Origin of the sequence: Nocardia wallacei, from assembly GCF_014466955.1 — a bacterium.
In the GTDB taxonomy this organism is placed as follows: domain Bacteria; phylum Actinomycetota; class Actinomycetes; order Mycobacteriales; family Mycobacteriaceae; genus Nocardia; species Nocardia wallacei.
Map to the genome: position 1 here is coordinate 4,023,155 of NZ_AP023396.1, position 230,686 is coordinate 4,253,840.

Here is a 230,686-nt window from a genome sequence, read left to right on the forward strand (position 1 = left end):
GTTATCTTCGGTTGCGGGAGTGGCTGATTCGCCTCTACCGCGCGGAGTACGACCACTTCCTCGCCACGAACTTCGATTCGCCGTTGTCGATGCTGACTCCCGCGCTCGGGCGCTTGGTGGCACTGGGTGGCTTGCGCCGCTGGGATCGTGCCGTGTCCGCCCACCTCGCCGATCCCAGTCTGCGCCGGGTATTCACCTTTCAATCGCTGTACGCCGGGGTCGCCCCGAGGCAAGCGATGGCCGCCTACGCGGTCATCGCCTACATGGACACGGTCGGTGGCGTCTACTTCCCGCGCGGTGGCATGCGTGCGCTGCCGGACGCCCTGGCCGGCGCAGCGCGATCCGCCGGCGTCCGTATCCGGTACCGGACCACCGTCAGCGCACTGGACCGCCGCGGCTCCCGCGTCCATGCGGTCGAAACCGATGCGGGCGAACGGATCGCCTGCGACGCGGTGGTATTGACGACAGACCTACCCGACTCCTACCGCCTTCTGGCGCACCGGTCACGACGGCCGCTACGGCTCACGGCCGCACCCTCGGCGGTGGTCCTGCACGTCGGCTGCGCGCGTACGCCCGGCACGGCGCACCACTCGCTGCTGTTCGGACAGGCGTGGGAGCACACGTTCCGCGACCTCATGCGGGACGGACGTGTGATGCGGGACCCGTCGCTGCTCGTGACTCGCGCGACCGCCGGAGATCCGGCGCTCGCCCCGCCCGGCCGGGACCTGCTGTACGTGCTGGCGCCGACACCGAATCTTTCTCGCGCACCGATCAATTGGGACCGCTACGCCCCCGCCTACGCCCAGGAGATACTGGCCACCGTCCGCCACCGGCTCCCCGGCGCACTGCCCGACGCGGAGTTGCTGCGTGTCACGACACCGGCCGACTGGGCACGCCGCGGCATGCCGGCCGGTAGCCCCTTCGCCCTTGCCCATACCTTCGCCCAGACCGGACCCTTCCGGCCCGCCAACCTGATTCGCGGACTGGACAACGCCGTGCTGGCCGGTGGTTCGACGGTTCCGGGCGTCGGCATTCCGCCCGTCCTGATCTCCGGGCGGCTGGCCGCCGACCGGATCACCGGTCACAGCTCCGCCCTGCCCACTCCTGCCCGTTGATCGGAAGTCCATGTCTCCCACCGTGACTCTGCCCAACCACCCCACGGATCCGCGGCTGCGCCGTTCCTATCGCGCCTGCCGCGCGCTCAACGCCCGCCACGGCAGAACCTTCTTCCTGGCGACCCGCCTGCTGGCGCCCGATCAGCGGCCCGCCGTGCATGCCCTGTACGGGTTCGCCCGCAGGGCCGACGATATCCTCGACGACCTCACCTCCGCCGCCGCCCCCGATGACCGCGCGGCGCGACTGAACGAGCTCGCCGGGCATTTCCGCAGCCGCACGGCGGACGCCGACCCGGTACTGCCCGCCGTCCTGCATACCGCGCGGAGGTTTCGGATTCCCGACGTGCTCTTCGACTCGTTCCTGGCCTCGATGCGCATGGACCTGACGGTCACCGACTACCCCGACCGGCCGGCGCTCGACCGGTATATCCATGGATCGGCCGAGGTGATCGGGTTACAGGTGCTGCCGGTGCTGGGCGTCGCGGCACCGCTCGAGGAGGCCGCGCCGTACGCCGCGGCGCTGGGAAAGGCGTTCCAGCTCACCAACTTCCTCCGTGACGTGAACGAGGATCTCGCCCGCGACCGGGTGTACCTGCCCGCCGATGAACTGGCCGGACACGGCGTGGACCGGGATCTACTGCAGTGGTGCCAGGCCCATCGGCGAACGGATCCGCGGGTCCGTCGCGCCCTTGCCGACCAGCACGCTCGCACCCGTGAAATCTATGCCTACGCCGGCCGGGGAATCGACTTGCTCGCGCCCCGGTCCCGGCCCTGCGTATCCGCGGCGCTGACGCTCTATTCCGAAATCCTCGATCGCATCGAGGATCTGGACTTCGACGTTTTCGTCCATCGCGCCCGCGTGAGTGCCGCGCGGCGCGCGGCCGTCGGTCTCCACGGATTCGTCCAGGCGCGGCGACTCGGAACGTCACCGTTCGCGCGACAGCGATCGGACGCGGGTCACTAGCGGTCGCCGTGCGCACGCAGTTCCGCGAGGGCCAGCTCGGAGGTGTTCACCAGTTCCTCCGCCTCCTCGTCGGTGCCGACCATCGGCTGCGAGCCCTTCAGCGGCAGCAGCGACGACTCCTTCAACACCAGCGCCGCCAGCACGCCGAGAAGACCGGACCCGATCAGGTAGTAGGCGGGCACCATCAGATCGCCCGTGCCATTCACCAAGGCGGCGTTGACAAGTGGCGTGGTGCCGCCGAACGCCGAGACCGCGATGTTGAACGAGATCCCCATGGCGCCGTAGCGCACCGCGGTCGGGAAGAGCGCGGGCAGCGTGGCGGCGCTCGGTCCGGCGAAACCGGCCAGCAGCGCCGCCAGCAGCAGCGTGCCCGTCAGCGGCAGCGCCCAGCCATCCTGGCGGATCAGCACGAAACACGGGTAGGCCAGCAGCACCTGGGCCACGGCCGCGGCCAGGAACACCGGCCGCCGCCCGAAGCGGTCGCTGGCGCGGCCCACGAAGGTGATCAGCAGCACCACCAGCCCCATCGCACTGAGCACCAGCAGGTCGGAATAGGTGGCGGACCGGTGCAGCGATTCGGTCAGATAGGTCGGCAGATAGGCCGTGACCATGTAATTGGTGACGTTGTAGAGCAATACCAGCCCGATGCAGATCAGCATGGCACGCCAGTGCCGGGTGAAGATCACCGCGATCTCGCCCGACCGGCTGGTGCCCGCCTCCTGTTCGGCCAGCTCGCGATCGTGTGCGTCCAACTGCTCCTGATAGGCCGGAGTGTCCTCGAGTTTCAGCCGGACGTACAGTCCGATGACACCGATCGGCCCGGCGATCAGGAACGGCAGCCGCCACGCCCACGCCTCCAGGGTGTCCTCCCCGAGGGTCGCGGTGAGCAGGGTGACCAGGCCCGAACCGGCGGCATACCCGACGAAGGTGCCGAAATCCAGCCAGCTGCCGAGGAATCCACGCCGGCGGTCCGGCGAGTACTCGGCGATGAAGGTGGTCGCGCCGCCGTATTCGCCGCCGGTGGAGAAGCCCTGCACCATCCGGCAGATCAGCAGCAGGATGGGCGCGGCGATGCCGATCGTGCCGTAGCCGGGGATGAAGCCGATCGCGAAGGTGCTCGCGGCCATCATCAGCATGGTGGTGGCCAGCACCTTCTGGCGGCCGATCCGGTCACCCAGCGGGCCGAAGTACAGCCCGCCCAGCGGCCGGACCAGAAACGCCGCGGCGAAGGTGGTGAACGAGGCCAGCACCTGCACGCCCGCACCGACCTCCGGGAAGAACACCTTGCCGATGACAACCGCGAGATAGCTGTAGACGCCGAAGTCGAACCACTCCATGCAGTTTCCCAGCGCGGCGGCGACCACGGCACGTTTCAGCATGCCCGCGTCGACCACCGTGATGTCCCGCAGCGCCAGCGGACGGCCGCGGCGGCGTAGGCGCCGGATGGCATCCACGCGCACGTGACGAGGCAGGGCCTGCAAGACCTCACGTGCCGATCGGCGTCCGCTGTCCTGTTCCATCGCCGCACTCCCTGTTCCGGAAGGATCGTGCTCTGCCGCTACCAGCATCGAATCGTATGTGTGCTGAGCGTTTGCCCGATGCAGGCGCACCAGAGGCGCACCGGCATTGGGCGCGGGACTGGCTACGATCGTCGCGATGCACACCGATCTGATGTTCGATTCGCTGGACGGGCTGTCCGTGGGCGACGCGCTCGGCGCGGAGTTCCCGATCCTGCGCCGATCACTGTCGGATATTCGCGCCGGCGAGCTCGGGGAGCGGGAGTGGCGATGGACCGACGACACTCAGATGGCCTGTACCGTCATCGCCGAACTGCACCTGCGCGGCGGAATCGATCCGGACCGGCTGGCCCGCGCGTTCGCCGATCGCTTCGAGGCGCACCGCGACTACGGCTTCCTCACCGTCGACACCTTGCGCCGGATCCGGGACGGGGTGCACTGGCGAGAGGCGGCCGGGGCCGCTTACGACGGCCAAGGTTCCTGCGGCAACGGCGCGGCCATGCGGGTCGCTCCGCTCGGCGCGTGCTACGCCGGTGATCCGGAAACGATTGCGGCCGAGGCGGTCCGGTCGGCAGAGGTGACGCACCGGCATCCGGAGGGAGTGCGCGGCGCGGTCGCGGTGGCGCTCGCCGCCGGTGCGGCCGCGCGCAACCGCCTCGGCGGCACGCGGCCCGCACCCGCCGAGTTCATCACCGAGATCCTCGGCCATCTCGAGGACGGCGAGACGACCCGGTCGATTCGCCACGCCCGCACCCTCCTCGGGACCTCGGCCGAGCGGGCCGCGCACGAACTCGGCAACGGCTCCCGGGTCACCGCGCAGGACACGGTGCCGTTCGCGATCTGGGTCGCCGCAACACATCTGGACGACTACCCCACCGCGATCACCACGTGCATCGCGGCCGACGGGGACATCGACACCACCAGCGCCATCGTCGGCGGGATCGTCGCCGCCCACACCGGTACCGGCACGGTCACGGGAGTCCCACGGGCGTGGCTCGCCGCCCGGGAACCGCTGCCCGCCTGGCTCGACGCGGCCCGGCGGACGCGGCCGCGCGGATCGGCCCGGCCGGGCCGGCTGCGGCGGTGGCTGTCGGGCGGGTCGTAGCCGGGCGTTTCGGGCGGATCGTGATCTCCTCGAGACCTTCTGGGCCGCGCGAGATGACAGGCTATTCCCGAGCGTCGGGATCGACGTTCGCACCGAGCACGGCCGTCACGACCGGGTTCCGCACGTCAGGGCCGATCGCCGCGCACCGGGAGATCGGGTGACGGACGGTACGGCCGAGGCAGGCTCGGCGATGTGGCTACCTGACCGATGCGGAAGGGTCGGTGATCGATGAGCAGTGCCTTCGCCTTCGCGGACAACGAAGGCGAGCCGGACGACGATCTCGCATCGCGCTGGCTCGACACCTATCTCGACCTCGAGCGTTCCGCCTCGCTCATCCGCTGCTACGCACCCGGCATGATTCCCGGTCTGTTGCAGACCGCGCAGTACACCAGAGAGGTTCTCGCGATCGCGGACCCGGACCACGCCACCGGACCGCATCCGCAGCTCGCCGCGCTGGAACAGCGTAAACAGCTGCTGGCCCGGTCGAATCCGCCGCGCCTGTGGATCGTGCTCGAGCAGGCCGCGCTGCGCCGCCAGCTCGGCAGCCACCAGGCGTGGCGCGAGCAGCTCGACCATCTGGCCCACATCGCCGCCCGGCCCGGTTTCAGCGTGCAGATCATGCCCGACCACGCCGCCGGGCCGATCATCAGCACCGTGCCGTTCACGGTCTTCCGATTCGCCGCCACCCATCGCGGCGATATCGTGCACGTCCCGCACGCCACCGGCGCCGCGTTCCTCGACGGCCGCCGCGAGATCGACGCGTACCACGAGATCTGGAATCGCCTGTGCATCAATGCCCTCGGCCCCGAACGGACCAGCGACATCGTGGCGGCGGCGGCCGCGGGAGCTACGCTGTAGCGCTCCCGGGCCGGCGAATTGTCACGGCAGTGCCTCGACGGCGGTGCGCGGGTCGCGGGCGAGGGCGGTGAGCAGGGCGCGCAGGTCCGCGCCGATCGCGGCGATCTGTCGTTCGTCGAAAACCTCTGGCAGATAACCGAATCGGATGCGGAGGGCGGCACTCGGGTCGATGGTGAGCGTCAGCGGGTAGTGAGTGGCGTCGTGTAGTTCGATGCGGGTGCCGGTGCCGCCGTTGAGGGTGGCGGCGGCCGCGGCGAGGCCCGCGGTGTCGATCGGGTACGACTCGTAGACGAGCACCGTGTCGAACAGCAGGTCTCGTTGCCCGGCGGCGGCGTGGATGTCGGTCAGGCCGAGATGGTGGTGCTCGATCAGGTCCGCCTGTTCGGCCTGCACGGCGCAGACCAGCGTCGCCATCGGCAGACCGGGGTCGAACCGCACTCGCACGGGCACGGTGTTGATGCACAGGCCGACGATGGATTCGACGCCGGGCAGCTCGGCGGGGCGGCCGGACACGGTGGCGCCGAACACCACATCCGTGCGATCGCAGCGGCGGCCCACCAGGACCGCCCAGGCGGCTTGCACCATGGTGTTGACCGTGACACCGAGGTCGGCCGCGGTCGCGGTGAGCGCGGCCGTGGCGCCGGGGTCGAGGGCCCATCGGTATTCGGCGGTGCCGGTGAGTGTGCGGCCGCGCGCGGCGGGCGCGATCAGCGTCGGTGCGGTCACGCCGTCCAGTGCCCGCCGCCAGGCCGCGGCGGACGCGGCCGAGTCGCGGTGGTGGTTCCACGCGAGATAGGAGCGGAACGACGCCCCCGGGGGCGGCAGCGGATCATCGGAGGCGTAGAGCGCCAGCAGATCTCGCAGCACCAGCGGCACCGACCAGCCGTCGAGCAGGATGTGGTGGTAGGTCGCGATCAGCACATGGTCCGCACCGGCGACGCGGGCGAGGGTGAACCGCAGCAGCGGCGGTGCGGCGAGGTCGAAGCGGCGGGCGCGTTCCCCGGCCACGAGTTCGGCGAGGTCGGCCTCGGTGGCCGGTTCCGTTTCGTACCAAGGCAACTCGACCGTTTCGGGCACCACCTGCCGGGGCGCGCCGGAACTGTCGGGGACGAAGGCCGCGCGCAGATTCGGGTACCGCCGGAGCATCTCGTACGCCGCGCGGCGGAGCCGGTCGCGGTCCACCGGCCCGCCGATCCGCAGGATGGCCTGCACGTTGTAGACGTCGATCGCGCCGTGGCCGGTGCGCGCCGGGTCGGCCAGGACCGCGTGGAAGTACAGGCCCGCCTGCAGCGGCGCGGGCGGCCAGACATCGGTCAGGCGGCCGTAGTCGCGCTCCCATCGGATGATGTCGGCGCCGGCCACCGGGGTCAGGGGGAAATCGGAGGGGGTGTGCCCGCCCGCGTGCGGGGTACCGGCGTGTGCGGCGAGCGCGCCGAGCGCGGTCACCCACAGGTCGGCCAGCTCCGAGACATCCGCCGCGTCGAGAAGCGTTGCCGGATAGGTGAATCCGGCGTGCAGCCGAGTGCCGGTGATGATCGCGTTCACGTCGAGGGTGGCGGCGGCGGGCAGGTCGGGGTCCGCGGCGCCGGTCGGGGCCGCGAGTACTCCGGCGCCACGGTCGTCGACTCGGCCCAGATAGTTGAAGGCGACCTGGCCGGGCATCGGTCCCGGCAGTTGTTCCGCGGTGTCGGGGTTCAGGTAGCGCAGCAGCCCGTAGCCGATGCCGTGGTCGGGGATGGCGCGCAGCTGCTCCTTGACCGCCTTGAGCACCGCCCCGGCCGCGTCGGAACCGGCGTGCGCGGCCTCGACATCGAAGCCGGTGAGGTCCAGTCGCACCGGATAGAGGGAGGTGCACCACCCGACCGTGCGGGACAGGTCCGCGCCCGGCGCGAGCTGTTCCTCGCGGCCGTGGCCCTCCAGTCGCAGCAGCGTCACCGGTGCGTGCACGCCGCGTCGCGCGCGCCAGCGGGTCAGCGCCACGGCCAGGCCGCAGACCAGGATCTCGTCGACACCGGCGTGGAACAGGCCGGGCACGACCCGGGTCAGGGTGTCGGTCACGGCATCGTCCACCGTGACCGCCACCGTCGACGTCCGTGCCGCGACATCCACGTCCGGGTCGAGCGGACGGTGCCCGAGCAGCGGATCCGGGGTGGCGCACAGGCGCCGCCACAGGCCGAGTTCGGCGATGCGGTCGGGTGCGTGGGCCGCGTCGACCAGCGCGTGCGCCCATCGCCGCATCGAGGTGCCCGGCGGATCCCATTGCGGTACCGCGCCTTCGGTGACCGCTGCCAGGGCGGTGAAGAAGTCGGGAATCAGGATTCGCCACGAGACGCCGTCCACCGCGATGTGGTGCGCGCAGATGATCAGCCGATCCGGGACGCCGGGGTCACCGGACACCAACCGCACGAACCGCACCACGACACCCGCCGCCGGGTCGAGGCGGTCGAGCGCGGCGTCGAATTCCGCCGCGGCAACGGATTCGGCTGTGTGCTCGGTGATCTCGCACACCCGCACCAGCTCCGCGGCAGCGATCGTGCCCGGCGGCGCGGTGTTGAGCCGCCACTCGCCCGCCCCGTCGCGAGACAACCGGCTACGCAGCATGTCGTGGCGGTCGATGAGCGCGGTGACAGCGGCGACCAGGGTGTCGTGGCCGATGCCCGCCGGCAGTTCGATGGTGAGGCTCTGGTTGACGCGGCGGAAGCTGCCGCCGCGTTCGGTCAGCCAGCGGACGGCGGGCGGGAGCGGGAGTTCGCCGACGCCGCCACCGGGCAGCTCCGCCAGCCGCGCCGCCGGTTCGTCCGCCGATGTCCGTGCCGCGGCGGCGATTCCGGCCACCGTACGGTGTTCGAAGATCTCCCTGGGGGTGAGGTGCAGCCCCGCCGCTCGTGCGCGGGTGGCGAGCTGGATCGAGGTGATGCTGTCGCCGCCGAGTGCGAAGAAGGAGTCGTCGGGGCCGGGCCGGTCGATGCCGAGGACCTCGGCGAACACGTCCGCCACCACCCGCTCGGCCGGTGTGCGGGGCGCCTGCGCCGAGCGCGGGCGGAAGACCGGATCGGGCAGGGCCGCCCAGTCCAGTTTGCCGTGGGCGGTCAACGGCAGCGCGTCGAGCGGCACGATGGCCGCTGGCCGCATGTACTCCGGAAGCCGTTGCGCCACATGGTCGTCCAGGACACCCGGGGCCAGCTCGTCGGACACCACGTAGGCGACCAGTCGCGATACCCCGGCCCCGGCCCGAGCGACGACGGCGGCCTGCGCCACCGCGTCGTGCTCGAGCAGCGCGGCCTCGATCTCGGCCGGTTCGATCCGGTAACCGCGGACCTTCACCTGGTCGTCGCCGCGTCCGAGGTATTCGAGCTGACCGTCGGCGGTCCAGCGGGCCAGGTCGCCGGTGCGGTACAGCCGCGTGCCGGGCGCGCCGAAGGGGTCGGCCACGTAGCGGGACGCGGTGGCCGCCGGGCGCGCGTGGTAGCCGCGCGCCAGCTGATCTCCGGCGAGGTAGATCTCGCCCGGCGCACCGACCGGAGCGGGGCGCAGACGCGAATCCAACACCCGCACAGTCGTTCCCGGCAGGCCACGGCCGACGAGACTGCCCCGCGCCGCGCCGGCGGTCGCCGGGTCCACCGCCAGGTGCGTGGCGTGCACCGTCGCCTCGGTGATGCCGTAGAGGTTCGACAGCCGCGGTCCGTTCGCGGGCCGGGCGTCGTACCACGCTCGCAGCCTGCGCAGGTCCAGGGCCTCGCCGCCGAGCACGACGTGCCGCAGCGCGGACCCGGTCGCCTCCTGGCCGAGCAAGGTGTAGAACGCGGACGGAGTCTGGCTGAGCACCGTGACGCGTTCGCGTTCGAGCAGTTCGCCGAATTCCGCCGGGGAGCGGGTGCGGCCGTGGTCCACCACGACGAGGGTGCCGCCGGAGGCGAGTGCGCCCCACATCTCCCATACCGAGAAGTCGAAGGCGTGGGAGTGGAACATCGTCCACACGTCGGTGGGCCCGATGTCGAGCAGGGCTCGGGTGGCGGTGAGCATCGCGACCACATTGCGGTGCGTGACGGATACGCCCTTCGGGCGGCCGGTGGAGCCGGAGGTGTAGAGCACGTAGGCGACGTTGTCCGGATTCGGCACGGCACACGCGGCATCTGTTGCCTCGCCGAGGTTGTCGAGAAGCAGGATCGGCCGGTCACCCTCCGGCAGCGCGGCGCGGTCGGCTGTCGTCGTCACCACGGCAGCCGGATTCGTCTCCGCCAGAACGAATTCCAGGCGCCGCGCCGGGTTGGCGAGATCGAGCGGCACGTAAGCCGCTCCTGCCCGCAATACCCCCAGGATCGCCACGATCAACTCGGCGGAACGCGAGATACCCACGGCGACCAGAGATTCCGCGCCGACTCCCGCCACGGCCAGTACCCGCGACAGCGCCGCGGAGGCCCGGTCCAGGTCACGGTAGGTCAGCGTGCGGGAGCCGTGTCGCACGGCGACGGCGTCCGGGCGCGCGGCGGCCTGCGTCTCGAACAGGGCGGCGAGCGTGGTGGCGGGCACCGGCCGCGCGGGCCGCTGCCAGCTCTCCAGCAGCTGCCGCTCGTGCGCGCCGAGCGGGTCCAGATCCGCCACGGCCGCATCGGGGTTCGCGGCGATCGCGAGCAGTATCCGCTCCAGCCGCTCACCCAGCCGGGCGGCGGTCGATTCCGCGAGCAGGTCCGGCCGCCGGCTCGTCAGCAGATGCAGCCGGTCGGACTGCCGGGCGGTGAGCGTCAGCGCGTAGTGGGTCGCCTCGCGGGAACGCAGCCCGGCGATGCCGAGTCCGGCGCTGGTCGCGGCATTCGCGCGCAACCGCGCCGCATCGAACGGGTAGGACTCGACGACCAGGAGGGTGTCGAACAGCCCACGCTCGCCGGCGGCGCGGCCGGGCACGGTGGCGAGGATGTCGGGCAGCCCGACATGCTGGTGCGGCGCCAGCTCGAACTGTTCGCGCTGGATACGGCGCAGCAGTGCGCGCACCGGCTCGCCCGGCTCGGTCCGCACCCGGACCGGGACGGTGTTGATGAACAACCCGACCATGGATTCCACATCCGCCAACTCGGCCGGTCGGCCCGAGACGGTGGTGCCGAACACGATGTCCGTCCGGTCGGTCAGCCGGGCCAGCAGGATCGCCCACGCGGCCTGCAGCAGCGTGTTCATGGTGATCTCGAGTTCGGCCGCCAGCCGCGAAAGCCGTTGTGTCCGCGCCGCGTCCACCACGTACTCGTGTTCGGAGGGCAGCACCGACGCGGTGCGCGCCCGTGCGTCCCCCGCCAGCAGTGTCGGCTCGGACACTCCCGACAGCGCGTCCGCCCAGGCGCGCACGGAGTCCGTAACATCATGGCGGGCAAGCCATTCGACATAATGGCGGTAGGGTCGCGGCGGGTCGAGCACGGCGCCGGCGTAACCGGCGACGAGTTCTCGCAGCAGCAGCGGGATGGACCAGCCGTCGAGCAGCAGATGGTGATAGGTGACGACCAGCTGGGTGCGGCCACCGCCGAGGCGGGCCAGCAGGAACCGGAGCAGCGGCGGTCGCGCGAGATCGAACGGCGTGGCCCGTTCGGCGTCGAGGACACGTTCGTGCGCACCGTCCGGCGACTCGACCAGATCCAGTTCGCGCCATGGCAATACGGCGTCGGCGAGCACGAGTTGGACCGGCGCACCGGAGGCGTCGACGGTGAAGGCGGTGCGCAGGTTCGGGTGCCGCTTGAGCACCGCGGCAGCGGCCGATCGCAGTCGGTCGGCGTCGACGGTCCCGTCCAGGGTCAGTACCAGTTGCACGGTGTGGACGTCCACCGCGCGGGGGTCGAACAGCGCGTGGAACATCATGCCCGCCTGCAACGGCGACACCGGCCACACCTCGGTCAGGGCGGGGTAGCGCCGCTCCCAGGTCTCGATATCGCCCTGAGTGACGGTGACGAGCGGGAAGTCCGAGGGGGTGTGCCCGCCGCGGGTCCGGGGGTCGCGGGCGTGCCGCGCGACGGCCACCAGCGCCTCGCGCCACAACCCGATCAGCTCGCCGCCCGCCGCCTCGTCGAACAGCGTGCGCGCGTAGCCGATGCTGGTGCGAAGCCGGTCGCCGAGCACGATCGAGTCCACCTCGACCGCGCCCAGCGCGCCCCGCCGCGCGTCGGGCCGGATCGGCAGCGTCCCGAATTCGGGCGAGGGCAGCCAGCCGAGACCCGACAGCTCGGCCGGAATGTCGACGCCGGTGATGTGCCCGAAATAGTTGAACGAGATCTCGCCCGGCTCCTCGCGCGGCAGCCTCGCGGCCGTCTCCTCGTTCAGGTATCGGAGCAGGCCGTATCCGAAACCGTTGTGCGGTACGGCCCGCAGCTGTTCCTTGACGGCGCGCAGCGCGTCGCCCACGGCCGGGCCGCCGGCGAAGGCGTCGTCGAGATCCACGCCGGTGAGGTCGAGCCGGGCGGGCACGATCGAGGTGAACCAGCCGACGGTGCGGGACAGGTCGGCGCCCGGCACCGCGTCCTGTTCGCGGCCGTGGCCTTCCAGCCGCAGCAGCACCGATCGTTCGCCGATACCGCGCCGCGACCGCCAGCGGACGACCGCCAGCGCGAGCGCGGTCAGCAGCGCGTCGGCGACGCGGGCCCGGTAGCGGCCGGGTATCGCGGTGAGCAGCGCGGCGGTGTCGCGTTCGTCGAGTTCGATCGCGGTGTGCGCCACGTTCGCGGCGAGGTCCCGGCTCGGATCGAACGGGCGGTCGCCGAAGGCCGGGGCGGGGCCCTCGACAATGCTTCGCCAGACCGGCAATTCGGCGCTCCGGTCGTCATCGCGCGCAGCCTCGACCAGGGCGTGCGCCCACGCCCGCATGGAGGTGCCGACGGCGGGCAGCACGGGGGCGGCGCCCGCCGACACGGCCGCCCACGCGGCGACGAAGTCGGGCAGCAGTACTCGCCAGGACACGCCGTCGACGGCGATGTGGTGCGCGGCGACGATCAGCAGGCCCGGCGACCGCGTGGATCTCGGCGTCAGCCAGACGAAACGCAGCACCGCGCCGGTCGCCGGGTCGATCCGGTCGACCGCGGCGTTCAGCTCGGCCGTGGCGAACGCCGTCAGCTCCGCGCCGGTGAGGTCGTCGTGGACGACATGATCGATGAGCGTGTCGACGTCGACGCTGCCGGGCGGGGCGACGGTCAGCCGCCACTCCCCCGTGGCGTCGCGGTACAGCCGCGATCGCAGCATGTCGTGCTGGTCCACGACCGCGGTGATGGTGGAAACCATTGCGGCGCGGTCGATCCCGTCGGGCAGCTCCAGGGTGAGCGACTGGCAGAAGCGGCCGAAGTCGCTGCCGCGCTCGACCAGGAACCGGATCACCGGGGTGAGCGGCAGGTCGCCCACGCCGCCGCCGGGCGGTTCCGCGAGCCGGGGCGCGTCCCCGTCCGCGACCGCGGCGACGGCGGCGAGCCGGGCGACGGTGCGGTGTTCGTACACCTGCTGTGCGGTCACCGCGATGCCGCGCGAGCGTGCGCGTGACACCAGCAGAATCGACATGATGCTGTCGCCGCCGAGGGCGAAGAAGGATTCGTCGACGCCGACGGTGTCGCGGCCGAGCACCTCGGCGAACACACCGGCCAGAGTGCGTTCGGTCGCGGTGCCGGGCGCCCGGAAGGCCACCGGCTCGGCGGCCGGTTCGGGCAGTGCGGCCCGGTCCACCTTGCCGGACCGGTTCAACGGGAACTCGTCGAGCACGACGATCCGCGACGGCACCAGGTGTCCCGGCAGGGTCTCGCGCAGCCGCCGTTCCAGCGCCTCGGGATCGAGGTGGTGCCCGGCCGCGGCCGTGACATAGGCGACCAGGCGCTCGGAGCCCGCCGTGGCGCGCACGACGACGACCGCGCGGTCGACCTGTTCCTGTTCGGCCAGGACCGCCTCGATCTCGCCGAGCTCGATGCGAATGCCGCGCAGTTTCACTTGGAAGTCGGTGCGGCCCAGGTATTCCAGCTCGCCGTGCCCGGTCGAGCGCACGATGTCGCCCGTCCGGTACAGCCGCCCGCCGGGCGTGCCGAACGGGTCGGCGACGAACCGTCCGGCGGTCGGGCCGGGATGCTCGGCGTAGCCGCGGGCGAGGGCCGTGCCACCGAGGTAGAGTTCGCCGGGCAGGCCCGCCGCGACAGGATGCAGACAGGAGTCGAGCACGTACGCGCGGGTGTCCCCGCCCGGTGCGCCGATGGGGATCGCGCCGCGGTGGTCGCCGCCGATCTCGTGGCGGGTGACGGCGACGGTCGCCTCCGTCGGGCCGTAGAGGTTGTCGAGCCGGGCGTCCGGCGCGGCGGCGGAAAGGTCCCGGCCGACAGCGGATGTCAGCGCCTCACCGGCGACGAGCACGCGGCGCACGCTCGGCGGCAAGGGCTCGGCCACCGCGCGCCGGTGCGCGACGAACGTCGACGGCGTGAATTGCACCGTGGTGACGTCGTTCTCGGCGACCGCGCGCGCAAGCTCGAGGGGCTCGCGGTACGCGCCGGACGCGCCGACCACGACCCTGGCCCCGGATACGAACGGCCACAGCACTTCCCACGCCGACACGTCGAACGACAGCGCGGTCTTGCGCAGCACCACGTCGGTGCCGTCGAGCCCGTGCACGTGCTGCATCCACGCGAGGTGCGCGCATACGGCGGCGTGCGGCACGCCGACGCCCTTGGGCCGCCCCGTCGACCCCGAAGTGAACAGCACATACGCCAGATTCTCCGGCCGCAGCGGCGCGATCCGCTCGGCATCGGTCACCGGGGTGGCCGACTCACCGGACAGGTCGAGGTGAAGCACCATGCTGTCGGACGACGGGCGGAGCCGGTCGCCGGCAGCGGCGAGGGCGGGCGAACCAGCGGGCAGACCGAGTGCGTCGAGGCGCAGTGTGCTTTCGGACGACGGGGCGAACCGGTCGCCGGCAGCGGCGAGGGCGGACGAACCAGCGGGCAGATCGAATGCGTCGGGGCGCACCGTGCTTTCGGGCGGTGGGGCGAGCCGGTCAGCCTCGTCGGTTGGGGTGGGTGAGCTGCTGGGCAGGCCCAACCCGTCGATGCTGAGTACCGGTGGGCCGGGCGGTGGGTCGAATCGGTCGCGGCGGGTGGTGAGGATGCATATCGGGCGGGTGATGGCGAGTTGGTGGGCGTGTCGGTTGCGGGGGTGGGTGGGGTCGAGGGGAACATAGGCGGCCCCGCTGGCCAGGACCGCGTGCACCGCGACGATCTGTTCGATGGACGGGTCCATTGCTACGGCCACCAGTCGCTCCGGGCCCGCACCGAGGCGAATCAGAATGCGCGCCAGGCGATTCGAGGCGGCGTGCAGGTCCGCATAGGACACAGTGCGGGTGGAGGCGACCAGCGCGACCGAATCCGGTGTGCGGGAAACCTGTTGCGCCAGCAGGTCTGCCAGCGTCGTAGGTAGCAGGTCGGCGAGGCGGGCGCGCGATCCCGCCAGGTGCTCGATGTCGCCGGATCCGGCCGAGCCGATAGGTCCGACCGGCGTGCGCGGGCCCGCGAGGGGTTCCATGTCGTCGGGCCCGGCCGAGCCGATGCGTCCGACCGGCGTGCGCGGGTTACGGGCGAGGCGGTCGAGCAGCCGCGTGAAGGCGTGCCGGTGGGTCGGGTGCGCGGTGGCGACGGCGAGCTGCCAGCCGCTGGCGGCGCGGTCGTCCACACACACGGTGAACCCGTGGCCCCGGCCGAAGGACGCGGTCACCGGGGACCCGCTCAGCTGCCGCACCGCCCCGCCGCCGAGGACGCGCACCGCGAGCGGCCACTGCCCGTGCACCGGCGCGCCGGGCCAGGGTTCGTCGATGTCCGGCAGGTAGCGGTGGCGCCGGGCCCGGCGCAGTGCCAGCCCGGCCTGTTTGGCGATGCTGTCGAAATTCGCGTGCGGCGACACCGGAATGCGCAGCGGCACAGGGTTTTCCCCGTCCGACACGCCGATCACGTACTCGTCGGTCGAGGTCGAGCGCGTCGCGTAGACCGCCAGCGCCGCCCCGATCACGGCCGCCGCGCCGCCGCCGCAGGACCGCGCGATCCTGGTGAGGTCGGCCGACGCCGTCACCTCGGACCACAATTCACCCGAGCCGGCCGGGCCGGGCAGCGCGGCGGGCAGGGGTGCGGGCCGGGCGGCATCGGCGAGGGACTGCTCCCAGAATGCGCGATCGGGCGCCCAGGCGCCGGATTCGCGATAGCGGCGCTCACCGTCCAGCCGGTCGGCGGTCGCGCCGAACGGTGCGGTCGGCGGCGGGTCCGTACGCACGCCCTCCAGTACCTCGCGCACGCGGGCGACGATCGCGAGCGCGCCCGGTTCGTCGTTGACCAGGTGGTGATAGCGCTGATACCAGCCCACGCGGCCGTCGGCGAACCGGATCACCACCTGCCGGTGCAGCGGACCGCGGGCGATATCCATTGCGCGCGAACGCTCTTCGGCGATCCACGCCGACACGAACCGGTCCGGGTCCGGGCCGTCGGCGACGAGTGCGCCGACCGGGGCGGGCGCGGTCTCGCGGACCCGCGGCACGCCGGTGTCCTCGACGCGAAACACGCTGTGCAGCACCGGGCATTCGGCCACCACGGCCTCGATGGCGCTCCGCAGCGCCTCCGGGTCCATCGTGCCGAGCTCGAGATACAGCTCGACACCGCCATCGCGCGCCGCGAGCGCCGCGCGCTGCGTATCACCGGGCACCCACGCGTCGGCGCTCTCAGCGATAGTCATGGAAGCCCCGTCCCGTCTTGCGGCCGAAATGCCCGGCGTCCACCAGGGCGGCGAGTGCGGGCGGCACCCGGTAGTGCGGCTCGCCGGTCTCCTGCCGCAGCACCTCGATGGTGTCGGCGACGTTGTCCAGGCCGATGAGGTCGGCGGTGCGCAGCGGGCCCATCCGATGCCCGAGGCACTGTTCGAACAGCGCGTCGACGGTCTCGGCGTCCGTGCCGGTATCCAGGGTGGCGGCGGCCTCGGCGATGGACAGCATCAGGACCCGGTTCAGCACGAAGCCGGGGCGGTCGCCGACGACGATCGCCTCCTTGCCCAGCGCCGTCACCAGGCCGATGGCACGCGCCAGCGCGGACGGCGCGGTCCGCTCGCCGCGCACGACCTCCACCGCGGTCGTCAACGGCGCGGGGTTCATGAAGTGCAGGCCCAGCACACGGTCGGGCCGCCGGGTCGCGGCGGCCAGACGCGCGATCGGGATGGCGGAGGTGCACGACGCGAAGACGGCGTCCGCGCGGCAGTGCCGGTCCAGTTCGCCGAACAGCTTCTCCTTCAGCGCGATTCGCTCGGTGGCGCATTCGATGACGAAGTCGATCTCGCCGAGTTCGTCGATCCGCCGCAGCCACCGCACCCGTCCGGCGGTGCCGGTGGCGGTGCGGCGGTCGCCGCGCCCCAGCAGCAGTGCCAGGCGCACCGCGTCGGACAGGCCGCGGCGGGCGCGTTCGGTGGTGGCGTCGTCGGGCTCGACCACCTCGACCCGGTATCCGGCCTGCGCCAGGCACTGCGCGAGGCCGGTGCCCATGGTGCCCGCGCCGATCACCGCGACGATCCGGATGCTGTTCGCGTCCCCGGGGGCCGGGGCGTCTCCATTGTCGGTCACCGTGCCTGCCTCGTCTTCGCTCATCGCACTGTCGTTGCCGCGCACCGGGTTTGCGCCCCCGCTCACCGGGTCGCCTCGGCTCCCGCGAGGCAGCGCAGCGTGATCTCCGGTACGGGGTCGCCGGGTGTCTCAGCGAGCCCGCGCAGTACCCGGAGGAGATCGCCGAGCATGTCGCGCGCGGTGGTGTCGTCGAAAAGCTCGGCGGCGTAGGTCAGTTCGATGATGTCGCCGTCGTCGCCGGACCGCAGGTCCAGTGCCAGCTCCGTCGTCGCCGACCAGGCGGCGCGATACCGTAGCGGGCGGTCGCCGTCGGCGCCCGCGGCCGTGGACAGCGCCGTGGCGGTCCGGGCGAGAAGTTCGGCGCCGTCCGGTTCGTCGGCGAGGTCCAGGCGCGCCGTGCCCGCCGCGAGTCCCACCGTGACCTCGTCGGACCCGGAGTACCAGGCCAGCAGTGCGCTCCAGGCGCCGAGCACCGCCGCGTCGCCGGGAGTGGAGTCCAGCCGTTCCCGGACGGTCGCCGGGGTGTACCCGGCCGTGCTGCCGGTGCGCGGCCGATCGGTCGGAATATCCAGCACCGCAATTGTCTCCGGTACCGCCGTGGCAATCACGACGAGTTCGTCGATGGATCGGCCGGGAGCCGATTCCACCAGTTCCGCGAGGGTCTCGAGGTAGGCGGCGGCGAAACCGGCGGCGGTCTGGCGGGTGAACAGCTCGGTGCTGTACTCGAAGCAGGCCAGCATGTCGTACTCGTCGCTGCGGTCGTAGGTGATCAGGCTGAGGTCGAATTTGGCTGTCCCGGCGGGCAATCCGCCGAACGCGTTCTGTATCGAATGATCCAGGTCGAAGACCTCGGTCGCGCCGGGGCCGAGCGGATTGCCCATCCCGGGCAGTTCCTGGTGGACGTACAGCACGTCGAACAGCGGGGTGCGGGACAGGTCGCGCTGGTCGCCCAGGGCGTTCACCACCCGCTCGAACGGGATCTCCTGATGCTCGAGCGCGCCCAGCACGATGGCCCGCACCCGCTCCAGCAGGTCGGCGACCGTCGCGGGACCGGACAGGTTGGCGCGCAGGGCGACGGTGCTGTTGAAGAAGCCCACGAGCCCTTCGATCTCGCGGCGGGTGCGGCCGGTGGTCGGGGTGCCGATCACGAGGTCACGCTGCCCGCTGCGCCGCGCCAGCAGCAGGTACAGCGCCGACAGCAGCACCACGAACAGCGACACCGCTTCCCGCTTCGCCACCGCGCGCGACCGCGCCAGCAGCTCGGCCGGGACCGTGAACGGCTCCAGGTCGCCGACGAACGTCTTGCGGGGCGGGCGGGGGAAGTCGGTGGGCAGGCGCAACTTCGGCGCGTCGCGCAGCAGGTGCACCCAGTACCGCAACTCGTGGTCGAGCGCGCCGGACTCGGTCAGCTCGCGGTGCCAGGCCGCGTAGTCGCGGTAGCGCACCGGCAGCGGGGCGAGCGCGGCGGCGCGGCCCGCCCGGCGCGCGGCGTACAGCTCGGGGATCTCGCGGGCCAGGATGCCGGGGGTGGCGCCGTCGGTGACGCAGTGGTGGCAGGTCACCTGCAGCACGTGCTCGTCGGGCGCCAGCGTCACCAGCAGCACCCGCACCAGCGGGTCACGGGCCAGATCGAACGGCGTCTGGGTGGCGTCGCGGATCAGTTCGCGCGCGGCGGCGATGGGGTCGGGTGTGCCGGAGACGTCCACGACGCGGAAGAAGTCACCGAGCGAGGACCGCACCCGCACGGCGGGCTTGCCGTCGACCTCGACGAGGTTGTAGCGCAGCGGCTCGTGCCGTTCGGCGAAATCCTCGAAGGTGCCCCGGACGGCCGCCACGTCGACCGGCCCGCGCAGCGTGTTAACCACCGGGTAGTTGTAGAGCGTGGTGTCGGGCACGAGCTGGTGGTGGAACCACATGCGTTCCTGCCCCGACGACATGACCAGCTCGTCGGTGCGGGTGATCGGCGGCAGCGCCGCGGCGTGCGCGGCGGCCGCCGGTGCGGCGCCGTCGCGCAGCAGGGCGGCGAAGTCGGCGACCTTCGGGCGCTCGTAGACGTCGAGCAGCTTGGGCCGGAACCCGTAGGTCTCGGCGACCCGTTCGACCAGCTGCACGGCGATGATCGAATTGCCGCCCAGGTCGAAATAATCGTCCTCCGAGGCGATTTCGGTCTCCGAGTGCAGCAGTTCGCGCAGCTCGGCGCGCAGCCATTCGTCCGGGTCCGCGGGGGCGGCCGGGGTCGACGGCGCGGCGGGGTCGGTGGTGGGCGCGGCGGGCCGCGCGGCCGTGGGCAGTTCCACCCAGCACCGCGTACCGTGCAGCGGATGGCCGGGGAGCCGCACGCGGCGGCCGTCACCGGGATCGACCCGTGTCCAGTCGAGGTCCGCGCCGAGCTCGTAGAGCCGTCCGAGAATGCCGAGTGGCTCGCCCGAATCCTCCCCGCCGACAACGATTTCCGCGTCGGGATGCCCGGCCAGGTCCTCCGCGAGGTAGCGGCCCAGCAGGCCGTCGGCGCTCGGATCGACGAACACGACCGGCCCCTCCCGCAACAGCGTCTCCGCCGCCGCGCGCAGCCTCGACCGGTCCACCGCGGGCGCCGCCGCAGCGGCCGCGATCTCGCCCGCATCGGCCGCCACCGCCGAACCGAGCAGGTACCGCGCCGCGAACTTCGACGCTCCCCCACTCAGAACGGCCGCGAACGAAAGACCACAGTCCCGCAACCGATCGTGCACCGCGATCTGTCCCGCGAGCACCGCCCCCACCTCGCCCTCGGCAGGCAATTCGGCAGGCAGTACAGCCGAGCTCCCCGCACCGGCAGCGGGATTCTCGGCAGGCGGCAGAACCGGGCTGCCCACACTGGAGGCGGAGAACTCGGCAGGCGGGACGCTCGGGCCGGCCGCCCTGGAGGCGGAGAGCTCGGCAGGCGGGACGGTCGGGACGGCCGCGCTCGAGGCGGAGAGCTCGGCAGGCGGGACGGTCGGGACGGCCGCGCCGGCCGCTGGCGTATCGGCGGGCGGCACGACCGAACTTGTCATGGTGAGCGTGGGCTGTTCCGTGGGCGATGTGGCCGGGGCGATTCCGGATGGGGTCGCGCCGGGTGAGAGGAGCAGGGCTACTCGGGGTGTGGTCGGTCGGGGTTGATCCGGGGGGATATTCGTTGCGCGCCTGGACAATTCGGCGGCGGCCGACTCGATGTCGGTGGCGCGGACCGCGACGCGGTGCGGGAAGTGGGTGCGGCCGCGCGCCAGGGTGAAGGCGACGTCGGGAAGCGAGAACGTGCCGTCGCGCAGCGCCGCCGCCAGGTCGCGGCAGGACTCGGCGAGCGCGGCCGGTGTCCGTGCCGACACCGCGAGCAGCCGGGGGGCGGATTCGGCGGGCGGGGTGGTGACCGGGGCGCCGGGGGCCTGCTGCACCACGCAGTGCGCGTTCGCGCCGCCGAGGCTGTAGGAGCTGACGCCCGCCAGGCGCGGCTCGCCGTCGGCCCACGGCCGCGCGCGGGTGACCACCTCGAGCCCGGCCGCGGGCAGGTCCAGATCGCCGGTCGGGCGCTCGAAGTGCAACGACGGGTACAGCCGGCCCTCGGCGACGGCCAGCGTGGCCTTGACCAGCCCGGCGATCCCGGCGGCATGGTCGAGGTGGCCGATATTGGTCTTGACCGATCCGATCGGCAGCGGCCGCGGCCGTTCGCCGAACACGGTGCGCAGGCCCTCGAGTTCGACCGCGTCGCCCAGGCGCGTCGCCGAGCCGTGCGCCTCCACGTAGCCGGCCGCGCGCGGGTCGATCCCCGCGCGCCGCCAGGCCGTGGTGATCACCCGGGCCTGCGCGGCCGCGCTCGGCGTGCTGATGGTCGCCGACGCGTGCCCGTTGTGCAGCACCGCGCTCCCCCGGATCACCGCGTACACGGGCGCGCGGTCGGCCCGGGCGCGGCCCAGCGTGGTCAGCAGCAGCGCCGCGCCGCCCTCGCCGGGCACCGTGCCGTCGGCGTCGGCGTCGAAGGCCCGGCAGACGCCGCTGGGCGAGGCGATCTCCGTCATGGTCCGCGCGGCCCACTCCGGAGAACCGTTGGCGCGCACGCTGACCCCGCCCGCGAGCGCGTAGTCCGCGTCACCGCTCCGCAATTCGCGGCAGGCGTGGTGAACGGCGATGAGCGAGGCGTTGCAGCCACTGTCGATCGCGTAGCACGGCCCGGTCAGCCCCAGCAGATGCGCGATGCGCGCCGTGGTGCCGAAGGGCAGATTGCCCAGCATACTCAGCGGCCCGGGGTCGACCGCCATGGCGTGGTAGGAGGGCATCGGCGCGCTGAACACCACGGCGGTGGTGGCCTCCCGCAGCGTCGCCGCCGCGTACCCGGCGTCCTCGATCGCCTGGTGCGCCAGCTCCAGTGCGATGCGCTGCTGCGGATCCATCAGCGACGCTTCGCGTTTGGACAGCTCGAAGAAGGCGTAGTCGAAGGTGTGGATGTCGGCCAGGTGGCCCATCGGCAGATAGCGCGCGGAGCGGTCCAGTGCGGTCGCCACCGCGCGGGCCTCGGGCATGGGGGCGATCGAGTCGCGCCCGGCGTCGAGGTTCGCGCGGAACTCGGCCAGGGTCGGCGCGTCGGGGAAACGAACACCCATTCCGACGATCGCGATGTCGTCGTCGCTTGCGGTATACACGGTCACGGCGTCCTCATACCTCGAAGGCCAGCGGCACGGTTCGTGCCGGCTCGGAGTCGGCGGGGGCGTCCGGCGTCAGCGCTCCCGCCTGCGCGGCCACGGTGTCGAGGTCGAACAGCATGCCCACCGAGATCGCGCCCGGCCACCGGGCCTCGAGGCGCAGATGCAGCGCCACCACGCGATGGGAGTTGCCGCCGACATCGAAGAACCGGTCGTCGCGGTCGAATTCGTCGTGGACGAGCACCTCGGACCAGATCTCGCCCACCGCCCGTTCGTTGTCGGTCCACTGCTCCCGGGACGGCGCGGGCCGGTGCTCGAGCGGCGCGCTCAGCAGCGCCCGCAGCGCCGCCTCGTCGAGTTTGCTGCTGCCCGCCGCGATCGGCAGGGCGTCGATCCGCACGAACCGTTCCGGAACCGATTCCGGCGCGAGGTGTTCGGCACAGTATTCGGTCAACGCGGCGATCGACGGCGCGGCGCCGTCGGCCGGTATCCAGAAGGCGGCCAGGTACACCGCGCCGTCGGCGTCGACCGCGTCCAGCACGACGGTCTCGCGCACCGCCGGATGTCCTTCCAGCACGGCCTCGACGGCGCCGCGCTCGACCCGCACCCCGCGCACCTTCACCTGACTGTCGGCGCGGCCGTGGAATTCGATGTCGCCGTTGGCGTCCACGCGCGCCAGATCGCCGGTGCGGTAGATGCGACCGCCCGGCTCCGGCGAGAACGGGTCGGCCACGAACCGGGTGGCGGTCTGGCCGGGGCGGGCCGCGTATCCGTCGGCGATCTGCGCGCCCCCGAGATACAGCTCGCCACGGGTGCCGTGCCGTGCGGGCCGCAACCGGCCGTCGAGGACGTGGGCCGTGGTGCCGTCGGTCGGCGTCCCGATCGGCACCACGCGCCGGGGCGTCTGCGGGACGAGGTGGCAGACGCAGGTGACGGTCGCCTCGGTGGGCCCGTACTCGTTGTGCAGCCGGGCCCCGGGCAGCATCGCGTGATGCTGCTCGACCAGCCGCGCGGAGACCGGCTCCCCGCAGAGGGTGACCATCCGCAGCGTCGGCCGCAGCCCCGCCAGGCGCGGCAGCAGCAGCCGGTAGTACGAGGGCGTCGCCACGAAATGCGAAACACCGTGGCGGGCAGCGAGTTCGGCGACCGCGTCGACATCGGGGAGCATCCGGGCGTCGGGCAGCACGCTCGTGCCGCCCACCACCAGCGCCCAGGCGAGCGCCGCGAGGGAGCCGTCCCAGATCAGCCGCATGGCCGCGAAGGTGACGAGCGCGCCGTCGGTGTGCTCGAACGGCCGCGAGCCGATCATGGCGGCCAGGTTGGCCCGCGACACCACGACCGCCTTCGGCTCACCCGTCGAGCCGGAGGTGGTGATCACGTACGCGGGCGCCCGCGCGGGCGGCGGCGGTGGCAGCGCCACATCCGGCGGTTCCGCGTCGTCGCCGAGGTCGAGCACCACGGGCGCGGTGGTGGTTCCGGCCAGCAGCGCCGCGACCTCGCCGGGCAGGGTGAAGGGGTCGCGCCCGTCGACGACGACCGCGGTGCACGTCGCGGCGTCCACCACGGCACGCAGCGTGGCCGCCGGGCGGCCCGGCTCGACGACACACCAGGCCGCGCCCGCGCGCAGCGCCGCGATCATCCCGATCAGCGTGTCCAGGCTCTGCCGCTGCAGCACCATGACCGTCTGCCCGGGCCGCACGCCCGCGGCGACCAGGCGGCGCGCGAGAAGCGCTGTGGCCGTGCCGAGTTCGCCGAAGGTGAGCGACCGGTCACCGACGATCAGGGCGGTGCGGCCGGGCACCCGCCCGGCTTGGCGCAGCACGCCCTCCAGCAGGTCGGTCATCGAACCACCTCGACATGTCCGGCGCCGCCGATCTCCTCGGGCGCGGCCGCGCAGGCGAGCAGGATGCGGTCGCCCGCGGACTCGACCACCTCGAAACCGGCGAACCGCAGGGTCACGAGCATCACCCGATTGACCGGCGTGGCAACGAATTCCGCGGCGGGACGGCGACCGGCCTCCTGGGCGCGCCGCACTACTTCGCGAATGAGCGCCGTGCCCACCCCGCGCGACATCACCCGGCAGGACATGAGCAGCAGCCGCAGCACCGAATCCCCGCCGCGCAGCTCCGAGACCGCGAGCCCGATGGTGCCGTAGCCGCCGAACCGGTCCCGCAGCGAGGCCACCAGCACCTCGTGGCGCGGCGAGGCGCACATCGCGCGCAGTTCATCGATGTCGAAGGTGACGCCGGTGGTGTTGAGCTGATGGGTGCGCACGGTCAGTTCGTGGGCGCGCACCAGGTCCTCCTCCGAGGCCGGGCGCACCGTCATGACCAGCCCGAGCGAGGCGAGGAAAGCGCTGTCGGAGCCGGTGAATTCGGCCTGGCCGACCCGGCGCGCGTGCTCGGCGCGGTAGTACGACCGGCGGTGCCGCGCTTCCGGCGAGATCGCCGCGGGCATGAATTCCCGCAGCTGCGGCAGCTCGGCGATGCGGTCGGCCGGGTAGCACCGGACCTCCGGATACGCGCTCGCCACCTCCGCCAGTTCGACGGGATCGTTGTCGACGAACGCCATCGACTCGTGGCCGATGTTCAGCGATTCGGCGATGCGGCGGATCGCCTCCGACTTCGGTCCCCAGCCCACCTCGACCGCCGAGAACATGTCCTCGAGGCCGTGCCGGCGCAGGTGCGCGGTGGCCGCCGCGGTGTCGCCGCGGCTGGCGACGGCGTGCAGTATGCCGCGCTCGTCGAGGACCCGGATCGCCCGCAGCGCCTCGGGTTTCGGCTCGCCGCCGTCGGCCTCCAGTACGACGCCGGGCCACACCGTATCGTCGAGATCCCAGACCAGGCATTTCACCGTGGCCGTCATCGCTCCCGCCTTCCGCGGCCGCGCGGCGCTCACCACGCGCCACCCCGCAGCACCCGTTCTCCGATGGTCACCTCGGCGACCTCCTGCGCGCCCTCGATGATCTGCATGACCTTGGCGTCGCGGTAGAACCTGCCGACGCGGCTGTCCGGCGCGCAGCCCGCGGCGCCGAGCACCTGCACCGCCTGTTCGCTCACCGTGGCCGCGGCGCGCGCCGCGGCGTATTTGGCGGCGATGGTCGCGACGATCGCTTCCGGCGATCCGGCGGCGCGCGCGGCCGCCGCGCGCTCGCACAGCGCCTGCGCGCCCGCGATTTCCACCCAGCAGCGGCCCAGTGCGGCGCGGATCAGCTGGTGTTCGGCCAGGACGGTGTCGCCTTGGAGGCGGGTGGCGGCGTGCGCGGCGGCATCGGCCAGGCAGGCCCGCGCGAGCCCGACGCAGCCCCACGCCACGGTGAACCGGCCGTGGTCCAGTGCCGTGCCGACGACGTGGGACAGGCCGAAGCCCGGCGGCGCGAGCAGCCGGGCGGCGGGTATCCGCACGCGGTCGAAGCGGATGTGGGCCAGGCGCGCGCCGCGCAGTCCCAGCTGATCCCGCACCGGTTCCACGGACACACCGGGGCGGTCACGGTCGACGAGCGCGGCGCACAGGCCGCCCGCGGCGCGGCCCAGGACCAGGAAGACGTCGGCGGCCTGCCCGAATGTGACCCACAGCTTGTGCCCGGACACCAGCCGGTCCGTCCCGTCCGGTTCGAAAGACGTTGCGACGGCGGATAGTTCGGTCCCCGCACCCGCCTCCGTCGCGGCCAGCGCCGCGATCAGCTCGCCGCCGGTGAGCCGGGGCAGCCAGTCGCCGCGCTGCTCGGCGGTGCCCCACCGGTCCACCGCCGCGGTGACCATGGTGTGCACCGTGACCAGCGAACGCAGGTTCGTGCAGCATGCGCCGAGCGTCGCGGCCAACCGGCCGAGTTCGTGCGCGTCGACGCCGCCACCCCCGAACGCGGCCGGGCGATCCGCGCCCAGCAGCCCGGCCCGGGCCACCAGCGCGATCATCTCGTCCGGCACGCCGTCGCGGTCCCATCGGGCGGCGTCCGCCTCGGCGGCCGCCACCACCTTCTCCGGGTCGATCACGGCTGTCCGGCCCCGGACCGCTTGCGCTCGACGAACGCGGCCGCGCGGGCCGCGGTGCGGAAGTTCCCGAGATCGAGATCCTCCACCTCGACCGTGATGCCGTAGGTCTGCTCCACGTGCACCACGATCTCCAGCGCCCGCAGCGAATTCACCAGTCCCAGCGCGAAAATGTCGTCCTCGGCGGTCAATTCGACCGAGGCGATCGAGCCGAAGTACGCCAGCAGCTCCGCCACCGGCCCCGCGCCGTGCTCGGCCACGCGCTCCACATGTTCCGCGACCACCCTCACCTCTCCAGCCTCGTCTCGGCGGCGAGTGGCCTGTGCCGTCGCCCGCAGATCACCACAACACGGGCCGTGACCACCGGCAAGCCCCGGTTTCCACGGGCTGACGGCACGGCGGGTGCCGCGCTATCGCCGATGCGAGCGGAGCGTTACCGGGCGTCGGCGGCGGTCAGCGCGCGATCCAGCCGCGGATAGATCGGATATTCGATGCCCGAGATGTACTGCACCGTCCGCACCACCTGGCACGAGTAACCGAATTCGTTGTCGTACCAGACGTACAGGATCGCGGTGTCCCCCTCGACGATCGTCGCATTGGCGTCGATGATCGAGGCCGCGCGCGATCCGATGAAATCGCTGGAGACCGCGTCGGTGGCGGCGGTGTAATCGAGGTTGCGGCTCAGCGGCCCGGCCAGCGATACGCGCCGAAGATAGGCCAGCACCTCGCTTTTGGTGGTTTCGCGTTCGAGTTGCAGATTCAGGATCGCGACCGAGACGTCCGGGGTGGGAACGCGAATCGAATTGCCGGTGATTCTGGCCTTGAACTCCGGCATCGCCTTCGCCACCGCCGACGCCGCGCCGGTTTCGGTGAGCACCAGATTGAACGGCGCGGACCGGCCGCGGCGGTCGGCCTTGTGATAATTGTCCAGCAGGTTCTGGTCGTTGGTGAACGAATGGACGGTCTCCACGTGGCCGCGGACGATGCCGTACTCGTCGTCCATGGCCTTGAGCGGCGGCACGATCGCGTTGGTCGTGCAGGACGCGCACGAGAAGATCCGCTGCGACAGGTCCAGTTCGCGGTGATTGACGCCGTGCACGATATTCGGCACATCGCCCTTACCCGGCGCGGTGAGCACGACCTTCGCGATACCGGGACGCAGATGCCGCGACAACCCCGCGCGGTCGCGCCATCTGCCGGTGTTGTCGATCAGAATGGCGTCGGCGATTCCGTACTCGGTGTAATCGACCGTCGCCGGATCGTCGCTGTAGATGAATTTGATGACATTCCCGTTGGCGATGATCGTGTCGTTGTCGGTATCAACCTTGATGGTGCCGTTGAACTGTCCGTGCACCGAATCGCGGCGCAGCAGCGACGCGCGTTTCACCAGATCACCGTCGCCGCCCCGGCGCACCACCACGGCACGCAGATTCAGCCCGTTGCCCGAACCGACCTTCTCGATGAGCAACCGCGCGACCAGCCGCCCGATGCGGCCGAACCCGTACAGCACGACATCGCGGGGGCCCGGCGACCGCGTCTTGTTGCCATTGGTCACCTCCGCCAGCACCGTCTCGGCGAAATCGCGGACCGGCACACCGCGCGCGTCGGCGCGATACGCCGTGACCAATTGGCCGAGATCGATCTTGCACGGCCCCAGATCCAGTTCGCTCAGCGCGCGCAGAAACGGCAGCGTCTCGTCCACCGACAATTCCTCCCCCTCGATCTGGCGGGCGAAGCGGTGCGTGCGCAGAATGCTGATCACCGACTTGTTCACCAGCGACCGGCTGTGCAGCAGAATCGTCACGCCCTTCGCCCGGTACAGCGTGCCGATGAGGGGAATCATCGCCTCCGCGGCGGCTTCCTGGGCGTTCCAGCGGTCAAGGTGTTCGGTAGTCAAGGCAGGTCCTCGGATTCCTCGATGGGTTCGCGGCTCCGATGCTAATGAGGGCCGCGATATCACCGAGACCGCCTACCCGGCGGTGAGGACGCGGTAGCCCGACGCCGCCGACCGGTCAGGAGGCGGGCCGGAGGTCCGCGCCGGGCGAGGGACCGGTGGGCAGACCCGCGCGCAGGAACGTCTCCGTCGCGCCGATGAGCGTCGGCCTGCCCGCCGCGGCCAGGGCATGGGCCTTGAAGGCGCGCGCGGCGACGCTGAGGGTGTGCAGGACCGGCGTGGCGTCGTGCGCCGGGCGCGGTGGCCGGCCCTCACCCCACAGCACCACCTCGGTCGCCTTGTGTCCCAGCGCGTTCAGCAGACCGCGCCGGGTGCGCGGGTCGTGCGCGCACAGACTCGTGGCGACCGCGAGCGCCTGCGGGAGGCGGCCGCCGCCGCGGGCGGCGAGCACCGGCTCCAGTTCCAGCAGCTCGGCCCCGAGAATCCGCAGCGGGCGCGCATCGCAGCAGTCCACGACGAGCACCGTGACCTCCCACCCCGCCACCGCCCGGTCGAACAGCCAGCCGCCGGCGTGCTCGACGACGTCCACGATGTTCGCGGCGACCACGTCGAGCCGGTATCGCGCCGGGCGCGGGCGCGGCGACGACGCGAAATCCGGTAGCCGGTGCACCCGGCCCAGGCCGGTCCCGCCGAGGCGGGGTGAACCGAAATCGGCCGTATGCATGCTGTCGTCAGCCACGATGCGGACGTCCCTTCCCGGCGGGAGCCGCCGGGCTGTCTTCTCGGGCGACCTTGGCCGGTTAGCAAACACTCGAGTGCCGTCTTGCACTCGGCGGAGAATCTAATACTCTATTTTACACTTGTCAATTTTCTCACAGCTGTCTATCTTGTAGCGATGGCGACCGACTCTTCGCAGGTCACCGCCGTCGGCGATCGGCGTGTGCAACGCACTCGCGCCGCGCTGCTGGCGGCCGCGGTGCGGCTGGTGTCCGAGCGCGGCACGACATCGATCGCGGTGACCGACCTCGCCGAGGCGGCGGGGGTCAGCAGGCAGGTGGTGTATCTGCAGTTCGGAGACCGGGATTCGCTGCTCGCCGCGGCCGCCGTGGAGCTGGCCGAGCGCGAGCTGTATCCGCTGTTTCCCGACCTCGGCGCGGATACGCTGCGGGCGCGGGTGCTGGCGGCGGCTCGGCATCTGGCGGTGCATCATCGCTTCTATCGAGCGCTGGTCACCGGTTCGTGCAGCTTCGCCCTGCGCACCGCCGCCATCCGGTCCTTCGATCAGCTGCACCGCCAGACTCCGGTGCCGATTCTCGATGCCCTGCCGCCGCGGGACGCGGCGGTCGCCGGCACCTTCGTCGTCGGCGGGGTCATGGCGGTCATCGACGACTGGCTGCTCGCCGACCGGGAGCGCGAACCCGATCCGCTGGTGCTCACCGACCGCCTGCTGGCACTGGCGGTGACGTTCACCGGACTGCGGCGCGGCTGATCGTCAGAGGGCGAGCCGGGCCAGTTCGGTGCGCTTGGTGACGCCGAGTTTCGGGTAGGCGCGGTACAGGTGGTGGCCGACCGTGCGGGGACTGAGGAACAGCTGCGCGGCGATGTCCCGGTTGCTGAGCCCGGCCGCCGCCAATCGGACGACCTGCAGTTCCTGGGGTGTGAGCCGCGCGGTGGGGTCGTGGTCGTGCGGCCGGGCGACCGGGCGGTCGCCGAGGGCGGCCAGTTCGGCGCGCGCCCGCTCGGCCCAGCCCGCGGCGCCGAGCCGTTCGAAGGCGTGCAGGGCCGTGGTCAACCGGGCCTGGGCATCGGTGCGGCGCCGCTGGCGGCGCAGCCACTCGCCGTACAGCAGCGCGGTCCGGGCGTGGTCGTACGGGCAGTCGGCGTCGTCGTGCCGCGACAGCGCTGCGCGGTAATGGGTTTCGGGGTCGGCCGACAGCAGCGCGTGGCAGCGGTGGACCAGGGCGGCAGCGGCGGGCTGCCCGGTGTGCTCGGCCCAGTCGGTCAGGTTGTCGAGATATCGTGCCGCCCAGGCGGTCCGGCCGCTGCGCACGGCCGCTTCCACGTGATCGGGAACGGCGCGGACGAGGAAGTCGCGCCGGCCCGGACCCGAGCACACGACGTCCAGCCGGTCGGCGGCGGCCTCGAACCGGCCGCCGCCGAGTTCGAGCAGACCCAAGGCCCAGGTGGCCAGGGCGGCGTTGGTGGGGTGGCGTGTCCGGTGGCGCAGCATGGTTTCCGCGTGGTCGCGGCAGGCGGCAGCGTCTCCGGCGACGGCGGCCAGCCAGGCCGGGATGGCGCTCATCGTCGTCGTCTTGGTGTCCTGGCCGAGATCCGCGGACACCGACAGGGCCTCGGTCACCGCGGCCTCGGCGTCGCGGAACCGGCCGCGCAGCAGCAGCGCGATGGCGAGCGGTTCCTGGGCGTAGGGCAGCCAGCCCAGCGCACCGGATCGGCGGGCGTCGGCGATCAGGCCGGTCAGCACCTCGGTCGCGGCCCGGTCGTCGACGATCAGCGCCAGGTAGCCCGCCAGCACCAGCTCCACCCGGCCGGTCACGCGGCCGTCCAGCGCGGCGGTCACGAACGCGCGCATGCCGCTGTGCCCCGTGGCGGCGTTTCCGTCGAAAAGCGCTGCCAGCCCGGTCATTCCGGCGACCACGGGCTCCAGCTCGGAGCCGGGCTCCAGCGAGACGTCGGCGAGCAGCCGCGCGGCCGCCCGCACCAGGTCGTGCGCACCGCCGTCCTTGGCGCACCCGATGGCGTCGGTCAGCATGGAGACCGCTTGTGCCGGTTGGGTTCCGACGATCGGGGTGGCGCCGCGCACCATCAGCGCGGCGGCCGCCGCGGGCGAGTCGCGTTCGTAGGCGAGCTGTGCGCGTATCCAGGTGGCCTCGGCCAGCGTGTCGGGGGCGGTGGTGAGATCGGCTGCGGCGCGGGCACACTCGGTGGCGCGGTCGAGCTCGCCGGCGTCGTAGGCCGCGCGGGCGGCGCCGACCAGGCGGCGGCTCCGGCGGTCCGGGTCGGCGCTCAGCTCGGCGCTGCGTTCGAGGGCGAGCGCCACGGCGGACGATCCGCCGCGGCGCTGGGCCCGGTGCGCGGCCGTTTCCAAGGCGGCCGCGGCGGTTTCGTCCGGTCCGGTGGCGGCCGCGGCCAGATGCCAGGCACGGCGATCGGCGTACGGCTGTCCGGTCAGGGTGTCGGCGAGGGCCCGATGGGCGGCCAGCCGCCAGCCGCGTGGCGCGCCCTGGTAGGCGGCGGCGCGGATGAGCGGGTGCCGGAATGTGACTGCGCGGGCGGACAATTCGAGCAGGGTGGCGCGCTCGGCCGGTTCGAGGTCGGCGGCGGTGAGCCCCAGTCGTTCGCCCGCGCGCACCACCACCGCCGGGTCGGCGGTGTCGTCGGCCGCGACCAGCACCAGCATGCGCTGTGCCGCCTCCGGCAGTTCGCCGATCCGGGCGCGGAAGGCGTCCTGCACCTGCCGCGCGACGGGCAGCGGTTCGACGGGCAGCGACCAGCCGTGACCGCCGCGGCCGGTCAGCGCGGCGGTGAATTCGATGATGGCGAGCGGGTTTCCGTGTGCCTCGGCCAGGATGCGAGCGCGCATCGGATCGGCGAGGTCGTGGGCGCGCCGATCGAGCAGGGCCGTCGCACCGGCGCGGTCCAGGGCGGGCAGCGGCATCGTGTCCAGCCCGGCCGCCGGGAAGTGCCCCGCGCCCTCGCGCACGGCGAACAGCACGGCCACCGGTTCCTGCCCGAGGCGGCGGGCGGCGAACAGCAGGGCGTCCAGCGAGGCCGGGTCGAACCAGTGGGCGTCGTCGATCAGGCAGGCGACGGGTCCGTCCCCGCCCAGCTCGGACAGCAGCGACAGGGTGGCGGCGCCGATCAGGAACCGCCCGCCACCGCCGTCGCCGAGGCCGAAGGCGGCGCGCAGTGCCCGCGCCTGCGGTTCGGGCAGGGCGTCGATCCGGTCGAGACAGGAATGCAGGAGCAGATGCAGACCGGCGAAGGGCACCGACACCTCCGACTCGATGCCCACGCCGCGCAGCACTCGCATATCGTCGGCCGCGCGGGCCGCGTGGTCGAGCAGCACCGTCTTCCCGATGCCCGCGTCGCCGCGGATCACCAGCGCTCCCCCGGTCCCGGCACGGGCGTCGGCCAGCAGCCGGTCGACCCGCGCCAGCTCCTCCGCACGCCCGAGAACCACGGGAGAACAGTAACAATCCGGCCCGGGTGCACCGCCTGCCACGGTGCACCCGCGGCGAATACGCGCTACCGGGCGGACTGTCCCGGCGCGACGCGCGTCGAGGTGCTCTCGTAGCCACCTCCGCCGGGGTACACCCAGGCACCGCTCAGCACGTCCCCGGTCGCGTCGAAGGTGGACCGCAGGTAGGCCGGGGAACCCTTCTCGCCGGCCCAGATGGTGAGCACGTCGCCGTCCAGCTCGTACACGTAGTCCAGCGTGTCGCCCTTGTTGCCGTAGAAGCGGCTCTTGATGTCGGCGCTCGGCGCGTCCGCCCCGTAGGGCCGTTCGCGTCCGATCACCTCGATGCCCTCGATGCGCTCCCCGTACTGTTCCAACTCCACCTCCTGGATCAAGAAGTAGCCGCCGGTCATCCAGCGGTAGGTGACGACGCCCTCGGCGCCGCCGGTGACCTTCCAGGTCCCGACCAGCCGGTCGAGCGCGGCGAGTTGCGGATCCTGGTGCGGGTGTTCGGTCATCTCCGGTCATCTCCTCTGCCCGGCCGCCGCACGGTCGCGGCGGCTCACGAGCACGAAGGTACGGCCGGGCCTATCAGTACCCGCATCGGTCGCGATACTGGTGTCGGCGGCGATCACACCTCGACCAGTTGCTTACCCAGGTTGCCGCCCTCGAACAGGGCGCGCAGGGCGCGCGGCGCGGATTCCAGTCCCGCGCCGACCGTTTCGGCGACGGTCAGCTTGCCGCTGCGGTACCAGCCGAGCAGGGCCGCGAAGGCCTCCGGGAACCGGTCGAGGTAGTCGAGGAAGATGAAGCCCTCCATGCGGGCCCGCCGCAACGCGAGCTGCATGTAGTTGCGCGGGCCGCCGGGCGGGTCGACGCCCCGGTATCCCGATGAGACGGCCCCGGCCAGCACGACCCGGGCCCGCGGCGCGAGATGAGCCAGGCCGTGCTCGAGGATGTCGCCGCCCACGCCGTCGAAGAACACATCGACACCGGCGGGCGCCAGCTCGCGGAGGCGGGCGTCGATGTCGTCGCCGCGGTAGTCGATGGCGGCGTCGAAACCGGCCGTCTCGGTGAGCCATGCGCATTTGGCCGGGCCACCCGCGATGCCGATCACCTTGCACCCCAGGGCTTTCGCGATCTGACCGGCCAGCGACCCGGTCGCGCCCGCCGCCGCCGAGACCAGCACCGTCTGCCCGGATTCGGCACCGCCGACATCCATCATGCCGAAGTAGGCGGTCAGTCCCGGCGCGCCGAACACGCTGAGCATCAGCTTCGGCGGCACCCCGTCGGGGACGGCGTTCACGCCGAACAGCCCGCCCTCGGCGGCCACGGCATAGTCCTGCCAGCCCAGCATTCCGGCGACCCAGCCGCCCACCGGGAACGCCGCGGTGTTCGAGGACACGACCTGTCCGACACCGCCGCCGCGCATCACCTCGCCCAGCGGCACCGCGTCGATGTAGTTGTCGGCGTCGTTGAGCCAGCCGCGCTGGGTCGGATCGATGCTCAGCCACCGCACCCGGATCAGCGCCTCGCCGGGACCCGGAACGGGAATCGCGTTGCGGCGCAGTTCGAAATCGTCGTCGCGCACCGGTCCGTCCGGTCGACGGCGCAGTATCCATTGCCTGTTGACCTCGTTCGTCACCGGCCAGATGCTAGCCGCCGCGCGGCGCGGCGCCGACTCGATTTCCCACGGTCCGCCGGAGGCCCGGTGACAGCACAGTTAGGCGCCGAGCCCGTCGAGGACTATGCGCAGATTGCGGCTCCACTGGTCGGCGGCGCTGCGCAGGCCGAGGGTGTGGGCGTCGGTCGAGACACCCGCGAGCAGGAAAGCCACGTCCTCCCAGGCGATGTCGCGGCGCAGTGCGCCCGCGTGCTGCGCGGCCTCCACCAGAATCCTCATCCGCGTGCGTATCTCGGCCAGCAGGCGATCCAGCCCCGGAACGCCCGCGCCGCCGAGCGCCTCGTTCGCGCCGCAGCTCTCGGCGCGCAGCCGCACGTACACGCGGGCGAATTCGGTGAATCCGCGCCACGGGTCGGGGTCGGCGAGCGCGCGGTCCGCCGCGGCGATGGTCTCTCCCAGCACCTCCTCTAGCACCGCGTGCAACAGCGCTTCCCGCGAGGGGATCCGCCGATAGAAGGTGCCCTTGCCGACGCCCGCGCGCTGGGCGATCTCCTGCGCGGTGACCTCGACGCCGACCTCGGCCAACGCCGATCGCGCCGCCGCGACCAGGCGCTCCAGATTGCGGCGGGCGTCGGCGCGCGGGCCCGTCCCCGGCTCGGCGGCGAGTAGTCGATCGACAGCGCTGGTCACGCCCGCCAGCTTAGCAACTGGACTCGACGAGTCCGCTTCGGTATAAACGGACTCGAAAGGTCCGTTTATCTGAGGGAACGACCATGGATTCCATCCGAGTGGGCATCGTCGGAGCCAGCCCCGACCGCGGCTGGGCGGTGCGCGCGCATGTGCCCGCGCTAGGGGCGCTGGCGGATTACCGGATCACCGCCGTCGGCACCAGCCGACTCGAGAGCGCCGAGCGGGCGGCCCGGCTGTTCGGCGCGGCGCACGCCTACGCCGATCCACGCGAGCTCGCGGAGGATCCCGGCGTCGATCTGGTCGCGATCACGGTGAAGGTGCCCGCGCACGCGGAACTGATCCGCCTGGCGCTGGCGGCGGGCAAGCACGTCTACTGCGAATGGCCGCTCGCCCTGCACACCGCCGAAGCCGAGGAGTTGGCCGGACTGGCCGCGGCCGCGGGCGTCCACCACGCGGTCGGTCTGCAGACCCGGTACTCCCCCGCCGTCGCGCGAGCCCGCCGGCTGCTGGCGGAAGGCTATGTCGGCGAGGTCGTTTCGGCGACGGTGTACGCCACCCGGCAGCTGGGCGCGGGCACGGAGGTGCCGGATTGGGCGGCCTACACCCTGGATCGGCGCACCGGTGCGGGTGTCGTGGAGGTCCTCGGGGGCCACACGCTCGACGCGGTCGAATATCTGATCGGCCGGTTCACCGACGTGTCCGCCCGGCTCGCCCGCCACCACTCCCGGGCGGTGGTCGAAGGAGTCGGCGACGTCGAGGTCACCAGTCCGGGCCACCTGCTGCTCGACGCCGCCACGGCCGCGGGCATCGTGGTGTCGGCGCACATCCACGACTCCAAGGTGACCAACGGCCGCACCCGGATCGAAATCGCGGGTACCGCAGGGGATCTGGCGATCGTCTCCGGTGCCGGCGGGCCGGGCGGCATCTCGCTGAGCGAGCTGCGCCTGCTGGGCTCCCGGGGCGGCGAGTGGCAGCCACTCGACGGCGCGGATCCACTGGCGGCGATGCCGATCGGGATCGAGCCCGGTAACGTCGCGCGCCTGTATTCGGCTCTGGCACAGGATATCCGGACCGGTGCCGCGACGGTCCCCACCTTCGGTGACGGCGTTCGCGTGCACCGGGTGCTCGACGCCGTGCGCGCCGCGGCGCACACGGGACGGCGGGTTCCGGTCTCCTGAGACGCCTCACATCGGATACAGCGGGTGCTTGCGCGGGTTGGCGACCGGCAGCACCGGGCGCTTGTCGCGCAGCAGGCGCAGTGCGCGGCGGATCTCCAGGCGGGTGCGCGACGGCTCGATGACCGCGTCGATATAGCCCCGTTCGGCGGCGATCCACGGGGTGGCGACGGTCTCGTTGTACTGATTGATCAGGAACTGGCGCGCCGCTTCCCGCTGGTCCTCCGGCACCGCCGCCAGCTGCCGCTTGCCGACCAGATCCACCGCGCTCTCCGCGCCGATCACGGCGATGCGCGCCGTCGGCCAGGCCAGGCTGATGTCGGCGCCCACCTGCCGGGCCGCCATCATGCCGTAGGCGCCGCCGTAGGACTTGCGCACCACGAGATTGACGATCGGCACCGTCGCCTCGATGATCGCCCGCGGCACCCGGCCGCCGCGGATGATCACGCCGTTGCGCTCCTCCTCGAGGCCCGGCAGCACGCCGGGGGTGTCCGCGACGAACACCAGCGGGAGGTTGAACGCGTCGCACAGCCGGATGAAATAGGTCGACTTGTCCGAGCAGGCGGCGTCGATCGAACCACCCAGCACCAGCGGCTGATTGGCGATCACGCCGACCGGGAAGCCGTCCACGCGGGCGAAGCCGGTGATCAGATTCGGCGCGAAAGCGGCACGGACCTCGTGGAATTCGCCGTCGTCGAAGATGCGCAGCAGGATCTCGTGCATGTCGTATCCGGCGCGGTCGGAATCCGGGATGATCCGGTCGAGTTCGCGGTCGGTGTCGGTGATCTCCGGTTCCAGCCCGGGATTGACGATCGGCGGCAGCTCGAGACAGCTCGACGGGAAGTAACTCAGGTAGGCGCGGGCCCAGTCGTAGGCCTCCCGCTCGGTGGCCGCGACGTGGTGCAGCGTGCCGCGTTCGGCCTGCACCTTCGCACCGCCGAGTTCCTCGGCGGAGATGTCCTCGCCGTTGACCGCCTTGATCACCTCGGGCCCGGTGACGAACATGTAGGACTGCTCGGTGCCGATCAGCACATCGGTGTTGATCGGCCCGTATACCGAGCCCGCGGCGCATTTGCCCAGAATGATCGACACCTGCGGCACGTACCCCGACAGCCGCTCCAGCGCCCGCGAGATGTCGCCGAACGACGCGATCGACCCGACCGCGTCCTGGATGCGCGCACCCCCGGAGTCGTTGATGGTCACCACCGGGCAGGCGTTGTCGAACGCCAGGCGCAAGGCGCGCACGAACTTTCGCGCCGACGTGATGCCGACCGATCCGCCGTACACCGTCTGGTCGTGCGCGATCACCACCACCGGCCGGCCGTCGATCAGCCCGCGGCCGGTGACCAGACCGTCACCGTAGAGGGCGTCCGGGTCGCCGGGCTGCCGGGCCAGCGCACCGGTCTCGACGAAGGTTCCCCGGTCCAGCAACATCTCGATGCGCCGCCGCACGCTGGGAATGCCCTTCTTCCGCCGCTTCGCGATCCCGGCCGCCCCCGCCGGTTCGGTCGCGACCGCCAGCAGTTTCACCAGTTCGTCGAGCTTCGCCTGGGTACCGACCACGCCCTGTGCCACCTTCCGAGCCACTTCCGCTGTGCCCAGCGCACGTTAAGCGGTATCGACACCGCCGCACCCCCCTCGAGCCGGATAACCGGAGCACTCACAGCGGAATCCGCATCGGGCTCACACATGCAACAACCGCGGCGGTGCGGTGACTTTCTCCGTCCTGGGGGTGGCGGGGTGTGCGGCGACCTCGACAGGACTACGGTGGTGATGCATGTCGACCAGGGATATCACGGTGACCGTCACGGTGGACGAAGCCGATTGGCTGGAGCTGAGCGACGCGGCCGAATGCGCGGGCATGGGCGTGGACGCCTACGTCGCGTGGGGAGTGCGACTACTGGCGGCGCGCACGGCGCCCGGCAGGACCCTGCGCGCCGACGACCATCCGGGGCTGCCGCCCGTGCGGCGCAGGCCCGACGTCGTCGATGAGCCGGAGTCGGCGGCCTGGACGGAAACGTTCGCCGAGCGGCTGTCGCACCGCGCCGACGCCTTCCGGGAAGTCTGAGACCGCCCGGTCTCCCACTAGGCGTTTCGAGAGATCAGCTTGCCGAGCTTCATCGCGGCGGCGCGGCGTGGCGGTCCGAAGTCCTCCTCCGTGTGGACCTTCGGCCCGGATGCTCAGCTCGTGGACCGCTCGAGCAGCGCCAGGGCCCGTTCCCGCAGTTCCTGGGAGGCGCGGGCGGCGTCGCCCGCGTCGAACGGCGGTTGCGGATCGTATTCGATGCCGAGCTGGATCGCGCGGGCGGTGTCGTCGTCGGTGAGCAGCGCGGCCAGATACAGGGCCATGTCGATACCGGCGGAAACGCCTGCGGCGGTGAGGTATTTGCCCGATCGGACGTAACGGCGCGGCACGAAGGTCACGCCGTAGGTGGCTTGGAGGTAAGGCCCGGCCGCCCAGTAGGTGGTCGCCTCCCGGCCCCGCAGCAGTCCCGCGGCGGCGAGCACCACCGCGCCCGTGCAGACCGAGGTGGTCCACGTGGACGTGCGATCGATGTCCCGGATCCATTGCAGCACACCGTCGTTCGCGGTGACCGCCGTACTGCCGCGTCTGCCCGCCCCCGGGACCAGCAGGACGTCGAGCCGATCCACCTCCTCCAGGGCCAGCTCGGCCATCATCGCGACATCGCCGGTGTCGGTGCGCACCGGGCCGCGACGTTCCGCGATCATCGTCACCCGCGCGTCCGGTACGCGGGACAGGACTTCCGCCGGTCCGGTCGGATCGAGCAGGCTGAACCCGTCGTAGAGCAGGATGCCGATGCGCGGACCGGCGCCGTCGGGCCGTGCCGACGCCGGTGCGGTACCGAAACCGGTGGCCACGAGCGCGGCTGTGCCGCCGACCAATCGGCGGCGGGAGAGGTATGGTGTCACGCTGCCGAAGTGTCGTCCCCGGCGTCGGCTCCGACGCTCGGCATGTCCGTGTTCTTGCGCATCGTGTCGCCGTTCATGCCGTATCGGGCGCGCAGCGCGGCCCGCAGTGTCTGCACGGAACCGAATCCGCAGCGCCGGGCGACGGCGGTCATGGGTAACGCGGTGCGGCGGATCAGGTGGGCCGCCGCCTCGGCCCGCGCCTCCCGTACCGCCCGCGCGGGTGTCGTCCCCGCGTGGACGGCGAACAGCCGGGTGAGCTGGCGGGTGCTCAGACCCGCTCGGGTGGCGAGAGCCGCCGGTGTCAGGTCCTCGGCGAGGTGGCCCGAGACGTAGGCCAGCAGGTCGCCGACCACCCGGTCCTCGCGCGGCGCCGCCGCCAGGAACATGCTGATCTGCGCCTGGTCGGCGGGCCGGTGCAGGTAGGTGACCAGGATGCGGGCGACCGTGCGCGCCAGTGCCGGGCCGTGGTCGTCGTCGATGAGCGACAGCGTCAGGTCCAGGGCGCTGGTCACCCCGGCCGAGGAGTAGACATTGCCGTCGCGGATGTACAGCGGCGCGGTGTCCACGGCGACCGACGGGAACCGCGCGGCCAGTTCGTCACCGTAGCCCCAGTGCGTGGTCACGCGGCGATGTTCCAGCAGACCGGCCGCGGCCAGCACGTACGCGCCGGTGCAGACCGAGGCGAGCCGCCTGGTGTGGCGGGCCAGCCGCCGCACCTGATCGAGCAGGCGGTGGTCGGCCGCGGCCCGCTCGGTGCCCGCCCCGCCGACGACCATCAGCGTGTCCAGCGGGCCGGTCACCGCCTCCAGCGGACGGCTGCCCAGCACGATCCCCGCCGAGGTCCGGACCCCGCGCCCGCCGGCCGACACCACGTCCACCCGGTACGGCGGCTGCGCTCCGGCTCGATTCGCCATATCCAATGCACCACTGGGACAAGCGATATCGAGAATCTGCGCATCGTCGTACGCGACGATAAGCACTCGCCGGTCGGCCTCCATAACCGCCGATGGTATCCGCGCGGCGACAACCACCCGGGCGGTGTCACGGTGCGAAGTGGCAGGCGGCGATGGTGCAGCCGGGCGCCACGTCGCGCAGCGGCCGGTGCGGGTACTACTTCGGTCGCATGGATATCGACCGGTCAGGGGATGACGACCGGACCGAGCGCCGGTGTCGGCTCGTCGGCCCAGCGATGTCCGGTCTCGCGCGGAGTGACGCCCGCCTCGGTCCACGCCGCCAGCAGCTGCGCCACCTTGGCGTGCATGATGGTGCGCAGCCGGTCGAACGAGGTGTCCGGGTTGTCGTCGACCTCACCGAGCAGCAGCCACCAGGCCCAGGCCACGGCGCCCGCATTGGCCACGAAGTCCGGCAGCACCGGGACGCCGCGGGCGGCGAGCATGGCCTCCGCCTCCGGTGTTGTGGCGGCGTTGGCGGCCTCCACGATGATCCGGGCGCGGATGTCGAAGGAGTTGTCCGGCGTGATCGCGTACGAAATCGCCGCGGGGACAAGGATATCCACGTCCGCGGACAGGATCGCGGTGCGCGGCAGCTGCTCGATGCCCGCCGGCAGCCGGGAGCGGTCGATCTCGCCGTAGCCGTCGCGCAGCTCCAGTAGCGCCGGGATGTCCAGCCCCGCGGCGCAGTGCAGCGTGCCGGCCGCGTCGGCCACGGTGGTGACCCGCATCCCCGCCTCGTGCAGGTAGTAGGCGGCCGAGCCGCCCATGGTGCCGACCCCCTGGATCGCGACCGTCGTCGCGGCGGGTGGCTGCCCCCACGAGACCGCGGCGGCGAGGCAGGCGTGGGCGACGCCGTAGCCGCCGATCACGTCGCCGAGCAGGAAACCACCCTCGACCACTGCGTTCAGGCCGCTGCGCACCCGCGCCAGGGTGGCCGCCGGATCACTCGCGCGGCGAATCGCGGCGTGGTAGCTCTGGCCCAGGCCGAGCTTGTCGAAGACCTCATCGATCAGATGCTGCGGGACGCCGAGATCCTCCGCGGTCACCCAGTGCGAGTCGATCCACGGGCGCATGGCCTCGCAGAACCGCTCCAGCACGGCGACCGCGCGCGGGTCCTTGGGGTCGAAGTCGATGCCGCCCTTGGCCCCGCCGATCGGCAGGTCGAAGGTGGCGGTCTTGTTGGCCATGCCGCGCGCCAGGTCCTCGACCTCGCTCAGCGTGCAACCGGCGCGCATCCGGGTACCGCCGGTGGCCAGCCCGGCGCGCAGGGTGTGCACGACGAGGTAGCCGACCGCGCCCGTGTGCGGATCGGTCCACTGCAGGCGCATGTAGGGCTCGGGGCGACGGCTCACGGGGGCGAGCGCGGCGGGAACGGTCGGAGCGGTTTGCGCGATCGCCTGCTGGGTACCCTCCACAGGGTTCTGCATCATCGTCATGGGGAACCACCTCCGTATTCGTACTAGTGCCGTAACCACCACCCACCGGGAATCGCCGGTCGCGCGACTCCCGCCCGGACCTCGCTGTCCCCGGCCGATGACTCGCGCCCGGTGTCACCAGCCTGCGTTCGCACGTAGGCGCGCGTCTATTTACGGTTCATTCACGGCAGTGTTCAGCGTTCCTGCACAGCCTTTACGCTCGGTGCCATGGACCTGTCGCTGCCTCGTCTGCGAATGTTGCGTGAGCTCCACCGCCGCGGCACGATCACCGCGGCGGCGACCGCGCTGCACTACACCGCGTCGGCCGTCTCCCAGCAACTCGCGCAGCTGGAACGCGATGTCGGCACCCGGCTGTTCGAGCGGCGCGGGCGGCGGGTCCAGCTCACCGATCTGGGGGTGCTGCTCGCCGAGCACGCCGAGGAGATCCTCGCGTCGGTCGAGCGGGCGACCCAGGCGCTCGAGGAGGCGGGCGAGTCGGTGACGGCGACGATCACCGCCGGGGTCTGGGCGTCGGTGGCCTCGGGCCTGATCCCCGACGCGCTGACCGCTCTCGCGCGCACCCATCCCGGCATCCGCGTGCGGACCCGCGAGCTGGCGCCGGAGGCGACGGCGGCGGCGGTCCGCGACGGCGCGCTCGACCTGTCGTTCGTCCTCGACTACTCCAACTACCCGATGACCTGGGACCGCGGCTTGGAGCGCACGATCATCGCGGTCGAGCGGGTGTATGCCGCCGTCCCGGCCGGCGCGGTGCCGGCGGCCAGCGTGACCCTGGCCGAGCTGGCCGAGCATCCGTGGATTCTCGCGCCCGCCCGCTCGAACTTCGGGCACGCGGTCCGGCTGGCGTTCCAGTCCGTCGGGCTGGAACCGCGGATCGACCACGAGGTGGAGGAACAGGCCACCGCGATGGCGATGGTCGCGGCCGGGCTGGGCGTGACGCTGGTGTCGGATCTGGGCCTGGCGCTGCGGCCGCCGGGCGTGGACATCGTCGCACTGGGCGACGTGCTCACCCGCACGGTGTCGCTGGCCTACCGCACCAATACGGCGCGCCGCGCCGCCCTGCTGCTCGTGGTGGACGCGATCCGGACCGCCGCGGCGGAGAAGGGGCTCGCCGCCGACGCCGCCCCGCTCGCCCCGGCGGACGTGGAAACCATCGCCCCGGCGAATAATTCGCTCGAGCCGTCCAACAAGAGCCTGGGGCTGGGCTGAGCCGGAGCGCTAGTCGCGCAGCCTGGCGCGCAACTGCGCGTTGAGCACGGCGGCGGTGTCGCGGAGGGCCTCGGCGAGCGGGTGCCCGCCGTCCGGCCCCCGCTTCCGGTATGCCAGCACCGTCGGCCGGACGGCGGCCGGGTCGTCGATGCGCACGACCGCGACCGCGGCGGGCAGCGCGGGAACCAGCAGGCCCGGCACCACGGTGACACCCAGACCGGCCGCCACCAGGCCCAGCTTGGCGCCCCAGTCGCGAGCGGTGTAGGCGACGATCGGCTGCCACGTGGCGCCGGTCCAGGCACCGAGCAGGGTGCCGCGCGGGTCCTCGCCGCCGATGATCCAGCGTTCGCCGCGCAATTCCTCGGCGGGGACCGAGACCCGGTGCGCGAGCGGATGCCGCGCGGGCGCCGCGACATACAGCGCGTCGTCGAGCAGGGGCGCGGTCGCCACGGTGTCGGGCGGATCGACCTCCCCGGACAGCACCGCCATGTCCAGGCGGCCGCGGGACAGGGCGGCCAGCAGGCCGGGGGTCAGCCCTTCCCGCAACCGCACCTCGAGCATCGGATGGCGGGGCGTCACCGCGGCCAGCGCCCGCGGGACGAGCGCTGCGGTGGCGGTCGCGAACGCGCCCAAGCGAATTCGGCCCGCGACGCCGGTGCTCGCGTCACGCAGCTCGCCGCGGATGTTGTCGAGTGTGTCCAGGACCGAATCCGCGTGCCGCACCACGATCCGGCCCGCCGCGGTGGGCCGCACGCCGCGGGCCAGCCGTTCGAACAGCGGGGCGCCCGCCGCCTGCTCCATGAGCGTGATCTGCCGCGAGACCGCCGACTGGGTGTAGCCGAGATGCTCGGCCGCCCGCGAGAACGACTGGTAGCGGGCGGCCGCGCGCACGACCCGCAATCCCGTGACAGTGAACTCCGCCATGCGTAAAGCTGATACCACATATGCGAGACTCTCGCTGGTCGCATACCAGCGGCGGCCGTAGCGTCGGCGGCATGGACACCGAATCGAACAAGGAACTCATCCGGGCGGTCTTCGAGCGGATGTCGCGCGGCGACACGCGGGCGCTGAGCGAAGCGATGGCCGACGACTGCCGCTGGGTCTTTCCCGGCAACTGGTCGTGGTCGGGCACCTGGGAATCCAAGCCCGTGGTGGTGGGTGACCTGCTGCGCCCGCTCGCGGCCCAGTTCACCGACGACGGCTATCGCAGCGCGGCGAATCTGCTGCTCGCCGAGGGCGACCGGGTGGTGGCACAGGTAGAGGGACACGCGACCACCACCCGCGGCGAAACCTACCGGCAGACTTACTGTTTCATCTTCCGGATCGCGGGCGGCCGCATCACCGAGGTGATCGAGCACTGCGATACCGCGCTGGTCGAACGCGTGCTGGAACCGCTGCGCCCGCCCCGCTGATCCCGGCCGCACGCCCGGCGATGCGGCGGATCAGTCCGGGCGGCGATGACGCCCGGCCGCCGCGACGGGCTGCACCGGTAGCAGTTCGGTGCAGGCGTCGATGTCGACGAGGGCGGTGACGCGTAGCCGGGCGATGAACTCGTCGACGGAGTATCCCGTCGCCAGGACATCGGCCAGCAGTCGCTGCGCTGGATTCACATTGCCCCCTCGTGTCATATCGCCGACCCCTTTACCCGCTCGGAAGCAACTCGCCCGCTCGGCATGTCACCCCTGTTCCGGTGCGAGACGCCCGCAGAGTAGCCATTTCCTGGCAATCGAAACCCCGGCCCTGCGCGTCACGGGATGCCCCTGCGGTCGGGTGCCGGCCGCGCTGCCAGACTCGTGGACGTGCGATGGGCGGTGGCGGAGTGCGAGGACGGCGGGGCGAGCCTGTGCGCGCTGGGCGCGGACGGACGGCCCGCGGGTCCGGTGCTGCGCGAGTCCTCCCTCGCCGCGGCGGTGCGTTCGCGACCGGAGGCCCAGCGGTGGGTCTGGCGGTCGGCAGAGGTCTACCGGCGGTTGCTGGCGGCGGGGGTGCGCGTCGAGCGCTGTTACGACGTCGAGGCCGCGGAGGGCTTGCTGATCGGGCACGAGGAGGGCCAGTCGGGTCAGCCCCGGGCGCTGGCGGCCGCGTGGGCGCGGCGGCACGGCCTGCCCGTGCCGCCGGACGCGCCCGCCCGCGCCGCCGAGACCCAACCGGCGTTGTTCGAGTCGAATTCCCGTGCGCTGCCGCCGGATACCGACGAACTGACCGCCCTGCTGGAGGTCTACGCGGCCCAGGTGGAGCGCACCGCGCGCACCGAGCACCCGGAGCGGATGCGGCTGCTGCTGGCCGCCGAATCGGCCGGGATGCTCGTGGCGGCGGAGATGTCTCGCACCGGGATCCCGTGGCGCGCGGACATTCATCGCGCGCTGCTGGACGAACTCCTCGGTGAACGCTTCGCGGGCGGGAGCGAACCGCGCCGGTTGGCGGAGCTGGCCGAGGAGGTGTCGCGCGCGTTCGGGGTGCGGGTCCGGCCCGATCTGCCCGCCGACATCGTCAAAGCCTTCGCGCGCGCGGGCATCTTCCTGACATCGACCCGCAAGTGGGAGTTGCAGGCCATCGATCATCCGGCGATCGCGCCGCTGCTGGAATACAAGTCGCTGTACCGGCTCCACACCGCCCACGGCTGGTCGTGGCTCGAGCAGTGGGTGCACGACGGCCGCTTCCGCCCCGAATACCTGCCCGGCGGAACGGTTTCCGGCCGCTGGACCACCAACGGCGGTGGGGCGCTGCAGATTCCGAAGGTGATCCGGCGGGCGATCCGCGCCGATCCGGGGTGGCGGCTGGTGGTCGCCGACGCCGATCAGATGGAACCGCGCGTCCTCGCGGCCATCTCGCGCGATCCCGGGTTGATGGAGGTGGCCGCGCGCCCGGAGGACCTGTACGCGGATCTGGCGGCCCGCGCGTTCGCCGGGGACCGCGACCAGGCCAAGCTCGCGCTGCTGGGCGCGATCTACGGCCAGACCTCCGGCGACGCCCGCGCCCACATGGCCGAATTGCGCCGCCGCTACCCCGCCGCGATGGCATACGTCGACGAGGCGGCGCGCGCCGGGGAGGAGGGCCGTCTCGTGCGCACCTGGCTGGGCCGCACCTGCCCGCCGGTGTCGGCGGCACCGGCCGGGGAGGCGGATCCGGCGCTCGACACCGGCGACGGCGGGTACGGCAGCACCTCGGCGACCCGCGCCCGTGGCCGCTTCACCCGCAACTTCGTCGTGCAGGGCAGCGCCGCCGACTGGGCGCTGCTGGTGCTGGCGGCGTTGCGGCGCGAGCTGGCGAGCGCCGGTCTGCGGGCCGAACTGGTCTTCTTCCAGCACGACGAGGTCATCGTGCACTGCCCCGCCGCGGAGGCCGCGACGGTCGCCGCGGCGATCGGCGCGGCCGCGGACACCGCGGGCCGACTCGCCTTCGGGCCCACGCCGGTCCGGTTCCCCTTCACCACGGCTGTCGTCGAATGCTATTGGGACGCCAAGTAATCCGTCGGGACCGGCACGGCCCCCGATCGGCGGAATTCGCCTGTAGGCTGCTGAGCGGTTGCCCGGCAGGTTTTTTCACCAGGGAAGACGCACGAAGGGAGACGGCACCGGTGCCGAAGGTCGACTCGTTCCGATCCGAGCAGCACACGCAGGGTGACAGCGTCTGGGTCACGACCTCCGACGGGCGCAGGCTGCATGCCATGGTGTTGCCCGGACCGGCGGGGTCGACCGCGCCGACGGTCGTTTTCGAGTCCGGGGCCGCGGTCAGCCGCTCGCTGTGGGCGCTGGTCCAGCCGCTGGCCGGACAGTGGGCGCGGGCGATCGTGTACGACCGGTCGGGGCTGGGGCGCAGCGCCCCCGACCCGTGTGCTCGGACGCTGCACCGGATGGCCGCGGATCTGGGCGAGGTGCTCGACCATTTCGGGCCGGGACCGTACGTGCTGGTCGGGCACAGCGCCGGTGGTCCGATCGTGCGGGCCGCCGCGGCCGCGTGTCGCGAGCGCGTCGCCGGGCTGGTGCTGGTCGACCCGACCGACGAGGGCCAGGATGCGTTGTTCAGCAAGGCGTTCCGCAAGTCCGAACGCCGGACCATCGCCTTGCTGAGCGTGGCGGCACGGATGCGACTGCTGGGCCTGTGCTACCGCTCGATCACCGCCGCGCTGCCCCCGGACGCGGGCCGGGACATGCGTCGCGAGGGCTTCACCGCCCGCGCCATGCGGACCTTCGCCGCCCAGCAGCGCACCTATCTCGACGAACTCGCCGAATTCCGCGACGATCCGCCGCATCTGGGCGATATCGCCGTCACGATCATCTCGGCCGGACGCCCCGGCAACGGCGTCGACGCACAGCTGCGCGCTTCCCTCAACGACGCGCACGCCCGCAGCGCGGCCCGCTCCCCGCGCGGCCGCCACGTGGTCGCCGAACGATCCGACCACTATGTGCTCATCTGCGAACCCGACCTCGTCGCCGCGGAGATCCGCCGCCTCAGCTGAGTGCCCGGGCGCGGCGTACGCTCAGCTCGCCGCCCGGTCGCGGGCCGCGAGCCGAACCGGAATGTGGGCGTAGCCACGGAGATTGACGAGTTCGCGACGCGGCGGCGGGGCGGTGATCCGCAGGCCGGGGAAGCGTTCGTGCAGGGTGCGCAGGGCGATGACGCCTTCCGCGCGGGCGAGACCGGCACCCAGGCACGAGTGCACGCCGCTGGAGAACGACACGTGCTCGCGCGCGTTGACGCGCGTCACGTCGAACCGGTCCGGGTCGGTGAACACCTCCGGGTCCCGGTTCGCGCCGCCGAGCAGCAGCGTGATCAGCGCGCCGCGGGTGAGGTGGCGGCCGTCGATCTCCGTGTCGCGCAGCGCGACTCGCGCGGTCCACTGCACCGGGCTGTCGAAGCGGAGGATCTCCTCGATCGCGCCCGGCCACAGGTCCGGACGCGCGGCCAGCAGTTCCAGTTGCCCGGGATGCTCGTGCAGGGCGACGACGCCGTTGCCGATGAGGTTGACGGTCGTCTCGAACCCGGCGCCGGCCAGCAGCGCCGTGGTGAACATGAGTTCTTCCTTCGTCAGCTGGGCGCCGGTGACCAGCGCGCTGAGGATGTTGTCGCCCGGCGCGGCGCGCAGCCGGTCGAGATGTTCGTCGAGGAATTCGCGGGCGTCGCGCAGCGCGTCCTGGGCGCGGCGGTAGGCGCGCCAGGGTATGCCGGTGTCGAGCAGGGCGGCGCCGGCCTCGCCCGCGGCGAGCATGCGGGCCCGCACGTCCTTCGGGATGCCCAGCATCTCGGAGATGATGGCGGCGGGCAGTTCCACCGCGAAATCGGTGATGAGGTCCGCCCGCTGCCGACTCGCCAGTTCGCCCAGCAGTTCGCCGGTGACCTCGTCGATCCGGTCGGTCAGCCGCCGGACGGCGCGGGGTGTGAACTCCTGGGCGACGAGTTTGCGGTAGCGGGTGTGCTCCGGCGGGTCGAGCGACAGCATCGCGGGTGGCTCGATCGGGTTCGGCAGGCGCGGATCCGTGGCCCGGATCAGAGCGCGCAGCGGCCGCGGGATGTTCAGCTCCGCCGGGACGACGGCACCGAAATCTTTGGAGCGCAGGACATTTCGGACGATACCGTGGTCGGCCGTCACCCACGTGGACGGCGTGCGCACCAGCCGCCCCCGCGCCCGGATACGATCGGCGAGCAGGTACGGGTTCGCCCGCGTGCGCGGATCGGCCATGATCCGGGCGAGCGGCTCACCCCGTCGCGCCTGCGCCTTCAGATACGCGCGTGGCGCACCGTGGATCACGGCCCAGTGCAGCCAGGTCTTCATCCCTGAAAGCTAACGCGCGCACCGGCCCCGCACATCGTGCCCCGGTCTGAGATCGGGCCTGACCTTCGGGCTGGTTCACCGGTGTTCAGGGGTGCGCGGAACCGCTTTCGAAGAATTCGCGGATGAAGCAGAGCGGGCAGATAGGGTCGAACGGGGCCGTCGCCTGGGTGCGCGGGGCGGGTGATTCGGGAGCGGAGGCGGCGGCGAGGGCGGGCTGCAGTCCCAGGGCCAGGGTGATCGAGGCTACGGCAACGGCTTTCGGCACGGCGTGCATGGGAATCCTCCGGTTGTCGTGACAGCGAACGTAGCGCAGTTCTCCCACGGTACTGCCGATCCACGCATCGGTAACGCGTAGGTAGTCGCGGCCGCGCTCAACCGAGATCCGGCTGCTCGAGCATGCGCCGCAGCAGTTTTCCGGTGGCGTTGCGGGGCAGTTCGTCCAGGAAGACCACCTCGCGCGGCACCTTGTGCCGGGCCAGATGCGTCTTGACGTACGCCTTGATCTCCTGCTCGTCGCAGGTCGCGCCGCCGAGCCGGACGACGTAGGCGCGCAGGCGTTTTCCGAAGTCGCGGTCGTCGACGCCGACGACGGCGGCCTCGGCGACATCGGGCCGTTCGGCGAGGAGGTTCTCGACCTCGAGCGGATAGACGTTCTCGCCGCCGGAGACGATCATGTCGTCGTCCCGGCCGTCGATGAACAGCCGCCCGTCGGCATCGAAGTGACCGACGTCGCCGCTGCTCAGCATGCCGTCGACGATCTCCTTGCGGCCGCCGTCGGTGTAGCCGGTGAAGCTGAGTCCGCTGGCGACGAAAATGGTGCCGACCACCCCGGGTTCGGTGATCCGGCGGCGCCGCTCGTCGTAGAGCGCGACGCGGCAGCCGACCGGCGGCCGCCCCACCGTGCCCGGCGCGGCGCGCAGGTCCTCGGGCGTCGCCACCGCCGCGACGGCGACCTCGGTGGAGGCGTACAGGTTGTACAGCACGTCGCCGAAGGCGGCGGCGGTGCGGCGGGCGAGATCCGGGGAGACCGACGAGCCGGCGGCGAAGATGACGCGCAACGCGGAGGTGTCGTAGGCGGCCAGCGTCTGCTCGCCGAGATCGACGATGCGCTGCAGCATGGTCGGCACCAGAACCAGTGTGGCCGCGCGGTATTCGGCCACGGCGGCCAGCGTCCGCCGCGGGTCGAACCGACGCTGCTGGAAGACGATGGTGTTGCCCAGCGCCCACCCCAGTGTGAACTGCGACAGGCCGGTGCCGTGGAAGATGGGCGCCGCCATGACGATGGTGTCGTCGCGCGGCAGCGGGACCCGATCGAGGAACTGGGCCGATTGCAGCGGTGAGACCTTGTCCCGGGGAGCGCCTTTCGGGGTTCCGGTGGTCCCGCTGGTGAGGATGACGGTGCCGCCGGGCCGCGCCGGCGCGGGCAGGTCGCCGGCGGGGTGCGCGGCGATCAGGCCGTCGATCGTCACCGCGCCGGACGGTACCGGGTCCGATTCGTCCACCCAGGTGAGGATGCGCGGTATCGCGCCCGGGACCGCCGCCAGCAGCGGCAGGAACTCGCTGTCGAGCAGCAGTGCGCCGACCTGTTCCCTGGCCACGACTTCAGCGAGCTGCGGTCCGGCGAACCCGGTGTTCATCAGCACCACGCGGGCCCCGAGCTTGCCGGCGGCCAGCAGCGCCAGCACCATGCCGCGATGGTCGCGGCACAGCACCGCGACGGTACTGCCCGCGGCGATGCCCGCCGCCGCCAGTCCCCGGGTGAGCGCGTTCGACAGCCGGTCCAGCTCGGCGAAGGTCAGGGCGCCGCGTTCGTCGATGATCGCCGTGGTGGTGCCGTACCGCCGGGTGGCGTGCCGCAGCACAGTGACGAACGGCCCGTAGACCCCCGCATCGCGCACGGTGCGAACCAGATCGAGCGGGCGTGTCGGATCGACCATGCCGCGCCGGCGCAGGACCGCCAGCGCCGCGAGCGAATCGGTCAGCGGGCGCAGCGGCCCGGCCGACGGCGACAACCTGGTCCTCACAAGCACACCTCCGGTGGAGCCGACGTTCGTGCCGAAGCCTACCGCCTGGCGAGAATTTCCATTAACTTATTGCGCATGGATCCCGCTTCGGACCTCGAGCCGACCGACCGGCGCCGCTCCCTGACGAGCCCCGCCGAGCCGTTCGGCGGACCGGCCGATGTGGTTATGCCACTGAGCCTTCCACTGGTCGGGGGCGACATCGTGGACAGCATCGTCGACAGCCGCCGCCGCGCGATGCGCCCGCGCCGCAGCCGGACAACGCCGGCTTACTCGGCCGTGCTCGGCGCCGCGGCGGACCGGACGGCCTACGGCGCGGCCGTCGACACCTCCCATCGGCGGGTACGGTCCGCACCGGGCAGCGCGGTCCGCCACAACGCCGTCGAGGGTCACCGTTGAGTTCCCCGCCCCGTCGCCACGAGATACCTTCGCCCACCGCGCATTCGAGCCCGCACTCGGAGGCGGTCCGGCTCGCCCACGATTTCGCCGCGCTGTCGCTGCGGGGCGAGCCGGCCACCGGTTCGCTGCGCCGCTTCGACGAGGCCGCGCACCGCTGGGCGCACACGGGCGTGTCCTTCGACGTGGTGCACCACGCCGTCTGGGAGGGCACCCGTGACGCCGTCGATCGCTTCGTCGCCGAGACCCCCGGCCCGCCGGACACCGCCGCGGCGGCCGCGCAAGTGCGCAGGACCCTGGAGACCATTCACACGATGACGGTGGCGGCGTACCACGCGTTCCGGCGCGAGGTGCAGACGCGGTCCGCGGTGACGACGGCGGCCGAGCAGGCGCTGACCGTCGCGCTGCTGCGCGGCGACGAGGCGCGGGCCGCCCGGCAGCTGGGCGCGCTGTCCGGCGCGGACGCCTATCATGTTCTCGCAGTGCGTTTCTCGCAGCCACCGGACCGCCCGGCGGATGCCGTGTGGTCGCGGCTGTCGGCCGAGCTGAAGCAGCGTTGCGACACCCCGGTACTGTCGGTGTCCGGCCGCGCCGGGGCGACCTTTCTCGTTCCCGAGTACGCGGTGCCCGACGACCGGATGGACGACGTGCTCGCGGCGGCGGCCGCGGCGGCCGGTATCACCGTCACGGCGACGCTGGTCCGAGCCGACCGCGACCAAGTCACCGACGCCCACACCCGCGCCCACGAACTGCTCGAGCTGGCCTGTGCCGCCGGGCACGGCCCCGGACTCCGGCGATTCCGCGACCTCGTCGTGGAGTATCAGGTGACCAGACCCGGTCTGGCCCGCGACCGGCTCCTCGCGATCCTGGACCCGCTCACCGCGCAACCCGAACTGCTCGACACCCTGGCCAGGCACATCCACAACGAACTCAACCGGACGCGCACCGCCCAGGAACTCGGGGTGCACGCCAATACCGTCGACCATCGCCTCAGGCGGGTCCGCCAGCTCACCGGCTACGACCCGAACCAGCTGGCGGACCTGTGCACGCTGCGGGCGGCGCTGATCATCCGCGCGGTGCGGCCGACCCGGAGCTGACCGCGAATCTCAGTGCCCGGCAGCCGGTTCGGGCGGCCGGAGCATGGGAACGAGGAAGCGACGGGCCAGCGCCGCCAGCTGCTCGTCGTCCTCGAGATCGACCAGGTCGCTGGGGATCGCCAGGAACGACGCCGAGATCCGCACCATGAGCTCGGCCACCAGATCGGCGTCCAGTTCGGGCGCCACCTGGCCCGCGCGCTGCTCGCTGCGCAGCTGGCCGGCGACGAATTGCCGTACGGCGGCGACGGTGCGGCCCTGGTCGCCGATCAGTGAACCGACGAACTGATCGGGTTCCACCGCGAGCAGGCCGCCGATGAGCGGATTGCCGCGGAGGGTCCGCAGCGAACTCACGAAACCGATCACCACGCGCTCCTCCGCGGAGCGCGCGCGGGCGATATCGAGCAGAAAACGGTCGAAGTAGCGGCGGAACTCCCGCGCGATCACCTGTTCGGCCAGCGCGTCCTTGGTGGCGAAGCGCCGGTAGACCGTGATCCGCGAGACCTTCGCCCGCCGGGCCACATCCTCCATGGTGGAACGCTGAATGCCCATCCGGCAGAACTGCTCGTAGGCGGAATCCAGTACCCGCGAACGGATTTCGTCGCTGTCGTCGACCTGCTCGACCGCGTCGATGTAGGCGCGCTCGATCAGGGACTCCGCGGTGGAAGCCGACGCTGAGACCGACGCAGGTTCCACGATTTCCCTTCCGCAGCTGCTCGCGATATCCACCCGGCGGTGCCATGACGATCTTCTCACGGCGGCTCTCGTGGCGGGTGGTCACGGTGTCTGACGTTCGCCGACGCGATGGCCGCGGGCGGGCCGCGGCTGCCGGCCGATCTCGACGCCTCGGCCTACGAGCAGCGCAGGCTCCAGATCGATCGGTTCCTGTCGTCGGGGGTCCACCAGAGCTATCCCGTCTACCCCGTCGGCGTCACCGGGACGACGGCGATGACCTGGCTGCGCCAGCGGCTCGTCGAGGCGACGAGCCGCTGAGCGCTTCGGAAATCAGCGGTTGGTGCGGGGGATTTCGATACTTATCGGCATGCGCAGCTCGGCGAGGTACCACAGCGCGAACTGCCGCAGGAACTCGTCGAACATCCAGTACGCGTTGTCCACCGGCGGCACCAGCTCGCGCACGCCTTCGCGCACCGCGAGGAACGGCCCCCAGCTGAACTTCAGCAGCGGATCCCACACCGGCTCGCGGGCGATGTACAGCCAGTCGGCGATCCGGTCACCCATGACGAACCGTGTGAACGCGCCCAGGATGGGCTTGCTGAGCAGCGTGAGGTCGAGGTTGACGCCCAGGTCCAGCAGCTTGTGGGCGAGATCGATGCCCTCCGGCGTCGGTTCCAGAATGGGGTCGAGCACCTGTTTCGCCTGCGCGTCGGCCTGCTCCCAGGTCGCCGGGATGTACTCGTCCCGGATGCCGAGCATGTGCGCGGCCAGCTGCCAGCTGTGCAGGTAGCCCTCGGACTCCACCGCCGGGATCACCACATTCCAGGTCCGGAACGTGCGCATGATCGTGGTGGCCAAGCTGTGCCAGGTGACCATCATGTCGTCCTGGCTGATCGGGGTGTTGTCGTCGGGCCAGTGCGGCGACTGCGGCAGCAGGTGCCGCACCGCCGCGTGGATGATCCTGGTCTTGACGCAGGTCACGATCATCTGGCCGCCGGGGCCGTAGGCGTTGACCGTGCCGATGTCGTAGCCCAGCTTCGCGGTCTTGGCGATGCGCTCCTTGAGGTGCGAGCCGCCGCGCGAGTAGTAGACCACGCGGGCCTCGTGCGGAATGACCGTGGACATCATGCCGCTGGCGAACGCGTAGAGCACGCCGAGATAGAGCCCGCGCTTCTTGTTGAATTCGAACGAGGCGGCCAGCTTGCCCTGATCGGCCCACGAGGGGAGCCTTCGCGCGTCCTCGATGAACTCGCGCAACCCCGTGGGCAGCCCGGCCGGCAGCGGCTGGTCGTTGGTGGTCCACATGCCCAGCAGCCGGTTCACCTCCGTCACGTCGGCATGGTCAATCACGTCGGCCAGCACGGGATCGGCCTCGGCGTCCCACACCGTCATCGGGTCGGCCCCGCCGCCGCTGCCGACCACCGACCCGTCCGGCGACCACGTCCAGGGTTCGGCGCGCACTGTTCGCGCACCCAGCGCCAGGGCGCCGACGGCCCCCAGCAGTCCACTTCCGGCGCGCAACGCGTCTCGCCTGTTCAGCCCGTGTCCATCCATGCCGATCGTCCTCTTCGTCGAGTCCCGGATACAGAGATACACAATCTGCATCTGTGTATCTCGATGAGAACACAGAGTGACTGTGATCACAAGAATTCGAAGGAATTTCCAGCCGCTGACCAGCGGCCGCGCTACCAGCCGCCGAAGGCGGAAGAACCCGCATCCAAGCGGTACAGCAGCGTTTGAATGAGGACCCACAGGTTCATGGTTCGCCCCTCTCGTCACTACGGCCGACCAGCGTCAGCCCATCCTCACCGATCAGAATATCTATTAACATAACTAGATTGGGAGCTGGTTGTACTGATATTCGCCGAAGAACGGCCGGAAACTTATCTGGGTCCGCACGGTGCGGGCGGCCGGGCGCGGCTGTGGCGCAGGACACCGTCGCGCGATAGGGGAAACGGTAATCGTTTCCGTTAAACTTCAGCGCCGCGTAGTCGAGACTGCGTGGTTTCACACCAGAGAACAGGAAGTACATGAACAAGATCACCCGTGCGGCCGTAGTCGCGTTGACGGTCGCGGGTGCCCTGGGCATCGGCTCGGTAACCGTGTCGGCCGCTCCCGCGGCGCAGGCCGGGCGCACGTTGAGCACCGAGATCATGCCGGGGGTGCAGTACACCAGCAGCACCGTGGACCAGTCGGTCGTCATCGAGACCGGCGCGGCCACCCTCGTCACCCAGGGCGGACAGTTCCAGGTTCGGGACGCCGCCGGCAGCGTGGTGGCGGGAGTCGCGCAGTTCGCGGACGAGCCGAAGGCTTGGGAAGCCGTGCACGCCCCCGCCGATGTGCGGGCCGCCGTGCGTGCGACCACGCCCGCGCTGCGCCTCGACGATATCCACGGCGACCCGCAGACCGAGCGTTTCGACGCGGCGATCCAGGCCGCCGTCAACGAGTTCACCTTGGCTGTCGCGGCGGGCACGATGACCGGTGGCGTGATCGGCGCCGCCATCGGCTGCGGCGTCGGGGCCGTCGCGGGCGCCGTGTTCGGCGCGCCCGTCCTGGACGTGGCGGGCCTGACCGTCATCGCGGGGTGCCTGGCCGGCGCGGGCGCGCTGGGCGCACTGGGCGCGATCGTCGGTGGCGGCATTCTCGGCGTGCCCGTCGGCATCGCCTCGGCGATCAAGTTCCAGCACACCATGAGTGAGCCGTACGAGCACGAAAGCCCCTCCGCCGCAACCGATCACGCGGGCGGCAGCGAATAGGATCGCGCATCCGCCCCGGTGTGACGTCGCGGAAACCGCCCTCACACCGGGGCGTCGGCCCCCTGCCGCTTCCCCGGACGCGGCAACCGGAGCCGCCCGCGCAGCAGTCGCGGGACCGTCAGCCCGGCCACCAGCGCGGCCAACGGCACCACGACATCCACCCACGGATCGCGGATCGGCCGATACACCGCGGTGCCGCCGCGGATCTCGACGAATCCCACCGGACGCACATCGACACCACCACCGCCTCCGCCACCCGGCCCCACGTCCGAATCGCCCGCCATTCCGGCGCCGAAGCCCAGACGGGCCCGCGCGACCGGAATCACGGTGACGCCCTCCGCGACCACCGGAGCACCGAAAACCGCTGCCGCCGAAGCGCTTTCACCGATACGCTCGGCCAGCCGATGCAGCAGCGTATGCACCTCCCCCGCCGCGTCCGGGCGCGGTCCGGGGTCATGGTCGTCGCTCGTCATGACCCCATCATGCCCCGGCCCGGCCTCAGCCCTCGGGGCGCCAGGTGGCGACGGCCCAGATGACCACGATGTCGAGCGCGATGACCAGCACCGACCACCACGGGTAATAGGGCAGCCACAGGAAGTTCGCCAGGATCGACAGCGCCGCGATGCCGATCGCCGCGCCGCGGCCCCACGCCGTGCCCGTCATCAGGCCCAGGGCGGAGATCACGAGGACGATGCCCAGCGCGATGTGGATCCAGCCCCAGGTGCTGACGTCGAACTTGTAGACGTAGTCGACGCCGACGACGAACAGGTCGTCGTCCACGACCGCCGAGATGCCCTGGAACAGCGACAGCAGTCCGACGGTGATCAACAGGGTCGCGGCACCGATCGACGTGCCTGCCGCCACTCCCTGGCGCACGGGATGGTTGTGCGAGGTGGTTGACATTCCCGTCTCCTTCCGAGTTCCGAGCGCGGTTGTTGGGAGGACTGTTGCGCACCGCGGCCGGCGGCGCTTCACCCGCGCAGGGTGAGGCGACCCGCGGTCGGGCCACCGGCCGAACTCACCCCGAGCGGATGATGCTCGCCGCCACACCCGCCCGCGACGCTGAGGACCGCAGGCGCACCGCCCCGGACATCGCCGCGGCACCCACCGATCCACCCGAGGAGGTGAGCGTCCATGTCGGATGCCGTTCGATACCAGTTCGTCATCGAGGGCGAGCTGTCCGAACGCGCGCGGGCCGCCTTCCCCGAGCTGTCCCGCAGCGACCACTCCACCTCCGGCACCACCACCCTCTACGGGACCGTGCCCGACAACACCGCCGTACGCGGCGTGATGGCCCGCATCGATGCGCTGGGCCTCACCCTCCTCGAGATGTCCCGGCTCCCGGACTGACGGCCGCGATCAGGTCACGAGACCAAAACGTTTCGGCGCAGACCCCGACGTGCGGGTATACGGTCGAATACCGACAGATCAGGCACGCTGCACGAGCTCGACCGGAACCGGAGAAGCTTACGGAGGCGTAGTGGTCTCATCACAACTGTTCGTCAACGAATCGGGCGGCCGTCGCGTCGTCCCCGGTCACGACACGCCATCCGCGCCACCCGACCTGCCGTTCACGCCGCTGCGCCTGGCCGAGGCCGATGCCCGGCTGGATCGGGCCGTCCGCGCCGGCAACGGCCACACCGTGCTGGTGTGCGCGCCGGCCGGTAGCGGTAAGACCGTCCTGGTGGCCGACTGGATCCGGCGCCGCCACGCGAACACTCCGGTGGGCTGGGTCGGTCTGGGCGATGCCGCCGCCGATCCGGACCGACTGTGGCCGGCCGTGGCCGACGCGCTGCGGCTGCCGGTCGTCAGCCGCCCCAACGCCGTGCCGGACACGCCGGTGGACGACGCCGCCGCCCTGCTGTCCGCGCTCGCCGCCCGCCCCGGCCGCACGGTACTGGTGATCGATGACGCGCACCTGATCAACGACCCGCTGACGCTGTCCGGCCTGGAGTACTTCGTCGAGCACGCCCCGCGCCAGCTGATCACCGTCGTGCTCGGCCGCTACGACCCGCCGATCCGCTGGCACGCGCTGGAGATGACCGCCCGGCTGACCCGCGTCTCGGCACCCGAACTGCGGTTCGACGAGTCGCACACCGCCGCGCTGCTCGCCCAGCACGACTGCCGTCTCACCGCGACCGAGCTGTCCGGAGTGCACGAGCTCACCTGCGGCTGGGCCGGTCTGGTCCGGATCGCCGCCATCGATCTCGCGGCGCGCACCGGCAACCGGGAGACCGCGATCGCCGCGCTGGCGCAGGGCCCGCGCGCGGTGGCCGACTTCCTGGTCGGGGAACTGCTGACCACCCTGCCCGCCGAGGCGCGCGAGTTCCTGCTCGCCACGGCCGTCCCGGACTCGTTCTGCGCCGAACTCGCCGCCGCGCTCGCCGGGCCGGCCGCGGCGAGGATGCTGGAACACCTGCTGCGCAACAACTTTCCCGTCGAGGTCACCGCGCACGACGGTGTGCTCTGGTACACCTACCACCCCATGCTGCGCACCTACCTGCTGGCCGAGGCGGGCCGCGCCGACCCGGACCGGATCGCCGAGCTGCATCGCGAATGCGCCGGTTGGTTCGTCGCCACGGCCCTGCTGCCCGCCGCTCTGCGTCACGTTCTCGCCGAACCGGGTCATCCCGCGCTGCCCGGCTTCGTCCGCGCGCACGGGCCTCGCATGGTGTTCGACGGCAACGGCGCCGCCCTGTTCCGCGCGCTCGACCACATCGACGCACCGGCCGACGACCGGTTCGTGCTGCTGCTGCGGACCGCCGACGCCATCGAACACGGCGACGTGGTCCAGGCCACCGCCCTGCGCGAACTCATCGCCGAACGGCCGCAACGCGATTCGGTGTTCGTGCCGCCGGAACTGTTGCGTCCGTTCACTCTCGCCGTCGTGCACGATGTCACCGCCGGCACCACCGACGCTCCCGGTCCGGTGCCTCCGGTGCCGCCCGCGACGGGGCACCTGGACCTGGACTGCTATATCGCCCTGCAGATCGCCACGGCGCACACGTTCGCGGCCGACGCCGGGCAGCGCGGCGAACCGGGCCTGCGGCACGCCCTGGCGCTGTCCGAACGGGCCGGTCTGCACCGCCTGACCCTGCATGCGCTGACCCGGCTCGCGATGGCGGCCGGTCTGGGCGGTTCGCTCGCGCTCATGCGCGAGCGTGCCTTCCGAGCCGTCGCGTTCGCCGACCATCATCGCCTGCACGACACCGCGTCGCTGGCACACGCCCGGGTCATGGTCGCGCTGATGGCGTACCTGCAAGCCGACGACCACTACCTGCAGGCGGCCGAAATACTGCCCCGCACAACACGTCTGGACGGCTCCACCGCGCCCGCGTCGGGCTGGCACGCCGATGTGCTCGCGCACCTGTTCACCTTCGACACCGCCCCCGACCGGCATGCCGTCGCCGACACACTGCGCAACGCCATGCACCGCCTCCTGGAGGAGACCCCGGTACCCGCCACCACCGGCGGACTGCTGGCCCACGTCACCTGGGCGCTGTTGCGCCTGCGCCGCCACGACACCGCACAGCAACTGCTGGACCGGGCGGTGACGACGCTGGGCCGGCTGCCCGAGACGACACTGGTGGAGGCCGCGCTCGCGGACTACCACCATCGCTCGACCGCCACGGTGGAGCTCATCGAACCGCTGCTGCGGCAGGAGGAGAATCTGCACCCGGTGTCGGCCGTGCACGCCTGGCTGCTGCGTGCCGCGGCCGACCACCGCCTGGACCGGTCCACCGCCGCCTACGAGGCGCTGCACCGGGCGCTGGCGCTGGCCTATACCGATCGGGTGATCCGCCCCTTCCTCGATGTGCCCGGCACCCTCGGCCTGCTCGACCAATTCGTGGGCAGGTTCGGTCATCTCGACGAATTCGTCGACACCATCCGGCATCGCCCGCGCACCCGGGCCACCGCGCGGCTACCACACCTGACCGACACCGAACTCGCGGTGCTGCGCCAGCTCCCGTCCGGCATGACCACCCACAGTCTCGCCGCCGATATGGGCGTGTCGATCAACACCGTCAAGACCCACCTGCGCGGCATCTATCACAAGCTCGGCGTGCGCACCCGCGCCGACGCCATCGCCCACGGCCGCAACTTCGGGCTGATCTGAACTGTCCGCGGACCGTCATCGGGCGGCGCGCACCGAGTTTCGTGTGTCGTGTGGTCACCACGCGGCCGCGGGCATCGGATGCCGGGCGCCGGCGTGCCGGGCGGCCGCCGGGACGGTTACGGTGGTCTCGCGGCGGAACGCGAGGGTGCCGGACGCGGTCAGCACCGTCTCGGCGAGGTCGCGGGCGAGGGCGAGATCGTCTGCGGGAAGGGCGAATACGGAGAGGGTCAGGGCGCCGGGGCGGGCGAGCGCGAGCGCGGGATCGAACCGGTCGATCACGGCGGGGCAGCCCGACAGCAGCATGACGGCGGTGCTCAGTTCGGCCGGTGCGCCCGCATCGGGCATCCGGATCCCGGCGGCGGCCGCCGCCACGGCGCTGAACAGCGTGACCTGCCCGTCCGGTACCGGTGGATATCCGATGCCGCCCCAGCGGCGCAGCGCCGGGCACGCCGCGAAATCGGTTCGGCCCGACCATCGTCCGCGCCCCGCCGCGAGCAACCGGTCGACCCTGACCCGCCATGCCCGGGGGTCGTGGATGTCGGCGCGGAGCCGAAGCCGGCGGCAGGAGACGTCCACCGCTGTCGTGGCCGCCGTCGCGACGGGCAGCACCATGGTCATAGCGGCCTCCCCATGCCGATCCTGTTGGCGGTCAACGTGTTCGACCGTCGCACGGGCGCGGTTCGGCGCGCTCGCGAAGACCGCCACGCCACGGCGAACGCGGTGATCGCGACGGCCAGCAGCGCCGCGGTCGCGGCGAGGGTCGCCGTCAGCAAGGCCGTGCTCGCCGCGGTCTCGGCATGGTGGTAGCGCAGCAGGAGGGCGGCGGCGACCGGACCGATGAACACCAGCGCGGGGATCAGCACGAGAAATCCGACGGTTGCCGAGGAGGCCGGAGTGGGCGCCGCACGGCGCGAGATCATGTTCATCGCAAGCTCCTGACGTGCCGGATCAGGGGTTGTCCCGATGAGTTGTCCGATACAGCAGGGTCTCCCCGCGGTCCCGTCGCCACCTCACCCGGTCAGGATGATCTCCGGCCGCCCGGCACGCGGGCCCACGCGGCGGCCGCCGCGGCACCGAGATTCACCCGCCGTGGGTGAGGCCGCCGCGGCCCGCGACTGCGATCGTCACAGCACCGATCAGCCCGCCACGGCAGCGACAGGGGTGCATGCCATGACCGTACGCAGCGATGTTTCGGCAAGCGTCGAATCGCAGCACGAGAAGTTCACTCGCGACCTGCCCTTCGACGACGACCAGGACTTCGCCGCCGCGCGGCGTGGCTTCGTCGCCGCCCTGCGCCCCGGCACGGTCGAGAACTCCGACGGCGAGGTGGTGTGGGACAGCGACGCCTACGCGTTCCTGGACGACGACTGCCCGCCGACGGTGCATCCCAGTCTGTGGCGGCAGTCGAAACTCTGTGCGATGCAAGGGTTGTACGAGGTCACCGACGGCATCTTTCAGATCCGCGGGCTCGACCTGTCGAATATGACCCTCGTCGAGGGCGACACCGGCATGATCGTGATCGATCCGCTCATCTCCGCGGAGACCGCGGCGGCCGGGCTGGGACTCTACCGGGAGCACCGGGGCGAACGCCCGGTGACCGGGGTGATCTTCTCGCATTCGCACATCGACCATTTCGGCGGCGTCAAGGGTGTCACCACGGCCGAGGACGTGGCGGCGGGCCGCTGCCCGATCGTGGCGCCCGCGGGTTTCGTGGAACATGCCGTCGAGGAGAACGTCTACGCGGGCACCGCGATGTCGCGCCGCGCCGCCTACATGTACGGCGCGGCGCTGCCCCGCGGGCCGCTCGGCGCGGTCGGCGCCGGGCTCGGACCGACGACCTCGACCGGCACCCCGACCCTCATCACGCCCACCGTCGACGTCTCCCGGACCGGCCAGACCGAGGTGATCGACGGCGTCCGGGTGGAGTTCCAGCTCACCCCGGGGACCGAGGCGCCCTCGGAGATGAACTTCTACTTCCCGGACCGCCGCGCACTGTGCATGGCCGAGAACGCCACCCACACCCTGCACAATCTGCTGACGCTGCGCGGCGCGCTGGTGCGCGATCCGCACGTGTGGTCGAAGTACCTGACCGAGTCGATCAACCGCTACGCCGCCCGCAGCGATGTCCTGTTCGCGTCCCACCACTGGCCGACCTGGGGCACCGAACGCCTCACCGAGTTCCTCGCCCTGCAGCGCGACCTCTACGGCTATCTGCACGACCAGACCCTCCGGGCGCTCAACAAGGGCGCCACCGGGATCGAGATCGCCGAATCCATCGAGCTGCCGCCCGCCGTCGCGCACGCCTGGCACACCCACGGCTACTACGGTTCGGTGAGCCACAACGTCAAGGCCATCTATCAGCGCTACATGGGCTGGTTCGACGGCAACCCGGCGACGCTGTGGCAGCACCCGCCGGTGGCGTCCGCGCGCCGGCACCTGGAGTTCATGGGCGGTGCGGACGCGGTGATGCGCAAGGCCCGCGAATCCTTCGCCGACGGCGACTTCCGGTGGGTGGCACAGGTGTTGAACTATGTGATCTTCGCGGACCCGGAGCACGCGCAGGCCCGGACGCTGCAGGCCGACGCCCTCGAGCAACTCGGGTTCGGCGCCGAGAACGGCACCTGGCGCAACTTCTACCTGATGGGCGCCTACGAGTTGCGCCACGGCTCGGTCGGCACGCCGACCGCCACCGCCGCGCCCGACATCGCCGCGGCGCTCAGCGTCGAGCAGTTGTTCGACGCGATGGCGCTGCGCATCGACGGACCCCGGGCCTGGTCGGCCCACCTCACCATCGACTGGCGGGTGTCGGACCGGAAACTGGTGCACCGCACCGAACTTCGCAACGGAGTGCTGGTGCATTTCGACATCGAAGGTGACGTCGCGGCGCCGGACGCGACATTCACGCTGACCGACGCCGATTTGCACGCCGCGCTGCTGGGCGGGCAGGATCTGCGGCAGATGATCGCCGAGGGCACCGTCGCCGCCGAGGGCGACGCGACCGTACTGGCCGAACTGGTCGGCTACCTGGACGCCCCCGATCCGGACTTCGCCATCGTGACGCCCTGACCCGCCGCGCGGCGCTCGTGCCGGGGACCTGGCCCCGGCCTACCATCGACCGGAGCGGGCGATGGCGCCGCCCGGCACGCAGATCAGGGAGGAACCGTGGACATTACCCAGCTGATCCTCGATGACCATCACGAGCAGCGGCGGCTGTTCGCCATCCTGGAGCAGATCGACCGGTCGCAGACCGGCGAACTGTCGGCCATCTGGGATCGGCTGGCGAGCTTCCTGGAACTGCACGCGCAAGCGGAGGAGGAGATCTTCTATCCCGAGCTGCTGCAGCTGGGCGTCGCGGCCCGGCGCGCGGCCGGAGTGGAGGCGGAGACGCTCGATGCCATCCACGACCACAACGACATCCGCGACGCGGTCGCCGAGGTCGCGCGTCATCGCGTCGGCACCGACGACTGGTATGCCGCCGTCGCCGCGGCGAACGAGGCCAACGGCGATCACATGGCCGAGGAGGAACGCGAGGGCCTCACCGATTTCCGCCGCCTGGCCGGGCTGTCGCGCCGCCATCAGCTGGCCGTCGCCTTCGCGGCGTACGAGGCGCGTCACTACGCGGGTGTCCGGTCGGTCGACAAGGACCCCGCCGAGTATGTCCGCGCGGTCGAGCAGGGGGTGCGGCCGGGGGCGAGCGGGTCGCTGAGCATCGGTCCGATGAAACGGTCCTGACGGGCTCAGAGCAGGCGTGCGATGGGGCTGTCGGCGATGCCGCGCTGTAGTTCGGCGACGTCATCGCAGACGAATTCGGCTCCGGCGGCGGTGAGTTCGGCGCCGGAGATACCGCCGCTGAGCACCCCGATGGTGGGCACGCCGAGGGCGACGCAGGCCCGCGCGTCCCACACCGCGTCACCGACGAAGACCGCTCGCCGCGCCGAGACACCGGCCCGGTCGAGCGCGATCCGCACGATGGTGGGATCGGGTTTGGCGTCCTCGACGTCCTCGCCGCCGGTCACCGCGTACAGGGCGGGTTCGCTGTCCAGTAGTTCGCGCAGCCGGGCCAGTTCCTCCGGGGGCGCGGAGGTGGCGAGTACGACGCGCAGGCCGCGGTCGTGCAGGTGCGCCAGGATCTCCCGCGCGCCCGGCAGCAGGGTCAGCTCGTCGGCGCTGTCGAGGTAGTAGCGGGAGTGCAGGTCGTCGGCGCGGTCGGCGGCGTCCTCGCCCAGTTCCGGAGCCAGGGTCCGCAGCAGGGTGCCGCCGTCCATGCCGATGGCGCGATGAATGCGCCAGGTCGGCACGACTGCCCCGGCCTCGCGCAGCGCCCGGTGCCAGGCCCGGGCGTGCAGGTAGTTGGAGTCGACCAGGGTGCCGTCGACATCGAAGAGCACCGCTGCGGGATCGGGCACCACAACCTCCTCGTCTCGGAGTCGCTGTCGTACCGATCTACCCCGTACACGCCGCTCGAATCGGTGCGTGCCCGAGCCTCACACCAGGCCCGTGGCGTCGAATATCCAGGACATGTCCGCGGTGGCGAAGTCCGCCATCCAGGTCGGTGGGGCATGGTCGGCCAGGGCGCTCATGTCCCAGTAGTCCTTCCAGAGCGCGATCTTGCCGTGCTCGACCCGATGCACCGAGACGAATCGCAGGGTGGCGGATTCGCCTGTCTCCCAGTGCCATTCCTCGTGGTGCTCGTACATGACGTCGGTGCCGTTGTCCAGCAGCAGGCCGTCGAAGTTCTCGTAGGAGGCCAGGGGTTCGAGGCCGATCTTCAGCCGCTTGACGATGTCGTCGGGGCCCCGCGCCGCCGCCGTCGGACCGACCGGCATGTCGAGATAGATGCAGTCGTCGGACAGGTGGGCCCGCACCGCGTCCCAATCCCGCCGCGACAGCGCGCCCCACAGCCCGAGCACCGTCGCGGTTACCGAATCCGCCTGTGTGTCACCGTCGATCGTCATGCCCACCACCTTCCGGAACCATTGTTAACAGATGTCCGTACACCTGTCCATAATGGATTTCGGGCGTGGTGCGGGAGCGGTGACAGCGTCACTTCACCTTGCGAACCCGGGTGGTGGCCGTGGAAACACGTTTGCCCGCACGGTTTTCCGCGCGCAGCACAGCGATGGGGCCGCCGTCGCGATCGACCAGGACCGAGTGCGGTTCGCCGGCGGCGAAGGCGTGCCGCTCGCCCCATTGCCGCAGCGCCACGACGACGGTGAACAGATCCCGCCCGGCCTCGGTGAGTTCGTAGGTATGGCGTTTGCCGCCCGGGTTGACGCTGGTGGCCAGGATGCCGTGGTCGACGAGGCGGCGCAGGCGAGCCGTGAGGATGTTCCGGGCGATCCCGAGTCGCTGCTGGAATTCGGTGAAGGTCGCGGCGCCGTCCATGGCGTCGCGCACGATCAGCAGGCACCACCGGTCGCCCACCAGGTCGACGGTGCGCGCGACCGGACAGGTGGGATCGGTCCAGTCGCGGTCGCGGATCGTGGTCATGCGCCTCCTGCCGATCAGTTGCGGTTTGAAACCATTATGCCCTATGGTTCAAGAGTTTCAATTTGCAACTTTTGGGAGGCGTGGTGGCGACGGGAACCGGGCGATCGCAGCGTTTCGTGCTGGCGTCGGTGTGCGCGGTGGCGGTGTCGACGATCTATGCGATCCAGCCGGTACTGGCGGCGGCGGGCGGCGGGCTCGGGGTGGCGCGCGAGTCGCTGGGCGGGCTGGTGGCCGCGGGGCAGGTCGGCTATTTCGTCGGCCTGATCCTGCTGGTGCCGCTGGGTGATGTGCTGAATCGCCGTCGGCTCATCAGCGTGCAGCTGGCGCTCACCGGCGTGGGCGCCGCGGTCGCGGCCGTCGCCGCGAACGGTGTGGTCGCGATGGTGGGGCTGGCGGTCGCGGGCCTGTTCGCGGTGGTGGTTCAGGTGACCGTCGCGTACGCGGCGGCCGTGTCGGCGCCGGGCGAGCGGGGCCGCACCATCGGCGCGGTGACCTCCGGTGTGGTGATCGGGATCCTGGGGGTTCGGGTTCTCGCCGGTGCGGTGGGTGATGTGGTCGGCTGGCGTGCGGTGTACGCGCTGTTGGCGGCGCTCTGCGTGGCGCTGGCCGTCGCGGCCCGTGCCGTGCTCGATCCGGACCGCCGGAGCGCCGGGGCGCGGTACGCGCGGGTGCTGGCGTCGATGGGGCGGCTCGTGCGCACGGATCGCCTGTTTCTGAGCCGGGGGTTGATCGCGTTCTTCCTCTTCGCGTCCTTCGGGACGCTGTGGAGCGGGCTGGCACTCCCGCTCGGCGCCGCACCCTGGCACCTGGGCAGCACACAGATCGGCCTGTTCGGGGTGGCCGGACTGGCCGGGGCGGTCGGCGCGGGACGGGCGGGGCGTTGGGCCGATTCCGGCCGCGCGCAAGCGATCACGGGCTCGGCGCTGGCGTTGCTCGCCGTCTCCTGGCTGCTCATCTCCCGCGCCGAATCGAACCTGTGGCAGCTGGTCGTCGGCATCGTGTTGCTCGATTTCGCCGTCCAGGCGGCGCACGTCAGCAACCAGCACCTGCTCACCGCCGCCCATCCCGACCATGCCGGGGGCGTCATCGGCGGGTACATGGCGTTCTACTCCCTGGGTTCCGCCCTCGGGGCGATCACGACCGCCTGGGCCTACAGCCATGGGGGGTGGGCCGCCTCCTGCTGGGTCGGTGCGGGTTATGCCGTTGCCGCGGTGCTGGTCTGGGCCGGAGCCCACAGCACTTCGCGGGCCGGCGACACACAGCCGCCCACTGTTCGGACTACTATCCAGACAGGTGTCCCGAATGCGCCGGGCGCCCGGACCGAAGCCGATCGAGAACACGTGAGTACAAGATGGACAGAGAAGACCTGACGATCATCGAATTCGCCCTGCTGTGGCAGCCCTACGGCGGCCCACCGGCAGAGGAGATCCTCGTCAACTTCGGCATGACCGAACTGCGCTTCCGCTCCCGCGTGGTCGACATCCTCGCCGCCCGCGGCACCCCCACCGACCGTCCCCTCCGCCGGCACGCCCGCGCCACCCTCCGCTCCTACTTCGAAATAGGCAGGTCCGCCGCCCTGGCCCGCGCCGCGGCGACCCGCCGCCCCTGAATTCGCGCCCTCGCGACGGCACTGACCTGCACCAGCTCGCCGGTTACCGGGCGATGGCCGAGACGATCGACCTCACCATGCTCGCCGCCGAATCGCCCTCCTGCTGACCCGGCGGCCACGCCGCGCGCGCCCGGCGTTCCATGAACTCGACGATCGTACGGGCGACCTGGCGGCGCACCGGCTCGTGCAGCAGATCGTGTCCGGCGTCGGGGAATTCGACCAGGTCCACCAGCGCCTCGCCCGTGGCCCACCGCCGGATCGATTCCACCGGCGCCCGACGATCGTCGCACCCGTGCAGCGCCAGCGTCGGCACCGGCGGCGACGGTATGCGCCACGCCTCCGCCTGCGGCGGGGTCCCGATCAGCACGACCGCGTCGACGGCCGAGACCGTGGCGGACCCGGAGCGCATGGCGATCAGTGCGGTCCCCGCACCCAGTGAATGCCCCATGAGGACCAACGGCAGGCCGCCGTGTTCGCGCCGCGCCCGCTCGACCAGGGTCAGCGCGTCCACGGCCAGATCCTCGACGGGCGCGTGCCCGTCGGTCTCCCCCTCGCTCAGGCCGTGCCCGGCGTGGTCGATCCCCCACACGTCGATGTCGTGGCGATTCATCGCCCGCGCGAAACGGTGATAGTCGGCGCTCTGCTGCCCCAGACCGTGCAGGAACACCAGCACCAGCCGCGGTCGCGCCGCCGGCCATCGGCGGTAGTGCACGCGGCCGTTCACACCGTCGAAGAAGGGCATCGGTTTCCTCTCATTCGTTCCGCCGCGACCGCGCGGAGTGCTCGGGGGTCCGCTCGTCACCGTCGGCGGCGATACTCGACGCGATGCAGTCCCACAGCCGCGGCGGCGGCGGGCAGGCCGCCGACGTGGCGAAAAGCGCTACGGCGGTGTGCAAGTCGGCGACCTCCGAGGCGCAGCCGCCACAGCGCAGCAGGTGCCATTCGAAGGCGTCGCGCTCCAGTCCGGCGAGGGCGTCCAAGGTATAGACTCCGGTCAGTTCGTGCATCTCCTCCCATGCCGTCATGACAAGACGTGGTCGCCGGATTTCACCAGATGTGCCCGCAGCGTCGGCCCGATCTCGGCGAGGGCAGCCGGACCGGACATCTCGACGTGCGTGCAGTCGACGAGATGTTCGTGAATCTCCGCGTCCACGAACGGCTCCCACCCGGCGGCGCCGCCGACCGGTTCGGCACCGTCCGCGGGACCGCAGTCGGCCAGGGCCGTGAAGTACACCAGCTCGCCGTCGTAGTGGCTCGGCAGGTACCGGTGGCCCATCCGGGCCCCCACCAGATAGGCGTCGTAGAGCCGCTGCACCTGGGCGGCGGTCAGCGACTGGAACGGGCCCGGGTGGCGGCCCAGCAGTTCCGCCGCCTCCTGCGCGGACAGGTCACGCCCGGCCAGTGCGGCATCGCCGAGCAGCGCGCCGAGCAACTCCCCGGCCGTCGGCTCCGCGGGCTCGGGCACTCCGGCCAGGATCCGGCTGTCCATCATGGCCAGCAGTGCGACCCGCGCTCCGGCGCGCCGGAGCTGCCCGGCGATCTCGTAGGCGACCAGCCCGCCCAGCGACCAGCCCAGTAGCCGGTACGGCCCCTCCGGTTGCATTCGTCTGATCTCCCGCACATAGCGGGCCGCGAGGGCTTCCACGGTATCGAGCCCCTCCCCGTCGCCGGTGAGGTGCGGCAGCTGCAGTCCGTAGACCGGCTGCTCGGGATCGAGGTGCGCGAGCAGGCCCGAGTAGGTCCACGCCACCCCGGTGACCGAATGCACGCAGAACAGCGGCGGCGCAGTGCCTTCCGCGCGCAGCGGCAACACCGTGGCGAAGGCCGCGTCGACCACCGATTCGGTGCGGTCCACGTCCGCGTCCAGGCGGGCCGCGATCCCGGCGGGAGTCGGGTCGAGGAACACCGTCTGCATCGGCACGTCGAGCCCGTGCCGCTCACGCACGAGCGCGACCACCTGCGTCGCCAGCAGGGAGTTGCCGCCCAGTTCGAAGAAGTTGTCCTCCGCGCCGACGGTATCGACGCCGAGCGCCGCCTCGAACGCGGTGCACAGGGCCGCTTCGGTGGGGGTGGCCGGGGGCCGGTAACTCGCGCTCGCGGCGAGCACCGGCGACGGCAGGGCGGATCGATCGATCTTCCCGGCCGGTGTGACCGGCAGCGCGTCCACGATCGTGATGGCCTGGGGCACCATGTATCCCGGGACACGCGCCGACAGATACCGGCCCAGCTCCGCCGCCGTGGCCGCCGCGCCCGGTTCCGTCGTCACATAGGACGCCAGTATCGTTGTGCCGCTGCCTGTTTCGTGCCCGACGGTGACGGCGTGCCGCACCTGCGGGTGGGCCGTGAGGGCCGCGTCGATCTCACCGAACTCGATGCGGAAGCCACGGATCTTGACCTGGTGGTCGGTGCGGCCGAGGTACTCGATCTCCGGGCCGTCCGCGTGCGGCGCCCATCGCACCAGGTCTCCGGTGCGGTACATCCGATCGCCGGGCTCACCGAACGGATTCGCCACGAACCGTTCCGCCGTCAGGCCGTGGCGCGCATGGTACCCGCGCGCCAGTCCGATGCCGGACAGGTACAGCTCGCCGGGCGTCCCGACCGGCACCGGATGCAGCCGGGCGTCGAGCACGAGCAGGCCGAAGCCGCGCACCGGCCCGCCGACGGTGACCGCCACACCCGGCCGCAGCGGTGCGCTCAGGGTCGCGGCGACGGTCGCCTCGGACGGACCGTAGGCGTTGAACATTCGTTTCCCGGCGTCCGCGGCCCAGCGCCGCACCAGTTCCGGACCGCACCGGTCACCGCCGACCAGCACGACCTCGAGGTGGTCCAGTCCGGCCGGGTCCACGGTGCCCAGCGCCGCCGGGGTGACGAACGCGTGCGTCACCACCTCCTCGGCCAGCAGCTCGCGCAGCGGCTCGCCACCGTAGATATCGTCGGGCGCCACGACCATCGTCGCCGCGCCGCCGAGGGCGAACAGCAGCTCCAGCACCGCCGCGTCGAAACTGGGTGAGGCGAAGTGCAGCACCCGCGAGCCCGCGGCGACCGCGCACCGCTCGGTCAGCTCGGCGGCGAAGTTCGCCAGCCCGGCATGAGTCACCGTGACGCCCTTGGGAATTCCGGTGGAGCCGGAAGTGTAGATCAGATAGGCCGGCTGGTCGAGACGCACCGGCGCGCGCCGATCGGTGTCGAGGACGGGTGCGTCCGAGGCGTCCAGCAGGGTGTCGACGAAATCCGGGTCGTCCAGCACGAGCCAGTCGACGGTGCCGGGCAGATCCCCGCGGGATTCGCCGACGCACAGCCCGATCGCCGCACCCGCGTCGGTGAGCATGTGCTCCTTGCGCTGCGCCGGGTAGGCGGGGTCGACGGGCAGGACGGCCGCACCGGTCTTGGCCACCGCCAGCACGGCCAGCACGGACCGGATCGACCGCGCGATCCCGACCGCGACACATCGCTCGGGCCCCGCGCCCCGCGAGATCAGCACTCGCGCGAGCTGGTTGGTGATCCGATCCAGCCGCGCGTAGCTCAGCTGCTCGGAGCGGTACCGGATCGCCGCGCCGATCGGGTTGACCGCCACGGCCGCGGCGAACAGGTCCGCCAGTGTCGCCGGCGCCGTGCCGGACGGGCGGCGGACCGGCGCGAGGGCGCTCGCCTCGTGCTCGGTCAGCACCTCGAGGTCGCCGATCGGCCGGGCCGGGTCGGCGACCGCGGCATCGAGCAGCCGGATCAGCCGCGCCGCGATACGGTCCGCGGTGGCGCGATCGAACAGGTCCGTCGCGTAGGTGACGGTGAGTTCGATACCGTCCGGCCGCCCGTCGGCGGTGAACGCCTCGGCGAGGGTGAACTGGAGATCGAACTTGGCGACATCGAATTCCGGTGTCTCCGCGGTGATTTCGACGCCAGGCAGCCGCAGCCGCACCGGTGCGGAACCGTGCACGGACAGCATCACCTGGAACAGCGGGTTGTGCGCCGTCGACCGTGCCGGGTTCAGTACCTCGACCAGCCGCTCGAACGGGAGGTCGGCGTGGGCGAAGGCGTCGAGGTCGCCCGCGCGCACGGCCGCGAGCGTGTCCGCGAACGACCGCTCGGCGGCCAGCGGCGTCCGCAGCACCAGGGTGCCGACGAACATGCCGATCAGCTGCTCGAGCCGCTCCTCGGTGCGGCCCGAGATCGGGGTGCCCACGGCGATGTCGGCGGTGCCCGTCATCCGGTACAGCAGTACCGCCAGCGCCGTGTGCAGCACCATGAACGCGGTCGCGTCGTGGCGGCGCGCGAGCTCGCGCAGCGCGGCGTGGGTGGGCGCGCCGATCATCGTCCGGACCGACGCGCCCGCGTGGCTCGGGGTAGCCGGGCGCGGCCGGTCGGTCGGCAGTTCCAGGCATTCCGGGAGGCCGCGCAGCGCCTCCTGCCAGTACCGCAGTTGCGCGGCCAGACGGCCGTCCGGATCGTCCTCGCCGCCGAGCATTTCGCGTTGCCAGAGGCTGTAGTCGGCGTACTGCACGGGCAGCGGCGCCCAGTCGGGCGCGGCGCCGGTGCGGCGGGCCCGGTAGGCGGCGGTCAGGTCGGCGGCCAGCGGCGCGACCGAGCCGCCGTCGGCCGCGATGTGGTGGATGACGACGACGAGCAGATGTTCGTCGGCGGCCAGCCGCAGCAGGGTGGCGCGCAGCGGCGGATCCACCCGCACGTCGAAACCCGCGGCGGCGAGTTCGCGCACGCGGTCCGCGGCCAGGGTCTCGTCGGCCGCGAGCACCCGCAGCGCGAAGCCGGTCTCCCCCGGCGCGAGGACGACCTGGGCGGGGCCCGCGCCGGAGTCCGGGAACACGGTGCGCAGCGCCTCGTGCCGGGTTTCGACATCGACGAGGGCCCGCTCCAGCGCCGCCACATCCAGATCGCCGCGCAGGCGCAGCACGGTCGGGATGTTGTAGGTCCCGGAGGCGGTGTCGAACCGGTTGAGCAACCACAGCCGCTGCTGGGCCGGTGACAGCGGAATGCGCGCGGGCCGGTCGCGGCGGTCGAGTACGGGCAGCGCCGCGCCGGGACCGGCGGCGTCCAGCAGCGCGGCGAGCGCCGCCGGGGTGGGATGCTCGAAGATCGCGCGCACGCCCAGCTGGTGACCGGACAGCGTGGCGATCCGTGCCGAAAGCTGTGTCGCCGACAGCGAATTGCCACCCAGGTCGAAGAAGCTGTGGTCGGCGGCCACCTCCGAGCGGCCCACGATCTCGGCCATCGCGGCGGCCACCAGCATCTCGTTCGGTGTCCGCGGCGCCCGGCCCGGTTCGGCGGCGGCCGTGAAGTCGGGCTGGGGCAACGCTTTTCGATCCAGCTTGCCGGTCGGCGAGAGCGGGATCTCGGCCAGCGGCACCAGGGTCGGCAGCATGTGGGCGGGCAGACGTCCGGCCAGTTGTTCGGTCAGCGACTCGCCGGTGTGCTCGGCGGCGACCACGTAGGTCACTATCCGGGCCTCGCCCGCGTCGTCGCGATGCAGCTCGGTGTGCGCGAAACGAACACCGGGGCAACCGGATACGACCGCGTTGACCTCGCCCAGCTCGATGCGGAAGCCGCGCACCTTCACCTGGTCGTCGGAGCGGCCGACGAAGGTGAGTTCGCCGGCCCTGGTCCAGCGCACCAGATCTCCGGTGCGGTACATGCGCTCGCCGGGGAGGCCGTACGGGTCGGCCACGAACCGGGCGGCGGTCAGGGCGGGCCGGCGGTGGTAGCCCCGTGCCAGTCCGATCCCGCCGACGTAGAGGTCGCCGATCACGCCGGTGGGTACGGGCCGCAGTCCGCCGTCCAGCACCACGGCCGTCACGCCGCGCATCGGCCGGCCCAGCGCGATCGGGCGATCCGGTTGCAGCGGTCGGGAGAACGTGGTCGCGATGGTCGCCTCGCTCGGGCCGTAGCCGTTGATCACGTCCCGGCCGACCGCCCACCGTTCCACCAGATCCTGGTCGAACGCCTCGCCTCCGATGATCAGGGTGCGCAGCTCGGGCAGCGGCCAGCGCCGCGTATCGATGGTCGCCAGCGCGGCGGGAGTGACCACGGCGTGGGTGACCCGCTCGTGCTCGAGCACCTCGGCCAGTTCGTCGCCGCCGTAGGTGTCGGCGCCGACGATCACCATGGTGGCCCCGGCGGACCACGCGATGAGCAGTTCCAGGATCGCCACGTCGAAACTGGGCGAGGCCAGATGCAGTGTGCGCGAACGACTGTCGATCCCGAAGCGGGTACGGACCACCTCGGCGCAGTTGAACAGCCCGCGATGGGTGACGGCCACGCCCTTGGGCAGCCCGGTCGATCCGGAGGTGTAGATGACATAGGCGATGTCGGCGGCGCGGGGCGGCCGCCGGAACTCGGCGGTCGTGAGCGCCCGCGTGGAGACCACGGGATCGTCCAGGTCCGTGAACGACAGCCAGCGCACCTCGTCGGGCAGCTCGCCGATCCGGTCACCGGTCGTGAGGCCGATGCGGGCCTCGGCGTCGGCGAGCATGTGCCGGATCCGCTCGGCCGGATAGCGGACGTCGATGGGCAGGAACGCCGCACCGGTCTTCGCGATCGCCAGGGACGCGACCACCGACTCCAGCGACCGCGCCATGGCCAGCGCGATCACATCCCCCGGGCCGTAACCGTTCCCGGCCAGAATCCGTGCGAGCCGGTTGGTCCGCTGGTCGAGGCCGCGGTAGCTCAGCTCGGCCATGCCCTCGCGCAGCGCGACCCGGTCGGGGTCGGCCGCCGCGGCCGCGAAAAGGCCGGGCAGCGTGCGGGTTTCGGCGGCGGGCTCGCCACGCGCCGGGACCAGGGTGTCGCGTTCGTTGTCGTCGAGCAGATCGATGTCGCCCACCGCGATCGCGGAGTTCGCGGCCACCTCGGCGAGGATGTGGACGAACTGCGCGGTGAACCGCTCGGCGGTCTCGGCGTCGAACAGATCGGCGGCGTAGCGCACGCAGACGTCGATCGCGCCATGGGTCTCGTCCCCGGCCGGCGCCGCTTCGGTGAGACCGAAATGCAGGTCCCACTGGGCGGTGTCGGCGCCCACGTCCTCGGGCGCGATCTCCACCCCGGGCAGCCGCACCTGCCACGGGGCATGGTTGTTCAACGCCAGCCCGACCTGTACCAGCGGATGGTAGGCGGTGCTGCGGGCCGGGTTCACCAGTTCCACAACACGTTCGAACGGCAGGTCGGCGTGCGCGAACGCGTCGATGTCGTGCTCCCGGACCCGATCGAGCAGTTCGTCGAACGGCCGGGCGGCGCGCACCTCGGTGCGCAGCACCAGCGTGCCGACGAACATGCCGACCAGCTCGGCGAGCTGCGGGTCGGTGCGTCCGGCGACCGCCGTGCCGACGGCGATGTCGCCGCGGCCGCTCAGCCGCGACAGCAGCACCGCGAGCGCGGCGTGCAGCACCATGAACACGCTCGCCTCGTGGCGGCGCGCCAGCGCGGCCAGGGCGCCGTGCACGTCCGGCTCGATGGTGGCGTACACCCGGCCGCCGCGGTAGGACGGCCGCGCCGGACGCCGGCGGTCGGCGGGCAGTTCGAGGCAGTCGGGCAGGTCGGCCAGCGTCCGCAGCCAGTACGCGGCCTGCCGGGCGGCCAGGCTGGCGGGGTCGTCCTCGGCGCCGAGCAGTTCGCGCTGCCACATGCTGTAGTCGGCGTATTGCACCGGCAGCGGCGGCCGGTCCGGCGCGGCCCCGGCCCGCCGGGCCGCGTACGCCGTGGTGATGTCGGTCGCCAGAGGCGCGAGCGAACCGCCGTCCGCCGCGATGTGATGCAGCACCAGCACCAGCACGTGGTCCTCCGCGGCGATCCGGAACAGCGCCGCCCGCAAGGGAATTCGAGTGGTGAGATCGAATCCGGCCGCACCGAATTCCCGCGCGGCGGCTCGCCAGTGGCCGTCGGCGGGCGGCGCGGCGCCGTCGTCACGCGGTTCGGGCATGCAGGTGACGAGTTCGAGCCGGATGTCCGCGCCGGAGGTGACGACCTGGGCGGGGCCCGCGGGTCCGCGGTCGGGGAAGACGGTGCGCAGCACCTCGTGGCGGTCGGCCACGTCGCGGATCGCCTGTTCCAGCGCACCGGCGTCGAGCGGGCCGCGCAGCCGCAGCGCGACCGGGAGGTTGTAGGCGCCCGAATCGGGTTCGAGGCGGTTGAGGAACCACAGCCGCTGCTGCGCCGGGGACAGCGGGATGTGCTCGGGTCGCGGCCGCACGGTCAGCGCCGGGCGGGCCGAACCGCCGTGTGCCGCACGGTCGTCGAGGAAGGCGGCGAGCGCGGCCGGGGTGGGATGTTCGAAGACCGACCGGACCGGCAGCTGCTGCCCGGACTCGGCGGCGATCCGGGCCACCAGTTGCGTCGCCGACAGCGAGTTGCCCCCGAGATCGAAGAAGTTCTGGTGCGCGCGCACCTGCTCGGCCCCGACCACCGCCGACATCGCCGCCGCCACCAGGATCTCGCTCGGGGTGGCCGGCGCGCGACCGGCGGCGGGGTCGGTGTCGAATTCCGGTTCGGGCAGCGCCGACCGGTCCAGTTTGCCGTTGGGGGTCAACGGAATCGCGTCGAGCACGACGATCGCCGCGGGCACCATGTGCGACGGCAACCGGTCGGCCAGGTAACGCCGGACCGATTCCTGCGGCGACCCGGCGGCCTCGGTCACCGTCACATAGGTGACCAGCAGCGGCGTGCCCGCCGCCCGCCGGACCTCGGTGTGCGCGAACCGCACCCCGGGGCATTGCGCGGCCACGGCGGTGATCTCGCCCAGTTCGATGCGGAAACCGCGGAGCTTCACCTGATCGTCGGAGCGGCCGACGAAGACCAGCTCGCCCGCCCCGGTCCACCGCACCACATCGCCGGTGCGGTACACCCGCTCACCGGGCGCGCCGAACGGGTTGGCGACGAAACGGGCGGCGGTCAGCCCCGGCCGCCCGAGGTAGCCCCGGGCCAGGCCGCAGCCGGACACATACAGCTCGCCCGTGACACCGGTCGGCACCGGGCGCAGCCGTTCGTCGAGCACCACGGCCGTCGTGCCGCGGATGGGCCGGCCCATGACCACCGGGCCGTCGGCGGGCAGCGGATCGGAGATGACGGTCATGATCGTCGTCTCGGTCGGGCCGTAGCCGTCGAAGAAGTTGCGCCCGGCGGCCCAGTGCCGCACCAGTTCCGGGCCGACGTACTCGCCGCCGACCGCCAGATTCGCCAGCGCCGGGAGCGGCCACCGCTCGACGTCGATGCTGGCCAGCGCGGCGGGGGTGATGAAGGCGTGGGTGACCTGCTCGCGGTCCAGCAGCGCCGCCAGCTCGTCGCCGCCGTACACGTCGGCGGGCGCGATCACCATGGTGGCGGCGGCGCTCCAGGCCAGCAGCAGCTCCAGCACCGAGGCGTCGAAACTGGGTGAGGCGAAGTGCAGCGTGCGCGACCGCGCGTCGGTCCGGAACCGATCCCGTTGCTCGGCAGCGAAATTGGCCAGACCGCGATGGGTGACCGCGACACCCTTCGGCCGCCCGGTGGACCCGGACGTGTAGATCACGTAGGCCAGATCGTCCACCCGCGCCGGGCGCGTCCGGTCGGCATCGGAGAGTGCGGTGGCGTCGTAGTCGAGCGGCTCGGTCAGGGTCAGCCACGACACGTCCGCGGGCAGTGCGGGCTCGAACGCGCTCGCGGTGATCCCCACGCGCACAGCCGAATCGGTGAGCATGTGGCGGATGCGTTCGGCGGGGTGCCGCACGTCGATCGGCAGGTAGGCGGCGCCGGTCTTGGTGACGGCGAGGGCGGCGACGATCGAGTCGGCCGAGCGCGGCAGCCCGATCGCCACCACATCGCCCGGGCCGATCCGGTGCGCCAGCAGTGCCCGCGCGCAGCGGTTCGAGCGCTCGTCGAGGTCGCGGTAGGTCATGGTCCGCGCGCCGTGCCGGATCGCCGTCTGTCCCGGATCCCGGATCGCCGCGGCGGCGAAGATCTCGGCCAGGACCGAGGGCTCGGTCGCCGCCGCGCCGCGCGCCGGGACCAGGGTGTCCCGTTCCTCGGCATCGAGCAGCTCGAGGTCGCCGACGGCACGGAAAGCGTTGTGCGCCACGGCCGCCAGGAGCCGCTGGAAACGCCGCTCGAACCGCTCGGCGGTGGACCGATCGAACAGGTCGGTCGCGTAGGTCAGCGACAGGTCGAGTCCGCCGGGTTGCCGGTCGGTGTCGTAGTTCTCGGTGAGCGTGACCTGCAGGTCCCACTTCGCGCCCGCTGTATGCAGTTCCTCGGCCACCACCTCGAGGTCGGCCAGCCGCAGGGCCGCCGGGGCCGCGTCGTGCACCGACAGCAGCACCTGGAACAACGGGTGATGCGCCGTGGAGCGGACCGGGTTGAGCAGCTCCACCAGCCGCTCGAACGGGACGTCGGCGTGGGCGTAGGCGTCGAGGTCCTGGGTCCGCACGGTGTCGAGCAGGTCGGTGAAGGTGCGGTGGCCGTCCACCTCGGTGCGCAGGACGAGCGTGCCCACGAACATGCCGATCAGGTGATCGAGTCGCTCGTCGATGCGACCCGCGACCGCCGTCCCGATGGCGATGTCGGCGGTGGCCGCCGAGCGCGCCAGCAGCACGGCCAGCGCCGCGTGCGCCACCATGAACAGGCTCGCGTCGTGCGCCCGGGCCAGGCCGAGCAGACCCTCGTGAACCTCCACCGGCACAGTCGAATTCACCACGTCGCCGCGGTGGGAGGCCACCGTCGGGCGCGGCCGGTCCGCGGGCAGCTCCAGGCATTCGGGCAGACCGGCGAGCCGGGTGCGCCAGTAGTCGAGCTGGCGTGCGGCGAGGCTGCCCGGGTCGCTCTCCTCACCCAGGACGGCCTGCTGCCACAGGCTGTAATCGGCGTACTGCACCGGCAGCGGCTGCCACCGCGGGTCGCGGCGGGTGCGGCGCGCGTCGTAGGCCGTGGCGATATCGGCGGCGAGCGGGCCCAGTGACCAGCCGTCCGCGGCGATGTGGTGCACCACCAGGATCAGCACGTGGTGGTCGGCGGCCAGGCGCGAAAGCCCCACGCGCAGCGGCGGTTCGGCGGTCAGGTCGAAACCCGCGGCGGCGAACGCCGTCCACGTGGCGGCGGGATCGGCGCCGGGCTCGAGCAGCGTCCAGTCGAGCTCGGTCGCCGCGTCGGTGATCACCTGGGTGGGGCCCGCGGGCGAATCCGGGAAGACGGTGCGCAGGATTTCGTGCCGCTCGACGACATCGCTCACCGCCCGACGCAACGCGTCCGGGTCGAGAGTTCCGCGCAGCCGTAACGTGATCGGGATGTTGTAGGCGCCGGAGGAGGGCTCCAACCGGTTCAGGAACCACAGGCGCCGCTGCGCCGAGGACAGCGGAATCCGGTCCGGCCGTGGACCGGCCACCAGCTCCGGCTGCCCGGCGGCCTCGGGCGCCCGCGCGTCCAGCAGCGCGGCCAGCTCGGCGGGAGTCGGCGCCTCGAACACCGTGCGCACCGCCAATCGGCAGCCGGTCCGGGCCGCGATCGCCGCGACCACGCGGGTCGCGGACAGCGAATTGCCGCCGATGTCGAAGAAGTTCTGCTCGGCGCCCACCGTCGCGACGCCCGCCGCGGCCGCCATCGCGGCGGCCACCAGCGCTTCGGTGGGTGTGGCGGGTGCCCGGCCCGGCGCGTCGAGGGCGGCGAAGTCGGGTTCGGGCAGGGCCTTGCGATCCAGCTTGCCGGAGGGGGTCAGCGGGATCGTGGGCAGCATGAGCACCGCCGCGGGCACCATGTGCGCGGGCAGCGCCGCCGCGGCGTGGGCGCGCACGGCCGCGGCGTCCACGCCCTCGTCGGCCACCACGTAGCCGACGAGGCGGTCCGCGCCCGCGCCGGTGTGGACCTCGGTGTGGGCGAAGCGGATTCCCGGATGCCCGGCGAGTACCGCGGTGATCTCGCCGAGTTCGATCCGGAAGCCGCGGATCTTCACCTGATCGTCCGCGCGGCCGACGAAGCTCAGCTCGCCGTCGCCGGTCCACCGCACCAGGTCGCCGGTGCGGTACAGCCGCGCCCCGGGGCCGCCGTACGGGTCCGCGACGAAGCGCGCGGCGGTCAGCGCCTCGCGTCCCAGGTAACCGCGGGCCAGCCCGTCGCCGCCGACGTACAGCTCGCCCACCACACCTGCGGGCACCGGCCGCAACCGGGCGTCCAGGACCACCGCCGCGGCCCCGCGAATGGGGCCGCCCAGCGTGATCGGGCCGTCCGGCCGCAGTTCCCGCGAGAGTGCCGGTGCGACAGTCGCTTCCGACGGGCCGTAGGCGTTGAACATCGCGCGCTCGCCCGCCCACGCCGCGACCAGGTCCGGGCCGAACGCCTCGCCGCCGACGACCAGGGTCCGCAGCTGCGGCAGCGGCCAGCGGGCGGCGTCGATGCTGGCGAGTGCGGCGGGCGTGACGAACGCGTGGGTGATCCGCTCGCGGTCGAGCAGGTCGGCCAGTTCGTCACCGCCGTAGATGTCGGTCGCCGCGACCACCATGGTCGCGCCCGCGCACCACGCCAGGAGCAGTTCGAGCACCGACGCGTCGAAACTCGGCGACGCGAAATGCAGTGTGCGCGAAACGTGTTCGACGCCGAAGCGGTCGCGCTGGGCGGCGGCGAAGTTCGCCAGCCCGCGATGGGTCACGGCGACGCCCTTGGGCAGGCCCGTCGAACCCGAGGTATAGATCACGTACGCCAGGTCGTCGGCCGACAGCGGGCGCGATCGGTCGCGATCGGTGATCGGCGCGGCGGGGCCGGTGAGCAGTTCCGAGAGTGTCAGCCACTCGACACCCCCGGGCAGCCGCGCCACATCGGTAGCGGTCGTGACACCGATCCGCGCTCCGGAGTCCGACACCATGTGCCGGATCCGCTCCGGCGGATAGCCGGGATCGACCGGCAGGTAGGCCGCCCCGGACTTGCTCACGCCGAGCGTGGCGACCACGGACTCGACCGAGCGGGTCATACCGAGTGCGACGATGTCGCCGGGGCCGATGCCACGCTCGATCAGACTGCGCCCCAGCCGGTTCGAGCGGGCGTCGAGTTCGCGGTAGCTCATCTCGGTGCTGTCGGACCGCACCGCGATGCGGTCGGTGTCCGACGCCGCCGCCGCGAACAGCTCGGGCAGTGTCGCCACCGCCACGGGCCCGCTCCCGCGAGCGGGGACGGTCGCCGCGCGCTCCTCGTCGAGCAGCAGACCGGCGGCGTCGATGCGTGCCGCGGGCGCGGTGACCAGCGCTTCGAGCACGAGCAGATAGCGGTGGACGAGGCGCTCGGCGGTGTGGTGTTCGAACAGGTCGGTGGCGTAGTCGAGGCGCAGCTCGATGCCGCCGGGCCGCTGCCGCGGCGTGTGGGTCTCGGTGAGCTCGAATTGCAGATCGAACTTGGCGATACCGGGATCGGCCTGCTCGGCGGTGATCTCGAGACCCGGCAGGCGCAGCGGCGCGGGCCCGGAGTTGTGCACCGACAGCATCACCTGGAACAGCGGGTGGTGGGCGGTGGAGCGGACCGGATCGAGCAGCTCCACCAGCCGTTCGAACGGGATGTCGGCGTGGGCGTAGGCGCTCAGATCGATCTCGCGGACCGCGTCCAGGAATTCGGTGAACGAGCGGTCCTCGTCCACCTCGGTCCGCAGCACCAGCGTGCCGACGAACATGCCGACCAGCCGTTCCAGCTGCTCGTCCGAGCGCCCGGCGACGGGCGTGCCGATCGCCACATCGGTGCCGCCGCTCAGTCGCGCGAGCAGGACCGCCAAGGCGGCATGCAGCACCATGAACACGCTCGCGTCCCGGCTTCGGGCCAATTCCGTGATGCGCGAGTGGGTTTCGGCGTCGACGCGGGCGGTGACCGCGGCCCCGGCGTGCGTCGCGACAGCCGGTCGGGGCCGATCGGTCGGCAGTTCCAGGCATTCGGGCAACGCGGCGAGGGTGCGGCGCCAGTACGCCAGTTGGGTCGCCGCCACACTGGCGGGATCGTCCTCGTCGCCGAGCACCTCGTGGTGCCAGAGCGTGTAGTCGGCGTACCGCACGCTCAGCGGCGTCCACCGCGGCGGCTGTCCGGCGTGCCGGGCCTGGTAGGCCGCGGCGAGGTCGGCGGCGAGCGGCGTCATCGACCAGCCGTCGGCGGCGATGTGGTGCACCACGAGCACCAGCACGAACTCCTGATCGCCGGTGCGCAGCAGTTCGCCGCGCAGCGGGAGATCGGTCGTGAGGTCGAACCCGCGCCGGGCCAGCGCCCGGATTCGGGCCTGCACTCGATCGGCGGGTACGAACAGCACCGGCGGCGTGACCTGCGCGGTCTCGGCCGCGACCACCATCTGGCTCGGGCCGTCCGCGGCATCGGGGAAGACGGTGCGCAGCGTCTCGTGCCGTTCGACGACATCGTGCAGGGCGCGGCGCAGCGCCGCCACATCCAGCGCCCCGCGCAGCCGCAGGGCGATCGGGATGTTGTAGGCACCCGAGGAGGTGTCGAACTGGTTGAGGAACCACAGCCGCTGCTGCACCGCCGACAGCGGCATCCGCGCGGGCCGCTCCCGGCGGCCGAGCACCGGGCCCGAACCGGCGGCGCGGTCCAGCAGGGCGGCCAGCCCGGCCGGGGTCGGATGGTCGAATACCGCTCGCACGGGCAGTTTCCGGTGCGCGGCCGCGCCGATGCGCGACACCAGTTGCGTCGCGGACAACGAGTTGCCGCCCAGCTCGAAGAAGTTGTGGTCGGCGAACACGGGGGCGTGGCCGACCACCTCGGCCATGACCGTGGCGACCAGTATTTCGTTCGGCGTCGCGGGCTCGCGTCCGGCGGACGCCGGGGCGGTGAAATCGGGTTCGGGCAGGGCCGTACGATCCAGCTTGCCCGCCGGTGTCAACGGTATGGTCTCGAGCTCGACGAATGTCGACGGGATCATGTGGGCGGGCAGCCGGTCGGCGACCTGTCGGCGGATCGAGTCGAGAGCCGGCGCCGCGCCCTCGGCGACGGCCAGATACGTCACGATCCGCGGCGTGCCCGCGTGGTCGCGGCGAACCTCGCTGTGTGCGAATCGCACCTCTCCGCAGGCGGAGACGACCGCGTTGATCTCACTCAGCTCGATGCGGAAGCCGCGGATCTTGACCTGATCGTCGGCGCGGCCCACCAGGGACAGCTGCCCGGAGGCGGTCCACCGGGCCAGATCTCCGGTGCGGTACAGCCGTTCGCCGTCGCCCGCGAACGGGTTCGCGACGAAGCGCTGCGCGGTCAGTCCGGGCCGATGCAGGTAGCCGCGGGCCAGACCGGCCCCGGCGAGATACAGCTCACCGGTGACACCGGGCGGCACCGGGTGCAGGCGTTCGTCCAGTACCGCGAGGCTCGCGCCGGGAATCGGCTTGTCCCCCAGCACCACCGGCTGTCCGGGCAGCATCGGCTCGGAGATGATCGCGGCGATCGTGGCCTCGGTCGGGCCGTAGGCGTTGAGCATGGTGCGCCCCGGCGCCCAGGACTCGACCAGTTCGGCCCCGCACGCCTCGCCGCCCACCACCAGGCAGCGCAGCCGCGGCAGCGGGTGGCGGACCGCGTCGATGCTCGCCAGCGCCGCCGGGGTGAGGAAGGCGTGCGTGACGCGTTCGCGGTCGAGCAGCTCGGCCAGCTCGTCGCCGCCGTACATGCCGGTCGGCGCGATGACCATGGTCGCGCCGCCGCAGAGCGCCAGCAGCAGCTCGAGCACCGACGCGTCGAAGCTCGGCGAGGCGAAATGCAGTGTCCGCGAGGACATGTCGACCCGGTAGCGCTGCTGCTGAGCCACCGCGAAGCCGTGCAGGCCGCGGTGGGTGACCGCGACGCCCTTGGGCAGGCCGGTGGTGCCGGAGGTGTAGATGACGTAGGCGATGTCGTCGATCCTGGTGGGCCGCGGCGGTTCTCGGTCGATCCCGGGTCCGTCGAGTTCCGCCAGGGTGAGCCAGGTGACCGGGTCCGGCAGGGCGGCCGGGTCGCCCGACGTGAGGCCGACGCGGGCCCGCGCGTCGGACACCATGTGCCGGATGCGGTCCGCCGGGTAGCGGCGGTCGATCGGCAGGAAGGCCGCGCCGGTCTTGGTGACGGCGATCGCCGCGAGCACCGAGTCGATCGAGCGGTCCAGGGCGAGCGCCACCACCTCACCGGGGCCGGCGCCGCGCGCGATCAGGGCGCGGGCCAGCCGGTCGGTCCGGTCGTCCAGCTGGCGATAGGTCAGGGTCCGCGAGCCGGCGCGCAGCGCGTCGCCGTCCGGCCGCTGCCGCAGGACCGCGCGGAAGTAGTCGGCCAGGGTGACCGGCGCGGCGGCCGGCTCGCCGCGCGCGGGTGCGAGCGCGGCCCGCTCCCCGGCGTCGAGAATGTCGATGTCGCCGACCGGGATTCGCGGGTCCGCCGCGACGGCCGACAGCATGTCGAGGAAGCGGCCGCACAGCCGTTCGGCGGTGGCGCGGTCGAACAGGTCGGTGGCGTAGGTCAGGCGCAGGCCGATCCCGGCGGCCGCGCGGTCGGCGGTGTAGGACTCGATCAGCGTGAACTGCAGGTCCCACGCGGTGAATCCGGTCTCGATCGCCTCGGCCGACACGTCGACGCCGGGCAGGTCCACGCCGTCGGGTACTTCACTGTGCACCGACAGCATCACCTGGAACAGCGGGTGGTGCGCGGGCGAACGCACCGGGTTCAGCACCTCGACCAGCCGCTCGAAGGGCAGGTCGGCGTGGGCGAAATCGTCCAGGTCCTGATCGCGCACCGCGGTCAGCAGATCGCGGAACGAGCGGCCGGTATCGACCTCGGTGCGCAGCGCGAGCGTTCCGGCGAACATGCCGATCAGCCGGTCCAGCCGGGGGTCGGTGCGCCCGGCGATCGGTGTGCCGACGCACACGTCGCCGGTCGCCGCCAGCCGCGCGAGCAGCGCGGCGAGCGTGGCGTGCAGGACCATGAACACGCTGGCGTCGTGGCGCCGGGCCAGTTCGGCCACCCCCGCGTGCAGCCGCGAATCAACCGTCACGGCAACGGTATCCGCGCGCTGGGAGGCCGTGCCGGGGCGGGGCCGATCGGTGGGCAGCTCGAGGCATTCGGGCAGGGCGGCCAGCCGCGACGTCCAGTACTCGCGCTGGGTGGCCGCGAGCGACCGCGGCTCGGTGTCGTCGCCGAGCAGTTCGCGCTGCCACAGTCCGAAGTCCGCGTACTGCACCGGCAGTGGCTCCCACCGCGGGGCCGAGCCGCCGCAGCGGGCCCGGTAGGCCGTCGCCAGATCCTCGGACAGGGGTGTGAGGGACCAGCCGTCGGCGGCGATGTGGTGCAGCACCAGGACCAGGACGTGTTCGTCGGTGCCGCTGCGTAGGAGTTCGACGCGCAGTGGGGTCTCGGTGGTGATGTCGAAGCCGCGCCGCGCCGCGGCGGCCGAGCGAGCGGCCACCTCGGCGGCGGGTACCTCGAGCACGGCCGGAGCCGGGGCGGCCGTCGCCGCGTCCAGCACCACCTGGTGCGGACCGTCCGCGCTGTCGGGGAACACCGTGCGCAGGGACTCGTGCCGCGCGACGAGGTCGCCGCACGCCGCGCACAGTGCGGCGACATCGAGCGGGCCGCGCAGGCGCAGCGCCACCGCGATGTTGTAGGCGCCCGAGGCCGGGTCGAAGCGGTTGAGGAACCACAGCCGCTGCTGGGTGGCCGACAGGGGAACGCGTTGCGGGCGTGGTCGCGGGGCCAGCTCCGGCCGCGGGCGGGAACCCGGTTGCCGCGCGATCCACGCGGCCAGGCCCGCGACGGTCGGGGCCTCGAACACCGCCCGCACCGTGACGGTGGCCGCGATCGCCTCGTTCAGCCGCGCCACCACGCGGGTGGCGGCCAGCGAATTGCCGCCGAGGGCGAAGAAGTCGTCGTCGCGGCCCGCGTGTTCGATGCCGAGGACGGCGGCGTACACCGCCGCGACGGAACGCTCCAGATCGGTGCGCGGCGGGCGGTATTCGCGCGGGGCGAAGCTCGGCTGCGGCAATGCGCGCCGGTCCACCTTGCCGTTCGCCGTCAGCGGCAACGCGTCGAGGAGCACGTACGCGGCCGGGGCCATGTACGACGGCAGCAGCTCGGCCAAGTGCGCGGACACCGCCGCGGTGTCCACGGAATACCCTTGCGCGGCAACCACGTACGCGATCAGCCGGTCGCCGGTCGCCGGGTCGGAGTGCACGGTCACGAGCGCCGCGTCGATCTCGCCCCGCCGCCGCAGCGCGCTCTCGACCTCGCCCAGTTCGATCCGGAAGCCGCGGATCTTGACCTGGAAGTCGGTGCGGCCCAGGTATTCCAGCTCACCGGCGGTATTCCAGGCGACCAGGTCGCCGGTGCGGTAGAGCCGCTCCCCCGGCGTCGGCGCGTACGGGTCGGCGACGAAGCGCCCGGCCGTGAGGCCCGCGCGGCCCAGATAACCGTGTGCCAGTTGGCTGCCCGCCAGATACAGTTCGCCCGCGACACCGACCGGGACCGGCCGCATCCGGCCGTCCAGCACATACACGCGCGTATTCCATTGCGGCACACCGATCGGCACCGAACCCGAGTCGGTCACGGTGACCCGGTGGGCGGTGACCGACACCGCGGCCTCGGTCGGACCGTAGAGGTTCCACAGCTCGACCGTGGCGGCGGTGATCCGCTCGGCGGTGTGCGGTGACAACGCCTCACCGATCGCCAGGACGGCACGCAGCGACGGCGGCAGCGTGCCGCCGGTGATCGCCAGCAAGGCCTCCAGCTTCGATGGCACCGCGTGCAGGATCGAGATCTCGTGCTCGGCGAGGGCACGCGCCAGATAGGCCGGATCGCGGTGGCCGTCGGGGGCCGCGACGACCAGCCGGGCGCCCGAGACGAGCGCCGACCAGAACTCCCACACCGACAGGTCGAACATCGCCGTGGTCTCGAGCAGCACCGAATCGCCCGGTCCGAGCGCGAAAACCGTTTTCTTCCAAGTCAATTGGTTGACGATCGCGCGATGCGGCACGGCGACGCCCTTGGGCTGCCCGGTCGATCCGGACGTGAAGATCACATACGCCGTGTGGTGTGGCCGCAGCGGGCCCAGACGCTCGTCGTCGCGCACCGGGCCCGCGGGCAGATCGGCCGGATCGAGGGTGTCGATGCGCAGCTGCGGGGCGTCGGCGTCCAGAGCGAGCTCACCGGCGGTCAGCACGCACAGCGGCGCCGCGGTGCGGACGATGTGACTCAGGCGTTCCCGCGGCTGGTCCGGGTCCAGCGGCACGTACGTGCCACCCGCCGCCACCACCGCGTACATGCCGACGACCAGGTCCACCGATCGCCGCAACCCCAGCGCCACCGGGATCTCCGGGCCTACTCCGAGCGAAATCAGATGGCGCGCCAAGCGATACACGCGTGCGGCGAACTCCTCGTAGGTCAGCGGCGCGCCCGTGCCACCCGCCCCAGGGTCGGCGACCAGCGCCACCGCGCACGGTGTCGCCGCGACCTGCGCGTCGAACATCGAAGCGAGCGTGGCGTGTTCCGGCACGGCGTGCGCGGTCGCGTTCGGCTCGTGCAGCAGGGCGCGGAGTTCGGCCGGAGCCAGCATGTCGATCTCGCCGACCGCGGTGTCCGGGGCGGCCACGATCCCGCGCAGCAGCCGCTGGAACCAGGTCACGAACCGGGCCGCGGTCGGCTCGTCGAACAGATCCGTGGCGTAGATCAGATGTCCGTGCAGCCCGCCCGGGTCGCCGTCGTCGGTGTAGGTGTCGGTGAGGACCAGCTGCAGATCGAATTGCGCTACCTCGGTGTCGATCTCGGTACCGCTCACGCTCAAACCGGGCAGCTCGAGGCCGGCCTGGGCCAGGTTGTGGAACGAGAAGCCGACCTGCACCAGCGGGTGGCGGGCGGTCGACCGGACCGGGTTCAACGCCTCGACCAGCCGCTCGAACGGAATGTCCGCGTTGGCGAAGGCGGCCAGGTCGACCGCGCGCTGCTGGGCCAGCAACCGGGTGAACGAGGTACCGGGGTCGACCCGCGCCCGGAACACCAAGGTGTTCACGAACATTCCGATCAGATCGTCCAGTTCGCGTTCGCCGCGGCCCGCGACCGGCGTGCCGACCGCGACGTCGTCCATCCCCGACAGCCGCGCCAGCAGTACCGCGAACGCGGTGTGCACCACCATGAACAGCGTCGAGTTGCCGGTGCGCCCGAGTTCGGCCAGACCCCGGTGCAGGTCGGCGCCGATGCTGAGGCCGACGCGGCCGCCGCGCATCGACTGCACGGGCGGACGGTGCCGGTCGTAGGGCAGCGAGAGCTCTTCGGGCAGGTCGGCGAGCTGCCTGGTCCAGTAGGCCAGCTGCGCGGCCGATCGGCTGTCCGCCGCCGCGTCGTCGCCGAGCAGCTCCCGTTGCCAGAGCGTGTAATCCGCATACTGCACCGGCAGCGGTGACCACTGCGGGCCCTGCCCGGCACGCCGCGCGGTGTAGGCGGTCATGAGGTCGCCGAACAGCGGCACCAGCGACCAGCCGTCCGCGGCGATGTGGTGCAGGACCACCGCGAGCACGTGCTCCCGCGGCCCGGCGCGCAGCAGTTCCACCCGCAGCGCCGTCTCGCGGGTGAGATCGAATCCGCGCCGGGCCACGTCCCGCAACCGGCCCTCGACCTCGTCCGGGGTCACCTCCACCACCGGCAGCCGCGGCGCCGCCTCCCACGCGGGCACGATCGTCTGGGTGGCGCCGTCGCCGCTGCCGGGAAATACCGTGCGCAGCGACTCGTGCCGCTCGACGACATCGGCCAGGGCGTAGCGCAGTGCGGCCACATCCAGCTCGCCGGTCATGCGCAGAGCGAACGGAATGTTGTATGTGCTCGCGGCGGTGTCGAATTGGTTGATGAACCAGAGCCGCTGCTGCGGCAGCGACAGCGGGATGCGGGCCGGGCGCCGCCGTCCCGCCAGCGGGGTGCGGGTCTCGCTCCCGCCGTGCTCCCGCACCCGCGCCGCCAGTTCGGCCACCGTCGACTCCTCGAGCAGCAGCCGCACCGGCACCTTGGTGTCCAGCACCGCGCCCAGCCGCGACGCCACCCGGGTCGCCGACAGGGAATTGCCGCCGAGCGCGAAGAAGCTGTCGTCCAGCCCGACTCGGTCCACCTCGAGCACCTCGGCGAGCACCTCGGCCACCGCCCGCTCGACGGCGGTGCGCGGGGGACGGTATGCCTCGACCGCGGCGGCGGGCCGGGGCAGCGCGCGCCGGTCCAGTTTGCCGTTGGCCGTCAAGGGAACAGCGTCGAGCACCACGAACGCCGAGGGCACCATGTAGTCCGGCAGCAGCAGTTCGGCCGCGGCGCGCACCGCGGCCACGTCCGGCGCGGCACCGGGCGGCCCGACGAGGTAGGCGACCAGGCGCTGCGAGCCGGAGTCGTCCCGCACGACCGCCACCGCCTGCCGGACGGTCTCGTGCGCCAGCAGCGCCGCCTCGATCTCGCCGAGTTCGATACGGAAGCCGCGCACCTTCACCTGATCGTCGACGCGGCCCAGGTACTCGACCTCGTGGTCGGCGCTCCACTGCCCGAGGTCCCCCGAACGGTACAGCCGGGATCCCGGCGGACCGTACGGGTTGGCCACGAACCGGGCCGACGTCAGCGCCGCGCGGCCGAGGTAGCCGCGGGCCTGCTGGCCGCCCTCCACGTAGATCTCGCCGGGCACGCCGACCGGCACCGGACGCAATCTGTTGTCCAGCAGCAGGATTCGCAGGCCGGGCAGCGCCTGCCCGATGCCGCGCGGCCGCGCCCCGCCGAACGCCGCCGCGTCGAGGGCACGACAGGTCACGTGCACCGTGGTCTCGGTGATGCCGTACATATTGATCAGCTGTGGCGCGGTGGCGCCGTGCCGGTCGTGCCAGTCGGCGAGGCGGCGCGGCTCCAGGGCCTCGCCGCCGAACACCACGTACCGCAGCGCGGGCAGCGCCGAACCCGGCCCGGCGGCCCGGTCCACCGCGTCGAGCTGATAGAACGCCGACGGGGTCTGGTTGAGCACCGTCACGTGCTCGCGCCGCAGCAGCTCGTGGAACTGTTCGGGCGAACGAGAGGTGACGTAGTCGACGACGACCAGGGTGCCGCCGTACAGCAGCGGCCCCCACAGCTCCCACACGGAGAAGTCGAAGGCGTAGGAATGGAACATCGTCCACACGTCGGACGCGCCGAACTCGAAGTGCGCCTGGGCATTCGCGAACAACGTCGTCACATTGCGGTGCGGGACGGCGACGCCCTTGGGGCGGCCGGTGGAGCCGGAGGTGTAGATCACGTAGGCGATGTGGCCGGGCCCGAGCGCCCCGCGCCGATCGGCGTCGGTGATCGCGGCGGTGTCGAATTCGGACAGGTCGAGGCGATCCAGCCACACCGCGGGCAGGCCGGGCGGTGTCTCGACGCCGAGCTCCGAAGTGGTGATCAGGCAGACCGGCCGGGCGTCGGCCAGCACGAATTCGACGCGGTCGGCCGGATAGTCCGGGTCCACGGGCAGGTACCCACCCCCGGCCTGCAGCACGGCGAGCAGTGCGACGACGAGTTCGGCGGACCTCGGCAGCGCGACGGCGACCAGCGACTCCGGGCCGACGCCGAGCTCGATCAGCTTGCGGGCCAGGCGGTTCGCGGCGGCGTCCAATTCCGCGTACGTCATCGAGATGTCCCCGGACCGGACAGCGCAGCGCCGGGGGTGTGCCGCCGCGACGGCGTCGAAGCGTTCGGTCAGTGTGGTCTCCGGCCCGCCGCGACCGGTCCGGGCCGGAGCCGCGCTGCCCAGCAGGCGTGCCTGTTCCGCCGCGCTCATCAGCGGCAACCTGTGCACCGGCGTATCCGCGTCGGCGCTCAGGAACGCGGTCAGGTAGTCGAGGAATCGCTCGTGATGGCCGTCGATTTCGTCGGCGTCGTAGCGGTCGGGGTTGGCGACGAAGTCGATGTGCAGGCCGTCGCCGGCGCTGCCGTTGTAGATGTTGACCGACAGATCGTCCACCGGACCGGTCGACACCAGCTGCATGGTGCCGACGGCCGAGCCGAAGCGAAACTGGTTGTGGTACAGCATGATATTCACCACCGGCCCGAAGAAGCCGCGGCGATGACCCGCCCCGCCCCGGTCGCGCCGGATGTCCTCGTGGCGATAGCGCTGATGCGCCAGCGCCTCTCGGATCCGGTCGGCGGTCGCGGCCACCAGGCCCGGGACCGTGATCTCCGGCGCGACCCCGACCCGCAGCGGTACGACGTTCGACACGTAACCGGCCGAGGAACGCAGCCCGGGCGTCGTCCGCGCGGTGACGGGCAGGCTGACGACCACGTCGTCGTTGCCGGTGACCGCCGCGAAATAGCCTGCGAGAGCGGCGATGAACAATGCCGGCCGGGAGGCGCCCGTGCGCGCGCGCACCGCCTCGAGCAGTTCGGCCGCCGCACCCCCGAACCGGGCGCCGACGGTGCGGCGGTGGCCGTTGGCGGGCGCGGACCGGTGGCTGAGGGTGAATTCCTCCGGCATCGTGGCGACCCGCTCGCACCAGTAGCGCCGATCCTCGTCGAAGGCGGCCGATTCGCGGTACTCACGCTCGGATCGGTAGACCTCGTACAGGTCGGCGGCCGCCGACGCACTGGCCTCGACACCGTCCAGCTGCGCGTTGTACCACTCCACGATGCGGCTGATGACCAGCATCGCCCCGTAGCCGTCGATCGCGATGTGATGCATCTTCGCGTACCAGAAGTACCGCGCGTCGGCGATGCGCAGCACCGCGCTCTCGAACAGCGGCCCCCGCGTCGCCGACATCGGCGTGGCCGCGTCCTGCTCCATCCACCGCCGGGCGGCCGCCCGCGGATCCGCTTCCGCCCGCAGATCCACGACCTGCGACACGATGCGAATATCTGTGGCCACGTATTGGGACGGCTCGCTGTCGCCCTCCACGATGCGCAGGTGCGCGCTCTGCAGGTCCGCACCACAGCGGTCGATCGCCTCGTCGAGCACCTCGACATCGAGCTCGCCCGGGATCTCGACGTATTGCGCGACCGACAGGGGCACGCCGGGGGCGATGTGCTGGGCCCGCCACATCCCGAGCTGCGCCTCGGACAGGGGGAACGATCGTGTTGACACCGGTACCGCTTCGCGCGTCGACTTCGGGGCCAACGACGTCATCCAGCTACTCCAATCGACGGAACGAGAGGGAACAGACTGCTACGCACGAGCAACCAGCACGGCGATCCTCTCGAACCGCCGCGACAGTGCCCACTGATGATTCGTGCCGCCAGGCGATCCGGTTTGGTTCACAGTGGAAACAAGTCTCGAATCCGGCCGATTCCGAAGCGATTCCCGCCCCTGGCAACCACCGAACAAACCACTACCCCGCCACTCCTGTCAACTTGTGGCTAACTGTGCGGGTGGCTGCCCTGTCCGCCTACCGGCTACCGAGTGACCGCGCCAGGAACGGCCAGGACGCCCGCAGCTCGTCTTCCCAGTAACCCCACGAGTGCGTCCCGATGGGGCGGTCCGCGAACGTCACCGGGATCGCCAACTCGTGCAACCGGTTCGCCAGATTGCCCGTGCAGTAGTGGATCGCCGCCTCGATCGGGCCGCCGAACGCGATCTGCACCGGCAGCGGAATTCGGCCCTCACGCACGCGCCGATCAGCCGGGGTGTCGTGTGGCGGCGCCGGAATTCCGCTGCCCGCACTCAGATACACGGCGGTCCCGCGCAACCGGTCCGCGTTGATCAGCGGATCGTTGGCCCGCCACAGCGGTCCGCCGGCCGGGCCCCACATGTTCTCCACACTCTGCCCGCCACCCCAGTTCTCCACCGTGAGGCGGACGAATTCGTGCCCGAGGGGATCGGAGGTCTGCGCGCAACCACTGTAGGAGGCCACGCCCTGCCAGAAGCCGGGCTTGGCGATCGCGAGGTTCAGCACGGAGGTGCCGCTCATCGACACCCCGGCCAGCGCGCGGTTGCCGTCGGCGGAGAGATAGTCCTCGATGATCGGCGGCAGTTCCTCGTTGAGGAAGGTCTGCCATCTGTTGCGGCCCAGGACGGCGTCGTCGCGTATCCAGTCGGTGTAGTAGGAATAGCTGCCGCCGAACGGCGTCACGACGTTGACGTTCTCACCCCGCAGGAAGTCGAACGCGTCGGTCTGCACGTCCCACCCGCTCTGATTGGGTCCGCCGCCGGAGCCGTTGAGCAGATACAGCGTGGGCCGCGAACGGTCCGCGGCGCGGACGACCTGTACCGGAATCGGCCGGTTCATCGCGGCCGAGAACACCGTGACCAGTTGCTGCCGGTCGTTCACCTCCGCCACCGACACCACGCCCGGGGCATCCGGCGCGGCGGTGGCGGAGGTCGCGGTGGTCGCGCCCGCCGCCGCCAGCGCACCGGCCAGCACCCATCGCATCGCCGCCGCGCGGGTCGATCGCCGTGTTCCCACCATCCAGCCCCTCTCGCTCGTGCCGCGCGCTGTTCGCCGACGGCATCACGAGGGGTTCGCGCCGCGACCGCCCGAGGTTTGGCGTCGCGCCCTGTTCCGTTGCCGCCGGCCCGGTTCCGACCCGGCCGTCAGGTGAGGGGCACACCGACGAGGGGATCCGTCGTCGGTGCGGGCGAGCCGCCCGCCGGTTCGATCGAGAGCGCGAGTTGCACGGCGTCGCCGACGTGCACGAGCAACGGCGACCGAGCGGTGGGAAGGCCGGTGAGCACGCCCGCCGAACGGACCTGGCCCGTGCCCGATATCAGCCACAACTGGTACGTGCGGTCCGCCGGTGGGGCCGCGACGGTGTCGAAGGAGACGACCGCCGCGTCGAGTCGGCGTGACAGCTGCACGGTGGCGGTGCCGCCGCCCGATACCGGCACGACGCTGGCGCGGGCATCGGGTTGTTCGATGATGTGTTGCGCGGTGACCTCGCCGGATCGGTGGGATTGACTGCGGTACACCGTGATTCCGGCGGCGGCGCCGACGGCGACCACCACCGCCGCGGCTGCCGCGAGCCACCGCGTGCGGCGCGCGAGCCCGAACGCGCGGGCCGGGCGCTCGAGCTCCCGGTCCAGCGCCCGCTGCACGGCGGCCTCGAGTCCGGCGGGCGCGGGCACGGCGTCGACGACGGTCATCATCGCCAGCGTCTCGCGTAGCTCGCGCACGGTGGCACGGAAATCGTCGGCCACGCCGGATTCGGCGTCGTCGAGCATGTCCTCGACTGCGCGCCGATCATCCGGCGGCAGCGCGTCGAGCGCGTAGGGGTACGCGAGGTCGAGGAGGTCGGCGTCAGGCATCGCGCACCGATCCTGTCAAGCAGTTCCGTAGTCTCCTGAGGCCGTCGCGGATGCGCGTTTTGACCGTATTCAGTGGGACGTCCAAGTGGTCGGCGACCTCGGCGTAGGTTCGGCCGCCGTAGTAGGCCAGCGCGACCGTCTCACGTTGGGTTTCGGTGAGGGTTTCCAGGCACGCCACCACCGCACGCTCGTCCGAGCGCTGCCCGACGGTCTCGGCCACGATGTCGTGGTCGCGGCCCAGGTGCCGCTGCCCGAAGGCGAGATCCCTTGTGGTGGACGAGGTCTCGACCCGAACCCGGTCGACGGCCCGGCGATGGGTGAGCATCATGAGCCACCCGATCGGACTGGCGAGACGGGCGTCGTACTGCGCCGCTCCCTTCCACACGTGGAGATACACCTCCTGGGCCGTCTCCTCGGCGAGCGCGGGTCGCCGCAGGATACGCAGCGCCAGGCCGAATACTCGATGGTGCGTCGAGCGGTAGAGCTGAGTGAACGCCTGCCGGTCACCGCCCGCGACCCCTTCCAGCAGCTCCGCGAGCCGAGCCGCGGCCTCCTCGGCCACGGCCGGGCGCGCCGTCGGGCAGGCGTCCGGTCCGGAGCCGCGCACACCGAGACCGCCCACGGAGAAGGTGCGGGGTTCATCCGCCATAACTGTGTGTCTCCAACGGTAGCGGTGGCTCGGCGACGATGCCCCTCCCGAGTCGGACATTACGCCGGCCGCCGGTGTCCTCCAGCATCGGCGCGCTCCGCGACCACCGGGTCGAATTCCGCGGCACTCATGCCCTCCCACGGTCGGCCAACCCGGCCGCGAGCCGCCGCAGACCTTCCCGGATGCGTGCCTTCACGGTGGCCAGCGGCGTCTGCAAACGCTCGGACACCTGGAGATAGGTGAGTCCGCCGTAGTAGGCCAGCACGATGCTCTCCCGCTGCAACGCGGTCAGCGTGCACAGACAGTGCCGCACCGCTTGTTCGTCGAGACGCTGGTCGACCGCCTCGAACACCGTGTCGTGCGCACGACCCGAATGCCGTTGGCCGAACACCGATTCCCGGCCCGCGGCGGCGCGGTCGACGCGGACGCGGTCGACGACGCGCCGGTGTGTCAGCATCATCAACCAGCCCATCGGGCTCGACCGCCGCGGGTCGTATCGGCCCGCGAGCGACCACACCTGCAGGTACACCTCCTGGGCGATCTCCTCGGCCGTCGCGGAATTGCGCAGCATCGACAACGCCAGGCCGCGGACGCGATGGCCGGTCTGCCGGTAGAACATCGCGAACGCGTCGCGATCACCGTCGCCCGCCGCGGCGAGGAGATCCTCGAGCGAACGTCTCGCTTCGCCGTGTCCGAGACGGTCGGCGGCCGTTCTCACTTCGTTCATCAGGGTTGCACCTGTGACTTTCGCCGAACCGGGCCGGAGCGTCTCCGGCGCACGATTCGCTCGTTCCTTCGTGGTGTGCGGGCCAGTCATTCGGAAGGGCTTCGAACAGCCCGGCCGGATGGTTTGGTCACGAACGGAACGAATTCGGCCGCGGGTGGCCGACCGCGGGGAGGATCGCTTGGTCGACGATCGCCGCGAGGGTCTCCTGGCCCGGCAGCTCGTCGGAGTCGAAGGCGAACTTGAGGACCAGAGCTTCGCCGATGTCGGTGACGACGGGGGTGAGCAAGTCCGGGTCGAGCTTTCCGGCGGCGGCGTAGTGGTGCAGGACGGTGCTGGTGAAGCGGCCGCCCTTGGCGTCGAAGACGTGGGTGTAGATCGCCTCGGCGAGTTCAGGATACCGCGACCGCTCGACGAGGATGGCGGCGACCGCCTGCGCCGTCGGTGTCGCCAGCCAGCGCACCATCAGCGTCAGGGCGTCGATCAGATCCTGCCGGAGGTTGTCGGTCGCCGGGGTGGGACGCTCCTGCGGGAACGCGCCGCGCAGCGCGTCGAGCAGCACCGCCTGCGGGCTGTCCCAGCGCCGGTACAGCGAGGTCTTCGCGGTACCGGCGCGGTGGGCGATGCCCTCCATGGTGAGCTTGCCGAGCCCGACCTCGTCGAGTTCGGCGAGGACCGCGGCGCGGACGGCCTGCACCACTTCGGCGTCGGTGCGACGGTTCCGGGTGGCGGCCATCATCTTCCTCTCGCGGTGCTCGGGTGTCCGTGCTGCAGATTAGTCCTCGGTTTCGCGCAGGGTGACGACCACTGTGGCGAACGGTCCGAGTTCGATCGCCTCCCCGGTAACGGGCCGGGTAACCGGCGGGCCGGTGCGGGTATCGATGACCGCGGCGGTGCCGCCGCCCGCGAGCCCGATCCGCACGGGTTCGGCGAACTTGTTGATCAGCAACACCTTTCGCTGCCCGGCGGCGGTCCGGATGCCCCGGGCGTGGATCCGCGTCACGGGGGACATCGGTCCGCCGACCGTGGTCTCGCACAGGACGTCACCGACACCGAAGTTGTCCAGCAGCAGCTTCAGGACGTGATAGCGGGCGTTGGGTGCGCCGGTCTCCCAGTCCAGCAGCGATACTCCCGGGATCATGCCCGGATAGCCGTTGAACTCGGCGACTCCCACCAGATCGATGCCCAGCGCGGTGAGTTCGGACCACAGGTAGGCGACGACCGCGGCGGCCAGGGCCCAGTAGTCATCGGGCACGGCGGGTTCGGGATTCATCACGTCCGGGTTGAAGGTCCCGATCTCGTTGAGGAACGTCTTCGTTCCCGGCGAGAGCCTCCGGCGGATCGAGTCGATCAGCCGGACCTGCCGCAGAAAGCCGTCCGCCTGCGCGAAATACGACGCCCGCCATCGATCGAAGGGCTGATTCCCCTCGCCGGCAACCGGATTCAGGATCTCCGGGGTGGCGTAGAAGTGGTAGGAGACGGCATCGAGCGGAATGCCCGCCGCGTGGTTGGCGGGGTCGAGAAAGTGCCAGAAGTACTCGGGATTCGTCTCGACCATGGCCAGCGACAACCCGATGAACTTCATGTCCGGATCGAGCGGACGCAGGCGTGCGACGATCTCGTCGTAGAGACGGGTGTAGACCTCCGGGGACAGCCGATGCCCGATGTCGGGCTCACACAGCACCTCCCAGTACGCGAACCGATGACGCCGCCCGGACTCGTGCCGCACCCCGAACTGGTCGGTGAAGCCGCCGCCGAGATACCACCGGCCGATCCGTTCGAAGTGATCCGCCACCTCGGTGAGGCTCGGATCGCGAAATTCGGTGCCCTGCTCGTAATCCCAGTGGATCGCCGCGGGATCGTCCGCGTACCGCACCGGCTCCGGCGTTTCGAACATCCAGGTCGGGATCGTGGCGAAGTTCATGACCACCGGTCGGCCCTGCGCGGCGTCGAGGAAATCGTCCACGAACGGGTCCAGGCGGCCGAAGTCCCACGACGTCCGGCCGTCGGCCGGTGGATCCAGTTCGGGCACCGACAATTTCGGCGACGACCACCACGGCAGGAATCGCGCGTGGTCCACCTTCAGGTCCCGCAGCGCGGCGAAGGCCTTGTCGTGCATCGCCGACCCGCGCCGCAGCGGCGGCGCTGTCCACAGGTGCGTGGTGAGTTCGGTCTGCGACGTGATGACCGGTGTCGTCCAGTCGACGACGACCGGCAGTGGATGGGACATGAGACCTCCAGCGGGTGCGGAATCCGGATCACACCACACTAGATACGTTCACGTAGCTACGCAATCGTATCTAGATGACGGCGTGGCCGTCCCGCCCCGGAACCGGTCACAGACCGGCGAGTCCTTTGCCGACTACCACCGCGCCCATCAGGAGCAACACCACGGCCATGACCGTGTGGTTGTTGTCCTGCAGCCAGATCCGGGCGGCGTCGAGGGTGCCGCGCAGCCGGTCCGCGGCGAACGCGTAACCCAGCACCACGACCAGCACGCTCGCCGCCGCGAGTGCCGTGAAGACCACGACCGCCACCACTTCGCCGCTCACGTCCAGGTCGGCGGCGCCGACCGCGACTCCGGCCGACAGGCACAGCAGCAGATTCTTCGGGTTGGCCGCCGACAGCAGCATGCCCAGCCCGGCGGCCTTGATCGCGGTGAGCTGATCGAGTGCTCGCATCCAGCCCGGCGGGGTGGTGTCGGCGCGACCGCGCCATTGCGCGACGGCCAGGAGTACGAGCAGCACACCGAGGACGATCTTGATCCACGCGGCCGCCACGGACGGATGCCGGTCGGCGGAGTCCCCGAGACGTCCGGACAGGGCGGTCACCACGGCCGTCACCCCGCCGATGCCCACCACCCAGCCGACCGCGAACCCGCCACCCGCGCCGCCCCCGTGCTTCGACAGGATCATCAGGATGGCCGCGACCACCGGGATCGGCGAGATCGCGACGCCGACCGCCAGCGGTAACAGTTCACCCAGGACCGGACCCATACCGAACCCCTGTCGCCGCGACTCCTCGCCGTTCGAGAAGCGATGCGGCTGTATTCGATCACGAGGTCCGCCCGGACGACCTCACCCGGCGAGGATGAATCGCCGGGCGCGGGCCCCCGCGCTACCAGTCCACCAGCAATTCCGTCAGGCCGCCGTTGAGCTTGTCGGTATACAGCTGGACGGCCTCGGCCGGGCGGGGCAGTCGCAGACCGGGAAGCCGCCGGGGTAGTTCGGTGAAGACCACGTTCAGCTCGGCCCGGGCCAGGCCGGCTCCGATGCAGTGGTGCGCGCCGTGGCCGAAGGCGATGTGCGGGTTCGGATTCCGGGCCGGGTCGAAGGCGTCGGGCGCGTCGAACACGTTCGGGTCCCGATTGGCGGCGGCCGGGGCGATGACGACCAGGTCGCCCTGCTCGATGGTGATGCCGTCGACCTCCAGCGGTTCGAGCGCGTGCCGCGGATGGATCGCGTTGTCCGACGGCGCGGCCATGCGGAGGATCTCCTCCACGGCGCCCGGCACGGATTCGGGGTGGGTGCGCAGCCGCCGATACCGGCCGGGCTCGGCGAGCAGGTACAGCGTGCCGAAGTCGATGCGGCCGACGGTCGTCGTCTGCCCGGCGAACAACAGCACCGCGGCGGTCCTGGCGATCAGGGTGGCGTCGAGGCCCTCGGCGGCCTCGGCGGCGATGAGATCGGACACCACGTCCGCGCCCGGTTCGCGGCGCTTGCGGGCCACCAGATCCATCATGTAGGCGAAGAGTTCGTTCGTCGCCCGCACGCCCGCCGCGGGATCGTTCAGCAGGCCGATCGCGTCGCACCAGGGCAGGAACCGATCCCGGTCGGCGTGCGGAATGCCGACGATCTCGCAGATCACCGCCACGGGCAGCGGCACGGAGAATTCCGCGTGCAGATCGAGAGGACGCGGCCGCTCCCGCAGCGGGCCGATGTACTCCTCGACCAGTTCGCCGATGCGGTGCCGCAGCCGCCGCATCCGGCGCGCCGAGAACGCCGGAGCCAGCAGCTTTCTGATGTTCGCGTGGTCGGCCTGCTCGTGCGAGCGGTCGGCCGGCACGTGCGCGCCCGAGGAGGAGGTGGTGAATTTCCGGTCCTGGCCGGGGTCGTCGGGATGAACGCGGATCAGGCGCGGGTCGGCGAACAACCGTTTGGCCAGTTCGTAATCCGTCACCAGCCAGGCCTCGTACCCGGCCTGGGTGACTATGCGCGCCATGGGGCCCGCCGCGCGCAGTTCGGCGTACAGGGGCGCGAGTTCCAGGGCGCTGGCGCGCGGGAACGGCAGCCGCGGCAGTGTCTCGGTAACCGGCATACCGAGCCTCCTTCGGTGGTCAGGTCTGTTTCACGAGTCGGAATCGCCAGGCCGGCGGGATCTTCGACGAGGTCATGAAGGCGCGAATCGGTCGCTGCGTGGCGGGCACCTCCCCCACTCGGCTCTGCATCTCCTCGTTGGGAACCTCCTCGGCCAGCATCAGTTCCCACGTCGGGAAACGACGGCCGAGTTCTTCCGCGGTCATCCCCACCTCGCCGTAGGCCTGGCGGCCCCAGATCCACAGCACGGCACCGGGCGCCGCGTGGGCCGTCACCACCTCGGCGTACCTGTCGCGCGAGTCCCACGGAACACTGTGCAGGCAGCCGAAATCCACCAGCAGCGTGTAGTCGGCGCCGATCGCGGCGTCTTCGAGGGCGAGGATGTCGCCGTGCACGAACCGGGCCGTCGTCACGCCCTCGGCGCGGGCCCGTTCCTCCGCGCGCGCGACCGCCTCCGCGACCAGTTCGACCCCCGTCACCTCCCAGCCGTGCTTCGCCAGATAGACACTGTTGCGGCCGGTGCCGCAGCCGAGGTCCAGCGCGCGCCCGGGCGGCAGCGCGGCGGCGCCCTCGACCAGCTCGACCAGGCCGCGGTCGGTGTCGAACGTGTCCCAGAACGCCAGTCCCAGGCGGTAATACATTTCGTAGGGCAGGGTGCTGGTGGAGGTCTTCTTCACCGGTTCCACTTCCTCTCCACCACCGCCGGGCGCGGATCGGCGTCGTCGGCCCGCCGCATGGTGATGCGGCGGGGATTGATGCGTTCGCGGCGGAAGGCCGCGACGGCGACTCGCGGGTAGCGCCACGACAGCGGGGCGAGGCGCTCCCAGAGCGGGCTCAGTGCCCGGCTGACCGCGCAGACGGCCACATACAGCCGCTCCTCCCGGGCCGACCAGGAGATCTCCAGCTGTTCGCGGACGGCGGCCGGGGTGCCGCCGATGGTCAGGAACATGAGCACGGCGACGAGCGCGTTCCAGGCTCGGGGCGGGATCTTCCCGCCGGGCGGACGCGGCAGGGTGCGGCTGTTGAGCCGGCGGGCCACGTGCCGGGCGCCGATATTGCCCCGGCTCTCCTCGCGCAGGGCGCGCTCGAAGTACGCCTCGAATTCCGCCCAGCTGCCCGGCGCGTCGGCGGGCAGGGCGACGCCCCACATCGAGTAGAGGTCCAGGCTCTCGCGGAACAGCTGTTCCTTCTCGGCCCGGCTCAGCCGCCGCACGAACCGGTCGATTCCGGTCACCACGTGATCGAGGAATGTGGCGTGCGCGAAGAAGAATGTATTCGCGTCCAGCGAGTGGTACCGGCCGCCGCCCGGCATGGTCCCCGACAGCGGTTTGTGGTAGTTCCGTATCTGCAGACCGCGCTTGCGGGCTTCTTCCGGTGGCGCGTACACCGTTTCGAAGATCGGCACGAAGGCGACGCGCAGCCGTTCCAGCGGGCCGTGCGCCCGCGAATGCTGCATTCCCGACTGAGCGAATTGCGGGTGCACCGCCTGGGTGACCGCACTGCGCAGCGCGATGCCGAAATGCCGGAAATCACCCATGTACCGCCAGGTGAGCGAGTGTGGTGACAGCGGAATCTGGTGCAGCTCAGATCTTTTCAGACTCGAGTCGGCCGCCCGTTCCGGCACGGGCGGCGAGGGGGCGGCGCGCCTCGCGGATTTCCCGGCGGCATCGTCCCCGTCCTCGCCCGAGCCACCGATCATGGAAATGATCTGCACCGCATCGACGGTACCGCAGTCCCACATTCACTGCAATGGTTGTGCCACAACGTGATCGGAGCGCGGCGTCATTGTTTCGGCAACATTGTCCGACGCCGCCAGGGCTTCGCCCGGACGGAATGCGGCGATGATGGAATCGACCGTCGCCACCGGGCCCGCGGGCGTGCGGATCTCGCCGGAGAACACCACGTTGTCGCCGATCATCCGTTCCAGCCGGACCTCGTGACGGACCAGGTCGCCGGGCCACGCCCGGCGGCCGAAGGCGCACTCCCGCAGCACGGCCACCATGCCGACGCCGCCGAGCCGTTCCCCGCGGTCGTGCGCGGTCATCAGCCACAGCAGCGCGCCGCTCTGCGCGAACGATTCGATCAGCAGGGTCTCGGGATAGCCGAACGCCTCCGGCGGCGCGTCCGGCGGCACGCCCGCGTAGCACGGCTCGGCCCCGGAGATCGCCTTGACCGTGGTGATGCGCTCCCCCGCGGTGTAGGACAGGACCCGGTCCACCAGCAGCATCGGATGCCGGTGCGGCAGGAATCGCCCGATCTCACCGTATTCCAGCATCGGCGCCTCCGTTCAGCGCGAAGGCGAGGCGCACCGTGGCGGCGGCGACGCCGTCGCCGCGCACACACCTCGCCCGCACCTCGATCCGCTCGGCCGACCGGTCGACCGAGAATTTCCCGCGCACGACGAGCCGATCCCCCGGGCGCACGGGCGCGGTGAAGCGCGCTGACCGCAGGCACCGCAACGCCCCCGCGCCGCCGGGAATTCGCTGCGCCAGTGCGTCTTTCGCCGCCCGAACGACATTCTCGACAATGAACACGCCCGGATAGATGAGATAGTCCGGATAATGCCCCGCCTGATAGGGATCGGTGGCGACGACGGTCCGCTCGGCCTCGAACTCGCCGTCGCTCAGCGGCCGCGCCCTCGGCCCGGCGGGAATCGGCGAAGCGACCGGCCCGGTCACAGGACCATCCCGCCGTCGATCCGGACGACCTGGCCGGTGATGAAACTCGCGGCGTCCGAGACCAGGAAGTTCACCAGCTCCGCGACCTCCGCGGGGGTACCGAAGCGCCGCAGGGTGATCGCCTCCAGCGCGCGGGCGCGCGCGGCCGCCGTCGACGCGGCGGTCATGTCGGTCTCGATCCACCCGGGTGCGACGGAGTTGACGCGAATACCGTAGGGCCCCAGCTCTTTCGCCAGTGATCGGCTCAGCCCGTCGATGCCCGCCTTGGCGGCGGCGTAGTTCGCCTGCCCGGCGTTGCCGCGTTCCCCGGCGACCGAGGAGACGTTGACGATCACGCCCTTGCGCTGCTTGATGAACGTGAACGCCAGGCGCCGGCAGAAGTGGAAGGTACCGGTCAGGTTGGTGTCGAGCACGGTGTGCCAGTCCGCGTCCGCCTGCAGCGCCAGCGGCTTGTCCCGGATCACCCCGGCGCAGTTGACCAGCGCCTCGATCGGCCCGATGGTCTCCTCGACAGTGTCGAGGAAATGCCGCACCGCCGTATCGTCGGTGACCTCGCACCGCGCGTAGTGACATTTCCGGCCCGCCTCGGTGACGGCGTCGGCCACCGCGCGCGCCGCGTTCTCGTCGGCGCGGTAGCACAGCCCGATGTCGTAGCCCGAGCGCGCCAGCCGCACCGCGATCGCCCGCCCGATGCCGCGCGACCCTCCGGTCACGACGGCACAGGCCCCGTCGTCGCTCATCTCCGTCACCTCTGTCACACCAGTGTTTCCAGACATCGCACGACGGTCGCCGGTATGTCGGCGGGACAATTCACTGTCAGCGCGGCCAATTCGCGGTCGTGTAATCGGGCCAGGCCGCACAGCGCCTTGCCGGGGCCCGCCTCCACGACAATGCGAGCGCCGAGATCATCGGTCAGCGTACGCATGGTGCGGTGCCACTGCACCGGTTCGACCAGTTGCCGGCACACCAGCTCCGCCCAGTCGACCGGCTTCTTCGCGGCCAGCCCGTCGGCGTTGGCGACGACCGCGGTGCGGCCCGGCGCCACCGGGGCAGCGGCCAGCGCCGCGGCGACGGCGGGCACCGCCGGGCTCATGAAGGGGGTGTGGAACGCACCGCCGACGCGCAGGTCGATGAGTTTGCCACCGAGCGCACGGACCCCGGTATCGAGCGCGGCCAGTCCCGCATCGGTCCCGGCGACGGTGATCTGTTGCGGCGCATTGATTCCCGCGACCCAGACCGCCGCGCCCGCCGCCCGCGCCCGGGCGACCAGATCGGCGGTGTCGGCGTGATCGGCGTTGACGACCACCGCCATGGTCCCCGGTCGCCGCCGCGCGGCCGCCGCCATCGCCTCCGCACGGACGCGCACCACTCGCGCGGCATCGGCGAGGGTCAGTACCCCCGCGGCCACCAGCGCCGAGTACTCACCCAGGCTGTGCCCGGCGCAACCGGCCAGGCCGTCGGCCGGAAGGCCCGCGGCCACCAGCTCGGCGAGGATGACCATTTCCAGCGCGAAGGTGGCCAATTGCGCGTTGTCGGTGCGCCGCAGGGTCGCCGCGTCGGCGTGCAACAGCAGTTCGGCGAGGTCGCGCCCGGCCAGCTCCGCCAGTACGGCCACCAGCGCCCAGGATTCGGTCTCCGTCCATGGCCGGCCCATTCCGGGCCGCTGCGCACCCTGTCCGGGGAACAGCAGGGCGACGGCGCCGGGCGCCCGGACGTCCTCGACGGTCATGACCTCACCCCGCCGCGGTCAGGGCAACCGGCCGAGCAGGTGGTCGTAGAGCCCTTGGACATTGCCGAGTTCGAGCAGTTCCTCGCCGCTGACCTCCACGTTGTACCGGCGCACCAGATGCACCGCGAGCTCCAGCCCCTTGGCGGAGTCGGCGCCGAGATCTTCCTTGAAATGCGCCGTGGCGGTGACCTGTTCGGGGTCGATGTCGAACACGTCGGAGACGAGTTCGCGGAGCTCGTCGATATCGGGTCTGGTCGAACTGGTCATGACAGCAACCTCTCCTCCGGTGCCGGATACGGCCAGACCGGCATCACCGCGGCCGCGTGCGCCCAGGCCCACGGCGCGAGCATGACGAACAGCCGGCCGTACCACGGGGTCGACGCGAACTCCACGGTCCACCTCCGGTCACGGACGAACGTCACGACCGCCGCCGGTCGAGCAGCTGCACAATGAATGACAGTACGCGAGCGCGGCGGCCGCGGGCAAGCGTCGGATAACATTTATTGTGCATTGTTCGAGAGCCGTTGCCGCACGCCCGGCGCGCGTCACCGCCGACAGGCCGGGCGATGCGCTGAATGTCGAATAGCCTGGCGTGCAGCTGTTTTCACGCAAAGATCCGATGAACGAGGAGATCCGGCGGCATGACACGAGCATTCAGGTTCGGCCTCAGCGTGATGGCGGCACCGGCGGACCGGGAATGGATCGCGGCCGGTGCGCGCGCCGCATCGCAGGGCTACGACATCCTGCTGGCGCCCGATCATCTGACGACTCCGGCGCCCTTCCCGTTCGCGGTGGCCGCGGCACACGCGACGCGGCTGCGCGTGGGCACCTATGTGCTCAATTCCGGCCTGTATCCGGCGGCACTGCTCACCCGCGAGATCGCCACCGTCGCCGGGCACACCGCGGGACGGTTCGAGCTCGGGCTCGGAACCGGTTATCTGCCACAGGAATTCGCCGCGGTGGGCGTCGATCCCGGATCGCCGCGGGACCGGGTGGACGATCTGGCGCGCGCCCTCGACGCCGCCCGCGCCGCACTCGGCGGACGGGCGGACGTACCGATCCTGGTGGCGGGCAACGGGAATCGCGTGCTGCGGCTGGCCGCCCGCCACGCCGATATCGTGAGCTTCCTCGGCATGCGCTACGACCCGGCGGCCGCCGGCGGGCTGAGCCCGCTCGGGCAGCGCGCCTTCGCGGAACGGGTCGCCTACTTCGACCGGGTCGCGGCCGACCGGTCGGCGGCGATCGAACGCAATCTCACCGTCCGCGCGGTGGTGGTCACCGACGACCGTGACGCCGCGCTGCGCGCCCTCACCCGGCGGTTCCGGTTGCCCGCCGAGGTCCTCGCCGACCTCCCGATACTCCTGGTGGGCAGCATCGCGGAGATCGCGACACAGGTCGAGGGCCTGCGGGAGCGGTTCGGCATCTCCTACCTCGCCGTCCCCGACCGGCATCAGGACGAGTTCGCCCCGGTCGTCGAATTACTGCGGGGCGCTTGAGGTTCGCGCGCCCACCGCGGCCGCGCCCCGCGACAGGTACGCACGCAGTGGCACCGACCGCGCCACCGCGATGTCGCGCCACCGCCGGCACTGCGCGAGCAGGGCCGGGTTGGTGAGTTCCTGGGTGGCGACGAAGCGGTCGTCCGCGTCGAATTCCATCGACCACAGGGCGGTGTCGTCGAACAGCCAGTAATCGAATCCCTCCGGCAGGTCGGCGGGCCACGGCCCGGCGGGCACCGGCAGCACCCGGATGTCCTCGCCCGCCTCCACACACTGCTCGAACGCGGCCAGCGCGAAACGCAGGTAGTCGCCGAGCGGTTCGCGGACGACGAAGACCCGCTGCAGCACGCGGCCCGCGGCGGCATGGCCGGAGATCACGCGCAGGAAGGTGTCGGGCAGATTGTCGATCCGGCCGGTGCGCAGGTACTCCCGCATCGGCTCGGCCTCGGAGTCGAAGTCGTACCGCTGCAGCGTGGCGAGGCGGAACCACGACGAGCGGATGCCGGTGAGAAAGCTCCGAATCTCCGGCGATTGCAGTTCGGTGATCCGTCGTGACATGGTGTCCTCCTCTATGCCGCGACCGCTTCGATGATGTCGGCGCGATCCAGCGTCGCGGTCGGCACGATTCGCGCGATCCGCATTCCGGCCGCCTCCAGTAGCGCCGCGTAGCGGCGTTCGGTGCGCTCACCGCGCCCGGAGGCCACGAACATGGTCAGATCCGCCCAGATCTTCTGCCGGTGTTCGCGAGTCGATTCGGTGCGATCCGGCATCACGACCTCCACGATGAGCAAACGCGATCGCGGGCCCATCGCCGCGCGGCAGCTGCGCAGGATCTCCACGGCCCGCTCGTCGTCCCAGTCGTGCAGCACGCTCTTGAGCACATAGGCATCGGCTCCCGGCGGCAGCGGATCGCCGAAGAAGCTGCCGCCGGCGAACCGGTACCGGTCGGCCAGTCCGGCATCGGCGATGACGCGCTCGGCGCCCGTGCGGCAGTAGGGCCGGTCGAAGACCACGCCGGTCATATCCGGGTAGCGCCACAGGATCGGCGGCAGCAGTGTGCCGTATCCGCCGCCGACGTCCACGATGCTGCCGATCCCGGTGTAGTCGTAGGCGTCGGCGACGGCCTGCGCGACGGCGCCGGTGGCGTCGGCCATGGCCGTGTGGAACCGATCCTGCGCCTCCGGCAGCGCGGCCAGCCGGTCGAAGGGGTCGGCCACCCGCTCCTGCTCGCTGATCGGCGCACGCCCGGCCCGCACGCGCTCGGTCAACCGCATCCAGCCGCGCAGGAAACGCTCACCGCCGGAGACGAGTACGGCATCCCGGAGCGAGCCCGGCGCGTCGGCGCGCAGCGCGGCACCGGCGGCGGTGGATTCGAACAGTTCGTCGCCGTCGAGCTGGCGGACCAGGCCGATGGTGGCCAGGGCGCGCAACAGGCTGGTCACGCCGACCTCGTCGGCTCCGGTGGCCGCGGCGACGGCAGCCGCCGTCCGGGGTCCGTCGGCGAGCGCGTCGGCGATGCCGAGTTCGGCGGCCGTGGTCATCGCGTAGCCGACCCAGCGCGTGGCCAGCAGGTCGGTGATCGTGTCGGTATCCGGGTCCGCTCCGCAGTGCGGGCACACCGCTTCGGCAATCAGTTCGGCCATGACTGTTCCGTTCTCCCTTGGTGTTTCCGTCGTCCGGTCAGCGCAGCAGTTCCATGGCCTCGGCGAACAGCTCCATGGAATGGCCGAAGGTGGTGAAGTAGGTGATGCCCAGCCGCTCGTGGAGTTCGGCGATCTGATCGGCGATGTCGCGCGGTGTGCCGAGCAGGAAAACCGGTGAGTCGTCGAGGGTTTCGCGTGTGATGCCGGGCATCCGCGGCCGCAGCCGCTCGAGCAGCGGGCCCGCGTCGGTGGCGGCCTGCTGCACGAGCAGGTTCAGTTCTACCTCGGCCAGGCGGTCGCGCGCGGCCGCGCGGACGAAGGACACGCGCTCGGCCAGTTGCGCCGATCCGGCCGGGATCCGGCCGCCGTCGCGCGCCTTGGCGGCGCCGCTGAAACTGATCACGTCGGCGTGTTCGGCCGCCAGCCGCAGCAACCGGTCACCGCCGCCCGCGATCAGCAGCCGCGGGCACGGCTGGTGCGGACGGGGCGCGTGCTCGGGGTCGGCGAAGCGCGACTTCAGCTCGGCGACCGTGCGTTCGAGGTGCCGGACCCGGTCGCCGGGGGTGCCGAAAGGTATCGCGGCGGCGCGGTATTCGGCCTCGACATAGCCCGCGCCGAGGCCCAGCTCGAGGCGGCCGCCGGTGAGCCGGTCCACCGTCGCCGCCTCTCGCGCCAGCAGTACCGGGTTGTAGAAGCCCGCGTTCAGCACGAACGTGTTGACCAGCACGCGCTCGGTCGCCTCGGCGGCCAGCACCAGCGCCGGGAACGGGGCGGGGTATCCGAGATGGTCGGCAAGGCCGATGACGTCGAAGCCGAGCTTCTCCGCTCGCCGCGTTTCCTCCACGAACGCCGTGCGGTCGCCCGACCACACCGTGTTGACTCCGAACCGGAGTGTGCCCGCGCCGCTCATCTGCCCTCCACCGCAACGACTTCCGACCGCAGCAGGACGCGGTCGAGCGATTCCCGTAAGGCCCGGGCCGGGTCGACCGGGGCGCGCCGGGCGCGCCACGCCACCACCTGGTCCGGGCGGACCAGCAGCGCACCGGTGTCGTCGAGTCCGACCGACGCCGCCCACGCCGCGTCCAGGCTGTGCAGCCGCAGGCCCGGCCGCGCGGCGGCGTCGACCGCCGGTTTCCACTGCGCCGCGTCGGGTCCGGTGAGCAGTGCGAAGTCGGGGCCGATCAGGTCGAGTGTCGACCGGTCGTGGTCCAGCGGCCGGTGCGGGAGCCGGGTGCCGGGCTGGCCGGACAGCGCGAAACGGTCTGTGGGCGCGACACTTCCGTCGGCTATGACCGCCGCCGATCGGTACTGGGCGCCGAGGATCAGCACCGTCGGATCGGCCAGCGCCGTGCCGTCGGGCGCGGTGCCGTACTTGCGGCGCAGATCCGCGGCGCTGCGCAGGCTGGACTGATCCGCGGTGAACCAGCCCACCGGATGTCGTTCGTCGTGGTAGGTGTCGAGCAGGCGCGGGGAGGCGGCGCCGCGCAGGACGTCGGCCAGCTTCCACGCCAGGTTGTGCGCGGCCTGGATGCCGGTGTTCGCGCCCAGCGCGGCGTACGGCGGCATCACGTGTGCCGCGTCGCCCACCAGGAAGACCCGGCCCGCGCCGAATCGGTCGGCGACGAACATTCCCGGTGTCCATTCCATGACCCGATCCACCCGCACCGCGATGTCGGGGACGCCGATCACGGCCCGCATCGCCTCGGCCCATTCCCGTTGCGAGAGACGGTGATACCCCGCGGTGGTGAACAACCAGCGCCCGCCACCGGCACCGGCCAGTCCCCCGGCCATGTGCTCGTTGTCGATCTGGAAAATGCGGTTCTCGCGGTCGTCGACCAGAGCGGACAGGTCGGCGTGGAATTCGATGTTGACCAACGTCTCCATGGCGCCGCGGCCGCCGCGGGCGATGCCGAGCCGCTCCCGGATCTCGCTGTGCGCGCCGTCGGCGGCGATCAGGTAGTCGGCCCGGAGGGTCTCGGTGCCACCGTCGCCCGCCCGCACGGTGGCGGTGACGCCGTCCGCGTCGGCGGACCAGTCACGGCATTCGACCCCGAAGCGCAGCTCGACGCCGCGCTCCGCCGCGATCTCGCGCAGCACCGGCTCGAGCAGGTCCTGCGCGCACAGGCACGTCCGCACGGGTGTCACGCCCGCCGGGGCGGGGCCGGGCGGGCGCGGGAGGTCGAGCGGTTTCGCCGCCACGACCGAGGGGCCCGCCGAGGCGAGCTGCCCGCCGCCCCGGAACGTCATCGTCCGGGAGGCCGCCAGGACGCGCTCGGCTATGCCGATCTGACGGAAGATCTCGACGGTGCGGACATTGATCCGCCGCGCCTTGGGCAATGTCGAGGTCTCCCGGCGGCGTTCCACCAGTACCGCCTCCGCGCCGTACCAGTTCAGGAACAGCGCCGCCGACAGACCGGCCAGCCCGCCGCCGACGATCAGCACACGCGGCATCAACGCCATCCCGCGTGTTCGGCCACCACGTCGTAGACGGCCTTCATGTTGACCATCTTCGCCAGCTCCGACTGCGGTATCTCCACCTTGTAGGTCTTCTCCAGGCGAGCCAGGATCTCGATCGCGCGCAATGAATCGGCCTCGTGGTCCTCCACGAAGAGGCTGTCGTCGGTGAGTTCGTCGGGTTCCAGTTCGAGGACATCGCACACGATCTCGCGCAGCTCGTCCATGTGGGCCTGGTAGGAAGTCGTGTCGGTCATCGCTGTCTCCTGTGTCCGGTCTCGACGATATCCAATCTTCGCACGCATTGTCAGAACATTCTTCAGCAATGTTTCAACAATGTGCGCAGCTGCCCGGCGAACTCCACCGGGTGGGTGATGTGCGGGTTGTAGCCGCCGTCGAACACGAAGACCTCGCCGCCGACGACATCGGCCAGGGCGTGCGCGCAGCGGCTGCCGAACATCTGCGGCGGGGTCGATTCGCCCACGGCGGCAACGAATTCCACCCCGGACGCGGCCAGCGCCGCGGGGTCCAGTTCGGTCTCGCAGGCGGCCGGGATCTCGTTGACGTACAGCCATTCGAAGTTGCGAGTGCGCTCGGCCGACATCACCTGGGATTTCAGGTTGAGCTTGGCCGTCTGGCCGCCGCCCGGCCCCCGCTTGGCGCTCTGGGCGCCGCGGCGCTGGTCGGCGACATCGATGCCGAGGAACTCCCCGGTGCGCACGATCGTCTGGACCAGCCCGGCCGTCCGGTAGGTGTGCGCGAGGTCCAGGAATTCGCGGACATGCCGCTCCCGTTCGGGCTCGGGCAGCAGGAAGGGGGCGTGCGGGGTGTGCGCGACCACGGTGGCGACCCGTCGCGGATGCCGCGCGGCCAGCAGCAACGCGGTCACCACGCCGAGGCCGACGCCGAACACGAGGGCCGGGCGGCCGCCGAGCGCGGTGAGCAGCCGCTGCGCGTCCTCGGCGTGCGTGTCGTGCGAGACCAGCCCGCCCGGCGCACCCGTGAGCGGGCTGCGATGGAAGCCGCGGCGGTCGTAGGTGACCACGGTGAACGCCTCGCCGAGTTCGGCGATGGCGTCCGCGCGGCGGCGCGACTCCCCGCCGCCGTTGTCGGAGATGAGCAGCAGGGGCCCGGCGCCGGAGACCTCGTAGAACAATCCCGCGCCGGGCACCTGCAATGTTCCGGATCGGCTCGTACCATTCACGGAAATGTCCCTCCAACCCGGGGGCCGCCACCAGCGTGGACATCACGGCTCGCACGTCAAACGCTGTGCTGCAACAGGTTTCGTCCGGCTGTCGATCGGCCGTCAATGCTCGACAATTCAAGCTACTATGGGCCTCGGTGTCAGACAATAGCCGGAGGTGGTCATGACCAGGCGGACAAACAATGAATTCAGCTTCGGCGGGTTCAATCATGTGTCGCTGCTGTGCGACGACATGAAGCGCACCGTCGAGTTCTATCGCGACATCCTGGGGATGCCCCTGATCAAGACGGTGGACCTGCCCAAACGGCCCGGCGGCGGCCAGCAGTTCGTCTTCGACGTCGGCAACGGCGCCTCGCTGACGATCTTCTGGCTGGCCAACCGGACCGACGGGCGACCCGGCAACTTCAATCCCCCGCCGGGCGACCAGGCGCCGGATGTGCCGCAGTGGAATGCCGCCATCAGCTCGCTCAACCACATCGCCTTCGATGTGCCGCCGGAGAAGTTCGACGAGTACTACGAGCGGCTGAAGGCCAAGGGGGTCGGCGTCGGACCGATCCGCAATCACGACGACAGCGAGACCCAGGAGGCCGAGCAGCTGCACCCCGGCGTGTACTGCCGCTCGTTCTACTTCCGCGACCCCGACGGCGTGCTACTCGAATTCGCCTGCTGGACCAGGGAACTCACCGAGGACGAGGTCGTGCACGAGCCCAAGACCGCGGCCGACCGCGCACCCGTGGCCGCGACCTCGTAGCCGCGGCGGCGACGACCCTCCGCGCGCGGAGGGTCGCTTCGCCGGGTTTACGCCGGGGCCTTGCGCCCCACCACGAGCAGGGTCGGATCCTGCGCGATGCGTGACACGCTCACCTCCTGCAGCGGCAGATCCCGCACCATCGCGCGGGCCTCGTCCAGTTCCAGACCCTGGCCCGCGACATAGGTCCGGAAATGCCACAGCAGCGGCCCGCGCGCGAGCTTGGGCGCATTCATCCGCGCCACGAAACCCTGTGCGGCCTCGAAGGTGCAACCGCGGTCGATCTCGAGGACCGTGAGCCGCCCGCCCGGCCGCAGCACCCGCACCAGTTCCGCCATGCCCGCGGCGCGGTCGGGCCAGTGCTTGATCGAGCCGACGCTGACCACCGTCGAGAAGCGGTCGTCGGCGAACGGCAACTCCGTCGCGGACGCCACACGGAACGTCACGCGGTCGCGGAGTCCGGCAGCCCGCTGGGTGGCCCGTTCGACCTGATCCGCCGACAGGTCCACGCCCACGACCGAGACGTCGTCGGCGCGTTCGGCGACGGCGAGCGCCAGATGGCCGCCGCCGCAGCCGACGTCGAGGACCGAGCCGCCGATGGCGACGTCCGCGAGCAGGCTGTCGACGAGTCCGGCCTGACTGGCCAGCACGCTGCCAGCCACCGTCCGGTCGTAGAACCACGATTCGAAGCCGCTGTAGGTGGAGGTGATGTCCCGGAACAGTCCCATGCCGAGGTCCCATCTGTGTCAGTGCGGCGCAAGCCAATTCGTGATGTGCCGGGCGACGTCGGCCGCGCCGTCGGTGAGCAGGGTGAAATGGTCGTAGCCGACCTCGCGCACGGTGTGCTCGGGCTGCCACCCGGTGGCGAGCGGGAACTCCGGGAGGTCGCCGCCGGGCGGGCGGTAGTTCCGCGTGCAGCGGACGAACAGCACCGGCAGCGGCAGCGGGTCCAGTGGCAGCGCGCGCAGGTGGCGGCCCCACATCGCCATGGCGGTGAGTCGCACCGCGAGACCGCCGTCGCCCGTGCCGTCCTCGCCGTCGAGCATGCCCGCGAACAACGGTTCCATCGGCGCGCCCCAGCCCGCCGCGTCCGGCCGGAAGCTGTCGAGCATGACGAGGCCGCGCAGCTCGGCCGATCCCCGGGCGGCGAGTCGCCCGGCGGCGGCGTGCGCGAGGGCGCCGCCAGAGGAGTAGCCGACGAGCACGATCGGCCGCCCACCCGCCGCCTGTTCCACCGCGTCGCACAGCCAGGAGACGGCGGCCGCGGGTGTGGCGGGCAGGGATTCGCCCGCGCCGAACCCGGCCAGCGGCACTCCGCTCACGGGGATCCGGCCCTCGAATCGCTTCGCGATACGCACGTATTGGTGGATACCGCCGGTGATGATCGGCGCGCTGACGCACACCAGCAGTGGCTCGGCCGGGCCTCGGGACAGCGCGAGCGATGCGGGCGGCGGACCCGCGGTGTCGAACGTCGGGCGCAGGTCGGCCGCCGCACTGATCAATGCCAGTCCCCGGTCCACGGCGCGAGCTCGGACAGCGGCCCGGAAGAGTTCGGCGACACCGAGATCCGTTGACGCTGGATCACCGGCCTCGGTGTCCGCCGCATCCGGTCGCGCCGAACGCGACGCGACCAGGCGCGCGAGCCCGGTGACCGAGCCGGAATCCAGGATTTCCCTGGGGGACAGTCGTATTCCGGTCGCCCGGCGCAGGCCCGCCTGGATATCCATGACGCTCAGCGATTCCACCCCGAGTTCGAGGAAGGGGCGGTCCGGTTCGACCGCGCCGGGGTCCCGGTGCCCGAGCGCGGCGGCGACCACGGCCCGGACGTCACCGGCGATGTCCCGCTGCCCGTCGGGCCGGGTGTGGGCGGCGTCTCGCGTCGGTTCCGATCTCGCGCGCGCGGCGTCGGCTACCAGCTGCCGCAGCAGTGCGGGGCGGTAGTCGGTGCGGTCGGCCAGGATCGCGGCGTCGATTCGCACCGCGTGCAGTGCCGGTTCCCCGCACCGGACGGCACGATCGAACAGGTTCAGTGCCTCGTCCCTGCCGAGCCGCGAAACACCTTGCCGCCGCAGGCGTTCGAGCTGGAGTTCGGTGGTCAGGGCGCCGGCGCCCAGTTCGGCCCACGGACCCCACGCCAGCGCCGTGGCGGGCAGGCCCTGCCCGTTGCGGTGGGATGCCAGCGCGGCGAGGAAGGCGGTGCCCGCCGCGTCGCACGCCTGTGCGGCCGGTAGCACCGAGCCGGTCGCCGCCGACAGCAGCAGCAGGAACGACAGGTCCCGGTCCGCGGTGAGTTCGTGCAGGTGCCAGGCCCCGGCCGCGCGGTCGCGCAATGCGGCCTCGAGCTGAGCGGCGGTCAGGGTGCGGACCAGCCCCAGCGGCGGTGCGGGCGCCGTGTAGACGATGCCGAGCGGTGTGTCGGCGTCGGCGAGCCCAGCGAGCAAGTCCCGCAGCGCATGTCGGTCCGCGGGGTCGCACACCGCGATGCGAGCCGCGGCGCCCGCGTCCGCGAGCGTGCCCAGCAGCGGCCGGGCGACTCCCTCGGGAACCGGCTCGCGGGTGGTGAGGACGAGCCGCCGCGCGCCGTGCGCCGCGACCAGGTGCTGCGCGATCTGGGCGCCGTATCCGGTGGTCCCGCCGATCACGAGCACGGTGCCGGTGGCGTCGAGGACGGATCCGGAGTCACCGCGCGGGAGTCGGGTCAAGCGCGGGGCGAGGAGTTGCCCGTCGCGGATGGCGAGTTCGGGCTCGTCCAGGGTGGCGAGGACGGCGGGATCGGCGGAGTCGTCGGTGTCGGCGAGCAGGATGCGGCCGGGATGTTCCGCCTGGGCGGCGCGGACGAGGCCCCACACGGGCGCGGCCGCGAGGTCGGTCACGTCCTTTCCGGCCACGTCGGCCGCGCCGCGCGTCAGGACCAGCAGGCGGGAGTGCGCGTATCGGTCATCGGTGAGCCAGGCCCGCAGTGCGGTCAGCACCCGGCCGGTGGTCTCGCGCATGCCCGCCGGACCGTCGTCCGCCGTGCCGCCCACCCGCAGGACGACCGGATCGGACACCGGGCCGCCGGGCCGCAGCCGGTCCCATTCGGTATGAGTTCCGGTGTGTTCGCCCGCCTCCTCGGCTTCGTCCGCGTCGCCGAGTCGCTGTGACTCCACGGGCAGCCAGCGCACGTGATACAGCGCTTCCTCGTGTGTGCCGGTGGTTTCCGGTGCGGTGCGAGTTCGCGGCTCGACCACTGCGGCGGGCTGCGGGGCGGGCGATGCCGGGACGTCCGGGGCCGCGCTGCGCCGGGCGGCGATCCAGTAGTGCTCGTGTTGGAATGCGTAGGTGGGCAAGGCGACTCGTCGTGCGCCCGTGTCGCGGAACAGCGCCTGCCACTCGACGTGGCGGCCGTGGACGAAGCTCCCCGCTACGCCGTCGAGTAACGCTTCCTGCTCGCCGCGATCCTTGCGCATGGTCGAGACGACCACCGCGTCGGTGGCGATCTCACCGATGGCGGCCGTCAGCCCGCTCCCGGGGCCGACCTCGACGAACTGCGAGATGCCGTGCTCGCGCAGGGCGGCGATGCCGTCGGCGAAGCGGACCGGCTGCCGGGCGTGCCGCACCCAGTAGTCCGCCGAGCCGTAGTCCGCGGCCGCGAACTCGCCGGTGAGGTTCGAGACGACCGGGATGTCCGGCGTGGCGGTCGCGATGCCGCGGAGGTCAGCGGCGAGATCGGCGAGCACGGGATCGATGAGCGGGGAGTGGAAGGCGTGGGACACGGTGAGCCGCTTGGTCCGGCGGCCCCGCGCGGCGAAGTCCGCCGCGACCTGTTCGACCGCCTCCGCGCGGCCCGAGATCACGACCGACCGCGGGCCGTTCACCGCGGCGATCTCCACTCCGGGGCACAACCGCGCCCGCACGTCGTCCGCGTCCGCCCGCACCGCGATCATCGCCCCGTCATCGGGCAGCGACCGCATCAGCGCGGCCCGCGCCGACACCACCCGCACGGCGTCCGCGAGCGACAGCACACCCGCGACGTGCGCCGCGGCGATCTCACCGACCGAATGCCCGGCCACGGCGTCGGGGACCATGCCCCACGACTCGAGCAGCCGGAACAATGCCACTTCGACCGCGAACAGGCCGACCTGAGCATTCTCCGTCCGCGCCAGCGCCGCGGATTCGTTGCCCCACACCGTCTCTCGCAGCCCGACCCCGAACTGCTCGGCGATCGCGTCCCACGCGGCGGCGAAGACCGGATACCGCTCGTACAGTTCGCGGCCCATTCCCGGCCACTGCGCCCCTTGGCCGGGGAACAGGAACGCGGTGCGCACCGAGGATGCCGCCGGTGTCTCCGTCCCGGCCGTCCGCAATCCGGTCAGCAGCGACTCGCGGTCGGTTCCGCACACCACCGTCCGATACTCGAATACGGTCCGCCGGGCCAGGGACACGCCCACGTCGGCCACCTCCAGCTCCGGACGCTCGGTGACGAACTCACGCAGTCGTTCGCACTGGGCCGACAGGGCCGCCCGCGAGCGCGCCGAGACGACCCACGGAATCACCTGCGGCACAGGTTGTTCCGCGGGCGCGCCGCTCTGCGTGTCGACGATTCGGCGGCGGGGCGGGACGAAACGCGGCTGGTCGGGCGGCGTGGGTGGCTGTTCGAGGATGACGTGGGCGTTGGTGCCGGAGATCCCGAACGACGACACCGCCGCCCGGCGCGGACGCCCCAGATCCGGCCACGGCCGCTGCTCGGTCAGCAACCGCACATGCCCCGACGACCAATCCACATGCGGCGTCGGCGCATCCACATGCAACGTCTTCGGCAACACCCCGTGCCGCATCGCATGAATCATCTTGATCACACCCGCCATACCCGCGGCCGCCTGCGTATGCCCGATATTGGATTTCACCGATCCCAGCCACAGCGGTTCGCCGTCGCGGTCGCGCTGACCGTAGGTCGCCAGCACCGCCTGCGCCTCGATGGGGTCGCCGAGTTTCGTGCCGGTACCGTGCGCCTCCAGGACGTCGATATCGCTCACCGACAAACCCGCGTTCGCCAATGCCGCACGGATGACCCGTTGCTGCGCCGGACCGTTCGGAGCCGTCAAACCATTCGACGCCCCGTCCTGATTCACCGCCGAACCCTTCACCACCGCGAAAATCTCGCGATCGTTGCGCAGCGCGTCCGACAATTTCTCCACCACCAGCACACCCACGCCCTCACCCCAGCCCACGCCGTCGGCCGCGGCGGCGAACGATTTGCAGCGTCCGTCCGGAGCCAACCCCCGCTGCCGCGAAAACTCCACGAACACCTCCGGCGTCGCCAACACCGTCACCCCCACCACCAACGCCAACCCACACTCCCCCGCCCGCAACGACAACCCCGCCGCATGCAACGCCACCAACGACGACGAACACGCCGTATCCACCGACACCGCCGGACCCCGCAACCCCAACACATACGCCAACCGACCCGACACCAACGACCCCGCCTGACCCACCAACCCATAATCGTGATACATCACCCCCGCAAACACACCCACACCACCACCCCGCAAACCCCACGGATCAAAACCCCCCACCTCCAACGCCTCCCACCCCACCTCCAACACCAACCGCTGCTGCGGATCCAACCCCACCGCCTCCCGCGGCGACACACCGAAAAACCCCGCATCAAACCCACCCACCCCCGCCACAAAACCCCCACACCCCACATACGACCGACCCACCACACCCGGCACCGGATCAAACACCTCACCCCACCCCCGATCCACCGGAAAACCACCCACCACATCACACCCACCCGACACCACACCCCACAAACCCTCCCCCGACACCACACCACCCGGAAAACGACAACCCACACCCACCACCGCCAACGGCTCACACCAGGCGTCGCGCAATTCCTGGTTGGCGGCACGCAATTGCTCGACCTCGAGCAGCGATTTGCGCAGCGCCTCGACGAGTCTGCGGTCCGAGTTCGCCATGGTGTCCCTCATTTCCGGCTACTGCTCCAATTCGGCGGTGCCGAGCGCCAATCGGATCAACTCGGCCTCGCTCATGTCGTGAATGCTCGACGCGGTGTGCCGCTCGGGCGGCGGGCTGTCCCCGGCCAGTTCGAGCAGCCGATCGAGTAGTCCCGCCGCGCGCAGCGTCTCGGTCGGGATCGCGGCGATCGCCGCCCGGATCCGGTCGTCGTCGCCGGCCGGGCCGGTGTCACCGAGCAGGCCGGTGACGAACTCGGCCATGGCGGTGGGTGTCGGGTGGTCGAAGGCGACCGTGGCCGGCAGCGACAGGCCCGTCGCGGCGCGCACGCGGTTGCGTAGTTCGACCGCGCTCAGTGAGTCGAATCCGAGGTCCAGGAACGGACGGTGCGGGTCGACGTCGGTCGCGTCGGGATAGCCGAGCACGGTGGCGGCCTCGGCGGTGACGATATCGAGCACGGCCCGCAATCGTTGCTTTCCGGTCAGTCCGGCGAAGCCGGCGCGCGGTGCGCGGTCGCTGGTGGCGACGGGCCGGACGGGCCTGCGCACCAGCCGTTCCAGGATCGGCGGCACGAAACCGCCACGCTCGAGCGCCGCCTCGTCCAGCCGGGCGGCGACCGCGACCGCCAGGTCGGACTCCAGCACGCCGTCGAGAATCGACAGCGCCTGCGCGGCGGGCATTTCCAGCAGGCCCGCCCGAGCCATCCGCCGCCGGTCGGTCCCGGCCAGTCGCCCGGCCATCCCGTCGCCCGCCCACGGCCCCCAGGCGATGGAGGTGGCGGGAAGGCCGCGTGCGCGGCGGTATTCGGCGAGGGCGTCGAGAACGGCGTTGGCGGCGGCGTAGTTGCCCTGGCCCGGCCCGCCCAGCACACCCGACACCGAGGAGAACAGGACGAACAGCGACAGGTCGAGGTCGGCGGTGAGTTCGTGCAGATGCCAGGCCCCGACCGCCTTGGGGGCGAACACCTTCGCGATCCGCTCGGCGTCCAGCGACTGCACCACCGCGTCGTCGAGCACGCCCGCGGCGTGCACCACACCCGACAGCGGCGCATCGGCCGGCACGGTGGCGAGCGCCTTGCGCAGCGATTCGCGGTCGGCGACATCGCACGACTCGATGCGCACGGTCGCTCCGGCGGCGGCCAGCTCGGCGGCCAGCTCCGCCGCACCGTCGGCCGAGGGGCCACTTCGGCTGAGCAGCAACAGGTTCCGGGCGCGGGACGCACGCACCAGGTGGCGCGCGACGGTCGCGCCGAGACCGCCGGTGCCGCCGGTGATCACCACCGTGCCCGGGATCGCCCCGGGGCCGGAGTCCGATAGTCGCGCGCGGGCGAGCCGCGGCGCCCACGCCGCGCCGCCGCGCACCGCCAGCTCCGGCTCGCCCGCCGCGAGCAGTACGGCCGGATCGATGTCGTCGGTATCCACGTCGGCGACGACGATCCGGTCGGGATTCTCCGCCCGCGCCGCGCGCGCCAGACCCCATACCGCGGCACCGGCGAGGTCGGCGATCGACTCGCCCGGCAGCGCCACCGCGCCGCGGGTCACCACCAGCAGCCGGGTGTCGGTGAGGCCGGGCGTCGACAGCCAGCGCTGCATCGTGCGCACCAGGCGGGCCGTCCGGTCGGCGGCTGCCGCGAGATCCGGTTCGGCCGCGGCGACGCAGCGGACGACGATCACGTCGGCGGCCGCGGTCACGTCGTCCGCGCCGGTCCATTCCACGACCGACAGGTGCGCGGACGGCGGCAGCGGCCGCCGCGTCCACTCCAGACGGTAGACCGACTCCTGGTGCGCGGCAACGGGTTCGGTGCGGTCGAGGGCGGGCGGGCGGCCTGCCACCGAGCGCGCCGTGAGCACCGGCCGGCCCGCCGCGTCGGCGATCCGCACGGTCATGTTCGACGCGTCGCCCGACAGCGCGACCCGCAGCCGCGCCGCTCCCGCGGCGTGCAGGGTGACCCCGCTCCACGCGAAGGGCACGAGCGGCTCGGCGGTCGCGGCGAGCCCGACGTGCAGCGCCGCGTCCAGCAGCGCCGGGTGCAGGCCGAACGCCGCGTGCTCGGCGGCGACGGCGGCGGGCAGGGCGACCTCGGCGAACCACTCGCCGCCCCGCCGCCACGCGGCCGTCACGCCGCGGAACGACGCGCCGTAGGCGTAACCGCGAGCGGACAGGTCCCGGTACAGGTCGTCGGCGTCGATCGGTTCGGCGGCGACGGGCGGCCACTGCGCGAATTCGCCGTCCGCCGCGCCCGGTTCCCTGCCGAGCAACCCGCGGGCGTGCGGCGTCCATTCCCCGCGCCCGCCCGCGCCACCGGAATAGATTGTCACCACGCGCCCGTCGGTAGTCTCCGCCTCGGCCACGACCCGGATCTCCAGCCCTTCGTCGGGCACCCGGACCGGGGCTTCCAGCGTGAGTTCCCGCAACGTCGCGTATCCCACGTCGTCACCCGTGCGAATCGCCAAGTCCACCAGGGCCGTTCCGGGCAGCACGGCCGTGCCGAACACCCGGTGGTCGGCCAGCCAGGGCTGAGCCGCCGGGGAGATCCGGCCGGTGTAGATCACCGCGCCGCTCCCGGGATCGTCCAGCGCCGCCGACAGCATCGGGTGCTCGATCGGCCGCATACCCGGCCCGGCCGCACCGGCGGCCGACCACCAGTAGCGCCGGTGCTGGAACGCGTAGGTGGGCAGGTCGATCGGACCGGACGACGCCCCGGAGAAGTAGCGCGACCAGCGCACCTCGGCGCCCGCCACGAAGGCGCGGGCGACACCCTCGACGACGGTGTCGGTCTCCGGCCGCCCGGCGCGCAGCACGGGCACGACGGCCGCCGCGTCGACCGCCTCGGCGATCAGCGCCGACAGACCACCGTCGGGTCCGACCTCGACGAACCGGGTGACGCCGGCGGCCGAGAGGGCTCGCAGCGCGGTGTCGAATCGTACCGTCTCGCGGACGTGCCGGACCCAGTACGCGGCGGTGCCGTAGCCCGCACCGCCCACTTCGCCGGTCACGGTGGAGACGATCGGTATACGCGGTGCGGCCGTGGCGATCCCGGCGATCGCGTGGGCGAACTCGTCGAGCATGGGTTCCATCAGCGCCGAGTGGAAGGCGTGCGACACCCGCAGGCGCGAGGTCTTGCGGCCGCGGGCGGCGAACCGCGCGGCGAGGTCGCCGACCGGTCCGGAGTCGCCCGAGATCACCACCGCGTCGGGGCCGTTGATCGCGGCGATCTCCACGCCGTCCACCAGCTGCGCCGTGATCTCGGCCGCGGCCGCCCGCACCGCGACCATGGCGCCGCGCGAGGGCAGCGCCTGCATGAGCCGGCCCCGCGCGGCGACCAGGGTCACCGCGTCATCGAGCGACAGCACACCGGCGACATGCGCCGCGGCGATCTCACCGACGGAATGCCCCATGACGAAATCCGGCGTCAGGCCCCAGGATTCGAGCAGCCGGTACAGCGCGACCGCCATCGCGAACAATCCGGCCTGCACATATCCGGTCCGGTCCAGCTGTTCCCGGTCGGTACCCCAGACCACCTCGGCCAGTGCGATGTCGGCGTCGCGCCGCAGCGCCGCGACCACCTCGTCCCATGCCGCGGCGAAAACCGGTGACCTCTCGTACAGTTCGCGTCCCATGCCGAGCCGCTGCGAGCCCTGCCCGGCGAACACGAAGGCGGTCGTGCCCGGAACCACCTGTCCCGCTATCACATTCGCCGTTCGCTCACCGGCCGACAGCGCCGTGGCGGCCGCGCGCAACTCCGTTCGCCCCGTGCCGAGCAGAACCGCGCGGTGCTCGAACGCCGAGCGCCGGGCCAGCGCCGCGCCGACGTCGGCGGGGGCGAGTTCGGTTCGGACGTCGAGGTATTCGGCCAGCCGCCGGGCCTGGCCGAGCAACGCCCCCTCGGTCCGGCCCGTGAGCATCCACGGGATCCGGGGCAGGGCCGCCACCGGCCGCGCCGGAGTTTCGGCCGCCGCGTCCGGCGCCTGTTCGAGCACGACGTGTGCGTTGGTGCCGGACAGCCCGAAGGAGGACACGGCCGCGCGGCGCGGCCGGTCCCCGCCGTCCCATCGCTGGGCCCGGGTCGGCAATGCCACCGCGCCCGCCGACCAGTCGATGTGCGGTGAGGGCGGGTCGGCGTGCAGGGTCGGCGGGAGGGTGGCGTGCCGCATGGCCAGGACCATTTTCATCACGCCCGCCACGCCCGCGGCCGCCTGGGTGTGTCCCATGTTCGATTTGATCGACCCCAGCCATACCGGCCGGTCCGCCGGGCGGTCCCGCCCGTAGGTGGCGAGAACAGCGTGCGCCTCGATCGGGTCGCCGAGCGTGGTCCCGGTGCCGTGCGCCTCGACGACGTCGATATCGGCCGCGGTCAGGCGGGCGGCGGCCAGCGCCGCGTGGATCACGCGCTGCTGCGCGGGACCGTTGGGTGCGGTCAAGCCGTTGCTCGCGCCGTCCTGGTTGACCGCCGAGCCGCGCAGCACCGCCAGCACGTCGTGGCCGTGGCGGCGGGCGTCGCGCAACCGCTCGAGTACCAGGATGCCGACGCCTTCGGACAGGCCCACGCCGTCGGCGCCCGCGCCGAAGGATTTGCACCGGCCGTCGGGCGCCAGCCCTTGCTGGCGCGAGAAGCCCAGCAGCATACCGGGAGTCGACATCACGGTGACGCCGCCCGCGAGGGCCAGCGCGCATTCCCCGGCGCGCAGCGACTGGGCCGCGACGTGCAGTGCCACCAGCGAGGAGGAGCACGCCGTGTCCACCGCGATCGCCGGACCGGTCAGGCCGAGCGTGTAGGACACCCGGCCCGGCAGCACCGAACCGCCGTTGGTGGTCAGCAGATAGTCGGCGATCTCGGCCGGCGCTTCGCTCATGCGCGGCAGGTAGTCCCAGGAGAACGAGCCGATGAACACGCCGGTGTCACTGCCGCGCAACGCCTTCGGATCCAGGCCCGACCGTTCGACCGCCTCCCACGACACCTCGAGTACCTGCCGCTGCTGCGGGTCCATGATCCGCGCCTCGCGGGGGCCGATACCGAAGAAGCCCGCGTCGAACTGCGCGACGTCGGCCAGGAAGCCGCCGTATCGGGTGGAGGTGCGCCCGGCCCGGCCCGGCTCGGGATCGAACAGCGCCGGATCCCAGCCGCGGTCCGCCGGAAACTCACCGATCACGTCCTGCCCCGCGGCGACCATCTCCCACAGCTGTTCCGGCGTGCGGACGCCGCCCGGGAAGCGGCACCCCATGCCGAGGATCGCGATCGGTTCCGCGGGCCGGGAACGCAATTCGTCGTTCTCGCGCTGTAGCGCGTGGTTGTCCTTGACCGCGACGCGCAGCGCGGCGAGCAGTTCCTCGTCGGTGGTCACCGTCACTCACCACCAGTCGTTCGGCGCGGCCCGGAGAGGACGTGGCGGACCAGCGCTCCGGCGTCCATGCTGTCGAACTCCGTGGTCCCGGAATCGGTTTCGAGCGGCACATCGGCCGCGGTCCCGCTGTCGCCGGTCTCCGGGTGCCCGAGGCCGAGTTCGGTGACGAGGTGATCGGCCAGTTGCTCGGGCGTGGGGTGGTCGAAGACGAGCGTGACCGGCAGCGGCAGCCCGGTCTCGGACCGGATGCGTTCGCGGAACTCCATGGCGCTGAGCGAGTCGAATCCCAGATCCTGGAAGGTCGACTGCACCGGTACCTCAGCGCTCGAGCGGTAGGACAGCACCGCGGCGACGACGCCGCGCACCAGTTCCCGCAACTCGTGCCGTCGCCGCGCGGTGGTGAGCGGCCGGAGTCGCTCGCGCAGGGCCGCTTCCCGGTCCGGCGCGGCGGCGACCGCGCGGGGCGGGGCGGACGCGAGACCGCGCAGCTGCGCCGGGAGTTCGCCGGTCCGCGTCCGCAGGGTGGCCCGGTCGACCGCCATGGGAACGACGACCGGCGCGTCGGCCGCCAGTGCGGCGTCGAGCAGTCGCAGCCCGGCCGCCGTCGGCAGCGGCGCGATGCCCTGCCGCCGGATGCGCCGGGCCTGCTGCTCGCTCACCTCGGCGCCCATGCGGGCGTCCGCCCACGGACCCCACGCGAGCGAGGTCGCGGCGAGCCCGTGCGCACGGCGGTGCGCGGCGAGTGCGTCGAGGAAGACATTGGCCGCCGCATAGCCGCCCTGGCCACCGGCGAGGATCAGTCCGCCGACGGAGGAGAACAGCACGAACAGCGCCAGGTCGCGGTCGCGGGTCAGTTCGTGCAGATGCCAGGCCCCGTCGGCCTTCGAGCGCAGCGTGGTGTCCAGCCGGTCGGCGGTGAGCCCCGCGACGATGCCGGTGTCGAAAACACCTGCGGCGTGGATGATTCCGGTGAGCGGGCGGTCGCCGGGAATGTCGGCCAGGACTCGGCCGAGCGCGTCCCGGTCCGCGACGTCGCAGGAGACGATGCGGACGCGGGCGCCCATGCCGGTCAGCTCGGCGGCCAATTCTCCGGCGCCCGGGGCGGATTCGCCGCGGCGGCCGACCAGCACGAGGCTGCGCGCGCCGTGGGCCTCGACCAGGTGGCGGGCGGCGAGCGCGCCCAGAACCCCGGTGCCGCCGGTGATCAGCACGGTGCCCGCGCGGAGCGGCTCGGCCGGAAGTGGCCGCGCGGCGGTGTTTTCGGTGCCCGGCAGCACCGACAGCCGCGGCGCCCACATCTGGCCGTCGCGCGCGATCAGCTCCGGTTCGCCGGTGGCCGCGAGCCGGGCGGGGTCGACGGTATCGTCGGTGTCCGCCAGCATGATCCGGCCCGGATGTTCGGCCTGGGCCGATCGCACCAGGCCCCACACCGGCGCGGCGGCGAGATCGTGGATGTCCTCGCCGGGCCGCGCGACCGCGCCGCGGGTGACCACCAGCAGGCGGGGCGCACCAGGGTCGGCGGACCACCGCCGCACGACGTCGAGGGCCTCGGCGAGCCGATCTCGCATACCGCGCAACGGCTCCGTACCGCCGGAAGCGAACTGGACCGTGACGACATCGCCGTCCGTGGCGGGCCATTCGCTCAGGTGGTGGCCGGTGGCCTCGGCTGCCGGGACGGGCTGCCAGACCGTGGTGAACAGCGCGCCCCGCACTCGGGCCGAGGCGTTCAGCTGGTCCGCTGCGACCGGTCGCCCCGTGAGGGATTCGACCGTCAGCACCGGATTGCCGGACGGGTCCACCGCCCGCAGCGACATCCGGCCGGGGCCCTGGCGGACGCCCGTGGCGCGCAGTTCGCTCGCGTGCGCGGCGTGCAGGGTCACGCCCGTCCAGACGAAGGGCAGCACCAGGTCGCCGCCTTCGAGCAGTGACGGATGCGTGGCGGCGTCGAGCAGTGCCGGGTGGACGAGATGGGCGCTCGCGCCGGTGGCCGCCGCGTCGGGCAGCGCCACCTCGGCGAAGGAGCGCTCCCCGCGCCGCCAGGCCGCGCGGACACCGCGGAAGGCCGGGCCGTAGTCGTAGCCGAGCCCGGCCAGGGCGTCGTAGGCGCCGCCGAGCTCGACCGGCGCGGCGCCGGGTGGCGGCCACGGCGCCGAATCGGGCTGTGGGACAGCCGGTGCGGTGACGGTCAAGGTTCCTTCGGCGTGCGTCGTCCAGTCGTCCGCGTCGTCGCGCCGCGCGGAGATCCGCAGCGATCGTTCGCCCGCGACGATGTCGCGCACGAGCACGTGCAGCCGCACGGCGGCATCGGGCGGGATCGGCAGCGGGGCGTGCAGGGTCAGTTCCCGGATGGTGGCGCAGCCCACCTCGTCCGCAGCGCGCAGGGCCAGTTCCACGAAGGCGGTGCCCGGCAGCAGCGCTTGCCCGAGAATCGCGTGGTCGGCCAGCCACGGGTGGGTGGCGAGGGAGATCCGTCCGGTCAGCCGGACCTCCCCGGATCCCGGTTCGTCGAGGGCCGCCGACAGCAGCGAGTGGTCGATCGGGCGCTGCCCGTGCCCGGTGGCGTCCCCGGTCGTGGGGCGGGCCTGCCAGTAGGTGCGGTGTTCGAAGGGATAGGTCGGCAGTGCCACGCCGTGGGGTCTGCGGGGGTAGAGGGCGGTCCAGTCGACGGTGTGTCCCGAGGTGTGCAGCGCGCCGAGCGCCTCCTGTACCGATCGGGGCTCGGGCCGGTCCCGCCGCAGCAGGGCGATCGTGGTGGCGGCGGGCGCGGTCTCGGTGATGTGGCCGATCAGGCCGCTGGGCGGGCCGATCTCGAGGTAGCGGGTGACCCGCCGGTCGGCGAGGGTCGCGATGCCGCGGGCGAATCGGACGGTGTCGCGGACGTGGCGTACCCAGTAGTCGGCGGTGCCGTAGTCGCCGTCGGCGAGGTCGCCGGTCAGGTTGGCGGCCAGGGGGATACGCGCGGGGGCGGGGGTGACACCGGCCAGCGCGGTGCGCAGCTCGCCGAGCACCGGGGTCATGGCGGCGGAGTGGAAGGCGTGCGACACGGTGAGCGCCCGGGTGCGGTAACCGGCTGTGGCCGCGCGCTTTTCGACTCCGCCGAGCGCGTCGTCCGGTCCCGCGACGACGGTCGCGGCGGGGCCGTTGACCGCGGCGATCTCCACCTCCTCGGTCAGCAACGGCGCCACGTCCTGCTCGGCGGCGTGGACGGCGAGCATGGACCCGCCGGGCGGCAGCGATTCCATGAGCCGGGCGCGGGCCGTGACGACGGTGGCGGCGTCGGCCAGCGTCAGCACCCCGGCGACGTGGGCGGCGGCGATCTCACCGAGGGAATGTCCGATCACGAATTCCGGTACCACGCGCCATGATTCGAGCAGCCGGAAGGTGGCCACGTGCAGCGCGAACAACGCCGTTTGAGCGTGCAGGGTGCGAGTGAGATCGTCGGGCCGCTCACCCCACGCGATGTCGCGGACCCTCAGGCCGAGCGCTTCCTCGACCTCGTCCCAGGCCGCGGCGAACACCGGGTGGGCCGCATGGAGTTGCCGTCCCATCCCGAGGCGCTGCGAGCCCTGGCCGGTGAACACGAACGCCGTCTTCCCGGCGGTGCCGGTAGCGGCGTGCGCGTCGAGATCGGCCAGGCCGTCGAGCAGTTCGGCCGTGCTGTCACCGGTGATCACCGCGCGATGCTCGAACGCCGTGCGCCGGGCCAGTGCCGCGGCGACGTCGGCGGCGTCGAGGGCGGGATTGTCGCCGAGGTGCTCGCGTAGCCGGGCGGCCTGCGCGGACAGGGCATTCCGGGTGCGGGCGGACAGCGACCACGCCACGATGGGCGGGCGCTCGGGGCGCGCCGGGCGTTCCGGGCGCGGTGGCTGTTCGAGAATGACGTGGGCGTTGGTGCCGGAGATCCCGAACGACGACACCGCCGCCCGGCGCGGACGCCCCAGATCCGGCCACGGCCGCTGCTCGGTCAGCAACCGCACATGCCCCGACGACCAATCCACATGCGGCGTCGGCGCATCCACATGCAACGTCTTCGGCAACACCCCGTGCCGCATCGCATGAATCATCTTGATCACACCGGCCACACCCGCGGCCGCCTGTGTGTGGCCCATATTCGATTTCACCGAACCGAGCCAGAGCGGCTCACCCGAGAAATCCCGCTGTCCGTACGTGGCGAGAATGGCGTCGGCCTCGATCGGGTCGCCGAGTGTGGTGCCCGTGCCGTGTCCCTCCACGACGTCTATATCGGTCACGGAAAGGCCCGCGTTCGCGAGAGCCGCGCGAATTACCTGTTGTTGCGCCGGGCCGTTGGGAGCGGTCAATCCGTTGGACGCGCCGTCCTGGTTCACGGCGGATCCTTTCACCACCGCGAATATCTCGTGGTCGTTCCGGAGGGCGTCCGAAAGCTTTTCCACGACAAGTACTCCGACGCCTTCGGACCAGACCGTGCCGTCCGCGGACGCGGAATAGGATTTGCAGCGTCCGTCCGGAGCCAACCCCCGCTGCCGCGAAAACTCCACGAACACCTCCGGCGTCGCCAACACCGTCACCCCCACCACCAACGCCAACCCACACTCCCCCGCCCGCAACGACAACCCCGCCGCATGCAACGCCACCAACGACGACGAACACGCCGTATCCACCGACACCGCCGGACCCCGCAACCCCAACACATACGCCAACCGACCCGACACCAACGACCCCGCCTGACCCACCAACCCATAATCGTGATACATCACCCCCGCAAACACACCCACACCACCACCCCGCAAACCCCACGGATCAAAACCCCCCACCTCCAACGCCTCCCACCCCACCTCCAACACCAACCGCTGCTGCGGATCCAACCCCACCGCCTCCCGCGGCGACACACCGAAAAACCCCGCATCAAACCCACCCACCCCCGCCACAAAACCCCCACACCCCACATACGACCGACCCACCACACCCGGCACCGGATCAAACACCTCACCCCACCCCCGATCCACCGGAAAACCACCCACCACATCACACCCACCCGACACCACACCCCACAAACCCTCCCCCGACACCACACCACCCGGAAAACGACAACCCACACCCACCACCGCCAACGGCTCACACCAGGCATTCTCGAGTTCGCGGTTACGCTCTCGCAGCTGGCGCAATTCGACCGCGGTGCGTTTCAGGTATCGGACGTACTTGTCGTTGTCGGTCGTCACGTCGGATCCTCTCTTTCGACGCTCAGAGTTCGCGGTCGATGATCGCGAGCAGTTCGTCGCCGGTCGCGGCCTCGATGTCGTCGTCGGTGCCGGGCCGCGCGGCGTGCTGCCATTTCGCGGTGAGGGTCTGCAGGCGGTGCAGGACCCGCGCCCGGTCGGCGGTGCGCCCGGGATCGGCGGTGTGCGACAGCGCGGTGTCGAGCCGATCCAGCAGGGCGTCGAGCGAATCCGCCGGTGCCGATGTGGTTTCGGTCAGTTCCCGGGCAAGGAGGTCGTGCAGGTAACCGCTCAGGGCCAGCGGGGTGGGCCGGTCGAAGACGAGACCGGCCGGCAGCCGCAGGCCCGTGGCGGCGCTGAGCCGGTTGCGGAATTCCACCGCGCCGAGGGAATCGAAACCGAGGTCGGTGAACGCCTGATCCGCGTCGACGGCGTCGGCCTCGGCGCGGCCCAGGACCGCCGCCGCGTGCGCGCGGACGGCCTCCAGCACGAGATCGGGCCGCTGGGCCGGTGGCGCGCCGCGCAGTCGTTCCCGCAGGTGCGCGACCGGTGTCCCGGTGGCGGCCGGGTCGGGTGGTACCGGGACGAGTCCATCGAACAGGGGCGGCAGCATCCCCGCGGTCGCCCGGGCCCGCAGGCCCGGCAGGTCCCAGCGCGCGGCGACGACGGCGCTGTGTTCGATGCGGAGTGCGGAGTCGAACAGCCGCAGCGCGTAGTCGATCGGCATCGGCGCCACGCCGGTCCGGCGCCCCCGGTCCCGGTCGGCGGTCGCAAGCCGCTCTGTCATCGCGGTGGTTTCGTCCCACAGGCCCCACGCGATCGAGGTGGCGCGCAGGCCCCGGGACCGCCGCCGGGCGGCCAGCGCGTCCAGGGCGCGGTTGGCGGCGGCGTAGGTGGCCTGTCCGGCGGTGCCGAGGATCCCGGCGACCGAGGAGAACAGCACGAAGGCAGCCAGGTCGGCGTCGGCGGTGAGCTCGTCCAGGTGCCGGGCGCCGTCCACCTTCGGCGCGAATACCCGATCGATGCGATCCGCGGACTGGGCGGCCAGGACCGCGTCGTCGAGGACACCGGCGGCGTGCACCACTCCGGTCGGCGGCGCGTCGCCCGGCACGGCGGCGAGCGCGCGGCGCAGCGCCTCCCGATCGGCGACGTCGGCGGCGGCGACCCGTACCTCGGCACCGGCGGCCGTCAGGCCGGCGACCAGGTCGGCGGCGCCCGGCGCGGCCGCGCCGCGGCGGCTGATCAGCAGTAGGGATCGCACCCCGTACTCGCGCACCAGATGCCGGGCCAGCAGCGCGCCGAGCCCGCCGGTGCCGCCGGTGACTATCACTGTGCCGGAACCGAATTCGGGCCGCGCGCCCCGGCCCTCCGGTAGCCGTCGCAGTCGCGGCACCAGCACGCCGCCGTCCCGAACCGCCGACTGCGGCTCGGCGCAGCGCGCGAGCGCGGCGGCGTCGAGGTCGGCGTCCGCCGCCAGGTCGACCAGGGCGATGCGGTCCGGATGCTCGGATTGCGCCGAGGCGACGAGCCCCCAGATCGCCGCGGCCGCCGGATCCGGTGCACCGGCGCCGACATCGACGGCCCCGCGGGTCGCGATGATCAGCCGCGTGCGTTCGTTGTGCGGGTTGCCGAGCCATGACTGCGTCAGGTGCAGTACCTCGCGAACCGCCGCTTGCTCCCGGGTATCGGAATCCCGCTGGGCCGCACCGCATTCCACGACCACGACGTCCGGCCCGTCCCCGTTGCGCCCGGACACGGCGGCGAGACCGGCCGGATCGGTGACCGCGACGATGCCGGGGTCGGCGACCGGTCCGGATTGCGCGATCCAGTGCAGGCCGTGCAGGTGCGCGGCCGTGCCCGGGACCAGTTGGGCGGCGGAAACCGGCCGGGAGCGCAGGCTTTCGATGGTGAGCACGGGTCGGCCGGACGCGTCGGCCACCGCTACCGTCACGGCGTCCGGGCCGATCGGCGAGATCCGCGCGCGCACGCGGGTGCCGCCCGGCCCGGCCGGGCGCACACCGGTCCAGGAGAAGGGCAGCAGCAGGGTGTCTCCGGTGGGGTCGGCGGTGAGCAGGACCGCGTGCAGCACGGCGTCGAGCAGCGCCGGGTGCAGCAGATAGCCGTCCGCGTCGACGGATTCGGGCAGTGCCGCCTCGACATACACCTCGCCGTCCTGCCGCCACGCGCCGCGCAGGCCGTGGAAGGCCGGGCCGTAGTCGTAGCCGCGGTCGGCCAGGGCGGAATACAGCCCCGGCGAGTCCAGTCGCCGCGCCGCCGCGGGCGGGCCGTCCGGCACGGCCGGATCGGTGACGGTCGAATCGGCCGGGGCGAGCACACCTTCGGCGTGCTGGATCCATTCGGCGTCGCCGGTGCGCGAGTAGACGGTCACGGATCGCCGCCCGTCGTCTTCGGGCGCGCCGAGCAGAACCCGGATCGGTACACCGTGCCGGTCCAGCGGCAGCGGCGCGGCCAGGGTCAGCTCCCGCAGCACCGGCAGGCCGACGGTGTGCCCGGCGCGGAGGGCGAGTTCGACGAACGCGGTACCGGGCAGCAGGGTGGCGCCGAGGACGGCGTGGTCGGCCAGCCACGAGTGGGTCCGCGGCGACAACTGCCCGGCGAGGGTCACCGCGGCGGTGTCGGGATTGTCGACCACACCCGCGAGCAGCGGGTGGTCGATAGGGCGCAGGCCGAACTCGGTGGCGTCGCCCGGGGCCGCCGTCAGCCAGTAGTTCTCGCGCTGGAAAGCGTAGGTGGGCACGGTGACCCGGCGGGCGCCGGTGCCCTCGAAGAACTTCGGCCAGTCCACGTCGTGCCCGGCCTCGAACAATCGGCCCAGGCCCGCGACGACCGCGGCCGGTTCGCCGCCGGGTGTCGGCAGTGTCGCGATCACGGCCGCGTCGTCCACGATGTCGGCGACGGCGGCCGTCAGCCCGCTGTGCGGACCGACTTCCACGAATCGCCGGGCGCCCTGGTCGCGTAGTGTCGCGATGCCGTCGCCGAATCGCACCGCGTCCCGCACGTGCCGCACCCAGTACGCGGCGCTGCCGTAGTCGTCTCCACCGGGTGCGCCGGTGCGGTTCGAGATCACCGGAATCCGCGGCGCGGCAGGCGAAATGTCCGCGACGGCCGCGGCGAAGTCGGACAGGATCGGGTCCATCGACGCCGAGTGGAACGCGTGGGACACGGTGAGCCGCTTGGTACGGCAGCCCGTGGCGGCCAGGGTCGCCGCCACCGCTTCGACGGCCTCCGCGTTCCCCGAGACAACCACCGATCGCGGGCCGTTGACCGCGGCGATCTCCGTGCCGTCGAGCAATCGCGGACGCACCGCGTCCTCGCTCGCCCGCACGGCGATCATCGCGCCGCCGCCGGGCAGCGACTGCATCAACCGGCCGCGCTCGGCCACCACGTGCGCCGCGTCGGCGAGCGACAGCACGCCCGCGACATGCGCGGCGACGATCTCGCCCACCGAATGCCCCACGACCGCGTCCGGTGTCGCGCCCCACGACTCCAGCAGCCGGAACAGGGCGACCTCGACGGCGAACAAACCCGCCTGGGCGTTCCCGGTCCGGGCGAGCAGGTCGGCGTCGGTGCCCCAGACGGTCTCGCGCAGCGGCAGCGCGAAATGTTCCTCGACGGCGTCCCAGGCGGCGGCGAACACCGGATACGCCTCGTACAGCTCGCGGCCCATGCCCGGCCACTGCGATCCCTGCCCGGGAAACACGAAGACCGTCCGGCCCGGAACCCGTTCCGCCGGTGCCACTTCGGCGGCCAGCAGTTCGGCCCGCCCTGATCCGGTGAGCACCGCACGGTGCTCGAACACCGTCCGGCGCGTCAGGGCCGCACCCACCTCGACGGCTGCCAGATCGGGTCGCTCCGTGACGAATGCGCGCAGCCGGTCGACCTGCGCCGACAGCGCCGTGCGGGTACGCGCCGACACCACCCACGGAAGGACAGGAGGCACAGGGCGTTCCGGTGGCGAATCCGCGGTGACCGGCGCCTGTTCCAGCACGACGTGGGCGTTGGTTCCCGAGATCCCGAACGACGACACCGCCGCCCGCCGCGGCCGACCCGCATCCGGCCACGACCGCCCCTCGATCAGCAAACCCACATGACCCGCCGACCAATCCACATGCGGCGACGGCTCATCCACATGCAACGTCCTCGGCAACACCCCGTACCGCATGGCCTGCACCATCTTGATCACCCCCGCCACACCCGCCGCAGCCTGCGCATGACCCATATTCGATTTGATCGAACCCAGCCACAGCGGCTCACCCGAAACATCACGCTGCCCATAGGTCGCCAGCACCGCCTGCGCCTCGATCGGATCACCGAGAGTCGTTCCCGTGCCATGCGCTTCGACGGCGTCGACATCGCCCACCGACAAACCCGCGTTCGCCAGCGCCGCCCGAATCACCCGCTGCTGCGACGGACCGTTCGGCGCGGTCAGCCCATTCGACGCACCATCCTGATTCACCGCCGACCCCTTCACCACCGCCAAAACCTCGTGCCCGTGGCGCACCGCATCCGAAAGACGCTCCACCACAAGCACCCCCACACCCTCAGCCCACCCCGTCCCATCGGCCGCAGCCGCGAACGATTTACACCGCCCATCCCCCGACAAACCGCCTTGCAACGAGAACTCCACGAACACCGCGGGCGACGCCATCACCGTCACCCCGCCCACCAGCGCCAGCGAACACTCCCCCGCCCGCAACGACAACCCCGCCTGATGCAACGCCACCAACGACGACGAACACGCCGTATCCACCGTCACCGCAGGCCCCTCCAAACCCAGCACATACGACACCCGACCCGACGCGACACTGGCCGCGATGGCCGGGATGCCGTAGCCGGTCGCGCCGTAGCCTTGCGGCGAGGCCACCCCCGCGAACACGCCGGTCGCGCTGCCCCGCAACGCTTCCGGGTCGATTCCGGCGTTCTCGAGCGCCTCCCAGGTGACCTCGAGCAGCAGCCGCTGCTGCGGGTCCATTCCGAGCGCCTCGCGCGGTGTGATGCCGAAGAACCCCGCGTCGAAGCTCCCGGCGTCATGGAGGAATCCGCCCTCGCGCACGTAGGTCTTCCCGGCCACACCGGGTTCCGGGTCGTACAGCCGCCCGAGGTCCCAGCCCCGGTTGTCCGGGAACTCGCCCAGCACGTCGCGCCCGCCCAGGACGATGTCCCACAGCTCGTCCGGCGACGCCGCGCCGGGGTATCGGCACGCCATCCCGACGATGGCCAGGGGTTCCGCGCTCGCGGCGGCGGCCGGGTGCACATGCTGCGGCGAGCCGCTGCCGGTCAGTTCACCGACCAGGTAGCGGGTCAGCAGGCGCGGGGTCGGGTAGTCGAAGACGGCGCTCGCGGGCACTCGGACCCCGGTGGCCGCGCCGATCTGGTCACGGAAGGCGACCGCGTCCAGCGAGTCGAATCCGAGGTCCTTGAAGGCGTGTGCCGGCTCGACCCGCTGGGCGTCGGTGTGGCCGAGTACCGCGGCCGCCCGGGACCGCACGAGTTCGAGCACACGCTCGTATCGCTGTGTCTCGCCGAGTCCCGCGAGTTCCCGCGACAGCGCACCCGGCGCCGGGGCGTGCGCGGCGGTAACCCGTTGGGCGGGCGCGAGTTCGGCGAAGATGGGTGGCAAGGTGCCCGCGGCGGCGAGGGAGCGTAGTTCCGGCAGATCCCATCGTCCGGCGAGCACCGCGCTCGCCTCGGTGCTCAGCGCGCGGTCGAACAGAGCCAAGGCGTGGTCGTGGGTCATGGCCGCGACTCCGGCGCGCCGCAGCCGATGCAGATCCGTCCCGGCGAGATGACCGGTCATGCCGGTGCCCTCGGCCCACAGCCCCCACGCGATCGAGGTTGCGACGGCGCCGCGGGCGCGCCGGTAGGAGGCCAGCGCGTCCAGAAAGCTGTTCGCCGCGGCGTAATTGGCCTGACCGGCCGCACCGAGGGTGCCGGCGACCGACGAGAACAGGACGAAGGCGGCCAGGTCGGCGCCCGCGGTGAGTTCGTGCAGATGCCAGGCCCCATCCACCTTGGGCGCGAACACCGTGTCGACCCCGTGCGCGGTCTGGTCGGGCAGCACGGCGTCCGCGAGCACACCGGCGGCGTGGACGACACCGACCACCGGCGCGTCCGGGGGCACCGCCGCGAGCGCGGCGCGCAGCGCCTCCCGATCCGCGACGTCGGCCGCCACGATGCGGACGTGGGCGCCCGCGGCGGTCAGGTCGGCGGCGAGGTCGGCCGCGCCGGGTGCGTCGGCGCCGCGGCGGCCGAGCAGCAGCAGGGATCGCACACCGTGCTCGCCGACCAGGTGCCGGGCCAGCACCGCACCCAGCCCGCCGGTGCCGCCCGTGATCACCACGGTGCCCGAATCCAGCCGCACGGCAAAGGGATCCGCGGACGAGTCGGCGGCATCGGCCTCGCGTACGCCGATCCGGGGGACATAGACGCGCCCGCCTCGGACCGCGAGCCGGTCGTCACGCGCGGCGAGGTAGGTGGCGGGATCGGTCGGTTCGTCGGTGTCCACGAGCAGGATTCGGTCGCGATATTCGGTCTGCGCCGAACTCACCAGGCCCCAGACGGCCGCGGCCGCCAGGTCCTCGGCCGGTGCGCCGGGCGTGGCCACCGCGCCGCGGGTCTCGACGACGAGGCGGCTGTTCAGCAGGCGGTCGTCGGCGAGCCACTCGCGCAGCATGTCGAGCATTCGGTGGGTGACGGTGTGGACGTCCCGGAGCAGGTCGTCCTCGTCGACGTCCGCGGCGCTCGGGCAGCGGACCACCAGCACCTCGGGGAGGGGATCGTCGGCGATCGCACCCGCGAAGTCCGCGAGGTCGACGACTCGGACATTTCCGTCGAGATGCCGAGTACCGCTGTCCGCCGACTCCTGCCACGACACCTCGTGCAGTGGATACGCCGTGTCCCCGGTTCGCAGTTGCTCGGCGGACAGGGGCCGGGTGCGCAGGGTGGCGGTGAACACGGGCTGCCCGGCCGGGTCCGCGAGCCGGATGCGATAGGTGTCGCTGCCGGTGGTGACGATGACCGCCCGGACGCGGGTGGCGCCGGTGGCGTGCAGGACCGCGCCCGTCCACAGGTACGGCAGCGGCGTCGCGCCGTGCTCGGTGGCCTCGGGCAAGACGGCGTGCAGTACGGCGTCGAGCAATGCCGGATGGATGCCGTAACCGCCGGCTTCGACACCCTCCGGCAGCGTGACCTCGGCGTAGGTGTGATCACCCGCGCGCCGGACCTGTTGCAGCCCTTGGAAACTCGGTCCGTAGTGATAGCCGCGGGACTCCAGGAGGCCGTACGGGTCGTCGCGGTGGACGGGTTCGGCGTGCGGCGGCCGAGAGTCGTCCTCGGGGAGGGTCTCGGCGTACTCCCGCGCGAGCAGCCCTTCGGCGTGCAGTTGCCAGGGCGCGGGCTCCGCGGCATCCGGTCGCGCGTAGATGCGCACCGGTCGCCGCCTGTCGGGATGCTCGCTGCCGACCATCACGTGCAGTTGCCTCGCACCCCGGTCCAGTGGCAGCGGCACGAGCAGGCTCAGCTCGTCGACGACCGGCGTGCCGATCTCGTCACCGGCCCGGACCGCCAGATCCACGAAGGCCGCGCCGGGCAGCAGTGTGCGGCCGTGCACGACATGGTCGGCGAACCACGGTACGGTCGGCGACAGCCGTCCGGTGAGCCGGAGGCCGTCACCGTCGGGAGCCGGGACGACAGCGGACAGCAGGGCGTGGTCGGTGGCTTCGAGGCCCGCCGTCGTGAGGTCCGGGGTGGTCCGGGCATCGGCCGACCAGAACCGTTGGTGCTGGAACGCGTAGGTGGGCAGCGGAATTCGCCGTGCGCCGGTGTGGTCGAACAGTCGCTGCCAGGCGATGGGCACGCCCCGGGTCCAGGCGTCGGCCGCGTTGGTGAGGAGCTGCCGCCAGCTGCCGTCGTCGCGGCGCAGCGACGGCACGGTCGCCAGGCCGCGGTCGCGCACCGTCTCGTCGGTGCTCGAGTCGAACGTGTCGTGTATCGCCGCGAGCAGCACGGGGTGGGGGCTGGCCTCGATGAACACCGAGCGGCCGTGGGCGAGCAGGGCGCGGGTGGCGTCCTCGAAGCGCACGGTGGAGCGCAGGTTGCGGTACCAGTACTCCGCGTCCAGCTCGGTACCGTCCAGCACGTCGCCGGTCACCGAGGAGTAGAACGGGATGTGTCCCGCGCGGGGCCTGATATCCGACAGTGCCGCAACGAGTTCGGCTCGGATCTGTTCCATCGCGGCCGAATGGCTGGCGTAGTCCACCGGCAGCCGACGCACCTGCACGCCGTCGCGGACGCAGCCGTCGACGAACGCGTCCAGCTCGCGCACCGGGCCGGAGACCACCACCGATTGCGGGCCGTTCACCGCGGCCACACTCAGACCGGCCACCAGCCGCTCGGTCACCGCACGCTCCGCCGCACCGACCGCGACCATCCCCCCGCTACCCGCCACACCCACCAACAACCTCGACCGCCCCACCACAATCCGCGCCCCCTCCACCAACGACAACACCCCCGCCACACACCCCGCCGCCACCTCACCCTGCGAATGACCCACCACCCCCGACACCACCACACCCAACGACTCCCACACCGCCGCCAACGACACCATCACCGCCCACAACACCGGCTGCACCACATCCACCCGACCCAACAACCCCCCACCACCACCCACCACCACATCCCGCAACGACCACCCCACCAACCCCGACAACGCCACCTCACACTCACCGAAACGCTCCGCAAACACCACCGACTCCCCCAACAACACCCGACCCATCCCCACCCACTGCGAACCCTGACCCGGAAACACCAACACCACACCACCCGACACCGACGCCGGTGTCGCGTCCGCCCGCGCCAAGGCGGCGAGCAGTTCGTCGCGGTCGCGGCCGACCACCGCGGCCCGGTATTCCAGTGCCGAGCGACGGGTCAGCGACACTCCGACGTCCTCGGCGGCCAATTCCTGTCGCGCGCCGACGAATTCGCTCAGCCGGGTGATCTGTGCGGCGAGCGCGGGGCGGGTGCGGGCGGAGACGAGCCACGGGATCACCGGCAGCGGTGCGCGCGCCGCGGTCTCGGCCGATTCGGTTCGAGGGGCCTGCTCGAGGATGACGTGGGCGTTGGTTCCCGAGATCCCGAACGACGACACCGCCGCCCGGCGCGGACGCCCCAAATCCGGCCACGACTGCCGCTCGGTCAACAAACCCACATGACCGGCCGCCCAATCCACATGCGGCGACGGCTCGTCCACGTGCAGAGTCTTCGGCAGCACCCCGTGCCGCATGGCTTGCACCATCTTGATCACGCCTGCCACACCGGCCGCGGCCTGGGCGTGGCCCATGTTCGATTTGATCGAACCCAGCCATAGCGGTTCACCCGAGGCGTCACGTTGTCCGTAGGTGGCCACGATCGCTTGCGCCTCGATCGGATCACCGAGAGTCGTTCCCGTGCCGTGGGCTTCGACGGCGTCGACATCGCCCACCGACAAACCCGCGTTCGCCAGGGCCGCACGGATGACGCGCTGCTGCGACGGACCGTTCGGCGCGGTGAGGCCGTTCGACGCACCGTCCTGGTTGACCGCCGACCCCTTCACCACCGCCAAGATCTCGTGCCCGTTGCGCACAGCGTCCGAAAGACGCTCCACCACCAGCATTCCCGCGCCTTCGGCCCAGCCGGTGCCGTCGGCCGCCGCCGCGAACGATTTGCAGCGGCCGTCCGCGGACAGTCCACGCTGCGCGGAGAACTCCACGAATACGGCGGGTGACGCCATCACGGTCACCCCGCCCACCAGCGCCAGCGAGCACTCCCCCGCCCGCAACGACAACCCCGCCTGATGCAACGCCACCAACGACGACGAACACGCCGTATCCACCGTCACCGCAGGCCCCTCCAAACCCAGCACATACGACACCCGCCCCGACGCGATGGACCCTTTGCCGTCACCGGCCGGATAGTCGTGGTACATGAGGCCGGTGAACACGCCGGTGTCGCTGCCGTGCAAGGACTTCGGGTCGATGCCCGCGGATTCCAGTGCCTCCCAGGCGACCTCGAGCAGCAGCCGCTGCTGGGGGTCGGTCTGCGCGGCCTCGCGCGGGCCGATTCCGAAGAAGGCCGCGTCGAATTCGGCGGCGCCGTCGAGGAATCCGCCGAATCGGGTGGACGATTTACCGGCCACGCCGGGTTGCGGGTCGTACAGCCGCTCGAGGTCCCAGCCTCGGTCGGCCGGGAAGTCGGTCACCACGTCGCGGCCCGCGGCGACCATCTGCCACAGGTCGTCCGGCGACGCGACGCCACCGGGGAACCGGCAGCCCATACCCACCACGGCCAGCGGCTCGTCCGTCCCGGTTGCGACGGTGGGACGCCGGGGCGCGGGCGACTCGTCGCCGCTGAGTTCGGCGAGCAGGAACCGGGTGAGGGCGCGTGGCGTCGGGTGGTCGAAGACCACGGTCGACGGCAGCGCCAAACCCGTTGCCGCGCCCAACCCGTTGCGGAAGCGCACCGCGGCCAGGGAGTCGAACCCGAGGTCTCGGAACGCCTGGCCCGCATCGATCGCGGCGGGGCCGCTGTGTCCCAGGACGGCGGCGGCCTGACCGCGGCAGAGGCCGAGCACGGTCTCGAACCGCTGCTCCGCGTCGAGATTCCGGAGCCGCTCGCGCAGGCTCGTCGCGGGCGCATCGGCGGCGGCTGCCCGGCGGTTCGGTATCAGCGCCGAAAACACCGGTGGCAGCGTGCCTTCCGCGGCCCGCGCGCGCAGGGCGGCGGTGTCGAGACGCGCGGCCACGGCCAGCGGGGCGTCCGCGGCCAGGGCTTCGTCCAGCAGGCGCAGCGCCTGCCCGGTCGACAGCCGCCCGATCGCCGATGCGCCCGCCGCGGTGTCCGTCAGGTGTCCGGTCATCGCGGTCGCCTCGTCCCACAGCCCCCACGCGACGGCCACGCCCGCCAGCCCGAGACTGCGCCGGTACGCGATCAGTCCGTCGAGAAACCTGTTGGCGGCCGCATAGTTGGCCTGCCCCGCACCGCCCAGCACACCCGCTGTGGACGAGAACACGACGAAGGCCGACAGCTCCTTGTCCGCGGTCAATTCGTGCAGATGCCACGCCCCATCCACCTTGGGCGCCAGCACATCGGCCAGCCGCTCCGCGGTAAGCGCCTGCACCACACCGTCATCGAGCACACCGGCCAGGTGCACGACCGCGGACAACCGCAACGGCTCGACCACCCCCGCCAACGCGGCCCGATCCGTCACATCACACCCGGCGACCTCCACCGAGGCCCCCAGCCCCGACAACTCCGCCACCAACTCCCCCGCCCCGGGCGCATCCACGCCACGACGGCTGAGCAATACCAGCCGCCGCACGCCATACCGACGCACCAGATGCCGGGCGACAATGGCACCCAAACCACCGGTCCCCCCGGTGATCAGTACCGCCCCGCCCAGCAGCGCGGGTGTCCCGAAGACGGACATGCGCGCGGGAGCAGCCGCGGATTCGAGCGCCGGCGTGTGTTCCGACGCGGAAGCTGGCACGCCCGCGGGCAGGGAGCGAGGAGCGGACGTAGGGCCGGATGTGGGCCCGGACCGGGACTCCGAGGGGGAAGGGGGCTCGGGAGTGGGAAGGGAGGAGGGCGTCGAGGGGGACGCGGAAGTGGGCGCAGGGCACGAAACGGGAGATCGGGCGGGGGCTGCGGCTGGGAGGGGGCGTAAGCGGGGGACCCAGGTGCGGGCTTGGCGGATCGCTATCTCGGGTTCGCCGGATTCGGTGAGCGCGGTCAGTCGGGTGGGTGGGAGGTCGGTGGGGCTGTCGAGGAGGACTATGCGATTCGGGTGTTCGGATTGGGCCGCGTGCACCAGGCCCCACACCGCGGCGGCTGCGGGGTCGGTGGGCTCGCCGCCGGTGACGTCGACCGCGTTGCTGGTTGTCACCAGGAGGCGGGCGCGCTCGAGGCGCGGGTCGTCGAGCCAGCCCTGCAGGGCCGCCAGCACGGTGGTGGTCGCGGCACGGGTCTTCTCGACCGGATCGGCGCCCGAGGGCGTGCAGCGCAGCACGACTATGTCGGCGGTGGCCTGCTGGTGGTCGTGAGATCCCCACTCCGCGATCGTCCCCGGACCGGTGTCCGCCGATTCCAGTGGTATCCAGCCGAGTTCGTAGAGCGGTAGCGCATCGGGATCGCCGGACCGGAGGTGTTCGGCAGTGGTGTCGCGGGTTTCGAGTGTCCCGATGAAAACCGGCTGCCCGGCCGGGTCGGTGAGCCGGACGTCGTAGGTGCCGCCCGTGCCGATGAGGACCGCGCGGACGCGGGTGGCGCCCGTGGCGTGCAGGGTCGCGCTCGACCACCGGTACGGGAGCGGAGTGCGGTCCACCGCCTCGGTCACCAGTATCGCGTGCAGGGCCGCGTCCAGCAGGGCGGGATGGATGCCGTATCCGATGCTGTCCAGCCCTTCCGGCAGTTCGGCTTCCGCGTAGCGGCGGTCGTCGCGCCGCCATACTCGTCGCATCCCGGTGAAGTGCGGGCCGTAGTGGTATCCGCGGTCGTGCAGCGAGTCGTACGCGTTGTCGAGTGGCACGAGGTCGGCACGCGGCGGCCAGGGTCGGTCGGACCGCGGCACGGCCGCCGTGGGGCGGGCGAGCCTACCTTCTGCATGCGATTGCCAGGTGCTCGAATCGGACCCTGCCGCACGGGAATAGACGCGCACCGGCCGAGAACCCGGTGTCTCCTCCGCGCCGACGGCGACGTGCACGTCGACGGCACCCGTATCGAGCGGCAGCGGCGCGGTCAGGGTCAGTTCGTCCACGACCGGGCAGCCGACCTCGTCACCGGCCCGGATCACCAACTCCACCAAAGCCGTTCCCGGCAGCAGCGTACGGCCGAACACCACGTGATCGGCGGCCCACGACGGGTTCGTCGCGGACAGACGGCCGGTGAGCAGGATCCCGCCGTGCTCGGGGGAAGGGACGGCCGCCGCCAGCATCGGATGGTCGGCGGCGCGGATTCCTGCCGTGCCGAGCCCCGGCGCCGCCGCGGCGGCGTCGAGCCAGTACCGCTCGTGCTGAAACGGGTAGGTGGGCAAGGGAACACGTGTCGCTCCCGTGCCTTCGAACAGTGTCCGCCAATCCACCGGGAGACCGCTCGACCAGGCCGTGGCGGCATTGCCGAGCAGCTGCCGCCAGCTGCCGTCGTCGCGCCGCAGCGACGGCACGGTTACCAGGCCGCGGTCGCGCACCGTCTCGTCGGTGCTCGAGTCGAACGTGTCGTATATCGCCGCGAGCAGCACGGGATGCGGACTGACCTCCACGAAGGTCGTATAGCCCTGCGCCAGCATCGCGCGGGTGACGTCCTCGAAGCGCACGGTCGACCGCAGATTACGGAACCAGTACTCGGCGTCCAGCAGGGTGCCGTCGATCCGCTCACCGGTAACAGACGAATAGAAGTCCAGATGGCCCGACCGGGGCCGGATATCGGCCAGTGCCGCCACAAGTTCCGTCCGCACCGCGTCCATCGCCGCGGAATGGCTGGCGTAGTCCACGGGCAACCACCGCGCCGACACCCCCGCGCCCGCACACCGCTCCACGAACGCGCGCAACTCGCCCACGGGACCCGAGACCACCACCGACTCGGGACCGTTCACCGCGGCCACCCCCACGCCCTCGGACAACCACTCCCGCACCGCGCCCTCGCCCGCGCCCACCGCGACCATCCCGCCACCACCGGCCAAGCCCACCAACAACCTCGACCGCCCCACCACAATCCGCGCCCCCTCCACCAACGACAACACCCCCGCCACACACCCCGCCGCCACCTCACCCTGCGAATGACCCACCACCCCCGACACCACCACACCCAACGACTCCCACACCGCCGCCAACGACACCATCACCGCCCACAACACCGGCTGCACCACATCCACCCGACCCAACAACCCCCCACCACCACCCACCACCACATCCCGCAACGACCACCCCACCAACCCCGACAACGCCACCTCACACTCACCGAAACGCTCCGCAAACACCACCGACTCCCCCAACAACACCCGACCCATCCCCACCCACTGCGAACCCTGACCCGGAAACACCAACACCACACCACCCGACACCGACGGCCCGCCGAGCGCGGCCCGGCCCTCGGCGACCTCGCCCAGACGCGCCAGCAGGTCGTCCCGATCACTGCCCAGCACCACCGCGCGGTGCTCGAATCGGGAACGATTGCTCAGCGACCAGCCGATGTCGATCGAGTCCAATTCCGGTCGCGCGCCGAGGAATTCGCGCAGGCCGTCGGCCTGGGCGGCCAGCGCCCGCGGCGAGCGCGCCGAGAGCACCCACGGGATCACCGGCAGGCCGGCCCGGTCACCGGTGTGCGCGGCCACGGCACGCTCCGGGGCCTCCTCCACGATGACGTGCGCGTTGGTGCCGGAGATCCCGAACGACGACACGCCCGCGCGGCGCGGCCGATCCGCGCTCGGCCACGGTCGCGGCTCGGTCAGCAGCTCGACGCGCCCGGCCGCCCAGTCCACGTGCGGGGTGGGCCGGTCGACGTGCAACGTCGCGGGCAGCGTGCGGTGGCGCAGCGCCAGAAGCATTTTGATGACTCCGGCGACACCGGCCGCCGCCTGGGTGTGGCCGAGATTGGATTTGATCGAGCCCAGCCACAGCGGGCGGTCGCCGGGCCGGTCCTGCCCGTACGTCGCGAGGAGCGCCTGCGCCTCGATCGGGTCGCCGAGAGTCGTTCCCGTGCCGTGCGCTTCGACGGCGTCGACATCGCCCACCGACAAACCCGCGTTCGCCAGCGCCGCACGGATCACCCGCTGCTGCGACGGACCGTTCGGCGCGGTCAGGCCGTTCGACGCACCATCCTGATTCACCGCCGACCCTCTGATCACGCCCAGAATCTCGTGGCCGTTGCGCACGGCATCCGAAAGGCGCTCCACTACAAGCATTCCCACGCCCTCGGCCCACCCCGTCCCATCGGCGGCAGCCGCGAAGGGCTTGCACCGGCCGTCCGGCGACAGCCCTCCTTGCAGCGAGAACTCGACGAACACCTCCGGCGAGGCCATCACCGTGACCCCGCCCGCCAGCGCCAGCGAGCACTCCCCCGCCCGCAACGACAACCCCGCCTGATGCAACGCCACCAACGACGACGAACACGCCGTATCCACCGTCACCGCCGGACCCTCCAACCCCAGCACATACGACACCCGACCCGACACCACGCTGGCCGCCGTCGCGGGAATGCCGTGCCCAGAGGCCGCGTACTCCTGCGGGGACGCCACACCCACGTACACCCCGGTATCGCTGCCGCGCAGGACTTCCGGATCGAAGCCCGCGGATTCCAGTGCCTCCCAGGACACCTCGAGCAGCAGCCGCTGGCGCGGATCCATACCGGCCGCCTCGCGCGGGCTGATGCCGAAGAACGCCGCATCGAATTCCGCCGCGCCGTCGAGGAATCCGCCCGAACGGGTGTACGACCTGCCCTGTGTGCCCGGCCGCGGATCGTAGAGCCCGGCCACGTCCCAGCCGCGGTCGGCCGGGAAGTCCCCCACCACGTCCCGGCCCTCGGCCAGGACCCGCCACAGATCCTCCGGCGACGCGACGCCACCCGGATAGCGGCATGCCATGCCCACCACGGCCAGCGGCTCGGGCGCGCGGTCCAGCCGCAGCTCCCGGTTCTCCCGGCGCAAGCGCTCGACACGACGCATCGAGGCCCGCAGCGCCTCGACCAGTTCGGTGTCCGGAGTGTCAGTCATCGCATTTCCCTCGCAACGGGCGGGTCAGACGGAGATCGGCAGCGTCTCCGGCCCGCGCAGGTTCACCCGGCCGTTCCAGCGGACCTCGCCGTCCAGGCGAAGCTTGTCGAACCGCCCGACCAGGCCGCCGATCGCCAGCCGGCCCTCCATCCGGGCCAGGGCCGAACCCAGGCAGAAGCGGGAGCCCGCGCCGAACGACAGGTGCGCCCGGGCGTTCTCGCGGTCCAGGCGCAGCCGGTCGGCATCCGGGCCCCAGAACTCCTCGTCCCGGTTCGCCGAGCCGAGGCTGGTCAGAACGAAGGCACCGGCCGGGATCACGACGTCACCGGCGGGGAACGGCCGCACGGTGATTCGCCGCAGCGCCTGCGTCGGCACGTCGTAGCGCAGCACCTCGTCGATCGCGTTGTCGATCAGCCCCGGTTCGGCGCGCAGCAACGCGAGCTGATCGGGATTGCGCAGCAGCGCCAGTGTCCCGTTCGCGATGAAGTTGACCGTGTTGTGGTAGCCCGCGAGGTAGATGAGTTCGACCTGCGCGACGAGTTCGTCGTCATCGAGGACGTCACCGTCGTCCTCGGCCGCGATGAGCGCCGACATCAGGTCGTCGGCGGGGTGGCCGCGTTTCCACGCGATGACCTCCCGCACGATCCCGGCCAGTTCCTCGTCCGCCGCGGTGAGCGCGCGCGCCAGCTCGGGATCGACACCGGGCTCGAAGGAGCGCGCCAAGACCGCGGCCAGCTCCCGCACCCGGACGTGATCGGTGTCGGGCATGCCGAGCATCGCGGAGATGACCTCGAACGGCAGCGGAAAGGCCAGCGCGGCAACCAGATCGGCGGTCCCCGCGGCGGCGATCTCGTCCAGCCGGGCCTCGACCAGTGCCGCGATCCGGGTCTCGAGCGCCTGCACCGCGCGGGGGGTGAACGCCTTGGTGACCAGTTTGCGCAGCCGGGTGTGCGTCGGCGGATCGCGGTCCAGCATCGACAACCCGCCCAGCCGCGGCGTGCCCACCCGGCCGTAGAGCTGCTCGTTCATATCGCGATAGCGGCCGGGCCCCAGATTCTCCAGTTCGACGGACTGCTCGGACCGCAGCATCGCCTGCACGTCGGCGTACCGGCCGAGGAACCAGAAGCCGAGCGGGTGCTCGTGCGCGGGCGACTCGGCCCGCAGCCGCGCGTACTGCGGATAGGGGTCGTCGGTGAAACCCGGTTCGAAGGGATTGAAGACGGCCGCGGTCGTCTGGCTCATGGTCGTGCTCCTCAGGGCTGTGCCGGCGCGGACTGCCGGCCGAGCACGTCGCGCAGCCGCCGCGCGTACTCGACGGGATGGGTGAAATGCGCGTTGTGGCCGCCGGGGAATGTCACGGCCGTGGTGTCGAGCGCGGCGGCCAGGGCATGGGCGCAGCGGCTGCCGAACAATGCCGGGTCGGTCGCCTCGCCCGCCGCCGCGACGATGGGCACCGGGGTGTTACGCAGCGCGGGGACATCCACCGGAGTGGTTCGCGCCTGCGGGATCTCGTTGGTCAGGATGAAGTCGAAGTTCGCGGTGCGCTGCCCCGCCACGGCCGGATCGGCGGCCCGCCCGGCATCGTGGTCGAGACTGTGCTGGACCCGATGTCGCGCGGCGGCGCCCGCGCCCAGCATCGCGGAGATGCGCACCACGGCGGCGGGCAGGCCGCGCTCGCGGTAGTCGGCCTCCAATTCCTCGAACGCGGCCACGTGTTCGGCCCGGTCCGCACCCGTGAGCAGCGCGGGCGCGAGTGGTTCGTGCGCGACCACCGTCGCGAACATCGCGGGCGCGGCGAGCACGGCATGCAGCGCGGGCAGTGCGCCGAGCGCGCAACCGAGCACATGTGCCGGTTGGTCGGTCAGCTCGGCCAGCAGCAGGCGCAGATCCTCGGCGTGGACGGCGACCGGCACCGCGGAGCCGGGCCGGTCCAGCGGACTGCGGGCGAAACCGCGCCGGTCGTAGGTGACGACCGTGAACGCGTCGCCGAGCCGGGCGGCGATCTCGGTGCTGCGCCGGACCTCACCGCCGCCGCTGTCGGAGATCAGCAGCAGCGGGCCCGTGCCGCGCAGTTCGTAGTGCAGGGTCGCCCCGGGCACTCGCACCGTGCCGGTGCGCAGGTCGGTAGTCATCGGCACTCCTTCACCGTCCGGCTCCGGCCGCACAACAATGTTCGCCGGAATGCTCGGGACAACGCTACAGTGATTTCATTGTCGGATCACGCTTTCCTAGGAAGGATACGAGCAATGACGGCAAAATACGATGTCATTGTTGTCGGAGCTCGCTGCTCGGGCGCGCCCACCGCAATGTTGTTGGCGCGCAAGGGCTATCGTGTGTTGCTGGTAGACCGGTCGACATTCCCCAGCGACACGGTGTCCACGCACATGGTGCAGGCTCCGGGGGTAGCGTTGCTCGAACAATGGGGTCTGCTGGGCCCGGTGGTCGCGGCGGGGACCCCGCCCATCGAGAAGTACACGTTCGATTTCGGGTTCGACAGCGGCCCCGTGCGGCTGTCCGGCACGGCCCGCACGGCCACCGGCCATGCCACCGCGTACGCGCCGCGCCGCACACTGCTGGACAAGATCCTGGTCGACGGGGCGGCGGCCGCCGGCGCGGAGGTGCGCGAGCACTTCACCGTCGAGGCGCCGGTGTTCGAGGACGGCCGGGTGGTCGGTGTCGTCGGGCACACCGCACGGGGCGCCTCGGTGCTGGAGCGGGCCCGCGTGGTCGTCGGCGCGGACGGCCGCGATTCCCGCATCGCCAGAGCCGTTGGGGCGCAACCGTACAACGAACACCCCAAGGGCCAGTACCAGTACTACACCTACTGGCGGGACCTGCCCGTCGACGGATTCGAGGTGGTGATCCGGCCCGGCCGGGTGTGGGCGGCGCAGCCCACGAACGACGGGCTCACCATGCTCGTGGTCGCGTGGCCGATGGCGCAGCGCAACGAGTTCCGGGCCGATATCGAGCGCAATTACCTGCGGACACTGGAACTCTCGCCGGAGTTCGCCGCCCGCGTGCGCGGCGCCACCCGGGTCGAGCCGTTCGTCGGCGCGGCCGTGGCCAACTACTTCCGCAAGCCCTACGGTCCCGGCTGGGCGCTGGTCGGCGATGCCGCCTACAACAAGGACCCCATCACCGCGCTCGGCATCACCGACGCCTTCCAGGGCGCGGAACTGCTGAGCACGGCGATCGACCGAACCTTCACCGCGACAGCGTCGTTCGACGAGGCGATGGCGGATTATCAGCGCATCCGGGACGCGCGCAACGAGGCGGTGTACGAGCACACCGCCCACCTGTCGCGGCTGGAGCCCGCCTCCGCCGATTTCGAGCGCCTGGTTCGCGCGATGCAGGGCAATCAGGAGGCGATGGACGCGTTCGCCGCGATCAACGCGGGCATCGTCTCCCCGGTCGAGTTCTTCGACGACGCCAACATCAATCGCATTCTCTGCGGGGTCCCGGCGGGGGCGCATCGGTGACGAGCGCGATGGCGGCCGCGGGGCACAGCTCGGCGGCCGCGCGCACCTCGGCACCATCCGCCGCCGCGCCCGCCACGAGCACGACCAGGCCCGCGTCGTCCTGATCGAAAACGCGCGGCGCGACCGAAACGCATTGTCCCGCACCGATACACCGGCTCCGGTCGACGGTCACCCCGCCGGGTTCCGCGCCGTCCGGCTCGCTCACCACCGCACCGGCAGCGCGTGCAGGCCGTAAATGCGCATGTCGTGCTTGTACGGCAGCTCGACGATGTCGGCGTCGAGGCGTAATCCCGGAATGCGGCGGAACACGGTGTGATAGGCGATCTGGAGTTCGACCCGGGCCAGCGCCTGCGCCAGGCACTGGTGCGGCCCGAAGGCGAAGGCCAGATGATGGCGCGCGGGCCGGGTGAGGTCGAGCACGTCCGGGTCGCCCTCGAAGACGCTGGGATCGCGGTTGGCGGACTCGATGGCCAGGATCAGTCCCTCGCCCGCGCGGATCAGCGTGCCGTCGACCTCGATGTCGTCGCGCGCCACCCGCCGCCTGCCGTGGTGGACGATGGTGAGATAGCGCAGGATCTCCTCCACCGCACCGGCGGTCGCCACGGGGTCGTCGGCCGCGCGGAACCGCCGCAGCTGTGGCGGATTCGCCAGCAGCGCCGCCACGCCCAGCGCGATCATGTTCGCCGTCGTCTCGTGCCCGGCCAGCAGCAGCACGCGGCCGATTCCGGCGATCTGCCGGTCGGACAGCTCGCCCTGCGCCACGAGGTGACTGAGAATGTCCGGGCCCGGCCGCGCCCGCTTGGCCGAGACGACCGCGCCGATCAGCCCGAGCATCTCGTCCGCGGCCGCCAGCGCCTGCTCGGCGGTGGACGTGGTGGAGATCGACGTGCCCGCCAGCCGCTGGAACCGCTCGCGCTCGTCGTAGGGCACGCCGAGCAATTCGCAGATCACCATCGACGGCAGCGGCAGCGCGTAGGCCGATACCAGATCGGCCGAGTCGCCGCCGCGCAGCATCGAGTCGATCAGGTCGTCGGCCATCCGCTGGATACCCGGGCGCAGGGATTCGATCCGCTTGATCGAGAAGTAGCTCGTCAGCATGCGCCGGTATCCGGCGTGCTCGGGGTCGTCCATGGACATGAACGTGTTGCCGCGCTTGACACTCGCGGCGAGCGCGACCGTCGAGAACGGATAGCCCGGCCGCGTCGCGTCGGCGCTGACCCGGGGATCGGCCAGCAGCGCGCGCACCGCGCGGTAGCCGGTCACCAGCCACGGCTCGCTGCCGTCCCAGATCCGCACCCGCGACACCGGCGGCGCCCGGCGCAGCTCCGGCGGCGGGTCGAAGGGGCAGCGCGCCTCGCGCGGCATCGGAAACGAACGCACATCGGCCGCCGGTTCGGTCATCTCGGTCTCCTCGTCCTCGCCCGCCCGGCCGCGCTCAGGCGAGCCGGGCCATCATGATCGATACGGCCGCGGGCGTGGGCACCACCCGCTCGACCTCGAATCCGGCCGCCGCCAGCAGTTCCCGGTGCTCTCGCTCGGTGCGCTCCTTGCCGCCGAACAGCGCCAGCAGATTCAGGTCGGTCAGGAAACCCAGGTTCGGGGCGTTGCCCTCGGGCAGCAGGATCTCGATCACCAGCAGCCGGCCCTCCGGCGACATCGCCTGCTTGATGTTGCCGAGAATGGTGCGGGCCTCGTCGTCGCTCCAGTTGTGCAGCACGTGCTTGAGAATGTAGGCGTCGCCGCCGGGCGGGACCGCGTCGAAGAACGATCCGGCCGTGATGGTGCAGCGGTCGCCGAAGGCGCTCAGCCGCTCCCGGGCGCCCTCGACCACCGGGGCGGTGTCGTACAGCACGCCGCGCGAACCCGGTGTCCGCGAGAGGATCTCGCCGAGCAGACGCCCGTTGCCGCCGCCGATGTCGACGATCACGGAATACGGCGAGAAGTCGTGGGAGGACAGCACCGCCCGCAGTGTCAGCCCCGAGACGCTGGTCTGCGAGTCGTCGAACACCTTGCCGAATTCCGGGTTGCTGCGGGTGAATTCGAAGAACGACATACCGCGCAGCGCGGGCACCACGGCCTTGCCCGTGCGCACCGCCTCGTCCAGGTGGGACCAGTGTTCGCGATGTTCCGGCGAACCGATGAACAGCGACCACGGCCGGATCGACACCTCGGCGTCCGAGCGCAGCGGGTCGGACAATTCGTTGAGGGCGAAGCGGCCGTCCGGCTCCATCCGGAACACGCCGCGGCTCGACAGCAGCCGGAGCAGCCGGAAGGTGGCGTCGGTGTCGGTGTCCGCGCGGGCGGCGATCTGCGCGGCGTCCAGCGGGCCGTCGGCCAGCACGTCGGCGATGCCCAGTTTGGCGGCGACGTAGATCGCCTGCGCGAACGATCCGTTGCCGATCATCTCCATGAGCGCCATCGGCGCCGGGACCTGCGGGACGGAATTCACGGCGGACCTCCCTCGAACGTGCGGGTTCCACGACAATGCGGCAAGGTTCCCTCGCATTGTTCGAGCTCCACAGTAGCCCACGAAGGCATTCCGGAGAAGGGCGGCGAAGCCTTCGGGCCGACATTCTCCGGGACACCGCGAGAATGTTTCGATGGCCCCTGCCGCGCTCGTCTTCTACGATGATCGAGGCGGGACGCCGCCCGCACCGCAGCCATCCGGTCGGTAGACGGGAGCATCAGATGCCCAGCACAGCAACCTATTCCGCGACACAGAGCGGCTCCGAGCAGTACGTGTCGAGGATTCTGTCGGCATTGACGGAACGGCCCGACGACATTGTGATCGACTGGCCCGGCGGCGGCCACACGCGACGGCAATGCGCCGACGCCATTGTGTCGGCGGCCGGTGTACTGGCCCGGTCGGGCATCGGACCCGGCCACACGGTCGCGGTCCTCGCGGGTTCGAACAGCCCGCTGATGCTGTTCGCGCGCCACGCCGCGAATCTCATCGGCGCCGCGGTGGTCTATCTGCGTTCCACCAACGCCGCCAGCTCGCTGGAACCGCTGCCGGACGATCAGCAACTCGGCATTCTCCGGGAGACGGGCGCGAGCTTCCTCGCCGTCGACGCCGCGCATCTCGAGCGCGCGCGGCGGCTGCGCGCCGCGCTGGACCACCGGCTCCACATCGGGGCGTACGGCGGCGGAGCGGGAGCGGTCGACCTCGCGGCGGGCGGCGCCGGCACACCCCCCGCCCCGTATCCGGCGGCGGCCGGCGATCTGGCCGTGATCACCTACACGACGGGCACCACGGGCCGCCCCAAGGGGATCTGCCGTTCCTATCGCGCCTGGCGCTACGCCGTCGAGACGATGCTCGGCGACGAACACACCGTCATGCTCGTGACGACACCGTTGAGCCACACCGTGGGTCCGATCGCCGACGCCGTGCTCAGCGCGGGCGGAAGGCTGCACGTGCTGGCGGGTTTCGAGCCGGGCGCGGTGCTGCGCGCGCTCGCCGCGCGGCGCGTCACCCGGGTCTTCTGGGCGACACCGCAGGTGTATCAGGTGCTCGATCATCCCGAGCTGCCCGGCACCGACCTGTCGAGCCTGAACACGTTGATGTACGGCGGGATACCGGCCTCGCCCGAGCGGCTGGCGCAGGCCGTCGGCGTGCTCGGGCCGATCCTCGTACAGTCCTACGGCACCACCGAATGCTGGGAGATCGGCCGGTTGGAGCGCGAGGATCACACCGACGCGCGGCGGCGCGGCTCGGTGGGGCGGCCGTCCTGGCAGGCGCGCGTGGTGGTCCGCGATCCCGACACCGGCCGCGACCTGGCCACCGGGGAGGTCGGCGAGATCTGCGTCAGCTCGCCCGGCATACTCACCGAGTACTTCCGCGATCCGGAGCGCACCGCGAACACCTTGCGGGGCAACTGGTTCCACACCGGCGATCTGGGGTATCTCGACGCCGACGGCTATCTGTACCTCGTCGATCGGCTACAGCATCGAATCAAGTTCGACGGCGTGAACGTCTATCCCGCGGAGGTGGAGAAGACGCTGCTCACCCATCCGGCGGTCGCGCAGGCGGCGGTGTTCGGCGCGCCGGACGCCGACCGGGTGGAGCGGATTCACGCGGCGGTGGTGCTCAAGCCGTCGGCCGACGCCACCGCCGACGCGCTGCGCGAGCATGTCCGCGATCGGATGTCGCCACGGCACGCGCCCGCGGTCGTGCGGTTCCGCGGCGAGCTGCCGGTCATCGGCTCCGGCAAGATCGACAAGCAGTTGCTGCGGCGCGAGGCCGCCACCCGGTGACCCGGGGCCGAATCAGCCGATGCGCGCGGCCAATTCGCGTTTGAGCACCTTCCCGCTCGGTCCCAGCGGGAATTCGTCCACGAACACCACGCGCCGCGGATACTTGTAGGCGGCCAGCCGATTCCGGCTCCAGGCGACGATCTCGGCGGCCGCCTGCCCGGGCGCCGCCGCGCCGTCGCGGGCGATCACGACGGCGCAGACCTCCTGGCCGAGCCGCTCGTCCGGCACGCCGATCACGGCGACCTGCGCGATGCGCGGGTGATCGATCAGCACGTCCTCGAGTTCCCGCGGATACACGTTGTATCCGCCGCGCAGGATCATGTCCTTCTTGCGGTCCACGACGACCAGGTAGCCGTCCTCGTCCTTGCGACCCAGATCGCCCGACCGGAACCAGCCGTCCACCAGCACCTCCGCGGTGGCGTCGGGCCGATTCAGATAGCCGGCCATGATGTTGTGCCCGCGCACCACGATCTCGCCGACCTCGCCGTCGGGCAGCAGTTCGATCCGGTCGTCCAGGTCGCTGCGCGCGATTTCCACCCGCACGCCCCAGATCGCCCGCCCGACGGTGCCCGGTTTCACCGGCGCGCCCCGATCGTTGTAGGCGACGACCGGTGAGGTCTCGGTCAGCCCGTAGCCCTCGTAGATCTCGCAGCCGAACACCGACCGGAACCGCCGCAGGGTGTGCGGGGACAGCGCCGCGCCGCCGCAGTAGGCGCGGTCCAGCACGGATTCGACGCCCGCGGCCGCCGCGTCGAGCAGGGCGAAGTACATCGTCGGCACCCCCATGAACACCGTGCAGCGTTCGGCCGCGAGCAGTTCCAGGGCGTGCCCGGCGTCGAACCGCGACATCAGCACCAGGGTCGCCCCGGCCCGGAAGCACACGCACATGCCGCAGATCTGGCCGAAGGTGTGGTGCAGCGGCAACGCGCCCAGCAACACGTCGGACGGGCCGAAGTCGAACGGGGACAGCATGGTGACGGTGATGTTGGTGACGAGGTTGGCGTGGGTGAGCAGCACACCCTTGGGTCGGCCGGTGGTGCCCGAGGTGTAGAGCACGACCGCCACGTCGTCCCCGGCGGTGCGCTCGTAGTCGGTCGTGGCGCCTGCCGGATCATCGTTTTCCGGCATCGCCGCGACCTCGAGGATCGCCACGCCCGCCGCCCCGGCGGCATCCTCGGCGCACGAGCGCAGCGCCGCCTCGGTCACCAGCGCCGCCGCCGCGCAGTCGCGCAGCAGGTAGGCGATCTCCCCCGGGCTCAGCAGAATGTTGACCGGCACCACGGTGGCACCGGCCGCGAGAATGCCGAAATAGGCCACCGGGAATGCCGCCGTATTGGTCAGCAACAATGCGACGCGGTCGCCGCGGCCGAGGCCCCGCGCGCGCAGCCGCGCCGCGAACCGGCTCGCCCGCGCCCACAGCGTCCGATAGCTCACCCGGTCGTCGCCGCACACCAGAGCGGTGGCATCGCCTGTCCTGCTTGCTGTTTCGGCCAGCACGGCCGCTACCGACATCTCCACGACAGCCTCGGATCGTTCGGGGGCCGACTACACAAACATTCCCGCATCATCTTGCCGGAAAATGTCGCGCGCCGCTAATGTGGTGAATGCATTGCGCCGCCCACCAAGCAGAGAGTGACTCGATCGCCATGACACAACTGCTCGAATTCTTCTCGCGCGAGGTGGAGCAGCTCGGCGAAGGCCGCCGGCACTTCCTCGAAATCGGCCGCCGCGCAGGGCATTTCCCCAGCGCCATCGCGCACGGCGCCGCCGGTGGAGGTGAACGCGAGGTCAGTGTGTGGTGCAGCAACGACTATCTGGGCATGGGCCAGGCGCCGTTCGTGCTGGACGCGGTCAAGGCCGCGGTGGACCGGTACGGCGCCGGGTCGGGCGGGTCGCGAAACATCAGTGGCACCAACCGGTATCACGTCCTGCTGGAGCAGGAGCTGGCAGCCCTGCACGGCAAGGAATCCGCATTGTTGTTCAGCACCGGATACACCGCCAACGACGGCGCGCTGTCGGTGCTGGCCGGCCGCACCCGCGACACGATCGTATTCTCCGACGAGAAGAATCACGCCAGCCTCATCGACGGCATCCGGCACAGCCGCGCCGACAAACACGTCTTCCGGCACAACGACACCGCGCACCTGGCCGAGCTGCTCGCCGCCGCCGACCCGGCCCGCCCCAAGCTCGTCGTGTTCGAATCGGTGTACTCGATGGACGGCGATATCGCGCCCCTGGCCGAGATCGCGGACCTGGCCCGCCGTTTCGGCGCGACCACCTACATCGACGAGGTACACGCGATCGGCATGTACGGGCCGCGCGGCGCGGGAATCGCCGCCCGCGAGGGCCTGGCCGACGAATTCACGGTGGTCATGGGCACGCTGGCGAAGGCGTTCGGCACGATCGGCGGGTACGTCGCCGGTCCTGCACCGCTCATCGAGGCGGTGCGCGCGTTCTCGCGCTCGTTCATCTTCACCACGTCGCTGCCGCCGGCCATCGCGGCGGGCGCGCTGGCGGCCGTCCGCCATCTGTCGCGTTCCGAGGTCGAGCGCACCCGGCTGCGCGCGAACGCGCAACTGCTGCACCGGCTTCTGAACGGGCACGGTATTCCGTTCATCTCGCCGATGTCGCACATCGTGTCGGTGTTCATCGGGGACGAACGGCTGTGCCGCCGGGCGTCGGCACTGCTGCTGGAGCGTTACGGCATCTATGTCCAGCCCATCGACGCGCCGAGTGTGCGGCCCGGCGAGGCGATCCTGCGCGTCGCCCCGTCGGCCACCCACGACGCGACCGATGTCGAGAAGTTCGCCACCGCGCTCGACGACATCTGGCGCGAGCTGGATATCCCGCGCGCCGCCCGCTAGCCCGGCTTCAGCGGTACCCCTCGACGACGCCGTGCGGCGTCCAGGAGCCGCCGCGAATCGCACGGATCCGGCCGAACCCGTTGTCGGCCAGCCATTCCCGGTAGGCGCCCCACGGATAGAGTGTGCTCTGGGCGAACGGCAGCGTCGCGAAGTACACACTGTCCAGCCCGGCGTAGAGCGGCCCGCGGCCGTCGTCGTCGGACATGGCGTTGAAGATCAGCACCCGGCCGCCCGGCGCGAGCGCTCGGTGTGCCTTCGCCAGCAGCGCTCGGTTCTGCTCCGGCGACCAGATCACCAGCTGGTGGGCGAACAGCACGTCGTCGTGGCCCGGCGGATAGTCGTCGGCGAAGATGTCGGCGGCGTGCGTGCCGATGCGGTCGGACAGGCCCGCCCGGTCGATATTGCGGCGTGCGATCTCCAGCGCGGGCGCGCGGTCCAGCACGGTGACGCGCAGGTTGGGATGAGCGCGCGCGAGCGCGATGGCATTGACGGCGTCGCCGCCGCCGACATCGAGCAGGCCGCGGTCACCGGGATAGTCGACCTGGCGCACCAGAACCGGATTGGACAGCTCCGACCAGGAATTCATACAGCGGTAGAACAGATCCTCGAGGCCGGGCACATTGGCCAGCCGCGAGTACAGATCCTCGGTGTCGCCCGGGAAATGCCGGATGCCGACATTACGGTCCCGGCGCAGGGATTCGGTGTAGTCCGAGGCCGGCAGGTAGGACACCCGCGCCTGGAATTCGATGATGTCGCGGATGATCGACCACTGCCGGGCGGCGAACAGTTCCGCGATCGCCGGGCCGTTGCGGTAGCGGTCGCCGGATTTCTCGGTCAGCCGCAGCGACGTGGTGCCCAGCAGCAGCAGGTCGGCCGAACGCGCACTCAGGCCCAGGGATTCGGCGATCGTCGCCTTCGCCACCTCGCCCTTGGCGTCGAGCAACTCGAACAGGCCCAGTTCCGCGCCCGCGTTGAGTTGCTGAAACGCCGCGTGGCCGAACAGCACCGGCACCAGGTCCGGCAGTGCCGACCGATCGTCGTGTACCACGTGTTCTCCTCTCGCCTTCGATCACAGCCGGGTGCGCATCGACCACAGCTCGGGAAAGAACCGGTGCTCGTTGACCGCACGCAGCCAGTCCACGCCGTCGGTGCCGCCCGTGCCCGATTTGCGGCCGAGTTTGCGCTCCACCACCAGCAGATGTGTTGCCCGCCAGTGCGAGAACTGGAAGGCGACCTCGGTCAGCAGCTCGGCGACACGATACTCGTCCGGATAGGACCGGGGCGCGCGGTAGATCCGCAGCCACACGTCCTCCACGGCCGGGTGGGCGGCGTACTGTTCGCGAAAGTCGCGGGCGCACAGCGTGTCCGGCACCGCGTGCCCGCGGCGGGCCAGAAAGCGCAGCGTCTCGTCGTACAGGCTGGGCGCGGCCAGTTCGGCGCGCAGGTCCGGGTACCGGCCGGCCTGGGCCGAGGCCGTCCGCACCATCGCGGGAGTCTTGTTGCCCAGGGCGAATTCGAGCGTGCGGTACATGAACGACTGCACGCCCGACGCGTCGCCGAGGACGTCCCGGAAGGCCAGGAACTCGTCGGCCGAGATCGCGTTGATGCCCTCCCAGGTCATCACGAGAATGCGCTGGGAGCGAACGGTCCGCTCCAGCGCACGGCAGGCCTGGTCCGCATCGCCCGCCCGCAACCGGTCCCGGGCCTGGTCCACATCGACGTAGACCATCCGGAACAGCAGCTCCTTGACGTGGCTGAGCAGGATGAACGACAGCTCCTGCGCGGAATCGGTACGGGGCTCGGCCAATTCGTGCAACCGGTCCATCCGCGCGTAGGTCACGTAACCGGGCGCCGGGGGCGACTGGACGCCTCCCGCGACGGGGCAGGTGCGCGGCCGGTCCGGGGGCTCGGTCATGCGAATTCTCCTTCGGGGCGGGCGTAGCGCCGCAGCGAGGACTCGTACAGCTCACGGAGATGACGGTCCAGCCGGGAGCCGTCGGAGTAGCGGTGTCCGAACGCACGCCGGTAGTGGTCGAACCAGTCCCGCTCGTCGTGCAGGAACAGAATGTCGTGCACGGCCATGTGCCGGACGGCGTACAGCGGATAGGGCGCGCGATTGACCGGGAACAGCGGATTGCGCACGGCGGGCTCGTCGCACCGCGGGTGGAATTGCCCGAGCATCAGCCCCTGCCGGATCACCGTGTCCTTGGCCACCCGGTGCCCCTCGTCGATGAGGCCGAAATGCCGGTCCGGCAGGCCCGCGATCACGACCACCAGGGCGTGCAGTTTCCGGTTCGGCGACCTCGGCTCGGTCTGCCGGAACCGGCGCACGATGTCGCCGATCACCGACACCATCCGGGCGGTGTCGTGCGGCGCGCGCCAGTGATGCACCAGGATCGACAGGGCGCCGGCACGCACGGCGGGCTGCACGAACGGGCACACCGGACCGTCGCGGCCCAGCTGCGGGTGCGGACGGCTCACCACCGTACCGAGCCAGGCCGACACGGTGCGCGCGGTGCGCTCGTCGGGTTCGGACAGGCCACCCACCACGGCTTCCCGCCCCTCACACGGATCGGCGGCAGACATTGTTTGCGGGCCGCGCATTGTTTGCGAACATCGACAACCGACCTTTCCGATCGACCGGGCTCCGACATTTCCCGAAAGGGCCCGAATGACATCCTAGGTCGGCGATGGTCGGCCTGTCACCTGGCGCCGACAATGCGATCCCGGCGCGGACCGGTGCGCGGGCACCGTGCCCATGGCCCATCTAATTCCTTGTGCCAGCGGTTTTTTCGCCGGAGATGGCCTGCCTGCTTCAGGTGATGAGCCGCCGGACCGCGAACCGTTCGTCCCGGTAGCAGCCGGATCGAACAATGTCGCGCAGCTCGCCCGCGGCGCGGTACACGTCCCGGAACGACACGTAGAGGGCGTTGAATCCGAACCTGAGCAGATCCGGCGGCCGCATGTCGCCGATGACGTTCCGTTCGAGCAGCGCGGTGATCATCTCGTAGGCCGCCGGGTGCCGCAGCGCCACCTGGCTACCGCGCCGCCGATGTGCGCGCGGGGTGACGACCTCGAAGCCGTCCTCGGACACCAGGTCCGCGACGCAGTCCAGGAAGAAGTCGCCGAGCGCCAGGCTCTTCGCGCGCACCTCGGCGAGGTCGGCTTTGTCGAAGACGTCCAGCGCGCTGTCGAGGGCCAGCAGCGACAGCACGTGCGGCGTGCCGATGCGGGTGCGGGAGATCCCGTCGGCGGGCCGGAACTCCGGCTCCATGGCGAACGGCGCGGCGTGCCCGTGCCAGCCCGTCAGCGGCGGGTCGTAGCCGTCGTGGTGGCGGCGGGCGAGATAGACGAAGGCCGGGGCGCCGGGGCCGCCGCCGAGGTATTTGTAGGTGCAGCCCACGGCGATATCGACCTCGTCGTCGTCCAAGGCGAGCGGTACCGCGCCGGCCGCGTGGCACAGATCCCACACCGTCACCGCGCCCGCCGCGTGCGCCGCGGCCGTCGTCGCGGCCACGTCCCACAGCTCGCCGGTGCGGTAGTCCACCGCCGGGAGCGCGACCACCGCGACCTGCCCGGACCACTGTGCCACGGCCGTTGCCGCCGCGGCGGCGGGCACGGCGATCACCCGCATCCCGAGCAGCCGCGCCACCGAGTCGGCCAGGTAGCGGTCGGTCGGGAAATGGCCGGTGTCGGTGAGGATCACGTCGCGGCCCGGCCGCAGCCGAGCGGCGCCCGCGAGCGCGTTGAACAGTTGCACCGAGGTCGATTCCCCGACCGTCACCTGGCCGGGCGACGCACCGATCAGGCGGCCGACGCGGTCACCCACCCGCAGCGGCGCGGACCACCAGTCGTGCTCGGTCCAGGCGCCGATCAGCGTGTCTCCCCATTCGCGCGTCAGGACCCGCGACAGGCGCTCGGGAATGTGGGCGGCCAAGGCGCCCAGTGAATTTCCGTCGAGGTAGACCGTGTCGGCGGGCAGCCGGAAGTACTCGCGCAGGGTAGCGAGCGGATCGGCGGCGTCGCGCCGCCCGGCCTCGTCGGATGTCGGCATCGTGCACACCTTTCCGCACCCGGTGGGCCCGTCGCCCGGCGCTGAGAAATCGGTTTCCCCGAACATTATGTGCAATGATGGGAACCATCACCAGCATTTGCGGAGACCGCCGGGACGCATTCCCGGGGCTCGCTGCGATCCGGAGCCGCCATGGAACAGCTGCTGCCGCGGGACGAGCTCGACCGCGAGTATTCTCCCAGTTCCGTTGCGCCGCAGTACTTGTCGATCCTGCGAGACTACCGTCTGCGCAGCGACTCGGCGCGGGCGCGGCATCGGCACGACGCCGATGTCCGCTACGGCCCGGAGCCCGCCGAGACATTGCATTTCTTTCCGCCGCCGCGTGGTCCGGCGCCGGTCCACGTCTTCGTGCACGGCGGGCATTGGCAGGAGTCGAGCAAAGAGGACTCGTGTTTCGCCGCTCCCGCGTTCCTGCGGGCCGGTGCGGGGTTCGTCGCACTGGGGTACGGGCTGGCACCGCAGCGCACCCTCGGCGACATGGTGCGCTCGGTGCGCCGCGGGATCCGCTGGATCGCCGACCACGCCGACCAACTCGGCATCCGGCAGGACGGCGTGTACCTCGGTGGCAGCTCGGCCGGTGCACACCTGGTGGCCGCCGCGGTGGCGAGCGACGGCGGCGACATCCCGCCGGTCGCGGGGATCACGCTGCTGAGCGGTGTATACGACCTGGAGCCGGTGCGGCACAGCTACGTCAACGATCTGGTCGGCATGACCCCCGCCGATGTCCGCGCCTACAGCCCGCTCCGGCACCTCCCCCTGCGCGCCGCCCGAATCCTCGTGGCCCGCGCCGCGGCGGAGACCGGCGAGTACGGCCGCCAGCAGACGGATTTCGTCCGAGCCGTGCGCCGTGCCGGACAACAATGCGATGCCCGAATATTCCCCCACCGCAACCACTTCGACCTACCTCTGGACCTCGCCGACCCGGCCACACCCCTGGGCCACGCAGTCCTCACCCAGATGCACCTCTGACCCCGTCGCCCTCACCCCTCACCGCCCCTCACTCCCCGCCACCTCTCACGCCCCGCCGCCCTTCACTCCCCGCCGCCCTTCACTCCCCACCACCCTTCACTCCCCGCGTCCCTTACTCCCCCGCCGTCCCTTACTGCCCCGCCGCCCCTCACTCCCCCGCGAAGCGGGGGGCACGACCCTCGTCGAGGGCGGCCAGGGCTTCCACCAGATCGGCCGAGGGGAGGAAGGCCGAGTTCCATGCCGCGACATAGCGCAGTCCGGCCGCGACGGCGTCGCGCTGGTCGTGCTCGGCGACCTCCTTGATGCCCTGGACCACCAAGGGCGGATTGGCCGCGATCTCTCGCGCGGTGGCCCGGGCGCGGCGCAGCACGGCCACCGCGTCGGGGACCACCTCGTTCACCAGGCCGATTCGCTCCGCGTGGGACGCGTCGATCTCCCGGCCGGTGTAGGCGAGTTCGCGAAAATGCCCTTCGCCGATGATCCGCGGCAACCGTTGCAGGGAACCGACATCCGCGACGATCGCCACCTTCACCTCGCGGACGCTGAACTTGGCGTCGGCGCTGGCGTACCTGATGTCGGCAGCGGCGATCAGGTCCACGCCACCCCCGATGCAGGCGCCGTGCACCGCCGCGACCACCGGCGTGCGGCAGGCGGCGACGGCGCTCATCGCCTCCTGCATCTCGCGGAGTGCGCGGTGGAAGCGGGTGCGCCGGGCGGCCGCCGACCCGTCCGCCAGTACCTCGTCGAACACCGGCCGCATCGCCCGCAGGTCCAGTCCCACCGAGAAGTTGCGCCCGGCACCCGTGACCACGATCGCGCGCACCTGCGGATCGGCGTCGAGCTCGCCGAACAGCAGCGGCAGTTCGCGCCAGAAGTCCGGGCCCATCGCATTGTGTTTGCCGGGACCGGTGAGGGCCACCTCGGCGACCTGCTCCGCGATCCGGACGGTGAACGCCTTCCATTCCGTCATCAGGACTGTCCCTCCTAGCCGGGTCCACCGAAACAACGCGCCCCGGGGCAGCCTACCGGTCTGAACGTCGGCGATACCCGGGTGTGACAATGTTACGGTGTCACGGCGACGCTTCGCCTACATTTATATGTCCGGTACTCTGTCCGTGAATCGCTGTGACACAACGAGATACGCAACCGACGCGATGAATGTGCGGATTCCGGGTATCGTCGGATAAATGTCGAGCGCGGAAGCGGGAAATGGTGGTGATCACGTGCCTGACGCCGGATACGACGCGGACCGGGTGGTCGTCACCGGGCTCGGCCCGATCAGCAGCATCGGCATCGGCGCCGCGGAGTTCCTGCGGGCGCTCGCGGCGGGCCGTTCCGGCGCGCGGCCGATCACCAGCTTCGACACGACCGGATTCGCCCACAGCAACGGCTGCGAGGTCACCGGCTTCGACCCGGAGCCCTATCTGACCGAGCACAAGCCCGGCGAACTCGGGCGCGCGACCGCGTTCTCGGTGGCCGCGGCCGCCATGGCGCTCGCCGATGCCGGTCTGACGGTCGCTCGCCTGCGCGAACTGCCCAGTGTGATCGCCATCGGAACGACCGACGGCGAGTCGCGTGACCTCGACCTGCTGGTCGAATCGTGGCTGCGCGCCGAGCCCGAGCTGCTGCCCGGCGAGGTCGCGGCGCGCGTACCGGCCGGCCGGCTGTCGGCCGCAGTCGCCGAGGAATTCGGCCTGTGCGACACCGAGGCGGTGACGCTGCCGACGGCGTGCGCGGCCGGTAACTACGCCATCGGCTACGGCTGCGACGCCCTGCGTAGCGGCGAGGTCGAGGTGGCGCTGGTCGGCGGCGCGGATGCCCTCTGCCGCAAGACCTTCGCGGGGTTCTATCGGCTGGGCACCATCGCACCGCGGTACTGCCGCCCGTTCGACAGCGCCCGCCAGGGCATCCTGACCGGCGAGGGCGCCGCCGTGCTCGTCCTCGAACGCCGCGACCGCGCACTCGCCCGCGGCGCGCGCGTCTACGCCGAGGTCCTCGGCTACGGCCTGAACTGCGACGCCGACCATCCGGTGGCCCCCAACCGGGCGAGCGTCGCCCGCTGCATGGCCTTGGCTCATCGAAACAGCGGAATCGCCCCGGGCGACGTGGATTTCATCTCCGCGCACGGCACCGGCACGAAGGCCAACGACGTCACCGAGGCCGCCGCGATCCGCGAGGTGTTCGGCGCGCACCCGCCACCGACGATCTCCACCAAGTCGATGATCGGGCACACCATGGGCGCGGCCAGCGCGCTGGCCGCAGTCGCCTGCTGCCTCGCCCTGACCCATCAGTTCATCCCGCCCACCATCAATCACGAGCACACCGACCCGGAATGCGGTGGACTGGACTGTGTTCCGAACCAGGCCCGCCCGGCCGCGCTGCGGGTGGTGCAGAACAACGCGCTGGCCTTCGGCGGCAACAATGCGGTGCTGGTGCTGGCCGCGCCCGACGCCGCCGGGCGGGAGGCGTCGTGACCGCCCCGGTGATAGCGGGGACCGGCGCCGTCGCCAGTGTGGGCGCGGATGTTGCCGCCCTCTACGAGAATCTCTGCGCCGGACGGTCCGGACGGGCGCCGCTGCGGCGTTTCACACCGGAATCGCACATCTCCCGGCACGCCTACGAGATCGATGACGGCCCTGGCCGCCCGTCCGGCGATACCGGCGCGTGGTTGTGCGCGGCTATCGCCGAGGCCACTGCCGCCGCCGGTCTCACCGAGGCCGACCTGACCGGCATACCCGTCCTCGTCGGCACCGGTCTGCGGGCGCTGCGCCGCGCGGAGGTGTGGTGTACCGGCGGTCCGGCGCTGTCGGCACCCGACCTGCATTTCGGCCCGATACTGCGGGAAAGGTTCGGCTGCACCGAGGTTCACACCGTCAACAACGCGTGTTCGGCGGCCCTGTACGCGCTCGGGCTGGGCGCCGATCTGCTGGCGGCGGACGCACACGACACGGTGATCGTCGCCGGCGTGGACACCATCACCGAGAGCATGTTCGGGCTGCTCGATCGCGCCGGCGGACGCGGCGTGGACCGCGTGCGGCCCTTCGACGCCGACCGTCGCGGTGTCCTGCTGGGCGAGGGGGCGGCGGCGGTGGTGCTGCGGCGGCACGGACCGGGCCGGGCGCTGCTGCGGTCGGTCGCCCTGAACTGCGACGCGGGACATGTCACCGCGCCCGACGGCGCCGGGATCCGGGCGGCCATGCGGGCCGCGCTGGCGCGCGCCGGGATCGCGCCCGAGGAGGTCGGCCTCGTCTTCGCGCACGGCACCGGCACCCAGCTCAACGATCGCACCGAGGCCGAGGCGCTGACCGAGATCTTCGGGGCCACAGCGCATTCCGGCCCGCTCGTCACCGCGATCAAGTCCATGCTCGGCCACACCTCCGGCGCCTCCGGGCTGCACAGTCTGGTCGTCGCCGTGGAGACCCTGACCCACGGTGTCGTGCCGCCGATTCTCGGACTGCGGACTCCGGCGGCCGAGGCGAGCGCGCTGCGGCTGTGCGCGCAGGCTACTGCCGCGGCGGGGATCACGGTGGCTCAGGTGGACGCGTTCGGCTTCGGCGGCGTGAACGCCGTCGCACTGATCGAGGCGGCAGCCGGAACGGACGCGGGATGAGGGACGACGACGCACCGATCGCGATCACCGGAATCGGGGTCGCCTCCGACCGCCATCACACCGCCGACGATCTGCTCGATCCCGCGGCGAGAGCGCCCGGCGACGCCGCCGACCGGCTGCGGCGGGAGCTCGGGCGCGGGTACCGCTACAAGGACCGAGCCACCAAACTCGGTGTGCTGGCGGCGATTCGCGCGCTGCGCGACAACGGGCAGGACAGCCCGGCCGCGACCACCGGGGTCGTGGTGAGCAGCAATTTCGGCAACCTGCAGACCGTGTGCGACACGGCGCGGGTGATCCACGCCGAGGGCGCGGGCGCGACGAGCCCGATGGAGCTGCCGAACGCCTCCAGCAATGTGATCGCCTCCACCCTCGCCATCCACCTCGGCCTCCGCGGCCCCAACGTGACACTCTGCAACGGCGCCCCGTCCGGGCTCGACGCCCTGGGCTGGGCCGTGGTCCTGCTCCGCGCGCGCCGGGCACACCGCGTCGTGGTGGTCGGCACCGAATCGGCCACCGAAGCCGCCGCGGCACTCCAGGATTGCGCTCCCACCCACCTGTTCGACGGCGCAGCCGCACTCGTCGTCGAACGGTCCACCACCGCCCCCACCCTACGAGTCCACCACTGTTGCCGCGGCACCGACCCGGCCGACGCGACCGCCCGCGCCCTCACCGCAACCGGTCATCCGCCGATAGACCTGTGGCTCGGCCCCCGCCGCACAGCCGCCCACACGCCCACCGACACCGAGAACCCAGACCCGAGGCCCGGCACCAGCGCCACAACCTCGCACACGCCCACCGACACCCGAAACCCGCCAATCACCCTGCGGCCCGGCACCAGCCGCACAACTCCCCACACGACCCCCGACATCCGAAACTCGACGGCGAATTTGCGGGCCCGTACTGGGTACACAGCTGGTCGGGCGGATGTCGACACCGGAAAGGAGCCGGTGGGCCCGCGAGGCGGTATCGGGAGGATCGCCGCCGAGGTGGATGCCGAGGAGTATCTGGGGCGGGCCGGTGGGGCGCTCGGGGTGGTGCAGTGTGTGATCGCGCATCGGTGGCTGGTCCGGCACGGCGGCATACGCGCCCTGGCCGTCGCGGGTAATGCGGTGGAGGGGGCGGGCGCGGTGGTCCTGTCTCGCGAGGGGGCGTCGTGACTCCGTTGCCCGCCGTGCCGGTCACCCTGCGCCGCAGCGCCGTCGACGGTCCGTCGCCGGTGCGCATGGTGCTGCTGCACGGTATGGGCGGCGGCACGAACAATTGGAATGCGCTGGCGCCCCACCTCGACCCGGCCGTGGAGGTGTGGGAGGCGGCGCTGCCGTGGGCCGCCACCGCCGACCCCGCGTGGGCGGTCGAGCGCGACGCGGGGATATGGATACAGCGTGCCCTCGCGCAGTGCCCCGGGGGCACACCCGATGTGGTGGCGGCCCATTCGTTCGCGGCCAACGCGGTGCTGGAACTCATGGATCGGCGCGGCGGTGGCTGGGAACCGGCCACGGTGCTGCTGTCACCGTTCTATCGCGCCGCGGTCAGCGAATTCGAGTGGGACAGTGTGCGGTACTACTTCGACGGCTTCCGCACCATGCTCGACCAGGGTGTCGCCCTGACCCTCGGCGACCGCGTCGACCCCGGCGTGCGCACGGACATGGTCGAGCGCATGTGCGCGTGGATGGGCCCCTACACCTGGCTGCGATTCTTCGACAGCTATCTGCGCACGCCGACGCTGCGCCTGGCCGGGATCACCGCACCCACACTGCTGATCGGCGGCGCGCACGACCCGGGCGCGCTCGCCGCCGGCGTGCACGCGCTGGGTGCCGCCCTGCCCGGTTCGGAAACCGTCATCCTCGACGACGCCGGACATTTCGCGATGTCGGAGCGGCCCGGAGCGGTCGCCGCGGCGGTCAACGACTTCGTGTCCCGCACCGCCGCGCCCGGCGCGCGCCCCCGAGTACGCCATCCCCGGCCGCATCCCGCCGATCCCCCAGGAGTCGCCTCATGACCAGCCAACTGCTCAGCGCGCCCACGCTGCTGCTCGAATCGACCACGCACCACCTGCGCCCACGGTACGAGGGCGCCAACATCTGCACCTGGATCGGCTTCAAACACGTCAACTACCTCGTGGAGGAGGCCGTGCTGGCGCATTTCCGTGAGCTGGGCCGCTCGGCGCGGACGCTGTACGAAAACCACGGGCTGTGCGTGGAATTCGTGGATCTGGACACCCGGATCGGGTCGGCGTTCCATCTGGACGACGAGGTGGTCGCGGAGGTGTCCGCCGCCGGGAAGGCCGCGCCGGACGAACTGCGGTTCGCGGTGGTGCTGCGGCATCGGCGCGACGGCCGCACCGTCCGGGCCGCGAGCGCCACCGTCACCGTGGCGCTGCGTACCGATCAGCGTGGCGGCGCACCGGCGATACCCGTACCCCCGCAGCTGACCCCGTACGTCCGGCCCGATCTACGCCGGACGCTGCCGGATGCCTTGCCGCTGCCCGAGATTCGGCGCGGCTCGCTCGGCCGCGGCGGCGTCGGCGGTGACGAGGTGCTGCGGGAGCTGACCCGCGGCACGAACGGGTTCGCCTGGCGGTGGCGCATTCCCTATCCCTATTGCCATTTCACCGAGCGGCTGCAGATGTCGGGGTATCTGCGGCAGATGGAGGAGGTGGTGGACCTGTTCCTGGACTCGCGCGGTGTCTCGATCAAACGGCTGCTGGACGAGCAGAACTGGATTCCGGTCGTGCCGCGGTCGAACATCTCGATCACCGACGAGGCGCTGATGGAGGAGGAGCTCTACACCGTCTTCACCGTCGAGGACGTCTTCAAGCGCGCCACCTACACCGCGCGGATGGATTGCTACGTGCTGCGCGAGGATGCGTTGGTCCGCACGGCCACCGGCCGGATCACCCACGGCTACGCCGTGATTCGCGACCGCACCGACTGGTCGCTGGTCGACTTCGACGACCGGTTGCTCGCCGCGCTGCGCGGCTGACCGGCACCGCGCCCAGGAGCAGCCGATGACCTCGACACTCGCGATCACCGGATGGTCGGTGATCTCGCCGTACGGGCCGGACGGCGCGGCATTCGCCCGGGGCGTGACCGAGCGGCGCACCGCCCTGCGCCCGCCGCGCGACGGCGAGCATCTGCCCCAGTCACTGATCGGCGTGGTCGACGAGTTCGACACGCGAACGCACTTGGGCCGCAAGGGCACCCGTTCGATGGACCGCGCCACCGGGCTCGCGGTGGCGACGGTCGGGATGATGCTCGACACGCATCCCGTCGACCCGCACGCGGCGGCCGATACCGCCCTGGTCCTCGGCACGACGACCGGCAGCGCGCGATCGATGATGGAGTTCACCCGCGACTCGCTCACCCAGGACAAGCCGTACCACGTGGACCCGTCGCGCTTCCCCAATACCGTGATGAACTGTGCCGCAGGGCAATGCGCCATCTGGCACGGCCTCACCGGACCGAACGCCACGATCTCCAGCGGCCGCGCCACGGTGCTGTCCGCGCTGAACTACGCCCGCCGCCTGCACCGCGGTGGGCATGCCGCGACCGTACTGTGCGGAGCGGTCGAGGAGCTTTCCGAGCAACGCGCCTGGCTGGAATGGCACGGGGCGGCCGATCCGGCGCGGCGATCGCGGCCCCTGGCCGAGGGATGCGCGATATTCCTGCTGGAACCGGCCGAGACCGCGCGAACTCCGGCACTCGCGGAGATACTCGCTGTCGCGTCCCGGCGCGGGGGAGCCGTCCGCGAGGTCGCTCGCACGGCGGTCCATGCCTGCCTGTCTCGGGCGGGGGTGGAGCCGCGTGAGGTGTGGGCGGTGGCGCTCGAGGACGACATCGGCGATGTCCCAGCGGTTTTCGAGGGCCGGCCGCGACTCCTCGCCGTCACCGATCTGGTCGGTGACGTGGGCGCGGTATCGGCCGGTATGCAGCTCGCCGCCACCCTCGTGCACGCGCGCCGCGATGATGCCGCCGGACGGGTGGCGGTGGTCGTGACCGGCGACGACGACGGCACGGTGACCGCGCTGGCGGTGCGGATCGGAGGTCCGCGGTGAGCGCCGCCCGCCGCCCGCGCTGCTATTTCAATCTTCGCAGCCCGTATTCCTGGCTGGCCGTCCACGATCTGGAACACCGGTATCCCGATGTGGCGCAGGCGATCCAGTGGCGACCGTTCTGGGAGCCGGGGCTTCGGGACCAGCAATGGCTGCGCGCGGCGGGCGGGTCGTTCCCGTACTCACCGATGACCAAGGACAAGCATCTCTACATTCTCCAGGACGTCAAACGCCTGGCGACGGACCGGGGTCTCACGGTGCGGTGGCCGGTCGACGTCGACCCGCGGTGGGAGGTGGCGCATCATCCGTATTTCGTCGCGCGCCGATACGGCCGGGACAGGGAGTACGTCCGCGCTCTCGGCCGCGCGAGATGGCAACGGGGCCAGGACATCTGCGATATCGACGTGGTCGCCGCGGTAGCGGGCGAGCTGGGGCTCGCGCCGGACGCGGTGCGCGGTGCGGTGGACGCGGAGACCGTCCGGGAGGAGGCCACCGCCGCGCTGCTGCACCTGGATCGCGACGGGGTGTTCGGGGTGCCGTTCTTCATCGCCGGGCGGGAGAAGTTCTGGGGTATCGACCGGCTGCCGCGCTTCGCCGACGCCGTGCGGTCGGCCGGGGCGGCCGCGGCGCCGCTGACCGACGGCGCCTCCACGGCCATGCCCGGCTTCGACGACGGCCACGCCGGTGGGTGCGGTTGAGCGCGGCCGCCGCGGCTAGGCGGGTTTGACGGCGACGACGCAGCCCGTCCAGGGCTTGAAGAAGGTGAATTCGACGTTCTCCGAACCCAGTTCACGCAGCGGCTCGATGTATCGGCGCGGGTCGATCGCCTGCATCACCGCCGCACGCCGACGGCCGTAGGCGGTGCGTTCCTGCGGGTGCAGGTCGGCGATCAGCAGCCGTCCGCCCGGGCGGACGACCCGATACAACTCGGCGACCGTGGGAATGCGCTCCTCCTCGGGCAGGTGGTGCATGGCGAATGTCGTCGCGACGACGTCGTAGGACCCGTCCGGCGCGTCGATGGATTGCGCGTAGCCGACCCGGAATTCGCAGTTCGGGATGCGGCGGCTCTTCTTCGCCGCGTACCGCACCATCGGCTCGGACGGGTCCAGACCGACCACCCGACCCTGTGGCCCGACGCGTTCGGCGAGCTGCCGGACCAGGAAACCCGGGCCCGCGCCCACGTCCAGGACCTGGTGACCGGCGGCCGCGCCGCTCTTGTCGACCAGGGCGCGGTCCAGCTTGCCGCGACCGCCGAAGAAGAACATCGTGATGATCGAGTTGTAGATCCGTACGTGGGTGACCAGTTCGCCCGCGTACTTGCGCGATGCCGGCGGGACGGCCGGTCTTTCCTGCGACGAACGCGTTTCGTTGGATGACATAGAACAACGATAACCGATCGAGCGCATTCTCAGCGGTCCGGCGAGAAATATTCTCGGTCGATTTTGCGACCAGGCCGTCAGGGCTGAATACCGTTGCGGTGCAGCTGATTTCGGAAGACACAGGAATGCACGTCAACTGCCCGGGAACGCCCGCTCGAGTCGTGTCACAACAATGTTTCCCGCGCTCGACGCCGCGACACACAACGACACCGGCGGGCCGTCCGTCAGACCGGCCGCCACCTGCACCATCGGCTCCAGACATCCGGACCGGGCCGCCACGATCCCCGCCCGCGGCCCCAGCGCCCGCCGCACCGCCCGGCCGACGCTCGAACTGTCGTCCACCACCGCGCGGACCGGCGCCGCGCCATCGCGCACGCCCAGCCGCGCGAGCAGCTCACCGGCGCGGCCGGGGTCGGCCTCGTCCGGCGGCAGGAAGCCCGAGGCCGACCCGCACCGCCCGTACCACCGCGCTCCCCTGGCCGCGGCGAGCCCGGCCGGTTCGACGACCAGCACCACCGATCCCTCTTCCGAGCGCGCGGCGCCCGGCTCGTCCGCGTCCAGCGCAGCCTCCGTGGCGCCCACCAGCATCCACCGCGCCGGTCCCGGCCGCAGCGACAGCGCACCGAGCTGCAGCGCCTCCACCCCGGCGACGTGCGGGCTGGTGAACGTGAGCGTGAAGGCGGTCAGCTCGTGTTCGATGGCGAGCTGACCGGCGACGAGATTGATCGAGAAGAAGGTCGCGGTCATCGGACTGAGTTCGTGCGCACCGGCTTCCACGATCGTCCGGTCCATCTCCGAATGCCACACCGATCCCGCGCTGTTGGTCCCGACGGCCGCCGAACGCAGCGCGGGCGCGCAATCGGGCGGGCCGCCCGCGTCCGCCACCGCCCGCCGCGCCGCGGCCAGCAGGTAGTGACACGCCGGTGGAAAGTACTTGTAGCCGCGTCGGCCGAGTTCACTGCGATAGTCGAACCATGGCCGGCCCGGCGCGCTGCCGCGCGGAACGACCACACCGATGCCGGTGACGACCGGTTCCTCCGGGGCGAGGACCGCGCCGGTCATGCCGCCGCCAGCACGAGCGACACGTTGTTGCCGCCGAAGCCGTAGGCGTTCACCAGGATCGACGGCTGCCGCAGCCGCCGCGCCCGCCGCGGCAGCCACACCCGGCACTGCGGATCCTGTTGCCCGATGGGCGGATTCGGCGGAACGGTACCGTGCTCGAGCATCATGGTCGCCGCCACGGCCGCGAAGGCGCCCGCCGCACCGCCGGTGTGCCCGGTGAGGCCCTTCAAGCTGTAGGTCGGCGTGGTGGGGGCGTGCGCGCCGAGCACCCGCTCCAGGGCGCGCGCCTCGATCGCGTCATTGAGGGTGGTGCCCGTGGCGTGCGGGATGACACAGCCCAGCGCCGCCGCCGGGATGCGCGCCGCCGCCAGGGCCGCGCGCATCGCCCGCTCGATCCGCGTGCCGCCCGGTTCGGGTGCGTTGAGGTGGAAACCGTCACTGCTCCAGGCGCTTCCGGCGAGACGGGCGTAGCTCCGCGCGGCCGGACGGCGGGCGGCCCGCGCGGCGGATTCGACCACCAGCATCGCGGCGCCTTCGCCGAAGATGGTGCCCTGCCGGTCCGCGTCGAACGGCCGGCAGCGGACCGGGTCGACGGCGGCGAGCCGGTTGAAGCAGCCCATCGACGTCCGGTGATAGGTTTCCACCCCGCCCGCCACCACGACATCGGCCTGCCCGGATCGGATGAGCTCCGCGGCGAGGGACAGCGCGTATCCGCCTGCGGCACAGGCGTTGCTGACGCTGATATTGGGACCGCGCGCGGGCAGCCCGGCTCCGACGGCGGCGGCCACGGAAAACGTCGGCGCCCAGGAGTCGGTGTCCGGGAACCCCTCGGTCCGCCACCGCTCGTGCAGCCGCCAGTCACCGAAACCACTGCCCACCACCACGGCTCGCCGGTCCGGATCGGTCTCGGCCGCACCCGCGTCCTCGAGTGCCTGCTCGGCGGCGTCGATCGCCAGGCGCCCGGCGGCGCCGATCGGCAGCTCACCGACCGCGGCGGGTTCGGCGTCGATCGCCCGCTCCGGCACCGCGTACAGTTTGCGGTGCGGCATGCGCGCGTACTCGTCGGAGACCGCCACCGGCTCGCTGACCGCCGCCGCCATCGCCGCCCACAGCGCCTCGACGCCCCGGCCGAAGCACGAGACCGCGCCGAGTCCCGTGATCACGATGTCGTCCATGCGCTACCCCGCCTCGTCGTCGCGTTCGGGTGCCAGGGCCAGCGCCACGAGATCGGCAGTGCCCATGGTGTCGACGGCCGAGTACACGTCCGGGTCCGGCTCGGCGGGCGCGGGTGACTCGGTGCCCGGGGAGAACTGCGCCAGCACGTGCGCGGCGAGCGCGGCCGGAGTCGGATAGTCGAACAGCAGGGTCGGGGAAAGCCGCAGGCCCGTCGTGGAATTCAGGCGATTGCGCAGTTCCACGGCGCTGAGCGAGTCGAAGCCCATGTCCTTGAAGTTCTGGTCGCCGTCGACCGCGGCGGCACTGTGATGGCCGAGCACCAGCGCGATCTCGGTCCGCAGGATGTCGAGAACCACGCGGACGTGGTTGCGGGACGGGGTCTCTCGCAGTCGCCGGGCCAGCCCGGCGACTGCCCGGCCCGGGTCGCGCGGAACCGTGGCGATCAGGTCGGACAGCAACGGCGCCAGTTGCCCGTCCCGTGCGCGGGCACGGAGCGCGCCGGTGTCCAGCCGTGCCGCCACCACGCGATCGGGTCCCTGTTCGAGCGCGGCGTCGAGCAGGGCCAGCGCCTCGGCCGTGGACAGCGCCACCAGTCCGTCGCGCCGCATGCGCGCGGCGTCGACCGCGGCCAGCCGCCCGGCCATGCCACCGGCCTCGCCCCAGGGGCCCCAGGCGATGGACTGGCCCGGCAGGCCCCGCGAACGCCGCCACGCGGCCAGGCCGTCCAGGAAGGCGTTGGCGGCGGCGTAGCTGCCTTGACCGGCGCTGCCGAACACTCCGGCGACGGAGGAGAACAGCACGAAGGCCGACAGCGGCGCGGCGGCGGTCGCCTCGTGCAGCCGCCACGCGCCGTCGACCTTGGGTGCGAGTACCGCGGCGACCCGTTCCGGAGTCAGCGCGCCGACGACGCCGTCGTCGAGAATGCCCGCGGCGTGGACGATCCCGGTCAACGGGTGCTCCGGCGGCACCGCGGCCACCACGTCACGGACCGCGATCGGGTCGGTCACGTCACAGGCCACCGCCTCGGCTACCGCACCCGCGTCGCGCAGGCGCGCCAGCAGTTCCGCGGCGCCCGGCGCGGCCGCGCCCCGCCGGCTGACCAGGATGAGACGCCGTGTCCCCCACCGTGATACCAGGTGCTGCGCGACCGCCGCGCCCAGATCCCCGGTCCCGCCGGTGATCAGGACGGTCCCCTCACACAGTGCGGCCGGGATCGTCAGCACGAGTTTGCCGACCTGCCGCGCGAGGCCGAAGAACCGGAATGCCTCGGGCGCGTCCCGGATATCCCAGCTGCGGGTGGGCAGCGCCCGCAGCGCACCGCTGTCGAACAGTCCGGCGAGTTCGGTGAGCATCGCCCGCAACCGGTCCGGTCCGGCGTCGAACAGGTCGAAGGCCCGGTAGGTGACGCCGGGATATCGCTCGGCGACCGCATCGGCGTCGCGGATGTCGGTCTTGCCCATCTCCACGAACCGGCCGCCACGCGGCAGGAGCCGGAGCGAGGCGTCGACCAGCTCACCGGCCAGGCAGTCCAGGACGACGTCGAATCCCTCGCCGTGTGTCACCGCGGCGAACTTCTCCTCGAATTCGCCGGTGCGGGAGGAGGCGAGGTGCTCGTCGTCGAAGCCCATGTCGCGCAGGGCGTTCCATTTCGGCGGACTGGCGGTGGCGAAGACCTCCGCGCCCCGCCGCCGGGCCAGCTGGACGGCCGCGGCGCCCACGCCGCCGGTCGCGGCGTGAACGAGGACGCGGTCGCCGGGACCGAGTTCGGCCAGATCGGTGAGCGCGTATTCGGCGGTGAGGAATGCCACGCACACGCCGGCGGCCTCGGTGTCCGTCAGGCCCGCCGGGACGGGGACGAGCAGGCGGTGATCGGCCACGACACGCGGCCCGACGCCCTGTTCGACCAGACCCATCACCCGATCGCCGGGCGCGAGGCCGGTTACGCCCGGACCGGTTTCCACCACGACTCCCGACACCTCCGAGCCGATCGGCGTCCCGGTATCGGGGTACATGCCCAGCGCGATCAGGACGTCGCGGAAGTTCAGCCCCGCGGCCCGGACCGCGAGCCGCACCTCGCCGGGACCGAGCGGCCGGGCCAGCTCCGGGAACGGTGTCGAGGCGAGCCCGTCCAGCGCGCCGCCACCGGTCGCCGCGAGACGCCAGGGCCCGGCCGACACCGGCGGAATTGCCAAGTGCCCGAAGTCCCGCACGGCTCGCAGCCGCGCCGCGTGCGGTACACCGTCGCGCACCACCACCCGGGGTTCGCCGGCGCCGAGGATGCCCGCGACGTCGATCTCGCCCGGCGGCACGTCCGCGAGCACCATCCGGCCCGGGTCCTCGGATTGGGCCGAGGCCACCAGGCCCCAGGCGGCCGCACCCGCGGCATCGGTCACCCGGTCGCCCGCCGCTCCCGACGTGACGATCACCAGGGTCCCGGCAGCGAACCGCGGATCGGACAACCAGCGCCGTACCACCTCCAGCACCCGGCCGACGAGCCGGTGGGCGGCCTGCGCGATCGCGGTCTCGGGCGCTGCCGAGCGGCAATCCAGTACGACCGCCGGCGGTATCGCGGCCACGTCGTCGAGGTCCGACCAGTGGACCCAGCGCACCGGTGCCCGATCGACCGATTCGACCGGGATCCACTGTAAGGCGGTGAGCGGCAAGGGTGTCCGGCGGACAGCTTCCGGCGTCTCGGGCATCGGACGCAACCGGACCGCCCCCACGGACAGCACGGTGCGGCCCGATGCGTCGGCACCGTGCAGCGAGTACACATCGTCACCGCCGCGGTGCAGCCACACCCGCGCCACCGAGATCCCCCGCACCGGTACCGCCACGTCCTCCCACGCGAACGGCACCACCGGGGCCTCGCCCGGCTCCCGATCGAGCAGCAGGGCGTGCAGCACCGCGTCCAGCAACACCGGATGAAGTATGAAACCCGCTGCCTCGGTGGCGTTCTCACCGCTCAGCTCGGCCGTAGCGGCGTGGTCGGCCCCACCGGACCACGCGCGGCGCAGGGCCTGCGCGCGGGGGCCGTAGTGGTACCCGAGCTCGGCGAGCCGGTCGTAGGCCGCGTCCGTATCCAGCTCCGTCAGATCCGCAGGTGGCCACGGCGGTGCGGCGCCGGGCCGGGCGTCGGCCTCGGCGCGGAGTACTCCTTCCGCGTGCCGGACCCACTCGCCGTCGACGGCGTCGGCGGCCGAATGGATGCGCACCGCGCGGTCGCCGGTGCCGTCCGGCGCCTGCACCACGACCTGGATCCGGCGTGGCTCGTCTTCGCGGAAAGCCAGTGGCGCAAGCACTGTCAGCTCGCGGATGGCGGCGCACCCGGCCGCCGCGGCGGCGCACAACGCCAGTTCGACGAATCCGGTTCCCGGGAACAGGACCGCGTCGTGCACGCGGTGGTCGGCCAGCCACGGATGGGTGGCGGGTGATATCCGTCCGGTCAGCCGCAGTTCTCCCGGCTCCGGCCCGTCGAGGACCGCGCCCAGCAGCGGATGCTCCGGGCTGCGCAGCCCCAGGCCCGCCGGGTCGCCCCCGTCCGGCATCGGCAGCCAATACCGGCGATGCTGGAAGGCGTACGTGGGCAAGGGAACCCGCCTGGCGCCGGTACCCTCGAACAGCGCCGGCCAGTCGACCGCCTGCCCGGCCGCGAATACCCGCCCCACGCCCTCGAGGAGGGCGCGCGGCTCCGGCCGATCCTTACGCAGCGCCGCGACGATGGTGCCGATCTCCGGCGCCGACTCCGTGATCGCCGCGACCAGGCTCGCGTCCGGACTCACCGCCACGATCCTGGTGACGCCCCGATCCCGCAGCGCCGCAACACCATCGGCGAACCGGACCGTCTCGCGCGCGTGCCGCACCCAGTAGTCGGCCGTTCCGTAGCCGTCCGCGGCCACCGCGCCGGTGACGTTCGAGACGATCGGCAGGCGCGGCGCGCGCACCGTGAGATCGGCCGCCGCCCGGCGGAATTCGTCCAGCATCGGCTCCATCAGCTGCGAATGGAAGGCATGCGAGACGTCGAGCCGTGTCGTCCGCCGCCCTCGCGCGACGAGCCCCGCCGCCACATCGAGCACCCGTTCCTCGACACCCGAAAGCACCACCGACACCGGTGAATTGATCGCCGCGATGCCGACGCCGTCGGCCAGCAGCGGCGGCGCCGCGTCGGCCACGGCCGCCATGGACGCCAGCAGCAGCGCCACCTCGTCCGCGCTCGCCTGCACCGCGACCATCGCACCGCTGCCGGGCAGGTCGTCCATCAAGCGGGCGCGCGCCGCCACCAGCGCCGCCGCGTCCGCGAGCGACAGCACCCCCGCGACGTGCGCGGCCGCGATCTCCCCCACCGAATGGCCCAGCACCACGTCGGGGCGCACTCCCCAGCTCTCGAGCAGCCGGAACAGGGCGACCTCGACGGTGAACAGCCCGGTCTGCGCGTGCAGCGTCCGGGTGAGCGCCGCGGCGTCCGAGCCCCACGCGACATCGGCGACCGCACAGCCGGTATGCCGTTCGATCGCCGCCGACGCGGCATCCCACGCCGCGGCGAAGACCGGATACGCCCGGTACAGCTCGCGGCCCATCCCCGGCCGCTGCGCTCCTTGACCACCGAACACGAACGCGGTCGCACCGGTGACGGCCGCCGCGGTCTCCCCTATCGCCGCCAGACCCGCCAGCAATTCACCCCGGTCGGACCCGAGCACGACCGCGCGATGGTCGAGGGCGGCGCGCCCGGCCAGCGACCGGCCGACCTCCACCGGCAGCGCGTCCGGGTGCGCGGACAACCAGGCCGACAGGCGTTCCACCTGCTGCGCGAGCGCCGGCCGGCTGCGCGCGGAGAGCGCCCACGCGATCACGGGCAGGGCGACCGGCTCCGGCTCCGGCTCGCGCGGCGGTGCCTGTTCGACGATCACGTGCGCGTTGGTGCCCGAGATGCCGAACGACGACACCGCCGCCCGGCGCGGGCGGCCCGTGTCCGGCCACGGCTGCGGTTCGGTCAGCACCGCGACATGACCGGTGTCCCACTCGACGTGCGGGCTGGGCCGGTCCACGTGCAGCGTGCGCGGCAGCACACCGTGCCGCATCGCCTGGACCATCTTGATCACCCCGGCCACACCCGCCGCGGCCTGAGTGTGGCCCAGATTCGATTTGATCGACCCCAGCCACAGCGGCGGTCCCGACCGGTCGCGCTGCCCGTAGGTCGCCAGCACGGCCTGGGCCTCGATCGGGTCGCCGAGGGTGGTGCCGGTGCCGTGCGCCTCCACGGCGTCCACGTCGGTCACCGTGAGACCGGCGTTCGCGAGCGCCGCGCGGATGACCCGCTGCTGCGCGGGACCGTTCGGGGCGGTCAGCCCGTTGCTGGCCCCGTCCTGGTTCACCGCCGAGCCCCGGAGCACGGCCAGCACCTCGTGGCCGTGCCGTTCGGCGTCCGAAAGCCGTTCCAGCACCAGCATTCCCACGCCCTCCGCCCAGCCGACGCCGTCGGCCGCCGCGGCGAAGGATTTGCACCGGCCGTCCGGCGAGACACCGCGCTGCCGGGAGAATTCCACGAACATCCACGGCGTGGCCATGACCGTCACCCCGCCCGCGAGCGCGAGCGCGGTCTCCCCCGCACGCAGCGACTGGACGGCCTGGTGCAGGGTGACCAGCGAGGAGGAGCAGCCGGTGTCCACCGTCACGGCCGGTCCCGCCAGGCCGAGGAAGTACGAGACGCGGCCGGATGCGACACTTCCGGCGCTGCCGGTCAGCAGGTAGCCCTCCGCGCCCGCCGCGGTCCGCGCGCCGCCGGAGAATCGGGAACCGTAGTCGCCGTGCATGATCCCGATGAAGGCCCCGGTATCGCTGTCCCGCAGCGACTTCGGGTCGATGCCCGCGGATTCCAGCGCCTCCCAGGTCACTTCGAGCAACAGCCGCTGCTGCGGATCGGTGGCCAGCGTCTCGCGCGGGGACATGCCGAACAGGCCCGCGTCGAATTCGCCAGCCCCGTAGAGGAACCCGCCCTGGCGCACCGTCGACCGGCCCACCGCGTCCGGATCCGGGTCGAACAGGTTGGCCAGGTCCCAGCCGCGGTCGGACGGGAAGTCCCCCACCGCGTCGCGGCCGTCGGCGACCAAGCGCCACAGGTCTTCCGGCGACCCGACATCCCCGGGATAGCGGCAGCCCATTCCGACGATGGCGATGGGCTCGGACCGGGCGGCCCGCAGCGCCGCGAGTTCGCTGTGCAGGCGCTCGTTGTCCTTCGCGGCGACGCGGAGCGCTTCGAGGAGCCGGTCTTGCGGCGCGGTCATGGTGACACCCTCCGTCGATGGGTCGAGTGCGCGCGGTCAGGAACCGCTGTCGGACTGCAGGATGTGGCGGATGAGCGCCTCCTGATCCATCTCGTCGATCCGGACGGCGCCGCGCTGCGCCACCGCCTGCCGCTGCTCGGCTGCCAGACCCACGAGCGTGTCGAGAATGCCCGCGGCCCGGAACCGCTCGATCGGCACCGACCGCAACGCCCGGCGCAGGGCGTCGTCGTCGACCACCGGCTCCGAGCGGGCGGGGGTGCTCGGGCCGAGTTGCTCGGCCAGATGCGCGGCCAGCGCGCTCGGTGTCGGGTAGTCGAAGACGGCGGTGGTCGAAAGGCGCAGGCCGGTCACGTTCTTGATGCGGTTGCGCACTTCCACCGCGCTCAGCGAGTCGAACCCCATCTCCTCGAATTTCTGGCCGGGATCGATCGCGCCGGATCCGCTGTGGCCCAGCACGATCGCGATCTCGGCCCGGACCGCGTCGAGCACCAGGCGCTGCCGCTCGGGTTCGGGGGTGCGCCGCAGACGCTGTGCGAGTTCGCCACCGGAGCGGACCGGTGCGCGCGCGGGCACCAGCCCGCCGAGTATCGGCGGGAGCTGCCCGGCGTGTGCCTGCGCGCGCAGGACGGCCGGGTCGAAGGGGGCGGCCAGCACGGCCGCGGCGCCGGTGCGCACGGCGGCATCGAACATGGCCAGGCCTTCGGCGGTGGACATCGCCACCAGCCCGTCCCGCTCGACGCGGGCCAGATCGAGGTCGCCGAGCCGCTCGGTCATGCCGCCGTCCTGCTGCCACAATCCCCACGCGATCGACTGCGCGGCCAGGCCCCGGGCGCGCCGCCATACGGCCAGGGCGTCGAGGAAGGTGTTGGCGGCGGCGTAGTTCGCCTGTCCCGGGCCGCCGAGCACACCGGCCTCCGACGAGAACAGCACGAACAGCCGCAGATCCAGGTCCCGCGTCGCCTCGTGCAGCCGCCAGGCGCCGACGGCCTTCGGCGCGAGCACCGCCTCCAGCTGTTGCGGCGACAACGCACCGACGAGACCGTTCGCCGCGACGCCCGCGGCGTGCACGATACCGGCCAGCGGATGCTCGGGAGCGACTCTCGTGATCAGCTCGCGGACCGCGACCGGATCGGAGACGTCGCACGCGGCCACGTCCACCACCGCGCCGGTATCCTCCAGGCGCCGAACGAGTTCCGTCGCGCCCGGCGCCGCGGTTCCGCGCCGGCTCGCCAGCAGCAGTCGCCGCGCACCCCAGTGCTCGGCCAGGTGGCGGGCCAGCACCGCACCCAATCCGCCGGTGCCGCCGGTGATCAGCACCGTGCCGTCCCGCAGGTCCGGTGGCGGTGCGGTCGAGTCGCCGGGCAGGCGCGTCACCCGCGGCACGTGGGCGGCCCCGTCACGCAGCAGGACCTGCGGTTCGCCGGGCGCGAGGACAGCCTCCACATCGATGTCGCCGGACGGCACGTCGGCCAGCACGATGCGGCCCGGATCCTCCGACTGCGCCGAGCGCACCAGTCCCCACACCGCCGCCGCGGCGAGGTCGCGCACGTTCTCGCCCACCGCGCCGCCGGTGGCGATCACGAGGGTGCTCGACGCGTACCGGTCCTCGGACAACCAGGCCCGCACCACGGCGAGCACGCCGGATACCTTCTCGCGCAAGGATTCCGGGACGTCCGCGGCGGGCTCGCCGGACCGGCAGTCCAGCAGCACCACGGGCGGAACCTGTGGCAGCCGCGCGACCTCGGGCCAGTGCGCCCACGGCCGAGCGGCCCGGCCGACGGCCGCCTCCGCGGGCACCCACCGCACTTCGGCCAGCCGGTCCCGGGCGTCCGCGGCGCCCAGTTGCTCCGCCGAGATCGGACGCCATCGCAACGTGCCGACCGTCAGCACCACCCGGCCCGACTCGTCGGTGCCCACCAGCGAGACCGCGTCGGCTCCGGTGAATGTCATGCGCACGCGCACCGCGGGCACACCCGGTTCGACGACCGAGACGTCCTCCCACCCGAACGGCAGCAGCACGTCGCCGGCGCCGCGGTCGGCCAGGAACGCGTGCAGCAGCGCGTGCAGGGCGGCGTCCAGCAGGGCCGGGTGTAGCGCGAAATCGGCTGCCTCACCGCGCATTTCGGCAGGCAGCGCGGCCTCTCCGAAGATCTCGCCGGAGCGCCGCCAGGCGCCGGTCAGCCCGCGGAACGACGGCCCGTACTCGAACCCCCACTCGGCCAGGCGGGCGTATCCGTCCGCTGTCTCGATCGGGTCGGCCGCGGCCGGGGGCCATCGGCCCGACTCGCCCGGGTCGGGTGCCGCCGCGCGCTCCCGCGCGAGCACGCCCTGGGCGTGAGTGGTCCAGTTCTGCCCGTGCGCCGCCCGCGAATGCACCGAGATCGTCCGCTCGCCCGCCTCGTCCGGCGCACCGACCAGTACCTGCACCTGCCGCGGCGCGTCGTCCGGGAACACCAGTGGCACTTGCAGCGTCAGCTCCCGCACGGTCGCGCATCCGGCCTCCGCGGCGGCGCGCAGCGCCAATTCGAGGAATCCGGTGCCCGGCAGCAGCACGGTCGCACCGACCACATGGTCGCGCAGCCAACCGGGCGAGTCGGGCGCGAGCCGGCCGGTGAGCGTGAAGCCCGCCGAATCCGGGTGCGGCACCACCGCGCCCAGCATCGGATGGGCGGCAGCGTCCAGTCCGGCCGCGGCGGTGTCGCCCGGTCGGGCTCCGGCGTCGGCGAGCCAGTACCGGCCGGTGGCGAACGCGTAGGTGGGCAGCGGCACCCGTCGCGCTCCGGTGCCGTCGAAGACCGCCTTCCACCGGACGTCCGCACCGGCTTCGAACACCGTGCCCACGGCCGCGAGCACAGCCTCGGCCTCCGGCCGCTGCCGCCGCAGCGTGGGGACGGCGACGACATCCGGGCGCCGCACCGATTCCTGGACCGCCGCGGCCGAACCGGCGTCCGGCCCGAGCTCGAGGAACCTGGTCACCCCGGCGTCCTCGAGGAATCGGATGCCGTCGGCGAAACGCACCGGTTCCCGGGCGTGGCGGACCCAGTATCGCGCGGACCCGTAATCCGCATCGGCCGGTGCGCCGGTCACATTCGACACCAGCGGGATCCTCGGCGGCCTCGGCGTCAGATGCGCCGCGGCCCGCTCGAACTCGGCGAGTATCGGTTCCATCGACTCGGAGTGGAAGGCGTGCGACACGGCGAGGCTCCTGGTGCGGAAACCCTGCTCCCGCAACCAGATCACGACCTGCTGCACGGCGTGGTCGACACCGGAGACCACCACCGCTCGGGGCCCGTTCACCGCGGCGATATCCACGCCGTCGCCCACGAACGGGCGTACCTCGGATTCCGCGGCCCGCACCGCCACCATCGACCCGCCCGGCGGCAGCGACCGCATCAGGCGGCCCCGGACCGCGACCAGCCCGGCCGCCTCGTCGAGGGTCAGTACTCCCGCCACGTGCGCGGCGGCGATCTCGCCCACCGAGTGCCCCATCACCAGGTCCGGTGTCACACCCCAGGTTTCGAGCAGCCGGTACAGCGCCACCTCGACCGCGAACAGCGACGCTTGGGCCTGGTCGGTGCGCTCCAGGTCCGCCGCGCTCGAACCCCACACGACGCCCTGGGTCGGAAGATCGTGAGCCGCCAGCGCGGCCGTCACCTCGTCCCACGCCGTGGCGAACGCCGGAAACGCCTCGTACAGTTCGCGTCCCATGCCGAGTCGCTGCGCTCCCTGCCCGGCGAAGACGAACGCCGTCTTGCCCGCCACCGGACCGGGGCCCGCGCTGCCGACCCCCGCCAGCTTCGCGAGCAGCGTGTCGCGGTCGGCACCGGTCACCACCGCGCGGTGCTCGAACACCGTCCGGTGCGCCAGCGACCAGCCGACCGACGCCGGGTCCGAATCGGCTCGCGCGGTGAGGAATTCGCGCAGCCTGTGCGCCTGTGCGGCCAGCGCCTCCGGGCCGGGACCCGAGACCACCCACGCCGTCGCCCGCGAGGGTGTCGGCGGCGGCTCCGCGACCGGATCGGCCGGGGGCGCCTGCTCGACGATCACGTGCGCGTTCGTGCCGCTGATGCCGAACGCCGACACACTCGCCCGCCACGGGCGGTCCACGACGGGCCAGGGCCGGGCTCCGGTCAGCAGTTCGACCGCACCCGCGGACCAATCCACGTGCGGCGACGGCTCGTCCACGTGCACGGTGCGCGGCAGCACCCCGTGCCGCAGCGCCAGCACCATCTTGATGACACCCGCTACGCCCGCCGCGGCCTGGGTGTGACCCAGATTCGATTTGACCGAGCCCAGCCACAGCGGCCTACCCGCCGGTCGCCGCTGCCCGTAGGTCGCCAGTAGCGCCTGTGCCTCGACCGGGTCGCCGAGCGTCGTGCCGGTGCCGTGCGCCTCGACCGCGTCCACCTCCGTGGCGTCCAGGCCCGACGCGGCCAGCGCCGCGCGCACCACCCGCTGCTGCGCGGGCCCGTTCGGGGCGGTCAGGCCGTTGGACGCGCCGTCCGAGTTGACGGCCGAGCCGCGGACGACCGCGAGCACCGCGTGCCCGTGGCGGTGTGCGTCCGAAAGCCGCTCCAGCACAAGCACACCCACGCCCTCCGACCAGCCCACGCCGTCGGCCGCGGCGGCGAACGACTTGCAGCGGCCGTCCGGCGCCAGGCCGCGCTGCCGGGAGAACTCCAGGAACAGCCACGGCGAACCCATCACCGTCACCCCGCCCACCAGCGCCAGCCCACACTCGCCGGACCGCAGCGACCGACCGGCCTGATGCAGCGCCACCAGCGACGAGGAGCACGCCGTGTCGACCGAGATCGTCGGCCCGTGCGACCCCAGGAAGTACGCGATCCGGCCCGAGGCCACGCTCAGCGCGCTGCCCGTCAGCCGATAGCCTTCGCTGTCGCCGCCGGAGGCGTGCAGCCGGGGCCCGTAGTCCTGGCCGTATATCCCGACGAAGACCCCGGTGTCGCTGCCGCGCAACGACTTCGGATCGATGCCCGCGGTCTCGAGCGCCTCCCACGACACCTCGAGCAGCTGCCGCTGCTGCGGATCCATGCCGGTCGCCTCGCGCGGGCTGACCCCGAAGAAGCGCGCGTCGAATTCCGCGGCCCCGTCGAGAAATCCGCCCCGCCGCACCGCGGATTTGCCTCGCGCGTCGGGGTCCGGGTCGAACAGCCCGTCCAGATCCCAGCCGCGATCCGTTGGGAAGTCGCCGACCACATCGCGCCCCTCGGTGAGGACCTCCCACAGCTGTTCGGGTGATCGGATGCCGCCGGGGAACCGGCAGGCCATCCCGACGATCGCGAGCGGCTCGTCGGTCACCACCGCGGCGTACGCGCGGGCCGTATCCGCTTCGCCCGCGACCAGATTCGCGATGCGCCGCCCCAGTTCGGCCGGGGTGGGGTAGTCGAACACGGCGCTGGACGGCAACGGCACGCCGATGCGTGCGCTGAGCCTGGTGACCAGGTCGACGGCCGTCGCCGAGGCCAGGCCCGCGGCCTTGAACGGCCGCTCGGGCACGATCGCGTCGGTGTCGGGATGTCCGAGCAGGCTCGCCGCCTCGCGGCACACGATGCCGATGTAGTCGTCCGGTTCGGCTGGTGCGGTTTCCTCCGGCGCGATCCGGGGCCCGGTTGCCGCCGGGGCGGGCGCGGGCGCCGCCGCCGACGTGTCCGGCCAGTACCGCCGCCGTTGGAATGCATACGGCGGCAATTCGATTCGCCGCCCCCTTCCGGCCGTCGCGGCGAGCGCGCCCGGCCAGTCGACACCGCCGCCACCGACGAACACCCGCGCCGCCGACTCCAGCAGCCGGCCGAGCCCGCCCTCCGCACGCGACAGCGACCCGACGGCCGAGACCCCGAGGGTCACCGACTCCGCCACGATGTCCTGCACACTGCCCACCAGGACCGGGTGCGGGCTCGACTCGAGAAACACCCGATGCCCCTCGCCCAGCAGCGTGGCGACGGCCGCGTCGAATCGCACCGGCTCCCGGAGGTTCCGGAACCAGTACGCCGCACCGAGTTCGGCGCCGTCGAGCCGCCGGTTCTCGACGGTGGAATGGAACGGCACCGTTCCCGGGCGCGGGTCGACGCCGTCCAGCTCCGCGAGCAGCCGGTCTCGGACGGCGTCGACGTGCTCGCTGTGCGAGCCGTACCCGACCGGCAGCAGCTGGGTACGGATTCGCGCGGCGGCACATTCGCGTGCCAAGGCGGTCAGGGCGGTCACCGCGCCGCTCACCACCACCTGGCGCGGACCGTTGACCGCGGCTATCTCGAGCTCGCGGCCGTCCAGGCGCCGCCGCAGCCGCGCCTCGGACTCCGCGACCGACAGCATGCCGCCACCGCGCGGCAACCGCTGCAGCAGAGCCGATCTGCGCGCCACCACCCGCGCCGCGTCGGCCAGGGACAAGATGCCCGCCACATGCGCCGCGGCGATCTCACCCTGGGAGTGCCCGATCACCACCGCGGGTTCGACACCCCACGATCGCCACACCGCCGCGAGCGAGACCATCATCGAGAACAATGCCGGTTGCAGCACATCGTCGCGCTCGGCGGTCGATTCCTCGGCGCGCCCGGCCAGCACGTCGAGCAGCGACCAGTCGGCGAGCGGCCGGAACGCCTCGTGGCAGCGGGCGATCGAGTCCGCGAACACCGGTGAGGTCGCCAGCAATGCGCGCGCCATGCCGAGCCACTGCGAACCCTGTCCGGGAAATACGAACACCGCGCCGGACGCCCGCGCCGGGCGGGCGGCGGTGACGACCGTCTCGCCGGGCTCCCCGGCGGCCATGCCGCGCAGTGCCGCGGCCAACTCGTTGCGGTCCGCGCCCAGCACCACCGCGCGATGCTCGAAGGCCGTCCGGGTGGTGGCCAGCGACCAGCCGATATCCACCGGATCCGGTCCCGGCGCGCCGTCGACGACCTCGAGCAACCGGGCCGCCTGTCCGCGCAGGGCGGTGGCCGATCGCGCGGACAGCGGCCAGGCGATCGGCGCGCCGCGCCGACGCCGCGCGGGCGGCTCGGGCGCGCCCACCGGTTCCGGCGCGGACAGCACCAGGTGGCAGTTCGTCCCGCCGATGCCGAACGCGCTGACGCCCGCCACCCGCGCCCGATCGTGGTCGGGCCAGTCGCCGAGCCGGTCCTGGACCCGCAGGTGCCACTGCGCCATGGGAATTCGGGGATTGGGTTCGGCGTAGTTCAGGCTCGCCGGGATTCGGCCGTGCTCGAGCGCCAGCACCGTCTTGATCATCCCGAGGACACCGGCCGCGCCCTCGAGATGCCCGATATTGGTCTTGACCGAGCCGACCCGCAGCGGTGTCGCCGCGGTACGTCCGGCGCCGAGCACCCGCGCGAGCGCGGCCGCCTCGACCGGGTCCCCGACTCGCGTTCCGGTACCGTGCAATTCGACGTAACCGACCCGATCCGGTGCTATGCCCGCGCGCGCGTAGGCCGCCCGCAGCACCTCGGCCTGCCCGTCGATGCTCGGCGTGGTCAGGCCGAGGGTGGCCCCGTCGTTGTTGACCGCGCCGCCCCGGACCACGGCGCGAATCGGGTCGCCGTCGCGTATCGCCGCCGACAGCGGCTTCAACACGACGATGCCGCCGCCCTCCCCCCGCACGAACCCGTCGGCGCGGGAATCGAAGGTGTGGCACCGGCCGCGGGCCGACAGCGCGCCGAGCCGCTCCAGCGACAGCCCGGTCTCGGAGAGCAGGTTCAGGTGCACACCGCCCGCGATCGCGTGGTCGCAGCCGCCCGACCGCAGGCTCTCGCACGCCAGCTGCACGGCGACCAGCGACGACGACTGCGCGGAATCGACGGCCAGGCTCGGCCCGCCCAGACCGAGGGCATACGACACCCGGTTCGCGATCAGCCCGCGACTGGTGCCGGTGAGTGTGTGCGCCCCGACCGCGGTGTCGCCGAGCCTCGACAGAACCGTCGCGAAGTCACCGCCCGAGGCGCCGACGAAAACCCCGGTCCGCCCGCCCCGCAGACGATCCGGCACGATGCCCGCCGACTCGAGGGCCTCCCAGCTCAGTTCCAGGGCCAAGCGCTGCTGCGGGTCGGTCGCCGCGGCCTCGCGCGGCGACATCCCGAAGAAGTCCGCGTCGAACTCCGCGGCGTCGGGCAGGTAGGACCCGCGGCGCAGGCCGGGCGGCAGCGGCGCGGCGCCGGACCGGCGATCGGCCGGTGTGTCGCCGAGGGTGTCGCGGCCGTCCACCAGCAACCGCCAGAACTCCTGCGGCGTCCGGGCGCGCGGCACCCGGCACGCCATACCGATCACGGCGATGTCGTCGCGGTCGGTCACCGGCGTCGCGGCAGTAGTGGTCTCCATCGCCTCGCGCTCCCCGGGTCGTGAGTGGGCACCGGGCCGGTCCCCCAATGAACAATATCCGATCGGCGGAAGAATGTGATCCCTTCTTCGGCGGCGGCGCGGCGACATTGTCGGATCGACACGGACCGATTGCGTCAATACCCTTGCGGTACAATGGCTTCCGTGGCCGACGAGCGGTTCCGGACCGAGCATTTGCGCGCACGGGCACCCGCGCACCGGCATCCGCATCTATGATGCCGACAATGCATTCTTCGGAGGCAGGCGAGCAATCTTCGGTCCCGGTCCGGCGAAGGGAAGGTCACCCTGATGGCACTACGTCCCGAGCACCTGCGGTCGATCCGCGAGTTCGTCGCCGAGGAGCTGACACCTCAGCAGGAGTACCTGGACTCGTTCGCCGACGCGCCGTTGCCCCTGTACGAGCGGTTCCACAAGACCGGACTGGCGAACTGGTGGCTCGCGCAGGATCTCGGCGGCCTCGGCCTCGGCCTCGCCGACAGCGTCGACATCGTGTCCGAACTGGCGTACGGGGACGCGGGCGCGGCGTTCACCCTGTTCGTGTCGATCCTCGGCACCAGCATCGTGGAGCTGTACGGCTCGCCGGACCTGCGCACCACCTACCTCGAACCGATGGCCCGCAACGGCACGTTCTGCGCCACCGTCGGCAGCGAGGAGGAGGCGGGCAGCGAACTGTCGCGGATCACCACCACCGCCACGCGGCACGGCGACGAGGTCGTACTCACCGGCGAGAAGTACTTCTCCACCAATGCCGGGTTCGCCGATTTCGCCATTGTCGTCGCCCGCTCCGAGGAGGCCGCCGACGGATACCTCGCCGTGCTGGTACCACGCGACACTCCGGGGTTGCGGGTGGTGCGGCGCTGGGAAATGATCGGCCTCCGGTCGTCGGGCACCTATCAGCTGAGCCTGCGGGACTGCCGGGTGCCGGCGGCGAATGTGCTCGCGGGACACGGATTACGACTGCTGGAGTTCGGCCTCAATGCCAGCCGGATCCTCATCGCCGCGACCGCGGTCGGCATCGCCCGCCGCATCCGCGACCTGAGCATGGAGTACGGCAGGCACAAACACGTCCGCGGTGAACCGCTCACCGCCAATGCGGTCTTCGCCGCCAAGCTCGGCCAGATGGAAACCTGGATCGAGGTGATGCGCAATCAGTGCCTGGCCGCCGCGCGCGAATACGACACGCTCATGGCGACCCCGGACGCGGCGGCCGAATTCCGCCGCCGGGGCTCGCTGCGCTCGGCCTTGACGACCAAGCTGTTCTGCGGCCAGACCGGCTGGTCGATCGCCGGCACGGGCTCGGAGATGTTCGGCGGCCTGGGCTACACCACCGGATCGAACATCGGCAAGCTGGTCCGCGACATGCGCTATATCGCAATCGTCGAAGGCGGCGAGGACGTCCTGCGCGACATTGTGTACAGCCGGTACGTGGTCCCGCCGACCAAACGGATCTGAGATACGGAGGCACATTGCAAAGAATTTTCAGCTGCCGTGGGCCGTGACGAAACGGCAACAACGCCACTTCGCTTTCGCCACAGCGGGGTAGCGCCGTGGCAACGTCGCGCGATTAACGAAGCAGTCCCCGAGACCCGATGATTATCCGCACTTGCCGTCCACATTTCCCCCGCATTGCGGACCATCGGCCCTCGCACCGGTCACCCCGGCGATGTGAGGTGCACCGCAATCCGCGGCCCGGGGATCGGGAGCGGAACGACGAGATTCTTCGTCGATCGGCTCGGGCCGGTTGCATTTCGACAATGCGCGCGTTTACCATGTCCTGCACAAGGGTGTCCAACCTCCGTGAAAGGACTCTGGTGGCAAAAAAAGTCATCACAAAGACTGTCGTTACCGACGATTTCGACGGGAACGAAATCCAGGATGGGCACGCTCTCGAGGTCAAGATCAGCATCGCAGGCGCGGAGTACCGGTTGGATCTGCGCCCGGAGAACGTCGACAAGTTCCGCGCGCACATCCGCAAATGGCTCGAGGCCGCCCAGTCCGGTGGCGCGGAGCCGGAGGCACCCGCCGAGCGCCGCGCCGCCCCCGCACGGCGCACCGGCCGGCCGACCACCAAGCGCGGCAGCCGCCGCAAGGGCCCGTCGCCGCGGCGGCCGCGGGAGGAGATCCAGGCCGTCCGCGAGTGGGCGCTCGCGCACGGGTTCGAGGTCTCGCCGCGCGGGCGCATCTCCAACGAGGTACACGACGCTTTCAAGGCCGCGCACTGAGCGCGAGCATTCGTCATTTTCGGACATTTCCGATTATTCGGGCACCGAGAACGGTGCTCCGTACCGGGCGACGTGGGCGACCAGGGGCATCGGCGAGCCGATGCCCCTGAAACTGACGGCACCCGCGCGGTCCGTCGCCGCGCTCGGAACCTGAGCTTCGTCGTCGCGAGCCGGCGACCGCAACCACCAGCGCCACAACGTATTTCGCCGATCACGCGGGGCCCGGCCGCGGTCGTCGGACCGGCGGTCCACGGCCGTAGTGAGCCGCCACAGAACGTTGACAGGGCCTTCGTACGCAGGCATCATCTCCCTAACCACACCAGTCCGTTTCCGAGGAGCCCGCGGAGCCGACACAGCATTGTGTAGGCAACCCACCGATGCGTCCCGAATGGACCCACACCCTTGGTTTACTGCCATATGTACGACGTATATGATCGAGTTCTGACCTTTGCGGGGGGAGCAAGCATTGCGCAATCAATCATCTTCGCGCCGGGACGAAGTGGTAGCCAAGGTCAGGCAAATCGCAATCAACACACTTCTCGGCCTCGGGGTGATCGTCGCACCGGCCGCCTCGCTGGAACTGGTGGCGGTCGACGGCACCCGGTATTACTTGAAGACATTATTGTCCAAGTGCCAGCAGGAGCCCGACACCCGGTGGCCGCACATCGTCTACGACCACTTCACCGCCGCCGGCGTCTGCGCACCGCCCCAGCCCGCCCGGGATCCGGTCGCCGACCACATTCGCGTCCAGGTGGCGCCGCCCCACACCGCCGGTCAGCGTAGCCCGAAGCTGTTGCACGCCAAGCCGATTGCCTCCGATATCGACACGGCGGTGCCGCTGGCGGGGTTACTCCTGCACCCCTCCGGCCCCGAGCCGAGCACCGGCGAGACCGCCGTGGGCGGCCGGGATGCCGAGGAGTTGTGGACCCTCGCCTCGGCCAATACCGCGGCCGAGCCGATCGATCATCGAAACAGGTTGGAACGCAACGATATCGTCATCGATGTGCTGGAAGGTGAATCGCCGTTCGTCGCGTCGAAGATCGCCGTCATGTCCTACCTGGTCACCAGCGAGATCGGCCCGGCGCCCTACGGGGTGCTGATCGCCATCCCCGATCAGCACATGATCGCATTCCACCGATTGAGCAGCGCGGCAAACGCGTTGTTCACCGGCTACCTGCTGATCGACTTCGCCGGTCATTTCGCCGAGCGCGGCCGCGCGCCGGTGTCGCGAGAGATTTTCTACTGGTACGACGGGCAAATGCAGCAGCTGACCCGCACCGACCGCAAGGGCGTCACCGATCTGCACATCACCGGCGCGTTCGAGCAGGTGTATCGCGAGATGCCCTGAGCGGCGGCGGTCAGCTCCCCGCCGGGCCGCCGGGGAGCCGCTCCCCGAACGCCCGGGCGTAGATGTCCTCGCCGTGGCTGGTGGCCTCGGGGGCGCCCGCGGCCACCCGATAGGTGCGCCGGCAGTCGGAAGCGCGCTGGGCCCGCAGGAACAGATCGGTGTCCCGCCCGCCGGCGTGCCGCTGCCGGACGAGTCGTAGAGATGGGTCGCCAGAACGACCTTCGCGCCGGAGTCGAGCAGGGCCGACATGATCGGGTCGGCGATCGCCGCGGCCTCGCGGTCGTCGGTGGAGGCGAAAGGCTCGTTGCACAGCAGCATTCCGCCCGGCCGCAGGACCTCGGTGACCTCTCGCATGCGGGTCAGTTCCTCGTCCAGCCGCCCGTGTTCCATATCCGGATCCTCGGCGCGCACGAAATGCGTGAACACACCGTTGCGCAGGTCCGCGGTGAAGGCAGAGGCCGTGACGAACATACCGGCCTGCATCATCAGCCGTGCCGTGCCGACGCTGCGCAGGAAGGTCGACTTGCCGCCGCTGTTCGCGCCGCTGACCACGAAGAATGTCACCCCGGCCGCATCCACGTCGTTGCCGACCACGCGGTCCGACGCCAGGCACAGCGCGGCGTCGCGCAGGTCGTCGCACCGCAATGTCGGTGTGCCCGGCACCGGTACCGGATAGCAGATCGGCGTGCGCGTCCGGCCGAGCCGTTCTCGCAGATTCAGGCAGCCGAGGTAGAAGGCCAGCTCGGTGCGCAGGTACCGGAAGAAGTCCTGCACATTGTCGGTCGCTCCCGCGACCATGCTCATCACCTCCGGTCCCGGCTCCGCGAGTTCGTCCAAGAATGTCACGTACAATGCGGCGGCGCCGCGATCGACAATTCGGCGTACCACGTCGCCGCCGATCCGCAGCGCGTCGGCGGCCGCTGTGGTGCTGAAGCTTTCGTTCAGGAAACGATGCTGTGCGGGGTGACGGCAGCCATGATGTCGCGCATCCGCAGCAGTTCCTGCGCCAGTGCGCCGTCCGGATCGCTGATGTCGTCGTCGTGGACGAAATTGCGTGAACAATGCGTCCGGCAGCGGCGCTCGCGCCCGGGTGCCGGGCACCGGGCAGCCCAGCGCGGCCAGATGGAACAATTGCCCGAACGCCCGGGCGAAGGTGCTCTTGCCACCCTGGTCGGGGCCGGTGACGACGATGATCCGCTCCCGTCCCGGGAGCCGGAAATCGTTGCGCACCACAGTGCCCGACTTGCCGGCCAGCCGGACGGCCGGCGCGGCGTCATAGGTGTCCTCGGCGTGGATATCGGCGAACTCCGTGGTGACCTCGGGATAGCAGAACGGGGTCCCGTGTTCGGCGAGTTCGCGGACGAATCGAAGATAGTCGAGATAGAACCGCAGTTCGGCGTCGAATCGCGCGACCGCGGGCGCGATGAAATCGCGATGCCGTTCGGCGTGCTGTTCGAGCCTGCGGAACGCCCGGGGATGCTGTCCGGCGGCCAGCTCTCGATACGGCGCCGCGCCGACATGGTCGTGCAGCCAGTCGCGCAAACCGTTGGAACGCGACGGCAATGCGGCCAGCGCGCCGTCCAGCTCTTCGAGCGTCCGGCAGTAGACCGCCTCGTGCGCGCTTGCGCCTGTGGCCGTGAAGATTTGGTCAAGATTCAAATCGGTGCGGACATGCGGCGCTGTGTCGACCGCGTACGTTTCGTCGCCACCTCTCCACAGAATGCTCCGGAACTCGGCCAACGCTGCCCTCCCGACGGATGCCCCCAAACATAGCACGCACCCCACCGGCCCTCGGCGGCAAACGTGAACAATGCGCGGACCGGGCGGCGATCATTTCTCCGACCGGCCTGGCGCGGACCGATCGTCGGCGATACGACACTATGGGCGTATGACAGATATGCCTTCCATGTTCACGATCGACGACGACGGGCGGTACCTCCCGCAGAGCTGGGCGTACGGTCGGTGGGGGGCGGACATGCTCAGCGGCCCGGCGATCTGCGCCGCGGCGGCCCGCTCGCTCGAACGCGAGCACGGCCTGGCCGATTTCGTGCCGGTACGGTTCACCATCGATATGTTCAAGGCGGCCAAGGGCGCTCCGCTCGAGGTGCACACCGAGGTCGTGCGTTCCGGCCGGCGCATCCATATCGCCGCGGCCCGGGTGCGTCAGGGCGATGTCGAGGTGGCCGAGGCTCGTCTGGTGCAGTTGCGGGCCGCCGACGCGCCGCCCGGTGTCGAATGGCATTCCGAGCATCCGTTCGATCCGCCCGCCGACGCGGGCGTCGACTGGTGGTACCGCAGCGACCACGACTGGTCCACCGTCCTGGCCGACCACCAGAACTCCGGCCGCAAGAGCCTGTGGGCGGTCCCGCTGGGCGCGGTCGAGGGCGAGGAGCGCAGTCCCTTCGTGCAGGCCGTGGTCGCCGCGGAATCCACGAGCCTGGTGACCAATTGGGGTTCGCGGGGGATCGGCTACATCAACGCCGACCTCACCGTGGCGCTCGACCGCGTCCCCGTCGGCGACCGCATCGGCCTGCACGCCGAAACGCATCTGACGAGCAACGGCATCTCGGTCGGCACGGCCACCCTGTTCGACTCCCGCGGCCCCCTCGGCACCGGCATGGTCACCGCGGTCGCCAACGCCGCCGCGCAGATCGACTTCAGTCGTTCCTGACCGGCGCCACAGCGTCCCGCCGTGGCGGAGGTCACCCGGCGTGGCAGGAAAACCGCAGGCGAGGGCAGAATGAAGCGCGTGAGAGCCTGGCAGCCGATCCCCCATACCGACGATCGCTCCCCCGCGGACACGGGTCGGGTCACCATCGACGACGTTCGCGCGCTGCGCGAGCAGTTTCTCGATTTCATGCTCGGCTACAAGTTCGCGATCGACGAGATCACGACGAAGATCAATATCCTGCGCGAGGATTTCAACAGCACTCACGAGTACAACCCGATCGAGCATGTGGGATCACGGCTCAAGTCACCCGAGAGCGTGCTCGAGAAGGTGCAGCGCAAGAACTACGCGATGACTCTGGCGTCCATCCGGGAGAATGTGCTCGATATCGCCGGGGTGCGCGTGGTGTGCAGTTTCATCTCCGATATCGCGCAGATCAGGGACATGCTGATCGGGCAGGAGGACATCACCCTGCTGGAGGAGCGCGATTACATCACCCACCGCAAGCCGAACGGCTACCAGAGCCTGCATCTCATCGTGTCGATCCCGGTATTCCGCTCCAACCGCACCGAACGGATGCCGGTCGAAATCCAGATCCGCACCATCGCGATGGACTTCTGGGCCAGCCTGGAACACAAGATCTATTACAAGTATCGCGGCGAGGTCCCTCCGAACCTCCGCACCGACCTCACCCAGGCCGCCGCGGCAGCAGCCCAGCTGGACGAGAAAATGGAAGCCCTCCACCGCCAGGTCGACCACGCCGCCCGCCCCACGCCCCCCTCCCTCGACACACTCGACCTGAGCACCCTGTACCACAGCCTCGCCACCTCCCCCACCCGCCGAACCCCCTGACCGACCGACCTCAATCCCCCCGAACCCGACCGTGCAAATGCATATCGTGCCGCCCATCATCGTGCACCGCGGCACTACGCATAACCCCCTCCATCCGATAGCCGCATTTCACAGCAACCCGGCACGAACCCCGATTGCGCGTCGAATGCTCCAATTGCAGCCGATGGAAACCGATTTCGCCCAGTGCCCAGCTACTGAGCGCCGACAGCGCCCGCGACGCGACCCCACCGCCCCGCGCACCCGGAAGCACCCAGTACCCGATCCCGGCAACACCGTCGTCGAAATCCAAGCCCCGCATCGCAATCCGCCCCACCACCTCCCCACCGCCCCGCGCCACGGCCCAGTGCCCACCCACCTCTGCCCGCCAATCCCGTAGATATCCCTCGAACCATTCCAGAACCTGGTTCACACTCGAGGGCCGGCGCGTGTGCCACCGCCGGATCTCCCGATCCTGATAGGCGCCGAGGAATACCGCCGCATCAGCTGAATCCCAGGGGCGCAGCAGGAGGTCTCCGGCGGCGGAAAGCACGGGTTGCGGGGAGCCGCCGAGCACTCCGGCGGGGACTGTGGGCGGGGTCGACAAGGCACGGGTCACATCACCATGGTCGTCCGACGAGCCCTGCCCTCGTCAAGGGCGGCGGTTGGGCACGTCTGTTCGGCGCTCGCGAACGAGCGGGGATCCCACTCGGCGGGGTGCCAGGCGGGATCCCGTGTTGCCCAGTGCTTTCGGCTGTCCAACGGACCGGGCGAGCGGTGGCTCCTCGGTCATGACGAAGATGGGATTCGGCTACCAACGGCTACACGAACTATGGCCCGACATCGTGTACGTCTCGATGTCGGGCACGGGACACACGGGACCGCGCAGTGACTGGGTATCCTATGCCGAAGGAGAACCATGCGCGCGGCCCGGCTGCACGGTTTCGGCGTGGATTCCCGCAGTGCCGTCAGCGTTGCTTCGCCGCGCGCAGATCCAGCGCGATGTCGGTGATCAGGTCCTCCTGGCCGCCGACCAGTCCGCGCTCACCGACGGCCAGCAGGATGTCGCGGGTGTCGAGCCCGTACTGCTGTGCCGCCGCTTCGGCGTGGCGCAGGAAGCTGGAGTACACGCCCGCGAAACCGAGGGTCAGTGTCTCGCGGTCGACCTGCACCGGGCGGTCCTGCAGCGGGCGCACGATGTCGTCGGCGGCGTCCTGGAGGGCGAACAGGTCGCAGTTGTGCTTCCAGCCGGACAGGTCCGCGACCGCGGCGAAGGGCTCGATCGGGCAGTTGCCCGCGCCCGCGCCGTGCCCGGCCAGCGAGGCGTCCACGCGGATCGCTCCCTCCTCCACCGCCACAACGGAATTCGCGACCGACAGCGACAGATTCTGGTGCGCGTGGATACCGATCTGCGTCTCCGGGTCGAGGATGTCGCGGTAGGCGCGCACCCGCTCCCGCACCCCGGCCATGGTCAACCGGCCACCGGAGTCGGTGACGTAAACACAGTGCGCGCCATAGGATTCCATGAGTTCGGCCTGCTTGGCCAGCTCGGCAGGTCCGGACAGGTGCGACATCATCAGGAAGCCGCTGACGTCCATGCCGAGCTCGCGGGCGGTGCCGATGTGCTGGGCGGCCACGTCGGCCTCGGTGCAGTGCGTCGCCACCCGCACCGAGGTGACTCCGAGCGCGAAGGCCTGTTTCAGTTCCGCGACGGTGCCGACCCCGGGCAGCAGCAGTGTGGTCAGCTTCGCGCGGTGCACCACCGCGGCGGCCGCCTCGATCCATTCCCGGTCGGTGTTGCTGCCGGGACCGTAGGTGAGGCTGTGCCCGGCCAGGCCGTCGCCGTGGGTGACCTCGATGGCGTCGACCCCGGCGGCATCGAGGGCGGCGGCGATCCGGGCCACGTGCTCCGGGCTGATCCGGTGCCGCATGGCGTGCATGCCGTCGCGCAGGGTGACGTCCTGGATGTAGAGCGGGGCGCCGTCGGTGGCATTCGGGCGGGTGGTCGTCTGGGTCATCGGGCCGTCTCCAGGAGCATGTTGTCGGCGATCTTCTCCGCGACCCGCAAGGCCGCGGAGGTCATGATGTCGAGATTGCCGGCGTAGGCGGGCAGGTAGTGCGCGGCGCCCTCGACCTCGAGGAACACCGACACCTGCCACAGACCGGGCCCCGTGTCGACGCCGCCGGTGAGGGTGGCGACCGACTCGGCGTCGTCCAGCTTCCTGAACTGCACGTCCTGCTTGAGCCGGTACCCCGGAACGTAGGCCGCGACCGCGTCGACCATGTCCCGCACGGACTTTCGGATCGCCGCCTGGTCCGGGTCGGTGACCAGGGTCAGCACGGTGTCGCGCATGATCAGCGGCGGCTCGGCCGGATTGAGCACGATGATGGCCTTGCCGTGCGCGGCGCCCCCGACCCGCACGATCGCCTCGGAGGTGGTCTCGGTGAACTCGTCGATATTGGCCCGTGTCCCCGGGCCCGCGGATTTGGCGGCGATGGAGGCCACGATCTCCGCGTAGTGCACCGGGGTGACCGCGGCGACGGCGGCGACGATCGGGATCGTCGCCTGTCCCCCGCAGGTCACCATGTTCACGATCGGGGCGTCGAGGTGCTCGTCCAGATTGACGGCGGGCACCACGAACGGCCCGATGGCCGCGGGCGTGAGGTCGATGAGCCGCTTGCCGTAGGGCCGCAGCGCCTCCTCGTTGGCCAGGTGCGCCTTGGCCGAGGTGGAGTCGAAAACGATTCGGATGTCGTCGAATTCGGGATGGGCGATGAGCCCCCGCACCCCCGTGTCGATGGCGCTGACGCCCAGCCTGCGCGCGCGGGCGAGCCCGTCCGAGGCCGGGTCGATGCCGACGAGCGCGGCGATCTCGACGTGCTGGGCGACGCGGAGGAGTTTGATGACGAGGTCGGTGCCGATATTGCCCGATCCGATGACCGCGGCCTTGATCCGGCTCATGGTGTCCTGCTTTCGGGTGAGGGGTCAGTCCGTGAAAGTGGCGGTGACCGAACCTATTCCGGAGATGTGGGCCCGGTAGGTAGCGCCCGGTGTCACCGGTGCCATCGGGCCCAGCGCGCCGGAGAGGATGACCTCGCCCGCGCGCAACGGGGATCCGAACACGCAGCAGGTGTTGGCCAGCCAGGCCAGCGCCTCCCACGGGCTGCCCAGGCAGTCCGCGCCGCGGCCGGTCGAGATCTGTTCGCCGCCGGAGGTCATGGTCATGGTGACCGCGACGAGGTCGGGGGCGGCGGCGGTCGGCAGCGAGTCGCCCAGCACATACAGCCCGGAGGAGGCGTTGTCGGCCACCGTGTCGGCGAATCCGATGTCCCAGTCGGCGATTCGGCTGTCGACGATCTCGAACGCCGCGTGCACCCGCTCCACGAAATGCGGCGCCTCGGCGGCGGTGATCGGGTCGAGAATGTCACCGGAGAGGGTGAAGGCGATCTCGGCCTCGATCCGGGGCTGCAGCAGTCTGCCGAGGTCGACCTTGTCGTCGCCGGTGCAGTCGAAATCGTCGAGCAGGACACCGAAATCGGGCTGTGCCACGCCGAGCTGGCGCTGCACGGCCGGAGAGGTCAGGCCGATCTTGCGCCCGACGCGGGTGCGGCCACCGGCGAGCAGCGCGTCGATATTTCGCTGCTGGATCTCGTAGGCGGCGTCGAGGTCGTCCGGCCCGATCAGGTCACGGATCGGCGCGCACGGGGTCCGGGTGGCCGCCGCTGCCGCGAGTCGTTCGGCGGCTGCGCCGATCGTGTGGGGTTGCACCGTCGTCATGCCACGCACGCTATGGCCGGGAATCCGCCGCGAATAGGATGTGTCCCATGAAACGGGATGATTTGTCGCTGCTGCAGCGCTCGGCGCTGGTGCTCGACGCGTTTCCCGGTGGTACCGCCCTGTCGCTGGCCGAGGTCACCGCCCGCACCGGGCTGCCGCGCTCGACCACACATCGGGTGCTGAGCGGTCTGGTCGAGCTGGGCTGGCTGACGCGCACGGGCAGCGAATACGAACTCGGCCTGGCCTTGTTCGAGCTCGGCGAGCGGGTCGGGCTGAAGTACCGGCTGCGTTCGGCGGCGCTGCCGTTCATGCAGGATCTCTACGCGGTGACCGGGCAGACCGTGCACCTGGCGGTCCGCGACGGCCAGGACGCGGTCTACGTCGAGAAGATCCATGGGCACGCCGCGCTGCCGCTGCCCTCACAGATCGGCGGGCGGCTGCCGTTGACGTGCACCGCGGTCGGCAAGGCGCTGCTGGCACCGGAGGAGCCGGAGGTCCGCGCCTACGTCCTGGGCTTGCCGCTGCGCAGCTACACCGGCAATTCCATCACCGACCCGGCGCACCTGGCCCGCGAGCTCGAGGCCGTGCGCCGGACCGGTGTCGCGATCGAGCGGGAGGAGGCGGCTCCGGGCGGCTGCTGTCTGGCCGCGCCGGTGCTGCTGGCCGGGCGGCCGATCGCGGCCCTGTCGGTGTCGGTGCCCACCGACAGCTTCCGGCCCGAGTTGCTCGCGCCCGCGGTCCGCACCGCCGCGCTGGCGCTGGGCCGGACGCTGTCACGTACCCCGGCCGATCGTGCGGCCGCGAAGGTCACCTCGTAGCGCGCAACGGCGCGCCGACGTGGTGGAGATGCCGCAACGCCTCGCGGTAGGACGCGATGAGGCCCGTTTCGTGGTATGGCACACCGATTTCCGCGCAGTAGTCGCGGACGATCACCTGGGCGTGCCGCAGATTCGGCGTCGGCATGCTCGGGAACAGGTGATGCTCGATCTGATAGTTGAGCCCGCCCAGGGCGAAGTCGGTCAGCCTGCCGCCGCGCACATTGCGGGAGGTCAGCACCTGTCGCCGGAGGAAGTCGGGGCGATCGTCGCCGGTCAGGGTCGGCATGCCCTTGTGATTCGGGGCGAAGATGCACCCCATGTACAGACCGAACAGCGCCTGATGCACGGCGATGAACGCCAGGGCTTTGTCGGCGGGCAGCACGGCGAACAACGCGGCCAGATAGCCGATGACATGACCGAAGAGCAGCGCGCCCTCCAGTGCGCGGTGCTTGACGGACCGGTCCCGGAGCGCACGGGCGCCGGCCAGATGGAGATTCAGCCCTTCCAGCATCAGCAGGGGGAAGAACAGGTACGCCTGGGCCCGCCCGAGGAGCCGGGGCAGGCCGCGGCTCGCCCGCGCCTGTCGCTGCGACCAGACCAGAATGTCCGGTGCGACATCGGGATCGAGCTCCTCGTGGTTCGGATTGGCATGATGGCGGGTGTGCTTGTCCTGCCACCAGCCGTAGGCCAGCCCGATCCCCGCATTGCCGACCACGCGGCCCACGATCTCCGTCGGCCGCCGCAACCGGAAGACCTGCCGGTGCGCCACATCGTGCATGACGAGCGCGACCTGCGCGCCGACCACCGCCATGAACACCGCGACCAGCAAGGTCCACCACGAGTCGCCGACCAGAACGAATGCCGCCCAACTCGCCACGAACGCGGCCGCGACCAGGCCGAGCCGGATCGCGTAATAGCGGGGACGCCGCTGCAAGAGTCCGGCGTCGGAGATCCGGCGCAACAGGCGGGAGTAATCGCCGTCGCGCCCCCGCGCTCGTGGTGCTGACTGTGGAACCAGGGCCGACGTTGTCATGAGTCTCCGAATCCGTTGAAGCCGCGCGATGTTCGCGATTTCGACGCTATCGGCAGTTTTCTCGTTCGACGTAGTCCCTCGGTACGGGCGGGAGTAGAACCGTGGGGGGACAACCGGCCCTGCCGCACCTACGAACCGCCAACGTCATCGGGCGTGCCATCGTGATCATGCCCAGCTGTCCCGGCCGCAGTCGTACCGCGTCGTCGCATTGTGACAGCCCGATGCCGCCGGACAGCGGGATCACCAGCCGGGCGCTGCGGTCGTCGTCCGCCCGGATGTGCCGTGCCGACCGCTGGTAACGGATGCGCTTGGAGGACAATCGACCAGCTGGAAATCCCCGGTTGCGCATCGACGAGGCGTTGCACCCGCGTGGTGCGTCGAAGTCGCGTCGCGATCGCGGCCCGGATCCCGAGCTGGCCCGGCGCCTTCGTGCGGTCGCGGTCCGTACCCGGCGCCGGTATGTTCACGCCATGACGCACTACCGGCGGTGGCGCGGTTCGGTTCTCGGGCTGTGTGTGGTCACGCTGACCGCCACAGGCTGCATCGGCGCGGTGGATCGCGCCGATTTCGAGGAGCTCGTGCAGGCGCGCGGGGGCGGCCTGGTCACGGCGTTGCCCGGCGACGCGATCGGTGCGCTGCAGCGGCGGTTGGGCACGGCCGATCTCGAAGCGAGCGTGATCCTGCTGGCCGCGCCGAATTCGTCCCGCTTCCAGTTCGTCATGCTGGACCAGCCTCCGCAGGTCACCGCGGCACTGAACAGCGGGGGCGCGTTGTCGGGTCGTTATCCGGTGGCGCGCTTGCGAATTCGCGTTCCGCAGGCGCCGGACCAGCTCGACGACTACACGTTCGCGCTCGAGACCCTCAGCGAACCCACACCGGTGCAGGCGTTCGCGGGCGATCTGAACGGCACCACCTTCGCGATCGACCAGGTGCCCGCGCTGCGGCGGGTCGAGGAGATCGTGGACACGTCGGTCGCCCACAGCGGGCTCGACGATGCGCACGTGTCGGCGCTGCTGGTGCACCGATCCGGACGCGATGTGCTCGTCACGGTGAATGTCGTCGCGCCCCGCGGCGTGACCGTGCTCCAGTTCGACCACGCCGGAACCCTGCTCCGCGTACAGCGGGCCTGACCATGGCCAAACCCTTCGCACTCCTGAGCGGTCTCGTGCCCGGTGTGTTCGGCTTCAGCATCCTGCTCTCCGTGGCCTGGCCCGGCGAGATCGCCTTGACCGCACCCCTGTTCTGCGCGGACCCGTATCGGGAGCCGATCGTCGTGTCCGACACCTTCCACGACTCCGAGGGCACATCCACGAATTTCACCCTCCATTGCGTCGGCGACCGCGGCGAACTCACCGACGAAGGCTTCATGCTCCCGTGGCTCACCTTGGTAGCCGCCCATACCGCCCTCGCCCTCCTCCTCACCCTCAGCATCCCCCTCATCCACCGCACCACCACCGCACACCAACCCCCCGAGACCCCCCGAATCGGCACCGAACTCTGACCACGCACACCCGCCAACGGCGTCAGCCCCACACCCTTCACCGACTCGACCGTTCCACATGCGGCATGGTCGGACTTCCACATCGACGACAGCACCGCCCGCCGGCGAATCGGCGACGGGCGAGCCACCGTCATCGCCCCCGGCACGGCACCGGCCGACGCCGAACTGCGCTCCGGCTCCGCGCACCTGCGGGACTACCTGTCCCGCATCGGATTCCCCGCACGGAACCGGCCGACGCCCACGTCGGCTGACCGACCCTCTCGGGCCAGCCGCTCGCGTGCGACGGATCTAGGACCGGGCGGGTTCGGGGGTGACGTCGAGAATCCAGGTGATGCCGAAGCGGTCGGTCAGCATGCCGAAGGCCGGCGCCCACCGGGCGGGACCGAACGACTCGACCACCGTCGCGCCGTCGGCGAGGCGTTCCCACAGCGCACCGACTTCCTCCACGGACTCGCCGCGCACCGAAAGGAAGAACGGCTCCTCGGTGAAGGTGGCGCCGTTCTCGCGGCGGGTGGTGGGTGCGCCCGTGGCGCCGGGCTGCTCGCGGCCGGGCACGTCGTAGGCCATGACCTCGAATCCGTCGTCGGCGACGACCTGGCCGAAGGCCACCTTGCCGGAGTCGGGCGCCGCAGCGGGCATCCCGAAGTCGCCGTAGGTGACGATGGTGAGCTGGCCGCCGAATACCGTCCGGTAGAACTCCAGGGCCGCGCGAGCCCGACCGTGGAAGTTCAGATGGGCAACAGTGTTGATCGACATGGTGATCCGGTCCTTCACGAAAGTGGTTCGCGCCGGAGGATTCCGGCGACGAGATCCACACTGGCACCGGTACCGGACAGAGAATGTCCGCTACTCGTGACAGCATGAACCTCATGCCGTCCGCTTCCTCGACGTCGACCTCCCGCCGCCTGCTCGCGCTGCTGTCGCTGCTGCAGGTCCGGCGGGATTGGCCGGGAGGTCTGCTGGCCGAGCGGCTGCGCGTCAGCGAACGCACGGTGCGCCGCGATATCGACCGCCTGCGCGAACTGGGCTATCCGGTGCGGGCGGTCAAAGGGCCGGACGGTGGTTATCGGCTGGAAGCGGGCAGCGAACTCCCACCGCTGCTGTTCGACGACGAGCAGGCGGTCGCGCTCGCCGTGGCATTGCGGACCGCGGTCGGGACGGGAGCGGGAATCGAGGAGGCCGCCGCGCGAGCCTTGGCGACCGTGCGTCAGGTGCTGCCAACCCGCCTGCGCCGGCGCGTCGATGCCCTCGAGTTCACCGCGGTCAAATCGACCGGAATTCGCGCCGCTTCCCAGCCGACACCGACACCCTGCTCGCGCTCGGCGCCGCCATCCGATCCGGGGAGGAACTGCGGTTCGACTATGCGTCCCCGGCCCGGCCGCAGACCACCGAGCCGCGCCCGCCGCGGCGGGTGCAACCCCACCATCTCGTGGCTCGCGGCGGCTACTGGTATCTCGTGGGGTGGGACCCGCAGCGTGCGGACTGGCGGATCTACCGCGCCGACCGCATGACGCTCCGCATTCCCAACGGTCCCCGCTTCTCCCCGCGGCCCGTGCCGGACGGCGACGTCGCCGCGTTCCTCTCCGCTCGCTTCAAAGGCTCCCACAGCACCGACATCTGGCCGTGCAACGGCGAGGCGATCCTGAAACTTTCTGCCGCGCAAGTCCTTCCGTTCGCCGGAGACGGTGTGGTGGAGCCATACGGGCCCGACCGGACCAGACTCCTGCTCGGCTCCTGGTCCTGGGCCGCACTCGCGGCGACGCTGGCCCGTTTCGACACCGAGATCGAGGCCGTCGCCCCCCAGCAACTACGCGACGCCTTCGCCACCCTGTCCCGCCGCGCCGCCCGCGCCGCAGGACAATGCTGACCTCCGCGGGGCTCGAGCGCGTTTCTTCCGGCAGCCGGACACCGGCAACGCCGGATGCACGAACGAGCGGGGGCGAGCGCGCCGTGGCCGGTCAGGAGCTCGCCTGCATCGGCGCCAGGGCGGTGACATCCGCGAAGTCGGTCTCGTAGGTGTGGGCGACGAGGGCGGCCTGCAGGTGCCACAGGCCGTCGCCGCGGACCGGGTCGAAGCCGGTGTGTTTGGCGATGCCGCGCAACCGGTAGTCGAGGGTGTTCGGGTGGACGTGCAGCAGGTCGGCGGCGCGCTGGCGTTGCTGGCTGCTGGCGATGTACACGGCCAGGGTCTGCAGCAGTTCGGGCCGCGACCGCAGCGGGTCCATCAGCGCGGCCAGGCGCTGTCGCGCGGGACCAGGGCGCGAAATCTGGTACTCCAGAGCCAGATCCGCGAATCGGTAGAGGCGGGCGGGCCGGTGCAGCCGCTGCGCGAGCTCGAGCATTTCGTGCGTGCGATGCGCCGCCTCGGGAATCTCGCGCCGTTGGGCGTGCACCATCGTCGCCAGCAGTGGCACGCGGGCGGTGTTCTGCAGGCGCTCGAACAGCTCGACCGTGGCGGTGTCGCCGGTCTCCGGTTCGGGGATCAATACCGTGCCGCCCGTTTCGCTCAGGATGCCCAGGGGCGCGGCCGGGTCGGCGGCGAGTTCGGTGCGCAACCTGTGCAACCGGCGGCGAGCCTCGCCGCGGTCTCGCGCGAACCGGGCGGGCGGCTCCGGTGGGGACGTAATAGCAAGGGCGAGAACGGCATACGCCGAAGTGACACCACTCCCCCGCGCCATGACGGTGCTGGCCGACCCCGAGATCAACGCGGCGGCCAGCGCCTCGGACCCGGCGTGCCGGTCGACCGTGTTGGCCCGGATCTCGTGCAGGTAGGCGCGGGTGAACGCGGTGATGATGCGGTCGAGCACCTCGGCCAGCCGCTGACCCGCCAGCACCATCGTCTGACTGTCGGCACTGGTAGCGCGCCGCGACAGCAGCTCGAGCACGAACCGGAACCCGAGATGGGTGGCGTGCTGCACGGTTTCGAGCGCCACACCTTCCGCCGCCCAGTCGGCGATCTTGGTGCGCAGGGTGGCCGGGATCTCGTCCACCGGGCGGCCCTGCAGCGCCGCCGCGACCAGGCCCAGGCATCCCGCCACCACCTCCGCGGCCTCGCGCCGCACCACCCCACACGGCAACTTCGCCTCCGGCGGGGCGTCGTCGGCAGAACCGGTCACATGTCCCAGTACTTGCCGGGACAGATGCGGATTCCGGCGCAGGTGCGCGACGGCCGCGACCCCGGCAATCTCGAGTTCCTGCGGCGCACCCGGGATGCTCGTCGGCATCGACCTCAACCTCCGACCATGCTGGCCAACCATGTCAGCGATTACTGTAATTGTGAGTGACGTCCAACACAACCGTTGGCGGTTCTTCCGCTAGTGACCAGGACCCCGGTCACCTTTTAGCCACCATCTACTGGAATCATTGAGCTACGCTCGAGAAAATCAGCTCGAGACCGGCAAGCGGGAGAGGTATGGCGATGACGGGACCCGCTGCGGAGTACCGGGTGTCCGAGCTGGCGACGGCGGCGGGGGTGGGAGTGCGCACGGTGCGCTACTACCAGGAGCGCGGCCTGCTCCCCCCGCCCCGGCGGCACGGCCGCCATGCCCTCTACAACGACACCCATCTCGAGCGGCTGACCCTGATCGCGGATCTGCTCGCACGCGGCCACAGCCTCGACGGCATCGCGGATCTGCTGGCCAGCGCCGAACAAGGCGGTGGTGTCTCGGAGCTGCTGGGTTTCGAGAAGGCGGCCTCGGTGGCGTGGGGCGACGAGGAGGTCACCGTCGACCTCGAGCAGATGTTCGCCCGATTCGGTGAGCAGGTGACGCCGGAGACGATCGCCGAGGCGGTCGAGCTGGGTTATCTGCGCATCGAGGACGAGGGCTTCGTGTTCTCCAGCGCGCGCCTGCTCGAAGGCGCGACCGGCTTTGTCGCCGCGGGCATTCCGCTGCGGACGGTGCTGGCGCTGAGCTGGGAACTGGAAGGCGCCTTCGATCGGATGGCTTTCGCGTTCGTCCGGGAATTCCGCACGCACGTGGTCGGCCGGGTCCTCGAACACCCGTCGCCCGAGCAGTTACGGCAGCTGGCGACATCGCTCGCCGACCTGCGCCCGGTCGTGCATCAGGTCGCCGACGAACTACTCGCGCGCGCCATGGACCGCCGCATCCATGCCGACCTGCCCGACGTGTCCGAGCAACTCAGTCGAGCGACCGGAACGGATCCTGCGGGCCGCTAGCTCTGCGCGCGTTCGGCCGGGTAGAGGCGGAAGGTGCCCTCGAATCCCTTGAGTTCCACCTCGCGCTCGGGACCGAGGGCGATGTCCGGCTCCGCGCAGATCGAGTCCCGCACGGCCTCGCTCACCAGCACCTCACCGCCACCGGCCTGCGCGGCCACGCGGGCCGCCATCGCGACATTGCGGCCGTAGAGGTCGTCGCCGCGCCGCACCGACGGTCCCATGTGGATACCGATCCGCACCAGCACAGTCGGCCGGCGCGGCGAATCGGCCCCTGCCAGCGCGACCTGGACGTCGAGGCTGCACCGGACCGCGTGCTCCGGTTCGGCGAAGGCGATCATGAAGCCGTCGCCCTGACTCTTCACGATATGACCGCGATGCGTGCCGACCAGGTCTCGAACCAGCCGATCGTGCCGGTCGAGCAGTTTGACCCAGGCGCGATCGCCGAGCTGCTCGTTCAGCGCGGTGGAGCCCTCGATATCGGAGAATACGATCACGACGTTGCCGTCGGGGGTGAGCTTCGCCAGGTCGGGTCGCTCCACCCGGGCCCAGGCGGCGAGTTCCTCGACCGAACTGAGCACCGCGCCACGAAACCCCTTCTCCCGCACCAGGTTCGCGGTTTCCCACACGGTCTTCACCGCCAGCCGCCCACGCGAGAGCAGGATCCGGCTCGCGTCGGGCCGACGGCGCCGCGACCGCAGCCGGCGATTCGCGCGCGACAGCAGCACGCCGACCACGACCAGCGCGACAGCCTCGGCGGCGGCGACCACCACCAGCAGGATCACGATCACCGTGGGCATGGGCAGACCATAACCGGGCCGGGGCGGCCACGTCTCGGCCAGGTGACCGTCGAGCCGCGCGCCGAGCATGATGCCGGAATCCGGAGTCGGCCCGCGGAGCGTGACAGGCATGACTGGCGATCTCGCCGGTATCGGCCTTCTTGCCGGGCGGGCAGACTGAGGCCCCGCCGCTGGTCGAGAAGTTCCGAGGAGTTGACACAATGGGTGAGCTGCACGTCAATATGAACATCACGCTCGACGGGGTGATCCAGGCGAACGGCGGTCCGACCGAGGAGGACAAGGGCTTCCGGTACTCCGGATGGGAACGCCCGTTCTGGGATCCGGAATCCGAAGCACAGATCAACGCGGACGTGCAGGCATCCGACGCGCTGCTGCTCGGCCGCACCACCTACGACATCTTCCGCCGATACTGGCCGGGCCAGCCCGACGAGATCGGCCGGGCATTCGACCGGGTACCCAAGTACGTCGCGTCTCGCGGCACGCCGGAACTGTCCTGGGACACCAGCTTTCAGCTCACGAACGCCGCCGAAGAGGTGCGCGACCTGCGGCGGCGGCACGAGCAGATCCACACGTGGGGCAGCGCCGATCTGCTGCAGACGCTGTTCCGCGAACATCTGGTGGACCGGGTCAACCTGTGGATGTGTCCAGTCGTGATCGGCCAGGGCAAGCGACTGTTCCCCGAGGGCGCGCCCGCCGCCCGCTTCGAACTGACCGAACCGCCGAGGTCCTTCCCCGCAGGTGTGACGCTGCTGCGCTTCCGACGCCTCGAGGGTGCTCCGGAGACCGCCGACACCGCCGCCTGAGTCCGACAACGTGAGCGTGAACGCGTTGGCCGTCCACGGCCCCCGGTCGGCCACGCGTTCGGACCCTCTCATGCGGCCATCTCACCCGTTCGACTGGCGACCGCGCGGCGAATGTGCGACGGTCACGCACGCAGGACGAACACGGCGCCGCGCCGAGCGACGGTGAGTAGAAATGAGAGCTGGTGGCGACCAATTTCCCCTTCGCCGAGGTGACTTCGAATCAACTGTCGTTCGAGGAGCGCGACGCGCGATATGCGCAGCTGCACGCATGGCCCGACAGTAGCTATCCGCATCACAGCGGACTGCGCATGGTCTGGCGCTACGACGACGCCCGGGAACTGCTGGAGGCGAGCGAATCCGGTATCTCGAACGCGAACTCGCTGCAACCGCTGGTCGGTTATCCGCGTATCGCCGCCAATCCGCGCGCCGTCGGCCACCTGTGCCGGCATCTGATTCCCTTGCCCGCCAAGGCGACCGCGGATTGCACCGACGACGTCCTGCACAAGCGCGTGTGGGACAGCATGGCCGGGCCGGACGGCCACTTCACGATTCCCGCGGGCCTGCGCGAACAGCGCGCGGCCGAACTCACCGCGCATTTCCACGCGACCCTGGAGGGGCGCGCGCCGCGGCGCGGGACGACGATCGACGCGACGGCGCTGTCGATCGCCTACGCCGCCCGGGTCGTCGGCGCGGCGGTGGGCCTGCCCGCGACGCAGTGGCCGTCGGTGGCGGAATGGAGTGGTGCGCAGTCCGGTCTGCTCGGCCGTCGGCTGCGGGGCCGCGAACTGGCCGACGCGGTCGGCGCGCTCGGGCGGTTGTTCACGGTGAGCGGCGACACCGTGGCCGCCGCGCGCCGACAGCGCACCGCGGGTTTCGCCCAGCGGCTGGCCGCGGCGGGGATTCCGCACCGCGTCGCCGTCTCCGCCATGGCGAACTCGCTCGCCGCCGGCGTGCACACCGTGAGCGGGACCATTCAGCAAGGTCTGCAACGGCTGCTGAGCGATCCCGACCGGCACTGGTGGAATCTGCTGGCCGGACCGGACGCCGGGCGCGTCGCCACCAAGGTGCTCGCCCTCGACCCCGGGCTGGTGGCGTGGAAACGCGACGTGACCTGGCCCGTGACGCTGCGCAGCGGCACCACGCTGCCCGCCGGGCCGGTACTGGTGATGTTCGCCGCCGCCAACCGCGATCCGCGGGCATTCGGCGCTCCGCTGGATCTGCACGCACCCGGCAAACTGCCGCTGACCTTCGGTTTCGGCAGGCATGTCTGCCCGGGCAAGTCGCTGGCTCAGCTGGCGATCGAGGTCTTCCTGCGAGAATGGCGGCTCGTCGCGCCCGAGTGCCGCCTCGCGCCGCAGCCCCGATCACCGGCTACCCGGCCGGACGATCTGCTGTTCAGCGGCGCCGACGTGACCCTCGTCGGGTGAGTGCTCGGGAGCGCCGGTGGCCGCTATCGGGCATTATGAGCGCATGACAGAGCGCGACGAGGTGTCGCGGGCCGAGATGGACCTCGTCGAACGTGTCGTCGGGGTCGGCGATCCGCTGGCCGTGGGCCGATTCCGCTATTGGTTCGGTTCGCGCCGGTGGGAGTGGTCCCCGGAAGTGGCGCGGATGCACGGCCACCCGCCGGACACCGAGCCGACCACCGCGCTGCTGCTCTCGCACAAGCACCCCGAGGACCGCGATCGGCTCGAGGCATTGATCACCTCTGTCGAGGACGGCGGCGCGTTCTCGAGTCGCCACCGCATCATCGATGCCGCCGGGCGAACCCGGGAGGTCCTCGTGGTGTCCGAGCCGATGACCAATGAGAGCGGCGCGGTGATCGGCACCCAGGGCTACTACATCGATCTGTCGGTCGCCGCGGCCGAGTACCGCAAAGAGGTACTCGACGACGTCCTGCCGCAACTGGTCGACGCCCGCGCGGTCATCGAACAGGCCAAAGGCGCACTCATGCTCGGCTACGGCATCAACGCCGACCAGGCGTTCGCGGTGCTGCGGTGGCGCTCGCAGGAGACCAACACCAAACTCCGTGCGATCGCCGGCCGCATCGTCGCGGGCCTGCCCGGCATGGCCGACGAGGACATCAAGCTACGGTCCCGCCTCGATCACGTCCTGTTGACGGCGCACAACGGCGTCGGCCACACACCGCCGGACGACTAGCGCCGCCTCGCTCCCCGGTGCCCTCGCGGAGCAACTCCAAAGGCTCGGGCGACGCCTGACTCGCCACCGTCGGCCACGGTATTCGATCCGGTCGCGCCGCGTAGCTCCGACCATTACGGGTAATGCGAGAACGCCATTACTGTCGATGATTGGAGGCGTCATGACAGACGTCGACGAGAGGACGGCCACCGGAGGCGGCGGTCGGCTTCGTATTCCACGCAGTCGCGGCGCGCTGGGCGGGCTGGCCGTACTGCTGCTGGGTATCTGGGGCGCGTTCATTCCGTTCATCGGGCCCTATTTCGATTTCGGTTACACCCCGGACGAGCCGTGGGTGTGGTCGGCCGCGCGCGGCTGGCTGCAGGTGCTGCCGGGCGTGGTGGCGGCGATCGGCGGCTTGCTCATGCTGTCGAGCGGCAATCGTGCCGTGGCGATCACGGGTGCGTGGCTGGCCGCGGCGGCCGGTGCGTGGTTCGTGATCGGGCCCGCGCTGGCAGGCCCGTTCCACCTCGGCGAGGTGGGCGCCCCGTTGGCCGGATCCGATTGGAAACAGGCGCTGATCCAGCTGACCTTCTTCTCGGGGCTGGGCGCGTTGATCCTGTTCTTCGCCGCGACCTCACTGGGCCGCCTGTCGGTCCGCAGCGTCCGCGATCTCGCCTTCGCGCGGCGTGAGGTCGGCACCGCGGAGACCCGCCCGGTGACCGCCACACCCGGCGTGACCGAGGGCGCCACCGTCACCCGGGACACCCCGCGCACCAGCGGACCCGGTCTGCATCGCGGACCGCGCCTGCACGGTGGTCCGGCCTGAGGCGTCGGTGCGACCGAACCGCCGGGACGGTGAAACCCCGCCGCCCCGGCGGTAATCGGCGCAAGCCGCCCCGGCGGTGATCGGTGCAAGCCGCCCCGGCGGTGATCGGTGCAAGCCGCCCCGGCGGTGATCGGCGCGGCGAGCTCACCGCGGGACAGCGGTGAGCCGTCGCAGGCTTTCGGCGAGTTCACGGCCGGTTGGGGCACGATCGGGGTCGATGAGATATTGCGCCGCGATTCCGGTGAGCAGCGCTTGATACAGGGTTCCGGCGCCAGGCGACGCCGCATCGTCCTCATCGGCGCCGTCGAACACCCGCGCCAGCCCGGCGCGAGCCTCGGCGAGACTGCCCGCGAGTTCCGCGCGCGCCTCGGGGTGGGCCAAGGCGTCGAAGGTGGCCGACCACACACCGCGGTGTGCGGCGATCGTGGCCAGCACCGCGTCCCAGCGGTCGGCGAACCGCAGCCACGGATCGGCCGCGTCGTCGGGCACCCGGGCCAGCGCCTGCTCCAGATCCGCGCCCCATTCCTGGGTCGCCTCGGCCAGCGCCGCGGTGAGCAAGGCCTCCTTGGTCCCGAAGTGATAGCCGATGGCCGCCATGCTCACCCCGGCGGTGGTGGCTATGTCGCGAACCGTGGTGCGCGCATAGCCCTTCTCGAACAGGCACCGCCGGGCGCCGGCCAGCAGATCCTCGCGATTTCCCATGCCAGCAGCATAGCGCAAACGCCTTAGACGATTGTCTTGCGCATTTGCCCAAATCGGCTGTAGGTTCTGCTCATGCAGCAGATGAGCAACCGCGATGTCCTGATCTCCGGCGCCAGCATCGCCGGGCCGGCCCTGGCCTTCTGGTTACGGCGCTACGGGTTCACCCCGACGGTCGTGGAGAAGGCCCCGGTGCTGCGCGACGGCGGCCAGGCCATCGACGTGCTCGGCACCGCCACGGAGGTGGTGCGCCGCATGGGCCTGCTCGACCGCGTGCACGAACTGAGCACCGGCAAACGCGGCACCTCCTACGTCGACGCAAGCGGCCGGGCGCGCGCGGTCATCTCGAGCGAGACCTTCAACGGCGTGGGGGCGAACGGGGACAGCGAGATTCAGCGCGGCGACCTCGCCCGGGTGCTCTATGAGGCCACCCGCGACGACGTCGAATACCGCTTCGGTGACTCCGTCGCCGCGTTGGAACAGGACGCCGACGGGGTGCGGGTGAGTTTCGACCACGCGCCGCCGCGCACCTTCGATCTGGTCATCGGCGCGGACGGAGCCCATTCACACACGCGCGCACTGGCTTTCGGGCCCGAGGCACAATTCGCCCGGCACATGGGCTACTACATCAGCACCTACACGATCCCGAATTTCCTCGGCCTCGACCACTGGGAGATGGACTACAACACACCCGGCGCCATCGCCGGTGCCTACAGCGCACGCGAAAACACCGAGGCCACAGCGATTTTCGCGTGGGCCTCGGATCCGATCGACTTCGACCACCACGATGTCGAACAGCAGAAGCAGATCGTCGCCGACGCGTTCGCCGGTCAGGGGTGGCAGGTGCCGCGACTACTCGCCCACCTCGACACCGCGCCGGACTTCTACTTCGACGCGATGACCCGGATCCACCTGGACAGCTGGCATCACGGCCGGGTCGCGCTCGTCGGTGACGCCGGGTGCTGCGCGTCCCCGCTGTCCGGGCAGGGTGCCGACCTGGCATTGGTCGGCGCCTACACCCTGGCCGGTGAATTGGCCACCGCCGCAGGCGATCACACCGCCGCCCTGCCCGCCTACGAGCGGCAGATGCGGCCCATGGTCGACGCCTGCCAGAAGTTCGCCGAGCGCACCGGCGCCTGGTACGCACCCGCGAGCAAAGCCATGATCCGCTTCCGCAACCTCAACGTGCGCCTCCTCCCCTACCTGCCGTGGCGCGGCCTCATCGGCGGTGCACCGCAGAAGATCGCCCGCACCATCGTCGCCAAGGACTACTCCTAGGACAGGTCCGGCGACCGCGGGTCAGTGCGCGGCGAGGGCGTCGAGGATCATCGGACGCGCCGTCGCCAGCGCCTCCTGCCAGTACGCCCAGGTGTGGGTGCCGTTGCCGATATCGACGCGTGCGCTGATGCCCAACGCCGACAAGCGATCTCGGAACATCTGCGCCGCCACCATCGTCAACGCGTCCAGGGCCATGGCGTTCACCGTGTTGCCGACGCCGTTCGGCAGATCCGGCGGACCCGGCACGCCGTTCCCGGCCCAGACGTACATCGGGAGCCCGCGCAGCGATTCGGCCTGTTCGGTGGCGTCGTTGCGACGCCAGGCGGGATCTGTCGCGGGGCCCCACATGTCGTCGACATTGTAGTTGCCCTCGTCCCACATGGCCGCGCGCATCGCCTCGTTCCACAGCGGGAAGGTCGGGTGCACGAACCCGGAGAAGGATCCGGCGAACCTGAACTGGTCGCGGTGGTGAGCGGCCAGCGTCAGGGCGGCGTTACCGCCCATGGACGCGCCGACAATGGCATTGTTGGTGCGCGAGACGCCGTATCGAGACAGGAATGCGGGCAATTCGGCGGTGAGGAAGGTCTCCCACCGGTATGTCGTCGCCTGGCGATTCGTGCTGCTCGGCTGGTGCCAGTCGGTGTAGAAGCTCGAGCGGCCACCGACCGGGAACACCAATGTGACATTGTCGCCCGCGAATTGGCGCAGCGCGTCGGTATCGGTCGTCCACTGATTGTGATCGGCCGGGGCACGCAGGCCGTCGAGCACGTACAGGGCCGCACTCCCGCCGCGCGCCGCCCACTGCACCTGGACCTTGATGGGCCCCATGCTGGAGGGCACCGACAACTCCTGGAACCCGCCCGCCGGTGTCTGCCGCACCGGCGCGTGCACCGGCGTGGCCACGGCCGCCGCCGCGCCGATCCACGACATCAGCAGCACCGTGACCGCGATGATTCCGGTGTTCCGCAGCCACGGCCGTCGGCCCGCGGATCGCGTCATCCGCCTACCTCCTCGCTTTTGTTGCGCTACTGCCGACATCCCGAATTCGACAGTTGCCCAGCATAAATACGCCGGGCGTGCCCACCAGGACCGGGAAGGCATCGAGTTTCCGGCGGCATCGGTGGCCGGTAGGTAGCGCGCCGGTGCCACCGGGTGCGGCCGAATCGGCACGGCACCGCACTACGCTGACGGGTGATTGCGGACGGTTATCCGAGAGGGGAAAATGCCTACCAACGCTGAGCGCGGTTTCGACAGGTTCGTCGCGAATGCCGACTATCCGATGTTCGTCGTCACCGCGCGTGCCGGCGAGCACGTCGCGGGCTGCCTGGTCGGATTCGCCACGCAGATCAGCATCGACCCGCGGCGGTTCCTGGTCTGCGTCTCGCAGGCCAACCACACCCACCGCATCGCCGAGCGCGCGACACATCTGGCGGTCCACCTGGTCGAGCGGCAGCAGACCGGGCTGGCGCGCCTGTTCGGCGGCGAATCCGGTGACGACGTCGACAAATTCGCGCGCTGCGAGTGGGACGAGGGCCCGCACGGCCTGCCCATCCTGCGGGAGACCTCGGCCTGGTTCGCGGGCCCGATCGTCGACCGGTTCACCGGCGGCGACCACACGGGTTTCGTCCTCGCACCGGAATTCGGCCCCGAGCGGCAGACCACGGTCGAGCCGCTGCGCTTCACCACCATGCCCGATATCGAGCCCGGTCACGACGCCTGACCGGTCGGCAGTGGCATTCCGCTCAACGCATGCGAAGCGTCCGGTGACGCAACCCGCCGCGCAATTGACCAGCCAGCAGACCCAGCAGCAGCCCGCGTTCCTCGGCGGCGACACCGCGAGCCAGCGTCACACTCCACAGTTCCTTCAGTACGACCGGTAGCCGGATCTCGGGCAGACCGTAACCGGGGAAATCGGCATGCAGGCGCGCCAGCCCCAGCCCACGCGGGTATCCCTGCCGCAGCGCGGGCCGGAAGCCGTGCCGATAGCGGTAGGCGACGAGCGCGGCGGCCAGGTAACCCACGCGATAGCCCGCCCGGTGCACCCGGAATCCGAATTCGACATCCTCGTTCGCCGGATAGGTGACATCGAGACCACCCACCTTCCGATAGACGGCGGCACGGCACGCCATACTGGCTCCGACAACCACCGGAGCGAGCACGCCCACGGGCTGGAAGGCGTCGGGCTCGGGTATATCCGCCGCGACGCGGGGGCCGCCCGGATTGAGCGAGCGGCCCTCGACCGCGCAACTCACCAGGTCGTATCCGGTTTCGAGGAACTCCACCAGCCTGCTGATCCAGTCGGGATATACCCGGTCGTCGTGATCACAGAACAGCAGGATCTCGCCGCTCGCCACCTCGGCACCTCGATTGCGGGCGAACGCGGCCCCACGTTTCTCCGCAGCGTGGAGATACCGCAGACCGAGCCGCTCTCGCAGCGGATGGCCCGCAAGATGTTCCGACAACGCGACCGGCGATCCGTTATCGGCGACAATCACCTCGAAACGCTCGCCATAATCCTGCCGCCCGAGCGCACCCAGCTGAATGTCGAGAAAATTCACACCCGTGCCGGTGTCGATATAGGTAGGAATCACAACCGATACAGCGGGCATTGCCATTCTGACACTTCCTCTCCCACGTGGAACGCGGCGAATCGACTATTCCGCCGCAGGGCACCGGTCGCATCGGTAGCCCGTCGGTAGTAGGTGGACAATACGCGAAGTGCCCCCGACCGTCGTGCACCAGAGATCGGGTTGGAGCTGGAGGAGAAATGCTCAGGGCTTGAATCTGACGTCAGGTCGGTTTCTACGGTGGATGATGTACCCAGAGCAGGGCGGTATGCGGGCGACAGGCCGAGACGAATTCACCGAGTTGCTCGACACGGCGCGTATTACCCGCAAATTCGACAGCGACTTCCGCACTGTACCGCCCCGAATTCTATGCGGAGTCCGCTGCCTTCTCGTCGATCCACTCGTTGATCATCCAGGCGTTCACCACGGCGGGCAGGACGAAGAACGCGATGAGGTTGCCGCCCATGCAGATCACGCCGTCCACCGCGTTGAACGGTCCGGTCAGCACGAAGAATCCGGTGGCCAGCGACAGATTCAGCACCAGGCACACCAGCACGGTGGCGGTCAGCCAGCCCGGAAACAGCCCGGCGCCCTTGGCGATCGCGTACATCGCCCACAGGTAGGGCACGCCGAGCAGGCCCAGCGGCGCGGCCGTCACCAGCACCGCCACATGCAGCGCGGCGAGCACCTCGTCGGAGACCTCGTCACTGAGCAGCGGCAAGGCCGCGAAAAGCCCGACCATGACGGCGAATACGGCGTAGAAGATGGTCTCGGTGGTCCACAGCAGCCGGCTCAGATACCGGCGCGGGCTGGTGTCGGCCTCGACCAGGCGACTGGTGAGGACGGCCGAGAACCACACCACGTACACCATGGCGCAGGCGGCGACGAAGGCCGCGGCACGCAACAGCGGGTTGTAGTCGTCGAAGAACTCCCCCACCTCGCCCGGCTCGGTGCCCCGCGGCATCCGGACGACGATGACTACGAGCCCGATCACGCTGAGCGAGAAGGCAATAGCCCAGGCCACCGCGTACACGAGGCGATGAACGGTCCGCGCTCCCCACCGCGATACCGCGGTGCGAGCGAGCCGCCCCATCGTCTCGGTGCCGGGCAGTACGGGCGCGGCGCCGATGAATTGTGCTGAGCCCATAGCGAATATCTCCCCGGCCGTCGACGCATCCGCACGTCACTGGTACGGACTGGTACCGATGAAAGATGAGAATAGGCCGCACACTCGTCCCGGTCAATGGACGCTCCGGCCACCGGGCACTACTACCGCGGCACGGCGCTCCGGGACCGGTCCCGGGCGTGCGCGCTTACCGTCGCCTATCGGTTGGCGCAGGCAGGTGCGAGTCCGGGCGAGGAGAGCGGTGTGGATGCGGCGGTGGCCCGATTGCGGGAGGTCTCCGGGCGGGATCTGTATCGGCACAACGCTTTCCGCGTGACCGGGATCGCGACCGACGCCGACCGGGCGACGGTGCGGCAGCGGCGGCAGCTGGTGGTCGCGGCCGTCGCCGCCGGAGCCGATATCGACCTCGGACACGGCCGGGCGGTCACCGAATCACAGGTGCGCATGGCGTTCGATGTGCTGCTGGGCGATCCGCGGCGGCGGCTCGCCGACGAGGTGTTCTGGCTGTGGGGTCGTTCGGTCGCACGCTGCGGCTGTGCCCCGCGAGTGCACCACGATCACGATGCCGCGGTGCGCGCGCACAGCGCCGCGCTGGACGCGGAGGACGACCCGGACGCACCCGCGGCGCGAGTGGCCGAATTGTGGGCGCGCGCGGGGCGGCACTGGCGGCTGACGTTGCGGCGCACCGATTTCTGGGACCATCTCCGGCATCGCGTCGGTTCCCTGAACGACCGCGCGCTGGATCTCTCGACGGTCGAGGCGATCCGCGGCGCGGTCCCGGCAACCCTGGTGAAACCCCTTGTCGAATTGGCGATGTCGCTTCCGGACCCGGCCCGGCCGATCGGTATCGCCCGGAAGTGGCCGGTGCCCGAGCCGGTCGTGGACGATCTACTCGAGCAGGCGGCCGAGCCGCTGTGCGGGCGGCTCGACACGATGCTCGACGAGGCGTTCGACCTGCTGCGGAACAACGAATTCGTCGGCGCGGCAACATGTGCCGAGCAGCTGCTGCCGGATCTGCGGCGCTTGCGATCCGTGCTGCCCGCGCAGCGGTTCCGCCGCACGAGCACCCTGTGTGATCAGACGGCCGTCGTGTTGAACAACTGCGCCCTGGCGGTGGCCGACCGGGCGGACGAGGCGCAGCTCGACCGGGCGGATGGCTGGCTGCTGAGCGCCCTGGAACTGGCGGTCGACGCCGAGACCACGACCGCGATCTCGGCGAACCGCACCGTCCTGAGCGCGGCGCGCGAGCGTGCCGAACGGCGACGGCACGACGAGCGGCGGCGCGCCGAGCGACGAGAGCGGGAACGGCGGCAGTGGCAGGAGATCGAACAGGAACGGCAGCGGCGGCGGGAACGGCGCGCCCGGCAGCGGCGGACCGTAATCGCCACGCTCGCCGCGACTCTCGCGCGCAGTCGCGCGAACCTGTATCTACTGTCCTTCGCGGCGATGGGGACGCGCCGCACGCTGGTCACGGTGGCCGCGGGCGCGCTGTTCATGCTCGGTGTGGTGGGGCTGGCGGTGTGGCAGACCGCGAGCGCGCAGGAGACGGCCATGGTGTGGGCGGCGCGGGTGTCTGCCAATGCCCCGGTGGGCCGGTGCATCGGGCAGGAGTCGGACTGGTCGGCGACCACCACGGTGCGCCTCACCGACTGCGACCGTCCGCACTGGGGCGAGATACTCGGCTATCCGCGGCTGGCGCCGTCGCCGTCACCGTACCCGGGCGACGACCAAGTGGTCGCCCTGGCGCGATTCCGGTGCGGGCTGCAATTGTCGAGCCAGGGCCTGTCCCCCGCGATCTTCGAGAGTTCCCGCATCGACCCGGACGCGCGGGTGTGGAACACCGGCGACACGCGGTTCGAGAACTACGCGACCTGCGTGGTGCACCGCCGCGACGGCGCGCCGATTTCCGGTGGGCCGCTGGTGGATCCGGAGCGGCAGCTACCTCCTTCGCTGCGGATGAGCCTGTACACCGACGCGATCGCCACGAATCCACCGGTGGGCAGCTGCGTCGCCGAGGAACGAGAATTCACCGCCTCGGTGAAGGACGTCACGATGGTGGATTGCGAGGTCCCGCACTGGGCCGAGGTGGTCGGCTACCCGGTGCTGTACGAGCCGGGCACGCCGTGGCCCGGAGACGCCGCGACGCAGGAAACGGCGAAATCGGCGTGCCTGCGCCTCGCGGCGCTGCCGAAGGATTTCCGATTGCAAGTCGTCGCGCCCGCGGGCGACTGGTGGAACCTGTCCGGCACGCGCAAGTACGCCACCTGCCTGGCACAACGCATCGACGGGCGGAAGTTCGACGGAGGCGTGCGATGAGCAGAATCGGACGGGAATTGCGCCAGCGGAGGTACCACCGCGCCTTCCGCATCGCGCCACCGGACTGGGACGAGCGCGGCCGTCGGCAACTACAGCAGCTGCTGTCCGAATTCCCCTGCGCCGACGATAATTCCGATTCGCCCCCACCGCTCGACGAGCACGCCCTCGCCGAGGCCGCGACCAGCCTGTGGCGGGCAGAACGCAAACTGCGGTCCGACAGCGGGGATCCCGCCGCCCGCGCTCGGCAGGCGCGCCGCTATCTGGACCGCACCCGGCAGGCACTGACCGGCGCCGGACTGGTCGTCCACGATCACGACGGCGACGCGTTCCACCCCGGCCGTTCCCTGGACGTGCTCGCGTTCCAGGACGATCCGGCGCTCACGGCCGAAACAGTGATCCAAACCGTCCGTCCCACAGTCTATTTCCGCGACCGGCGCATCCAAACCGGGCAGGTGATCGTCGGCTGCCCGGCCGAGGACGGTTCCGGCGCGGCCGAGCACGATGGAGGAAACCGTGAGTGAGCCCGCACCGAACAGCGACACCATCGACGTGGGGATCGACCTCGGCACCACCAACAGCGCCGTCGCGGTCGCCGCGGACGGTGACGCGGCCGTGGTCAAGAACAACGAGAACGTCGAGATCACCCCGTCGGCGGTGTGGATTCCGCGCCGCGATCTGGTGTACGTCGGCGACCGAGCGCGCAAACGCGCCGAATCCGACCCGCGGAACACGGCATCGGAATTCAAACAGATGATGGGTTACGACGGCGCCGCCTGGCACTTCACCAAGGCAGGCATCTCGCTGACACCGCAGCAGCTGTCGGCGGAGATCCTGAAAACCTTGCGCCAGAACGTCGCTCGCGCGCGGGGCGAGGCGCCCGATGTCGCGGTGATCACGGTCCCGGCGGCGTTCGCGCTCAACCAGCGCAACGCCACCCTGCACGCGGCCGAACTCGCCGGCCTGGGCCGGGACTGCCCGCTGATCCAGGAACCGACGGCCGCCGCGTTCGCCTACGCCCTGCACGAGGGCACCGGCCGCGGGTACTGGCTGGTCTTCGACTTCGGCGGCGGCACCTTCGACGCCGCGGTGGTGGATCGCGGCGACGACGAACTGCGGGTTCTGACCCACGCCGGCGACCGGAGCCTGGGCGGCAAGGACATCGACTGGGCGCTGGTCGAGCACGTCCTCGCCCCGGCCGTGGCGCGGCAGTTCGGGTTCGATGATTTCGACCGCGGCAATCGCCGCTTCAGCGGCGTCTTCGGCAGCCTGAAGGCCCTCGCCGAGCAGGCGAAAATCGACCTCTCCCAGCACGATTCGACCGATCTGCTGGCCGAGCTCAATGTCGACGGCCGCCTCGACGGCCGCGAGGAGATGCTCGAGCTCACCGTGCGCCGCGAGGAACTCGACGCGCTCGCCGAGCCCTTCTACACTCGCGCGATCAATCTCGCGCGCACCGCGATCTCCGAGGCCGCCCTCACCGCGGGACGGATCGACCGGGTGTTGCTGGTCGGCGGCACCACGCTGGCTCCCGGGCTGCGGGAGCGGCTGGCCGACCCGCGGCACGGGCTCGGCATCGCACTCGACTTCAGCGCCGACCCGACCACCGTGGTGGCGCGGGGCGCCGCCCTGTTCGCCGCCACCGTCCGCCGTCCCCGCCGGGCAGCGCACACGGCGCGCGCGAACGGCTTCGCGCTCGAGCTGACCCACGAACCGTCGGTGACCACCACCACCGCCGTGGTCGCCGGGCGGGTGCGGGGCACGGCGGCGGGCGGCTGGCCCGATTATTCGGTGACACTGAGCAATCCGGAATCGGCGGTGCCGTTCCGGTCGGCGCGCATCCCGCTCAACGGCAACGGCGCCTTCAGCACGATGGTCGACCTCGATGCCCACCGGACCTCGCGGTTCCGGGTCGAACTCACCGACGCCGCCGGCACGCCCTGCGCGCTCGAACCGGACACCTTCACGCTGACCCATCGGGCCGGTCCCGAGCTCGGCGGCGTCCGGCTCGCCGATTCGCTGGGTGTGCAACGCGCCGACGAGGGGTTCACGGTGCTGTTGCGCAAGGGCGCGACGCTGCCCGCCACCGTGCACAAGCAGTTCAAGACCTCCGACGCCCTGCGGCGTGCGGACCTCGACAGCGTCTTGCGCATCCCGATCGCCGAGGGCGAGCGCAGCCGGGGCGAACGCAACCGGCGGGTGGGAATGCTCGAGATCAGGTCCGCCGACATCCACGTCGACCTGCCCGCCGGCAGCGACGTGGACGTCACCTTCGAAGTCGACACGTCGGGCATGGTCACCGCGGTGGCCGACCTGCCGGGCGCCGACATCCAGACCGAGGCGGTCATCGATCTCACCGCCCTCGCCCCGCCCACGCACCGGGATCTGGCCGCCCAACTCCGCGAGGCCGAACAGCGACTGTCGCTGCTGCCCGACCACTCCCGGATGCCGGCGCGGGCCGCCCGGGTGCGCGGCCGGATCGACGAGGAGGACACGGTCGCCTCCGCGCGCGAGAAGGTCGATGCCGCCGCGGCCGATCCCGCCGCCGCGGTCGCCGCCGAGGACCGGCTCCGGGATCTGCACGCCGCCCTCGACGACATCACCGACGCCCTCGCGGTCCCCGAACTCGTCCGCGACCTGGAATCCACCCTCGCCGAGATCTCGACGCTGGTCGACCAGACGGGCGACGCCGAGGATCGCCGCAGCTGTGCCGAACTGCGGGCGCGGGCCGACGAGGCCGTACGGGCACACGATCCGGTCGCCCTGCGCCGCCAGCTCGACCGCGCCACGGAACTGCATATCGACCTGCTGCGCCGCCGACCCGAATTCCCCCTGCTGGTGTTTCACGCGCTGCAGAGCCAGCTCCAGGCGACGCCCGCCGCCGGGCCACTGCTGCGCGAGGGCGGGCGGGCCGCGGATCGCGGGGACATGCGGGCCCTGATCTCGGTGAACCATCGCCTGCGCGCGCTGTTGCCCGCGGACATCCGCACCAGTTCGATCGGAATTGTCGAATGACGTCGGCCGATGCCACCGTGGCCCGGCGGCTGGCGGTCGCCCGAGCCGCCGATGCCGCCCGCGCGGGGCGTCTCGACGCTGCCGCACGACTGCTCGACGATCTCGGCGACGCCGCGGGTGACGTTGCCGTGCTCGACCTGCGGGCCCGCGTCCACGCCCAGAACGGCGACCTCGCGGCGGCCGACCGGTGCTGGGCCCGCGTCCTGGCTGCGGCGCCCGAGTACGAGCCCGCGCACATCGGTCGCGCGGTCATCGCCCGAATCGATCAGGGCCGCACGCCGATCCGACCGCGGCTGCGACCACACCCGGTCATCGCCGGGGTCGTGGCGGTCGCGGTGGTCACCGCGGCCGGCGGGTGGTTTCTGGCCGAGACGCGGTCGGATGTCCGCGCGGTGTCCGTCGCACCGGAATCGAGAACTCCCGCGCCGCAACGGCAATCGGACGCTCCGATCACCGACGACGTGGACCGCGATCTCGACGCGATCGCCGCGGCGGCCTCCGTGCCCGGCGCGACGGCCGCCCGCCGCGCCGACCGGGTCGAGGTCGTCCTCGACGCCGGAGCCTTCGAGTCCGGGACCGAGATCACCACCGCCGCGGCGGATCTGCTCACCGAAATCGGTGCGCGCACAGCGGCATTGCCGGTGTCGGCCACGGTGGTCGGGCACACGGTCGCCGTCGCGGGCGGCCCGCAGACCGGCGGCTCCACCGTCGGATGGCAACGCGCCGCCGTCGCCGCGGCCTACCTCGCCGCGGGCAGCGGACGCCCCTTCACCGCGTTCACCCTCGCCTGCGCCGACCAGCGCGACGCCCCGCATCCCGAGCCCGCGCGCAACCGCACCGTCACCGTGCAGCTGCGGCCGGAATCGTGACGGGATACGTCCGCAGCACCTAGCCCCAGTTGGCAGCGAGAGTGAGGCAGAACGGGTGGCCGCTCGGATCGAGCAGCACCCGCCAGCTGTCGCCCGGCTGGAACTCCGGCACTGTAGCGCCCAGTTCGACCAGTTGCTTACTGGCCATCTCGAGGTCGTCGACCGCCAGATCCAGGTGAAACTGCTTGGTGCCGTGCTCGTTCGGCCAGGCGGGCGCCTGATAATCCGGGACGGTGCCGAACCCGAGCGCGTGATCCGGACCGGTGAGCATGGCGTACTCGTCCTGGGCGTGGGCGATCTCCCAACCGAGCGCCGCCGCCCAGAACTCCGCGTCCCGCCGTGCGTCGGAGCTGTCGAGAGTGAGCATCTTCAACGTAGCAACTGCCATGGGTCTTCCTCTCCGCAACGAAATTACCGTCGACAGTCTGCGACCACCGCCGCCGCACCGGATTGCAAAAACGCGACACCAGCCCTGTGACCGGCGTGTACGCCGAGACCGCCGGAGAAGCGCGCCGAGACGGGCCCGGCCCCGTATCGTCCAGCCGACGGATCGGCGCTGGCGGCGGCCGGTGATATATCGCTGGCGGGCGTGGCCGTCTCGGTGTTAGCGTCGCGTGATCGAGTTCGACGTGGCGCGAGACAGCAGAGGTGAGTCGATGATTGTGGTGAAGACCGCTGCGTTGCGCAGCGCCCCGATCATCCTCATGTCCGGGGCTCCGGTCTGATCGAATCCCCTCGCCGATCGTGGCGTGTGCCCGTGGCAGACGCACCCGGCGACCGCTCGGCTGCGTGCGTCCGTCCGCCGCAGGCGCTTTCGCTCGTGGACATGCCAACGCCACAGCCGTGCGACTCACCTTTCCACACGGAGATGAAACGCTTTGAGCACTCATATCAACTGGATCACTCGTGCCGAGACCATCGCCGACATTCCGGCGATCCGCAAGATCAACCTCGGCGCATTCGATACCGCGGAGGAGGCCGATCTCGTCGAAGCTCTGCGCGCCGATCCGGCGTGGATGGACGGCTTGTCCATCGTCAGCGCGGGACCGGACGGCGAGCCGGTCGGATACGCACTGCTGACTCGCTGTCACGTCGACGACACCCCGGCGCTGTGCCTGGGACCGTGCGCGGTCCTGCCCGAGTACCAGCGGACCGGGGCGGGTTCCGCCGCGATCCGCGCCGCGCTCGCGGCCGCCGCGCGAGCGGGTGAGAATTTCGTGATCGTGCTCGGGCATCCGAGCTACTACCCGCGATTCGGCTTCACCCGTGCCTCCCGGTACGGCATTCGCCTGAGTATCGATGTCCCGGAGGACGCATTGATGGCGTTGAGCCTGAACTCCGGACAGCTACCCAGCGGAACCGTCCGTTACGCAGCACCTTTCGGCATCTGACGAGCCGAGACCCTTCGCTGCGCTGTCCCGTCGTCCTGGGCTCGCCCGCAGACATGCCGGCGAGCCCAGGACTCCGGCCCCTAACTCCGACGAATTCGCCGATCCCGATCCGAGGGCGACCGGCCATCCCGCTCGTTCACCGTGCCGATCCCCGTGGGCTCACGACGGCTGGCGGGTCGGCATGATGGTGACCTGCTGCAGGTTCACGCGTGCGGGCTGGGCGGCCAGGAATTCGACGGCGGCGGCGATATCCTCCGGGTGGAGCCAGGTCATCGATTGTTTCGAAGCTTCGAGCCAGTCCTGGGCGCCGGGGTCGGTGACGTGGCCCTGCAACTCCGTGCCGACGATGCCCGGTTCGATCGCGGCGACTCGGACATCCTTGGCTCCGAGTTCGGCGCGCAGGGTCCGTGACAGGTGCGTCACGTAGGCCTTGGTGCCCGAGTACACCGCGAAGTTCGGGAAGATGTTCTGCGCGGCGATCGAGGACGTGTTGATCAGGTCGGCCACGCCCTTGTCCGCGGCCGCGGCGATCAACTGCGGGACGAACGCGCCGATGGTATTCATCAGGCCGGTCACGTTCAGATCGATCTGCCGCTGCCACTGCTCGACCGGCAGTTCCTCGACAGGTGCGGGCAGCATGACACCGGCATTGTTGAACAGCAGGTCGGCGGTGCCGAGTTCGGCGGCGACTCGCTCGGCGGCGTTTCGCACAACTTGCGCGTCGGTCACGTCGACGGCCAGGGCCAGCGCCGTCCCGCCGGACCGCTCGATCCGCGCGACCAGCTGTTCGAGTCGACCGGCCCGGCGTGCGAGCACGGCAACCCGGGCCCCGGCGGCGGCCAGCCGTTCGGCGGTGGCCGCGCCGATGCCGCTGGAGGCACCCGTCACGACGGCGACGCGGCCGGCGAGGGTCTTCTGGGTAGTCATCGGTGGTCTCTCCTTCGTGTCGTCCGCGGCGGTTGCGCCGCGTATGACAGACAACCGCCGAAACACCGCCCGCGGACGGCCGAATCGCGCCCTGATCGACCTAGGTCCGGCGAACCTGGTTCCAGCAGACCGACCTTCGGCGGCGACAGGTGCCGACGGTCCGGTCACACTGGATCCATGGAGCACAACGCCGAGCTGAAGGAGTTCTTGCGCACCCGCCGTGCGCGCCTGAACGTCGAAGACGTCCAGGTCGGCGGAACGGGCGGCGTGCGCCGGGTGCCGGGATTGCGCCGCGAGGAAGTGGCCCGGCTGGCCGGGGTGAGTGTGGACTACTACAGCCGCCTCGAGCAGGGCCGCAATCTGAACGTCTCCGACGATGTCCTCGACGCCGTTGCCCGCGCCCTGCGCCTGGACGAGGTCGAGCGGTCTTATCTGTTTCAGATCGCCCGGGCGAATCCGCGGCGTGCCCGGCGCCGCACTCCGGCGCGAGTACAGCGCGTCCGCCCGGGAGTCCGCCGCATCCTCGAGACGCTCGACGACGTGACGCCCGCCTTCGTCTTCGGCCGCCGCATGGACATTCTCGCAACCAACCGTCTCGCCCGGGCGTTGCTGACCGACTTCGAGGCGCTTCCGCCTCGGGACCGAAACATGTTGCGCTACACCTTCCTCGACGATTCCGCCCGCGAGCTCTACGTCGATTGGGAGGAGGTCGCCCGGGACAACGTCGCGGTCCTGCGCCTGGACGCCGGCCGCCACCCCGACGACCCACTGCTCACCGAACTCGTCGGCGAACTCGCGGTCAAGAGCCCGGAGTTCCGGCGCTGGTGGGCGGACCACAACGTCCGCGAGCGTAGTCACGGCACGAAGCGCTACCACCATCCCCTCGTCGGCGATCTCACCATCGACTACGAAAGCGTCTCCCTGCCGGGCGATCCCGACCAGACCCTGTGCATCTACACCGCCGAAGCAGGCTCGCCGTCGGAGACCGCGCTCGAGCTGCTCGCCACCTGGACCGGCTCGCAGCGGCCGGCCGACGGCCCCGATCCGGAACACCGGTCGCGAGCCGAGCGGCCGGGCGTCCGGCAACCCTGATCGCGCGGCGGATCAGTTCGGTGCGTGTTGCAGGCGGTGCCGGCGCCGGGTCTTGGCGAGGTAGAGCCGTCGGTCCGCGGCGTCGAGGAACGCGTCGGCCGCGGTGTGCGCCACCGGCGCGAGCACGGCGCCGACGCTGAGGGACAGGACGATCCGGTGGTCGTCGATGACGACCGGGACGGCGAGCGCGGACCGCAGGGTGGCGGCGGTGGCCGCGAGCCGGTCGTCATCGACCGGCGGCGGCAGGAAGACCACGAACTCGTCACCGCCGAGCCGGGCCAGGGTGCAGTCGTGACGGCGCAGGTGTCGGCGGAGCCGGGCGCCGACCGCGCGCAGTACCTCGTCGCCGACCCGATGACCGTAGGTGTCGTTGACCTGTTTGAAGTCGTCGAGGTCGGCGAAACACAGTCCCGCGCAAGCGTTGTCGGTCGCCGAATCCGCGGCCGCGTGCAGCAGTTCGAGCAGTTGCCGCCGGTTGGGCAGGCCGGTGAGCGGGTCGTGGCGGGCCTGCCAGCGCAGTTCGTCCTGCAGCAGGCGGCGCTCGGTGATGTCCTCGCCGACAGCCAGCAGATAGTCGTCCTGCCCGTCACCGCCGGGCACGTAGGTGACCGTGAACGCGGCCCATCGCGTGTCCCCGGCGGGCGCGAGGCCCCGGCCCTCGATCCGCACCGATCCTTTTCGCGCCGCGACGAGCTCACCGAACACACGCGCATGGATGTCGGCGAGATCGGCCGGATGCGCGAATTGATCCACCGGCATCCCCCGCAGCGTCTCGACCGGCGCACCGAGCATGGCCGCCAGACACTGGTTGGCGTCGATCAGCACACCGCGGGTGTCGGCGATGCCGATGGCGACCGCGGTGTTGTCGAACACGACCCGGAACCGGTCGGCGGCCGCCCGATCCGCCTCCGTGGCACCGGCGCTGTCCGGCGGCGCTGCCGCTCGCGCCTGCTGGTATCCCTGCGCCAGCGCGGCGAGGACACCCGCGGCCCGCGCAGCCGCGTCGCGACGACCGGTTGCGGCGGCGAGCCGCGCGAGCAGAGGTGCGGACAGCACGGGAACCGCGGGATCCCACGGCAGCGCCCGGGCCAGAGCGCGGCCCACACCGGCACCGGCGGAGCTGTCGAACGGGTCGGCGTCCACCGCCTCGGCGAACTCGTCGACCAAGCGGCCCAACACCATCGGCAGCTGCGGCCGCGCGGCCGCTCCGACAACGCCCAGGGCGTCGTGCCACTGGGCAACCCATTCCGAACGTCGCTGTTCGTCCACCGCTGATATCCCGCTCCTCATCCCCGCCAGAAGGGCCATAGACGGGCTCGTGCAGACACACACGATAAACGCTGGTGGCGCGCCCGGCGGAACTTCGGTGAACGGGCGCCGAGGTCGGTCGCGATCGAGGGGATCGAAACGTTCCATCCCGGAGGCGAATTCACCGATGCCTCCGGGGCCCCGCACGACTCCGCGGCTGATCACACGCGGGAGCGATGAGTTCGCGGGTTCTCTCGGATCAGTACTGGTGACACCGATTCACTGAAGGAGCCAGGATGACCAGGACTGTCATGGTGCGGTATCGGACGCATGCGTCGGCCGCGGAGGAGAACCAGCGGCTGATCGAAAATGTCTTCGCCCAGCTGCATCGGGAACGACCAGCGGGGTTGCGCTATACGGTATACCGGCTGGATGACGACGCGGGTTTCGTCCACGTCGCCGCCGAGGAGCCCGACGGTGCGTCTTTGACCGCGTCGACGGCCTTCGCGGAGTTTCAGCGCGATATCCGTTCCCGGGTGCCGGAAGCGCCACGGTCGGCGCGCGCCACTGTGGTCGGCACTTACCCGGCCCCCGCCGCCGGACATGCGGCGGTGGTCGCGGTGGCGTTCGTCGAGGCGTTCGGCAAACGTGACATGTCCGCGGTGTCGGCGTTGTTGGCCGATGACGTGGTGTTCGAGAGCCCGCGGGTGCGCATCACCAACGCGACGGACGTGCTGGCCGCCATCACAGATTTCGCCCAGGCGGTGACCGGAGTCGACATCATCGACGCCTTCGGTGACGACGAGCGCGCCGTGGTCGTCTACGACATGCACACCGGGCCGTTCGGAACGCTGCGCACCGTGGACCATGTGGTCGTCCGGCACGGTCGAATCGCTTCGGACACCGTCATTTTCGATACTCGTCGGATCCTCGCATGACGCACCCGGTCGAGTCCGCCGCCCAGCAGTTCCGTGGCGAGTTGTTCACCTACTGCTACCGGATGCTCGGTTCGCCCCACGACGCGGAGGACGCGATTCAGGAGGTCTATCTGCTGGCGTGGCGCGGATACGGCGATTTCGAGGGCCGTGCGTCGCTGCGGACCTGGCTCTACCGCATCGCGACCAGGGTCTGCCTCAAAGCGATCGACCGCCGTGGTCGTCGCGCGCTGCCCTCGGGACTGGGCGGGCCGGGTGACCCGGGCGAGCCGGTGCGGCCACGCTTGCGTGAAGTGTCCTGGGTCGAGCCGGTACCCGACACCGCACTTGATCCGGCGGCGACGATCGAGTCGAGGCACGCGACCCGGTTGGCCTTCATCGCCGCCCTGCAACACCTGTCCGGACGACAGCGGGCCATCCTCATCCTGCGTGACGTACTGATGTTCCCGGCCGCCGAGGTCGCCACCCTGCTGGCCACCACGACCCCCGCGGTGAACAGTGCCTTGCAGCGCGCACGGACCCAGTTGGCCGCACTCGCCACGACCGGATACAACCTGTCCGAACCAACAGATCCGCAGCGGCGCGAAGTACTCGACCGGTATGCCGCCGCGTTCGAGAATGCCGATATCGCCGAGTTGGTGCGCGTGCTCACCGAGGACGCGGTGCTGGAAATGCCCCCTGTGCCCACCTGGTTCCGGGGTCGCGACCAGGTCGGGGAATTCCTGCGCTCCCGGTTGACCACACCCGGCGCCGTCCGGCTGGTGCCGACCGCTGCCAACGCCCAGCCCGCGTTCGGTGTGTACCTGCACGGTCACGGCGGCGTCCATCACCCGCACGCCGTGCAGCTTCTCACCCTCACCGAATCGGGCATCGCCCGCATCGACATGATCCACGACCCCACCCTCTTCCCACTTTTCGACCTTCCGGATCTCATTCAGAAAGCAGAACGATGAAACTTCTCACCGGGGTCACCGGTTCCGCGGGCTCGATCGTGGTCCGTGAATTCGCGGCCCAACAGGTTCCGGTCCGAGTACTCGTCCGCGACCGCGGCAAAGGACAGTGGCTCGACGACCTCCCCACCGTCGAGGTCGTATACGGCGACATGCTCCGGCCGGACACACTCACCGCGGCGCTCGCCGATATCGACCGTGTTCTGATGATCTCCTCACCCCGGCAGCAGATGGTCGAGACCCAGTGCCGGTTCATCGACGCCGCGAAGGCCGCGGGCGTCGGGCACATCGTCAAGTTCAGCGGCAAGGAATCGGGAACGACGTTCGACCCGAATCGTTTTCGCGGCACCCGCTGGCACCTGGAGATCGAGCGATATCTCGAGGCGTCGGGCGTGGCCTGGACCCATCTGCGGCCGAGCCAGTTCATGCAGTTCTACCTGCCCGGCACGCTGACCGGCGTGGACAGCCGACGGCGAGAGCTGGTCATGCCCATCGGAGACAGTCGCCTGGCGCCGGTCGACATCACCGACATCGCCAAGGTCGCCGTCGCGATGATGCGAGCAGACGGCATCGAGGGCAGGGCTTTCGACATGACCGGCCCCGAAGCGCTCACGATGGCGGAAATCGCGGCCCGGATCACCGCGGCCACCGGTCGCCGGTACCGCTACACGGCGGTAACCCTCGAGCAGAAGCGAGCCCTGCACCAAGCCGAAGGACTCCCGCCCGAGGTGCTCGACCTCCTCGACGAGATCTATCGCGGCCGCGCGGAATCCCCCGAGTCGCGGGTGGTCCTCGACACCCACCGCGAATTCGGTGTCGAGCCGACCAGTTTCGCCGCGTTCGCCCGCCGCCACGCTGCCGCCTTCACCGACACCACGGCGGGAGATCCCGTGCGAAGGCCACCGACGCCGGCGATCGGTTAGTCCTCCCCGCCGGTTTCGACGCGCGGATCGGAGAAGACGGTGCCCCCGGCCGCCGCCACGCGGGCGGCGACCGGGTCGTCGACGCGCAGCGCGTAGGTTCCCCGGTCCGGGTCGACGGCGATGAGGCCGTATGCGGTGTCGACGTCGGATGTGGTCAGGTGCAGCGCCCGCAGGGCGTCGGCCAGGGTGGCGCCCGGCGGGAGCTGAATGGTGAGCAGCTGCATGCCCACCACGCTACGCGCGGGTGGACTCCTGCCGCAGGGCTCCGAGAATCCCTGCGGTGTCGGCGATTCCGTATCCGTAGTCGTAGTCGAATTCGGTGCCGCCGTGCCGCAGGGCGGTGCGCCGCACCAGGTCCCGCAACCGCTCCGGCGGGATCACCCCGGCCGGATACCGGGTGCGCACTGCCGCGATCAGCCCGGCGGCGGTCGGGCAGGCGGCCGAGGTGCCGGTGTCGGGCGTATCGGCGCCGAATGCCGTCGACCCGAGGAAGTGGGTGTAGGTGCACACGTCGGGTTTGCGCTCCGCCAGGCGACCGGGCCCCTGCGACGAGTAGCCCACCCGCTGATTGCCGGTGTCGACGCCGCCGACGCTGAGCACACTCGGATGCGAATTGGCCCCGTTGATCGGCCGATCCGGGAAGGCACACCGCCCGTCGGGGCAGTCGCGCCCGCAGTTGCCGGCGGCGAAGAGGATGTCGGCCCCGGCGGCGGCCAGCGTGCCGACGATCGTATTGAACGGATGGCTCGGGTTGTCGGAGTAGTTGCCGGGATCGCCGACCGGGAAGTCGGTGTCCGGTGAGAACACGCCCCAGCTGTTGCTGACCACCAGGGCCCGCGTCGACTCGGGCTGGGCGGTGAGCACCGTGCGCAGGTGCGCGTAGGCGGCCAGCGCATCCGAGAGCAGTCCGTCGGTAGGCGAACCGCCCTGACGGGAACTGCGCAGCACGGGAAGATCGAGCAAGGTGGCCGCGGGCGCGGCGATCATCGCGTCGAAGGCACACATCGTGCCGTGGCCGACGGGAAACTCACCCGCGGTTCCCTTGACGCCCTGCGGGTTCCAACTGCGTCCCGCGTCGACGGTCGGCCGCCCGCGCACCTGCCCGACCTTCGCGGCATTGATGCCGGTATCCACGATCGCGAGCGCCACGCCCGCGCCGTCCAGCCCCGCCGCGGCCAGATCGCCGACACGCAAACGGCTTTCGACATCGTGCCAGGTCCCCACCGCTGCGGAATCGCCGCACGTGACGACCGGTTGAATGGTCGGATCGGCGAAAACACCGACAACGCCCGCCGATCGCCGCACCGCCGCCGCGGCGGCCTCGTCCGCCACCTCGCCCCGCACCACGACCGTATTCCCTTCCGGCTCCGGCGAAGGCACGGCCGAACCGGTCACATCCACACCCGGCGCCACGACGACGGGCCCGTAGTCCCGATCGAGCGCGAACCCGGGCAACTCACCCCCGACCACCTCCGACGCGGTGAGGCGAACAGCGGAATCGGTCTCCGGACGAAACTGAATCACAACACGCATCCCGCCAGTCTGGCGCGCTTCGCACCGATTTGCTCGCCGAACGCTCGCCGTGATCCGCTCCGACGCGACTCGGACAGGTGGCGGCGTCGACACGGCTTCCGGTGCTGGACACGGGTTTCCGCCCGGCCCGCAGGAACCGGGTCAGGCGGCGCGGTGGTGGCTTGCCGGGCGCTGGTGGCCGAATGTCTTCCCCGGAACCCGCGGCGTGGGCCGCGATTCGACGCTGTCGGCGCCGGACGTGCCGGATGGGGTGAGTGCGGCGGCGTGGTCGGGGTGGTCGTCGTCGCGGTGCCGACGGTAGACCAGGTACAGCAGGGCGACGCCGAGCACGACGGGGATGTGGGACACCAGGCGGGCGGCGGTGACGTCGCCGCGGGTCAGGTCGAGCAGCGAGGCGGCCGTGAGAACTCCGACGAAGACGGTCAGCATGGGCAGTTGTCCGGCGGCGGCGCGGGTGCGCAGCGCGGCCCACACCAGTCCGATGCCGATCGCGACGTTCCAGGCCGCGCTCTCGTGGCTCATGTGGCCCATCATGAACGCCTCGTGCCCGTGCCCACCGGCCACGCCGAACAGTTGCGTGAGCGCCAGGACGGTCTGCGCGGCGGCCACGACGCCGAGTGCGACTCGGGCATAAGGATGTTCGCGGCGCGGTGGCAGCCGTGCCATGATGGCGGCGGTCAGGTCCGGAACCTCGGGCGCGGTGTGCAGGATGGTGGCGCGCCGCAGGGCTTCCGCGCGGCGATACCAGTCCTGGCAGGCGGGACAGGCGCTCAGGTGCCGATCGGTGGTGTCGGCGGGGATCGGTTCCTGTTCGCCGTCGATACGCGCGGACAGTGCTGCACGGACCGTTTCGCACTTCATGTCTCTATGGTCGCGCAGGCCGCGGGACAGGTTCCCAGAGCGGGGGGTGAAATTCCACGACGGGCTGTAGTAGCGTGCTGACCGTGCGCGGTGGTGCCTTGGAAGACGAGTTGACCGCGCTTGCTATGGCCGCGGGACGTGGTGATCGGCGGGCGTTCGAGCAGTGGGTGCGGGCCTTGCAGGCCGATGTGTGGCGCTTTCACGCCTACCGGGCGGGCCCGGGCGCTGCCGACGACCTGACGCAGGAGACGTTCGTGCGGGCGTTCGGCAGCCTGCCGCGGTTCGCGGGCCGGTCGACCTCGCGGGCCTGGCTGCTGTCGATCGCACGGCGGGTGGTGGTGGATTCCATCCGGTCCGCCGTCGCGCGGCCGCGGTTGCACGGGGGCGACGACTGGGAGTCGGTCGCCGAACAGCGTGCCGCTCAGCAACGTTCGGGTCGCACGTTCGAGGATATGGTCGAGATTCGCATGCTGCTGGACGGCCTGCATCCCGAGCGGCGCGAGGCGCTGGTGCTGACGCAGGTGCTGGGGTTGTCGTACCAGGAGGCCGCGGACGTGTGCGGGGTGCCGGTGGGCACGGTGCGCTCGCGGATCGCGCGGGCGCGCGAGGATCTGCTGGCCGCGAGCGAGGAGCGCGACGGCGTCGGCTGACCAGCCACACGGCCGGGCGCCGGGAACTTTCTCCGGCGCGGAGCCGACCTGTGTTCGGTGAGGGTCGACGCGAAAGCCGTTCCGGGAGCGCGGCAATGGGTTCTGGCGGGGCTGCTGATCACCGCGATGACGCTGTCGATGCTGCCGTTGTTCCTGGTGGGTGCGCTGGGGCCACGTCTGATCGATGAGTTCGACGGCGCCGCTTCCCTTCTCGGTGCGCTGGTCGCGGCGGGCTTCGCGGTGGCGGCGGTGTTGTCGCTGATCGTGGGGCCGATGGTGGCCGCGCTCGGGGTACGCCGGTGCCTGGTCGCGATGTTCGTGGTGTCGGCGCTGGCGCTGACGCTGTTCGCCGTCGCGCCCGGCTACCCGGTGCTGGTGGCGGCGATCGCGGTGTCCGGTCTGGCGCAGGCGTTGGCGAACCCGACGACCAATCAGCTCATCGCGACGCGCATTTCCGCCGACCGGCGCGGCAGCGTGGCGGGTTGGAAGCAGTCGGGTGTGCAGTTCGGCGCCTTTCTCGCCGGGTTGCCGCTGGCCGCGATCGCGGTGGCGACCACGTGGCGCGTCGCGGTCGGCGCCGCGGCGGCCGGCGCGGCGGTCGCGGCCGCGCTGGCGCTGGCGGTCACGAAAGATGCTGCGCCGCCGCGTGTTCCCCGCGTCGAGGTGGCGACTTCGGCCGGTGACGCGGGCTGGATGTGCGGCTTCTCGGTGCTGCTCGGCGCGGGTATCTCCGCGATCAACACCTATATCGCCTTGTACGCGGCAGACGAACTGTCGCTGTCGGCGACGACCGCGAGCATGCTGGTAGCGGTGCTCGGCGTCGCGGGCATCACCGGCCGCGTGGGCTGGACGAGGTGGGCGTCGAAGCTGCGCTGCTCCGGTGTCGTGCTGGGGCCGTTGGCTTTCGGTGCCGCCATCGCCACGCTGGCCATCCTGGCCGCGGCCGCGGGTGGGGCGTGGTTGGCGTGGGCGGGTGTGCTCGGCATCGGCGGCTGCGCGGTGGCGGCGAACGCGGTGTCGATGATGACGGTGATCGCCACCGCGGCTCCCGAGCACGTCGGCCGGGATTCGGCGGTGGTGTCGGCGGGTTTCTTCGCCGGGTTCGTGGTCGGCCCGCCGCTGTTCGGAGTGCTCGCCGCATCCGGACGCCACCGGTACGGCCCGGCGTGGACGCTGGTGGCCGCGGAATTCCTGGCCGCCGCCGTCGTGGCCTGGTGGTGGCAGCGGCGGGCGGCGCGATGACCGCACGACATGTCCCTCCCGATGCGCCGGTGGTCAATTCCGCAGTGCCGCGGTGATTTTCGCGGCCGCGTCGCGGTAGACCGTACGCAGGTCATCGTCGTGGGTGGGGTAGTTGGTGAGCGTGATCTGGGTGGCCGGGATGCCGGGCAGGACCGTGCCGGTATCCATCTGCTCGTTGGCCAGCACGTACTGCGGGTGGAGGGCGGACAGGGCCGCGACCTGTCTGGCGGTGACGGGTTCGGGGCCGTAGGTGCCGAGGACCTCCGCGCCGGACAGTTCGGCGGCGAAACCGGTGAATGCCTGGGTGAGGACCTTCGGGGCTCGGCCGTCGCGCCATGCCGCTCGCACTTCCTCTGCCAGCCTGTCGTATTCGCCGCCGAAGTCGTGCAGCCAGGTGTCGGCGGCGGCGCGGGTGCCGAACAGGTCACCGAGACGCTGCACCTCCGCCACGACGGCGGCGCGGCTGTTGTCCAGGTTCACCGCGACGGTTCTCGCCGCCGAGCCCGCGGCCTCGGTGATCTTGCCCGCGAAGCCCTCGAACCGGGCGTAGAGCACGAAGTCCGCTTCGGTCACCGCGGCGAGATCCGACGGCTTCGGGTCGTAGTCCGGAGCGTGTTTGATCGACGACGGCACGATCACGGTGACGTCGGTGGCTCCGGCGGCTCTGGCGAAGGCCGCTTCCCAGCTGGTGGTCGCGACCACGCGCGGGCCGT

General features: G+C 71.4%; 158 protein-coding genes and 5 pseudogenes (2 of these 163 cut by a window edge). 64 read left to right on the top strand and 99 right to left on the bottom strand.

The genetic code is table 11. The features are described 5' to 3' along the window. On the top strand, window positions 1-1,115 hold the 3' portion of the coding sequence (gene crtI, locus NWFMUON74_RS17835) for a phytoene desaturase family protein (protein WP_187683012.1). It extends 382 nt beyond the left edge of the window; 1,115 of the gene's 1,497 nt are visible here — the last part of the coding sequence; the start codon falls outside the window, past its left edge; the stop codon is at window positions 1,113-1,115. 10 nt (window positions 1,116-1,125) lie between these two features. Next, entirely contained in the window at window positions 1,126-2,079 is a 954-nt protein-coding gene (locus NWFMUON74_RS17840; RefSeq protein ID WP_187683013.1) for a phytoene/squalene synthase family protein, read from the top strand. Here the strand turns inward: NWFMUON74_RS17840 and proP are convergent. After that, window positions 2,076-3,599 (bottom strand): glycine betaine/L-proline transporter ProP, encoded by a 1,524-nt coding sequence (gene proP / locus NWFMUON74_RS17845; protein WP_187683014.1) that lies wholly within the window; start codon window positions 3,597-3,599, stop codon window positions 2,076-2,078. The genes NWFMUON74_RS17840 and proP overlap by 4 nt on opposite strands. A 136-nt stretch (window positions 3,600-3,735) precedes the next feature. On the opposite strand from proP, the gene NWFMUON74_RS17850 reads away from it, so the two are divergent. Together NWFMUON74_RS17850 and NWFMUON74_RS17855 are read left to right on the top strand one after the other, a co-directional pair. Beyond that, the gene (locus NWFMUON74_RS17850; protein ID WP_232110420.1) at window positions 3,736-4,701 is read left to right on the top strand and encodes an ADP-ribosylglycohydrolase family protein; all 966 of its coding nucleotides are present in this window, start codon (window positions 3,736-3,738) and stop codon (window positions 4,699-4,701) included. 228 nt (window positions 4,702-4,929) lie between these two features. Further along, the gene (locus NWFMUON74_RS17855) at window positions 4,930-5,559 is read left to right on the top strand and encodes a DUF5753 domain-containing protein (RefSeq protein ID WP_187683015.1); all 630 of its coding nucleotides are present in this window, start codon (window positions 4,930-4,932) and stop codon (window positions 5,557-5,559) included. Between the two features lie 21 nt (window positions 5,560-5,580). Here NWFMUON74_RS17855 and NWFMUON74_RS17860 read toward each other — a convergent pair whose 3' ends face one another. The 9 genes from NWFMUON74_RS17860 to NWFMUON74_RS17905 form a co-directional block, all read right to left on the bottom strand. After that, the gene (locus NWFMUON74_RS17860; RefSeq protein ID WP_187683016.1) at window positions 5,581-16,266 is read right to left on the bottom strand and encodes a non-ribosomal peptide synthetase; all 10,686 of its coding nucleotides are present in this window, start codon (window positions 16,264-16,266) and stop codon (window positions 5,581-5,583) included. After that, window positions 16,253-17,164: a 3-hydroxyacyl-CoA dehydrogenase family protein gene (locus tag NWFMUON74_RS17865; RefSeq protein WP_187683017.1), complete on the bottom strand. Its 912-nt coding sequence runs from the start codon at window positions 17,162-17,164 to the stop codon at window positions 16,253-16,255. The genes NWFMUON74_RS17860 and NWFMUON74_RS17865 overlap by 14 nt, the downstream gene beginning before the upstream one ends. 38 nt (window positions 17,165-17,202) lie before the next feature. Further along, entirely contained in the window at window positions 17,203-21,798 is a 4,596-nt protein-coding gene (locus NWFMUON74_RS36135) for a condensation domain-containing protein (protein ID WP_232110421.1), read from the bottom strand. Window positions 21,799-21,805: 7 nt separating this feature from the next. After that, window positions 21,806-23,635, bottom strand: coding sequence for a non-ribosomal peptide synthetase (locus NWFMUON74_RS17880; RefSeq protein WP_187683018.1), 1,830 nt, complete (start codon window positions 23,633-23,635; stop codon window positions 21,806-21,808). Then, window positions 23,632-24,657, bottom strand: coding sequence for an HAD-IIIC family phosphatase (locus NWFMUON74_RS17885; RefSeq protein ID WP_187683019.1), 1,026 nt, complete (start codon window positions 24,655-24,657; stop codon window positions 23,632-23,634). Before NWFMUON74_RS17885 ends, NWFMUON74_RS17880 begins: the two co-directional genes overlap by 4 nt. Window positions 24,658-24,686: 29 nt before the next feature. Next, on the bottom strand, window positions 24,687-25,784 hold the full coding sequence (locus tag NWFMUON74_RS17890; protein ID WP_187683020.1) for an acyl-CoA dehydrogenase family protein: 1,098 nt from the start codon (window positions 25,782-25,784) through the stop codon (window positions 24,687-24,689). Next, window positions 25,781-26,071 carry an acyl carrier protein gene (locus NWFMUON74_RS17895; RefSeq protein ID WP_232110422.1) on the bottom strand — a complete coding sequence of 97 codons (291 nt, stop codon included), beginning with the start codon at window positions 26,069-26,071 and terminating at the stop codon, window positions 25,781-25,783. Before NWFMUON74_RS17895 ends, NWFMUON74_RS17890 begins: the two co-directional genes overlap by 4 nt. Window positions 26,072-26,214: 143 nt before the next feature. Further along, complete coding sequence (locus NWFMUON74_RS17900; protein WP_425300742.1) at window positions 26,215-27,624, bottom strand: glyceraldehyde-3-phosphate dehydrogenase; 1,410 nt, start codon at window positions 27,622-27,624, stop codon at window positions 26,215-26,217. 169 nt (window positions 27,625-27,793) lie between these two features. Then, window positions 27,794-28,414 (bottom strand): hypothetical protein, encoded by a 621-nt coding sequence (locus NWFMUON74_RS17905; RefSeq protein WP_342452765.1) that lies wholly within the window; start codon window positions 28,412-28,414, stop codon window positions 27,794-27,796. Window positions 28,415-28,570: 156 nt separating this feature from the next. Here NWFMUON74_RS17905 and NWFMUON74_RS17910 point away from each other — a divergent pair, with 156 nt between their 5' ends. Further along, a complete protein-coding gene (locus NWFMUON74_RS17910) occupies window positions 28,571-29,164 on the top strand; it encodes a TetR family transcriptional regulator (RefSeq protein WP_187683022.1) in 594 nt (197 codons plus the stop codon). Between the two features lie 3 nt (window positions 29,165-29,167). Here NWFMUON74_RS17910 and NWFMUON74_RS17915 read toward each other — a convergent pair whose 3' ends face one another. The 4 genes from NWFMUON74_RS17915 to NWFMUON74_RS17930 form a co-directional block, all read right to left on the bottom strand. After that, window positions 29,168-31,876: an ATP-binding protein gene (locus NWFMUON74_RS17915; RefSeq protein ID WP_187683023.1), complete on the bottom strand. Its 2,709-nt coding sequence runs from the start codon at window positions 31,874-31,876 to the stop codon at window positions 29,168-29,170. Between the two features lie 65 nt (window positions 31,877-31,941). Next, entirely contained in the window at window positions 31,942-32,391 is a 450-nt protein-coding gene (locus tag NWFMUON74_RS17920) for a hypothetical protein (RefSeq protein WP_187683024.1), read from the bottom strand. Between the two features lie 113 nt (window positions 32,392-32,504). Beyond that, window positions 32,505-33,518 (bottom strand): NADP-dependent oxidoreductase, encoded by a 1,014-nt coding sequence (locus NWFMUON74_RS17925; RefSeq protein ID WP_187683025.1) that lies wholly within the window; start codon window positions 33,516-33,518, stop codon window positions 32,505-32,507. Between the two features lie 78 nt (window positions 33,519-33,596). Further along, window positions 33,597-34,187 carry a TetR/AcrR family transcriptional regulator gene (locus NWFMUON74_RS17930; RefSeq protein ID WP_187683026.1) on the bottom strand — a complete coding sequence of 197 codons (591 nt, stop codon included), beginning with the start codon at window positions 34,185-34,187 and terminating at the stop codon, window positions 33,597-33,599. 83 nt (window positions 34,188-34,270) lie between these two features. On the opposite strand from NWFMUON74_RS17930, the gene NWFMUON74_RS17935 reads away from it, so the two are divergent. Continuing rightward, window positions 34,271-35,365: a Gfo/Idh/MocA family protein gene (locus tag NWFMUON74_RS17935; RefSeq protein WP_187683027.1), complete on the top strand. Its 1,095-nt coding sequence runs from the start codon at window positions 34,271-34,273 to the stop codon at window positions 35,363-35,365. A gap of 6 nt (window positions 35,366-35,371) precedes the next feature. On the opposite strand, the gene NWFMUON74_RS17940 is transcribed toward NWFMUON74_RS17935, so the two are convergent. Further along, entirely contained in the window at window positions 35,372-36,925 is a 1,554-nt protein-coding gene (locus NWFMUON74_RS17940; RefSeq protein ID WP_187683028.1) for an acyl-CoA carboxylase subunit beta, read from the bottom strand. A 214-nt stretch (window positions 36,926-37,139) separates the two neighbouring features. Between NWFMUON74_RS17940 and NWFMUON74_RS17945 the strand changes: the two genes are divergently transcribed. Next, window positions 37,140-37,430: a hypothetical protein gene (locus tag NWFMUON74_RS17945; RefSeq protein ID WP_187683029.1), complete on the top strand. Its 291-nt coding sequence runs from the start codon at window positions 37,140-37,142 to the stop codon at window positions 37,428-37,430. A 113-nt stretch (window positions 37,431-37,543) separates the two neighbouring features. Here the strand turns inward: NWFMUON74_RS17945 and NWFMUON74_RS17950 are convergent, their stop codons facing one another. The 3 genes from NWFMUON74_RS17950 to NWFMUON74_RS17960 form a co-directional block, all read right to left on the bottom strand. After that, a complete protein-coding gene (locus NWFMUON74_RS17950) occupies window positions 37,544-38,293 on the bottom strand; it encodes a DJ-1/PfpI family protein (protein ID WP_187683030.1) in 750 nt (249 codons plus the stop codon). Then, on the bottom strand, window positions 38,290-39,291 hold the full coding sequence (locus NWFMUON74_RS17955) for a GlxA family transcriptional regulator (protein ID WP_187683031.1): 1,002 nt from the start codon (window positions 39,289-39,291) through the stop codon (window positions 38,290-38,292). The genes NWFMUON74_RS17950 and NWFMUON74_RS17955 overlap by 4 nt, the downstream gene beginning before the upstream one ends. A gap of 140 nt (window positions 39,292-39,431) precedes the next feature. Beyond that, window positions 39,432-40,682, bottom strand: coding sequence for a Glu/Leu/Phe/Val dehydrogenase dimerization domain-containing protein (locus NWFMUON74_RS17960; RefSeq protein ID WP_187683032.1), 1,251 nt, complete (start codon window positions 40,680-40,682; stop codon window positions 39,432-39,434). A 207-nt stretch (window positions 40,683-40,889) separates the two neighbouring features. On the opposite strand from NWFMUON74_RS17960, the gene NWFMUON74_RS17965 reads away from it, so the two are divergent. Further along, the gene (locus NWFMUON74_RS17965; protein ID WP_232110423.1) at window positions 40,890-41,888 is read left to right on the top strand and encodes a LysR family transcriptional regulator; all 999 of its coding nucleotides are present in this window, start codon (window positions 40,890-40,892) and stop codon (window positions 41,886-41,888) included. Between the two features lie 9 nt (window positions 41,889-41,897). On the opposite strand, the gene NWFMUON74_RS17970 is transcribed toward NWFMUON74_RS17965, so the two are convergent. Next, window positions 41,898-42,812 carry a LysR family transcriptional regulator gene (locus NWFMUON74_RS17970; protein WP_187683033.1) on the bottom strand — a complete coding sequence of 305 codons (915 nt, stop codon included), beginning with the start codon at window positions 42,810-42,812 and terminating at the stop codon, window positions 41,898-41,900. A gap of 71 nt (window positions 42,813-42,883) precedes the next feature. On the opposite strand from NWFMUON74_RS17970, the gene NWFMUON74_RS17975 reads away from it, so the two are divergent. After that, complete coding sequence (locus NWFMUON74_RS17975) at window positions 42,884-43,300, top strand: nuclear transport factor 2 family protein (RefSeq protein WP_187683034.1); 417 nt, start codon at window positions 42,884-42,886, stop codon at window positions 43,298-43,300. Between the two features lie 30 nt (window positions 43,301-43,330). On the opposite strand, the gene NWFMUON74_RS17980 is transcribed toward NWFMUON74_RS17975, so the two are convergent. Further along, the gene (locus tag NWFMUON74_RS17980; RefSeq protein WP_187683035.1) at window positions 43,331-43,516 is read right to left on the bottom strand and encodes a hypothetical protein; all 186 of its coding nucleotides are present in this window, start codon (window positions 43,514-43,516) and stop codon (window positions 43,331-43,333) included. 171 nt (window positions 43,517-43,687) lie between these two features. Here NWFMUON74_RS17980 and NWFMUON74_RS17985 point away from each other — a divergent pair, with 171 nt between their 5' ends. Continuing rightward, complete coding sequence (locus tag NWFMUON74_RS17985) at window positions 43,688-45,355, top strand: bifunctional 3'-5' exonuclease/DNA polymerase (protein ID WP_197986859.1); 1,668 nt, start codon at window positions 43,688-43,690, stop codon at window positions 45,353-45,355. 110 nt (window positions 45,356-45,465) lie between these two features. Beyond that, window positions 45,466-46,347, top strand: coding sequence for an alpha/beta fold hydrolase (locus tag NWFMUON74_RS17990; protein ID WP_232110424.1), 882 nt, complete (start codon window positions 45,466-45,468; stop codon window positions 46,345-46,347). 21 nt (window positions 46,348-46,368) lie between these two features. Here NWFMUON74_RS17990 and NWFMUON74_RS17995 read toward each other — a convergent pair whose 3' ends face one another. The 3 genes from NWFMUON74_RS17995 to NWFMUON74_RS18005 all read right to left on the bottom strand — a co-directional run bounded on the left by NWFMUON74_RS17995 (window position 46,369) and on the right by NWFMUON74_RS18005 (window position 49,685). Next, the gene (locus tag NWFMUON74_RS17995; protein WP_187683037.1) at window positions 46,369-47,661 is read right to left on the bottom strand and encodes a cytochrome P450; all 1,293 of its coding nucleotides are present in this window, start codon (window positions 47,659-47,661) and stop codon (window positions 46,369-46,371) included. Between the two features lie 85 nt (window positions 47,662-47,746). After that, the gene (locus NWFMUON74_RS18000) at window positions 47,747-47,926 is read right to left on the bottom strand and encodes a hypothetical protein (RefSeq protein WP_187683038.1); all 180 of its coding nucleotides are present in this window, start codon (window positions 47,924-47,926) and stop codon (window positions 47,747-47,749) included. 106 nt (window positions 47,927-48,032) lie between these two features. After that, on the bottom strand, window positions 48,033-49,685 hold the full coding sequence (locus NWFMUON74_RS18005) for an acyl-CoA synthetase (protein WP_187683039.1): 1,653 nt from the start codon (window positions 49,683-49,685) through the stop codon (window positions 48,033-48,035). Window positions 49,686-49,760: 75 nt separating this feature from the next. Between NWFMUON74_RS18005 and NWFMUON74_RS18010 the strand changes: the two genes are divergently transcribed. Both NWFMUON74_RS18010 and NWFMUON74_RS18015 read left to right on the top strand, forming a co-directional pair. After that, window positions 49,761-50,081, top strand: coding sequence for a hypothetical protein (locus tag NWFMUON74_RS18010; RefSeq protein ID WP_187683040.1), 321 nt, complete (start codon window positions 49,761-49,763; stop codon window positions 50,079-50,081). Next, entirely contained in the window at window positions 50,078-51,175 is a 1,098-nt protein-coding gene (locus NWFMUON74_RS18015; RefSeq protein WP_187683041.1) for a PucR family transcriptional regulator, read from the top strand. Before NWFMUON74_RS18010 ends, NWFMUON74_RS18015 begins: the two co-directional genes overlap by 4 nt. 9 nt (window positions 51,176-51,184) lie before the next feature. On the opposite strand, the gene NWFMUON74_RS18020 is transcribed toward NWFMUON74_RS18015, so the two are convergent. Next, window positions 51,185-51,868, bottom strand: a complete 684-nt coding sequence (locus NWFMUON74_RS18020; protein WP_187683042.1) for a TetR/AcrR family transcriptional regulator — start codon at window positions 51,866-51,868, stop codon at window positions 51,185-51,187. 108 nt (window positions 51,869-51,976) lie between these two features. On the opposite strand from NWFMUON74_RS18020, the gene NWFMUON74_RS18025 reads away from it, so the two are divergent. Then, window positions 51,977-52,165, top strand: a complete 189-nt coding sequence (locus tag NWFMUON74_RS18025) for a hypothetical protein (protein ID WP_187683043.1) — start codon at window positions 51,977-51,979, stop codon at window positions 52,163-52,165. A gap of 12 nt (window positions 52,166-52,177) precedes the next feature. On the opposite strand, the gene NWFMUON74_RS18030 is transcribed toward NWFMUON74_RS18025, so the two are convergent. Continuing rightward, window positions 52,178-53,401 (bottom strand): oxygenase MpaB family protein, encoded by a 1,224-nt coding sequence (locus NWFMUON74_RS18030; protein ID WP_187683044.1) that lies wholly within the window; start codon window positions 53,399-53,401, stop codon window positions 52,178-52,180. Between the two features lie 476 nt (window positions 53,402-53,877). On the opposite strand from NWFMUON74_RS18030, the gene NWFMUON74_RS18035 reads away from it, so the two are divergent. Next, window positions 53,878-54,603, top strand: coding sequence for a DUF8020 domain-containing protein (locus tag NWFMUON74_RS18035; RefSeq protein WP_187683045.1), 726 nt, complete (start codon window positions 53,878-53,880; stop codon window positions 54,601-54,603). Window positions 54,604-54,644: 41 nt separating this feature from the next. On the opposite strand, the gene NWFMUON74_RS18040 is transcribed toward NWFMUON74_RS18035, so the two are convergent. Both NWFMUON74_RS18040 and NWFMUON74_RS18045 read right to left on the bottom strand, forming a co-directional pair. Then, window positions 54,645-55,076, bottom strand: coding sequence for a spore germination protein GerW family protein (locus NWFMUON74_RS18040; protein WP_187683046.1), 432 nt, complete (start codon window positions 55,074-55,076; stop codon window positions 54,645-54,647). Between the two features lie 25 nt (window positions 55,077-55,101). Further along, window positions 55,102-55,506 carry a DUF7144 family membrane protein gene (locus NWFMUON74_RS18045; RefSeq protein ID WP_187683047.1) on the bottom strand — a complete coding sequence of 135 codons (405 nt, stop codon included), beginning with the start codon at window positions 55,504-55,506 and terminating at the stop codon, window positions 55,102-55,104. A gap of 231 nt (window positions 55,507-55,737) precedes the next feature. Between NWFMUON74_RS18045 and NWFMUON74_RS18050 the strand changes: the two genes are divergently transcribed. Continuing rightward, window positions 55,738-55,953, top strand: a complete 216-nt coding sequence (locus NWFMUON74_RS18050) for a hypothetical protein (RefSeq protein WP_187683048.1) — start codon at window positions 55,738-55,740, stop codon at window positions 55,951-55,953. A gap of 130 nt (window positions 55,954-56,083) precedes the next feature. After that, window positions 56,084-58,720, top strand: a complete 2,637-nt coding sequence (locus tag NWFMUON74_RS18055) for a winged helix-turn-helix domain-containing protein (RefSeq protein ID WP_187683049.1) — start codon at window positions 56,084-56,086, stop codon at window positions 58,718-58,720. A 54-nt stretch (window positions 58,721-58,774) separates the two neighbouring features. Here NWFMUON74_RS18055 and NWFMUON74_RS18060 read toward each other — a convergent pair whose 3' ends face one another. Beyond that, window positions 58,775-59,338 carry a hypothetical protein gene (locus NWFMUON74_RS18060; RefSeq protein ID WP_187683050.1) on the bottom strand — a complete coding sequence of 188 codons (564 nt, stop codon included), beginning with the start codon at window positions 59,336-59,338 and terminating at the stop codon, window positions 58,775-58,777. Further along, window positions 59,335-59,646 (bottom strand): hypothetical protein, encoded by a 312-nt coding sequence (locus NWFMUON74_RS18065; protein ID WP_187683051.1) that lies wholly within the window; start codon window positions 59,644-59,646, stop codon window positions 59,335-59,337. The genes NWFMUON74_RS18060 and NWFMUON74_RS18065 overlap by 4 nt, the downstream gene beginning before the upstream one ends. Before the next feature lie 244 nt (window positions 59,647-59,890). Between NWFMUON74_RS18065 and NWFMUON74_RS18070 the strand changes: the two genes are divergently transcribed. Next, a complete protein-coding gene (locus tag NWFMUON74_RS18070; RefSeq protein ID WP_187683052.1) occupies window positions 59,891-61,786 on the top strand; it encodes an alkyl/aryl-sulfatase in 1,896 nt (631 codons plus the stop codon). A 96-nt stretch (window positions 61,787-61,882) separates the two neighbouring features. Further along, window positions 61,883-62,452 (top strand): hemerythrin domain-containing protein, encoded by a 570-nt coding sequence (locus NWFMUON74_RS18075; protein WP_187683053.1) that lies wholly within the window; start codon window positions 61,883-61,885, stop codon window positions 62,450-62,452. Between the two features lie 5 nt (window positions 62,453-62,457). Here the strand turns inward: NWFMUON74_RS18075 and NWFMUON74_RS18080 are convergent, their stop codons facing one another. From NWFMUON74_RS18080 to NWFMUON74_RS18090, 3 genes are all read right to left on the bottom strand, one after another. Beyond that, window positions 62,458-63,129 carry an HAD family hydrolase gene (locus NWFMUON74_RS18080; RefSeq protein WP_187683054.1) on the bottom strand — a complete coding sequence of 224 codons (672 nt, stop codon included), beginning with the start codon at window positions 63,127-63,129 and terminating at the stop codon, window positions 62,458-62,460. 75 nt (window positions 63,130-63,204) lie between these two features. Beyond that, window positions 63,205-63,675, bottom strand: a complete 471-nt coding sequence (locus NWFMUON74_RS18085; protein WP_187683055.1) for a nuclear transport factor 2 family protein — start codon at window positions 63,673-63,675, stop codon at window positions 63,205-63,207. A gap of 88 nt (window positions 63,676-63,763) precedes the next feature. After that, window positions 63,764-64,210 carry a winged helix-turn-helix transcriptional regulator gene (locus tag NWFMUON74_RS18090; protein WP_187683056.1) on the bottom strand — a complete coding sequence of 149 codons (447 nt, stop codon included), beginning with the start codon at window positions 64,208-64,210 and terminating at the stop codon, window positions 63,764-63,766. A gap of 83 nt (window positions 64,211-64,293) precedes the next feature. Between NWFMUON74_RS18090 and NWFMUON74_RS18095 the strand changes: the two genes are divergently transcribed. Together NWFMUON74_RS18095 and NWFMUON74_RS18100 are read left to right on the top strand one after the other, a co-directional pair. Then, window positions 64,294-65,580 (top strand): MFS transporter, encoded by a 1,287-nt coding sequence (locus tag NWFMUON74_RS18095; protein ID WP_187683057.1) that lies wholly within the window; start codon window positions 64,294-64,296, stop codon window positions 65,578-65,580. Continuing rightward, complete coding sequence (locus NWFMUON74_RS18100) at window positions 65,562-65,819, top strand: hypothetical protein (RefSeq protein WP_187683058.1); 258 nt, start codon at window positions 65,562-65,564, stop codon at window positions 65,817-65,819. The genes NWFMUON74_RS18095 and NWFMUON74_RS18100 overlap by 19 nt, the downstream gene beginning before the upstream one ends. A gap of 43 nt (window positions 65,820-65,862) precedes the next feature. Here the strand turns inward: NWFMUON74_RS18100 and NWFMUON74_RS18105 are convergent, their stop codons facing one another. The 19 genes from NWFMUON74_RS18105 to NWFMUON74_RS36580 form a co-directional block, all read right to left on the bottom strand. Next, window positions 65,863-66,561, bottom strand: coding sequence for an alpha/beta hydrolase (locus NWFMUON74_RS18105; protein WP_187683059.1), 699 nt, complete (start codon window positions 66,559-66,561; stop codon window positions 65,863-65,865). Window positions 66,562-66,571: 10 nt separating this feature from the next. Beyond that, entirely contained in the window at window positions 66,572-66,844 is a 273-nt protein-coding gene (locus tag NWFMUON74_RS18110; RefSeq protein WP_187683060.1) for a hypothetical protein, read from the bottom strand. Then, entirely contained in the window at window positions 66,841-89,868 is a 23,028-nt protein-coding gene (locus tag NWFMUON74_RS18115; RefSeq protein ID WP_187683061.1) for a non-ribosomal peptide synthetase, read from the bottom strand. Before NWFMUON74_RS18115 ends, NWFMUON74_RS18110 begins: the two co-directional genes overlap by 4 nt. Before the next feature lie 259 nt (window positions 89,869-90,127). Beyond that, on the bottom strand, window positions 90,128-91,147 hold the full coding sequence (locus NWFMUON74_RS18120) for an alpha/beta hydrolase (RefSeq protein ID WP_232110425.1): 1,020 nt from the start codon (window positions 91,145-91,147) through the stop codon (window positions 90,128-90,130). A 125-nt stretch (window positions 91,148-91,272) separates the two neighbouring features. Then, complete coding sequence (locus tag NWFMUON74_RS18125; protein ID WP_187683062.1) at window positions 91,273-91,983, bottom strand: anti-sigma factor; 711 nt, start codon at window positions 91,981-91,983, stop codon at window positions 91,273-91,275. Continuing rightward, on the bottom strand, window positions 91,976-92,632 hold the full coding sequence (sigK, locus tag NWFMUON74_RS18130; RefSeq protein ID WP_187683063.1) for an ECF RNA polymerase sigma factor SigK: 657 nt from the start codon (window positions 92,630-92,632) through the stop codon (window positions 91,976-91,978). The genes NWFMUON74_RS18125 and sigK overlap by 8 nt, the downstream gene beginning before the upstream one ends. A 127-nt stretch (window positions 92,633-92,759) precedes the next feature. Beyond that, window positions 92,760-93,359, bottom strand: a complete 600-nt coding sequence (locus NWFMUON74_RS18135) for a sigma-70 family RNA polymerase sigma factor (protein WP_187683064.1) — start codon at window positions 93,357-93,359, stop codon at window positions 92,760-92,762. A gap of 127 nt (window positions 93,360-93,486) precedes the next feature. Beyond that, window positions 93,487-94,092, bottom strand: coding sequence for a TetR/AcrR family transcriptional regulator (locus NWFMUON74_RS18140; RefSeq protein ID WP_197986861.1), 606 nt, complete (start codon window positions 94,090-94,092; stop codon window positions 93,487-93,489). 39 nt (window positions 94,093-94,131) lie between these two features. Next, the gene (locus NWFMUON74_RS18145) at window positions 94,132-95,586 is read right to left on the bottom strand and encodes a hypothetical protein (protein WP_187683066.1); all 1,455 of its coding nucleotides are present in this window, start codon (window positions 95,584-95,586) and stop codon (window positions 94,132-94,134) included. A gap of 106 nt (window positions 95,587-95,692) precedes the next feature. Further along, window positions 95,693-96,352 (bottom strand): GAP family protein, encoded by a 660-nt coding sequence (locus NWFMUON74_RS18150; RefSeq protein ID WP_187683067.1) that lies wholly within the window; start codon window positions 96,350-96,352, stop codon window positions 95,693-95,695. Window positions 96,353-96,473: 121 nt separating this feature from the next. After that, the gene (locus NWFMUON74_RS18155) at window positions 96,474-97,673 is read right to left on the bottom strand and encodes a cytochrome P450 (RefSeq protein WP_187683068.1); all 1,200 of its coding nucleotides are present in this window, start codon (window positions 97,671-97,673) and stop codon (window positions 96,474-96,476) included. 19 nt (window positions 97,674-97,692) lie between these two features. Continuing rightward, window positions 97,693-98,358 (bottom strand): class I SAM-dependent methyltransferase, encoded by a 666-nt coding sequence (locus tag NWFMUON74_RS18160; RefSeq protein WP_187683069.1) that lies wholly within the window; start codon window positions 98,356-98,358, stop codon window positions 97,693-97,695. Continuing rightward, window positions 98,346-99,386, bottom strand: a complete 1,041-nt coding sequence (locus NWFMUON74_RS18165) for an oxygenase MpaB family protein (protein ID WP_187683070.1) — start codon at window positions 99,384-99,386, stop codon at window positions 98,346-98,348. Before NWFMUON74_RS18165 ends, NWFMUON74_RS18160 begins: the two co-directional genes overlap by 13 nt. Before the next feature lie 27 nt (window positions 99,387-99,413). Next, window positions 99,414-99,947, bottom strand: coding sequence for an ApeP family dehydratase (locus tag NWFMUON74_RS18170; RefSeq protein WP_187683071.1), 534 nt, complete (start codon window positions 99,945-99,947; stop codon window positions 99,414-99,416). Continuing rightward, window positions 99,931-100,350: an ApeI family dehydratase gene (locus NWFMUON74_RS18175; RefSeq protein WP_187683072.1), complete on the bottom strand. Its 420-nt coding sequence runs from the start codon at window positions 100,348-100,350 to the stop codon at window positions 99,931-99,933. The genes NWFMUON74_RS18170 and NWFMUON74_RS18175 overlap by 17 nt, the downstream gene beginning before the upstream one ends. Beyond that, window positions 100,347-101,090, bottom strand: a complete 744-nt coding sequence (fabG, locus tag NWFMUON74_RS18180; RefSeq protein ID WP_187683073.1) for a 3-oxoacyl-ACP reductase FabG — start codon at window positions 101,088-101,090, stop codon at window positions 100,347-100,349. Before fabG ends, NWFMUON74_RS18175 begins: the two co-directional genes overlap by 4 nt. A gap of 14 nt (window positions 101,091-101,104) precedes the next feature. Then, window positions 101,105-102,079, bottom strand: coding sequence for an ACP S-malonyltransferase (locus NWFMUON74_RS18185; protein ID WP_187683074.1), 975 nt, complete (start codon window positions 102,077-102,079; stop codon window positions 101,105-101,107). 18 nt (window positions 102,080-102,097) lie between these two features. Further along, on the bottom strand, window positions 102,098-102,346 hold the full coding sequence (locus tag NWFMUON74_RS18190) for an acyl carrier protein (RefSeq protein WP_187683075.1): 249 nt from the start codon (window positions 102,344-102,346) through the stop codon (window positions 102,098-102,100). Beyond that, the gene (locus NWFMUON74_RS36580) at window positions 102,343-102,471 is read right to left on the bottom strand and encodes a hypothetical protein (RefSeq protein ID WP_269475281.1); all 129 of its coding nucleotides are present in this window, start codon (window positions 102,469-102,471) and stop codon (window positions 102,343-102,345) included. Before NWFMUON74_RS36580 ends, NWFMUON74_RS18190 begins: the two co-directional genes overlap by 4 nt. A 249-nt stretch (window positions 102,472-102,720) precedes the next feature. On the opposite strand from NWFMUON74_RS36580, the gene NWFMUON74_RS18195 reads away from it, so the two are divergent. Next, window positions 102,721-103,575 (top strand): TIGR03621 family F420-dependent LLM class oxidoreductase, encoded by an 855-nt coding sequence (locus NWFMUON74_RS18195; RefSeq protein ID WP_187683076.1) that lies wholly within the window; start codon window positions 102,721-102,723, stop codon window positions 103,573-103,575. Here the strand turns inward: NWFMUON74_RS18195 and NWFMUON74_RS18200 are convergent. The 6 genes from NWFMUON74_RS18200 to NWFMUON74_RS18225 all read right to left on the bottom strand — a co-directional run bounded on the left by NWFMUON74_RS18200 (window position 103,558) and on the right by NWFMUON74_RS18225 (window position 108,876). Continuing rightward, complete coding sequence (locus tag NWFMUON74_RS18200) at window positions 103,558-104,133, bottom strand: DUF6879 family protein (RefSeq protein ID WP_187683077.1); 576 nt, start codon at window positions 104,131-104,133, stop codon at window positions 103,558-103,560. The genes NWFMUON74_RS18195 and NWFMUON74_RS18200 overlap by 18 nt on opposite strands. Window positions 104,134-104,144: 11 nt before the next feature. Continuing rightward, window positions 104,145-105,218: a methyltransferase gene (locus NWFMUON74_RS18205; RefSeq protein ID WP_187683078.1), complete on the bottom strand. Its 1,074-nt coding sequence runs from the start codon at window positions 105,216-105,218 to the stop codon at window positions 104,145-104,147. A 37-nt stretch (window positions 105,219-105,255) separates the two neighbouring features. Then, on the bottom strand, window positions 105,256-106,128 hold the full coding sequence (locus NWFMUON74_RS18210; protein ID WP_187683079.1) for a TIGR03621 family F420-dependent LLM class oxidoreductase: 873 nt from the start codon (window positions 106,126-106,128) through the stop codon (window positions 105,256-105,258). Beyond that, window positions 106,125-107,669, bottom strand: a complete 1,545-nt coding sequence (locus NWFMUON74_RS18215; protein WP_197986862.1) for an FAD-dependent monooxygenase — start codon at window positions 107,667-107,669, stop codon at window positions 106,125-106,127. Before NWFMUON74_RS18215 ends, NWFMUON74_RS18210 begins: the two co-directional genes overlap by 4 nt. Next, window positions 107,669-107,929 carry an acyl carrier protein gene (locus NWFMUON74_RS18220; RefSeq protein WP_187683081.1) on the bottom strand — a complete coding sequence of 87 codons (261 nt, stop codon included), beginning with the start codon at window positions 107,927-107,929 and terminating at the stop codon, window positions 107,669-107,671. Before NWFMUON74_RS18220 ends, NWFMUON74_RS18215 begins: the two co-directional genes overlap by 1 nt. Before the next feature lie 62 nt (window positions 107,930-107,991). Further along, complete coding sequence (locus NWFMUON74_RS18225; protein ID WP_187683082.1) at window positions 107,992-108,876, bottom strand: alpha/beta fold hydrolase; 885 nt, start codon at window positions 108,874-108,876, stop codon at window positions 107,992-107,994. A gap of 157 nt (window positions 108,877-109,033) precedes the next feature. On the opposite strand from NWFMUON74_RS18225, the gene NWFMUON74_RS18230 reads away from it, so the two are divergent. Next, on the top strand, window positions 109,034-109,627 hold the full coding sequence (locus tag NWFMUON74_RS18230; protein WP_425300391.1) for a VOC family protein: 594 nt from the start codon (window positions 109,034-109,036) through the stop codon (window positions 109,625-109,627). A gap of 47 nt (window positions 109,628-109,674) precedes the next feature. Here the strand turns inward: NWFMUON74_RS18230 and NWFMUON74_RS18235 are convergent, their stop codons facing one another. The 7 genes from NWFMUON74_RS18235 to NWFMUON74_RS18320 are packed head-to-tail and all read right to left on the bottom strand — an operon-like array spanning window position 109,675 to window position 144,011. Continuing rightward, window positions 109,675-110,352, bottom strand: coding sequence for a class I SAM-dependent methyltransferase (locus NWFMUON74_RS18235; RefSeq protein ID WP_187683084.1), 678 nt, complete (start codon window positions 110,350-110,352; stop codon window positions 109,675-109,677). Between the two features lie 18 nt (window positions 110,353-110,370). Continuing rightward, a complete protein-coding gene (locus tag NWFMUON74_RS18240; protein ID WP_187683085.1) occupies window positions 110,371-115,587 on the bottom strand; it encodes a type I polyketide synthase in 5,217 nt (1,738 codons plus the stop codon). A gap of 18 nt (window positions 115,588-115,605) precedes the next feature. Further along, the gene (locus tag NWFMUON74_RS18245; protein WP_187683086.1) at window positions 115,606-120,927 is read right to left on the bottom strand and encodes a type I polyketide synthase; all 5,322 of its coding nucleotides are present in this window, start codon (window positions 120,925-120,927) and stop codon (window positions 115,606-115,608) included. Window positions 120,928-120,929: 2 nt separating this feature from the next. Then, window positions 120,930-126,125 carry a type I polyketide synthase gene (locus NWFMUON74_RS18250; RefSeq protein ID WP_187683087.1) on the bottom strand — a complete coding sequence of 1,732 codons (5,196 nt, stop codon included), beginning with the start codon at window positions 126,123-126,125 and terminating at the stop codon, window positions 120,930-120,932. Window positions 126,126-126,147: 22 nt separating this feature from the next. Next, the gene (locus NWFMUON74_RS35725; RefSeq protein WP_197986863.1) at window positions 126,148-141,879 is read right to left on the bottom strand and encodes a type I polyketide synthase; all 15,732 of its coding nucleotides are present in this window, start codon (window positions 141,877-141,879) and stop codon (window positions 126,148-126,150) included. A gap of 24 nt (window positions 141,880-141,903) precedes the next feature. After that, entirely contained in the window at window positions 141,904-143,121 is a 1,218-nt protein-coding gene (locus tag NWFMUON74_RS18315; protein WP_187683088.1) for a cytochrome P450, read from the bottom strand. Window positions 143,122-143,132: 11 nt separating this feature from the next. Further along, window positions 143,133-144,011, bottom strand: a complete 879-nt coding sequence (locus NWFMUON74_RS18320; RefSeq protein WP_187683089.1) for an alpha/beta fold hydrolase — start codon at window positions 144,009-144,011, stop codon at window positions 143,133-143,135. 114 nt (window positions 144,012-144,125) lie between these two features. On the opposite strand from NWFMUON74_RS18320, the gene NWFMUON74_RS18325 reads away from it, so the two are divergent. After that, window positions 144,126-145,358 carry an NAD(P)/FAD-dependent oxidoreductase gene (locus NWFMUON74_RS18325; RefSeq protein WP_187683090.1) on the top strand — a complete coding sequence of 411 codons (1,233 nt, stop codon included), beginning with the start codon at window positions 144,126-144,128 and terminating at the stop codon, window positions 145,356-145,358. On the opposite strand, the gene NWFMUON74_RS18330 is transcribed toward NWFMUON74_RS18325, so the two are convergent. From NWFMUON74_RS18330 to NWFMUON74_RS18340, 3 genes are read right to left on the bottom strand one after another with little or no spacing between them, the layout of a single operon-like run. Further along, on the bottom strand, window positions 145,315-145,563 hold the full coding sequence (locus NWFMUON74_RS18330; protein WP_342213457.1) for a ferredoxin: 249 nt from the start codon (window positions 145,561-145,563) through the stop codon (window positions 145,315-145,317). The genes NWFMUON74_RS18325 and NWFMUON74_RS18330 overlap by 44 nt on opposite strands. Beyond that, entirely contained in the window at window positions 145,560-146,759 is a 1,200-nt protein-coding gene (locus tag NWFMUON74_RS18335; protein WP_187683091.1) for a cytochrome P450, read from the bottom strand. The genes NWFMUON74_RS18330 and NWFMUON74_RS18335 overlap by 4 nt, the downstream gene beginning before the upstream one ends. A 34-nt stretch (window positions 146,760-146,793) precedes the next feature. Next, the gene (locus NWFMUON74_RS18340; protein ID WP_187683092.1) at window positions 146,794-147,807 is read right to left on the bottom strand and encodes a methyltransferase; all 1,014 of its coding nucleotides are present in this window, start codon (window positions 147,805-147,807) and stop codon (window positions 146,794-146,796) included. 239 nt (window positions 147,808-148,046) lie between these two features. Between NWFMUON74_RS18340 and NWFMUON74_RS18345 the strand changes: the two genes are divergently transcribed. Beyond that, window positions 148,047-149,612 (top strand): AMP-binding protein, encoded by a 1,566-nt coding sequence (locus NWFMUON74_RS18345; RefSeq protein WP_187683093.1) that lies wholly within the window; start codon window positions 148,047-148,049, stop codon window positions 149,610-149,612. Between the two features lie 12 nt (window positions 149,613-149,624). Here the strand turns inward: NWFMUON74_RS18345 and NWFMUON74_RS18350 are convergent, their stop codons facing one another. Continuing rightward, window positions 149,625-151,124, bottom strand: a complete 1,500-nt coding sequence (locus NWFMUON74_RS18350; protein WP_197987072.1) for a long-chain-fatty-acid--CoA ligase — start codon at window positions 151,122-151,124, stop codon at window positions 149,625-149,627. Window positions 151,125-151,258: 134 nt separating this feature from the next. Between NWFMUON74_RS18350 and hemA the strand changes: the two genes are divergently transcribed. Then, window positions 151,259-152,476: a 5-aminolevulinate synthase gene (hemA, locus tag NWFMUON74_RS18355; RefSeq protein WP_187683095.1), complete on the top strand. Its 1,218-nt coding sequence runs from the start codon at window positions 151,259-151,261 to the stop codon at window positions 152,474-152,476. 7 nt (window positions 152,477-152,483) lie between these two features. Here the strand turns inward: hemA and NWFMUON74_RS18360 are convergent, their stop codons facing one another. From NWFMUON74_RS18360 to kynU, 4 genes are all read right to left on the bottom strand, one after another. Then, entirely contained in the window at window positions 152,484-153,524 is a 1,041-nt protein-coding gene (locus NWFMUON74_RS18360) for a methyltransferase (protein WP_187683096.1), read from the bottom strand. A 21-nt stretch (window positions 153,525-153,545) separates the two neighbouring features. After that, window positions 153,546-154,391, bottom strand: coding sequence for a tryptophan 2,3-dioxygenase (locus NWFMUON74_RS18365; protein WP_187683097.1), 846 nt, complete (start codon window positions 154,389-154,391; stop codon window positions 153,546-153,548). Continuing rightward, a complete protein-coding gene (locus NWFMUON74_RS18370) occupies window positions 154,388-155,023 on the bottom strand; it encodes a DUF6875 domain-containing protein (protein ID WP_187683098.1) in 636 nt (211 codons plus the stop codon). The genes NWFMUON74_RS18365 and NWFMUON74_RS18370 overlap by 4 nt, the downstream gene beginning before the upstream one ends. Window positions 155,024-155,291: 268 nt before the next feature. Further along, a complete protein-coding gene (kynU, locus tag NWFMUON74_RS18375) occupies window positions 155,292-156,530 on the bottom strand; it encodes a kynureninase (RefSeq protein ID WP_187683099.1) in 1,239 nt (412 codons plus the stop codon). A gap of 150 nt (window positions 156,531-156,680) precedes the next feature. Here kynU and NWFMUON74_RS18380 point away from each other — a divergent pair, with 150 nt between their 5' ends. Beyond that, window positions 156,681-157,517 (top strand): alpha/beta hydrolase, encoded by an 837-nt coding sequence (locus tag NWFMUON74_RS18380; protein ID WP_187683100.1) that lies wholly within the window; start codon window positions 156,681-156,683, stop codon window positions 157,515-157,517. Window positions 157,518-157,665: 148 nt separating this feature from the next. On the opposite strand, the gene NWFMUON74_RS18385 is transcribed toward NWFMUON74_RS18380, so the two are convergent. Next, window positions 157,666-158,487 carry a crotonase/enoyl-CoA hydratase family protein gene (locus tag NWFMUON74_RS18385; protein ID WP_187683101.1) on the bottom strand — a complete coding sequence of 274 codons (822 nt, stop codon included), beginning with the start codon at window positions 158,485-158,487 and terminating at the stop codon, window positions 157,666-157,668. Window positions 158,488-158,704: 217 nt separating this feature from the next. On the opposite strand from NWFMUON74_RS18385, the gene NWFMUON74_RS18390 reads away from it, so the two are divergent. Genes NWFMUON74_RS18390 through NWFMUON74_RS18420 form a run of 7 tightly spaced genes read left to right on the top strand, consistent with a single transcriptional unit; the run spans window position 158,705 to window position 165,876 of the window. Continuing rightward, window positions 158,705-159,991, top strand: a complete 1,287-nt coding sequence (locus NWFMUON74_RS18390; RefSeq protein WP_187683102.1) for a beta-ketoacyl-[acyl-carrier-protein] synthase family protein — start codon at window positions 158,705-158,707, stop codon at window positions 159,989-159,991. Next, the gene (locus tag NWFMUON74_RS18395; RefSeq protein ID WP_187683103.1) at window positions 159,988-161,127 is read left to right on the top strand and encodes a beta-ketoacyl synthase N-terminal-like domain-containing protein; all 1,140 of its coding nucleotides are present in this window, start codon (window positions 159,988-159,990) and stop codon (window positions 161,125-161,127) included. Before NWFMUON74_RS18390 ends, NWFMUON74_RS18395 begins: the two co-directional genes overlap by 4 nt. Then, entirely contained in the window at window positions 161,124-162,284 is a 1,161-nt protein-coding gene (locus NWFMUON74_RS18400; RefSeq protein WP_187683104.1) for a beta-ketoacyl synthase N-terminal-like domain-containing protein, read from the top strand. The genes NWFMUON74_RS18395 and NWFMUON74_RS18400 overlap by 4 nt, the downstream gene beginning before the upstream one ends. Beyond that, complete coding sequence (locus tag NWFMUON74_RS18405) at window positions 162,281-163,126, top strand: alpha/beta fold hydrolase (protein ID WP_187683105.1); 846 nt, start codon at window positions 162,281-162,283, stop codon at window positions 163,124-163,126. The genes NWFMUON74_RS18400 and NWFMUON74_RS18405 overlap by 4 nt, the downstream gene beginning before the upstream one ends. Then, the gene (locus tag NWFMUON74_RS18410; protein ID WP_187683106.1) at window positions 163,123-164,109 is read left to right on the top strand and encodes a hypothetical protein; all 987 of its coding nucleotides are present in this window, start codon (window positions 163,123-163,125) and stop codon (window positions 164,107-164,109) included. The genes NWFMUON74_RS18405 and NWFMUON74_RS18410 overlap by 4 nt, the downstream gene beginning before the upstream one ends. A gap of 25 nt (window positions 164,110-164,134) precedes the next feature. Then, entirely contained in the window at window positions 164,135-165,181 is a 1,047-nt protein-coding gene (locus tag NWFMUON74_RS18415; protein ID WP_187683107.1) for a beta-ketoacyl synthase N-terminal-like domain-containing protein, read from the top strand. Then, window positions 165,178-165,876: a 2-hydroxychromene-2-carboxylate isomerase gene (locus tag NWFMUON74_RS18420; RefSeq protein ID WP_187683108.1), complete on the top strand. Its 699-nt coding sequence runs from the start codon at window positions 165,178-165,180 to the stop codon at window positions 165,874-165,876. Before NWFMUON74_RS18415 ends, NWFMUON74_RS18420 begins: the two co-directional genes overlap by 4 nt. Before the next feature lie 15 nt (window positions 165,877-165,891). Here NWFMUON74_RS18420 and NWFMUON74_RS18425 read toward each other — a convergent pair whose 3' ends face one another. The 5 genes from NWFMUON74_RS18425 to NWFMUON74_RS18445 form a co-directional block, all read right to left on the bottom strand. After that, window positions 165,892-166,557 (bottom strand): class I SAM-dependent methyltransferase, encoded by a 666-nt coding sequence (locus NWFMUON74_RS18425; RefSeq protein WP_187683109.1) that lies wholly within the window; start codon window positions 166,555-166,557, stop codon window positions 165,892-165,894. A gap of 132 nt (window positions 166,558-166,689) precedes the next feature. Then, entirely contained in the window at window positions 166,690-167,619 is a 930-nt protein-coding gene (locus NWFMUON74_RS18430; protein ID WP_187683110.1) for a beta-ketoacyl synthase N-terminal-like domain-containing protein, read from the bottom strand. After that, on the bottom strand, window positions 167,616-168,794 hold the full coding sequence (locus NWFMUON74_RS18435; RefSeq protein WP_187683111.1) for a beta-ketoacyl synthase N-terminal-like domain-containing protein: 1,179 nt from the start codon (window positions 168,792-168,794) through the stop codon (window positions 167,616-167,618). Before NWFMUON74_RS18435 ends, NWFMUON74_RS18430 begins: the two co-directional genes overlap by 4 nt. Before the next feature lie 3 nt (window positions 168,795-168,797). Continuing rightward, window positions 168,798-175,073: a type I polyketide synthase gene (locus NWFMUON74_RS18440; protein WP_187683112.1), complete on the bottom strand. Its 6,276-nt coding sequence runs from the start codon at window positions 175,071-175,073 to the stop codon at window positions 168,798-168,800. Between the two features lie 36 nt (window positions 175,074-175,109). Further along, window positions 175,110-183,398: a type I polyketide synthase gene (locus tag NWFMUON74_RS18445; RefSeq protein ID WP_187683113.1), complete on the bottom strand. Its 8,289-nt coding sequence runs from the start codon at window positions 183,396-183,398 to the stop codon at window positions 175,110-175,112. Between the two features lie 306 nt (window positions 183,399-183,704). Between NWFMUON74_RS18445 and NWFMUON74_RS18450 the strand changes: the two genes are divergently transcribed. The 3 genes from NWFMUON74_RS18450 (at window position 183,705) to NWFMUON74_RS36140 (ending at window position 186,986) form a co-directional block, all read left to right on the top strand. Next, window positions 183,705-184,868, top strand: a complete 1,164-nt coding sequence (locus NWFMUON74_RS18450; RefSeq protein WP_187683114.1) for an acyl-CoA dehydrogenase family protein — start codon at window positions 183,705-183,707, stop codon at window positions 184,866-184,868. A gap of 359 nt (window positions 184,869-185,227) precedes the next feature. Next, a complete protein-coding gene (locus NWFMUON74_RS18455) occupies window positions 185,228-185,638 on the top strand; it encodes a histone-like nucleoid-structuring protein Lsr2 (protein ID WP_187683115.1) in 411 nt (136 codons plus the stop codon). 550 nt (window positions 185,639-186,188) lie between these two features. After that, a complete protein-coding gene (locus NWFMUON74_RS36140) occupies window positions 186,189-186,986 on the top strand; it encodes a hypothetical protein (protein WP_232110426.1) in 798 nt (265 codons plus the stop codon). A 255-nt stretch (window positions 186,987-187,241) separates the two neighbouring features. Here the strand turns inward: NWFMUON74_RS36140 and NWFMUON74_RS36885 are convergent. Continuing rightward, window positions 187,242-187,790: pseudogene (locus NWFMUON74_RS36885) on the bottom strand (MutS-related protein); the annotation flags it as partial. Window positions 187,791-188,874: 1,084 nt separating this feature from the next. Between NWFMUON74_RS36885 and NWFMUON74_RS18465 the strand changes: the two are divergent. Both NWFMUON74_RS18465 and NWFMUON74_RS18470 read left to right on the top strand, forming a co-directional pair. Further along, complete coding sequence (locus tag NWFMUON74_RS18465) at window positions 188,875-189,657, top strand: acyl-CoA thioesterase domain-containing protein (RefSeq protein ID WP_187683117.1); 783 nt, start codon at window positions 188,875-188,877, stop codon at window positions 189,655-189,657. A gap of 78 nt (window positions 189,658-189,735) precedes the next feature. After that, window positions 189,736-190,506: a GTP pyrophosphokinase gene (locus tag NWFMUON74_RS18470; RefSeq protein ID WP_342213323.1), complete on the top strand. Its 771-nt coding sequence runs from the start codon at window positions 189,736-189,738 to the stop codon at window positions 190,504-190,506. Between the two features lie 10 nt (window positions 190,507-190,516). On the opposite strand, the gene NWFMUON74_RS36890 is transcribed toward NWFMUON74_RS18470, so the two are convergent. Further along, entirely contained in the window at window positions 190,517-191,101 is a 585-nt protein-coding gene (locus tag NWFMUON74_RS36890) for a GNAT family N-acetyltransferase (protein WP_187683119.1), read from the bottom strand. 172 nt (window positions 191,102-191,273) lie between these two features. On the opposite strand from NWFMUON74_RS36890, the pseudogene NWFMUON74_RS36585 reads away from it, so the two are divergent. Then, a pseudogene (locus tag NWFMUON74_RS36585) lies at window positions 191,274-191,375 on the top strand (CoA transferase); the annotation flags it as partial. 75 nt (window positions 191,376-191,450) lie between these two features. Here the strand turns inward: NWFMUON74_RS36585 and dmpG are convergent. The 3 genes from dmpG to NWFMUON74_RS18495 are packed head-to-tail and all read right to left on the bottom strand — an operon-like array spanning window position 191,451 to window position 194,260. Further along, window positions 191,451-192,500: a 4-hydroxy-2-oxovalerate aldolase gene (gene dmpG / locus NWFMUON74_RS18485; RefSeq protein ID WP_187683120.1), complete on the bottom strand. Its 1,050-nt coding sequence runs from the start codon at window positions 192,498-192,500 to the stop codon at window positions 191,451-191,453. Continuing rightward, on the bottom strand, window positions 192,497-193,444 hold the full coding sequence (locus NWFMUON74_RS18490) for an acetaldehyde dehydrogenase (acetylating) (RefSeq protein WP_187683121.1): 948 nt from the start codon (window positions 193,442-193,444) through the stop codon (window positions 192,497-192,499). Before NWFMUON74_RS18490 ends, dmpG begins: the two co-directional genes overlap by 4 nt. 24 nt (window positions 193,445-193,468) lie before the next feature. Further along, on the bottom strand, window positions 193,469-194,260 hold the full coding sequence (locus NWFMUON74_RS18495; protein WP_187683122.1) for a 2-keto-4-pentenoate hydratase: 792 nt from the start codon (window positions 194,258-194,260) through the stop codon (window positions 193,469-193,471). Between the two features lie 47 nt (window positions 194,261-194,307). Between NWFMUON74_RS18495 and NWFMUON74_RS18500 the strand changes: the two genes are divergently transcribed. After that, window positions 194,308-195,078, top strand: coding sequence for an IclR family transcriptional regulator (locus NWFMUON74_RS18500; protein WP_187683123.1), 771 nt, complete (start codon window positions 194,308-194,310; stop codon window positions 195,076-195,078). Here NWFMUON74_RS18500 and NWFMUON74_RS18505 read toward each other — a convergent pair. Both NWFMUON74_RS18505 and NWFMUON74_RS36895 read right to left on the bottom strand, forming a co-directional pair. Further along, window positions 195,068-196,111, bottom strand: a complete 1,044-nt coding sequence (locus NWFMUON74_RS18505) for a fatty acid desaturase family protein (RefSeq protein WP_187683124.1) — start codon at window positions 196,109-196,111, stop codon at window positions 195,068-195,070. The two genes, NWFMUON74_RS18500 and NWFMUON74_RS18505, sit on opposite strands and share 11 nt — an antisense overlap. A 46-nt stretch (window positions 196,112-196,157) precedes the next feature. Further along, a pseudogene (locus NWFMUON74_RS36895) lies at window positions 196,158-196,469 on the bottom strand (AraC-like ligand-binding domain-containing protein); the annotation flags it as partial. A 112-nt stretch (window positions 196,470-196,581) separates the two neighbouring features. Here NWFMUON74_RS36895 and NWFMUON74_RS18515 point away from each other — a divergent pair. Beyond that, the gene (locus NWFMUON74_RS18515; RefSeq protein ID WP_187683126.1) at window positions 196,582-197,241 is read left to right on the top strand and encodes a hypothetical protein; all 660 of its coding nucleotides are present in this window, start codon (window positions 196,582-196,584) and stop codon (window positions 197,239-197,241) included. A gap of 2 nt (window positions 197,242-197,243) precedes the next feature. Beyond that, entirely contained in the window at window positions 197,244-197,612 is a 369-nt protein-coding gene (locus NWFMUON74_RS18520; protein ID WP_187683127.1) for a hypothetical protein, read from the top strand. A gap of 288 nt (window positions 197,613-197,900) precedes the next feature. Here the strand turns inward: NWFMUON74_RS18520 and NWFMUON74_RS18525 are convergent, their stop codons facing one another. After that, the gene (locus NWFMUON74_RS18525; RefSeq protein WP_187683128.1) at window positions 197,901-198,368 is read right to left on the bottom strand and encodes a VOC family protein; all 468 of its coding nucleotides are present in this window, start codon (window positions 198,366-198,368) and stop codon (window positions 197,901-197,903) included. A gap of 113 nt (window positions 198,369-198,481) precedes the next feature. Here NWFMUON74_RS18525 and NWFMUON74_RS36155 point away from each other — a divergent pair. The 3 genes and pseudogenes from NWFMUON74_RS36155 to NWFMUON74_RS37020 all read left to right on the top strand — a co-directional run. Continuing rightward, window positions 198,482-198,622: pseudogene (locus NWFMUON74_RS36155) on the top strand (HTH domain-containing protein); the annotation flags it as partial. After that, a pseudogene (locus NWFMUON74_RS37015) lies at window positions 198,556-199,065 on the top strand (WYL domain-containing protein); the annotation flags it as partial. The pseudogenes NWFMUON74_RS36155 and NWFMUON74_RS37015, both read left to right, overlap by 67 nt. 54 nt (window positions 199,066-199,119) lie before the next feature. After that, on the top strand, window positions 199,120-199,479 hold the full coding sequence (locus NWFMUON74_RS37020; protein ID WP_483414316.1) for a hypothetical protein: 360 nt from the start codon (window positions 199,120-199,122) through the stop codon (window positions 199,477-199,479). 91 nt (window positions 199,480-199,570) lie between these two features. Here the strand turns inward: NWFMUON74_RS37020 and NWFMUON74_RS18535 are convergent, their stop codons facing one another. After that, window positions 199,571-200,836 carry a PucR family transcriptional regulator gene (locus NWFMUON74_RS18535; RefSeq protein ID WP_187683129.1) on the bottom strand — a complete coding sequence of 422 codons (1,266 nt, stop codon included), beginning with the start codon at window positions 200,834-200,836 and terminating at the stop codon, window positions 199,571-199,573. A gap of 194 nt (window positions 200,837-201,030) precedes the next feature. Between NWFMUON74_RS18535 and NWFMUON74_RS18540 the strand changes: the two genes are divergently transcribed. Beyond that, on the top strand, window positions 201,031-201,789 hold the full coding sequence (locus NWFMUON74_RS18540) for a MerR family transcriptional regulator (RefSeq protein WP_197986865.1): 759 nt from the start codon (window positions 201,031-201,033) through the stop codon (window positions 201,787-201,789). Here the strand turns inward: NWFMUON74_RS18540 and NWFMUON74_RS18545 are convergent. Continuing rightward, a complete protein-coding gene (locus NWFMUON74_RS18545) occupies window positions 201,786-202,586 on the bottom strand; it encodes an adenylate/guanylate cyclase domain-containing protein (RefSeq protein ID WP_187689257.1) in 801 nt (266 codons plus the stop codon). The genes NWFMUON74_RS18540 and NWFMUON74_RS18545 overlap by 4 nt on opposite strands. Window positions 202,587-202,786: 200 nt before the next feature. Between NWFMUON74_RS18545 and NWFMUON74_RS18550 the strand changes: the two genes are divergently transcribed. The 4 genes from NWFMUON74_RS18550 to NWFMUON74_RS18565 all read left to right on the top strand — a co-directional run bounded on the left by NWFMUON74_RS18550 (window position 202,787) and on the right by NWFMUON74_RS18565 (window position 206,354). Beyond that, the gene (locus NWFMUON74_RS18550) at window positions 202,787-203,389 is read left to right on the top strand and encodes a dihydrofolate reductase family protein (RefSeq protein WP_187683131.1); all 603 of its coding nucleotides are present in this window, start codon (window positions 202,787-202,789) and stop codon (window positions 203,387-203,389) included. Window positions 203,390-203,571: 182 nt separating this feature from the next. Next, the gene (locus NWFMUON74_RS18555) at window positions 203,572-204,816 is read left to right on the top strand and encodes a cytochrome P450 (RefSeq protein ID WP_187683132.1); all 1,245 of its coding nucleotides are present in this window, start codon (window positions 203,572-203,574) and stop codon (window positions 204,814-204,816) included. Window positions 204,817-204,859: 43 nt separating this feature from the next. Next, entirely contained in the window at window positions 204,860-205,549 is a 690-nt protein-coding gene (locus NWFMUON74_RS18560; RefSeq protein ID WP_187683133.1) for a PAS and ANTAR domain-containing protein, read from the top strand. 160 nt (window positions 205,550-205,709) lie between these two features. After that, complete coding sequence (locus NWFMUON74_RS18565) at window positions 205,710-206,354, top strand: hypothetical protein (RefSeq protein ID WP_187683134.1); 645 nt, start codon at window positions 205,710-205,712, stop codon at window positions 206,352-206,354. A 144-nt stretch (window positions 206,355-206,498) separates the two neighbouring features. Here NWFMUON74_RS18565 and NWFMUON74_RS18570 read toward each other — a convergent pair whose 3' ends face one another. Further along, a complete protein-coding gene (locus tag NWFMUON74_RS18570) occupies window positions 206,499-207,056 on the bottom strand; it encodes a TetR/AcrR family transcriptional regulator (protein ID WP_187683135.1) in 558 nt (185 codons plus the stop codon). Window positions 207,057-207,128: 72 nt separating this feature from the next. Here NWFMUON74_RS18570 and NWFMUON74_RS18575 point away from each other — a divergent pair, with 72 nt between their 5' ends. After that, window positions 207,129-208,331 carry an FAD-dependent monooxygenase gene (locus NWFMUON74_RS18575; RefSeq protein WP_197986866.1) on the top strand — a complete coding sequence of 401 codons (1,203 nt, stop codon included), beginning with the start codon at window positions 207,129-207,131 and terminating at the stop codon, window positions 208,329-208,331. A gap of 21 nt (window positions 208,332-208,352) precedes the next feature. Here the strand turns inward: NWFMUON74_RS18575 and NWFMUON74_RS18580 are convergent, their stop codons facing one another. Continuing rightward, window positions 208,353-209,330 (bottom strand): alpha/beta hydrolase, encoded by a 978-nt coding sequence (locus NWFMUON74_RS18580; RefSeq protein WP_187683136.1) that lies wholly within the window; start codon window positions 209,328-209,330, stop codon window positions 208,353-208,355. Between the two features lie 223 nt (window positions 209,331-209,553). Here NWFMUON74_RS18580 and NWFMUON74_RS18585 point away from each other — a divergent pair, with 223 nt between their 5' ends. Beyond that, entirely contained in the window at window positions 209,554-210,051 is a 498-nt protein-coding gene (locus tag NWFMUON74_RS18585; protein WP_187683137.1) for a flavin reductase family protein, read from the top strand. Window positions 210,052-210,073: 22 nt separating this feature from the next. Here the strand turns inward: NWFMUON74_RS18585 and NWFMUON74_RS18590 are convergent, their stop codons facing one another. Both NWFMUON74_RS18590 and NWFMUON74_RS18595 read right to left on the bottom strand, forming a co-directional pair. Beyond that, the gene (locus NWFMUON74_RS18590) at window positions 210,074-210,946 is read right to left on the bottom strand and encodes a glycosyltransferase family 2 protein (protein ID WP_187683138.1); all 873 of its coding nucleotides are present in this window, start codon (window positions 210,944-210,946) and stop codon (window positions 210,074-210,076) included. A gap of 319 nt (window positions 210,947-211,265) precedes the next feature. Beyond that, window positions 211,266-212,045 (bottom strand): hypothetical protein, encoded by a 780-nt coding sequence (locus NWFMUON74_RS18595; protein ID WP_187683139.1) that lies wholly within the window; start codon window positions 212,043-212,045, stop codon window positions 211,266-211,268. Between the two features lie 96 nt (window positions 212,046-212,141). On the opposite strand from NWFMUON74_RS18595, the gene NWFMUON74_RS18600 reads away from it, so the two are divergent. Genes NWFMUON74_RS18600 through NWFMUON74_RS18615 form a run of 4 tightly spaced genes read left to right on the top strand, consistent with a single transcriptional unit; the run spans window position 212,142 to window position 218,221 of the window. Next, window positions 212,142-214,340, top strand: coding sequence for a hypothetical protein (locus NWFMUON74_RS18600; RefSeq protein WP_187683140.1), 2,199 nt, complete (start codon window positions 212,142-212,144; stop codon window positions 214,338-214,340). Next, complete coding sequence (locus NWFMUON74_RS18605; protein ID WP_187683141.1) at window positions 214,337-214,861, top strand: hypothetical protein; 525 nt, start codon at window positions 214,337-214,339, stop codon at window positions 214,859-214,861. The genes NWFMUON74_RS18600 and NWFMUON74_RS18605 overlap by 4 nt, the downstream gene beginning before the upstream one ends. Next, on the top strand, window positions 214,854-217,352 hold the full coding sequence (locus tag NWFMUON74_RS18610) for an Hsp70 family protein (RefSeq protein WP_197986867.1): 2,499 nt from the start codon (window positions 214,854-214,856) through the stop codon (window positions 217,350-217,352). Before NWFMUON74_RS18605 ends, NWFMUON74_RS18610 begins: the two co-directional genes overlap by 8 nt. After that, on the top strand, window positions 217,349-218,221 hold the full coding sequence (locus NWFMUON74_RS18615; RefSeq protein ID WP_187683143.1) for a tetratricopeptide repeat protein: 873 nt from the start codon (window positions 217,349-217,351) through the stop codon (window positions 218,219-218,221). The genes NWFMUON74_RS18610 and NWFMUON74_RS18615 overlap by 4 nt, the downstream gene beginning before the upstream one ends. Before the next feature lie 19 nt (window positions 218,222-218,240). On the opposite strand, the gene NWFMUON74_RS18620 is transcribed toward NWFMUON74_RS18615, so the two are convergent. Beyond that, window positions 218,241-218,609, bottom strand: coding sequence for a VOC family protein (locus tag NWFMUON74_RS18620; protein ID WP_187683144.1), 369 nt, complete (start codon window positions 218,607-218,609; stop codon window positions 218,241-218,243). A 490-nt stretch (window positions 218,610-219,099) separates the two neighbouring features. Here NWFMUON74_RS18620 and NWFMUON74_RS18625 point away from each other — a divergent pair, with 490 nt between their 5' ends. Then, complete coding sequence (locus NWFMUON74_RS18625; RefSeq protein ID WP_187683145.1) at window positions 219,100-219,612, top strand: GNAT family N-acetyltransferase; 513 nt, start codon at window positions 219,100-219,102, stop codon at window positions 219,610-219,612. 159 nt (window positions 219,613-219,771) lie between these two features. On the opposite strand, the gene NWFMUON74_RS18630 is transcribed toward NWFMUON74_RS18625, so the two are convergent. Beyond that, on the bottom strand, window positions 219,772-220,539 hold the full coding sequence (locus NWFMUON74_RS18630) for an SDR family oxidoreductase (RefSeq protein WP_187683146.1): 768 nt from the start codon (window positions 220,537-220,539) through the stop codon (window positions 219,772-219,774). Between the two features lie 177 nt (window positions 220,540-220,716). On the opposite strand from NWFMUON74_RS18630, the gene NWFMUON74_RS18635 reads away from it, so the two are divergent. Continuing rightward, a complete protein-coding gene (locus NWFMUON74_RS18635) occupies window positions 220,717-221,631 on the top strand; it encodes a helix-turn-helix domain-containing protein (protein ID WP_187683147.1) in 915 nt (304 codons plus the stop codon). A 12-nt stretch (window positions 221,632-221,643) separates the two neighbouring features. Here the strand turns inward: NWFMUON74_RS18635 and NWFMUON74_RS18640 are convergent, their stop codons facing one another. Next, window positions 221,644-222,900 carry a GGDEF domain-containing protein gene (locus NWFMUON74_RS18640; RefSeq protein ID WP_187683148.1) on the bottom strand — a complete coding sequence of 419 codons (1,257 nt, stop codon included), beginning with the start codon at window positions 222,898-222,900 and terminating at the stop codon, window positions 221,644-221,646. A gap of 275 nt (window positions 222,901-223,175) precedes the next feature. On the opposite strand from NWFMUON74_RS18640, the gene NWFMUON74_RS18645 reads away from it, so the two are divergent. From NWFMUON74_RS18645 to NWFMUON74_RS18655, 3 genes are read left to right on the top strand one after another with little or no spacing between them, the layout of a single operon-like run. Next, the gene (locus tag NWFMUON74_RS18645) at window positions 223,176-223,817 is read left to right on the top strand and encodes a nuclear transport factor 2 family protein (protein ID WP_187683149.1); all 642 of its coding nucleotides are present in this window, start codon (window positions 223,176-223,178) and stop codon (window positions 223,815-223,817) included. Further along, on the top strand, window positions 223,814-224,767 hold the full coding sequence (locus NWFMUON74_RS18650) for an RNA polymerase subunit sigma-70 (protein ID WP_187683150.1): 954 nt from the start codon (window positions 223,814-223,816) through the stop codon (window positions 224,765-224,767). Before NWFMUON74_RS18645 ends, NWFMUON74_RS18650 begins: the two co-directional genes overlap by 4 nt. Beyond that, window positions 224,764-225,687: an SDR family oxidoreductase gene (locus NWFMUON74_RS18655; protein WP_187683151.1), complete on the top strand. Its 924-nt coding sequence runs from the start codon at window positions 224,764-224,766 to the stop codon at window positions 225,685-225,687. Before NWFMUON74_RS18650 ends, NWFMUON74_RS18655 begins: the two co-directional genes overlap by 4 nt. Here the strand turns inward: NWFMUON74_RS18655 and NWFMUON74_RS18660 are convergent. The 3 genes from NWFMUON74_RS18660 to NWFMUON74_RS18670 form a co-directional block, all read right to left on the bottom strand. Next, window positions 225,684-225,911, bottom strand: a complete 228-nt coding sequence (locus tag NWFMUON74_RS18660) for a hypothetical protein (RefSeq protein WP_187683152.1) — start codon at window positions 225,909-225,911, stop codon at window positions 225,684-225,686. The genes NWFMUON74_RS18655 and NWFMUON74_RS18660 overlap by 4 nt on opposite strands. Window positions 225,912-225,921: 10 nt before the next feature. Further along, window positions 225,922-227,220 (bottom strand): S8 family serine peptidase, encoded by a 1,299-nt coding sequence (locus NWFMUON74_RS18665; protein WP_187683153.1) that lies wholly within the window; start codon window positions 227,218-227,220, stop codon window positions 225,922-225,924. Window positions 227,221-227,361: 141 nt separating this feature from the next. Beyond that, a complete protein-coding gene (locus tag NWFMUON74_RS18670) occupies window positions 227,362-228,081 on the bottom strand; it encodes a zf-HC2 domain-containing protein (RefSeq protein ID WP_187683154.1) in 720 nt (239 codons plus the stop codon). Between the two features lie 125 nt (window positions 228,082-228,206). Here NWFMUON74_RS18670 and NWFMUON74_RS18675 point away from each other — a divergent pair, with 125 nt between their 5' ends. Together NWFMUON74_RS18675 and NWFMUON74_RS18680 are read left to right on the top strand one after the other, a co-directional pair. Further along, window positions 228,207-228,731 (top strand): sigma-70 family RNA polymerase sigma factor, encoded by a 525-nt coding sequence (locus tag NWFMUON74_RS18675; RefSeq protein ID WP_187689259.1) that lies wholly within the window; start codon window positions 228,207-228,209, stop codon window positions 228,729-228,731. Window positions 228,732-228,788: 57 nt separating this feature from the next. Then, on the top strand, window positions 228,789-229,973 hold the full coding sequence (locus tag NWFMUON74_RS18680; RefSeq protein WP_197986868.1) for an MFS transporter: 1,185 nt from the start codon (window positions 228,789-228,791) through the stop codon (window positions 229,971-229,973). Window positions 229,974-230,006: 33 nt separating this feature from the next. Here the strand turns inward: NWFMUON74_RS18680 and NWFMUON74_RS18685 are convergent, their stop codons facing one another. Beyond that, window positions 230,007-230,686: the 3' portion of a metal ABC transporter solute-binding protein, Zn/Mn family gene (locus tag NWFMUON74_RS18685; protein WP_232110428.1), read on the bottom strand. 70 nt of this gene lie beyond the right edge of the window; 680 of the gene's 750 nt are visible here — the last part of the coding sequence; its start codon lies off the right edge, out of view — the gene reads right to left on this strand; it ends in the stop codon at window positions 230,007-230,009.

What these genes read in the sequence shown, in the direction of transcription:
- NWFMUON74_RS18440 (WP_187683112.1), bottom strand. Translation starts at nt 175,073, where the DNA reads ATGACCGCGCCGCAAGACCGGCTCCTCGAAGCGCTCCGCGTCGCCGCG.
- NWFMUON74_RS18185 (WP_187683074.1), bottom strand. Translation starts at nt 102,079, where the DNA reads ATGACCGTCGAGGACGTCCGGGCGCCCGGCGCCGTCGCCCTGCTGTTC.
- NWFMUON74_RS18210 (WP_187683079.1), bottom strand. Translation starts at nt 106,128, where the DNA reads ATGAGCGGCGCGGGCACACTCCGGTTCGGAGTCAACACGGTGTGGTCG.
- NWFMUON74_RS18660 (WP_187683152.1), bottom strand. Translation starts at nt 225,911, where the DNA reads ATGCAGCTGCTCACCATTCAGCTCCCGCCGGGCGCCACCCTGGCCGAC.
- NWFMUON74_RS18220 (WP_187683081.1), bottom strand. Translation starts at nt 107,929, where the DNA reads ATGACCGACACGACTTCCTACCAGGCCCACATGGACGAGCTGCGCGAG.
- NWFMUON74_RS18335 (WP_187683091.1), bottom strand. Translation starts at nt 146,759, where the DNA reads ATGACCGAACCGGCGGCCGATGTGCGTTCGTTTCCGATGCCGCGCGAG.
- NWFMUON74_RS18675 (WP_187689259.1), top strand. Translation starts at nt 228,207, where the DNA reads ATGGCCGCGGGACGTGGTGATCGGCGGGCGTTCGAGCAGTGGGTGCGG.
- NWFMUON74_RS17980 (WP_187683035.1), bottom strand. Translation starts at nt 43,516, where the DNA reads ATGACACGAGGGGGCAATGTGAATCCAGCGCAGCGACTGCTGGCCGAT.
- NWFMUON74_RS18110 (WP_187683060.1), bottom strand. Translation starts at nt 66,844, where the DNA reads ATGACGGCATGGGAGGAGATGCACGAACTGACCGGAGTCTATACCTTG.
- NWFMUON74_RS18585 (WP_187683137.1), top strand. Translation starts at nt 209,554, where the DNA reads ATGCCTACCAACGCTGAGCGCGGTTTCGACAGGTTCGTCGCGAATGCC.
- NWFMUON74_RS18070 (WP_187683052.1), top strand. Translation starts at nt 59,891, where the DNA reads ATGACCGTACGCAGCGATGTTTCGGCAAGCGTCGAATCGCAGCACGAG.
- NWFMUON74_RS18525 (WP_187683128.1), bottom strand. Translation starts at nt 198,368, where the DNA reads ATGTCGATCAACACTGTTGCCCATCTGAACTTCCACGGTCGGGCTCGC.
- NWFMUON74_RS18090 (WP_187683056.1), bottom strand. Translation starts at nt 64,210, where the DNA reads ATGACCACGATCCGCGACCGCGACTGGACCGATCCCACCTGTCCGGTC.
- NWFMUON74_RS35725 (WP_197986863.1), bottom strand. Translation starts at nt 141,879, where the DNA reads ATGACTGACACTCCGGACACCGAACTGGTCGAGGCGCTGCGGGCCTCG.
- NWFMUON74_RS18115 (WP_187683061.1), bottom strand. Translation starts at nt 89,868, where the DNA reads ATGACGTCGTTGGCCCCGAAGTCGACGCGCGAAGCGGTACCGGTGTCA.
- NWFMUON74_RS18150 (WP_187683067.1), bottom strand. Translation starts at nt 96,352, where the DNA reads ATGGGTCCGGTCCTGGGTGAACTGTTACCGCTGGCGGTCGGCGTCGCG.
- NWFMUON74_RS18430 (WP_187683110.1), bottom strand. Translation starts at nt 167,619, where the DNA reads ATGACCGGCGCGGTCCTCGCCCCGGAGGAACCGGTCGTCACCGGCATC.
- NWFMUON74_RS17855 (WP_187683015.1), top strand. Translation starts at nt 4,930, where the DNA reads ATGAGCAGTGCCTTCGCCTTCGCGGACAACGAAGGCGAGCCGGACGAC.
- NWFMUON74_RS18515 (WP_187683126.1), top strand. Translation starts at nt 196,582, where the DNA reads ATGACGCACTACCGGCGGTGGCGCGGTTCGGTTCTCGGGCTGTGTGTG.
- NWFMUON74_RS17860 (WP_187683016.1), bottom strand. Translation starts at nt 16,266, where the DNA reads ATGACTATCGCTGAGAGCGCCGACGCGTGGGTGCCCGGTGATACGCAG.
- NWFMUON74_RS18200 (WP_187683077.1), bottom strand. Translation starts at nt 104,133, where the DNA reads ATGTCACGACGGATCACCGAACTGCAATCGCCGGAGATTCGGAGCTTT.
- NWFMUON74_RS18565 (WP_187683134.1), top strand. Translation starts at nt 205,710, where the DNA reads ATGACAGACGTCGACGAGAGGACGGCCACCGGAGGCGGCGGTCGGCTT.
- NWFMUON74_RS17945 (WP_187683029.1), top strand. Translation starts at nt 37,140, where the DNA reads ATGTCGACCAGGGATATCACGGTGACCGTCACGGTGGACGAAGCCGAT.
- NWFMUON74_RS18665 (WP_187683153.1), bottom strand. Translation starts at nt 227,220, where the DNA reads ATGCGTGTTGTGATTCAGTTTCGTCCGGAGACCGATTCCGCTGTTCGC.
- NWFMUON74_RS18010 (WP_187683040.1), top strand. Translation starts at nt 49,761, where the DNA reads ATGGATCCCGCTTCGGACCTCGAGCCGACCGACCGGCGCCGCTCCCTG.
- NWFMUON74_RS18615 (WP_187683143.1), top strand. Translation starts at nt 217,349, where the DNA reads ATGACGTCGGCCGATGCCACCGTGGCCCGGCGGCTGGCGGTCGCCCGA.
- NWFMUON74_RS18520 (WP_187683127.1), top strand. Translation starts at nt 197,244, where the DNA reads ATGGCCAAACCCTTCGCACTCCTGAGCGGTCTCGTGCCCGGTGTGTTC.
- NWFMUON74_RS17885 (WP_187683019.1), bottom strand. Translation starts at nt 24,657, where the DNA reads ATGACGGCCACGGTGAAATGCCTGGTCTGGGATCTCGACGATACGGTG.
- NWFMUON74_RS18045 (WP_187683047.1), bottom strand. Translation starts at nt 55,506, where the DNA reads ATGTCAACCACCTCGCACAACCATCCCGTGCGCCAGGGAGTGGCGGCA.
- NWFMUON74_RS18100 (WP_187683058.1), top strand. Translation starts at nt 65,562, where the DNA reads ATGGACAGAGAAGACCTGACGATCATCGAATTCGCCCTGCTGTGGCAG.
- NWFMUON74_RS18105 (WP_187683059.1), bottom strand. Translation starts at nt 66,561, where the DNA reads ATGCCCTTCTTCGACGGTGTGAACGGCCGCGTGCACTACCGCCGATGG.
- NWFMUON74_RS18635 (WP_187683147.1), top strand. Translation starts at nt 220,717, where the DNA reads ATGGAGCACAACGCCGAGCTGAAGGAGTTCTTGCGCACCCGCCGTGCG.
- NWFMUON74_RS18030 (WP_187683044.1), bottom strand. Translation starts at nt 53,401, where the DNA reads ATGGATGGACACGGGCTGAACAGGCGAGACGCGTTGCGCGCCGGAAGT.
- NWFMUON74_RS17960 (WP_187683032.1), bottom strand. Translation starts at nt 40,682, where the DNA reads ATGACGATGATGCAGAACCCTGTGGAGGGTACCCAGCAGGCGATCGCG.
- NWFMUON74_RS18490 (WP_187683121.1), bottom strand. Translation starts at nt 193,444, where the DNA reads ATGAGCCGGATCAAGGCCGCGGTCATCGGATCGGGCAATATCGGCACC.
- dmpG (WP_187683120.1), bottom strand. Translation starts at nt 192,500, where the DNA reads ATGACCCAGACGACCACCCGCCCGAATGCCACCGACGGCGCCCCGCTC.
- NWFMUON74_RS18320 (WP_187683089.1), bottom strand. Translation starts at nt 144,011, where the DNA reads ATGACTACCGACCTGCGCACCGGCACGGTGCGAGTGCCCGGGGCGACC.
- proP (WP_187683014.1), bottom strand. Translation starts at nt 3,599, where the DNA reads ATGGAACAGGACAGCGGACGCCGATCGGCACGTGAGGTCTTGCAGGCC.
- kynU (WP_187683099.1), bottom strand. Translation starts at nt 156,530, where the DNA reads ATGCCGACATCCGACGAGGCCGGGCGGCGCGACGCCGCCGATCCGCTC.
- NWFMUON74_RS18235 (WP_187683084.1), bottom strand. Translation starts at nt 110,352, where the DNA reads ATGGGACTGTTCCGGGACATCACCTCCACCTACAGCGGCTTCGAATCG.
- NWFMUON74_RS18140 (WP_197986861.1), bottom strand. Translation starts at nt 94,092, where the DNA reads ATGGCCGCCACCCGGAACCGTCGCACCGACGCCGAAGTGGTGCAGGCC.
- sigK (WP_187683063.1), bottom strand. Translation starts at nt 92,632, where the DNA reads ATGGCGGATGAACCCCGCACCTTCTCCGTGGGCGGTCTCGGTGTGCGC.
- NWFMUON74_RS18205 (WP_187683078.1), bottom strand. Translation starts at nt 105,218, where the DNA reads ATGGCCGAACTGATTGCCGAAGCGGTGTGCCCGCACTGCGGAGCGGAC.
- NWFMUON74_RS18325 (WP_187683090.1), top strand. Translation starts at nt 144,126, where the DNA reads ATGACGGCAAAATACGATGTCATTGTTGTCGGAGCTCGCTGCTCGGGC.
- NWFMUON74_RS17955 (WP_187683031.1), bottom strand. Translation starts at nt 39,291, where the DNA reads ATGGAGGCCGACCGGCGAGTGCTTATCGTCGCGTACGACGATGCGCAG.
- NWFMUON74_RS18385 (WP_187683101.1), bottom strand. Translation starts at nt 158,487, where the DNA reads ATGACGGAATGGAAGGCGTTCACCGTCCGGATCGCGGAGCAGGTCGCC.
- NWFMUON74_RS18435 (WP_187683111.1), bottom strand. Translation starts at nt 168,794, where the DNA reads ATGGACGACATCGTGATCACGGGACTCGGCGCGGTCTCGTGCTTCGGC.
- NWFMUON74_RS18595 (WP_187683139.1), bottom strand. Translation starts at nt 212,045, where the DNA reads ATGGGCTCAGCACAATTCATCGGCGCCGCGCCCGTACTGCCCGGCACC.
- NWFMUON74_RS18670 (WP_187683154.1), bottom strand. Translation starts at nt 228,081, where the DNA reads ATGAAGTGCGAAACGGTCCGTGCAGCACTGTCCGCGCGTATCGACGGC.
- NWFMUON74_RS18380 (WP_187683100.1), top strand. Translation starts at nt 156,681, where the DNA reads ATGGAACAGCTGCTGCCGCGGGACGAGCTCGACCGCGAGTATTCTCCC.
- NWFMUON74_RS18410 (WP_187683106.1), top strand. Translation starts at nt 163,123, where the DNA reads ATGACCAGCCAACTGCTCAGCGCGCCCACGCTGCTGCTCGAATCGACC.
- NWFMUON74_RS18145 (WP_187683066.1), bottom strand. Translation starts at nt 95,586, where the DNA reads ATGTCCCATCCACTGCCGGTCGTCGTCGACTGGACGACACCGGTCATC.
- NWFMUON74_RS18545 (WP_187689257.1), bottom strand. Translation starts at nt 202,586, where the DNA reads ATGCCCACGGTGATCGTGATCCTGCTGGTGGTGGTCGCCGCCGCCGAG.
- NWFMUON74_RS18400 (WP_187683104.1), top strand. Translation starts at nt 161,124, where the DNA reads ATGAGGGACGACGACGCACCGATCGCGATCACCGGAATCGGGGTCGCC.
- NWFMUON74_RS18600 (WP_187683140.1), top strand. Translation starts at nt 212,142, where the DNA reads ATGGACGCTCCGGCCACCGGGCACTACTACCGCGGCACGGCGCTCCGG.
- NWFMUON74_RS18415 (WP_187683107.1), top strand. Translation starts at nt 164,135, where the DNA reads ATGACCTCGACACTCGCGATCACCGGATGGTCGGTGATCTCGCCGTAC.
- NWFMUON74_RS18050 (WP_187683048.1), top strand. Translation starts at nt 55,738, where the DNA reads ATGTCGGATGCCGTTCGATACCAGTTCGTCATCGAGGGCGAGCTGTCC.
- NWFMUON74_RS18505 (WP_187683124.1), bottom strand. Translation starts at nt 196,111, where the DNA reads ATGACAACGTCGGCCCTGGTTCCACAGTCAGCACCACGAGCGCGGGGG.
- NWFMUON74_RS18495 (WP_187683122.1), bottom strand. Translation starts at nt 194,260, where the DNA reads ATGACGACGGTGCAACCCCACACGATCGGCGCAGCCGCCGAACGACTC.
- NWFMUON74_RS17850 (WP_232110420.1), top strand. Translation starts at nt 3,736, where the DNA reads ATGCACACCGATCTGATGTTCGATTCGCTGGACGGGCTGTCCGTGGGC.
- NWFMUON74_RS18215 (WP_197986862.1), bottom strand. Translation starts at nt 107,669, where the DNA reads ATGCCGCGTGTGCTGATCGTCGGCGGCGGGCTGGCCGGTCTGTCGGCG.
- NWFMUON74_RS18605 (WP_187683141.1), top strand. Translation starts at nt 214,337, where the DNA reads ATGAGCAGAATCGGACGGGAATTGCGCCAGCGGAGGTACCACCGCGCC.
- NWFMUON74_RS18650 (WP_187683150.1), top strand. Translation starts at nt 223,814, where the DNA reads ATGACGCACCCGGTCGAGTCCGCCGCCCAGCAGTTCCGTGGCGAGTTG.
- NWFMUON74_RS18060 (WP_187683050.1), bottom strand. Translation starts at nt 59,338, where the DNA reads ATGACCATGGTGCTGCCCGTCGCGACGGCGGCCACGACAGCGGTGGAC.
- NWFMUON74_RS18040 (WP_187683046.1), bottom strand. Translation starts at nt 55,076, where the DNA reads ATGACGAGCGACGACCATGACCCCGGACCGCGCCCGGACGCGGCGGGG.
- NWFMUON74_RS17935 (WP_187683027.1), top strand. Translation starts at nt 34,271, where the DNA reads ATGGATTCCATCCGAGTGGGCATCGTCGGAGCCAGCCCCGACCGCGGC.
- NWFMUON74_RS18365 (WP_187683097.1), bottom strand. Translation starts at nt 154,391, where the DNA reads ATGACCGAGCCCCCGGACCGGCCGCGCACCTGCCCCGTCGCGGGAGGC.
- NWFMUON74_RS18425 (WP_187683109.1), bottom strand. Translation starts at nt 166,557, where the DNA reads ATGTCATCCAACGAAACGCGTTCGTCGCAGGAAAGACCGGCCGTCCCG.
- NWFMUON74_RS18125 (WP_187683062.1), bottom strand. Translation starts at nt 91,983, where the DNA reads ATGCCTGACGCCGACCTCCTCGACCTCGCGTACCCCTACGCGCTCGAC.
- NWFMUON74_RS18540 (WP_197986865.1), top strand. Translation starts at nt 201,031, where the DNA reads ATGACGGGACCCGCTGCGGAGTACCGGGTGTCCGAGCTGGCGACGGCG.
- NWFMUON74_RS17970 (WP_187683033.1), bottom strand. Translation starts at nt 42,812, where the DNA reads ATGGCGGAGTTCACTGTCACGGGATTGCGGGTCGTGCGCGCGGCCGCC.
- hemA (WP_187683095.1), top strand. Translation starts at nt 151,259, where the DNA reads ATGACACAACTGCTCGAATTCTTCTCGCGCGAGGTGGAGCAGCTCGGC.
- NWFMUON74_RS17880 (WP_187683018.1), bottom strand. Translation starts at nt 23,635, where the DNA reads ATGACCGACCTGCTGGAGGGCGTGCTGCGCCAAGCCGGGCGGGTGCCC.
- NWFMUON74_RS18390 (WP_187683102.1), top strand. Translation starts at nt 158,705, where the DNA reads ATGTCGAGCGCGGAAGCGGGAAATGGTGGTGATCACGTGCCTGACGCC.
- NWFMUON74_RS18155 (WP_187683068.1), bottom strand. Translation starts at nt 97,673, where the DNA reads ATGCCGGTTACCGAGACACTGCCGCGGCTGCCGTTCCCGCGCGCCAGC.
- NWFMUON74_RS18450 (WP_187683114.1), top strand. Translation starts at nt 183,705, where the DNA reads ATGGCACTACGTCCCGAGCACCTGCGGTCGATCCGCGAGTTCGTCGCC.
- NWFMUON74_RS18065 (WP_187683051.1), bottom strand. Translation starts at nt 59,646, where the DNA reads ATGAACATGATCTCGCGCCGTGCGGCGCCCACTCCGGCCTCCTCGGCA.
- NWFMUON74_RS18535 (WP_187683129.1), bottom strand. Translation starts at nt 200,836, where the DNA reads ATGCCGACGAGCATCCCGGGTGCGCCGCAGGAACTCGAGATTGCCGGG.
- NWFMUON74_RS17910 (WP_187683022.1), top strand. Translation starts at nt 28,571, where the DNA reads ATGGCGACCGACTCTTCGCAGGTCACCGCCGTCGGCGATCGGCGTGTG.
- NWFMUON74_RS18170 (WP_187683071.1), bottom strand. Translation starts at nt 99,947, where the DNA reads ATGCTGGAATACGGTGAGATCGGGCGATTCCTGCCGCACCGGCATCCG.
- NWFMUON74_RS18465 (WP_187683117.1), top strand. Translation starts at nt 188,875, where the DNA reads ATGACAGATATGCCTTCCATGTTCACGATCGACGACGACGGGCGGTAC.
- NWFMUON74_RS17995 (WP_187683037.1), bottom strand. Translation starts at nt 47,661, where the DNA reads ATGAAGACCTGGCTGCACTGGGCCGTGATCCACGGTGCGCCACGCGCG.
- NWFMUON74_RS37020 (WP_483414316.1), top strand. Translation starts at nt 199,120, where the DNA reads ATGACGCTCCGCATTCCCAACGGTCCCCGCTTCTCCCCGCGGCCCGTG.
- NWFMUON74_RS18190 (WP_187683075.1), bottom strand. Translation starts at nt 102,346, where the DNA reads ATGACCAGTTCGACCAGACCCGATATCGACGAGCTCCGCGAACTCGTC.
- NWFMUON74_RS18560 (WP_187683133.1), top strand. Translation starts at nt 204,860, where the DNA reads ATGACAGAGCGCGACGAGGTGTCGCGGGCCGAGATGGACCTCGTCGAA.
- NWFMUON74_RS18035 (WP_187683045.1), top strand. Translation starts at nt 53,878, where the DNA reads ATGAACAAGATCACCCGTGCGGCCGTAGTCGCGTTGACGGTCGCGGGT.
- fabG (WP_187683073.1), bottom strand. Translation starts at nt 101,090, where the DNA reads ATGAGCGACGACGGGGCCTGTGCCGTCGTGACCGGAGGGTCGCGCGGC.
- NWFMUON74_RS18580 (WP_187683136.1), bottom strand. Translation starts at nt 209,330, where the DNA reads ATGACGCGATCCGCGGGCCGACGGCCGTGGCTGCGGAACACCGGAATC.
- NWFMUON74_RS18655 (WP_187683151.1), top strand. Translation starts at nt 224,764, where the DNA reads ATGAAACTTCTCACCGGGGTCACCGGTTCCGCGGGCTCGATCGTGGTC.
- NWFMUON74_RS18350 (WP_197987072.1), bottom strand. Translation starts at nt 151,124, where the DNA reads ATGTCGGTAGCGGCCGTGCTGGCCGAAACAGCAAGCAGGACAGGCGAT.
- NWFMUON74_RS18575 (WP_197986866.1), top strand. Translation starts at nt 207,129, where the DNA reads ATGCAGCAGATGAGCAACCGCGATGTCCTGATCTCCGGCGCCAGCATC.
- NWFMUON74_RS18135 (WP_187683064.1), bottom strand. Translation starts at nt 93,359, where the DNA reads ATGAACGAAGTGAGAACGGCCGCCGACCGTCTCGGACACGGCGAAGCG.
- NWFMUON74_RS18195 (WP_187683076.1), top strand. Translation starts at nt 102,721, where the DNA reads ATGACACGAGCATTCAGGTTCGGCCTCAGCGTGATGGCGGCACCGGCG.
- NWFMUON74_RS18620 (WP_187683144.1), bottom strand. Translation starts at nt 218,609, where the DNA reads ATGGCAGTTGCTACGTTGAAGATGCTCACTCTCGACAGCTCCGACGCA.
- NWFMUON74_RS18550 (WP_187683131.1), top strand. Translation starts at nt 202,787, where the DNA reads ATGGGTGAGCTGCACGTCAATATGAACATCACGCTCGACGGGGTGATC.
- NWFMUON74_RS17920 (WP_187683024.1), bottom strand. Translation starts at nt 32,391, where the DNA reads ATGACCGAACACCCGCACCAGGATCCGCAACTCGCCGCGCTCGACCGG.
- NWFMUON74_RS18445 (WP_187683113.1), bottom strand. Translation starts at nt 183,398, where the DNA reads ATGGAGACCACTACTGCCGCGACGCCGGTGACCGACCGCGACGACATC.
- NWFMUON74_RS18570 (WP_187683135.1), bottom strand. Translation starts at nt 207,056, where the DNA reads ATGGGAAATCGCGAGGATCTGCTGGCCGGCGCCCGGCGGTGCCTGTTC.
- NWFMUON74_RS18240 (WP_187683085.1), bottom strand. Translation starts at nt 115,587, where the DNA reads ATGGCGAACTCGGACCGCAGACTCGTCGAGGCGCTGCGCAAATCGCTG.
- NWFMUON74_RS18630 (WP_187683146.1), bottom strand. Translation starts at nt 220,539, where the DNA reads ATGACTACCCAGAAGACCCTCGCCGGCCGCGTCGCCGTCGTGACGGGT.
- NWFMUON74_RS18645 (WP_187683149.1), top strand. Translation starts at nt 223,176, where the DNA reads ATGACCAGGACTGTCATGGTGCGGTATCGGACGCATGCGTCGGCCGCG.
- NWFMUON74_RS18085 (WP_187683055.1), bottom strand. Translation starts at nt 63,675, where the DNA reads ATGACGATCGACGGTGACACACAGGCGGATTCGGTAACCGCGACGGTG.
- NWFMUON74_RS17840 (WP_187683013.1), top strand. Translation starts at nt 1,126, where the DNA reads ATGTCTCCCACCGTGACTCTGCCCAACCACCCCACGGATCCGCGGCTG.
- NWFMUON74_RS17965 (WP_232110423.1), top strand. Translation starts at nt 40,890, where the DNA reads ATGGACCTGTCGCTGCCTCGTCTGCGAATGTTGCGTGAGCTCCACCGC.
- NWFMUON74_RS17865 (WP_187683017.1), bottom strand. Translation starts at nt 17,164, where the DNA reads ATGAGCGAAGACGAGGCAGGCACGGTGACCGACAATGGAGACGCCCCG.
- NWFMUON74_RS18120 (WP_232110425.1), bottom strand. Translation starts at nt 91,147, where the DNA reads ATGGTGGGAACACGGCGATCGACCCGCGCGGCGGCGATGCGATGGGTG.
- NWFMUON74_RS18345 (WP_187683093.1), top strand. Translation starts at nt 148,047, where the DNA reads ATGCCCAGCACAGCAACCTATTCCGCGACACAGAGCGGCTCCGAGCAG.
- NWFMUON74_RS18500 (WP_187683123.1), top strand. Translation starts at nt 194,308, where the DNA reads ATGAAACGGGATGATTTGTCGCTGCTGCAGCGCTCGGCGCTGGTGCTC.
- NWFMUON74_RS18025 (WP_187683043.1), top strand. Translation starts at nt 51,977, where the DNA reads ATGGCCGCGGGCGGGCCGCGGCTGCCGGCCGATCTCGACGCCTCGGCC.
- NWFMUON74_RS18590 (WP_187683138.1), bottom strand. Translation starts at nt 210,946, where the DNA reads ATGGCAATGCCCGCTGTATCGGTTGTGATTCCTACCTATATCGACACC.
- NWFMUON74_RS17900 (WP_425300742.1), bottom strand. Translation starts at nt 27,624, where the DNA reads ATGATTCCCCTCATCGGCACGCTGTACCGGGCGAAGGGCGTGACGATT.
- NWFMUON74_RS18315 (WP_187683088.1), bottom strand. Translation starts at nt 143,121, where the DNA reads ATGAGCCAGACGACCGCGGCCGTCTTCAATCCCTTCGAACCGGGTTTC.
- NWFMUON74_RS17975 (WP_187683034.1), top strand. Translation starts at nt 42,884, where the DNA reads ATGGACACCGAATCGAACAAGGAACTCATCCGGGCGGTCTTCGAGCGG.